Annotated in this window: 220 protein-coding genes, 4 tRNA genes and 1 other RNA gene; 109 read left to right on the plus strand and 116 right to left on the minus strand. The window is 55.7% G+C overall.

Features of this window, described 5'->3' with window-relative positions:
- The first annotated feature begins 59 nt into the window (after positions 1-59).
- Complete coding sequence (gene fbp / locus ACREYP_RS19695; RefSeq protein ID WP_008460446.1) at positions 60-1,058, plus strand: class 1 fructose-bisphosphatase; 999 nt, start codon at positions 60-62, stop codon at positions 1,056-1,058.
- Positions 1,059-1,106: 48 nt separating this feature from the next.
- Here the strand turns inward: fbp and ACREYP_RS19700 are convergent, their stop codons facing one another.
- Positions 1,107-2,660 (minus strand): methyl-accepting chemotaxis protein, encoded by a 1,554-nt coding sequence (locus ACREYP_RS19700; RefSeq protein WP_336818312.1) that lies wholly within the window; start codon positions 2,658-2,660, stop codon positions 1,107-1,109.
- Positions 2,661-2,943: 283 nt separating this feature from the next.
- On the opposite strand from ACREYP_RS19700, the gene ppa reads away from it, so the two are divergent.
- Positions 2,944-3,474 (plus strand): inorganic diphosphatase, encoded by a 531-nt coding sequence (ppa, locus tag ACREYP_RS19705; protein ID WP_008460444.1) that lies wholly within the window; start codon positions 2,944-2,946, stop codon positions 3,472-3,474.
- Between the two features lie 119 nt (positions 3,475-3,593).
- Here the strand turns inward: ppa and ACREYP_RS19710 are convergent, their stop codons facing one another.
- Genes ACREYP_RS19710 through tamA form a run of 3 tightly spaced genes read right to left on the minus strand, consistent with a single transcriptional unit; the run spans position 3,594 to position 9,450 of the window.
- Positions 3,594-3,938, minus strand: a complete 345-nt coding sequence (locus tag ACREYP_RS19710; protein WP_008460443.1) for a gamma-glutamylcyclotransferase family protein — start codon at positions 3,936-3,938, stop codon at positions 3,594-3,596.
- A gap of 2 nt (positions 3,939-3,940) precedes the next feature.
- On the minus strand, positions 3,941-7,717 hold the full coding sequence (gene tamB, locus ACREYP_RS19715; protein ID WP_336818311.1) for an autotransporter assembly complex protein TamB: 3,777 nt from the start codon (positions 7,715-7,717) through the stop codon (positions 3,941-3,943).
- Positions 7,714-9,450, minus strand: coding sequence for an autotransporter assembly complex protein TamA (gene tamA / locus ACREYP_RS19720; protein WP_008460440.1), 1,737 nt, complete (start codon positions 9,448-9,450; stop codon positions 7,714-7,716). The genes tamB and tamA overlap by 4 nt, the downstream gene beginning before the upstream one ends.
- Positions 9,451-9,664: 214 nt before the next feature.
- Here tamA and msrA point away from each other — a divergent pair, with 214 nt between their 5' ends.
- Entirely contained in the window at positions 9,665-10,300 is a 636-nt protein-coding gene (msrA, locus tag ACREYP_RS19725; RefSeq protein ID WP_008460438.1) for a peptide-methionine (S)-S-oxide reductase MsrA, read from the plus strand.
- Between the two features lie 47 nt (positions 10,301-10,347).
- On the opposite strand, the gene ACREYP_RS19730 is transcribed toward msrA, so the two are convergent.
- Positions 10,348-11,004, minus strand: a complete 657-nt coding sequence (locus tag ACREYP_RS19730) for a leucine-rich repeat domain-containing protein (RefSeq protein ID WP_008460437.1) — start codon at positions 11,002-11,004, stop codon at positions 10,348-10,350.
- Positions 11,005-11,253: 249 nt separating this feature from the next.
- Positions 11,254-12,588 (minus strand): hypothetical protein, encoded by a 1,335-nt coding sequence (locus tag ACREYP_RS19735; protein WP_008460434.1) that lies wholly within the window; start codon positions 12,586-12,588, stop codon positions 11,254-11,256.
- Between the two features lie 317 nt (positions 12,589-12,905).
- On the opposite strand from ACREYP_RS19735, the gene paeA reads away from it, so the two are divergent.
- The gene (gene paeA / locus ACREYP_RS19740; RefSeq protein WP_008460431.1) at positions 12,906-14,243 is read left to right on the plus strand and encodes a polyamine export protein PaeA; all 1,338 of its coding nucleotides are present in this window, start codon (positions 12,906-12,908) and stop codon (positions 14,241-14,243) included.
- Between the two features lie 221 nt (positions 14,244-14,464).
- Here the strand turns inward: paeA and ACREYP_RS19745 are convergent, their stop codons facing one another.
- Entirely contained in the window at positions 14,465-14,671 is a 207-nt protein-coding gene (locus ACREYP_RS19745; protein WP_008460430.1) for a DUF1107 domain-containing protein, read from the minus strand.
- 325 nt (positions 14,672-14,996) lie between these two features.
- On the opposite strand from ACREYP_RS19745, the gene ACREYP_RS19750 reads away from it, so the two are divergent.
- A complete protein-coding gene (locus tag ACREYP_RS19750) occupies positions 14,997-15,554 on the plus strand; it encodes a YtfJ family protein (protein ID WP_008460428.1) in 558 nt (185 codons plus the stop codon).
- On the opposite strand, the gene cysQ is transcribed toward ACREYP_RS19750, so the two are convergent.
- Complete coding sequence (cysQ, locus tag ACREYP_RS19755) at positions 15,544-16,290, minus strand: 3'(2'),5'-bisphosphate nucleotidase CysQ (protein WP_008460426.1); 747 nt, start codon at positions 16,288-16,290, stop codon at positions 15,544-15,546. The genes ACREYP_RS19750 and cysQ overlap by 11 nt on opposite strands.
- A 201-nt stretch (positions 16,291-16,491) precedes the next feature.
- Here cysQ and ACREYP_RS19760 point away from each other — a divergent pair, with 201 nt between their 5' ends.
- Complete coding sequence (locus ACREYP_RS19760) at positions 16,492-18,423, plus strand: bifunctional 2',3'-cyclic-nucleotide 2'-phosphodiesterase/3'-nucleotidase (protein WP_336818310.1); 1,932 nt, start codon at positions 16,492-16,494, stop codon at positions 18,421-18,423.
- Between the two features lie 5 nt (positions 18,424-18,428).
- Here the strand turns inward: ACREYP_RS19760 and ACREYP_RS19765 are convergent, their stop codons facing one another.
- Complete coding sequence (locus ACREYP_RS19765) at positions 18,429-18,824, minus strand: winged helix-turn-helix transcriptional regulator (protein ID WP_008460422.1); 396 nt, start codon at positions 18,822-18,824, stop codon at positions 18,429-18,431.
- 92 nt (positions 18,825-18,916) lie between these two features.
- Here ACREYP_RS19765 and ACREYP_RS19770 point away from each other — a divergent pair, with 92 nt between their 5' ends.
- The 3 genes from ACREYP_RS19770 (at position 18,917) to ACREYP_RS19780 (ending at position 21,711) form a co-directional block, all read left to right on the plus strand.
- Entirely contained in the window at positions 18,917-19,765 is an 849-nt protein-coding gene (locus tag ACREYP_RS19770; protein ID WP_336818309.1) for an SDR family oxidoreductase, read from the plus strand.
- Positions 19,766-19,843: 78 nt separating this feature from the next.
- On the plus strand, positions 19,844-20,665 hold the full coding sequence (locus ACREYP_RS19775; RefSeq protein ID WP_008460420.1) for an AraC family transcriptional regulator: 822 nt from the start codon (positions 19,844-19,846) through the stop codon (positions 20,663-20,665).
- Positions 20,666-20,745: 80 nt separating this feature from the next.
- The gene (locus ACREYP_RS19780) at positions 20,746-21,711 is read left to right on the plus strand and encodes a DMT family transporter (protein ID WP_008460419.1); all 966 of its coding nucleotides are present in this window, start codon (positions 20,746-20,748) and stop codon (positions 21,709-21,711) included.
- Positions 21,712-21,773: 62 nt separating this feature from the next.
- Here the strand turns inward: ACREYP_RS19780 and ACREYP_RS19785 are convergent, their stop codons facing one another.
- Positions 21,774-23,429 carry a methyl-accepting chemotaxis protein gene (locus tag ACREYP_RS19785; protein ID WP_008460418.1) on the minus strand — a complete coding sequence of 552 codons (1,656 nt, stop codon included), beginning with the start codon at positions 23,427-23,429 and terminating at the stop codon, positions 21,774-21,776.
- Positions 23,430-23,674: 245 nt separating this feature from the next.
- Between ACREYP_RS19785 and ytfE the strand changes: the two genes are divergently transcribed.
- Complete coding sequence (ytfE, locus tag ACREYP_RS19790; RefSeq protein WP_336818308.1) at positions 23,675-24,340, plus strand: iron-sulfur cluster repair protein YtfE; 666 nt, start codon at positions 23,675-23,677, stop codon at positions 24,338-24,340.
- A gap of 65 nt (positions 24,341-24,405) precedes the next feature.
- Here ytfE and cycA read toward each other — a convergent pair whose 3' ends face one another.
- Together cycA and bamJ are read right to left on the minus strand one after the other, a co-directional pair.
- A complete protein-coding gene (gene cycA / locus ACREYP_RS19795; protein WP_039289735.1) occupies positions 24,406-25,818 on the minus strand; it encodes a D-serine/D-alanine/glycine transporter in 1,413 nt (470 codons plus the stop codon).
- Positions 25,819-26,096: 278 nt separating this feature from the next.
- On the minus strand, positions 26,097-26,717 hold the full coding sequence (bamJ, locus tag ACREYP_RS19800) for a BamJ family beta-barrel-assembly machinery protein (RefSeq protein ID WP_008460415.1): 621 nt from the start codon (positions 26,715-26,717) through the stop codon (positions 26,097-26,099).
- A 271-nt stretch (positions 26,718-26,988) separates the two neighbouring features.
- Here bamJ and ACREYP_RS19805 point away from each other — a divergent pair, with 271 nt between their 5' ends.
- The gene (locus ACREYP_RS19805) at positions 26,989-27,582 is read left to right on the plus strand and encodes an OapA family protein (protein WP_034809886.1); all 594 of its coding nucleotides are present in this window, start codon (positions 26,989-26,991) and stop codon (positions 27,580-27,582) included.
- Positions 27,583-27,651: 69 nt separating this feature from the next.
- On the opposite strand, the gene rplI is transcribed toward ACREYP_RS19805, so the two are convergent.
- Genes rplI through rpsF form a run of 4 tightly spaced genes read right to left on the minus strand, consistent with a single transcriptional unit; the run spans position 27,652 to position 29,093 of the window.
- Complete coding sequence (gene rplI / locus ACREYP_RS19810; protein WP_008460412.1) at positions 27,652-28,101, minus strand: 50S ribosomal protein L9; 450 nt, start codon at positions 28,099-28,101, stop codon at positions 27,652-27,654.
- Positions 28,102-28,142: 41 nt separating this feature from the next.
- Entirely contained in the window at positions 28,143-28,370 is a 228-nt protein-coding gene (rpsR, locus tag ACREYP_RS19815; protein WP_000135199.1) for a 30S ribosomal protein S18, read from the minus strand.
- Positions 28,371-28,374: 4 nt separating this feature from the next.
- Positions 28,375-28,689: a primosomal replication protein N gene (gene priB / locus ACREYP_RS19820; RefSeq protein WP_008460409.1), complete on the minus strand. Its 315-nt coding sequence runs from the start codon at positions 28,687-28,689 to the stop codon at positions 28,375-28,377.
- Positions 28,690-28,697: 8 nt separating this feature from the next.
- Complete coding sequence (rpsF, locus tag ACREYP_RS19825) at positions 28,698-29,093, minus strand: 30S ribosomal protein S6 (protein ID WP_008460407.1); 396 nt, start codon at positions 29,091-29,093, stop codon at positions 28,698-28,700.
- Positions 29,094-29,440: 347 nt separating this feature from the next.
- Here rpsF and yjfY point away from each other — a divergent pair, with 347 nt between their 5' ends.
- A complete protein-coding gene (gene yjfY / locus ACREYP_RS19830) occupies positions 29,441-29,716 on the plus strand; it encodes a DUF1471 family protein YjfY (RefSeq protein ID WP_008460405.1) in 276 nt (91 codons plus the stop codon).
- Positions 29,717-29,855: 139 nt separating this feature from the next.
- Here the strand turns inward: yjfY and ACREYP_RS19835 are convergent, their stop codons facing one another.
- From ACREYP_RS19835 to ulaA, 6 genes are read right to left on the minus strand one after another with little or no spacing between them, the layout of a single operon-like run.
- A complete protein-coding gene (locus ACREYP_RS19835) occupies positions 29,856-30,542 on the minus strand; it encodes an L-ribulose-5-phosphate 4-epimerase (RefSeq protein WP_008460404.1) in 687 nt (228 codons plus the stop codon).
- Positions 30,542-31,396 (minus strand): L-ribulose-5-phosphate 3-epimerase, encoded by an 855-nt coding sequence (locus ACREYP_RS19840; protein ID WP_008460403.1) that lies wholly within the window; start codon positions 31,394-31,396, stop codon positions 30,542-30,544. The genes ACREYP_RS19835 and ACREYP_RS19840 overlap by 1 nt, the downstream gene beginning before the upstream one ends.
- A 9-nt stretch (positions 31,397-31,405) precedes the next feature.
- On the minus strand, positions 31,406-32,056 hold the full coding sequence (locus tag ACREYP_RS19845) for a 3-keto-L-gulonate-6-phosphate decarboxylase UlaD (protein ID WP_008460402.1): 651 nt from the start codon (positions 32,054-32,056) through the stop codon (positions 31,406-31,408).
- A 12-nt stretch (positions 32,057-32,068) separates the two neighbouring features.
- Positions 32,069-32,536 carry a PTS ascorbate transporter subunit IIA gene (ulaC, locus tag ACREYP_RS19850; protein ID WP_008460401.1) on the minus strand — a complete coding sequence of 156 codons (468 nt, stop codon included), beginning with the start codon at positions 32,534-32,536 and terminating at the stop codon, positions 32,069-32,071.
- A complete protein-coding gene (ulaB, locus tag ACREYP_RS19855; RefSeq protein ID WP_498881030.1) occupies positions 32,536-32,850 on the minus strand; it encodes a PTS ascorbate transporter subunit IIB in 315 nt (104 codons plus the stop codon). The genes ulaC and ulaB overlap by 1 nt, the downstream gene beginning before the upstream one ends.
- 12 nt (positions 32,851-32,862) lie before the next feature.
- Positions 32,863-34,263, minus strand: coding sequence for a PTS ascorbate transporter subunit IIC (ulaA, locus tag ACREYP_RS19860; RefSeq protein ID WP_008460399.1), 1,401 nt, complete (start codon positions 34,261-34,263; stop codon positions 32,863-32,865).
- Positions 34,264-34,621: 358 nt separating this feature from the next.
- Between ulaA and ulaG the strand changes: the two genes are divergently transcribed.
- Both ulaG and ulaR read left to right on the plus strand, forming a co-directional pair.
- On the plus strand, positions 34,622-35,686 hold the full coding sequence (ulaG, locus tag ACREYP_RS19865) for an L-ascorbate 6-phosphate lactonase (protein WP_336818307.1): 1,065 nt from the start codon (positions 34,622-34,624) through the stop codon (positions 35,684-35,686).
- Positions 35,687-35,804: 118 nt separating this feature from the next.
- Entirely contained in the window at positions 35,805-36,560 is a 756-nt protein-coding gene (ulaR, locus tag ACREYP_RS19870; RefSeq protein ID WP_008460394.1) for an HTH-type transcriptional regulator UlaR, read from the plus strand.
- 3 nt (positions 36,561-36,563) lie between these two features.
- On the opposite strand, the gene yjfP is transcribed toward ulaR, so the two are convergent.
- A complete protein-coding gene (gene yjfP / locus ACREYP_RS19875) occupies positions 36,564-37,292 on the minus strand; it encodes an esterase (RefSeq protein WP_008460391.1) in 729 nt (242 codons plus the stop codon).
- A gap of 166 nt (positions 37,293-37,458) precedes the next feature.
- Between yjfP and bsmA the strand changes: the two genes are divergently transcribed.
- Together bsmA and yjfN are read left to right on the plus strand one after the other, a co-directional pair.
- On the plus strand, positions 37,459-37,788 hold the full coding sequence (gene bsmA, locus ACREYP_RS19880) for a biofilm peroxide resistance protein BsmA (RefSeq protein WP_008460390.1): 330 nt from the start codon (positions 37,459-37,461) through the stop codon (positions 37,786-37,788).
- Positions 37,789-37,945: 157 nt separating this feature from the next.
- Entirely contained in the window at positions 37,946-38,221 is a 276-nt protein-coding gene (yjfN, locus tag ACREYP_RS19885) for a DUF1471 family protease activator YjfN (RefSeq protein ID WP_008460389.1), read from the plus strand.
- A gap of 15 nt (positions 38,222-38,236) precedes the next feature.
- Here yjfN and ACREYP_RS19890 read toward each other — a convergent pair whose 3' ends face one another.
- The 15 genes from ACREYP_RS19890 to nnr all read right to left on the minus strand — a co-directional run bounded on the left by ACREYP_RS19890 (position 38,237) and on the right by nnr (position 55,978).
- Positions 38,237-39,871 (minus strand): isovaleryl-CoA dehydrogenase, encoded by a 1,635-nt coding sequence (locus ACREYP_RS19890; RefSeq protein WP_336818306.1) that lies wholly within the window; start codon positions 39,869-39,871, stop codon positions 38,237-38,239.
- A gap of 108 nt (positions 39,872-39,979) precedes the next feature.
- On the minus strand, positions 39,980-40,711 hold the full coding sequence (rlmB, locus tag ACREYP_RS19895) for a 23S rRNA (guanosine(2251)-2'-O)-methyltransferase RlmB (protein ID WP_008460387.1): 732 nt from the start codon (positions 40,709-40,711) through the stop codon (positions 39,980-39,982).
- Positions 40,712-40,829: 118 nt separating this feature from the next.
- On the minus strand, positions 40,830-43,277 hold the full coding sequence (gene rnr / locus ACREYP_RS19900) for a ribonuclease R (protein WP_336818305.1): 2,448 nt from the start codon (positions 43,275-43,277) through the stop codon (positions 40,830-40,832).
- A gap of 38 nt (positions 43,278-43,315) precedes the next feature.
- Positions 43,316-43,741, minus strand: a complete 426-nt coding sequence (nsrR, locus tag ACREYP_RS19905) for a nitric oxide-sensing transcriptional repressor NsrR (RefSeq protein WP_008460383.1) — start codon at positions 43,739-43,741, stop codon at positions 43,316-43,318.
- A gap of 177 nt (positions 43,742-43,918) precedes the next feature.
- On the minus strand, positions 43,919-45,217 hold the full coding sequence (locus tag ACREYP_RS19910; RefSeq protein WP_008453598.1) for an adenylosuccinate synthase: 1,299 nt from the start codon (positions 45,215-45,217) through the stop codon (positions 43,919-43,921).
- A 102-nt stretch (positions 45,218-45,319) separates the two neighbouring features.
- The gene (locus ACREYP_RS19915; RefSeq protein ID WP_008453600.1) at positions 45,320-45,517 is read right to left on the minus strand and encodes a DUF2065 domain-containing protein; all 198 of its coding nucleotides are present in this window, start codon (positions 45,515-45,517) and stop codon (positions 45,320-45,322) included.
- Positions 45,518-45,579: 62 nt separating this feature from the next.
- Complete coding sequence (gene hflC / locus ACREYP_RS19920; protein ID WP_008453602.1) at positions 45,580-46,584, minus strand: protease modulator HflC; 1,005 nt, start codon at positions 46,582-46,584, stop codon at positions 45,580-45,582.
- Between the two features lie 2 nt (positions 46,585-46,586).
- Positions 46,587-47,846 (minus strand): FtsH protease activity modulator HflK, encoded by a 1,260-nt coding sequence (hflK, locus tag ACREYP_RS19925; protein WP_008453604.1) that lies wholly within the window; start codon positions 47,844-47,846, stop codon positions 46,587-46,589.
- 210 nt (positions 47,847-48,056) lie between these two features.
- Complete coding sequence (gene hflX, locus ACREYP_RS19930; RefSeq protein WP_008453606.1) at positions 48,057-49,337, minus strand: ribosome rescue GTPase HflX; 1,281 nt, start codon at positions 49,335-49,337, stop codon at positions 48,057-48,059.
- Positions 49,338-49,412: 75 nt separating this feature from the next.
- Positions 49,413-49,724 carry an RNA chaperone Hfq gene (hfq, locus tag ACREYP_RS19935; protein ID WP_008453608.1) on the minus strand — a complete coding sequence of 104 codons (312 nt, stop codon included), beginning with the start codon at positions 49,722-49,724 and terminating at the stop codon, positions 49,413-49,415.
- A 101-nt stretch (positions 49,725-49,825) separates the two neighbouring features.
- A complete protein-coding gene (miaA, locus tag ACREYP_RS19940; RefSeq protein ID WP_336818304.1) occupies positions 49,826-50,770 on the minus strand; it encodes a tRNA (adenosine(37)-N6)-dimethylallyltransferase MiaA in 945 nt (314 codons plus the stop codon).
- Positions 50,763-52,640 (minus strand): DNA mismatch repair endonuclease MutL, encoded by a 1,878-nt coding sequence (gene mutL, locus ACREYP_RS19945; RefSeq protein ID WP_336818303.1) that lies wholly within the window; start codon positions 52,638-52,640, stop codon positions 50,763-50,765. The genes miaA and mutL overlap by 8 nt, the downstream gene beginning before the upstream one ends.
- A gap of 9 nt (positions 52,641-52,649) precedes the next feature.
- The gene (gene amiB, locus ACREYP_RS19950; protein WP_166993302.1) at positions 52,650-53,987 is read right to left on the minus strand and encodes an N-acetylmuramoyl-L-alanine amidase AmiB; all 1,338 of its coding nucleotides are present in this window, start codon (positions 53,985-53,987) and stop codon (positions 52,650-52,652) included.
- Between the two features lie 13 nt (positions 53,988-54,000).
- Positions 54,001-54,462: a tRNA (adenosine(37)-N6)-threonylcarbamoyltransferase complex ATPase subunit type 1 TsaE gene (tsaE, locus tag ACREYP_RS19955; protein ID WP_008453617.1), complete on the minus strand. Its 462-nt coding sequence runs from the start codon at positions 54,460-54,462 to the stop codon at positions 54,001-54,003.
- 4 nt (positions 54,463-54,466) lie between these two features.
- Positions 54,467-55,978: a bifunctional ADP-dependent NAD(P)H-hydrate dehydratase/NAD(P)H-hydrate epimerase gene (gene nnr / locus ACREYP_RS19960; protein ID WP_336818301.1), complete on the minus strand. Its 1,512-nt coding sequence runs from the start codon at positions 55,976-55,978 to the stop codon at positions 54,467-54,469.
- Here nnr and queG point away from each other — a divergent pair.
- A complete protein-coding gene (gene queG / locus ACREYP_RS19965; protein WP_166993296.1) occupies positions 55,977-57,116 on the plus strand; it encodes a tRNA epoxyqueuosine(34) reductase QueG in 1,140 nt (379 codons plus the stop codon). The two genes, nnr and queG, sit on opposite strands and share 2 nt — an antisense overlap.
- 272 nt (positions 57,117-57,388) lie before the next feature.
- Here queG and ACREYP_RS19970 read toward each other — a convergent pair.
- The 4 genes from ACREYP_RS19970 to orn all read right to left on the minus strand — a co-directional run bounded on the left by ACREYP_RS19970 (position 57,389) and on the right by orn (position 58,421).
- Positions 57,389-57,464: transfer RNA gene (locus ACREYP_RS19970), tRNA-Gly, on the minus strand.
- A gap of 36 nt (positions 57,465-57,500) precedes the next feature.
- Positions 57,501-57,576, minus strand: a tRNA-Gly gene (locus tag ACREYP_RS19975).
- A gap of 37 nt (positions 57,577-57,613) precedes the next feature.
- Positions 57,614-57,689, minus strand: a tRNA-Gly gene (locus ACREYP_RS19980).
- A 186-nt stretch (positions 57,690-57,875) separates the two neighbouring features.
- Positions 57,876-58,421: an oligoribonuclease gene (gene orn / locus ACREYP_RS19985; RefSeq protein WP_008453623.1), complete on the minus strand. Its 546-nt coding sequence runs from the start codon at positions 58,419-58,421 to the stop codon at positions 57,876-57,878.
- A 113-nt stretch (positions 58,422-58,534) separates the two neighbouring features.
- Between orn and rsgA the strand changes: the two genes are divergently transcribed.
- The 3 genes from rsgA to mscM all read left to right on the plus strand — a co-directional run bounded on the left by rsgA (position 58,535) and on the right by mscM (position 64,111).
- Positions 58,535-59,590, plus strand: a complete 1,056-nt coding sequence (rsgA, locus tag ACREYP_RS19990) for a ribosome small subunit-dependent GTPase A (protein WP_498881031.1) — start codon at positions 58,535-58,537, stop codon at positions 59,588-59,590.
- A 77-nt stretch (positions 59,591-59,667) separates the two neighbouring features.
- Positions 59,668-60,627, plus strand: coding sequence for an archaetidylserine decarboxylase (gene asd, locus ACREYP_RS19995; RefSeq protein ID WP_336818300.1), 960 nt, complete (start codon positions 59,668-59,670; stop codon positions 60,625-60,627).
- Between the two features lie 145 nt (positions 60,628-60,772).
- Positions 60,773-64,111 carry a miniconductance mechanosensitive channel MscM gene (gene mscM, locus ACREYP_RS20000; protein WP_008453628.1) on the plus strand — a complete coding sequence of 1,113 codons (3,339 nt, stop codon included), beginning with the start codon at positions 60,773-60,775 and terminating at the stop codon, positions 64,109-64,111.
- A 45-nt stretch (positions 64,112-64,156) separates the two neighbouring features.
- Here the strand turns inward: mscM and ACREYP_RS20005 are convergent, their stop codons facing one another.
- Entirely contained in the window at positions 64,157-65,047 is an 891-nt protein-coding gene (locus tag ACREYP_RS20005; protein ID WP_008453630.1) for a LysR family transcriptional regulator, read from the minus strand.
- A gap of 105 nt (positions 65,048-65,152) precedes the next feature.
- Here ACREYP_RS20005 and ACREYP_RS20010 point away from each other — a divergent pair, with 105 nt between their 5' ends.
- From ACREYP_RS20010 to ACREYP_RS20035, 6 genes are all read left to right on the plus strand, one after another.
- A complete protein-coding gene (locus tag ACREYP_RS20010; RefSeq protein WP_336818299.1) occupies positions 65,153-65,854 on the plus strand; it encodes a pirin family protein in 702 nt (233 codons plus the stop codon).
- Positions 65,855-67,027: 1,173 nt separating this feature from the next.
- Complete coding sequence (locus tag ACREYP_RS20015; protein ID WP_336818298.1) at positions 67,028-69,667, plus strand: glycosyltransferase; 2,640 nt, start codon at positions 67,028-67,030, stop codon at positions 69,665-69,667.
- Positions 69,667-71,115 carry a radical SAM protein gene (locus ACREYP_RS20020; RefSeq protein WP_008453637.1) on the plus strand — a complete coding sequence of 483 codons (1,449 nt, stop codon included), beginning with the start codon at positions 69,667-69,669 and terminating at the stop codon, positions 71,113-71,115. The genes ACREYP_RS20015 and ACREYP_RS20020 overlap by 1 nt, the downstream gene beginning before the upstream one ends.
- 3 nt (positions 71,116-71,118) lie before the next feature.
- Positions 71,119-71,910: a hypothetical protein gene (locus ACREYP_RS20025; RefSeq protein WP_336818296.1), complete on the plus strand. Its 792-nt coding sequence runs from the start codon at positions 71,119-71,121 to the stop codon at positions 71,908-71,910.
- Positions 71,911-71,991: 81 nt separating this feature from the next.
- On the plus strand, positions 71,992-73,155 hold the full coding sequence (locus ACREYP_RS20030) for an MFS transporter (protein ID WP_336818295.1): 1,164 nt from the start codon (positions 71,992-71,994) through the stop codon (positions 73,153-73,155).
- 16 nt (positions 73,156-73,171) lie between these two features.
- Entirely contained in the window at positions 73,172-73,966 is a 795-nt protein-coding gene (locus ACREYP_RS20035; RefSeq protein ID WP_336818294.1) for a hypothetical protein, read from the plus strand.
- 41 nt (positions 73,967-74,007) lie between these two features.
- On the opposite strand, the gene ACREYP_RS20040 is transcribed toward ACREYP_RS20035, so the two are convergent.
- A complete protein-coding gene (locus ACREYP_RS20040; protein WP_336818293.1) occupies positions 74,008-75,105 on the minus strand; it encodes an AAA family ATPase in 1,098 nt (365 codons plus the stop codon).
- Positions 75,106-75,385: 280 nt separating this feature from the next.
- On the opposite strand from ACREYP_RS20040, the gene ACREYP_RS20045 reads away from it, so the two are divergent.
- Complete coding sequence (locus tag ACREYP_RS20045) at positions 75,386-76,312, plus strand: bifunctional helix-turn-helix transcriptional regulator/GNAT family N-acetyltransferase (RefSeq protein WP_336818292.1); 927 nt, start codon at positions 75,386-75,388, stop codon at positions 76,310-76,312.
- A 303-nt stretch (positions 76,313-76,615) separates the two neighbouring features.
- Positions 76,616-76,867, plus strand: a complete 252-nt coding sequence (locus ACREYP_RS20050) for a hypothetical protein (RefSeq protein ID WP_336984970.1) — start codon at positions 76,616-76,618, stop codon at positions 76,865-76,867.
- A gap of 2 nt (positions 76,868-76,869) precedes the next feature.
- Here ACREYP_RS20050 and rnpB read toward each other — a convergent pair.
- Positions 76,870-77,246, minus strand: an RNA gene (gene rnpB / locus ACREYP_RS20055) — RNase P RNA component class A.
- Positions 77,247-77,305: 59 nt separating this feature from the next.
- Positions 77,306-78,115 (minus strand): DeoR family transcriptional regulator, encoded by an 810-nt coding sequence (locus ACREYP_RS20060; RefSeq protein WP_008453648.1) that lies wholly within the window; start codon positions 78,113-78,115, stop codon positions 77,306-77,308.
- A gap of 251 nt (positions 78,116-78,366) precedes the next feature.
- Here ACREYP_RS20060 and kbaZ point away from each other — a divergent pair, with 251 nt between their 5' ends.
- From kbaZ to ACREYP_RS20100, 8 genes are all read left to right on the plus strand, one after another.
- Entirely contained in the window at positions 78,367-79,659 is a 1,293-nt protein-coding gene (gene kbaZ, locus ACREYP_RS20065) for a tagatose-bisphosphate aldolase subunit KbaZ (RefSeq protein ID WP_008453650.1), read from the plus strand.
- 24 nt (positions 79,660-79,683) lie between these two features.
- Positions 79,684-80,157, plus strand: coding sequence for a PTS N-acetylgalactosamine transporter subunit IIB (gene agaV, locus ACREYP_RS20070; protein WP_039289641.1), 474 nt, complete (start codon positions 79,684-79,686; stop codon positions 80,155-80,157).
- Positions 80,158-80,167: 10 nt separating this feature from the next.
- Positions 80,168-80,950: a PTS N-acetylgalactosamine transporter subunit IIC gene (agaW, locus tag ACREYP_RS20075; RefSeq protein ID WP_008453654.1), complete on the plus strand. Its 783-nt coding sequence runs from the start codon at positions 80,168-80,170 to the stop codon at positions 80,948-80,950.
- On the plus strand, positions 80,940-81,809 hold the full coding sequence (agaE, locus tag ACREYP_RS20080; protein WP_166877316.1) for a PTS N-acetylgalactosamine transporter subunit IID: 870 nt from the start codon (positions 80,940-80,942) through the stop codon (positions 81,807-81,809). Before agaW ends, agaE begins: the two co-directional genes overlap by 11 nt.
- A gap of 12 nt (positions 81,810-81,821) precedes the next feature.
- Positions 81,822-82,256: a PTS galactosamine/N-acetylgalactosamine transporter subunit IIA gene (gene agaF / locus ACREYP_RS20085; RefSeq protein ID WP_008453658.1), complete on the plus strand. Its 435-nt coding sequence runs from the start codon at positions 81,822-81,824 to the stop codon at positions 82,254-82,256.
- A 348-nt stretch (positions 82,257-82,604) separates the two neighbouring features.
- Complete coding sequence (locus ACREYP_RS20090; RefSeq protein WP_336818290.1) at positions 82,605-83,762, plus strand: SIS domain-containing protein; 1,158 nt, start codon at positions 82,605-82,607, stop codon at positions 83,760-83,762.
- A 10-nt stretch (positions 83,763-83,772) separates the two neighbouring features.
- Entirely contained in the window at positions 83,773-84,651 is an 879-nt protein-coding gene (gene kbaY, locus ACREYP_RS20095; RefSeq protein ID WP_008453662.1) for a tagatose-bisphosphate aldolase subunit KbaY, read from the plus strand.
- Between the two features lie 22 nt (positions 84,652-84,673).
- A complete protein-coding gene (locus tag ACREYP_RS20100; RefSeq protein WP_336818289.1) occupies positions 84,674-86,563 on the plus strand; it encodes an alpha-galactosidase in 1,890 nt (629 codons plus the stop codon).
- Between the two features lie 51 nt (positions 86,564-86,614).
- On the opposite strand, the gene ACREYP_RS20105 is transcribed toward ACREYP_RS20100, so the two are convergent.
- A complete protein-coding gene (locus ACREYP_RS20105; RefSeq protein ID WP_498881032.1) occupies positions 86,615-87,232 on the minus strand; it encodes a hypothetical protein in 618 nt (205 codons plus the stop codon).
- A gap of 142 nt (positions 87,233-87,374) precedes the next feature.
- Positions 87,375-88,241, minus strand: a complete 867-nt coding sequence (gene rsmI / locus ACREYP_RS20110) for a 16S rRNA (cytidine(1402)-2'-O)-methyltransferase (protein WP_008453669.1) — start codon at positions 88,239-88,241, stop codon at positions 87,375-87,377.
- A 61-nt stretch (positions 88,242-88,302) separates the two neighbouring features.
- Here rsmI and ACREYP_RS20115 point away from each other — a divergent pair, with 61 nt between their 5' ends.
- Genes ACREYP_RS20115 through dolP form a run of 4 tightly spaced genes read left to right on the plus strand, consistent with a single transcriptional unit; the run spans position 88,303 to position 91,978 of the window.
- Positions 88,303-90,405, plus strand: a complete 2,103-nt coding sequence (locus ACREYP_RS20115) for a penicillin-binding protein activator (protein ID WP_336818288.1) — start codon at positions 88,303-88,305, stop codon at positions 90,403-90,405.
- Positions 90,363-90,758, plus strand: a complete 396-nt coding sequence (locus ACREYP_RS20120) for a YraN family protein (protein ID WP_008453674.1) — start codon at positions 90,363-90,365, stop codon at positions 90,756-90,758. The genes ACREYP_RS20115 and ACREYP_RS20120 overlap by 43 nt, the downstream gene beginning before the upstream one ends.
- Before the next feature lie 21 nt (positions 90,759-90,779).
- Positions 90,780-91,370, plus strand: a complete 591-nt coding sequence (diaA, locus tag ACREYP_RS20125) for a DnaA initiator-associating protein DiaA (protein ID WP_008453676.1) — start codon at positions 90,780-90,782, stop codon at positions 91,368-91,370.
- Positions 91,371-91,402: 32 nt separating this feature from the next.
- The gene (gene dolP, locus ACREYP_RS20130) at positions 91,403-91,978 is read left to right on the plus strand and encodes a division/outer membrane stress-associated lipid-binding lipoprotein (RefSeq protein WP_008453679.1); all 576 of its coding nucleotides are present in this window, start codon (positions 91,403-91,405) and stop codon (positions 91,976-91,978) included.
- 138 nt (positions 91,979-92,116) lie between these two features.
- Here dolP and ACREYP_RS20135 read toward each other — a convergent pair whose 3' ends face one another.
- The 10 genes from ACREYP_RS20135 to ACREYP_RS20180 all read right to left on the minus strand — a co-directional run bounded on the left by ACREYP_RS20135 (position 92,117) and on the right by ACREYP_RS20180 (position 100,872).
- Positions 92,117-94,027, minus strand: a complete 1,911-nt coding sequence (locus ACREYP_RS20135; protein ID WP_166993241.1) for a PRD domain-containing protein — start codon at positions 94,025-94,027, stop codon at positions 92,117-92,119.
- Between the two features lie 46 nt (positions 94,028-94,073).
- The gene (locus ACREYP_RS20140; RefSeq protein WP_336818287.1) at positions 94,074-95,225 is read right to left on the minus strand and encodes a lactonase family protein; all 1,152 of its coding nucleotides are present in this window, start codon (positions 95,223-95,225) and stop codon (positions 94,074-94,076) included.
- 183 nt (positions 95,226-95,408) lie between these two features.
- Positions 95,409-96,149: a 2-dehydro-3-deoxy-phosphogluconate aldolase gene (gene dagF, locus ACREYP_RS20145; protein ID WP_336818286.1), complete on the minus strand. Its 741-nt coding sequence runs from the start codon at positions 96,147-96,149 to the stop codon at positions 95,409-95,411.
- A gap of 2 nt (positions 96,150-96,151) precedes the next feature.
- Entirely contained in the window at positions 96,152-97,264 is a 1,113-nt protein-coding gene (locus ACREYP_RS20150; RefSeq protein ID WP_336818285.1) for a DgaE family pyridoxal phosphate-dependent ammonia lyase, read from the minus strand.
- Positions 97,248-98,381, minus strand: a complete 1,134-nt coding sequence (locus ACREYP_RS20155) for an amidohydrolase/deacetylase family metallohydrolase (RefSeq protein WP_039299706.1) — start codon at positions 98,379-98,381, stop codon at positions 97,248-97,250. The genes ACREYP_RS20150 and ACREYP_RS20155 overlap by 17 nt, the downstream gene beginning before the upstream one ends.
- A 55-nt stretch (positions 98,382-98,436) precedes the next feature.
- Positions 98,437-99,078 carry a DUF4310 family protein gene (locus ACREYP_RS20160; protein WP_008453690.1) on the minus strand — a complete coding sequence of 214 codons (642 nt, stop codon included), beginning with the start codon at positions 99,076-99,078 and terminating at the stop codon, positions 98,437-98,439.
- Between the two features lie 11 nt (positions 99,079-99,089).
- Positions 99,090-99,866, minus strand: coding sequence for a DUF4311 domain-containing protein (locus tag ACREYP_RS20165; RefSeq protein WP_008453692.1), 777 nt, complete (start codon positions 99,864-99,866; stop codon positions 99,090-99,092).
- A 24-nt stretch (positions 99,867-99,890) separates the two neighbouring features.
- Complete coding sequence (locus ACREYP_RS20170; RefSeq protein ID WP_008453694.1) at positions 99,891-100,187, minus strand: DUF4312 family protein; 297 nt, start codon at positions 100,185-100,187, stop codon at positions 99,891-99,893.
- A gap of 2 nt (positions 100,188-100,189) precedes the next feature.
- Positions 100,190-100,552 (minus strand): SFCGS family glycine-rich protein, encoded by a 363-nt coding sequence (locus ACREYP_RS20175; RefSeq protein ID WP_008453696.1) that lies wholly within the window; start codon positions 100,550-100,552, stop codon positions 100,190-100,192.
- Positions 100,553-100,569: 17 nt separating this feature from the next.
- Complete coding sequence (locus tag ACREYP_RS20180; RefSeq protein WP_166877355.1) at positions 100,570-100,872, minus strand: glycine dehydrogenase; 303 nt, start codon at positions 100,870-100,872, stop codon at positions 100,570-100,572.
- Between the two features lie 402 nt (positions 100,873-101,274).
- Here ACREYP_RS20180 and ACREYP_RS20185 point away from each other — a divergent pair, with 402 nt between their 5' ends.
- Positions 101,275-102,213: a LysR family transcriptional regulator gene (locus ACREYP_RS20185; protein WP_336818284.1), complete on the plus strand. Its 939-nt coding sequence runs from the start codon at positions 101,275-101,277 to the stop codon at positions 102,211-102,213.
- On the opposite strand, the gene mdcH is transcribed toward ACREYP_RS20185, so the two are convergent.
- The 8 genes from mdcH to mdcA all read right to left on the minus strand — a co-directional run bounded on the left by mdcH (position 102,197) and on the right by mdcA (position 109,268).
- Positions 102,197-103,105: a malonate decarboxylase subunit epsilon gene (gene mdcH / locus ACREYP_RS20190; protein ID WP_008453702.1), complete on the minus strand. Its 909-nt coding sequence runs from the start codon at positions 103,103-103,105 to the stop codon at positions 102,197-102,199. The genes ACREYP_RS20185 and mdcH overlap by 17 nt on opposite strands.
- Positions 103,102-103,722, minus strand: coding sequence for a malonate decarboxylase holo-ACP synthase (locus tag ACREYP_RS20195; RefSeq protein WP_008453705.1), 621 nt, complete (start codon positions 103,720-103,722; stop codon positions 103,102-103,104). Before ACREYP_RS20195 ends, mdcH begins: the two co-directional genes overlap by 4 nt.
- Positions 103,723-103,725: 3 nt before the next feature.
- The gene (locus ACREYP_RS20200; protein WP_166877368.1) at positions 103,726-104,685 is read right to left on the minus strand and encodes an AEC family transporter; all 960 of its coding nucleotides are present in this window, start codon (positions 104,683-104,685) and stop codon (positions 103,726-103,728) included.
- Positions 104,686-104,810: 125 nt separating this feature from the next.
- Entirely contained in the window at positions 104,811-105,611 is an 801-nt protein-coding gene (gene mdcE, locus ACREYP_RS20205) for a biotin-independent malonate decarboxylase subunit gamma (RefSeq protein ID WP_008453709.1), read from the minus strand.
- Positions 105,611-106,441, minus strand: a complete 831-nt coding sequence (locus tag ACREYP_RS20210) for a biotin-independent malonate decarboxylase subunit beta (RefSeq protein WP_336708777.1) — start codon at positions 106,439-106,441, stop codon at positions 105,611-105,613. Before ACREYP_RS20210 ends, mdcE begins: the two co-directional genes overlap by 1 nt.
- Positions 106,434-106,733 (minus strand): malonate decarboxylase acyl carrier protein, encoded by a 300-nt coding sequence (mdcC, locus tag ACREYP_RS20215; RefSeq protein ID WP_008453713.1) that lies wholly within the window; start codon positions 106,731-106,733, stop codon positions 106,434-106,436. Before mdcC ends, ACREYP_RS20210 begins: the two co-directional genes overlap by 8 nt.
- 10 nt (positions 106,734-106,743) lie before the next feature.
- Complete coding sequence (locus ACREYP_RS20220; protein WP_336818283.1) at positions 106,744-107,613, minus strand: triphosphoribosyl-dephospho-CoA synthase; 870 nt, start codon at positions 107,611-107,613, stop codon at positions 106,744-106,746.
- A complete protein-coding gene (gene mdcA, locus ACREYP_RS20225; RefSeq protein ID WP_336818282.1) occupies positions 107,613-109,268 on the minus strand; it encodes a malonate decarboxylase subunit alpha in 1,656 nt (551 codons plus the stop codon). Before mdcA ends, ACREYP_RS20220 begins: the two co-directional genes overlap by 1 nt.
- A gap of 385 nt (positions 109,269-109,653) precedes the next feature.
- Between mdcA and ACREYP_RS20230 the strand changes: the two genes are divergently transcribed.
- Positions 109,654-110,286: a CatB-related O-acetyltransferase gene (locus tag ACREYP_RS20230; RefSeq protein ID WP_336818281.1), complete on the plus strand. Its 633-nt coding sequence runs from the start codon at positions 109,654-109,656 to the stop codon at positions 110,284-110,286.
- Positions 110,287-110,323: 37 nt separating this feature from the next.
- Here ACREYP_RS20230 and cybC read toward each other — a convergent pair whose 3' ends face one another.
- Together cybC and pmbA are read right to left on the minus strand one after the other, a co-directional pair.
- Positions 110,324-110,710 carry a cytochrome b562 gene (cybC, locus tag ACREYP_RS20235; protein ID WP_008453720.1) on the minus strand — a complete coding sequence of 129 codons (387 nt, stop codon included), beginning with the start codon at positions 110,708-110,710 and terminating at the stop codon, positions 110,324-110,326.
- 58 nt (positions 110,711-110,768) lie between these two features.
- Positions 110,769-112,121 (minus strand): metalloprotease PmbA, encoded by a 1,353-nt coding sequence (pmbA, locus tag ACREYP_RS20240; RefSeq protein ID WP_039296438.1) that lies wholly within the window; start codon positions 112,119-112,121, stop codon positions 110,769-110,771.
- 99 nt (positions 112,122-112,220) lie between these two features.
- On the opposite strand from pmbA, the gene yjgA reads away from it, so the two are divergent.
- A complete protein-coding gene (gene yjgA, locus ACREYP_RS20245; RefSeq protein WP_008453724.1) occupies positions 112,221-112,775 on the plus strand; it encodes a ribosome biogenesis factor YjgA in 555 nt (184 codons plus the stop codon).
- Positions 112,776-112,832: 57 nt separating this feature from the next.
- Here the strand turns inward: yjgA and ACREYP_RS20250 are convergent, their stop codons facing one another.
- Positions 112,833-113,462 (minus strand): LysE family translocator, encoded by a 630-nt coding sequence (locus tag ACREYP_RS20250; protein ID WP_336818280.1) that lies wholly within the window; start codon positions 113,460-113,462, stop codon positions 112,833-112,835.
- Positions 113,463-113,535: 73 nt separating this feature from the next.
- A complete protein-coding gene (locus ACREYP_RS20255; RefSeq protein WP_008453728.1) occupies positions 113,536-114,066 on the minus strand; it encodes a GNAT family N-acetyltransferase in 531 nt (176 codons plus the stop codon).
- 193 nt (positions 114,067-114,259) lie between these two features.
- Between ACREYP_RS20255 and ACREYP_RS20260 the strand changes: the two genes are divergently transcribed.
- Positions 114,260-115,288 carry a threonine aldolase family protein gene (locus ACREYP_RS20260; RefSeq protein WP_336818279.1) on the plus strand — a complete coding sequence of 343 codons (1,029 nt, stop codon included), beginning with the start codon at positions 114,260-114,262 and terminating at the stop codon, positions 115,286-115,288.
- A gap of 57 nt (positions 115,289-115,345) precedes the next feature.
- Here the strand turns inward: ACREYP_RS20260 and epmA are convergent, their stop codons facing one another.
- The 3 genes from epmA to ACREYP_RS20275 all read right to left on the minus strand — a co-directional run bounded on the left by epmA (position 115,346) and on the right by ACREYP_RS20275 (position 118,234).
- Positions 115,346-116,323 carry an elongation factor P--(R)-beta-lysine ligase gene (gene epmA / locus ACREYP_RS20265; RefSeq protein WP_008453732.1) on the minus strand — a complete coding sequence of 326 codons (978 nt, stop codon included), beginning with the start codon at positions 116,321-116,323 and terminating at the stop codon, positions 115,346-115,348.
- A gap of 104 nt (positions 116,324-116,427) precedes the next feature.
- On the minus strand, positions 116,428-117,474 hold the full coding sequence (locus ACREYP_RS20270; RefSeq protein WP_336818278.1) for a bifunctional transcriptional activator/DNA repair enzyme AdaA: 1,047 nt from the start codon (positions 117,472-117,474) through the stop codon (positions 116,428-116,430).
- On the minus strand, positions 117,461-118,234 hold the full coding sequence (locus tag ACREYP_RS20275; protein WP_336818277.1) for an isocitrate lyase/PEP mutase family protein: 774 nt from the start codon (positions 118,232-118,234) through the stop codon (positions 117,461-117,463). The genes ACREYP_RS20270 and ACREYP_RS20275 overlap by 14 nt, the downstream gene beginning before the upstream one ends.
- A gap of 332 nt (positions 118,235-118,566) precedes the next feature.
- On the opposite strand from ACREYP_RS20275, the gene frdA reads away from it, so the two are divergent.
- From frdA to frdD, 4 genes are read left to right on the plus strand one after another with little or no spacing between them, the layout of a single operon-like run.
- The gene (gene frdA / locus ACREYP_RS20280; protein ID WP_273970217.1) at positions 118,567-120,360 is read left to right on the plus strand and encodes a fumarate reductase (quinol) flavoprotein subunit; all 1,794 of its coding nucleotides are present in this window, start codon (positions 118,567-118,569) and stop codon (positions 120,358-120,360) included.
- Positions 120,353-121,087 (plus strand): succinate dehydrogenase/fumarate reductase iron-sulfur subunit, encoded by a 735-nt coding sequence (locus ACREYP_RS20285; RefSeq protein WP_008453741.1) that lies wholly within the window; start codon positions 120,353-120,355, stop codon positions 121,085-121,087. The genes frdA and ACREYP_RS20285 overlap by 8 nt, the downstream gene beginning before the upstream one ends.
- Positions 121,088-121,097: 10 nt before the next feature.
- Positions 121,098-121,493: a fumarate reductase subunit FrdC gene (frdC, locus tag ACREYP_RS20290; protein WP_008453742.1), complete on the plus strand. Its 396-nt coding sequence runs from the start codon at positions 121,098-121,100 to the stop codon at positions 121,491-121,493.
- Between the two features lie 10 nt (positions 121,494-121,503).
- Entirely contained in the window at positions 121,504-121,863 is a 360-nt protein-coding gene (gene frdD / locus ACREYP_RS20295) for a fumarate reductase subunit FrdD (protein ID WP_008453743.1), read from the plus strand.
- 42 nt (positions 121,864-121,905) lie between these two features.
- Here frdD and rclR read toward each other — a convergent pair whose 3' ends face one another.
- The gene (rclR, locus tag ACREYP_RS20300) at positions 121,906-122,763 is read right to left on the minus strand and encodes a reactive chlorine-specific transcriptional regulator RclR (RefSeq protein ID WP_336818276.1); all 858 of its coding nucleotides are present in this window, start codon (positions 122,761-122,763) and stop codon (positions 121,906-121,908) included.
- A gap of 124 nt (positions 122,764-122,887) precedes the next feature.
- Between rclR and rclA the strand changes: the two genes are divergently transcribed.
- Positions 122,888-124,213 carry a reactive chlorine resistance oxidoreductase RclA gene (gene rclA, locus ACREYP_RS20305; RefSeq protein WP_008453747.1) on the plus strand — a complete coding sequence of 442 codons (1,326 nt, stop codon included), beginning with the start codon at positions 122,888-122,890 and terminating at the stop codon, positions 124,211-124,213.
- A 26-nt stretch (positions 124,214-124,239) separates the two neighbouring features.
- Here rclA and ampR read toward each other — a convergent pair whose 3' ends face one another.
- Positions 124,240-125,118, minus strand: a complete 879-nt coding sequence (gene ampR / locus ACREYP_RS20310; RefSeq protein WP_166993196.1) for a LysR family transcriptional regulator AmpR — start codon at positions 125,116-125,118, stop codon at positions 124,240-124,242.
- Between the two features lie 128 nt (positions 125,119-125,246).
- On the opposite strand from ampR, the gene ampC reads away from it, so the two are divergent.
- Both ampC and blc read left to right on the plus strand, forming a co-directional pair.
- Positions 125,247-126,398, plus strand: a complete 1,152-nt coding sequence (ampC, locus tag ACREYP_RS20315) for a CMY2/MIR/ACT/EC family class C beta-lactamase (RefSeq protein WP_083845834.1) — start codon at positions 125,247-125,249, stop codon at positions 126,396-126,398.
- Between the two features lie 108 nt (positions 126,399-126,506).
- On the plus strand, positions 126,507-127,040 hold the full coding sequence (gene blc / locus ACREYP_RS20320) for an outer membrane lipoprotein Blc (protein WP_336818275.1): 534 nt from the start codon (positions 126,507-126,509) through the stop codon (positions 127,038-127,040).
- On the opposite strand, the gene sugE is transcribed toward blc, so the two are convergent.
- Positions 127,037-127,354, minus strand: coding sequence for a quaternary ammonium compound efflux SMR transporter SugE (sugE, locus tag ACREYP_RS20325; protein ID WP_008453755.1), 318 nt, complete (start codon positions 127,352-127,354; stop codon positions 127,037-127,039). The two genes, blc and sugE, sit on opposite strands and share 4 nt — an antisense overlap.
- A 288-nt stretch (positions 127,355-127,642) precedes the next feature.
- Here sugE and ACREYP_RS20330 point away from each other — a divergent pair, with 288 nt between their 5' ends.
- Positions 127,643-128,251, plus strand: a complete 609-nt coding sequence (locus tag ACREYP_RS20330; protein WP_008453758.1) for a LuxR C-terminal-related transcriptional regulator — start codon at positions 127,643-127,645, stop codon at positions 128,249-128,251.
- Between the two features lie 31 nt (positions 128,252-128,282).
- On the opposite strand, the gene ecnB is transcribed toward ACREYP_RS20330, so the two are convergent.
- From ecnB to efp, 3 genes are all read right to left on the minus strand, one after another.
- The gene (gene ecnB, locus ACREYP_RS20335; RefSeq protein ID WP_008453759.1) at positions 128,283-128,429 is read right to left on the minus strand and encodes a lipoprotein toxin entericidin B; all 147 of its coding nucleotides are present in this window, start codon (positions 128,427-128,429) and stop codon (positions 128,283-128,285) included.
- Positions 128,430-128,533: 104 nt separating this feature from the next.
- Entirely contained in the window at positions 128,534-128,668 is a 135-nt protein-coding gene (locus ACREYP_RS20340) for an entericidin A/B family lipoprotein (RefSeq protein WP_008453762.1), read from the minus strand.
- A gap of 64 nt (positions 128,669-128,732) precedes the next feature.
- A complete protein-coding gene (efp, locus tag ACREYP_RS20345; protein ID WP_008453764.1) occupies positions 128,733-129,299 on the minus strand; it encodes an elongation factor P in 567 nt (188 codons plus the stop codon).
- Positions 129,300-129,340: 41 nt separating this feature from the next.
- On the opposite strand from efp, the gene epmB reads away from it, so the two are divergent.
- Positions 129,341-130,369 carry an EF-P beta-lysylation protein EpmB gene (gene epmB / locus ACREYP_RS20350; RefSeq protein ID WP_336818274.1) on the plus strand — a complete coding sequence of 343 codons (1,029 nt, stop codon included), beginning with the start codon at positions 129,341-129,343 and terminating at the stop codon, positions 130,367-130,369.
- A 204-nt stretch (positions 130,370-130,573) separates the two neighbouring features.
- On the opposite strand, the gene ACREYP_RS20355 is transcribed toward epmB, so the two are convergent.
- The 4 genes from ACREYP_RS20355 to ACREYP_RS20370 form a co-directional block, all read right to left on the minus strand.
- Complete coding sequence (locus tag ACREYP_RS20355) at positions 130,574-130,927, minus strand: DUF4156 domain-containing protein (RefSeq protein WP_166877417.1); 354 nt, start codon at positions 130,925-130,927, stop codon at positions 130,574-130,576.
- A gap of 129 nt (positions 130,928-131,056) precedes the next feature.
- A complete protein-coding gene (groL, locus tag ACREYP_RS20360; protein WP_008453770.1) occupies positions 131,057-132,703 on the minus strand; it encodes a chaperonin GroEL in 1,647 nt (548 codons plus the stop codon).
- Between the two features lie 40 nt (positions 132,704-132,743).
- Positions 132,744-133,037, minus strand: coding sequence for a co-chaperone GroES (locus tag ACREYP_RS20365; protein ID WP_008453772.1), 294 nt, complete (start codon positions 133,035-133,037; stop codon positions 132,744-132,746).
- A 134-nt stretch (positions 133,038-133,171) separates the two neighbouring features.
- The gene (locus ACREYP_RS20370) at positions 133,172-133,648 is read right to left on the minus strand and encodes an FxsA family protein (protein WP_008453773.1); all 477 of its coding nucleotides are present in this window, start codon (positions 133,646-133,648) and stop codon (positions 133,172-133,174) included.
- Positions 133,649-133,992: 344 nt separating this feature from the next.
- On the opposite strand from ACREYP_RS20370, the gene aspA reads away from it, so the two are divergent.
- The 6 genes from aspA to ACREYP_RS20400 all read left to right on the plus strand — a co-directional run bounded on the left by aspA (position 133,993) and on the right by ACREYP_RS20400 (position 139,806).
- Positions 133,993-135,429, plus strand: a complete 1,437-nt coding sequence (aspA, locus tag ACREYP_RS20375; RefSeq protein WP_008453774.1) for an aspartate ammonia-lyase — start codon at positions 133,993-133,995, stop codon at positions 135,427-135,429.
- Positions 135,430-135,544: 115 nt separating this feature from the next.
- On the plus strand, positions 135,545-136,846 hold the full coding sequence (locus ACREYP_RS20380) for an anaerobic C4-dicarboxylate transporter (protein WP_008453775.1): 1,302 nt from the start codon (positions 135,545-135,547) through the stop codon (positions 136,844-136,846).
- Positions 136,847-136,933: 87 nt separating this feature from the next.
- Positions 136,934-137,257, plus strand: coding sequence for a divalent cation tolerance protein CutA (gene cutA, locus ACREYP_RS20385; protein WP_008453776.1), 324 nt, complete (start codon positions 136,934-136,936; stop codon positions 137,255-137,257).
- Positions 137,233-139,002: a protein-disulfide reductase DsbD gene (locus ACREYP_RS20390; protein WP_498881033.1), complete on the plus strand. Its 1,770-nt coding sequence runs from the start codon at positions 137,233-137,235 to the stop codon at positions 139,000-139,002. The genes cutA and ACREYP_RS20390 overlap by 25 nt, the downstream gene beginning before the upstream one ends.
- A 38-nt stretch (positions 139,003-139,040) precedes the next feature.
- A complete protein-coding gene (locus ACREYP_RS20395; protein WP_336818271.1) occupies positions 139,041-139,616 on the plus strand; it encodes a transcriptional regulator in 576 nt (191 codons plus the stop codon).
- 114 nt (positions 139,617-139,730) lie between these two features.
- Positions 139,731-139,806 (plus strand) — tRNA-Phe (locus ACREYP_RS20400).
- A 473-nt stretch (positions 139,807-140,279) separates the two neighbouring features.
- On the opposite strand, the gene ydgU is transcribed toward ACREYP_RS20400, so the two are convergent.
- Entirely contained in the window at positions 140,280-140,363 is an 84-nt protein-coding gene (gene ydgU, locus ACREYP_RS20405; protein WP_456297838.1) for a small membrane protein YdgU, read from the minus strand.
- A gap of 81 nt (positions 140,364-140,444) precedes the next feature.
- A complete protein-coding gene (gene asr / locus ACREYP_RS20410) occupies positions 140,445-140,924 on the minus strand; it encodes an acid resistance repetitive basic protein Asr (RefSeq protein ID WP_166867317.1) in 480 nt (159 codons plus the stop codon).
- Positions 140,925-141,158: 234 nt separating this feature from the next.
- Between asr and ACREYP_RS20415 the strand changes: the two genes are divergently transcribed.
- Positions 141,159-141,452, plus strand: coding sequence for a DUF1330 domain-containing protein (locus ACREYP_RS20415; RefSeq protein ID WP_008453781.1), 294 nt, complete (start codon positions 141,159-141,161; stop codon positions 141,450-141,452).
- A gap of 24 nt (positions 141,453-141,476) precedes the next feature.
- Here the strand turns inward: ACREYP_RS20415 and ACREYP_RS20420 are convergent, their stop codons facing one another.
- Positions 141,477-143,156: an ArnT family glycosyltransferase gene (locus tag ACREYP_RS20420; protein WP_336818270.1), complete on the minus strand. Its 1,680-nt coding sequence runs from the start codon at positions 143,154-143,156 to the stop codon at positions 141,477-141,479.
- A 389-nt stretch (positions 143,157-143,545) separates the two neighbouring features.
- Here ACREYP_RS20420 and ACREYP_RS20425 point away from each other — a divergent pair, with 389 nt between their 5' ends.
- The 11 genes from ACREYP_RS20425 to ACREYP_RS20475 all read left to right on the plus strand — a co-directional run bounded on the left by ACREYP_RS20425 (position 143,546) and on the right by ACREYP_RS20475 (position 155,158).
- Complete coding sequence (locus tag ACREYP_RS20425; protein WP_498881034.1) at positions 143,546-145,690, plus strand: TonB-dependent receptor plug domain-containing protein; 2,145 nt, start codon at positions 143,546-143,548, stop codon at positions 145,688-145,690.
- Positions 145,690-146,532, plus strand: a complete 843-nt coding sequence (locus tag ACREYP_RS20430) for a heme/hemin ABC transporter substrate-binding protein (RefSeq protein ID WP_336818268.1) — start codon at positions 145,690-145,692, stop codon at positions 146,530-146,532. Before ACREYP_RS20425 ends, ACREYP_RS20430 begins: the two co-directional genes overlap by 1 nt.
- Positions 146,533-146,561: 29 nt before the next feature.
- Positions 146,562-147,908 carry a heme anaerobic degradation radical SAM methyltransferase ChuW/HutW gene (hutW, locus tag ACREYP_RS20435; protein WP_336818267.1) on the plus strand — a complete coding sequence of 449 codons (1,347 nt, stop codon included), beginning with the start codon at positions 146,562-146,564 and terminating at the stop codon, positions 147,906-147,908.
- Positions 147,905-148,402 carry a heme utilization cystosolic carrier protein HutX gene (gene hutX / locus ACREYP_RS20440; RefSeq protein WP_336818266.1) on the plus strand — a complete coding sequence of 166 codons (498 nt, stop codon included), beginning with the start codon at positions 147,905-147,907 and terminating at the stop codon, positions 148,400-148,402. Before hutW ends, hutX begins: the two co-directional genes overlap by 4 nt.
- Entirely contained in the window at positions 148,399-149,022 is a 624-nt protein-coding gene (locus ACREYP_RS20445) for an SDR family oxidoreductase (RefSeq protein WP_008453791.1), read from the plus strand. The genes hutX and ACREYP_RS20445 overlap by 4 nt, the downstream gene beginning before the upstream one ends.
- A gap of 114 nt (positions 149,023-149,136) precedes the next feature.
- A complete protein-coding gene (yghU, locus tag ACREYP_RS20450; RefSeq protein WP_336818265.1) occupies positions 149,137-149,982 on the plus strand; it encodes a glutathione-dependent disulfide-bond oxidoreductase in 846 nt (281 codons plus the stop codon).
- An 801-nt stretch (positions 149,983-150,783) separates the two neighbouring features.
- Entirely contained in the window at positions 150,784-151,698 is a 915-nt protein-coding gene (locus ACREYP_RS20455; protein WP_336818264.1) for a metal ABC transporter substrate-binding protein, read from the plus strand.
- Complete coding sequence (locus ACREYP_RS20460) at positions 151,695-152,513, plus strand: manganese/iron ABC transporter ATP-binding protein (RefSeq protein WP_336818263.1); 819 nt, start codon at positions 151,695-151,697, stop codon at positions 152,511-152,513. Before ACREYP_RS20455 ends, ACREYP_RS20460 begins: the two co-directional genes overlap by 4 nt.
- Positions 152,513-153,370, plus strand: coding sequence for an iron/manganese ABC transporter permease subunit SitC (gene sitC / locus ACREYP_RS20465; RefSeq protein WP_336818262.1), 858 nt, complete (start codon positions 152,513-152,515; stop codon positions 153,368-153,370). The genes ACREYP_RS20460 and sitC overlap by 1 nt, the downstream gene beginning before the upstream one ends.
- The gene (locus ACREYP_RS20470; RefSeq protein WP_008453332.1) at positions 153,367-154,215 is read left to right on the plus strand and encodes a metal ABC transporter permease; all 849 of its coding nucleotides are present in this window, start codon (positions 153,367-153,369) and stop codon (positions 154,213-154,215) included. The genes sitC and ACREYP_RS20470 overlap by 4 nt, the downstream gene beginning before the upstream one ends.
- Before the next feature lie 79 nt (positions 154,216-154,294).
- A complete protein-coding gene (locus ACREYP_RS20475) occupies positions 154,295-155,158 on the plus strand; it encodes a MurR/RpiR family transcriptional regulator (protein WP_008453334.1) in 864 nt (287 codons plus the stop codon).
- Here ACREYP_RS20475 and ACREYP_RS20480 read toward each other — a convergent pair.
- Positions 155,155-155,547 (minus strand): RidA family protein, encoded by a 393-nt coding sequence (locus ACREYP_RS20480; RefSeq protein ID WP_166867347.1) that lies wholly within the window; start codon positions 155,545-155,547, stop codon positions 155,155-155,157. The two genes, ACREYP_RS20475 and ACREYP_RS20480, sit on opposite strands and share 4 nt — an antisense overlap.
- Before the next feature lie 191 nt (positions 155,548-155,738).
- Positions 155,739-157,175: an N-acyl-D-amino-acid deacylase family protein gene (locus ACREYP_RS20485; protein WP_008453337.1), complete on the minus strand. Its 1,437-nt coding sequence runs from the start codon at positions 157,173-157,175 to the stop codon at positions 155,739-155,741.
- A 202-nt stretch (positions 157,176-157,377) separates the two neighbouring features.
- Here ACREYP_RS20485 and ACREYP_RS20490 point away from each other — a divergent pair, with 202 nt between their 5' ends.
- The gene (locus tag ACREYP_RS20490) at positions 157,378-158,598 is read left to right on the plus strand and encodes an amino acid deaminase (RefSeq protein WP_336818261.1); all 1,221 of its coding nucleotides are present in this window, start codon (positions 157,378-157,380) and stop codon (positions 158,596-158,598) included.
- 123 nt (positions 158,599-158,721) lie between these two features.
- Here the strand turns inward: ACREYP_RS20490 and ACREYP_RS20495 are convergent, their stop codons facing one another.
- The 4 genes from ACREYP_RS20495 to ACREYP_RS20510 all read right to left on the minus strand — a co-directional run bounded on the left by ACREYP_RS20495 (position 158,722) and on the right by ACREYP_RS20510 (position 162,938).
- Entirely contained in the window at positions 158,722-160,050 is a 1,329-nt protein-coding gene (locus ACREYP_RS20495; protein ID WP_008455697.1) for a PTS sugar transporter subunit IIC, read from the minus strand.
- Positions 160,034-161,440: a glycoside hydrolase family 1 protein gene (locus tag ACREYP_RS20500; RefSeq protein WP_336709032.1), complete on the minus strand. Its 1,407-nt coding sequence runs from the start codon at positions 161,438-161,440 to the stop codon at positions 160,034-160,036. The genes ACREYP_RS20495 and ACREYP_RS20500 overlap by 17 nt, the downstream gene beginning before the upstream one ends.
- 8 nt (positions 161,441-161,448) lie before the next feature.
- Positions 161,449-161,763, minus strand: a complete 315-nt coding sequence (locus ACREYP_RS20505) for a PTS sugar transporter subunit IIB (protein ID WP_008455701.1) — start codon at positions 161,761-161,763, stop codon at positions 161,449-161,451.
- A 431-nt stretch (positions 161,764-162,194) separates the two neighbouring features.
- Positions 162,195-162,938 carry an SDR family oxidoreductase gene (locus ACREYP_RS20510; protein ID WP_336818260.1) on the minus strand — a complete coding sequence of 248 codons (744 nt, stop codon included), beginning with the start codon at positions 162,936-162,938 and terminating at the stop codon, positions 162,195-162,197.
- Positions 162,939-163,060: 122 nt separating this feature from the next.
- On the opposite strand from ACREYP_RS20510, the gene ACREYP_RS20515 reads away from it, so the two are divergent.
- A complete protein-coding gene (locus tag ACREYP_RS20515; protein WP_008455703.1) occupies positions 163,061-163,420 on the plus strand; it encodes a winged helix-turn-helix transcriptional regulator in 360 nt (119 codons plus the stop codon).
- 14 nt (positions 163,421-163,434) lie between these two features.
- On the opposite strand, the gene ACREYP_RS20520 is transcribed toward ACREYP_RS20515, so the two are convergent.
- The 3 genes from ACREYP_RS20520 to ACREYP_RS20530 form a co-directional block, all read right to left on the minus strand.
- Positions 163,435-164,310: a diguanylate cyclase regulator RdcB family protein gene (locus ACREYP_RS20520; protein ID WP_286180214.1), complete on the minus strand. Its 876-nt coding sequence runs from the start codon at positions 164,308-164,310 to the stop codon at positions 163,435-163,437.
- On the minus strand, positions 164,310-166,673 hold the full coding sequence (gene crfC / locus ACREYP_RS20525; RefSeq protein WP_336818258.1) for a clamp-binding protein CrfC: 2,364 nt from the start codon (positions 166,671-166,673) through the stop codon (positions 164,310-164,312). Before crfC ends, ACREYP_RS20520 begins: the two co-directional genes overlap by 1 nt.
- Positions 166,674-166,777: 104 nt before the next feature.
- Positions 166,778-167,446 (minus strand): WYL domain-containing protein, encoded by a 669-nt coding sequence (locus ACREYP_RS20530; RefSeq protein ID WP_008455708.1) that lies wholly within the window; start codon positions 167,444-167,446, stop codon positions 166,778-166,780.
- Positions 167,447-167,855: 409 nt separating this feature from the next.
- Between ACREYP_RS20530 and ACREYP_RS20535 the strand changes: the two genes are divergently transcribed.
- The 13 genes from ACREYP_RS20535 (at position 167,856) to phnP (ending at position 177,367) form a co-directional block, all read left to right on the plus strand.
- The gene (locus ACREYP_RS20535; RefSeq protein WP_008455710.1) at positions 167,856-168,191 is read left to right on the plus strand and encodes a zinc ribbon domain-containing protein YjdM; all 336 of its coding nucleotides are present in this window, start codon (positions 167,856-167,858) and stop codon (positions 168,189-168,191) included.
- Positions 168,192-168,288: 97 nt separating this feature from the next.
- Positions 168,289-168,717, plus strand: coding sequence for a VOC family metalloprotein YjdN (yjdN, locus tag ACREYP_RS20540; protein ID WP_008455712.1), 429 nt, complete (start codon positions 168,289-168,291; stop codon positions 168,715-168,717).
- Between the two features lie 607 nt (positions 168,718-169,324).
- On the plus strand, positions 169,325-170,050 hold the full coding sequence (gene phnF / locus ACREYP_RS20545) for a phosphonate metabolism transcriptional regulator PhnF (protein WP_336818257.1): 726 nt from the start codon (positions 169,325-169,327) through the stop codon (positions 170,048-170,050).
- Entirely contained in the window at positions 170,051-170,512 is a 462-nt protein-coding gene (phnG, locus tag ACREYP_RS20550; protein WP_008455717.1) for a phosphonate C-P lyase system protein PhnG, read from the plus strand.
- Positions 170,509-171,093, plus strand: coding sequence for a phosphonate C-P lyase system protein PhnH (gene phnH, locus ACREYP_RS20555; RefSeq protein WP_008455719.1), 585 nt, complete (start codon positions 170,509-170,511; stop codon positions 171,091-171,093). The genes phnG and phnH overlap by 4 nt, the downstream gene beginning before the upstream one ends.
- Positions 171,093-172,157 (plus strand): carbon-phosphorus lyase complex subunit, encoded by a 1,065-nt coding sequence (locus ACREYP_RS20560; protein ID WP_336818256.1) that lies wholly within the window; start codon positions 171,093-171,095, stop codon positions 172,155-172,157. Before phnH ends, ACREYP_RS20560 begins: the two co-directional genes overlap by 1 nt.
- Positions 172,150-172,995 carry an alpha-D-ribose 1-methylphosphonate 5-phosphate C-P-lyase PhnJ gene (locus tag ACREYP_RS20565; protein ID WP_008455722.1) on the plus strand — a complete coding sequence of 282 codons (846 nt, stop codon included), beginning with the start codon at positions 172,150-172,152 and terminating at the stop codon, positions 172,993-172,995. Before ACREYP_RS20560 ends, ACREYP_RS20565 begins: the two co-directional genes overlap by 8 nt.
- Positions 172,992-173,750 (plus strand): phosphonate C-P lyase system protein PhnK, encoded by a 759-nt coding sequence (gene phnK, locus ACREYP_RS20570; protein WP_008455724.1) that lies wholly within the window; start codon positions 172,992-172,994, stop codon positions 173,748-173,750. Before ACREYP_RS20565 ends, phnK begins: the two co-directional genes overlap by 4 nt.
- A gap of 9 nt (positions 173,751-173,759) precedes the next feature.
- Positions 173,760-174,464, plus strand: coding sequence for a phosphonate C-P lyase system protein PhnL (phnL, locus tag ACREYP_RS20575; protein ID WP_336818254.1), 705 nt, complete (start codon positions 173,760-173,762; stop codon positions 174,462-174,464).
- Positions 174,451-175,587, plus strand: coding sequence for an alpha-D-ribose 1-methylphosphonate 5-triphosphate diphosphatase (gene phnM, locus ACREYP_RS20580; protein ID WP_336818253.1), 1,137 nt, complete (start codon positions 174,451-174,453; stop codon positions 175,585-175,587). The genes phnL and phnM overlap by 14 nt, the downstream gene beginning before the upstream one ends.
- Positions 175,584-176,171: a ribose 1,5-bisphosphokinase gene (phnN, locus tag ACREYP_RS20585; protein ID WP_237717570.1), complete on the plus strand. Its 588-nt coding sequence runs from the start codon at positions 175,584-175,586 to the stop codon at positions 176,169-176,171. The genes phnM and phnN overlap by 4 nt, the downstream gene beginning before the upstream one ends.
- Positions 176,164-176,631: an aminoalkylphosphonate N-acetyltransferase gene (gene phnO / locus ACREYP_RS20590; protein WP_008455732.1), complete on the plus strand. Its 468-nt coding sequence runs from the start codon at positions 176,164-176,166 to the stop codon at positions 176,629-176,631. The genes phnN and phnO overlap by 8 nt, the downstream gene beginning before the upstream one ends.
- The gene (gene phnP / locus ACREYP_RS20595; RefSeq protein ID WP_008455733.1) at positions 176,609-177,367 is read left to right on the plus strand and encodes a phosphonate metabolism protein PhnP; all 759 of its coding nucleotides are present in this window, start codon (positions 176,609-176,611) and stop codon (positions 177,365-177,367) included. Before phnO ends, phnP begins: the two co-directional genes overlap by 23 nt.
- Here the strand turns inward: phnP and yjdP are convergent.
- Together yjdP and rpiB are read right to left on the minus strand one after the other, a co-directional pair.
- Positions 177,364-177,684: a DDRRRQL repeat protein YjdP gene (gene yjdP / locus ACREYP_RS20600; protein WP_008455735.1), complete on the minus strand. Its 321-nt coding sequence runs from the start codon at positions 177,682-177,684 to the stop codon at positions 177,364-177,366. The genes phnP and yjdP overlap by 4 nt on opposite strands.
- A gap of 68 nt (positions 177,685-177,752) precedes the next feature.
- Positions 177,753-178,202 carry a bifunctional allose-6-phosphate isomerase/ribose-5-phosphate isomerase RpiB gene (gene rpiB, locus ACREYP_RS20605; RefSeq protein WP_166877505.1) on the minus strand — a complete coding sequence of 150 codons (450 nt, stop codon included), beginning with the start codon at positions 178,200-178,202 and terminating at the stop codon, positions 177,753-177,755.
- 354 nt (positions 178,203-178,556) lie between these two features.
- On the opposite strand from rpiB, the gene ACREYP_RS20610 reads away from it, so the two are divergent.
- The 6 genes from ACREYP_RS20610 to alsK all read left to right on the plus strand — a co-directional run bounded on the left by ACREYP_RS20610 (position 178,557) and on the right by alsK (position 184,888).
- Positions 178,557-179,447, plus strand: coding sequence for a MurR/RpiR family transcriptional regulator (locus ACREYP_RS20610; RefSeq protein ID WP_008455739.1), 891 nt, complete (start codon positions 178,557-178,559; stop codon positions 179,445-179,447).
- A 55-nt stretch (positions 179,448-179,502) separates the two neighbouring features.
- Positions 179,503-180,438 carry a D-allose transporter substrate-binding protein gene (gene alsB, locus ACREYP_RS20615; RefSeq protein ID WP_008455741.1) on the plus strand — a complete coding sequence of 312 codons (936 nt, stop codon included), beginning with the start codon at positions 179,503-179,505 and terminating at the stop codon, positions 180,436-180,438.
- A 273-nt stretch (positions 180,439-180,711) separates the two neighbouring features.
- Entirely contained in the window at positions 180,712-182,244 is a 1,533-nt protein-coding gene (alsA, locus tag ACREYP_RS20620) for a D-allose ABC transporter ATP-binding protein AlsA (RefSeq protein WP_008455742.1), read from the plus strand.
- Positions 182,223-183,203 (plus strand): D-allose ABC transporter permease, encoded by a 981-nt coding sequence (gene alsC, locus ACREYP_RS20625; RefSeq protein WP_038476559.1) that lies wholly within the window; start codon positions 182,223-182,225, stop codon positions 183,201-183,203. Before alsA ends, alsC begins: the two co-directional genes overlap by 22 nt.
- A 61-nt stretch (positions 183,204-183,264) precedes the next feature.
- Positions 183,265-183,960, plus strand: coding sequence for a D-allulose 6-phosphate 3-epimerase (gene alsE, locus ACREYP_RS20630; protein WP_008455746.1), 696 nt, complete (start codon positions 183,265-183,267; stop codon positions 183,958-183,960).
- Positions 183,944-184,888: an allose kinase gene (alsK, locus tag ACREYP_RS20635; RefSeq protein ID WP_498881035.1), complete on the plus strand. Its 945-nt coding sequence runs from the start codon at positions 183,944-183,946 to the stop codon at positions 184,886-184,888. The genes alsE and alsK overlap by 17 nt, the downstream gene beginning before the upstream one ends.
- Here the strand turns inward: alsK and ACREYP_RS20640 are convergent.
- Positions 184,821-187,403 carry an ATP-binding protein gene (locus ACREYP_RS20640; protein ID WP_336818251.1) on the minus strand — a complete coding sequence of 861 codons (2,583 nt, stop codon included), beginning with the start codon at positions 187,401-187,403 and terminating at the stop codon, positions 184,821-184,823. The genes alsK and ACREYP_RS20640 overlap by 68 nt on opposite strands.
- A gap of 517 nt (positions 187,404-187,920) precedes the next feature.
- On the opposite strand from ACREYP_RS20640, the gene ACREYP_RS20645 reads away from it, so the two are divergent.
- The 4 genes from ACREYP_RS20645 (at position 187,921) to ACREYP_RS20660 (ending at position 192,262) form a co-directional block, all read left to right on the plus strand.
- Positions 187,921-189,444 carry a sugar ABC transporter ATP-binding protein gene (locus ACREYP_RS20645; protein ID WP_336818250.1) on the plus strand — a complete coding sequence of 508 codons (1,524 nt, stop codon included), beginning with the start codon at positions 187,921-187,923 and terminating at the stop codon, positions 189,442-189,444.
- Complete coding sequence (locus tag ACREYP_RS20650; RefSeq protein ID WP_008455753.1) at positions 189,437-190,429, plus strand: ABC transporter permease subunit; 993 nt, start codon at positions 189,437-189,439, stop codon at positions 190,427-190,429. Before ACREYP_RS20645 ends, ACREYP_RS20650 begins: the two co-directional genes overlap by 8 nt.
- Before the next feature lie 35 nt (positions 190,430-190,464).
- Complete coding sequence (locus ACREYP_RS20655; protein ID WP_008455755.1) at positions 190,465-191,409, plus strand: ABC transporter substrate-binding protein; 945 nt, start codon at positions 190,465-190,467, stop codon at positions 191,407-191,409.
- Positions 191,410-191,578: 169 nt separating this feature from the next.
- Positions 191,579-192,262, plus strand: coding sequence for a D-lyxose/D-mannose isomerase (locus ACREYP_RS20660; protein ID WP_008455757.1), 684 nt, complete (start codon positions 191,579-191,581; stop codon positions 192,260-192,262).
- Here ACREYP_RS20660 and ACREYP_RS20665 read toward each other — a convergent pair.
- Positions 192,259-193,368, minus strand: coding sequence for an FAD-dependent oxidoreductase (locus ACREYP_RS20665; protein WP_336818249.1), 1,110 nt, complete (start codon positions 193,366-193,368; stop codon positions 192,259-192,261). The two genes, ACREYP_RS20660 and ACREYP_RS20665, sit on opposite strands and share 4 nt — an antisense overlap.
- Positions 193,369-193,467: 99 nt before the next feature.
- Here ACREYP_RS20665 and ACREYP_RS20670 point away from each other — a divergent pair, with 99 nt between their 5' ends.
- The gene (locus tag ACREYP_RS20670; protein WP_008455760.1) at positions 193,468-194,280 is read left to right on the plus strand and encodes an AraC family transcriptional regulator; all 813 of its coding nucleotides are present in this window, start codon (positions 193,468-193,470) and stop codon (positions 194,278-194,280) included.
- A 3-nt stretch (positions 194,281-194,283) separates the two neighbouring features.
- Here ACREYP_RS20670 and ACREYP_RS20675 read toward each other — a convergent pair whose 3' ends face one another.
- The gene (locus ACREYP_RS20675; protein WP_336818248.1) at positions 194,284-195,018 is read right to left on the minus strand and encodes a response regulator; all 735 of its coding nucleotides are present in this window, start codon (positions 195,016-195,018) and stop codon (positions 194,284-194,286) included.
- Positions 195,019-195,312: 294 nt separating this feature from the next.
- Here ACREYP_RS20675 and fdhF point away from each other — a divergent pair, with 294 nt between their 5' ends.
- A complete protein-coding gene (gene fdhF / locus ACREYP_RS20680) occupies positions 195,313-197,460 on the plus strand; it encodes a formate dehydrogenase subunit alpha (RefSeq protein ID WP_336818448.1) in 2,148 nt (715 codons plus the stop codon).
- A gap of 60 nt (positions 197,461-197,520) precedes the next feature.
- On the opposite strand, the gene gltP is transcribed toward fdhF, so the two are convergent.
- Positions 197,521-198,834, minus strand: coding sequence for a glutamate/aspartate:proton symporter GltP (gene gltP, locus ACREYP_RS20685; RefSeq protein ID WP_008455769.1), 1,314 nt, complete (start codon positions 198,832-198,834; stop codon positions 197,521-197,523).
- Between the two features lie 426 nt (positions 198,835-199,260).
- On the opposite strand from gltP, the gene acs reads away from it, so the two are divergent.
- The 3 genes from acs to actP all read left to right on the plus strand — a co-directional run bounded on the left by acs (position 199,261) and on the right by actP (position 203,316).
- Positions 199,261-201,219: an acetate--CoA ligase gene (gene acs / locus ACREYP_RS20690; RefSeq protein WP_008455771.1), complete on the plus strand. Its 1,959-nt coding sequence runs from the start codon at positions 199,261-199,263 to the stop codon at positions 201,217-201,219.
- Between the two features lie 136 nt (positions 201,220-201,355).
- Positions 201,356-201,670, plus strand: coding sequence for a DUF485 domain-containing protein (locus ACREYP_RS20695; RefSeq protein ID WP_008455772.1), 315 nt, complete (start codon positions 201,356-201,358; stop codon positions 201,668-201,670).
- Complete coding sequence (gene actP, locus ACREYP_RS20700) at positions 201,667-203,316, plus strand: cation/acetate symporter ActP (RefSeq protein WP_336709044.1); 1,650 nt, start codon at positions 201,667-201,669, stop codon at positions 203,314-203,316. The genes ACREYP_RS20695 and actP overlap by 4 nt, the downstream gene beginning before the upstream one ends.
- Positions 203,317-203,355: 39 nt before the next feature.
- Here actP and ACREYP_RS20705 read toward each other — a convergent pair whose 3' ends face one another.
- Together ACREYP_RS20705 and ACREYP_RS20710 are read right to left on the minus strand one after the other, a co-directional pair.
- Positions 203,356-204,045 carry an LrgB family protein gene (locus ACREYP_RS20705; protein ID WP_008455777.1) on the minus strand — a complete coding sequence of 230 codons (690 nt, stop codon included), beginning with the start codon at positions 204,043-204,045 and terminating at the stop codon, positions 203,356-203,358.
- Positions 204,038-204,463 carry a CidA/LrgA family protein gene (locus tag ACREYP_RS20710; protein ID WP_166877540.1) on the minus strand — a complete coding sequence of 142 codons (426 nt, stop codon included), beginning with the start codon at positions 204,461-204,463 and terminating at the stop codon, positions 204,038-204,040. The genes ACREYP_RS20705 and ACREYP_RS20710 overlap by 8 nt, the downstream gene beginning before the upstream one ends.
- A 101-nt stretch (positions 204,464-204,564) precedes the next feature.
- Here ACREYP_RS20710 and ACREYP_RS20715 point away from each other — a divergent pair, with 101 nt between their 5' ends.
- Positions 204,565-205,464, plus strand: a complete 900-nt coding sequence (locus tag ACREYP_RS20715) for a LysR family transcriptional regulator (protein ID WP_336818247.1) — start codon at positions 204,565-204,567, stop codon at positions 205,462-205,464.
- Positions 205,465-205,469: 5 nt separating this feature from the next.
- On the opposite strand, the gene ACREYP_RS20720 is transcribed toward ACREYP_RS20715, so the two are convergent.
- The 4 genes from ACREYP_RS20720 to soxR all read right to left on the minus strand — a co-directional run bounded on the left by ACREYP_RS20720 (position 205,470) and on the right by soxR (position 210,564).
- Positions 205,470-207,116 carry a Na+/H+ antiporter gene (locus ACREYP_RS20720; RefSeq protein WP_008455781.1) on the minus strand — a complete coding sequence of 549 codons (1,647 nt, stop codon included), beginning with the start codon at positions 207,114-207,116 and terminating at the stop codon, positions 205,470-205,472.
- Between the two features lie 149 nt (positions 207,117-207,265).
- Positions 207,266-208,615 (minus strand): guanine/hypoxanthine transporter GhxP, encoded by a 1,350-nt coding sequence (gene ghxP, locus ACREYP_RS20725; RefSeq protein WP_008455782.1) that lies wholly within the window; start codon positions 208,613-208,615, stop codon positions 207,266-207,268.
- A 346-nt stretch (positions 208,616-208,961) separates the two neighbouring features.
- Positions 208,962-209,630 (minus strand): glutathione S-transferase family protein, encoded by a 669-nt coding sequence (locus tag ACREYP_RS20730; RefSeq protein ID WP_008455784.1) that lies wholly within the window; start codon positions 209,628-209,630, stop codon positions 208,962-208,964.
- A 478-nt stretch (positions 209,631-210,108) separates the two neighbouring features.
- The gene (gene soxR / locus ACREYP_RS20735) at positions 210,109-210,564 is read right to left on the minus strand and encodes a redox-sensitive transcriptional activator SoxR (RefSeq protein WP_008455786.1); all 456 of its coding nucleotides are present in this window, start codon (positions 210,562-210,564) and stop codon (positions 210,109-210,111) included.
- An 80-nt stretch (positions 210,565-210,644) separates the two neighbouring features.
- On the opposite strand from soxR, the gene soxS reads away from it, so the two are divergent.
- Positions 210,645-210,968 carry a superoxide response transcriptional regulator SoxS gene (gene soxS, locus ACREYP_RS20740; RefSeq protein WP_008455787.1) on the plus strand — a complete coding sequence of 108 codons (324 nt, stop codon included), beginning with the start codon at positions 210,645-210,647 and terminating at the stop codon, positions 210,966-210,968.
- A 20-nt stretch (positions 210,969-210,988) separates the two neighbouring features.
- Positions 210,989-211,654, plus strand: a complete 666-nt coding sequence (locus tag ACREYP_RS20745; RefSeq protein WP_008455789.1) for an alpha/beta hydrolase family protein — start codon at positions 210,989-210,991, stop codon at positions 211,652-211,654.
- On the opposite strand, the gene pdeC is transcribed toward ACREYP_RS20745, so the two are convergent.
- Entirely contained in the window at positions 211,628-213,235 is a 1,608-nt protein-coding gene (gene pdeC, locus ACREYP_RS20750; RefSeq protein WP_034808085.1) for a cyclic di-3',5'-guanosine monophosphate phosphodiesterase PdeC, read from the minus strand. The genes ACREYP_RS20745 and pdeC overlap by 27 nt on opposite strands.
- A 442-nt stretch (positions 213,236-213,677) precedes the next feature.
- Here pdeC and ACREYP_RS20755 point away from each other — a divergent pair, with 442 nt between their 5' ends.
- Entirely contained in the window at positions 213,678-213,959 is a 282-nt protein-coding gene (locus ACREYP_RS20755) for a YjcB family protein (protein ID WP_008455794.1), read from the plus strand.
- A 50-nt stretch (positions 213,960-214,009) separates the two neighbouring features.
- On the opposite strand, the gene modA is transcribed toward ACREYP_RS20755, so the two are convergent.
- From modA to ACREYP_RS20775, 4 genes are all read right to left on the minus strand, one after another.
- Entirely contained in the window at positions 214,010-214,714 is a 705-nt protein-coding gene (gene modA, locus ACREYP_RS20760; protein WP_166993101.1) for a molybdate ABC transporter substrate-binding protein, read from the minus strand.
- Complete coding sequence (locus ACREYP_RS20765; RefSeq protein WP_336709048.1) at positions 214,714-215,766, minus strand: ABC transporter substrate-binding protein; 1,053 nt, start codon at positions 215,764-215,766, stop codon at positions 214,714-214,716. Before ACREYP_RS20765 ends, modA begins: the two co-directional genes overlap by 1 nt.
- Positions 215,767-215,846: 80 nt before the next feature.
- Entirely contained in the window at positions 215,847-216,233 is a 387-nt protein-coding gene (locus ACREYP_RS20770) for a tautomerase family protein (RefSeq protein ID WP_008455800.1), read from the minus strand.
- Complete coding sequence (locus ACREYP_RS20775) at positions 216,234-216,566, minus strand: carboxymuconolactone decarboxylase family protein (RefSeq protein WP_008455802.1); 333 nt, start codon at positions 216,564-216,566, stop codon at positions 216,234-216,236.
- Positions 216,567-216,669: 103 nt separating this feature from the next.
- On the opposite strand from ACREYP_RS20775, the gene ACREYP_RS20780 reads away from it, so the two are divergent.
- The 3 genes from ACREYP_RS20780 to ACREYP_RS20790 all read left to right on the plus strand — a co-directional run bounded on the left by ACREYP_RS20780 (position 216,670) and on the right by ACREYP_RS20790 (position 220,817).
- Positions 216,670-217,530: a LysR substrate-binding domain-containing protein gene (locus ACREYP_RS20780; protein ID WP_008455803.1), complete on the plus strand. Its 861-nt coding sequence runs from the start codon at positions 216,670-216,672 to the stop codon at positions 217,528-217,530.
- 414 nt (positions 217,531-217,944) lie between these two features.
- Positions 217,945-219,330, plus strand: coding sequence for a diaminobutyrate--2-oxoglutarate transaminase (locus ACREYP_RS20785; RefSeq protein ID WP_008455804.1), 1,386 nt, complete (start codon positions 217,945-217,947; stop codon positions 219,328-219,330).
- Positions 219,331-219,344: 14 nt separating this feature from the next.
- Positions 219,345-220,817 carry a pyridoxal phosphate-dependent decarboxylase family protein gene (locus ACREYP_RS20790; RefSeq protein WP_336818245.1) on the plus strand — a complete coding sequence of 491 codons (1,473 nt, stop codon included), beginning with the start codon at positions 219,345-219,347 and terminating at the stop codon, positions 220,815-220,817.
- A 50-nt stretch (positions 220,818-220,867) separates the two neighbouring features.
- On the opposite strand, the gene ACREYP_RS20795 is transcribed toward ACREYP_RS20790, so the two are convergent.
- The 3 genes from ACREYP_RS20795 to ssb1 all read right to left on the minus strand — a co-directional run bounded on the left by ACREYP_RS20795 (position 220,868) and on the right by ssb1 (position 223,138).
- On the minus strand, positions 220,868-221,872 hold the full coding sequence (locus ACREYP_RS20795) for an alpha/beta hydrolase (RefSeq protein WP_336818244.1): 1,005 nt from the start codon (positions 221,870-221,872) through the stop codon (positions 220,868-220,870).
- Positions 221,856-222,488: a hypothetical protein gene (locus ACREYP_RS20800; RefSeq protein ID WP_008455811.1), complete on the minus strand. Its 633-nt coding sequence runs from the start codon at positions 222,486-222,488 to the stop codon at positions 221,856-221,858. Before ACREYP_RS20800 ends, ACREYP_RS20795 begins: the two co-directional genes overlap by 17 nt.
- Before the next feature lie 119 nt (positions 222,489-222,607).
- Complete coding sequence (gene ssb1 / locus ACREYP_RS20805; RefSeq protein WP_008455813.1) at positions 222,608-223,138, minus strand: single-stranded DNA-binding protein SSB1; 531 nt, start codon at positions 223,136-223,138, stop codon at positions 222,608-222,610.
- 233 nt (positions 223,139-223,371) lie between these two features.
- Here ssb1 and uvrA point away from each other — a divergent pair, with 233 nt between their 5' ends.
- Positions 223,372-226,197 carry an excinuclease ABC subunit UvrA gene (uvrA, locus tag ACREYP_RS20810; RefSeq protein ID WP_008455814.1) on the plus strand — a complete coding sequence of 942 codons (2,826 nt, stop codon included), beginning with the start codon at positions 223,372-223,374 and terminating at the stop codon, positions 226,195-226,197.
- On the opposite strand, the gene ACREYP_RS20815 is transcribed toward uvrA, so the two are convergent.
- On the minus strand, positions 226,198-226,551 hold the full coding sequence (locus tag ACREYP_RS20815) for an MmcQ/YjbR family DNA-binding protein (protein WP_008455815.1): 354 nt from the start codon (positions 226,549-226,551) through the stop codon (positions 226,198-226,200).
- Positions 226,552-226,668 lie beyond the last annotated feature (117 nt).

The following is a 226,668-nucleotide window of genomic DNA, read 5'->3' on the forward strand; positions in this document are numbered from 1 at the left end:
AAAATTTGTTAAGATTGTTGCGATCGCTTTATCCAACATAATGATGCAGGGAAAGTGTTATGAAAACGTTAGGTGAATTTATTGTCGAAAAGCAGCATGAGTTTTCCCATGCTACCGGTGAGCTCACGGCTTTACTGTCGGCAATAAAGCTGGGCGCTAAAATCATCCACCGCGATATCAATAAGGCCGGTCTGGTCGATATCCTGGGGGCGAGCGGTGCCGAAAACGTGCAGGGCGAAGAGCAGCAAAAACTCGACCTGTTCGCGAATGAAAAACTGAAGGCAGCGTTAAAAGCGCGCGGTATTGTGGCCGGTATCGCCTCCGAAGAAGAAGACGAGATCGTGGTCTTTGAAGGTGCCGAGCAGGCAAAATATGTCGTGCTGATGGACCCGCTTGACGGATCTTCTAACATCGATGTCAACGTGTCCGTTGGCACCATTTTCTCTATTTACCGCCGCATTACGCCAGTCGGCACGCCGGTCACCGAGGAGGATTTCCTCCAGCCGGGTAACCAACAGGTTGCCGCCGGCTACGTGGTTTACGGCTCATCAACGATGCTGGTTTACACCACCGGCTGCGGCGTACACGCCTTCACCTACGATCCTTCTCTCGGCGTGTTCTGCCTGAGTCAGGAACGTATGCGCTTCCCGGAAAGAGGCAACACCTACTCCATTAACGAAGGCAACTACATTAAATTCCCGACCGGCGTGAAGAAGTACATCAAGTTCTGCCAGGAAGAAGATGCCGCCAGCAAGCGCCCGTACACCTCGCGCTACATCGGTTCACTGGTGGCGGACTTCCACCGCAACCTGCTGAAAGGCGGGATTTATCTTTACCCAAGCACCGCCAGCCACCCGGAAGGCAAGCTGCGTTTGCTGTATGAGGGCAACCCAATGGCATTCCTCGCGGAACAGGCCGGCGGGAAAGCCAGCGACGGGAAAGAGAGAATTCTGGATATCATCCCAACCACGCTGCACCAACGCCGCCCGTTCTTCGTCGGCACAAAACACATGGTCGATGACGTAGAGCGTTTTATTCGCGAATACCCGGACGCCTGATTTCCCCTGCACAATGCGCCTCTCCTTCCAGGGAGAGGCGTGACTCAATCAATAACGGAACGAAGCCATCGCGGCGACCAGCTGCTGCGACTGCTCTTCAAGCGAATGCGTTGCCGCAGTGGACTGCTCAACTAAAGCCGCGTTCTGCTGTGCCGCTTCATCCATCTGGCTGACCGCAATATTCACCTGCTCAATACCGTGGCTTTGCTCGTTAGACGCGTTGGCAATTTCGCGAACCAGTTTGGTCATGCGCATAATTTCTTCGGCGATTTCGTCCATGGTTTCCCCGGCCTGCTGCGCCAGCTCGCTGCCCTCACCCACGTGCGTTTGCGAATCGGAAATCAATGCGCGGATCTCTTTTGCTGCCTCGGCGCTGCGGCTTGCCAGGGTACGAACTTCACCGGCGACCACGGCAAAACCACGGCCTTGCTCACCCGCGCGGGCAGCTTCCACCGAAGCGTTAAGGGCCAGAATATTGGTCTGGAAAGCGATGCCGTCGATAACGCTCAGGATGTCGGCGATACGCCCCGCGCTACCGGAAATATCGCGCATTTTCTCAATGACGTAGCACACCATTTCGCTGCCGCGGTCGGCGGTATCGGAGACGACTTTCGCCAGCTTGTGCGCCTGCTCGGCGTTATCGGCGTTTTGCTTCACCGTCGCGGTAATTTGCTCCATGCTGGCCGCCGTTTCTTCCAACGAGGTCGCCGTGGACTCCGTACGCTGGGAAAGATTGAGGTTGCCGGCCGCCAGTTCACGGCTGCCGGTATCAATCTGGGAAGAGGCATCCCGCACGCGGCTGACCGACTCCACCAGCGAGGTTCTCATCGCCACAATCGCGCTGGCAAGACGGCCAAATTCATTGTTGCCCGTTTGCGGAAGCGGTTGGGTCAGGTCGCCATCGGCCACAAACTCCAGTTGGTGAATCGCCTCATCCAGCGGCTTCAACAGCAGGTGACGCAGCGCCAGCCAGACCAGCACAATAATCGCGGCGGTCAGCAGTGCGGCAAAAATAATAAAGCCCAGAACAAGGGTCTTGTGCAGCTGAACGGCAGCCACTTCACTGTTTCCGCGCGTTTCGCCCCAGCTCTGGAAAGCCTGCACGTCATTATCAAACTTCTGTCCCAGCGGGATCAGGCTTTTTTCCAGCAGGTCGTAATAGTCGTCCGGGCTTTGCTTTTGCAGCGCGGCCAGCATCGGCGTAATACCTTGTGCCTGATAGGCGCCAAAGCTTTGCGCCAGGCCGGTAAGCAGGGCGTTACCCTGGTCGTCATTCACGCCGCTGTCGATGACGGACTTCAGGTTTTTCTGCGCCAGCCCAACTTCACCCACGATCTTCTGCGTGGCTTTTGTCGCGTCGTCCAGCATGCCAATTTCCATCTGGCGTACCGCCTGGCTTGCCCCGTTTCTGGCGCGAAGCAGCAGAATATAGCCATCGCTAATGCGCACCATTTGCTCACCCTGCAGGCGGTTGATGCGCTCAAGAGAAGTGGAACTTTGCTGCAGGGCATAAATGCCGATGCCGCTTACAACCAACAGCAAGAACGTCATAACCGCTAACAGCGTCAGCAGCCCCGTGCGAATCGACAAATTTCTCAACATGCTTAATTCCCGGTTTAACGATGGCTCATGAATAAAGTAGTGAGCGTGTTATCGGCAATTTTCGGAAATTGTTTAATCAATTTGCGTGATTTACGTTCGTTAAGTGCTTGTTGCCATGATGTTTAGCTCAATTATGACAATGAAATGACTCAAGATTTGAGTAGCCTGAAGCGGGGCATTTGCCCCCTCGGGGGGTTCGCGGTCAAAAAACAGCAAAAGACATTTAACCGCAGTTGGCTATAATATCGGGCACTTGAAATACACCAGGTTAAAGGAAACAGACATGAGCTTACTCAACGTCCCTGCGGGTAAAGATCTGCCGGAAGACATCTACGTTGTTATCGAAATCCCTGCTAACGCCGATCCAATCAAATACGAAGTAGACAAAGAGAGCGGCGCGCTGTTTGTTGACCGTTTCATGTCTACCGCGATGTTCTATCCGTGCAACTACGGTTACATCAACCACACCCTGTCTCTGGACGGTGACCCGGTTGACGTGCTGGTCCCAACTCCATACCCGCTGGAGCCAGGTAGCGTGATCCGTTGCCGTCCAGTTGGCGTTCTGAAAATGACCGACGAGTCTGGCGAAGATGCAAAACTGGTTGCGGTTCCGCACACCAAACTGAGCAAAGAGTACGATCACATTAAAGATGTGAACGACCTGCCAGAACTGCTGAAAGCGCAGATCACTCACTTCTTCGAGCACTACAAAGATCTCGAGAAAGGCAAATGGGTGAAAGTTGACGGCTGGGATAACGCCGAAGCTGCTAAAGCTGAAATCATCGCTTCTTTCGAACGCGCAGCTAAGAAGTAAGTTAGCCCGCCAGAAAGAAAAAACACCGCCCAAGGGCGGTGTTTTTGTTTCTGCCTCCCACCTCATCAGGCAGACAGGCAAAAAAACGGCCACGTGTTGGCGTGGCCGCTTAGGTGTGATTAATACTTTTCTCGATCCAGCCAGTTCCCGCTGTCGATACGGGTTAACCCCTCGACAGGACGCTGATAGACATACATCCATGCGCCGCCGTAAGGGGTCTGAATCAGCTGACGGCTGTACTCTCCCCCTTTGGTGCGCAGCGCGTCCAGCTCAGAAAGCGTAGAGGCGTCTATCCGGTAAACTTCGCCGGAGACCACGCCATCACCCGGCACGGCGCCTGGATAATGCCCAAGGCTATACAACACGTAGTTTTCCTGCGTGTGGTCGCCCAGCCACTGGGCGTTGGTCATCCAGTGGCTGTTGCCTTGTTTGCGTCGTAAACTGCCGTAAACAAATATTCGCATTGCTAAAACTCAAACTGATAGAGCAGATCTAGTGCCTGATCTACGCCAGACACCGCTTCCAGATACAGCTTAGGCATCAGACGATAACGTAACGTTAACGTCGCCAGAGAGTCAAAAATACCTACGCCATATTTAACCTGTAGACCCGGCAGTACATAGCCGCTAACCACCACCTGAGAGGAATCACCCACCCCCGCGGTGTCGAGCGCCAGATTGCTTACGCCAAACGTCTCGCCGATTTTACCCACAACCTGACCACTTTGTGCAACCCCCAGACCCACAAGCATCGATGTCATCGCGTCGCCGTCGTTGCCGGAAGTGTCTAAGCCCTGGCCGCGAAGCAGGTAGGACAAGGCTTCCTGCTGGGACATCGCTGGATCCGAGAATATTTCAGCTTTTGGTTCATCTGCCGGGCCGGTCACACGCACGCCAGCCGTCACGCTGTTTTCGGTCGAGTCCGGGTTACGGATGGCTTCAATATTCAGGTACGGGTTGTCCGGCGGGCCGGAGAACAGCAGCTCGCCTTTGCGGACGATAAGATCCTGCCCGTAAGCATGGAATCGGCCCTGAGGAATGTTGATCTGGCCGTTGAGGCCGAGTCCCTGCTTGTCCTGCACCATTTTCAGGTCGCCGGTCAGACGTGCTTTCAGGCCGAAAGCGTCCAGCCGCACGTTGTTGCCGACGTGAATCGTCAGATTGCTGTTGATCGGGATCCCGGCAGATTTAGGGTTAATTGGCTTCAGATCTTTATCCAGCATCACTTCATCGCTGGAGACGCCCACGGCGCTGTCCGGTACATCATGCACCACGATTCGCGCCCACGGCACATCAACGTTACCGTTGAGGGTAAACAGGCTTGGCGTGGCCACAAATTCAATATCCGGGGAAACGTCCAGGCGCACCATCGGCGGCACGGTAATGCGCACTTTGCTGCCCTTCGCGGCTATGCGCGCCCGCCAGTTGTCGATTTGCGTCCAGTCGGCGTCACCGCTTAACACAATCTGCCCCTGCTTCGTGCGCACCACGCCCTGCAGCGTGGAGTTCATCCCGTTAAAGTTCATGGCAATCTGGCTAGGCTGCATCTCGAACGGCATAAAGTTGCCTTCGACATCGACGCCATTAAGCTGCATTTGTCCGAACATCTGCGGCCGCTCAAGGTTGCCGCCGAGGCGTAAGTTCGCGTTCAGCGTACCGTCCGCCTTTTCGCCTTTCGAGAAGATGGCGTTGGCAATCGCCAGGGAGAAGTTGCGAATATTGACGTTGCCGCCAAGGTTACGCCGCCCCTGTGGGTCGGTGATTTGAACCTGGCCGTCGAACTGCCCGTTATTCGCCACCTTCACCAGCCAGCCAAGCTGGGCGCGGTTATTCTTCAGTTCGGCGCTGAGGTTTAGCGTGTCGAAGGCAACAGGCAAGGTATTGCCGTTCACGACCTGCGCCACTTTCACGCCGCGCCCGCTGAGCGTCACCTGGCCCTGCGGCAGGCCACCAGCTTCGCTGTCCCAGCTCACGTCGGCCTTACCGGTAAACACGCCGCTGGCCTGAGTATCCGCCGGCATCACTGGTTTAAGCATGGCAAGATCGAAGCGGTTGAGGTTTACCAGCGCCCGCCCCTTCGCCCCGGCGTCGATAGTTTGCGGCACACACAGTTCGGCATTCGGGTTAACCCAACAGTGCGGGCCAATGGCGATTTTCTGTTCTTTATTGCGGAAGTCCAGCGTCAGCTCGCGGTTGAGCGCCCACGGCCCTACCGGCGTATCAAAACGGGTATCCGTTAACTTGCCGCGCCAGCGCTCTTCGTTACGGTCGAAGCTGCCGCTCAGGTTGAGGCGCCCGGAAACAGGCTCTCCCTGAACGCGCAGTTGAAGCTGGTGCTGCTTCTCATCACCTTTCGCGTCCAGCGTGACCAGATCAACCTTCACGCCCGGCTGAGCAACACGTTCTACGCGCAGGTTGAGGTTCCCGGCAATTTGGTCGCTCGATTTTACATCGCCTTTCAGCAGAACACGGGCAATCGTCAACTCCTGCCAGCGCAGGCCGTTAGCGGTCAGGTCAGCCAGCAATTGTGGCGCTTTCACGTCGCCGCGAACCTTCACGATCCCTTTCGCCGTTCCGCCTAAACCAGGCAAGGCGTTATCCAGATTTGGGGCATTGATATTCGCGTCCAGGTTGAGATCTTTTTCGCCCAGTTCGCCTTTCACGTCCACCGTATTGCGGCCCAGCGCCACATGCAGGCCCGGCACCTTCCACTGCATGTAGCTGTTACCCTGCAGAGTGCCTTCCACATTGACCTTATTCTGCTTCACATTGCCGGCAAGCTTCAGCTCGGGAATATCCAGCTGCCAGCTGCCGCCATACAGGCTGCCCCGGGTTTTGATCTTACCGTCCAGCTTCGCGGGCCAGTCCGGGAACTGCTTCGCCGTGTTGATGCCGGCCAGCGTTAACTCCCCCTGCCAGCTGATGGCTTTGCTCCAGTCCACCAGCGCTTTCAGATCCGTATTCCCCTGTAGCGCAGCCACGCGCAGCTTATCGAGGCTAAACTGCTGTTCGTTGCCTTTGCCGTCCAGCGTGATGGTGGCAGGTGGAACCTGATCGCCCTTCACGGCGGTACTAAAGGCCAGCTTGTAGTCGGTCATTTTACCGGTCAGACGCAGTTTAAGATCGTCGGCCTGGTACTGCTTCTCGCCGGTCAGCGGCCAGGCAAGCTGCTTGCTGTCCAGTTCAACGTTGAGCGGCAGCCCGGCTTCGGCAAGTCGGGTTTTGGCATTCAACTGCATCCCCACCGGCCCTGAAAGGTTGACGCCCACTTTGAGCTCGTCGCGCAGGGCGCCGCCCACGGTCATCTTCACCTTTTCGCCTTTCAGCGGGTCGATGTTCAGCGTGCTGTTGAGCGTTAAGTCAACCGGCCAGTTGTCGCGTAGCTGCGCGCTGCCGGTGGCGTTCACCAGCCCCTGAGAGGAGTCCACATCCAACGCATCCAGCTTGAGATTGCCGTCGATGCTGCTCACTTTCAGCAGCAGCGAGTTGACCAGCAAATCCGTATCGCCGGTCAGTCGCAGGCGTGCGCCGCGAAACTCCTGAATATTCAGATTTACCGGCAAATTCACATCCGTCATTTCCGGCAGCAGCGGCTTCTCAAACAGTTGCTTCAGCGTTTCCCCGAGCGGCGCTTCCTCCGGCTGAGGGTGTTGAATTTTCGGCTCAACAATCTCTTCTTTTGCCACCTGCGCGGCCTTCGGCAACGCAATCAGCAAGCCTTCAAGCGATGTCGGGGTCAGCGTCAGGTTGCGCTGCTCCCAGGTCAGGCCGCTGGTGAAGTTCATCACCGAGACGGTGGTGTCGTCGATTTTCACGTTAACGTTATTCAACGCCACGCGGCTCAGGGTAATCGGGTACGGCGTGGAGAGGTTCAGCGGGCCGCTGTCCTCTTCCTGCACCGGGGCAGACGGCGGCATTTTTTTCGTGTCGACCGCAACATCCACATCTTTCAGCGAGAAATCATTTACGCACAGGCTGCTGTGCCACAGGCAGTTTAGCTTCACCGCAAGGTGAACCTCGCCCGCACGCACCGCGACCCCGGGCTGTTCATAACGCAGGTTCTTTAACGTCAGATTACGCCAGCCGCCGTCAACCTGAGCGATATTCAGCCCCGGTACCCAGCGATTAGCGCCTTTAAACAGCAAATGCAGGCCTGGCGTAGTCCCCACCAGGAAACCGACTGCTGCGATCAGCAGCACAATCACAGCCAGCACCGCGAGGCTTATTTTCTTCCAGCGACTCATAGTTCAGGCCCCAAACCGATGTAAAACTGTAAACCGTGCTCTTCCTTGTCACCCACCGGTACGGCGAAGTCGAGCTTGATAGGCCCAACCGGGGACTGCCAGCGCACGCCAACGCCCGCGCCGGTTTTGAAGTTGCTGCGTTTGATGTCATTCACCGCTTCACCGGAGTCAACGAACGCCGCGCCCCACCATTTGCCGGTCACGTTGTACTGGTACTCCAGCGAGCCGGTTGCCAGCTTGGAGGCCCCCGTTAACTTGCCGTTGCTATCTTCTGGCGATATCGATTTGTATTTATAGCCACGAATACTGCGGTCGCCCCCGGCGAAGAAACGCAGATCAGGCGGCACTTTTTTGAAGTCGTTGGTTTCGATCCACCCCACGTTGCCGCGCACGACAAAGCGATGTTTTTCATACAGCGAACGTATCCAAACGTTTTGTGCCTGGAACACGCCGAAATCGACGCCGGAACCCCAGGCCGTATTAGAGACATCGATCGAGTAACGCTGTGAGTCACCCCACGTAGGCATCAGGCCCCCACGTGAGCGGGTACGGTTCAGGCTGACGCCGGGGTAAAGCAGCATGGTCGTGTTGGTGACATCTGCCTGCGTAAAGTGGTCGAGGCTCCAGCGCAGGTTAACGGCGCGTTGCCAGCCGCTGGACATATCCCAGTAACGGGACAGCGCTACGGTGGTGGAGTCCGATTTTGTGTCGTTGAGATCGGTTCGCTTAAAACCGCCCTGGACCAGGTAGTACTGCTCCAGCGGGCTTTTTAACAGCGGAACTTTGTAGCTGAAATCGAGCGTTTGCTCCGGCCCGGAAAGGCTGGTGCTGGTTGTCAGGCTGTGGCCGTAGGAGTTCATCCACGGTTTTTTCCAGCTGGCTTTCACGCGCGGCCCTACGTCCGTGGAGTAACCCACCCCGGTTTCAATTGTGTTTTCAGTGCGCGGCGTCACCACGCCCTGCAATGGCAGCACTTTAGTCTGGCGTGATTTGTCAAATTCGGGCGCCACCACTACGGAGTTAAACCAGCCGGTGGCGGACAGGCGGCGGTTAAGCTCGGCCAGATCGCTCGACTGGTAATAGTCCCCTTGCTTGAAAGGCACAAGATTTTGCAAATACTCTTCGCGAATCTGGGAGCCCTGAAAGGTCACCGCCCCAAAGCGATAGCGCTCGCCGCTGTCGTAGTCGATATCCCAGAATGCCTGATGCCTTTCGAGAGATACACCTAGCTGGCTCTTACGGAAATCGCTGTCGAAGTAGCCCTTACGCAGCGCGATACTGGAGAGGCTTTTTTTGAAGTTATCGTAGTCAGCGTGATCGAGCACGGTACCTATTTTTGGCCGCTTGGGCAGCAATGCCAGATAGTCTTTATCCGTCCGCGCACCGCCGCGCAAAATCACATCAGTGCCGCCGATTAACACGGGCTGCCCGGCGTCAACTTGTGCCAGCAAAACCTGACGCCCCCCGTTCTGCGGCGGTGGTTTAAGCGTGAAATTGATGGTGGGCTCGTAGTAGCCCAACGCCTTTAGCCCTGCGCGAATGGCGTCGTCGACGCGTGCCTGGAAGCGACGATCCGGCGTCACTTCATCGCTTTGGATGGTTGAAAGCTGAGCGCGGACGTTTTTTTGCAGTTCGCCGCTGAGTCCCTCAACCTGCAAACGCACGCTCGCGGCGTTTGCCCATGCGCTCGCCACACACAGGCTTGTAATACATAAAGTACGGATTACTGGCACGTTTTCTCCTGAATATCCTTGTTCCCACCCCTGGAAGGAAACGTCATTCCCGCTCCGCGGATTAACAAAACCCTAACATCGAGGGTTGAAAATAACTCACTAGCCTAAATCTTTCTTATATGTAATGTAGTCTGTAACTCGGATGTATTGTCTGCAATTGCAGGTCTGATGACAACCGCTCGCTTTTTTGCCGATTTTCGGGAGATCCAACACCATGTCATTCTTCGACAAAACTCACAATGTGACGCAGGCCGATGCCCTGCCGGGCCGCAACACGCCGATGCCGGTCGCCACGCTTCACGCGGTTAACGAACACTCGATGACAAATGTACCAGACGGGATGGAAATCGCGCTGTTTGCGATGGGATGTTTTTGGGGCGTAGAGCGCCTGTATTGGGAGATTCCTGGCGTCTACAGTACGGCGGCCGGCTACAGCGGCGGCTACACGCCCAACCCAACCTATCGCGAAGTTTGCAGCGGCCAGACCGGCCATGCTGAAGCGGTGCGCGTGGTTTATGATCCGAAAGTCGTGAGCTACGAGCAGCTTTTACAGGTGTTCTGGGAAAACCACGACCCGGCTCAGGGGATGCGCCAGGGCGGGGACGTCGGCACCCAGTACCGTTCGGCCATATACCCGCTCACGCCGGAACAGGACAAAGCCGCCCACGCCAGCCTTGAACGTTTCCAGGCCGCGATGAATGCCGCCGGCGATAAACGCCAGGTCACCACTGAAATCGCCAACGCAGGTCCGTTCTACTACGCGGAAGACGACCACCAGCAATATCTGTACAAGAATCCGCACGGCTACTGCGGCATTGGCGGCATCGGCGTTTGTCTGCCGCCTCAGTAAGCTTCGCGATACAGCCAGTCAACCGACTGGCTTTTTCTTTAACGTCGTTAGCCAAAGCCAACCCAGGCCTTTTGATTATTCACATCCAGCGTAGCGGAAGTATGCCCATTCCCGAGGCTGGCCATGCTGATGTTATTTGCCACGCCATGCTTATTCAGCGCCGCCAGCATCGCCCGCACGTTACCCGCCGATCCCTGATCGTTAGCCCCGACCAGGAACACCTCGGTTTTGCGCGCCGACGGATGCAAATGCCGGGACAGCATATCCTCCAGAGGGATCCCACCTGAGCCACTGCGCTGCGGATTATCCATATGCAGCGCCAGGCTTTTCCCATCCTGAACAATCATCGCCGCCAGACAAGGTGCCAGGTCGGTGGTGAATAAGGCCGTTTTCTGCCGGGGAGGCTGATGAATTACCTGCGCGCGGTTATTGCCCTGGGCAAAAAACTGCAGTTTGTAACCTTCATCCGCAAAACGTTCATGCGAGCGACGAAACGGTACGCCCTGGTTGTGCTGATTCATCGCCAGTTGCAGCGTTTGCAGGGAGCCCAACTGTAAAAGCGCTTTGGCCGGAAAGGTCTGCAGCGGGTTGCCGGACAAATTCAAATGTTTAAGGTGCGTCAGCGCGCCCAGGGAGTCAGGTAGCGCCGTCAGACCTCGCTCGCTCAGATCTAATGTTTCCCCACGGCACTGAAAGTTATTCATTATTTCGCTACACGCCGCCGCTCTGGCTTTGCCTTCTTCCGCTGTAGGAGCCGCAGCGGTCCAATTCTTGAGATCGCCGTGTAAATCACTCGCGTGCAGGCCAGAGGAAGCGGCCTTCACCGCTGCCGTTGAGGATGTGGTGGAGAATGGTGGCAGACCTGAAGGTCGCGCTGCCGTAGAATTAATATGCATAATCAGGCTCCGAAAATAGACTGCCTGTGTGTGGACGTAACTCCCCCATCGGTTCCTTTACACCTGCTGCTCTGCGGCATTAAGGGAAGTTGCTGGCTGGCGATTTAAGGCCGCCTGCAGCTGATGCCCGATCCAGCCTGCCGCCGAGTTCACGGCAGCCGGGACCTTTTCCTGCAGAGTTTGTGTCATTTTGTCCGCCACGGCGTCAGCGAGGATCTCAGCCGCAGGTACGGCGAAGAACACCGGGGCAGAGGCCACGACGTTGGTCGAATGGCTGATGGCGCTCAGCGAAGCGGCATTCACTCTGGGGAAGGCGTGGGCGACAGCTGCGCCAATCGCGCTACGCAGGCTAATCACACCGGCAAAGCCCCCGGCCAGCATCGCCGTTTTCCCAAGGCTCGGTGCAGAAAGAACGCTTGCCGTCGCTTTCAGGCTATCCGTGGCAATGTCCAGGGGCAGCTTCGCCACGCGCTGAGCGGCGTTTTTAAGCGTATCGCTCACCACATGCGTATTTTTCAAGTCAGTGAACCGCTGCTGCCAGTCGTTGCGCCCCAGCAAATACTCGGGCCCGGTTCGGCCTTTGTTTTCGTCCACCGCATGCAGAATGGCGCTCATCGCACCACCCGCCACCACGCCGCCCGCTGCGGACAGCCACGTATCGGCTTCACCGGCCACTTTCGCCCCGGCAAAATGCGTCAAGGTGGCCGCCGTCGCCAGGCGCGCCAGGTTACGTGCCGAATAGGTCTGAATGGCTAACCCGGTTTCTGTCACCGTCGTCAGCAAGCTCGCTTTTGCCTCTTTTACCGCTTCACGCATGACCGGATGCAGGTCGCTGTCTTTGGCAGACAGCCACGGATTTGTTGCCGTGGCGCGGTTAAGCAGCGTGGTGCCAATGGTGTCGGCGATGCTGGACTGAAGGCCAGCATGGAGGCCAATTTCCGCCGCAGTGTGGGCAAAAGCGCTCAGCAGCGGAACTTTATCGTAGGCAACAGACGCGGCGGCAAACGGGATAGCTCGCACAGCACCTCGCGCAACTTGCCCTAGCCTGTCCAGTTGGTGCCCTTTAGTCAGCACGGCTTCAACAGAGGCAGGCGTTTCCCCCATTTTGTGTAATTCACGGGTTCTCGACTCAATTAGAGCATGCATTTCAGCATGGTTATCGCCGTTAATATGTTTGCCAAACAGCGTGCCAAGCTGGTGATGGATCGCGGCTTCATTGGCCGAGCCATAAACGCTGTTACCCACGAAATACAGGCTTTCATGCGCGCTTACGGCAGCAGAAGTGGCCACAGATGAACCCGAAGCGATCGACGCCGGTCGCTGGCCGCTGTGTTCCGGTAAGGGAGGAAGCTCCGCCGCCTGTCTGTGCACGGAAGTAACGGAATTGACCATGTGAACGCTCTCCTGATAGTGGGCTAACCGGTCAGGTGAGTGGCAAAAATAGAAGAAAAGTTCCGGGGATAAAAAGAAGAACAGCAGCTTATACAATGCGCCAAACGTTAATCCCATTAATCAAAAAACAGTTCAATAAAAACGCGGCTTTCCGCCGGTTAAATTACAGCCTCTGGTAGCACATCCCATCCTTACGCTATACTACCCCTTGAATTTGCTGGCTCGTTCACAAAAGCGGCCAGCATTTCTTGTGTTTGACCCCTGAGATTTATCCACTTTTCCCTTCCGAGGACCTGGCCACAACAGCCAGATAAATTATGTTAAACAGTATTTTGATAATACTTATCCTTATTGCTATTAGTGCCTTTTTCTCAATCTCTGAGATCTCGCTTGCCGCCTCTCGTAAAATCAAACTTAAGCTGCTGGCCGATGAAGGCAACGTCAATGCCCAGCGCGTGCTAAAGATGCAAGAAACGCCGGGCATGTTCTTTACCGTCGTACAAATTGGCCTTAACGCCGTGGCAATTCTCGGCGGTATTGTCGGCGATGCGGCTTTCTCACCGGCGTTTAAAATTCTGTTGGAGCGTTTTCTGGCTCCAGAACTCGCCGACCAGCTCAGCTTTATTATCTCATTCACTCTCGTCACCAGCCTGTTCATTCTGTTCGCAGACCTCACCCCGAAACGCATCGGTATGATTTCTCCCGAAACGGTTGCTTTACGTATTATCAACCCGATGCGCTTCTGTCTGTTTGTTTTCAGACCTTTAGTGTGGTTCTTCAACGGCCTGGCTAACGTTATTTTCCGCATCTTCAAGCTGCCAATGGTGCGTAAAGACGACATTACTTCTGACGACGTTTACGCGGTTTTTGAAGCCGGTGCGCTGGCAGGCGTCCTGCGAAAGCAGGAACACGAACTGATTGAAAACGTCTTTGAGCTGGAATCGCGTACCGTGCCGTCTTCCATGACCTCGCGCGAAAACGTGATTTGGTTCGACCTGCACGCCGACGAGCAAAGCCTGAAGTCCACCATCGCTGAACATCCGCATTCCAAGTTCCTGGTGTGTAACGGCGATATCGACCACGTCGTTGGCTATGTTGATTCCAAAGAGCTGCTGAACCGCGTGCTGGGCAACCAAAGCATGGCGCTGAACAGCGGCGTGCATCTGCGTAACGCCCTGATTGTGCCGGACACCCTGACGCTCTCCGAAGCGCTGGAAAGCTTTAAAACCGCCGGGGAAGACTTCGCGGTTATCATGAACGAATACGCGCTGGTGGTGGGTATCATTACCCTGAACGATGTGATGACGACGCTGATGGGCGACCTGGTCGGCCAGGGGATGGAGGAGCAAATCGTTGCCCGCGATGAAAACTCATGGCTGGTGGAAGGCGGCACGCCAATTGACGACGTGATGCGCGTGCTGGATATCGATGAGTTCCCGCAGTCCGGTAACTACGAAACCATCGGCGGGTTCATGATGTTCATGCTGCGTAAGATCCCGAAACGCACCGACTCGGTGAAGTTCTCCGGCTACAAGTTTGAGGTGGTGGATATTGATAACTACCGCATAGACCAGCTGCTGGTAACGCGTATCGACAATAAGCCTGTCGCGCTGTCGCCAAAGCTGCCTGATGGCGAAGAGCCTCAGGAGCAGTAAGCAAGCTCTACAAACACTAACGGCCCCTTCGGGGCCGCTTCAGGCAACGAGCAGCAGAACCAGAAAGAAGTATTGTCAGCCGCAGTTTCTACATAAACCAAGAAAACCATTGCATTGGTTTTCGGCTGATAGCCACAAAGAGGGAAAAACCACGCTTTTTCCCTCTTTGTCTATAAACACTAACGGCCCCTTCGGGGCCGTTTTTTTTACAACTTTTGGGCCTAGCCCATATCCGCCTGTAAGCGCATCACCTGGCGGTTGACCTCTGACATGACCGAGTAGTGCTGCTTATCCTTAACTTTCGGGACAAGGATTTTGCCCTTATCAAATTCGAAAGCGCCAACGTCCTTGATATACAACCGTCCACGGAACAGGATCTTCACGTACTTCGCCACCTGAAGGGGGTTGTAACGTTGGAAAATTTTCATTGTTCTTTACTCCTGCATGTTAACGCCTCTGCGAGCTACATTTGGCCCGACAAAATGAGGCGAAAAAGTTTGGTGCTCGAAAACTATAGTCCAGATATCGAAGGTCACCTAGTGTGTAGAAGTTTTTTTACTAAAAGATTACAAAGTTGCAGAACAATATTTTTAAATGTAAAAAACGGCAGCGTAAGCCTTCAAATTTCAGGGTTATGTGCGTCAGCCCGCAAACTGGCACTTTGCTTGCGGGACAGATGCTTATTCAGCACATATGCTTAAAACATCGGCCCAAGTGGTCGGATCACCTGCTAACAACAATAAGGAGTCACCGATGACCCTGCGCAAAACGCTGGCGCTGTCTCTTCTGCTGCTGCCGCTCATGGCCTCAGCCCACAACTTTGAAAATAATCAGCGAGTTTCCCCTATTGGCATTACCGATAAGGGCGAACTGGTGCTGGATAACAATAAGTTTAGTTATAAAAACTGGAATAGCGCGCAGCTGCCTGGGAAAGTGAGAGTCCTGCAGCATATTGCCGGCCGTTCGAGCGCCAAAGAAGAAAATGCGGCCATGGTCGAAGCCATCAAAGCGGCAAAATTCCCGCATGATAAGTACCAGACCACCACCATTGTGAACACCGACGACGCAATTGTTGGCACCAGCATGTTTGTGCGCAGCAGCATCGAAAGTAATAAGAAAGAGTTTCCGTGGTCGCAGTTTATCGTCGATAGCAACGGCGTAGCGGCGAAAGCGTGGCAGCTGCAACAGGGCGGCTCAGCTATCGTGGTACTGGATAAAGAAGGCAGAATTCAGTTCGCCAAAGATGGCCCGTTAACCCAGCAGGAAGTGCAGCAGGTGATTAGCCTGCTGCAAGGGTTACTCAGTAAATAGAAACACGGAAACCGGGGTTCAGGAACGACTCGCGCGGGGTATAGTCCAGCGGCTTACCCTGCCAGTCATGAACGTGCGCCCCGGCAGCGACCGCCACGGCGTGCCCTGCTGCGGTGTCCCAGATATTGGTTGGCCCAAAGCGAGGATAGAGCTGGGCCTGACCGTCTGCCACCAGGCAGAACTTCAGCGACGAGCCAATGGCCGTGGTTTGGTGCTCACCCATCTGCTGGAGATACTCTTTTAGCTCGCTATCGTTGGCGGCATGAGACCGGCTGACCACCACGCGCGGTGGGCGGGCATCCCGCACATGAATCTGATTGCGTACGCCGCACTCTTCTTTCCAGGCCTTCCCCTCTGCGGCGCTGTACATAATCTTCAGCACCGGCGCGTAGACAACGCCCATCACCGCTTTTCCACCTTCAATAAGCGCGATATTCACGGTGAACTCGCCGTTACGCTTAAGAAACTCTTTTGTACCGTCCAGCGGATCGACCAGCCAGTAGCGCTGCCAGCTTTGGCGGGTATCCCACGACTGGGGATCTTCTTCTGACAGCACAGGGATGTCCGGCGTCAACGCTTTCAGCCCTTTCAGAATAATGTCGTGGGCAGCAAGATCCGCCGCCGTTACCGGAGAGTCATCAAGCTTATGCGTCGCCTGAAGCGGTTTCTCTCCCTCATAAACCTGCATGATAGCGGCCCCGGCCTCGCGGGCCAGCTGGCAAATTTGTTCTAACATTCTCCACCTCGCGTTGTGTCTCTGCGCTACATCGAGCGAATAACTTATTGTTTTACTTATATCTCATTGCACCACGATGCGCTATCTGTGAAGCATTTCTGGTTTACCGGGCTTAAATTCTGGCAGACTTCACAAAATTGTAAGCAACAGTCTGTATATACATTGCCCTTTGTGGCGTACCTCTAAAAAGGACATTTAAACATGATTAAGTTTAGCGCAACGCTTCTGGCGACGCTGATAGCCGCCAGCGTCAATGCGGCCACCGTTGACCTGCGGATCATGGAAACGACCGATCTGCACAGCAACATGATGGACTTCGATTACTACAAAGATACGCCGACAGAGAAGTTCGGTCTGGTACGCACAGCAAGTTTGATCAATGCCGCGCGCGGTGAAGTCATTAACAGCGTGCTGGTGGATAACGGCGATATTATTCAGGGCAGCCCGCTCGGTGATTACGCGGCCGCAAAAGGGCTTAAAGCCGGGGAAATTCATCCGGTTTATAAAGCGCTGAATACGCTCGACTATACGGTCGGCAACCTGGGCAACCACGAATTCAACTATGGCCTCGACTTCCTGCACAAAGCCCTCGCTGGCGCGAAATTCCCGTACGTGAACGCCAATATCATCGACGTGAAAACCCAGAAGCCAATGTTCACGCCGTACCTGATTAAAGAAACCGAAGTCAAAGACAAAGACGGTAAAACCCAGACGCTGCGCATCGGCTACATCGGCTTCGTGCCGCCGCAAATCATGACCTGGGATAAAGCCAACCTGAGCGGCAAAGTGACGGTGAACGACATTACCGAAACCGCCAAAAAATACGTGCCGGAAATGCGCCAACAGGGCGCTGATGTAGTCGTCGTGATTGCCCACTCGGGGCTGTCCAGCGAGCCTTATCAGGCGATGGCAGAAAACTCCGTTTATTACCTCAGCCAAGTACCAGGCGTGGACGCCATTATGTTCGGCCATGCCCATGCCGTATTCCCTGGAAAAGACTTTGCCAATATTAAAGGGGCCGATATTGAAAAAGGCACCCTGAACGGCGTGCCTGCCGTGATGCCGGGCATGTGGGGCGACCACCTCGGCGTGGTGGATCTGGTGCTGAACAACGATTCTGGCAGTTGGAAGGTCACCAGCAGCAAGGCGGAAGCGCGGCCAATTTATGACAGCGTAGCCAAAAAATCGCTGGCGGCAGAAGATCAGAACCTGAAGAAAGTGCTTGAGCACGATCATACTGCAACCCGCGAGTTTGTCAGCAAGCCGGTGGGTAAATCGGCTGACAACATGTACAGCTATCTGGCGCTGGTGCAGGACGATCCCACCGTTCAGGTGGTGAATAACGCGCAGAAGGCCTACGTCGAGAAATACATTCAGGGCGACCCGGATCTTGCGAATCTGCCGGTGCTTTCCGCCGCCGCGCCGTTCAAAGTGGGCGGGCGTAAAAACGATCCGGCCAGCTTTGTTGAAGTTGAAAAAGGCCAGCTGACCTTCCGCAACGCCGCCGATCTCTACCTTTACCCGAACACGCTGGTGGTGGTGAAAGCGACCGGGAAAGAAGTTAAAGAGTGGCTGGAGTGTTCCGCCGGGCAGTTCAACCAGATCGACGTGAACAGCACTAAGCCTCAGGAACTGATCAACTGGGACGGCTTCCGTACCTACAACTTCGACGTCATCGACGGCGTGAACTACCAGATAGACGTCAGCCAGCCGGCTCGCTACGACGGTGAATGCCAGATGGTGAACCCGAAGGCCGAGCGCATCAAAGACCTCACCTTCAAGGGTAAACCTATCGACCCGAATGCCGTCTTCCTGGTGGCGACCAATAACTACCGCGCTTACGGCGGCAAGTTTGCCGGCACCGGCGACAGCCACATCGCGTTTGCTTCCCCGGATGAGAACCGCTCGGTGCTGGCTAACTGGATCGGTGCTCAGGGCGAAATTCATCCTGCGGCGGACAACAACTGGCGTCTGGCGCCTATAGCCAGCAAGCAGCCGCTGGACATCCGCTTTGAAACCTCGCCGACCGACAAAGCCGCCGCCTTTATCAAAGAAAAAGGCCAATACCCAATGAAAAAAGTCGCTAACGACGACATTGGTTTTGCTGTCTATCAGCTTGATTTAAGCAAGTAAGTGCCTCAGGCGTCCCGTTTCTCCCGGGACGCCATTACCTGCGGCAAATTCCCCTCGATCCAGTCGGCCAGCGCGGCCACTTTCTCGGCAATTTCGTGGCCCATCGGCGTCAGCGTATACTCTACGTGCGGCGGTACAACCGGGTAAGATTTGCGATCCACAAAACCGTCCGCCTCCAGCCACTGCAGCGTCTGCGCCAGCATTTTCTCGCTCACGCCGCCCATCTTGCGCCTTAAATCGCTAAAACGATGAGTGCCGTCCTGTAATGCCACTAAAATTAAGACACCCCAGCGGCTGGTCACGTGTTTCAGCACATCCCGCGAGGGGCATTTGTCGCTAAACAGATTGCCGTTGCGCAGCTGCTCGCTCAGCGTCATGGGCGCTTCGATGATTTCACTCATTTAACACTTACCTTTTTGTACGTACTTACTAAAAGTTAGTTAGGGTGCTAGTGTGGCACAACTTGTTCGAAACATCACTCAGGAGATTGATCATGATTGCGATTACCGGCGCATCCGGCCAGTTGGGCCGCCTTGTTATTGAAGATTTGTTGAAAACCGTGAAAGCCGAAGAGATCGTGGCCGTTGTGCGTAACCCGGCCAAAGTTGACGATTTTGCCAGCCGTGGCGTACAGGTTCGCGAGGCAGATTACGGGGATGTGTCAGCCCTGGTAAAAGCATTCTCGGGCGTGGAAAAAGTGCTGCTGATCTCCTCCAGCGAGGTTGGCCAGCGCGCCGCTCAGCACAACAATATTATTGCCGCAGCTAAACAGGCAGGCGTGAAACTCATCGCCTATACCAGCCTGCTGCATGCCGACAAATCGCCACTGGCCCTCGCCGAAGAACACATTGTCACGGAGCAGCAGCTCAAAGCCTCCGGCGTTCCATTCGTGCTGCTGCGTAACGGCTGGTATACCGAAAACTACCTGGCCAGCGTACCGCCTGCGATTCAGCACGGCGTGTTTATCGGCAGCGCCGGAGAAGGCAAAATCGCCTCTGCAACGCGGGCTGATTACGCGGCAGCGGCTGCTAAAGTGATGACGCTGGATAACCAGGCAGGCAAAGTTTATGAGCTGGCGGGAGATCGCGGCTGGACGCTGACCGAACTGGCGGCGGAAGTCAGCCAGCAAAGCGGCAAGCCCGTGGTTTATCAGAACCTGAACGAGGCCGATTTTAAAGCTGCGCTGCAGGGCGCTGGCCTGCCGGAAGGCTTTGCCGCGCTGCTGGCAAATTCAGATGCTGGAGCAGAAAAAGGTGGTCTTTTTGACGACAGCCACCAGCTCAGCAAACTGATCGGTCGCCCAACCACATCGCTACGCGACAGCGTGAAAAGCGCCCTTTAATTGTTAAAAAGTGGTTAATAACTAGCCCTGCACGCGGACATCTCTATAATAACGGGAGAATCCGCGTGGAGAGAAAGCGTGCAGGGAGTTCCCGAGCAGTTTAGCGATGAGATAGACAGCGCCCAGTTTCGGCATCTGCCGCAGTTGCCGGGCGTTGAGCTTTATCACGCCCATATTGCGAAGTACGCCTTTGAGCCACACACCCACGAAGCCTTCGGCATCGGGGCCATCACCTGGGGTGCAGAGCGCTTCCGCTACCGGGGCGAGCAACTGGTTGCCCCCACGGACTCGCTGGTGCTAATGAACCCGGATGAGCTGCATACTGGCGAAGCCGCCAGCGAAGACGGCTGGCAGTACCGCATGATTTACCTGGATCCTAACCTGCTGGAGTCGCTGACCGGGGAGAGAAGCTGGTGGTTTAACGCCGCCGTGAATCACGATCCCGCCCGCGCCCGCCAGGTTTCGCAATTTATTGCGGGCCTTTGGCAGGCCGAGGATACGCTCACTCAGCAGGGGCTGTTGCTGAATCTTGTTGAGGCATTTCGCCCCTATGCCCGCCATCTTCCAGGGCTTCACGAGGCGGCGAACCGCTTCGCCCTCGTCCGCGAATACCTTTACGACAACTATATGCACACTATCACCCTTGAAGATTTAGCGGGGCTGGTGTCCCTTAGTCCTTACCATTTCCAAAGGCAGTTCAAAGCCTGTTATCACGTCACCCCGCATCAGATGCTGATGGCGATTCGCCTGTGGCACGCCAAACAATTCCTCACTAACGGCATGCCCGCGGCCCAGGTTGCCGCCGCCAGCGGCCTGACGGACCAGGCGCACCTGACCCGCGCCTTTGCCCAGCGCTATGGCATTACTCCCGGGCGTTACCAAAAGCAGGTCACCCGCTAACAAGACAGCAACCTGGTACAATACGCCACAGTACGATCCCCCTACACTGCCGCTAAATTGTGTTGTTGCAGGAAATAAAGATGTTAAGTGGTGTGCTGTACGCCCTGCTGGCGGGGCTGATGTGGGGATTAATTTTTGTAGGGCCAATTATCGTCCCGGACTATCCGGCTGCCCTGCAGTCGACCGGGCGCTATCTGGCCCTTGGGCTGATTGCGATTCCCATTGCCTGGCTTGGGCGTAAGCGCCTGCGCGAGCTGAGCCGCCAGGACTGGTTTACCGCCCTGAAGCTCTCGAGCGTCGGGAACCTGATTTATTACGTCTGCCTGGCAAGCGCCATTCAGCGTACCGGGGCGCCTATCGCGACGATGATCATCGGCACGCTGCCGGTGGTGATCCCCATTTTTGCTAACCTGCTATACAGCAAAAGAGACGGCAAGCTGCCGTGGCGACGCCTTGCCCCGGCGCTGGTGGTGATTGCCGCCGGGTTAATTATGGTAAATACCGCCGAGCTTCGCGGAGAGCAGGCCGATTTCAGCTGGTGGCGCTACGCCAGCGGTATTCTGCTGGCCTTTGTTTCGGTGGCCTGTTGGGCCTGGTATGCCCTGCGCAATGCCCGCTGGCTTCGGGAAAATCCGGATAAAAACCCAATGATGTGGGCCACGGTTCAGGGGCTTTCCACGCTGCCCTTCTCGCTTATCGGTTATGTCGCCGTGTGCATTTGGATGGGCAGTCATGATTCAGGCTTTACCCTGCCCTTCGGCCCGCGCCCGGAAGTCTTTATCACCCTGATGCTGGCGATTGCCGTTCTCTGTTCGTGGCTGGGTAATCTGTGCTGGAACATCGCCTGCCAGCGCCTGCCGACGGTCATTGTCGGCCCGCTGATCGTCTTTGAGACCTTAGCCGGCCTGGCTTACACCTTTATGATTCGCCAGAGCTGGCCGCCGCTGCTGACGCTCGGCGGGGTGCTGTGCCTGACGATTGGCGTGGTGCTCGCGGTGCGCTCCAAACCGGAGAAAGCAACGGTGGTTCAGGTTTCCGAGGCATAAAAAAGCCGGGGTTTAGCCCGGCCTGCGAGAAGAAGATCCCGGCTTAAAATCGCCGGGATTTTTTAGAAGGTTTCCCAGTTCGCATCCGAAACCGGCATCACCTGTTTGGCTTTTAATTGCGGCGTTTTTACTTGAGCTGCTTTTACGAGACTCGGCGCACGACGGCTGATTTTAAACACCGCTACCGCTTCATTAAGGCGCGAAGCCTGCTCTTCAAGCGCAGCCGCTGCGGCCGCGGACTCTTCGACCAGCGAGGCATTCTGCTGGGTCACGCGGTCCATCTCCGCCACGGCCTGCCCAACCTGGTCGATACCCCGGCTTTGCTCGTCCGACGCGGACGCAATTTCACCCATAATATCGGTAACCCGGGTTACGGCACTGACGATTTCCGCCATCGTTTTACCGGCTTCATTCACCAGATCTGAGCCTGCGTTAACGCGCTCGCCGGAATCATCGATCAGCGCTTTAATCTCTTTTGCCGCCTGGGCACTGCGCTGGGCAAGCGTCCGCACTTCACCCGCGACCACGGCGAACCCACGCCCCTGCTCACCCGCTCTGGCCGCTTCTACCGCAGCGTTAAGCGCCAGGATGTTAGTCTGGAAAGCAATACCGTCAATCACGCTGGTGATTTGGGCGATTTTGCTTGAGCTGGTGGCAATTTCATCCATCGTCCGCACCACGCCTTCGACCACATTGCCGCCTTTTTTCGCGGTCGTGGAAGCGTCCAGCGCAAGACGAGAAGCCTGCCGTGCGTTGTCGGCGTTTTGCTTCACCGTCGCCGTCAGCTGTTCCATGCTGGCCGCCGTTTCTTCCAGCGAAGCCGCCTGCTGTTCGGTACGGGAAGAGAGATCGTTGCTGCCGGCAGAGATTTCACCGGCGCCGGTATAAATGGTGTCGGCCCCGTCGCGCACTACGCTGACGGTATTTGCCAGGGCGGTTTGCATCTCTTTCACGCTATTAGCCAGCAGGGCCATTTCGTTTTTGCCTTCGGCCTCAATAGGCCTGGTCAGGTCACCTGCGGCAATGGCACGAATATGATCCATCACTTCACGCAGCGGCATCAGCAGGACGCGACGCATCGCGACCCAGCTCACCACAATCACGCCGATGACGCCAAGCATGACGACGCCGAGGATCCACAGAATCCGCTGGTAGTCGGCCTGATTATCGCGCACGCCCTGGCTGGACAGCTCGGCCTGCTCATCGCGCCATTCGCGGTAGACCTTCTGCATCGCCACCTGCTTTTGTTCCGCATTCTGCTTGAACATTTGCTCGAGGTTGCCCTCGGCCAGGAAGGTGTTCATTTTGGCTAGCGTTGAAGCGTAGTTATGGTATTGCGCTTCCAGCTCATCGCTCAGGTGTGGACGTAAACCTGGGGTATCGGGTAACGCCTGATACTTTTCGAAATGGCTTTGCGCTTCCGCCAGCAGTGAATTAGCCGTGGCGACTAACTCCTGGAGCTGCCCGCCGTTGATCTGATTCGCCATGCTGCCCTGAATACGCAGCATGCCGCGGTTCAGCGTGACACGGGCCTGGTTGAGGCCGATCCAGGCATCGGTAAATTCAGCCACGTTCTGGCTGGAGAGTTGGGAGACGGTGAAGTTGTTCTTATCGTTATTGAGGGCATTGATGAAAACCGTGGCTGAGAGCAGCTGCATGAGCCCCAGCACAATTAACACGGTAACCAGTAAGGTGATAACTTTCATTCTTTTAAACATGTATAGCCTTTTATTATGCAGATATTGTCCGACGTCTAACTATCGGCAGTACCTCCTGGTTATTTATGCTTCGTCCATCAATAAACCACCATTTTTGGGGATTTTTTGTAATCATTCAGTATGTTAAGCAGAAAACATTTTTTGTGATCCACATCTCGCTATGATCGCTGCCCCGAAAGGGTTATAGTGCCCACATAAAGATGCATTTAAAATGCATCTTATATTTCATGATGAGGAATCAAGCTATGGCCTACCGCGATCAACCTTTAGGTGAACTGGCGCTGACTATTCCACGCGCTTCCGCGCTGTTTCGTAAACTGGATTTGGATTTTTGCTGCGGCGGGAAACAGACGCTGCTGCGCGCGGCAACGCGTAAGGAATTGGATCTGGACGCTATCGAAGCTCAGCTGACCGCATTATCCGAAGAGCCGGTAGAAAAAGACTGGCGCGCTGCGCCGCTGGCAGAAATCATCGACCACATTATTGTGCGCTTCCACGACCGCCACCGTGAGCAGTTGCCGGAGCTGATTCTGCAGGCAACCAAAGTCGAGCGCGTCCATGCCGATAAGCCCAACGTGCCGAAAGGGCTGGCGAAATACCTCACCATGCTGCATCAGGAACTGAGCAGCCACATGATGAAAGAGGAACAAATCCTGTTCCCGATGATTAAACAAGGCATGGGCGCTCAGGCCGGCGGCCCGATTAGCGTGATGGAAAGCGAGCATGATGATGCGGGCGAACTGCTGGAGGTGATTAAGCACACCACCAATAACGTCACGCCTCCGCCGGAAGCCTGCACGACGTGGAAAGCGATGTATAACGGGATTAATGAACTGATTGAAGACCTGATGAACCACATCAGTCTGGAGAATAACGTTCTGTTTCCACGCGCGTTGAGCGGGGAAAAATAAGTAGTTCGCCTTACAAAAAAACCTCTCCAGAAAAGGAGAGGTTTTTTAACATTTATACTGCGCGCTTACTTACCGATATTTGCCAGACGTTTCTTACCGATGAACAGCCAACCAGCCCCCAGCACAATGAACCACAGCGGCGTCACGATCAGCGCCTGACGGGTATCATCTTCCAGCGTCAGCAGGACAATCACAAAGACGAAGAACGCCATGCACACCCAGCACATCAGCTTGCCCAGCGGCATCTTATAGATGGACTTCTCGTGCAGATGAGGACGCTGTTTGCGGTACACCAGATACGAGCAAAGAATGATGGTCCAGACGAACATGAACAGAATCGCGGAAACCGTGGTAATCATAGTAAAAGCCGCAATCACGTTCGGGTTCACGTAAAGCATTACCACGCCGCCCAGCAGACAGATGCAGGAGAAAGTTAACCCTTTCGCCGGTACCGCACGTTTGGAAAGCTTAGCGAACGCTTTAGGCGCCACGCCGTCCTGCGCCAGGCCGAACAGCATACGGCTGGTGGAGAACACGCCGCTGTTCGCGGAGGAAGCCGCAGAAGTCAGCACCACAAAGTTGATGATACTTGCCGCAGCCGGCAGGCCGACCAGCATGAAGAGCTCAACGAACGGGCTCTTGTTCGGCACCACGGAACTCCACGGCGTCACCGACATGATGATGATCAGCGAGAAGACGTAGAACATAATGATGCGCACCGGGATCGAGTTAATCGCCCGCGGCAGTGATTTTTCAGGATCTTTGGTTTCCGCGGCCGTGGTGCCCACCAGCTCAATGCCCACGAAGGCAAAGACCGCTATCTGGAACCCGGCAAAGAAGCCGCTGATGCCTTTCGGGAACCAGCCGCCGTCGTTCCAGAGGTTGTTGAAGGAAGCCTCAACGCCAGACGGGGAATGGAAGCTAGTCAACACCATCACCAGGCCGATGACGATCAGCGCCACAATAGCGACGATTTTGATCATCGCGAACCAGAACTCCATCTCACCGAACATTTTCACGGTGGCCAGGTTCAGGCTCAGCAGCACCAGCACAACGGCCAGCGAGGCGACCCAGTCGGAAAGCCCGGGGAACCAGAACTGGGCGTAGGCGGTTATCGCCACGACGTCCGCCATACCGGTCACCACCCAGCAGAACCAATACGTCCAACCGGTGAAATATCCCGCCCACGGCCCCAGCAAATCTGCGGCAAAATCGCTGAACGATTTATATTCCAGATTCGATAGCAGCAGCTCGCCCATCGCACGCATCACGAAGAACAGCATAAAGCCGATGATCATGTAGACGAAGATGATGGACGGCCCCGCAAGGCTGATGGTTTTCCCTGACCCCATGAACAAGCCGGTGCCGATGGCACCCCCAATGGCAATAAGCTGAATATGGCGGTTTGTTAAATTACGCCGCAGCGACTGCTCGGTCGGCGCCTGAGCGTCGTCCGCGACTTTGACCTGATCTACCATGTTTGTATTTTCCTGTACCTGTCTGTTTTTTCAGGCTCTACTGGCCCGTGAACTGTTTTTACGTGATGTTGTTTTGTGTGATACGAGGTAAGAATCGGTGGGATAAATAATAAGCACAAGGGTAATGTTAATTTTTTGTTTAATTTGAGTGTGAAATCGCATTCACTGCGCGATATGGCTCACAAAAATACCCGTAAAACAGGTTAATGCAAGATAAAATCACGCTAGTTTATTATTAGGCAATGCAAAACCCCGCACCTGGCGGGGTTCTGAGCGCTTTACAGAATTTCCAGCAGCTCGACTTCAAACACCAGGGTGCTGAATGGTGGGATAGAAGCACCGGCACCGCGCTCACCGTAAGCGAGGTTGTGCGGAATGGTCAGTTCCCATTTGGAGCCAACCGGCATCAGGGTCAGCGCTTCGATCCAGCCAGCAATAACGCCGCTTACCGGGAACTCTGCCGGTTCGCCACGCTGGACGGAGCTATCGAAAACGGTGCCGTCGATCAGCTTACCGGTGTAATGCACGCGCACGTGATCTTTCCGGGCAGGAATTGGGCCAGTACCCTGAGTGATAACGCGGAACTGCAGGCCAGATTCGGTGCTGCTCACGCCTTCTTTCTCTGCGTTCTCAGCCAGGTATTTCTGGCCTTCTACCGCCAGCTCTTTTTGACGCTCACGACGTACTTCGTCCGCACGTTCATGAACCTCACGCAGAGCGCGGTGTACAACGTCAACAGGAACTGCCGGGGCATTCCCTTCCAGCGCGTCACGAAGACCTGCGACCAGCGCTTCTGGCAGTAAACCTTGCAGGCCTGATTCACTCAGCTGCTGGCCTACCTGTAAACCAATACCGTAACTTGCTTGCGCTTCGACGCTGTCAAAAGAAGGGGTTGTCATGGATTTTCCTTTCATGATGTTTAAAAGCAAGCCCGAAGCATAACAGCGTCAATCCGCAGGGTAAATGACATTGGAGGAAAGGTGACAAATGCAAACGAAACGGGAACAATAGCTTAAGCGGGCGCAAAACTGCGGTTCACCGTCACGGAAACCGGGATTGCCACAGGCATCAAACAGTTAGCGTTTACACTCTAAATAATTCGAGTTGCAGCCAATACCGGCAGCTTGAAGCAGGACGAGTCTATACTGGAAAGTATTCTTTTGAGGAGGGTTGCCCATGCAATTCGCTGTTAAACCATGGCTTACGCGGATTTGGCATGCACCTGAGCATATCCGCTTGTTGGATCCGTTACCTCCCCTGCACCGCCGAGGCATTATCCTTGGCTTCGCGTGCGTCATTCTCGGCTTTCTCCTGCCAGGGGCAGATAACGATAGTCGCCCGGTCTCACGCGATGCACAGCTCTCCGTACAATCTCAGTCACCGATGCAGGCTGAACTGACGCCTTCAACCAATAGCAATGTTCCAGCGACACCGGTTGAACCTCCACGCGTGGAGGAGCAACCCCAGGCTTCCGTTCCCCATGACAACAATGATATTGAGCAGCAGTGGCGCTCCTATCGCGTAGCGGCCGGCCAGACGATGGCCCAGCTGTTCCGCGATCATAATTTACCGCCAGCGGACGTTTACGCGATGGCGCAGGTAGAAGGTGACAGCAAGCCGCTGAGCAACCTACAGACCGGGCAAATGGTGCAGATCAGGCAGAATGCCAACGGGGTGGTGACGGGCTTAACCATCGATATCGGCAACGATCAGCAGGTGCTGTTTACCCGCCAGCCGAACGGCAGCTTTATTCGCGCGCAGTAAACGCGTCCGGCCTCAGAAAAGCAAAACGCCAGCACGAGGCTGGCGTTTTTACGAGCAGTGAATAAAAACTTATTCAGCTACAACGTTTACAGTCAGTTTAGCGAATACTTCGCTGTGAACCTGGAAGTCCACTTCGTGCTCACCGGTGGTGCGCAGAACGCCGTTCGGCAGGCGAACTTCGCTCTTAGCAACAGCAACGCCAGCTGCAGTTACAGCGTCAGCGATGTCGCGAGTACCGATGGAACCGAACAGTTTACCTTCGTCGCCAGCTTTGGACGCGATGGTTACGGTTTCCAGTGCGTTGATTTTCTCAGCGCGAGCTGCAGCAGCAGCCAGAACGTCAGCCAGTTTAGCTTCCAGTTCTGCACGGCGTGCTTCGAAGAACTCAACGTTTTTCTTGGTAGCAGGAACAGCTTTACCCTGTGGTACCAGGAAGTTACGAGCATAGCCCGCTTTAACGTTAACCTGATCACCCAGGCTACCCAGGTTTGCTACTTTATCAAGCAGAATAACTTGCATTACCTTATCCTCTCAAAGTCGTATTAATGGACCGTGACCGATTACTGATGACGATCAGTGTACGGCAGCAGAGACAGGTAGCGAGCGCGTTTGATAGCGCGAGCCAGCTGACGCTGGTATTTTGCACGGGTACCGGTGATACGGCTTGGGACAATCTTACCGCTTTCGGTGATGTAGTTTTTCAGCGTAGCGATATCTTTATAGTCGATCTCTTGAACGCCTTCCGCGGTGAAACGGCAGAACTTGCGACGACGGAAATAACGTGCCATATGGCTAGTCTCCAGAATCTATCAATTCAATCTGCTCGGCATGCAAGACCACTTTGTTCAGGCCATTTTTCATCTGATGACAAGTAATGAACCCATGAACCGTGATTTGCGTACCGACCGTTATACTGTGAGTAATGGCCTGGTTCGCGTGCCCGCTAACAATCACTGGCATTCGGCACCATGCCTGCCGGTTAAGACCGGCTTCCTCTTGCACAGAACGGTGCTCAAGCACGAACTGGCAGTGAGGAATTCCTGAGGGGCTGACCTTGCGAAGGGGCGTCTTGCACACTGTGCCAGACAACGCCAGGCGGTTGGCCATCATCAGAATTACTCTTCAGAATCCCCAGCATCTGCATCATCAGCGGTTTCGTTAGCGAAATCATCGCGACGCTCACGGCGCTCGTCTTTCGCTTTAACCATTGGAGATGCTTCGGTAACCGCGTGCTTAACGCGCATAACCATGCTGCGGATAACGGCGTCGTTGAAGCGGAAGTTAGTTTCCAGCTCATCGATCGCTTCCTGCGGAGCTTCAACGTTCAACAGAACGTAGTGAGCTTTGTGCAGTTTGTTGATCGGGTAAGCCAGCTGACGGCGGCCCCAGTCTTCCAGACGGTGGATCGTACCTGCTGCTGCAGTGATTGCACCAGTGTAACGTTCGATCATGCCCGGAACCTGTTCGCTCTGGTCAGGATGGACCATAAAAACGATTTCGTAATGACGCATCGAATTGCTCCTTACGGATTATTCAGCCTCCTGTCAGGGTCAGCCGCGGCCCATGGAAGCAAGGAACGTGTTTGAATTGCGGCTGAAAAATTGACGCGTAATCATACTTACCCAGGCCGCCAAACTCAAGGCCGCAGGCAAATAAATTCTCTTTATGACAGGGGGAATGGCTAAGCCTGTGAATTTCAAAACAAAGCAGCAGATCGTCAAAATATTTTGAAAGAGACCATCAGAAATGGTCACTTTTTATTCAGCCATCAGGAATTACACTTATTGGTAACAGGCCGCCACAGCCATTAACAGGAGCGACGACCACGGATTTCAGGTTTGTTGTAGTGGAGCGCATCATGAAAAATATCGTTATTGCCCTTGCCGCTGTTCTGCTCTTTAGCGCAAATGCGGCCGCAGCTATAAAAATCGACGCCCGCCAGGCCAGAAATATGGACGACGTTCAGAGCCTGGGCGTTATTTACATCAACCACAACTTCGCTACCGTTTCTGAAGCGGAATCGGCCATTCAACAGGATGCTGACCAGCACAACGCGAAGTTTTATCACACGATAATCATGAGAGAACCGGGCAGCAACGGCAATATGCACGTCAGCGCTGACATCTACCGGTAGTTTGAGAGTACGCGTAAACACCAGAGAAGACACCACGACCTAAAAATCCATGTTTGACTTGCCCCCGCTTGCGGGGGCTTTTTTTGGATAACGCCCCAATACCGCTGGTGACAGCGGCTTTAACATCCAACACCCGCGTTCACTTTTGCCCGTAATAGGCATTCGGACCATGCTTACGCATGAAATGCTTGTTTATCAGGTAATCATCCATGCGGCCAAGGAGGGGATTAATACCGCGAGCAATCCACGCCATTCTGGCGACTTCTTCCATAACGACCGCGTTATGCACCGCATCATGAGCATCTTTGCCCCAGGCAAAAGGCCCGTGTTGAAACACCACAATTCCCGGCGTATGCAGTGGCTCCATTACGTCCAGCGTTTCAATGATCACCCGCCCGGTGTTCAGCTCGTAATCCTCTTCAACTTCACTGGCGCTTAACGCTCTGGTGCACGGGATGTCGCCAAAGAAGTAGTCCGCATGAGTCGTGCCCAGCGCAGGAATGGCAAGACCGGCCTGCGCCCAGGCCGTAGCATGCGTCGAGTGGGTATGCACCACGCCGCCAAGACGCGGATAGTGGCGATACAACGCCAGATGCGTAGCCGTATCGGAAGAAGGACGGAGCTTACCTTCCACCACATTGCCCTCCAGATCCACCACCACCATATCGTCCACACTCATGATCTCGTAGGCTATGCCGCTGGGTTTAATGACCACCAGCCCACGCTCCCGGTCAATGGCACTCACGTTGCCCCAGGTGAAGGTCACCAGGCCATAGCGCGGTAAATCCATATTAGCGTCAAAAACCTGCTGTTTGAGCTTTTGCATTATGATGCCTCATCCAGTCCAGCCCGCACCATCCGCGCTCTCACCCAATCGCGTGCGCGCGCCACTTCTGCTGCCGGGTCATCGGCCGTTTCACTCCACATTTCAATCAGGTAGGGGCCACAATAGCCACTCTGTTGGAGGGTCTTAAAACAACCTTCGAAATCAACCACGCCTTCACCAAACGGCACGCTTTTAAACACACCTGGCCTTGCATCCTTCACATGCACTGCGACGATATGCCCTATCCCGGCCTGTAGCTCCATCTGCACATCGTTATCCCACGCGGACAAGTTGCCAATATCAGGATAGAGCTGGAACCACGGATTATTCAGGTAATGGACATAGCCCAATGCCTTACTGACTGAATTCATCAGCGGGTAATCCATGATTTCCATCGCCAGCATCACCTGCGCGCGGCTTGCCATTTCGACGCACTCTTTAAGGCTCTCGCGAAAACGGCGGCGCGTCTCGTCATTGGCCTCCTGATAATAAACGTCGTAACCCGCCAGTTGGATAACTCGAATGCCCACATCCTGTGCCAGTTGAATCGCCTTGCGCATGATCTCCAGACCGTGGTTCCGTACCGCATCGTCTTCGCTACCGAGAGGGAAACGTCGATGAGCACTGAGGCACATAGAAGGAACACGCACACCGGTTTCGGCAATCGCATTGACCAAAGCGAGGCGCTGTTCTTTGCGCCAGTCCAGGCGAGCCAATCGGGCATCGGTTTCATCAACCGACATCTCGACGAAGTCAAAAAGGAGTGTTTTCGCCAGCCGCAGGCGTTCCAGCCAGCACTCCCCGGAGGGAAGTGCTTTTTCATAGATGCCGAGCGGAATATGTTTCGACAGCATAACCGCTCCTTAGCCCCACAACTGGGCAATAGAACGTTTAAACTGCCGTGCCGCTTCCGCAGGTGCAGCCGCATCGCGAATGCTGCGACCGGCAATAAAGACGTGAATCGGAATCCCCTGGAAAAGCGGCAAATCTTCCAGTGTCAGGCCGCCGGTTACGGTGACCTTAAAGCCCATATCAGACAGACATTTAATGGCATTGATATCTGCTTCGCCCCACGCCATACCGGCCGCCTGTGCATCACGGCTACGGTGATAAACCACCTGCGCGATGCCCGCATCACGCCACGCCTTCGCCTGCGACCACGTCCAGTAGCCTGTCAGTTCAATCTGTATATCACCGTCAAACTCTTTCGCCACATCCAGTGCGCCCTTGACGGTGTTAAGATCCGCACAGCAAATAACGGTTACCCAGTCGGCGCTCGCTTCAAAACACATGCGGGAAAGAATTTTACCGGCATCGGCAATTTTGGCATCAGCCAGCACAATTTTTTGCGGATAGAGCGACTTCAGATCGCGAACGGAGCGTACACCTTCAGCCACACAAAGAATGGTACCAACTTCAATGATGTCCACTTCATCGGCAATCAGGCGGGTTGTTTCATATGCGGAAGACATTGATTGATTATCCAGCGCAACCTGCAACATTGGTAATGACATTTGATGCTCCTTTTAAACAGCCGCCGCAGTGGCATTATCAATTAAATCGAGTACTTCCTGCGTGGTGCGGCAGGCACGTAAACGGTCAAAATTAGCCTCATCTTCAAACAGATTGACGATCTGCATGATGCCTACTTCCTGATGGGTGCTGGCGTCAATGGCCGCCATGGTGATAAGAATATCGACCGGATCATTATCTTCATGGTTGAACACCAGAGGCGTTTTTAGCGTCACCAGCGCGAAGCCGGTTTTCTTGACCCCCTCTTCCGGGCGGCCATGCGGCATCGCCAGCCCTGGCGCAATCACAAAGTAAGGACCATGCTGCGCAACACCATCAAGAATGGCCTGGTAATAACGCGGCTCAACAATGTCAGCCTTAACCAACAGATCAACACTCAGCTTTACCGCTTCCTGCCAGGTACGGGCCTCAGCCTGTAAAAGGATGGTGTTATTGTCTGCCAGCGAATTACGTAGTTTCATTAGCTGCCCTCCTTCACATCCTGTGGAAAGTGAGCATTGATCACCTCCAGCAGTTTTGGCCCAAAATCAGCAGGCGAGAGCATATTTCGCACCCCAACAACATATTTATTGCCTGTTACGGTGATTTCTCCCGCGATATGCATGGATGCGATGATGATGTCCGCGCCGTTGAGTTCACTTTTGTATTCCCCCACCGCGCAACTGTTTACCGTATGGTCAATATTTGACTGAGTTAAAAACTGGTCCACTTTCATCTTCATGATCATGGAACTCCCTTGCCCATTGCCACACACGGCCAGGATACGTACGGTCATAATCGAGACTCCTTAGCGAGCAGAAACTTCTGCTGTTTGTTTTTCCGCATCTTCCTCCGCTCGCAAACAACGGCCAGCGAAGAACATATAGGCCAGAGCAATCAGAATGATGACGGCCATAAAGACCAGTCCGACAGAGGCGAAGCCCTGCATCATCGGTGGTGCCAGAATTGACCAGTCGGCCATCCCCATCCAGGCGCTCATGCCGGTAAGTTTTACCGCCCAGACACAGCCAAAGATTTCAATCATCCCCATCACCAGACAAATCTTCAGCGCAGCACGCCAACCGCCAAAGTGATTAGCAAAGACGCCGATGGTGGCGTTCGAGAAGAACATTGGGATAAAGCCCGGAATAATCAGAATGGAAGAACCGAGGCCCACCAGAATACCGACGGCGATCAATTGGCCGATGGTCCCCCACAAAAAGCCCCAAACTACGGCGTTTGGCGCAAAGCTATAGATAGCGGCACAATCAATCGCCAGCACCGCGCCAGGAATCAAACGCTGGGAAATACCGTTGAACGCTTCGGACAGCTCGGCGACGAACATACGCACGCCCTGAGTGATGATGAAAATAGCCACGGCGAACGAGAAACCGGTTTGCAGGATATAGACCGTCCAGTGGGTGCTGCCCGCCATCGCCTGGACAACGTCGATACCAAAGGAGAGCAAAATGGCACCGAAGAAGAGGGTCATCACAATCGCCGTAGAGACGATGTTGTCATGGAAAATATTAAGCCAGCCCGGTAGCTTGAGGTCTTCAACGCTCTCCTCTTTTTTACCAAGATACGGCGCGACTTTATAAGCCACCCAGGAGGCAAACTGCTGTTGATGGCCAATAGAGAAACCGCAGCCGTCAGTCACTTCCTGCGTCGGCTTAAACATCATATTGGCGGTAATGCCCCAGTAGAGCGACACCAGCACTGCAGTACAGATAATCGTCGTCAACATTGGGTAGCCAAAGATATAGAAAGCAACGGCAATCAACCCCGCCTGCTGGAACATGATGTGGCCGGTCAACATGATGGTGCGAATGCCTGTGATCCTGCGAAGCAGAACGTAAATGATGTTCAGCGCCAGCGCGAGTAGTACGGCATATCCCACCCAACTGTAGGCATCACCCATACGCTCAATAGTTGCCATCATTGACGCATAGGTGTCAGAGATCGCGCCATTGATACCATACACTTCCGACATTTTTGCCACCACGGGCTTAAAAGTGCTCGTCAGAATGCCGGAACCCGCCTGCAGCAACATGAAACCAATAATGGTTTTGATGGTGCCTTTAATGATGACGCTGACGCTTTTGCGTAGAAGGATGTAGCCCAGACACGTCACGATACCCAGCAACAGCGGGGCGTTAGTCATGACCTGATTAAAGAACACGGTAAAGACGTTGTAGAGGATCTCCATAACTCTCTCCAGAAATAAGAACGCGAGGGGCAATCCCTTCGTGGTGGGTGCCATCACTCTAGCAATCACAAATGATCACCAAAAGATCAAATTTGATTAATTGTGATGCATCACGCAAATTATTTCCATAGGATGAGAATGGATTATCACCGTCGTTCAAAGTAAAGAAAATAAACCATTAAATTCAATTAAATAACCAAAACCCACCGATATCAAACCAACATAAAGATAGATTTACGCTGCCGTTTTCAAGTCGAAATACCGATATCAGGCTATTGCAAACTGAATCAAATAGTGCCATTTTAAATCAAATTAAATCACACCGTGAATTATTTTGAATTAAAAAGGAGTGAAAACGATGAATAAAGTGAACACGATCACCCGTGAATCATGGGTTCTGAGTACCTTTCCGGAATGGGGTAGCTGGCTGAATGAAGAAATTGAACAAGAGCAGGTTGCGCCGGGCACCTTTGCCATGTGGTGGCTGGGCTGTACAGGCATCTGGCTGAAATCAGAAGGCGGGGCCAATATTTGCACCGATTTCTGGTGCGGAACAGGTAAGCAAAGTCACGGCAACCCGCTGATGAAAACAGGCCATCAGATGCAACGCATGGCGGGCGTGAAGAAACTCCAACCCAACCTACGTACTACACCGTTTGTTCTGGATCCATTCGCCATTCGCCAGATCGATGCCGTACTGTCCACGCACGATCATAATGATCACATTGATGTGAATGTTGCCGCCGCAGTCATGCAGAACTGTGCTGATGACGTACCGTTTATCGGCCCGCAAACCTGCGTTAATCTGTGGATTGGCTGGGGTGTACCGAAAGAACGCTGCATCATGGTAAAACCTGGCGACGTTATAAAAATAAAAGATATTGAAATCCATGCGCTCGATGCGTTTGACCGTACCGCGCTGATCACGTTACCGGTCGATCAAAAAGCTGCGGGGGTGCTGCCGAACGGGATGGACCAGCGCGCAGTGAACTACTTATTCAAAACGCCGGGTGGCACGCTGTACCACAGCGGTGATTCTCACTACTCCAACTACTACGCAAAACACGGTAACGAGCACCAAATCGATGTGGCTCTGGGCTCCTATGGCGAGAACCCACGCGGTATTACCGACAAAATGACCAGCGCGGATATCCTGCGTATGGCCGAATCACTGAACGCCAAAGTGGTCATCCCGTTCCATCACGATATCTGGTCAAATTTCCAGGCCGACCCACAGGAAATCCGCATGCTGTGGGAAATGAAGAAAGATCGGCTGAAATATCACTTTAAGCCCTTCATCTGGCAGGTTGGGGGGAAATTCACCTGGCCGTTGGACAAAGACAACTACGAATACCACTATCCACGTGGGTTCGATGACTGCTTCACCCTGGAACCCGATCTGCCCTTTAAGTCCTTCCTGTAAGATGTCTCCGGCGAGCGGTCAATACAAGCCGCTCGTCGGAATTTCTTTCCGTCCACATTAGTATTTTCATCTGATTTTAAATATTATCTTTGCTTATCACTTTTAATCGGATTTGCTCATGACGGAAGCGCAAAGACATCAAATTTTACTGGATTTGCTTGCACAAACGGGGTTTGTCACCGTGGAGCAAGTGATATCCCGGCTGAAAATCTCTCCCGCAACGGCTCGGCGTGATATCAATAAACTCGACGAGAGCGGCAAACTGAAAAAAGTCCGCAACGGTGCGGAAGCCGTTAGTGAGCAGCGTCCGCGCTGGTCGCCGATGAACATTCATCAGGCTCAAAACCATGATGAAAAAGTACGGATTGCCCGCGCGGCTTCTCAGCTGGTCAGCCCAGGTGAAAGCATTGTTATCAACTGCGGCTCCACAGCCTTTCTGCTCGGCCAACAGATTTGTAGTAAACCGGTACAAATCATTACCAACTACTTACCGCTGGCAAATTATCTTATCGAACAGGAGCATGACAGCGTGGTTATCATGGGGGGGCAGTACAATAAAAGCCACTCTATCACCCTCGGGCCACAGGAGAATGAAACGTCGCTGTATGCCGGACACTGGATGTTTACCAGTGGCAAGGGACTGACCGCCGAAGGTTTGTATAAAACCGATATGCTAACCGCAATGGCAGAGCAGAAGATGCTGGGAGTGGTGGGCAAACTGGTGGTGTTGGTTGACAGCAGCAAAGTCGGGCAACGGGCTGGAATGCTGTTCAGCCGCACAGATCAAATAGATCTGGTCATTACCGGCAAGCAGGCCGATCCTGAAGTCGTGCTAAAACTTCAGGAACGTGGCATCAAAGTCATCCTGGTTTAGTGCTTACAGGTACCGGACAAAAAACTGGCTTGTGGCGTCTAACGCTTCGGGCGTAATGCGATGTTTGACGCCCGCTTCCCATACGCAAGTCAGGTTTTTATCCAGCTTGTTCGCCCCCAGGGCCTGCTGCAACCTGAACGTTTCGACGGCGGGCACAACATCATCTTCTTCACCGTGCCAGAGCAGTAACGGCCTGTTGCTTAGCGCTTCAAGCTGCTCGCCAACATCGTAATCCTTCAGACTGACGATAATCTTGTCACGTACCTCCACCGAAGGTGGAAACAGCGTCTGGGCGAGCGTCGTAAAATAGCCAGACCCCATCAGGCAGGCAACGCAGCGGACTTCAGGCTGCCGCGCCATAATCCCCAGCGCCGTCATGCCCCCCATAGAAGCCCCTCCCACGGCAAGTCTGCCCTCAGCAACACCGCCGGAGTTGATTAATGCCTGATAGAGAGCCGGGAATTCATCAATACTGTTTTTTAAAATCGGCCAGAACTTCTGCAGGCGAGCGTGAGCGTCACCGCTGTATCGAGCGCCATGATCGAGCGCATCAGGCATGACAACACGAAATCCCCGCTGCGCCAGCGCCACAGCGAAATAGCTATAGACCAGTTTTGAAGAGGTGAACCCGTGATAGAAAATAACCGTCGGCAGCGGGGACTGCTTCATTCTGGCAGGGACTGCGTGCAGCACTTCAACATCGGCAAACCGCTCATTATAAATTTCGATCATCTTCTCTTCTCCTCCGGCGAAATATCAGGGAAAGTAACGCAGATTAGGGATTATTGTAACGATGAGATCAAGCTAGCGATTTTCATTCGAAAGTCAGCCAAAAGCGCGCCTGAGATAACAAATCGGGAACATTCCCCCTTTGCACGGCCAAACCCGGAACTACACTATGATCGTCAAGAAACGAGAAACCATCATGCCACGGCTATCCGTACTATTTTTGGCAGCCTTACTCAGCGCCTGCAGCGTGCTTCAGGGTACACCGCAACCAGCACCGTCGCCGACGAATTATCCGCAGGAAGTACAGCGCACTCAGACTGCGGAATTAACAAAAATAGGCACCGTGACCGCCGTGGTACGTGGCTCTCCGATGGACTCAGAAGCCATTATTAAGAAGAAAGCCGCAGCAGCAAAAGCCGATTATTATCTCATCATTATGAATGATGAGACGGTTATCCCAGGCCAGTGGTATTCACAGGCTATTTTGTATCGAAAATAGCCGAGGCCGATAGCCGTTATTTATTGATATTTACACAGCTTTTCGCCGCTTGATCGTTTCTTATGCACAATGGACCTCGCCCTCAGGAAGCGGGGTCAGCTTTGAGTAAGCGAAGGATTGCCCTGTAACTTCGGGGTAAAATGATAAGGAACTGACAATGAAACGATCCCTTGCCTTAACGACACTGCTGTTATCTGTTGGCCTCATTCCGACTCTGGCGCAGTCCGCCGAGTTTGCCAGCGCGGACTGCGTAACGGGCCTCAATGAAATCGGATTAATTTCGGTCAATAACATTGCCGGCAGCCCTCAGGACGTCGAACGTATGATCGCGCTGAAAGCTGACGAGCAAGGCGCTTCCTGGTACCGCATTATTCAGATGCAGGAAAACTCTCTGGCCGATAGCTGGCGAGCGCAGGCCATTCTCTACGCGTAAAGGCCCGCGATTTTATTAAGCCACGCCTCCCGTTGCCCGCAGCAGCACGTCATTGATGACCTGCTCGGGCAAAAGCGATTCTCCCCGTTCATCCAGCATCATACGGCACCAGGCTTCCGCTGCCGGGGGTGAAAGTGATTTAAGTAATTGTGCCCCACAGGCGAGATTAGCCAGCTGCTGAGTAATTTCTCTGCCTCTCTCCTCCTGAGGCTTCCGCAAACGCTGCTGCAACTGCCGCCAGCTGCGATCGAAATGCCGGTTTTGCCCTTTAACCTCATCAAATTCGCTGCACAGCATCTCCATTGCCGCAGGCTGTTTGGCGAACACGCGCAGCACATCAAGGCTCATAATATTGCCAGATCCTTCCCAGATGCTGTTTACAGGCATTTCACGATATAACCGAGGCAACTCGCTCTCTTCGCAGTAGCCCACGCCACCCAGCACCTCCATCGTTTCTGCCACAAAAGGGATCCCTGCTTTACAGATGCTGAATTTCGCGGCCGGGGTAAACAAACGGCTGTAGGCCAGCTGTAGAGCATTGTCTGGCGACTCCCACGCTCGCGCCAGACGGAAAAGAAAAGCCGTCTGGCCTTCAAGCCGCAGCGCCATTTTTCCCAGTAGCTGACGCATCATCGGCTGTTCGATAAGCGTTTTGCCAAAGGCCTGCCGCTGAAGGGCGTGGCACAAGGCCACGGAGAGTGCTCGCCGCATCAGACCGTGACTCCCCAGCGCACAGTCGAAGCGGGTAAATCCGCCCATCTTCAAAATATGACGAATGCCTTCGCCTTCCTCACCAATAAGCCAGGCCGTGGCATCACAGAACTCGACTTCACTGCTGGCGTTTGAACGGTTGCCCAGCTTGTCCTTGAGCCGTTCAAGACGAACGGCATTGCGCTGGCCGTCCGGCAGAATACGCGGTAAGAAGAAGCACGACAGTCCGTCCTTAGCCTGAGCAAGCACCAGATGCGCATCGCTTTGCGGCACGGAGAAAAACCATTTATGCCCCACCAGCCGGTAAGCCTCACCGGCCCCTCGGCCAGCCAGCGGTTCCGCGCGAGTCGTGTTACTCAGCACGTCAGATCCACCCTGCTTTTCAGTCATTCCCATACCGATCAGCAAACCACGTTTTTGTTCACCCGACAGCAAATGTGCATCATAGCGATCGCTCAGCAAGGGCTTGCGCCAGCCTTCAAATACTTTGGGTAAGTGCTGTAGCAGCAGTGGCGTTGCTCCAAACGTCATCGTAATCGGGCAAAGCGTGCCCGCTTCAACCTGAGCATGCTGGATAAACCGAGCCGCACGGGCAACAAAAGCGCCCTGACGAGCATCTTCTTGCCAGGTCAGGTTGTGAACCCGATTAGCAAACAGGCCTTGCATCAGCAAATGCCAGGCGGGGTGAAAACGAACATCGTCCAAGCGCTCTCCGCTGGCGTCAAACCGCAGCAGCTCCGGCGGATTGATGTTTGCCAGGCGGCCGAGCTCCAGAGATTCTGCAGATCCCAGCTGTTGGCCGATGCTGGCCAGCAGTTCAACATCCCAGCCAGCCCCTTCACGGACGACAGCTTCTCGCAACGGGATGTCTGAAAGAAAAAGATTGCTGTTGCTGAGGGGTTTGGGTTGATTAAAAACGGTGTGAGTTTGCCAGCGCATGCTGTTCCCTCCATCTGTGGCAATGCCAGTAAGTATGGACGGAGATGCGGGTTCTGCGCGGAGAGGGATCACAAACGGGGTGTTTCCACCCCATTCAGATGATGTGGCTTAACCGCGCTGACGCACGATTTCGAACAGGCAAACGCCGGTGGCAACGGACACGTTCAGAGAAGAAACGGTCCCGGCCATTGGAATGCTGACCAACTCATCGCAGTGCTCGCGGGTCAGACGACGCATGCCTTCACCTTCTGCGCCCATAACCAGCGCCATCGGGCCAGTGAATTTGCTCTGGAACAGAGTATGGTCCGCTTCACCGGCGGTGCCGACGATCCAGACGTTCTCTTCCTGCAGCAGACGCATGGTGCGGGCCAGGTTGGTGACGCGGATCAGCGGCACATTCTCCGCTGCGCCACAGGCAACTTTTTTTGCCGTCGCATTCAGCTGCGCGGAACGATCCTTCGGGACAATAACGGCATGCACACCGGCCGCGTCTGCGCTACGCAGGCAGGCACCAAGGTTATGCGGATCTGTTACACCGTCCAGGATCAGCAGGAACGGACGTTCGTGTTCGGCGATCAGGTCAGGCAAATCGTTTTCCTGATACTGGCGGCCCGGCTTCACTCGGGCGATGATACCCTGGTGTACCGCGCCTTCGGCTTTCTCGTCGAGCCACTGGCGATTTGCCACCTGCACCGGGATCCCTTGTGCTTCAATAGCGTGGATCAGCGGCAGCAGGCGCTTGTCTTCGCGACCTTTCAGGATAAAGACTTCCTGAAAACGCTGCGGAGCACGTTCAAGCAGGGCCTGGACGGCGTGAATGCCGTAAATAATTTCACTCATCGATATCACTCATTGCGGACGAGGGTTCGCCCGTGTTGGTTTGTTCATAATCTGTATTTTGCCCCTCACCCCGGCCCTCTCCCTTTCCGGGAGGGAATACGTCAGAGTGAGGGTAATATCAGCTCGCCTGCTTCTTCGCGGCGCGCTTCGCCTTCGTTGCTGCGGCTATTTTACGGGTTTTGTCAGACGGCGCTTTGGCTTTCTTCGGTTTCTTTCCAGCCTTCTCTTTCTTTGCTTTCGCTCCGTCTTTCTCTTTACGGAAAGCATTGTCCGGCTCGAAGTTTACGCGCTTGCCTGCCTGACGGCGCTTAGATGGCGCACCACCCTTTCCGCCTCGCTTCGCTTTGTCTTTTGCCGTTTTGCCTTCGCCACGTGGCGCACGCGAGCTTGAGATCAACGCGAAGTCGATCTTGCGCTCGTCCATGTGCACGGCTTCCACCCGAACCTCAACGCGGTCGCCCAGACGATAAGTCTGCCCGCCGGATTCGCCAATCAGGCGCTGACCAATCTGGTCAAAGCGGTAGTAGTCGTTGTCCAGCGTCGAGACGTGAACCAGGCCGTCGATAAACAAATCGTCCAGACGCACAAAGAAACCGAAACCTGTTACGCTGGCAATAATGCCGTTGAATACCTGGCCGACATGATCCTGCATAAAGTCGCACTTCAACCAGTCCGCTACGTCGCGAGTCGCTTCGTCAGCGCGGCGTTCGGTCATCGAGCAGTGCTGACCCAACTGCAGCATCTCTTCCATGCTGTAGTGCCAGCCGCCGGATTCGGTGCTGTTCCCGGTATGCCCCTGCTCTTTTGCCAGTAAGTATTTAATGGCGCGGTGCAGGGACAAGTCCGGGTAGCGACGAATTGGCGAAGTAAAGTGCGCGTAGGACTGCAGCGCCAGACCAAAGTGCCCCCGGTTTTCCGGATCGTAAATCGCCTGTTTCATCGAGCGCAGCAGCATGGTTTGCAGCATTTCGTGGTCAGGGCGATCGGCGATAGATTCCAGCAGATCGGCGTAATCACGCGGTTCTGGTTTTTGCCCGCCTGGCAACTCAAGGCCCAGCTCAGCCAACACCGAACGGAACGCGGTGATCGCATCGTTGCTTGGGCGATCGTGATCGCGGAACAGCGCTGGCTCGTTATTCTTCTCAACAAAACGCGCCGCCGAGATGTTAGCGAGGATCATACACTCTTCGATCAGTTTGTGTGCATCGTTACGCACGGTCTGCTCGACGCGCTCAATGCGGCGCTCGGCGTTGAAGATAAACTTCGCTTCTTCGCTTTCAAACGAGATCCCGCCGCGTTGAGCACGAGAAACCTCCAGCACTTTGTAGAGGTTATGCAGCTCTTCGATGTGTTTAACCAGCGGCGCATATTGCTCGCGCAGTTCCTGATCGCCCTGCAGCATATGCCAGACCTTGGTGTAGGTCAGGCGCGCATGGGAGCTCATCACCGCTTCATAGAATTTATAGCCCGTCAGGCGCCCTGCCGCGGAGATGGTCATCTCGCAGACCATACACAGGCGGTCAACCTGCGGGTTGAGGGAACACAGGCCGTTTGAAAGCACTTCCGGCAGCATCGGTACTACCTGAGACGGGAAGTAAACTGACGTCCCGCGATTGCGGGCTTCGTTATCCAGCGCCGTAGGGGGACGAACGTAGTAACTTACGTCGGCAATCGCAACCCACAGGCGCCAGCCACCGCCGCGTTTTTTCTCGCAGAATACGGCATCGTCAAAGTCACGCGCGTCTTCGCCGTCGATGGTCACCAGCGGTAGATCGCGCAGATCAACACGGCCGATTTTAGCTTCTTCCGGCACTTCTTCTTTCAGTTTTGCAACCTGGGCTTCAACTTCTTTCGGCCAGACGTGCGGAATTTCATGGGTACGCAGCGCCATATCAACGGCCATGCCGGTATCCATGTTATCGCCAAGCACTTCAACAATCTTACCGATCGCTTTGGTACGACGGGTCGGACGCTGGGTCAGCTCGACCACCACCACAAAGCCCATACGGGCGCCCATCAGCGCTTCCGGCGGGATCAGAATATCGAAGCTCAGGCGGCTGTCGTCCGGCACCACAAAACCTACGCCTGCGTCGGTAAAGTAGCGGCCAACAATCAGCCCGGTTCTTGGCTCCAGCACGCGCACAATACGCGCTTCGCGGCGGCCTTTACGGTCCGCGCCGAGCGGCTGCGCCAGTACCAGATCGCCATGCATACACATTTTCATCTGCTCGGATGAAAGATAGAGATCGTCTTTACTTCCTTCAACGCGCAGGAAACCGAATCCGTCGCGGTGGCCGATCACTTTACCTTTCAGCAGATCCAGGCGTTCCGGCAGCGCGTAACACTGGCGGCGGGTGAAGACCAGTTGGCCATCACGCTCCATCGCACGGAGGCGGCGGCGCAAAGCTTCAAGCTGTTCTTCACCGGAGATTTTTAGTTCTTCCGCCAGCTCTTCGCGGCTGGCCGGTTTTTCACGTTTTGAGAGATGGTCGAGAATAAACTCCCGGCTTGGGATCGGGTTTTCGTATTTTTCGGCTTCTCGTTCCTGGAAAGGATCTTTTGACATTTCGGGTCCTCCGTTGTCATCCGCAGATGGAATCGTGATTATTCCACCAGCAGTAATTTGTAGAGCGGTTGGTTTTGGTCCACCAGGTCGGCCAGCGTGTGCTTGTCCAGTTCCTGAAGGAAACTCTGCACCGCCTCAGCCAAAGCCTGTTTGAGTCGGCAGGCGGGGGTGATATGACAAAACTCACTGCTACAGTTCACCAATGAGAGCGGCTCCAGCTCGCGCACCACGTCGCCAATGCGGATCGTTTCCGCTGGCTTACCAAGGCGAATGCCGCCATTTTTTCCTCGCACGGCCATAACATAGCCCGCGCGGCTGAGTTGATTGATGATTTTCACCATGTGATTACGGGACACGCCGTACACCTCTGTGACTTCAGAGATATTGGTCATTCTCCCTTCGGGAAGAGAAGCCATATAAATCAAAGCACGTAAACCGTAATCAGTAAAACTCGTTAACTGCACATCAACCTCATGGGTGGGAGGGGAAACGCTTTGCGTAAGGCAAGTTGTACCTTAAAGCAGGTACATATTGATGATAAACCAGCCATATGGTTGCCAGCTAATTTATTTGATTGGAATGATGAATAAAGCGGCGGGAAGAAAGCGATACGGGGTGTGAAACCACACCCCGTGACATCATTATGCGTCGAACGGATCGCGCAGAATCATGGTTTCAGTCCGGTCCGGGCCGGTTGAAATAATATCAATCGGTACGCCGGTGACTTCTTCAATGCGTTTGATGTAGTTCAGCGCTGCCTGCGGCAGACCGCTGCGCTCTTTCACGCCGAAAGTGGTTTCAGACCAGCCTGGCATCACTTCATAAATCGGTTCGATACCTTCCCAGTCATCCGCAGCCATTGGCGTGGTGGTCACTTCACGACCATCAGGCATACGATAGCCTACGCAGATTTTCACTTCTTTCAGGCCGTCCAGGACGTCAAGCTTGGTCAGGCAGAAGCCGGACAAGGAGTTGATCTGCACGGCGCGACGCACGGCAACCGCATCCAGCCAGCCGGTACGACGGCGACGGCCGGTAGTAGCCCCGAATTCGTTACCCTGTTTGCACAGGAATTCGCCGATGTCATCGAACAGCTCGGTTGGGAACGGACCAGCACCCACGCGAGTGGAGTAAGCTTTGATAATACCCAGAACGTAATCCACATAGCGCGGACCGATGCCGGAGCCGGTCGCAACGCCACCTGCGGTGGTGTTAGAGGAGGTTACGTACGGATAAGTACCGTGGTCGATGTCCAGCAGCGTACCCTGAGCACCTTCGAACATGATGAAGTCGCCGCGTTGACGCGCCTGATCCAGCAGGTCAGAGACATCCACAACCATGCTGGTCAGAATGTCGGCAACCGCCATCGCATCATCCAGCACTTTCTGGTAGTCAACGGCTTCAACTTTGTAGAAGTTCACCAGCTGGAAGTTATGGTATTCCATCACTTCTTTCAGCTTGTCTGCAAAGGTGGCTTTGTCGAACAGGTCGCCAACGCGCAGGCCACGACGGGCCACTTTGTCTTCGTAAGCCGGCCCGATGCCGCGACCGGTAGTGCCGATAGCTTTCGCGCCGCGAGCTTTTTCACGCGCAACGTCCAGCGCAACGTGGTAGTCAAGGATCAGCGGGCAAGCTTCTGACAGCAGCAGACGCTCACGTACTGGAATACCGCGGTCTTCCAGACCTTTCATCTCTTTCATCAGCGCAGCTGGAGACAGCACAACGCCGTTACCGATGATGCTGGTGACGTTTTCGCGAAGAATGCCTGATGGAATAAGATGAAGAACGGTTTTTTCACCGTTGATTACGAGAGTGTGACCTGCGTTGTGACCGCCCTGGTAGCGCACAACATATTTAGCCCGTTCAGTCAGAAGATCGACGATCTTTCCTTTACCTTCGTCACCCCATTGGGTGCCCAGTACGACGACGTTGTTACCCATTTTTCAAAATCACCGTTTGCTTAAAAATGGATTCTACCATCGGTTTCTCAGATGAACAGCCCTTTTAGTATACAAAATCAGTTTCTGCCGGATAAATTTCACTCAGCTACTGGCGCGACTCAACATGTAGTAGATAACGATGCCAGCAACCACAAGACCACCGCCAAAACGGCGCAATAGCGTGTCCGGTAATTGCGCCATAGCCAGAATCATTCGCCGCCAAATGCGCGGATAAAGCATCGGTCCCAGGCCTTCGAGTACCAAAACCAGCGCAAGCGCCAGCCAGATTGTTGAATTCATAATCATCCTTTGCGGGCATAAAAAAAGAGCCGGTAAACCGGCTCTTTCTCATTACTCAGCGATTAGCGTGAGCTATTAGCTGGCGTTTTCATGTAGCGGAAGAAGTCGCTGTCCGGGCTCAGTACCATGATGTCCTGATTAGACTGGAAGCTGGCTTCATAAGCACGCAGGCTACGGATAAATGCGTAGAAGTCTGGATCCTGGCTAAACGCATCAGCAAACAGCTTCGCGGCTTCAGCATCACCTTCACCACGAGAGATACGCCCTTCGCGCTCGGCTTCTGCCAGCGTACGGGTAACTTCGTAGTCTGCGGTTGCACGCAGCTTCTCAGCTTCTTCCTGACCCTGTGAACGGTGACGACGGGCGACCGCTTCACGCTCTGCACGCATACGGTTGTAAATCGCCTCGGACACTTCAGCAGGCAGGTTAATCTGCTTAATACGGACGTCCACAACTTCAATACCCAACGCCGCCATACTGTTCGGGTTAACCACCGGCACTTTACCGTTGGTCTCTTCAGTAATACGCGCCGCTGCGGAAGCAATGGCATCGTCAGCTGCAGGCGTTGCGACTTCATCATCCGTGCCCGCAGAACCGGAGTTCAGAGCATCACGGACGTCCAACGTCAGGCGACCACGGGAATCGGTCACGATGTCTTTCACATCCAGACGACCAATCTCAGACCGCAGACGGTCACTGAACTTACGCTTCAGCAGGACTTCTGCCTGAGAAACATCACCGCCACCGGTGGCAAGGTAGTAACGGCTGAAGTCGCTAATGCGCCACTTGATGTAGGAGTCAACGATCAGGTCTTTTTTCTCTTTGGTTACAAAGCGATCGGCCTGGTTGTCCATCGTCTGGATACGCGCATCCAGAGTTTTCACGGTTTCAATGAACGGGATCTTGAAGTGCAGACCTGGCTCATACACGACCGGTTTATTTTCATCATCACGCAGGACTTTGCCGAAGCGTAATGTAATGCCGCGCTCGCCCTCATGCACCACAAACAGCGAGGTGTAGATCACGACCAGCACGATGATAATTACTGCCACAAAAGACTTACGCATCGTTATTCACTCCCTACGCGCTGGGTATCGTTGCGCAGTGCGTTGGCACGGCGCTGATCCATGATATCGCCACTCGAGGAGGACGAAGAGGTACTGGCACTGCTGCTTGAGCTGGACGCCGGCGGCAGACGCAGCAAATTGTTCGCTGCGCTGTTATCGCTCTTCGCGGCCGGCTGCTGAGCGCCGCCCTTCAACATCTGATCCAACGGCAGCACCATCAGGTTGCCACCTTTATCGTTAACCAGCACTTTACGGGTGTGGCTAAGGACTTTTTCCATGGTTTCGATATACAGACGCTCACGAGTAATCTGCGGTGCGGCTTTATATTCTGGCAGCATCTTAGCGAAGCGAGCCACTTCACCCTGCGCTTCCAGAACGGTTTGTGCTTTATATGCACGCGCTTCTTCCAGAATACGCTGAGCCTGGCCGTTTGCACGCGGCTGTACTTCGTTGCTGTAAGCTTCTGCCTCACGAATGTACTGCTGTTCGTTCTCACGAGCGGCAATCGCATCATCAAAGGCGGCCTTAACTTCTTCTGGCGGACGTGCCGTCTGGAAGTTTACGTCCAGCAGCGTGATACCCATGTTGTAAGGCTTGATGGTTTCTTCAAGCTCACGCTGGGTATCGCTACGAATTACGGTACGCCCCTCGGTGAGGATCTTATCCATGGTGTATTTACCGATAACGCCCCGCAGTGCGCTGTCAGTGGCCTGACGCAGGCTGTCATCTGCACTGGTCACGCTGAACAAATAGCGCTGTGGATCGGTCACGCGGTACTGCACGTTCATCTCAACGCGCACGACGTTTTCGTCAGAAGTCAGCATCACACCGGACGCCGCAAGTTCACGTACCGACTCAACGTTCACTGCCTGAACGCTGTCGATAAACGTCGGTTTCCAGTTCAGACCCGGCTCAACGAGATGGCTGAATTTACCAAAGCGGGTCACAACACCGCGTTCGGCTTCTTTAATGGTATAGAACCCGGTTGCGGCCCAGATAATGACCGCGGCTGCAGCCACAATACCGACCACTCGACCGCCAATAGGATTGCCCGGCCCCTGCGATGCATTACCACCGCCGCTGCCACCGCTTTTCCCGCCGCCAAGGCCGCCGAGTTTTTTACTCAGCTTGCGGAAGATATCATCCAGATCAGGTGGCCCCTGATCGCGCCCTCCTTTGTTACCCCCAGAGTCGCCGCCAGGCTTGCTGCTTCCCCACGGGTCGCGGTCCTGTCCGTTATTACCGGGCTGATTCCACGCCATGTTTATGCTCCATATTTGTTGTGCGGTGATATCCCCCGAGGGGGAAATAGTCTTCAGGACATTTATACCCGTCATACTTCAAGCCGCAGGTGCGTTGGCTGCGCCCGCTCACCCCAGTCACATAGTTAGGCTATGCTCCTGGGAACTCTCGGCCTTGTCGCCTGCCTGCAACTCGAATTATTTAGGGTATATGAACCAGTCTGATGACATCTAAACGATGTAATCCGCGAGTGCCGGTTCTTGTTTACAGAGGCGACGCCAGTCCACGATAGGCATACGAACTTCTAACCCCACGCATCCGTCTTCCTCTGTCCACTCTTTTTCTATTGCCTGAAGCTGATAAAAACGGCTCCGCAAACGCCCTGCCTGAGGGGGTAAACGCAGCGTATGCTGCGCAATTTCACCAGACAAACGCTCCGTCAGAGCCTGGAAAAGCAGTGGGACACCGGCACCGGTCTGTGCGGAAAGCCAGACGCGGATCGGCACATTCTCGTCGTTCCTGTCGATACGCGGCTCAAACTCATCCAGCGCATCGATTTTATTCATGACCAACAGCGTAGGGATTTCATTCGCCTCAATCTCTTCCAGTACGGTATCGACTGCTGCAATGTTTTCCTGCATCCGGAAGTCGGCCGCGTCAATCACGTGTAACAACAGCGTGGCCTGACGTGTCTCCTGCAAAGTGGCCTTAAACGCCGCTACCAGATCGTGAGGCAGGTGGCGAATAAAACCGACAGTATCTGCCAGCACGGTTTCGCCCACATCGGCGACGTCAATACGGCGCAGTGTAGGATCGAGTGTGGCAAATAGCTGATCCGCGGCATAAACATCGGCCGCGGTAATTCTATTAAATAGCGTGGATTTACCGGCGTTGGTGTAACCCACCAATGAAATCGTCGGCACATCGGCTTTATTACGTGAACGCCGTCCCTGCTCGCGCTGTTTTTCTACGCGCTCTAACCGCGAAAGGATCAGCATAATACGATTGCGCAGCAGACGACGGTCCGTCTCGAGCTGGGTTTCCCCTGGACCACGTAAACCGATCCCGCCTTTCTGGCGCTCAAGGTGAGTCCAGCCGCGTACCAGGCGCGTAGCCAAATGGCGAAGCTGGGCCAGCTCAACCTGCAATTTACCCTCATGGGTACGTGCACGTTGGGCAAAAATATCTAAAATTAACCCGGTGCGGTCGATAACACGACACTGGCACAGGGCTTCCAGATTACGTTCCTGGGCGGGCGATAACGCATGATCAAACAGCACAACCGACGCCCCAGTGGCCTTAACGGCCTCGGCAATCTCAACGGCTTTGCCTTCACCAACAAAATACTTTGGGTGCGGGGACTTGCGGCTACCGGTTACCACCTGCAGCGCTTCGACACCGGCTGAAGAGACCAGGGATTCAAACTCCGCCAGGTCTTCCATGTCTTTGTCTTGCGAAAAATAGATGTGAACCAGTACCGCCTGCTCACCGGCATCATAACGGTCAAACAAGCGTATAACCTCTCAAAAAGACCAGCGGGGAACGCAGTTGAACTGGTCCCCCGACCGGGAAAACAGCAAGCAACCTTATTCGGTTTCTTCGCTGTCTTGTTGCGGCGCAGAACCAGCCTGCGCGCTGCCGCCGTGATGGTAGCCGCCAGAACCGCCGGTGCCGGTGTTATTGCTATGATGAGAAACCGGACGAGACGGAACAACGGTAGAAATCGCGTGCTTATAGACCATCTGGCTGACCGTGTTTTTCAACAGGATCACGAACTGATCGAAAGACTCAATTTGACCTTGCAGCTTAATACCATTCACCAAATAAATAGAAACTGGAACACGTTCACGACGCAGTGCGTTCAAGAACGGATCTTGTAAAGATTGCCCCTTAGCCATTCTATCTTTTCCTTATATGTTTGTTGTTTGTCACTCAAGAGCGATTAGCTCTGAAAAACTGCGTAAAAATTTGCGCACGCTGACGATTCAATTGTACACATTCACCCATGCTTCGCACTAACAACCTGTAGCACTTCGCTGTATGCCTGCTCAGGTTTTTCACTGTCTAACCAGTGAACACCTTCCCAACCACGCAGCCAGGTCATCTGGCGCTTAGCCAATTGACGCGTCGCGCAAATACCTCGATAAACCATTTCATCGTATGACGTTTCACCGGCCAAATAAGACCACATCTGGCGGTAGCCCACACAACGGATGGAAGGCATCTCCGTATGCAAATCTCCGCGAGCAAAAAGCGCCCGCACTTCTGCTTCAAAACCTGAAGCTAACATCTGATGAAAACGCTGCTCAATTCGCTGATGGAGCAGTTCACGGCTCGCCGGGGCGATGGCGAACTGATGCACCTGATACGGCAGAGCTTCTCCTGACGTTTGCGTCAGTTCCGTTAAAGTTTTACCCGAAATGAAAAAAACTTCCAGTGCCCGGGAAAGCCTTTGCGGATCATTTGGATGAATCCGGGCAGCGGCAACCGGATCGATTTCCTCCAGTTGACGATGCAGCGCATTCCATCCTTGCTCTGCCGCCTGTTGCTCTATTCTTGCCCTGACTTCCGGGTCCGCCGACGGCAGTGGCGAAAGCCCTTCCAGCAGCGCTTTAAAATAGAGCATAGTCCCACCGACCAGCAGCGGAATACGCCCGGCGGCGGTAATTTCAGCCATCTCGGCCAGCGCATCGCGGCGAAAATCTGCCGCAGAGTACGCCTGAGCCGGGTCAAGTACGTCCAGTAACCGGTGAGGCGCCTGGGCTTGCTCTTGTTCCGTTGGCTTAGCGGTACCGACATCCATTCCACGATAGATGAGGGCCGAATCTACGCTTATCAACTCTACCGGCAAAGTTTTACGCAAATTAATAGCAAGTGCCGTCTTACCTGAGGCCGTTGGCCCCATTAAAAAAATCGCCTGTGGCCTTTTTTTATCTTCAGTCATCTTTCAGGGCGTTCATCGCCGATTGTAAATCAACAGGTTGCAATAAACCGCTGGGGGGTGATTTCACCAACTGCGGGCAAAGACGTTCAACGTCTGCCAGCAGGGTGATCGCCTGAGCCTGACTCCACTGTTCGTGATCGCTTGCCAAATGACGAGCAATCCACAAAGCCAGCTGGCCCGCCGAAACGTCCGCCTGTTGCGCCAGGTATCCTGGCAGTTCGTGAATCAAGATTTGTAAATTTTGTTTCCGTAAAGGTAAAGGTACCGTGCGAATTGTTATCTGCCGGGCATCGGTATCAAACTCAATGCCCATTTCTTTCAAAAGCGCCTGATATTTAACCAATACGTCATGTTCTTCGCGACTGACTTTCAGCCGGAGTGGAATCAGCAGCGGCTGAGCACGCAGACCTTCACTCCCCGGCGCCAGTTGCGCCTGTTTTAGCCACCGTTCGGCCACCACCAGCGAAAGCAGCGAAAGTTTGCCCTGTCGCTCCAGCAAAGCTTTATCCGGCGGTAAAACCGTTAACACCCGGCCAAAACTTTGCGAGTGGCCCTCTAACGCAGCCGGCTCTTCAGCACGAGTGACAGGTTTTGGCTCGACCTCAGGCGTCTCAAGCAACTGATGATAAAGGGCACCCTGCTGCTTTTGATAGCCAGCCGCTGCATGTGGCCAAAGGGGCGTACCTCCGACCCCGGCTGGACGACCACCGCTGCCAGATGTAGACGAAATCTGCCTTGGCGCAGTCTCACGGGGCTCACGCGCGACGGCTGGCGTGGCAAACTGATTGCGCCCGGCGGCAACACGGTTCTCCGGCTGCCAGCGCTCAACGGGCGTTTCCGCCGTTTCTTCCAGCGCCAGGGCGTTCTCACCCTGCTGCTGAAGTACGCTTATCACGCCCTGATAAATAAAGTCATGCACCAGCCGTGACTGATGGAAACGCACCTCATGCTTCGCAGGGTGAACGTTAACGTCCACCTGATGCGGATCGATCTCCAGATACAGCACAAAGGCTGGCTGCTGATCCACGCCCAGTTTGTCTTCACAGGCCTGGCGAATCGCATGGTTAATTAAGCGGTCGCGCATCATGCGCCCGTTAACATAACAATATTGGATCTCCGCCAGGGCCGAAGTGGTTGCAGAAGGCTCAGCAACCCAGCCACGTAGCGTCAAATCACCGTGCTGCCACTCAATGGCCAGCGCCTGTTCAAGAAACGGCGTACCGCAAATGGCCCCCAGGCGACGCTCGCGTGGCGCACCTTCCTGTACGGCACGGTACTGGCGGATCATTTTGCCGTTGTGATTAAGCGTGATAGAAACATCGAACCGCGCCAGCGCAATGCGGCGTACCACTTCATCAATATGATTAAATTCGGTTTTTTCGGTGCGCATGAACTTACGGCGCGCAGGCGTGTTGTAAAACAGATCGAGCACTTCGAGCGTTGTTCCAACGGGGTGCGCGGCTGGTTTGACCGTCACAGCCTGGTCACGCCCTTCGGCGTAGGCCTGCCAGGCTTCATTTTGTTCTGCGGTACGCGATGTCAGGGTCAGGCGGGAAACGGAGCTGATACTTGCCAGCGCTTCGCCGCGAAACCCGAGGCTGATAATGGCCTCCAGATCGTCAAGTGAAGCGATTTTACTGGTGGCGTGGCGAGCCAGCGCCAGCGCCAGCTCTTCCTGCCTGATACCGCAGCCGTTGTCCCGAATACGAATGAGCTTCGCGCCACCACGTTCAATGTCGATATCTATGCGCGTGGCCCCGGCATCAAGGCTGTTCTCAACCAGCTCCTTCACTACCGACGCAGGGCGCTCTACAACCTCGCCAGCGGCGATCTGGTTCGCAAGCTGCGGCGGCAGAACCTGAATCGGCATGTTATCTCCTTAGTTGGTCACCGCGACCTGCTGCGGCGAACCCAGTTGGCTACGGGCAGTTTGCTCATTCGATGGAGCAGACTGCAGCGGGTGCTCGCGGAAATAGTTACGCAGCCCCTCATAAATGGCCTGAGCTATTTGCTGCTGGTAAGAGTCGCTGCCAAGCAAGCGCTCTTCGGAACTGTTGCTGATGAAGCCCGTTTCAACCAACAGAGAAGGAATATCCGGTGAACGCAGCACGCCCAGGCTCGCGTGTTCCGGGCGGCGCTTATGCAAAGAGCCTACGCGCTGCAGCTGAGCCAGCACTTTGGTCGCGACATCATACCCGACGCGCTGAGAATGACCGAACTGCAAATCCAGCACAGCCTGGCTCAGGTAGGGATCGGCCTGGCTATTTGCCAGCACATCTCCCGCACCACCCAGCAACTCAGATTGTTTCTCGTGCTGCTCCAGCCAGCCCGCCATTTCACTGTTTGCACGGCGGTTAGAAAGCACCCAGACGGATGCGCCCGTGGCATCGCGATTCGGCGCTGCATCCGCATGAATAGACACTAGCAGGTTTGCATTCTGCTTACGCGCTACGTCTGAACGCCCCATGACCGAGATAAAGTAATCTCCATCGCGAGTCAGTACGCCGCGGAACATCGGGTCATCATTCAGCAGGGCTTTCAGCTTCCGCGCGATAGAAATAGTGACGTTCTTTTCCTGCGTGCCGCCGGGGCCAATCGCACCGGGGTCCTGACCGCCGTGACCGGCATCAATGGCGACCACAACGGTATCCGACGGGCCACTGTTTTTTGCACGAGCCGCCGGGCGAGTCACGGTATTAGAACCTATCACGCCGGTGACCTGCTGAGGCTTAAAGGGATTACGGGCAGGATCTGGAGCCTGAACGGGGGCAACGGGTTCAACGCGCTTAGCCACAACCGGCGGCGGTGGTGGAGGTGGAGGTGGAGGTGCATCAGCGTTGATTGTAAAGATAACGGTATAGTTGGCACCGTTTTGCTGTTTCACCGCGCGGGTTTTACCAGGCTGGGTTAAATCGACGACCAGGCGCAAAGATTGATCGTCTTTTGGCTGTCCGGCGCTAATGCTTTTCACCAGATTACTGCCGCTAAACTGCAAAGGCAGTCCGCGAATCACGCCGGTTTGTTTGATATCCAGCGCAACGCTTCGCTTATTATCCTGTGAAAAAGTGTATTCCGGGTCGCCCATAAAACTAAAAGTGATACGTGCCTGATTTTCACCGTTGGAAACCTGAATATCAGACAGCGCCGCCGCCCCCGCTTGTGCACAGCACAGCAGCAGGAATCCAGCCATCAACCAACCTTTCACGCGATAGATCATCCCGTCATCCTTGCTATTTGGCTAACCGCGCCAGTAACGCTTCACCAGATGAGGAAACGGCGGCAATGCGCGCTTCGCGACCTTGCGCCTCGTAGCTCAGGTGAATTTCGACATCCGGGTCCGGGAGCACACCTGTCCCCTGCTGCGGCCACTCCACCAGGCAAATTGCGTCGTTGGTGAAATAGTCACGGATCCCCATAAACTCAAGCTCTTCGGGGTCTGCCAGACGATACAAGTCAAAGTGATAAACCATCAGGTTATCAAGCTGATATGGCTCAACTAATGTATAGGTTGGGCTTTTAACGTTGCCCTTGTGCCCCAGGGCCTGTAAAAAACCACGGCTAAAGGTGGTTTTGCCCGCGCCGAGGTCACCATAAAGGTAAATCACCGTCGCGCCCTCACAGGCCTGTGCCAGGCGTTCACCCAACGCTAACGTTGCCGCTTCTTCAGGTAATGCAATAACTCGATTCATCATGGCTTCAGGTATTCAAATCCGGGTTAACAAACAGATAAAGCGTTGAAAGCAGGTCGCTTGCCAGCATGCCGCGCATGCCTCGCTGGCGAGCTAAAACATCAGCCGCCGCGCCGTGGGCCACGCAGCCTGCACAGGCAGCATCATAAGGGGTAAGCTTCTGTGCCAGCAATGCGGCAATGATCCCCGACAGCACATCCCCCATTCCACCGCTTCCCATCCCGGCATTGCCAACGTCGATAACGCCCAGCCGATCGTGGCTGGCAACCAGCGTGCCGGCACCTTTTAAGACCACGGTTCCGCCATAACGTTTGACCAAACGCCTTACTGCAAGTAAGCGGTCACTCTCAATTTGTGACACAGCGCAATTTAGCAGCCGTGCTGCTTCGCCGGGATGAGGCGTAATCACGCGATTCTGACGTTTATCCGGGTTGATTGCCAGAAGGTTAAGCGCGTCCGCATCCCAAAGCATCGGTTTACGGCTGTTTTCGACTTTCTGCAGCGCTTTCTTGCCCCATTCCTGCTGCCCAAGCCCTGGCCCAATGGCCACCACATCCGCCCATTCCAGAGCCTCATCAAGCGATTGTGGCGTCAGCTCATGAACCATTAACTCAGGGCAAGCGGTAAGCAGTGGCGCAACGTTTTCAGCACGAGTAAGTACCCGAACAAGACCCGCGCCTGCACGAAGCGAAGCTTCGCCGGCCATACGAATGGCTCCGGCAGTGCCGCTGTCGCCACCAATCAGTACCAGCCGCCCGTTATCCCCTTTATGCGAAGTCGGCCGCCTCGGTTTAATCCACCCGGCAAGCTGCTGAACATCAAACCGGGAAATGGGCGCGATCTGCCTTTCGAGCCAGGGTTCAAGCCCCAGAGCGGCATAGTGCAATCTACCAACCACATCTCGCGCCTTCCCTGTGAGTAAACCTGGTTTGAGTGCGATAAACGTCACCGTATCCGCCGCCTGAACCACCGTGCCGGGCACAGCGCCCGTTTCTGCCAGCAGACCAGAAGGAATATCCAACGCAACAACCGGTGCAGGGTGATCGTTTATATGCTCAATCAGTTGAGCAATACCTTCACGCGGCGCGCTACTTAAGCCAATGCCCAGCAAGGCATCAACAATCAAATCAACGCCTGCGGGCCAGATTTTATCGGGATCGTGCGGAACGCCGCCCGCATTAAGCCACGCTTCACGCGCCTGAGCGGCTTCTTCGGGCAAGGGCTTATCGCTTTCTACCGCCAGCAACGTTGTCTGAAAACCAGCCGCCTGCGCCAGCCGGGCAACGACATACCCGTCCCCGCCGTTATTTCCGTGCCCACAGACAATCAGCCAGTGGCGAGCGTCAGGATAACGCGTGCGGGCAATCTGAAATGCCGCTTCACCGGCACGCTGCATCAGTTCATAAAGCGTAATGCCCAGGCTATCGGCGGCGTCTTTTTCAGCATTACGCAGCCAGTCTGCCGGCCAGACCGAATGTGGTATACTTTTGACGTACTTTTTCAGGTTATGGTCCGTCATGTCACAGCCCCTCGATTACAATCAGTTAGCGCAAAGCATTAAACAATGGGGCAAAGATCTTGGCTTCCAGCAGGTCGGTATTACCGATACCGATCTCACCGCCAGCGAGCCGCAGCTGCAGGAATGGCTCGACAAGCAATATCACGGTGAAATGGACTGGATGGCCCGGCACGGCATGATGCGCGCACGCCCACACGAACTGGTGCCCGGTACGCTTAGGGTCATTAGCGTTCGCATGAATTACCTTCCAACCAACGCCGCCTTCGCCTCAACGCTGAAAAACCCGCAGCTAGGTTACGTCAGCCGCTACGCGCTGGGCCGTGATTACCATAAAGTCTTGCGTAACCGCTTAAAAAAGCTGGGGGAAATGATTCAGTCCCACTGCTCCACGCTGAATTTTAGACCTTTTGTTGACTCCGCGCCGCTTCTTGAGCGCCCCCTGGCCGAAAAAGCCGGGCTGGGCTGGACAGGTAAGCACTCACTAATCCTTAATCGCGAGTCGGGTTCGTTCTTCTTCCTCGGCGAATTGCTGGTCGACATTCCGCTGCCGATTGATTCCCCCGTTGAGGAGGGCTGCGGCCGCTGTGTAGCCTGCATGACCCTTTGCCCGACCAACGCCATCGTCGAGCCCTACACGGTGGACGCAAGGCGGTGTATTTCCTATCTGACCATAGAACTTGAAGGTGCAATCCCGGAAGAATTCCGGCCGCTTATCGGCAACCGCATCTACGGCTGCGATGACTGCCAGCTAATCTGCCCGTGGAACCGCTACTCGCAGCTTAGCGAAGAAGATGACTTCAGCCCTCGTAAGGCACTCCATTCTCCGCCGTTGATCGAGCTGTTTGCCTGGAGTGAGCAGCACTTCCTGCGCGTGACCGAAGGCTCAGCGATCCGTCGCATTGGCCACCTTCGCTGGCTGCGTAATATCGCCGTTGCGCTGGGCAACGCGCCCTGGGATGAGGCGAATCTGGCCGCGCTTGAACAGAGACAAGGTGAGCACCCACTTCTGGATGAGCACATTGAATGGGCGATTGCGCAACAATTAGCCAGACGAAGCGAGCAGGCCGTTGAGGTTCAGTTACCGAAGAAACAGCGTCTGGTGAGGGTGATTGAGAAAGGGCTTCCGCGCGACGCGTGATATGTCCACAGCGTGTGCATAACATTCAAAAACACGTTGTCATTCAAGTGTCAAAATTTCTGCAAGCATTACATTAATATTTCGACACTAAATTAATACTTTAATTATCAATGCATTAAAATATTGGTGTAATAAATATTACATTTGTAGAAGACGCGAGGAACGACAGAAGGCTGTGGATAAGTCTGTTCATAGTTGTATTGCAAGACAGCAAAATACCATCCGCGACGCTTGCTGGACGCTGTGGATAATTTATGCTTGAAAGGAAAATTTGGAGCGGGAAACGAGACTCGAACTCGCGACCCCGACCTTGGCAAGGTCGTGCTCTACCAACTGAGCTATTCCCGCTTGGGTGGTGCGTGGCTGTAAAAGCCAATCAAATTTTGGAGCGGGAAACGAGACTCGAACTCGCGACCCCGACCTTGGCAAGGTCGTGCTCTACCAACTGAGCTATTCCCGCTTGGGTGGTGCATGGCTGTAAAAGCCAAATCAAATTTTGGAGCGGGAAACGAGACTCGAACTCGCGACCCCGACCTTGGCAAGGTCGTGCTCTACCAACTGAGCTATTCCCGCTCTGTGTAACGCTGCAAATTCTGCATCGGTACGGGAGGCGCATTATACGAGAATTCGTTTTTGTCGCAAGCCCTCAAACGTTTTTTTTCGCGATTTTCGTCTGACTGCTGGTTAAATCGCCATGATGATTATTTTATCGTCGGCTTTGGCTGTTTTCCCCTCACCTTTTCGGCAAGGGGACTGTTTTTAAAGCTTAATAAAATTCTCGCGATAGTAAGCCAGTTCCGCTACGGACTCGCGAATATCGTCCATCGCCTGGTGGGTCCCCTGTTTTTTAAAGCCGGGCAGAATTTCTGGCTTCCAGCGGCGCGCCAGCTCTTTCAACGTGCTCACGTCGAGGTATCGATAATGGAAGTAGGCTTCCAGCTCAGGCATATACTTAAACAAGAAGCGACGATCCTGCCCGATGCTGTTCCCGCAAATTGGAGATGTATTCGCCGGCACCCACTGCTTCAGAAACTCCAGCGTCGCCAACTCCGCAGCACGGTCGTCAAGCGAGCTGGCTTTCACGCGCTCAACCAGCCCGCTTGCGGTATGGGTGCGAACGTTCCAGTCATCCATTAACGCCAGTTGTGCATCAGACTGATGTACCGCGATGGTTGGCCCTTCTGCCAGAATGTTCAGGTTGGCATCAGTCACCAGGGTAGCAATCTCAATAATGCGATCCCGCTCGGGATCCAGACCGGTCATTTCTAAATCAATCCAAATCAGATTGTTTTCGTTTCCACTCATGTTATTTTCCACCCTTCTTGTGCGTCGCCCACCCTTGACGATGGGTTAATTCGTATAAAATAGTGTGTATCATAGAGGTTTTGCCCCCCAGGGGCGACCAGGAGCCAGTACGCTTGAGCAAAAATAAACTCTCCAAAGGACAGCAGCGCCGCGTCAACGCGAACCACCAGCGTCGTCTGACAAAAACCGTGGAGAAAGCCGACTATGACGATGCCCAGTTTGTTGAACCGCGCGAAGGCACGGTCATCAGCCGCTTTGGCCAGCATGCGGACGTCGAGTCGCACGAAGGCACGGTACATCGCTGCAACATTCGTCGCACCATTCGTTCGCTGGTTACCGGCGACAAGGTAGTCTGGCGCCTGGCGAAAGAGGCCGCCGAAGGCGTCTCGAAAAAAGGGATTGTGGAGGCCGTGCATGAGCGTACCTCCGTTCTGACCCGCCCAGACTTTTACGACGGCGTAAAACCGATTGCGGCCAACATAGACCAAATCATCATCGTTTCGGCCATTCTGCCGGAGCTGTCGTTGAATATCATCGACCGCTATCTCGTTGCCTGCGAAACCCTCGACGTTGAGCCACTGCTGGTGCTGAACAAAACCGATCTGCTGGACGATGAAGGCCGGGCCTTCGTTAACGAGCAGATGGATATCTACCGCAAAATTGGCTATCGCGTGCTGATGGTTTCCAGCTATAAAGCAGAAGGGCTTAAAGAGCTTGAAGCCGAGCTCGTGGGCCGCATCAGCATCTTTGCGGGCCAGTCCGGTGTGGGTAAATCAAGCCTGCTGAATCACCTGTTAGGCTTCACCGATAAACAAATTCTGGTGAATGACGTTTCCGACGTCTCTGGTCTTGGCCAGCACACCACCACGGCTTCCCGCCTTTATCACTTCCCGGGCGGCGGCGATGTCATTGACTCCCCCGGCGTGCGTGAATTTGGCCTCTGGCACCTCGAGCCTGAACAAATCACCCACGGGTTTGTCGAATTCCATGATTACTTAGGCCGTTGTAAATACCGCGACTGCCGCCACGACAATGACCCAGGCTGTGCCCTACGAGAAGCCGTGGAACAAGGCCAGATCGCTGAAACACGTTTCGAAAACTACCACCGAATTCTGGAAAGCATGGCGCAGGTAAAAACGCGTAAAAGCTTTTCTGATACTGACAACTGACAATTAAGCTGGGCGCCGCTAGAATCGCCCCTTTTCTGTATCGGCCCACATGCAGGGCATTTAGCCAGGAGGCTATTTTGTTAGACAACATTAAACTTTCGCTGCAGTACATTCTGCCAAAACTGTGGCTGACTCGCCTGGCGGGCTGGGGCGCGAGCAAACGTGCTGGCTGGCTGACCAAACTGGTCATCGATCTGTTCGTCAAATACTACAAAGTCGACATGAATGAGGCGCAAAAGCCGGACACCGCCGCTTACCGCACCTTCAATGACTTTTTTGTGCGTCCACTGCGCGATGACGTACGCCCGGTAAATACCGACCCTAACGTGCTGGTGATGCCTGCCGACGGTGTGATAAGCCAGTTGGGCCGCATCGAAGAAGATAAAATCCTGCAGGCAAAAGGCCATAACTACAGCCTGGAAGCGCTGCTGGCAGGTAACTACCTGATGGCTGACCTGTTCCGCAACGGCAGCTTCGCCACAACTTACCTTTCACCTCGTGACTACCACCGCGTGCACATGCCGTGTAACGGCATTCTGCGTGAAATGATCTATGTTCCGGGTGACCTTTTCTCCGTCAATCACCTGACGGCGCAAAACGTCCCGAACCTGTTTGCCCGTAATGAACGCGTGATCTGCCTGTTCGACACCGAGTTTGGCCCAATGGCGCAAATTCTGGTTGGTGCTACCATTGTTGGCAGCATTGAAACCGTCTGGGCTGGCACCATTACGCCACCGCGTGAAGGCGTGATTAAACGCTGGACATGGCCTGCAGGCGAAAGTGAAGGTGCCATTGCACTGCTTAAGGGCCAGGAAATGGGTCGCTTCAAGCTGGGCTCGACGGTGATTAACCTCTTTGCGCCGGGCAAAGTAAACCTGGCTGAGCAGCTGAAAAATCTGTCCGTCACCAAAATCGGTGAAGTGCTGGCTGTCTCAAGCGAACCCGTCATTGAGCCCGAAGTTCCGGTGAGCGAAATCCCTGCCGAGATGCTGGACACCAAAGCAGACGAACCCGAAGCGCCAAAAACCGCAGAATAACGTCTAAAATCAGGCGACCGGTCACCCCGGAGCCTGCAAGCTCACAGCACTTAACCACGAAAATCAACCCATTGATTTTCTGCTAAAACATCCAAGAGGGAGACATGGTTTTCCCTCTTTTCCAGCAACGTTATAGGTAACTGACGTGCGCCTGATTATCACGTTCCTGATGGCCTGGTGCCTCAGCCTGGGGGCATACGCAGCGACAGCCCCCGATGCAAAACAAATCTCGCAAGAACTGGAGCAGGCTAAGGCCGCCAAAAACACGCCTAACCAAGCAGAAATTGTTGAAGCACTCCAGTCGGCACTGAATGCGCTGGACGAGCGTAAAGCCTCGCTCGAACGCGCCGAACAATACCAACAAGTCATTGATAATTTCCCTAAACTGTCGCAAACCCTGCGTAAGCAACTGACCAACCTGCGCGATGAACCCGAGGAAGTTTCCCCGGGCATGAGCAGCGACGCGCTGAACCAGGAGATCCTGCAGGTCAGCAGCCAGCTTCTGGACAAAAGCCGCCTTGCTCAGCAGGAACAGGAAAGAACCCGGGACATCAGCGATTCGTTAAGCCAGCTGCCTCAGCAGCAAACGGATGCGCGTCGCCAGCTTAACGACATCGAGCGCCGCGCCGGTACCCAACAAAGCGGCGGTACCCCGCTCGCCCAGGCCCAGCACTTCCTGCTGCAGGCCGAATCCGCACGCCTGAAAGCGCAGGTTGATGAACTCGAACTGGCGCAGCTTTCCGCTAACAACCGCCAGGAGCTTTCGCGCATGCGCGCCGAACTGGCGCAGAAGCAAAGCACCCAGCTGGATGCCTATCTCCAGGCGTTGAGAAATCAGCTCAATAGCCAGCGCCAACGTGAGGCGGAACAGGCGCTGGAAAGCACCGAACTGCTGGCGGAAACCAGCGCCAACCTGCCGCCGGAAATCGTCGAGCAGTTCAAAAATAACCGCGAGCTTTCCCAGGCACTCAACCAGCAAGCTCAGCGTATGGATCTGGTCGCCTCTCAGCAGCGGCAGGCCAATAACCAGACGCTGGAGGTCCGCCAGGCGCTGAATACGCTCCGCGAGCAGTCCCAGTGGCTCGGCGTTTCCAACGTGCTGGGTGAAGCGCTTCGTGCCCAGGTCGCCCGGCTGCCGGACATGCCCAAACCGCAGCAGCTGGATACCGAACTGGCTCAGCTGCGCGTAGAGCGCCTGCACTATGAAGATTTGCTCAATAAGCATGCTCAACTGCGACAGGTTCGCCAGGCAGACGGCAGCCCGTTAACGCCGGAACAAAATAAGATCCTGCAGGCCCAGCTTCGCACCCAGCGAGAGCTGCTGAATTCGCTGTTGCAGGGCGGCGATACCCTGATCCTTGAACTCACCAAGCTGAAAGTGGCCAACAGCCAGCTGGAAGATGCCCTGAAAGAGGTGAACGAGGCGACCCACCGCTACCTGTTCTGGACATCGGACGTCAGCCCAATCGGCATCAGTTGGCCGCTGGAAATCGTTCAGGATCTGCGGCGTCTGGTCTCGCTGGATACCTTCAGTCAGTTGGGGAAAGCCGCGATCATGATGGTGACCAGCAAAGAGACGCTGCTGCCGCTCTTTGGCGCGCTGATTCTGGTCGGGTTTAGCATTAGCTCGCGCCGACACTTCACCGCCTTCCTGGAGCGCTCCAGCGCCAAAGTCGGCAAAGTGACCCAGGATCACTTCCGCCTGACGCTGCGCACCGTGTTCTGGTCGATTCTGGTCGCCTCTCCGCTTCCCGTACTGTGGGCGACGCTCGGCTATGGTTTGCAGGAGGCATGGCCTTACCCTATCGCAGTGGCGATTGGCGACGGTGTAACCGCCACGGTTCCCCTGCTTTGGGGGGTGATGATCTGTGCAACCTTCGCCCGCCCTACCGGGCTGTTTGTGGTGCATTTCGGCTGGCCGCGCGAGCGCGTAGGCCGGGCCATGCGCTACTACATCATGAGCATCGGCCTGATTGTGCCGCTGATCATGGCGCTGATTATGTTCGATAACCTCAATGACAGAGAGTTTTCTGCCTCTCTGGGCAGGCTTTGCTTCATTATGATTTGCGGCGCGCTGGCTATCGTCACGCTTAGCCTTAAGCGCGCCGGGCTGCCGCTCTACCTCGACAAACAGGGCGATGGCGACAACATCGTCAATACCATTCTTTGGAACCTGCTGCTTTGCGCACCGCTGATGGCCATTCTGGCGGCTGTCGTCGGCTATCTGGCGACGGCTCAGGCGCTACTGGCGCGTCTGGAAACCTCGGTGGCTATCTGGTTCCTGCTGCTGGTGATTTATCACATTATTCGCCGTTGGATGCTGATTCAGCGCCGCCGTCTGGCCTTTGATCGTGCCAAACACCGCCGGGCTGAAATCCTTGCCCAGCGAGCGCGTGGCGAAGAAGAGACGGCGCATGCCAACAGCACTGAAGGATCGGCCGAAACCGTGGACGAACCGGAAGTCGATCTGGATACCATCAGCGCCCAGTCCCTGCGCCTGGTTCGCTCGATTCTGACGCTGATCGCCCTGCTGTCGGTGATCGTTCTGTGGTCGGAAATCCACTCGGCGTTTGGCTTCCTCGGCAACATCACTCTGTGGGATGTCACTTCCACGGTTCAGGGTGTGGAAAGCATCGAGCCGATTACGCTTGGTGCGGTACTGATTGCCATTCTGGTGCTGATTATTACCACCCAACTGGTGCGTAACCTGCCCGCGCTGCTGGAGCTGGCGATTCTCCAGCACCTGAACTTAACCCCCGGCACCGGCTATGCGATCACAACCATCACGAAGTACCTGCTGCTGCTGATTGGCGGGCTGGTTGGCTTCTCGATGGTGGGGATTGAGTGGTCCAAACTGCAGTGGCTGGTGGCGGCGCTCAGCGTGGGCTTAGGCTTCGGTTTACAGCAAATCTTTGCCAACTTCGTCTCCGGCCTGATTATTCTGTTCGAGAAGCCGATACGCATCGGCGACACGGTCACCATCCGCGATCTGACGGGCACCATCACGCGAATCAACACCCGCGCGACAACCATCAGCGACTGGGACCGCAAAGAAATCATCGTGCCGAATCAGGCCTTTATTACCGAACAGTTCATCAACTGGTCGCTTTCGGACTCGGTCACACGCGTGGTGCTCACTATTCCTGCTCCGTCAGAAGCAAATACGGAAGAGGTCACCCAGGTCCTGCTGGAAGCCGCACACCGCTGCACGCTGGTGCTCGATACGCCAGCGCCGGAAGCCTTCCTGGTTGATCTCCAGCAAGGTATCCAGGTCTTCGAACTGCGTATTCACGCGGCGGAAATGGGCCACCGAATGCCGCTGCGCCACGAAATCCACCAGCTGATTCTGCAGGGCTTCCGCGAGCACAACATCGAGATGCCGTTCCCACCGTTCCAGATGCGTCTGGAGAGCCTCGGCGGGCAACGTAGCAGTAAGACGATTAAATCCGCGGGCAGAGCCGCCAGAACGCCTGGCAGCCTGTAATTTCAAGGAAGGGCAAAACGCGTTGGCAAAAAACCAACGCGTTTTTTATTTCAGCAGTTTAGGCAGTTCACGCAGGCACCATGCTTTGGCCTCGCCCATGCTGTCGCGCCGCCACGCCATGATGATATCAATCTCGTTGGTATATTCCGGGCTAACCACCCGCAGGCGACCTTCGGCAATATCCTGCTCAACCAGCGGATACGGCATCGTCGCCACGCCAAGCCCGGCCAGCAGCGCCAGCCGCTTCTCTTCGATAGAGCTCACCGTCAGGCGCGGCTGTTTGTCCAACAGACGTACCGTTAACACCGGCCTTTCACGGGCGGTATCGGCCACCGCCACGCCACGATACTTCACGCGGGTCACCTCAGAAAGAGGCTCCGGCTCCTGATGAATCGGGTGATCCGGCGCGGCAACATAAACGCTCATCACTTTGTAAAGCTTGCGGGAGTTAATCTCCGAGGAACTGCGGAAGTGCATATCCGGCGCGATAACAATATCCGCCCTGCCCTGCTCCAGGCGCTCCCAGGCCCCGGCCAGTACTTCGGTGAAAATAGATAATTGGGTGTCAGCTTTATCGGCCAGCTTATCCACCAGCGGGAACAGTTTTTCCGTCGGCACCAGCGCTTCGGTGACGATGGTCAGGTTTGCCTCCCAGCCCCGCGCCAACGCTTCCGCGTCAGTGGTCAACTTATCCGCCGCTTCGAGCAGCACGCGCCCTCGTTCCAGCAGCATACGCCCCACGTTGGTAAATTTGGTGCGGTGGCCGGATCGGTCAAACAGCACCACATCTAACTCTTCTTCCAGTTTTTGCATGGTGTAGCTGAGCGCGGACGGTACACGTCCCAGCTCGTCGGCCGCAGCGGCAAAGCTCCCGCGCCTGTCGATCGCATCCATGACCCTTAACGCTTCCAGCGTCAACGCCCTTTCTTTCGCCATTTCGTTCTCATTCAGGAAATTTGAACATACCGAGCAGATTAACTGGCTAACAATGCAGCGTCCAGACCCTTAACATGGGTTTAGTGTAAAGAGAGGTCAAGAATTATGATTACGACAAGAACAGCCAAACAGTGTGGTAAAGCTGACTACGGATGGCTGCAGGCTCGCTACACCTTTTCTTTTGGACACTACTTCGACCCGAAACTGCTGGGCTACGCCTCTCTGCGCGTGCTCAACCAGGAAGTTCTGGCCCCTGGAGCCTCGTTTCAACCGCGCGGCTACCCGAAAGTAGACATCCTCAACCTGATTCTGGAAGGGGAAGCGGAATACCGCGACAGCGAAGGCAACCATATCCAGGCCAGCGCCGGTGAGGTCCTGCTGCTTTCCACCCAGCCGGGGATCAGCTATAGCGAGCACAACCTCAGCAAAGACAAATCGCTGACGCGTATGCAGCTGTGGCTGGATGCCTGCCCGGATCGTGAAAATCTGCTGGTACAAAAGATCCCGTTAGCGGGAACATCTCATCAGCTGATTGCCTCGCCGGATGGCAGCAATCACAGCCTGCAGCTCCGCCAGCAGGTGTGGATCCACCATATTGAGATGCAAAAGGGCGAGCAGCTAAGCTTCCAGCTTCATGGCCCACGGGCCTATCTGCAGTCAATTCACGGCACGGTGCATGCGGTGACGCCATCAGAAGATAAAGAAGCGCTCACATGCGGCGATGGCGCGTTTATTCGTGATGAGGCGAATATCACCCTGGTCGCCGATACGCCGCTGCGCGGCCTGCTGATCGACTTACCGGTCTAACCTACCGCCTGCCTCTTTCGTCCTGAAAGGGGCAGCATCCTTCTATCCCTGGGTATTTCTCCGCAAAATTCATTCTGTAGAAAACCGCCTCCTCCAGGACACAAGCCGCATACGGCCAAATATTGCCATGCCTACGAATAACATCCCCGATATATTCTCGTTGGTTTTGGTGCTTTATTACTTTGGTTAATGCTCACTTGCATGGTCGGCGCAACCGCTAACTCGTTCAAATATTTCGATAAATCATCATTCAATCTTGCAATCAGCGCGCGCGTAGACTACCAGTTCTGCTTCTGTAAAAGCCCCATATAGTAAGTAAATATTTAAGGGCTGCGTTTCCTCTAGCCCTTACTATTTATCATGACTTAAATAATAACCTAATATTTATAATGAGTTACGAATACCTGGTGTGAGTTTTACTCTTCCCATATCAAAGTTAAGGGTTCGGTATACCTGAGAGCGCTCTTTTATTAGGGTAAAGAGGAAAATCGCGTTACATATTTCTTAATATGTAAACTCTGTGACGCTCAAAATAAAAGACTCGGAATGAGTAAATTCGCGGCGCTTTGGGAACATTCCCAATCATGACTAAAGTTTCAAAACAAACATCTCAACGCTAACACAACTCCTTATTTAAAAGGTCTAAAATGAATATTAACTTTAGACTGGTTATTAAAAATTCCGGTTTAAAAACAAAATAAGAATGTGTGATAACGCTCACCAACTGGAACGTTCCCGCTTTACGGCAAAAAAAGGAGACGTTTAAGATTGACCTCTCTTTTGAACCACTCTGGAAAGCCAACAAACATCAATAAAAAAATCAAATACTGATAATTAAAAATCAGAAAATCGCCAGAGTATAAATCCGGGAAACGAATAAAACCGGCGAACGCGCTCGGCCTAAAAATAAATATAAATATTACATTGATAAACGCCACTGCGTTTAGCTATCCCGCAAGCTAATTCTTGCAGGCGCTTTGATACATACAGCACTTGAAAGTCAGCGCCGGTAAGGCTGCTGGCGATGTTTTCTGATTTTGCCGGTTCTGAATGGCTTCGTGCGTCATTGAAAGCGAAGCCATTCAGAATGTATCAATTGCTTACAACAAATAAGCGTAGCAGTTTCGCTTCAAAGGGGTAGTTGCCATGGACGTTTATGGTCAAAGATATGCCATGTTTATCTCTTTTGATGCTGTTGCCGTCTCAGGTATTACGGTGGAAGCATTAAAAGTCTCTCAAAGCCTTAAGCAAAAAGGTATCAACTCTTATCTCGATCTTGGGTACGATATTAAGGTTGACAAAGGCAATTTTAATAAACCTTACGATCATGAGCCCGAAATTTATCGCGATGCTTTTACCTTAACGCGCATCAGTGGGATTACTTCTGTACCTCATTACTCCCCAGAGTTTATTGAAAAAGCACACGCCGTACTTATCAGTGAAAGGCTTTCTGTTTCATTTGAAGAAAAAGCAGAAATAATCCGCGCCGTTGAATATTCCGCCCAAAGTCTGGCCGAAAGAATTTTACTTCAATGGAAACAGCTTCGAATTTGCACCGTGATTGTCGAAAACGGCACGCTGCCAGAGAATATAATTTATACCCGCGCACTTTATCTCGCTATAGAACAATACGGCCACCGTCACCAGTTAGGAAATTTTGTTATCTGGCGCGATCACGACCTCATGTGGAACAGCGAGAAAAATATCATGAAGTATGGTTTACCGCCGTACAACCATGCCATTAAACCGATCAAATCCCCTTTTATTAGCTACGTAACGCTGAATAACGATCTCAAAGAAAAGCTGGAACACTGGTGCCAGCGGGAAGTCGATATTCACGTAGTAAAAAATACCTACAGCTTTACCGGCCAACAGGCGCTGAAAAACATCCGGTCATCCCTGGATATTTCCGCCGATGACATAGTCATTGCCCGAACGACGCGCATCATTCCGCAGAAGCGTCTGGACCGTGACGTACTGCTGGTACAACGCCTTAACCACCTGTTCAGAAAGCACAATATTGATAAAACCGTCTGGCTTTTGCTCGCCGGTGATACCCGTGAGCACACCACGCATGCAGGCGAGCTGGAGCAACTGGCACAGGAGCTGGACATTAAGCCCTATGTGAAGTTTCTTGGCCCGCTGCACCATAACTTCATGCCCAAAAGCCAGGGAAAAATCACCATCGAGGATCTCTACCATTCCTGTGACCTGGTGTCGTTCCTGACCTCATGGGACTACGACAGCTACGGTAATCCCATTGGGGAGGCGATCAGCAGCCAGCGCTGCTACATCACCACCCGCTACGAATATTATCCGGAAGTCTACGGCCAGCACGGCTTTGAAGCCCCAGTGATGCCTATTTCAGACGGACAAGACGGCCTGCCTGACGAAGCCTTCATCAACGAAGTTTTTTTACTGCTTACCAATAAACCTGAAATGGATCGTATAGCCGCGAAGAACTTCGCCATCGGCAAAAACATCCTTTCTAACAACGTGATGGACATTCTGAATATCACCGCCCCAGGAGTAGATATGCGCGATAACATTTTCGTCTCGGTAGTGCTGCCTGTTTACAATGAAAGCGACCGAATTGATGAAGTTTTAGCCTCATTATTTGGCCAACAAACGCATGGCCGATTGGTAACCCATGACGCTTATGAAGTGATCATCGTGGATAACAATTCCCGCGACGATTCCGTGGCAAAGATAAACCTCTTCAAAGAAAAACATCCGGCGATGGATGTGCACATTATTCAAGAGAAGATTCAGGGTGTCTCATCGGCCCGTAAATGCGGTATGGATTACGCCGCCCTGCGCTCAAGGGCGCGTGATGCCAGGCTGGGCAAAAGCAATAAACACTATATTGTCTCCGCCGATGCCGACTGCACCGTGGACCCTTACTGGCTGCATACCCTGATAGAAAAAATGATTGCCGACGACGGCGATCTCGGGACCTGCAATTACTATTACGACCGCGAAGCATTCCAGCAGCGCCCCAACCTCTTCCGTGAAATCCAAAAAACCCTGCGCTGCCGCGACGTGTCGTTCTCGCTGTTTGGCGGCTTCCCGGATGGCAAAGGCTTCGCTGTTGAGCGAGGCCTGTACGAAAAAATTGGTGGTATCGAGATCTTCTACCAGCTGGAAAAAGGCCGCTTCGTAGAACACCTTTCCGACGACTGGGATTTCGGCATCAAGATCATCGCCTGCGGCGGCAAGCCGGTTTACGCCAAAGAATCCTTTGTGGAAATCAACAGCCGCCGCGTGGACACCATTATTGACGATGTGATCAGCGGCATCGCCTACGGCAGCGACGGCATCATCATCATGAAAGATGTGCGCCCGGACGTCTCAATCCAAAAAAACACGCTGATTGATCTCACCGAAGAGCAGGCCCGGCAGGGTTGGGAATACTCCATCAAAGACTACATCCCGAAAAACATCGTTCTTCCAGCCTTGCTGAATCCGCACATCTTGCTGGAGAACGAGCGGGTACGTGCCTTTTTCTCACCGCAGGTTGCAGAGCGGCTTTACCAGCGCATTCACGCCATTAAGCATGAAATGAGCATCATCGACTTTAAGCCGATCCATAGCTACAAAACGCCAGCCTACCGGCTCTATTTCGAGTTCCGCCACGAGATATTCACCGCGCTGCGCAACGCCGTCGGGGAGGACATTGGCTTTGCACCACCGCTTCCGGCCTGCTTTGACAGCGTCGCGGAAAAAGATTTCGAACGCTTTGTCTGGTACTTCTGTGAAGATCGCGAGTCCGGTGAAGCCCACAACTACTTTGCCAACGGAGGTGTTTTCTGATGAATACCGAAGCTCTCGCATCCTTAAAAGATCTCGACCCGGCCTATCCGGTTCCGGCAGTTTACGGTTTCCTCTCCCAGCCGGAGAACGAGGCTTTTCTGGACTACGTCCATAAAGATCCTTTTGGCTGCCATGTTTTTCCCGGTGACATTGAGCACTACCCGCTGGCGTCGTTCTTTGCCGATATGGAGCACGACATTCGGGCTGCGAAACAGATCCATCTGTGGGCCTATATCCCCACCTGCCGCTACCGCTGCCACTTCTGCCAGTATCCAACGGTGATTCTCAACCCGAAATCGCCTTCGGCGGAAGGCGTCTTCCGGGATCTGGTGGACTACAACATCAAAGAAGCGAAGATGTGGCTGGAAAAAGTACCGAGCCTGTCAAAAGCGGAAATTGGAGAATTCAATATCTTTGGCGGCACGCCTTCCCTGCTCCCGGAGCCGGAACTGCGTCGGTTGATGGACTTCTATTACACCCACTTTAATTTCTCGGCGGCAACGCTTCGCTTTGAAGGCGAACCTGGGACATTAAACCGCGAATACATCGGCATTCTGAAAGAGCTGGGCTTCAGCAAAATCAGCTTCGGCACCCAATCTTTTAACGACGCTATTATTGCCGCCTGTGGCCGCCAGCACACCGCCGACGAGTGTGAAGAAACCATACGCAGCGCGCGGGAACAGGGCATTGACTGGGTCAGCGTCGATCTTATCTACGGCATGCTGGGTCAAACCGTGGATGACGTGAAGTACGACATGGAGCGCACCCTGGCGCTGGATCTCTCCCACGTCGTCTGCACCAAGCTGCACATGGAAGAGTTCATGAAAACGCGCACCGGCGTATCCGGCGAACGTGAAAGCCTGTGGCAGAAAAAAGGGCTGATCAACATGAACAACATGACGTTCCCTGGGCTGGGCAAGCAATATCAAATGCGCGAGCTGGTCGAGAAATACCTCACCGAGGGCTATCGCGAACACCCCACGATGTATTTCCACCAGAACCACCTGGAAGCGGAAAAGTGGAAAGGGCTGATTACCGATCTGGACAAACAATATCCCGAGGTCGCCATCGGCCTGGGCGGCAGTTCGAAATGCACCCGCGCCGAAGCCATTAACATCACCGGCTATAAGCAATACAAGCAGTTCCTCGATGAAGGCCGCCTGCCTATCGAAGAAAGCCACGGTATTTCACCGGAACAGCGCGAAGTTAACGCCTTCAAAATGGCCCTCTCCACGCTCATTCCGGTTGACGATACCGTGTTCGCGACACGCTTCAACGGCAACAGCTTTTTTGAAAACCGCATCATCAAACCAACGCTGGAAAAGCTGCAGGCAAAAGAACTCGTGGTGATTGATCAAGGCGTGGTCACGCTGACGCCCATCGGCGTCACGCTGGTTGAAGCCATCATTAACACCCAATTCATCTCAGCCGACGCAGAACAGGAGTAACTGATGAGCCACTCTTCAACCACGCCGGTTTTCAGCCTGTTTTACATCGCCATCGACACCGAAGCGGGCATCACCCAGCAGGCGTTTGAAACCTTTGTGCAAAATAAAGGCGTACATATTCCCTGCTATCCGGGCTGGCGCTGGACGCTGCTTCGCGGGCTACGCGGCGAACGTGCCGGGCAATATTTGATGCTGTTTGAAATCGAAAATGCGGCAATGCGGGATCGCTATATGGCCGCAGACGGCAACCAGACCGAAGAGGCCCGCGAGTTCTGGGGGCAGCATCCTGAAGCGGAAGCGCTGCTGGCCGAATGGCGCAGCTACGGCACTTTCAGCGAACTGCCAACGCTGTTCACCGATTATCGCCTGCTGGCCGAAAATCAGAAAAGCACCGTCCAGCCGGGTCCCCGCTACCAGAAGCAACCGCCGGTTGCTCGGGTGATTGGTATTCACAACCTCGCGCTGCGCCCCAACGTCAGCGCCGAACAGTTTGAACGTTTTATCGAGGGCAACCATCACCGGATTGAAGATTACCCGGACTGGAAATTCCGGCTGTTGAAAGGGGAGCGAGGTAACCGGCTCGATCAGTATGTGGTGCTGATGGAAATCGCCAGCCTGGAGGCGCTGGATGTCTTTTACCCCGAACCGGATATCGCTACCGACGAAGCGGCCAAATTCGCCCAGGCGCACCGCGATACCAAACAAATGTACGAGGAATGGAAAAAACTCGCCTCGTTTTCCGGGTCGCCACAAATCTATACCGATTACCTCTCGGTAGCAGAAAGCCTCAATTAACGCTTACCGCCGCGCGTGCCCGAAGGACCGGGCACGACGCATTCACGCGAGTGAATTCACACATTGAGTCACAAAATTACTATGACGATTAACTCAACACCACCCCTGGCGGACGTACAGTCGCGGGAACAGCATGCCACACGCGCCATATTTTTTATGGCCGGTTTAGCCATGTCGTCCTGGGCCCCGCTAATTCCTTTCGCTAAAGCGCGGCTGGCTATTAACGACGGCGCTTTAGGGCTGCTGCTCTTTTGCATCGCCGCAGGCTCGATGCTCGTCATGCCGTTTACCGGCCGGCTGATCGCTCGCTTTGGTTACCGTCGCCTGATGATCCTCAGCGTGCTGGGGCTTGCCGCGGATTTACCGCTGCTAATGCTGTTTGACCAGCGTGAAGCCATGGCGCTGGCTTTGCTGCTGTTCGGCACCTTCAACGGCATGCTCGACGTCGCCATGAATGCTCACGCCGTGGTCGTCGAACAGGAGAGCGAGCAGGCAAAAATGTCCGGCTTTCACGGCTTTTACAGTATCGGCAGCATTGCCGGCGCAGGCTTCGTCAGCTTCTTTCTGTGGCTGGGGGCTACACCGTTGCTTGCCGTGTGCACCATCACTGTTTTTCTGACTTTACTGCTCGCCGCCTCTGCCCGGAACATTTTGCCCAAACAAAATAAAGCCACGAGCAGCAAAGGCGAGACGTTACGCGTGCTGAGCCATCCGCCCGTGCTGGCCATCGCGATACTTTGCTTTTTCGTCTTCATGCTTGAAGGCGCCATGCTGGACTGGTCGGCGGTATTTATGACCTCGGAACGCGGCATGAGCGCTTCGCTCGCGGGCTTCGGCTACACCTTATATTCCATCACCGTCACCCTTGGGCGGCTCAGCGGCGATCGTCTGGTCAGCGCCCTGGGCGGCAAACTCGTGCTGCTCCTCGGCTGCGCTATTGCTGGCATCGGGATTATCCTGCTCGTCTTCACCCATTGGGGCACCTTGCCGGGGTTTATCCTGGCCGGAGCCGGGCTCGCCAACATTATTCCCATTCTCTTCACCTCCGCCGGTAACCAGCCGGGGGTTTCAGCGGATTTCGCGATCCCTGCCGTCACGCTTTTTGGCTACAGCGGCCTGCTCGCGGGACCTGCGCTGATTGGCTTTATCGCCCATCACATTGGGCTCAGTTTGACCTTCAGCGGTGCCCTGTTGCTGCTTTTGTTTGTGGCTTCAGGTTCGCCGTTTATTTCTCGCCAGCGTTAATGAAACAGGAGTTTGTATGAGTCACTCATCACCGGCAGTATTCAGCCTTCACTATGTAGGTCTTAACCTGAAAAAGGGCGTCACCGAAGAGACGTTCGAAGCCTTTGTGCAGGCCAAAGGCGTGCACATCCCGGCTTATCCGGGCTGGCGCTGGACCTTGCTGAAAGGCCTGCGCGGCGAGCGTCTGAACCAATATCTGATGCTGTACGAAGCAGAAAATGCCGACAGCTACGCGCGCTATATTGATAGTCAGGGGGAACAAACGGAACAGGCGCGTGCTTTTTGGCGCGATCATCCTGCAGGCATTGAGCTTATCAACACCTGGAAAACCTTCGCGACGTTTGGCGAGCTGCCAACGATTTTCTCCACCTATCAGCAGCTCGCTGAAAACGAACATAGCTCTTTGGCAGAAGGGCCAAACTACCAGCTACGCGACGGACAAGAACCGATTAAACGCGTGGTCGGGCTGCATAATCTGGCATTGCGTTCAGGTGTTTCCCCGAAGACTTTCGATACGTTTATCCGCGACAACGTTCACCGTATCGACGACTACCCGGGCTGGAAATTCCATATGTTGAAAGGCACCGGCGGCAATCGAGTTGAGCAATATCTGGTGATGCTCGAGATAGAAAGCCTGGCCTCGCTAAACTCTTTCCACCCGGAGCTGGATGTCTCCACGGAGAAATCGCTGCAGTTCGTGAAGGATCATCAGGAAAGCGAAAGGATGTACGACGAATGGCGCGAACTGGCTTCGTTCTCCGGCGCCCCACAGCTTTATACCGACTACATCACCATTGCCGGTAGCCTGTAACCTTACGTTTCCCTTCTCCTTGCGGGGAAGGGAAAACGGCGTCAGGCCAGCTGGGTCATCGTGGTTTCCCCTTTCTCAATACCTAACTCGTACAGCGTAAACGCCGTATATTTTTCGATAAGGGTAGCCAGTTCAGGCGAGTGACTGGTGAGCCAAATCTGCGTGTAGCGGCTTGCCTCAGCAATCAGGCGGGCAAGCGCCGGGAGCATTTGCGGATGCAGGCTATTTTCAGGCTCATTGAGGGCGATAAACTGCGGCGGTCTCGGGCTGAGCAGCGCCACCGTCAGGCAGAGAAAACGCAGCGTGCCATCTGAAAACTCCGCGGACTCCAGCGGGCGATTAATCCCCAGTCGGTTCATCATCATCTGGAAGCGCCCGCCGCTGTTATCGCAGAAAAACTTGCATTCCGGGAAAGCCTGCTCCAGCACGGTAAACATCAGCTCGCTGTCGCCAATTTCGACGATGGTCTGAAACGCGGCGGCCAGGTTCAGGCCATCGCCGGACAGCACCGGGGACCGGTAGCCCACCTGCGGTAACCTCAGGCCAGCGCCTTTGGAAATATCGAACTCGTGGTAGAAACGCCAGTTACGAAGCGTCTCCCTGGCGCTGGAGACTTCCGGGTACAAATGCGGCTCGCCAAGCTGGCCAAAGAGGGATTCATTTTCGTACAGCGTGGCGGCGTGAGTCACCTTTTCGCCGTTGACGTTATTAAGGAAAACCGTCTGATTACGCCGCTGCATGACCGACGACGAAGGGCGCCGCCGGTAGCCGCTGAGCCAGATTTGCTCCTCTTTAACAATGGGATCGAGGCCAAACATCGTCGGGTACGGCAGCGGCTCGGGAAAGCCCACCTGCAGCTCATATTCAAACGTATCCGTTTCTACCGCCAGCGTCAGCCTGCGCGGCGCGCTGGCGTAGCCGCGGGCGCGATCGCCCGCCCACATCGCTTTCTGGATCCCGCCTTCATCAGAAAGCCAATGGGACAGTTGCCCACTCCCCGCACCGTGGATCAGATGGATCGCCTTATAAATATTAGACTTACCGCACCCGTTGGGCCCAAACACCACGTTCAGCCTGCCCAAATCAATGGAAAGCTTGCGCACGGAACGGTAGTTGTCGATGTAGAGGGATTTGATCATGATTTTTCGCCACAGTGAAACTTGTGGGCCATTATGGCAAATACTCGCCAAAGCGCACTTATTTGCCGCCAGAGGCTCAAAGCGATCCCACTGCAATCACAATGTAAAAGCACAGCACGGCAACGATCGTGCCGATCACAATCCTTCTGTCCGTTGTATCCGGTTCTCCGTTTTGCATCCTGCCCTCCTGGTCACTTGCCTGCCTGTTGAATTTCGGTATGATACACAAACTAGTTAACAGTGTTAACTAAATACATTTCCCTCATTGATGTGAGTTGCTATGCAGACCAACGAAATTGAAGCATTCCGCGCCGCGCTGCGCGAGATGGTGCGCGAGCTGGGCATGCTGAACAGGAAAAGCAGCGGGACCGATCTGTCGCCGTTACAAAGCCATATTTTGATCGAACTCGATCGCGAGCCCGCCGGGGTAACGGAGCTTGCCCGCCGCCTGTGCGTGGAAAAATCCAGCATCAGCAGAACGCTTCGCGGCCTTGAAAGTGCCAATCTGCTGGCAAAAACGCAGGATGAAAGCGACGGGAGAGCCACTGTGTTCAACCTGAGCCACGAGGGCGTTGTCGCGCTTAAAGATCTCACCGAACACGCCAACGACTTCACGGCCCAGGCCCTTTCTCTGGCATCAGACAGCGAAAAGCAGCAGATCTATCAGTCGGTCAAATCGCTGACCCGGGCGCTGGTAAATGCCCGCAGCCAGCGGGATCTCCAGGTTCAGATCCGGCCTATTCGCCCAGAGGACAATCTCGCTATTGCCGACGTGATCCGCCAAAGCTTCCGCGATAATAAAATCGATCATCTCGAAGGCGTGAGCCTGCACGATCCGGCGCTGAATGACCTGACCAGCGCCTACCAAAAACCCGGGTCTGGCTACTGGGTAGTTGAACACGAAGGCAAGATTTTAGGCGGCGTTGGCATCGCCCCGCTGCAGGGCGCAGGTGAAGAATATTGTGAATTACAGAAACTCTATCTGGACAGCAGCGTGACGGGCATAGGCCTGGGAAGACGCCTGATGGCGCTGGCGATACAACAGGCCGAAGCATTCGGCTATCGTTACTGCTACCTGGAAACGCTCGACGAACTTAGCTCGGCGGTCTCACTCTACGAAGCATTCGGTTTCAAACACCTGGATGGCAGCCTGGGCAACACCGGCCACAACAGCTGTGAGATCTGCATGCTTAAAACGCTGAAATAGTATGTGTTGAATACAAAACGCCCCACGGGCTTGCACCTGCGGGGCGTTTCGATATGAATGAGTTGAAGCTGGCCGATAAGCCGCTTTCTTTTCATGAAGAGTGTCGTGGACAGTCATTCATCTTGCTGTCTCTGAATACAAAACGCCCCGCCAGCTTGCACCTGCGGGGCGTTTCAATATGAATGAGTTGAAGCTGACCGATAAGCCGCTTTCTTTTCATGAAGAGTGTCGTGGACAGTCATTCATCTTGCTGTCTCTGAATGCAAAACGCCCCGCAAACTTGCACCTGCGGGGCGTTTCAATATGAATGAGTTGAAGCTGACCGATAAGCCGCTTTCTTTTCATGAAGAGTGTCGTGGACAGTCATTCATCTTGCTGTCTCTGAATGCAAAACGCCCCGCCAGCTTTCACTGTGCGGGGAGTTTCGATATGAATGAGTTGAAGCTGACCGATAAGTCGCTTTCTTTTCATGAAGAGCGTCGTGGACAGTCATTCATCTTGCTGTCTCTGAATGCAAAACGCCCCACAGGCTTCCACCTGCGGGGCGTTTATTAAGAAGTTGAAGCTGACCGATAAGCCGGGTTCTGTCGTGGACAGTCATTCATCTAGGCCAGCAATCGCTCACTGGCTCAAGCAGCCTACCCGGGTTCAGTACGGGCCGTACCATGTGAACCCCTATTTGGCCTTGCTCCGGGTGGAGTTTACCGTGCCACGGACTGTTACCAGCCGCGCGGTGCGCTCTTACCGCACCCTTTCACCCTTACCTGATCCCGCTTGCGCGGGCCATCGGCGGTTTGCTCTCTGTTGCACTGGTCGTGGGTTTCCCCCCCAGGCGTTACCTGGCACCCTGCCCTATGGAGCCCGGACTTTCCTCCCCCTCGCCCGTCTCCCCCGAAGAGGACGACGACGAAGCGGCGACTGTCTGGTCAGCTTCGGCGCGCAGTATAGAGGGTTTCATCCCCCCTGTCACGCGGGCCCGCCAGAAACGAAAAGCTAGTCGCCCACCAGCACAACCTCAATCCCGCTCTTACGCAGCGCGCTCAGGCTATCTGCCGGAATACCTTTATCGGTGATTACTCGGTGAATGCGCTGGATATCGATGATTTTATGCAGGCTGGAGCGGTTAAATTTACTGGAATCTGTCACCACGATAATGCGCTCGGCGACTTCGCACATTTTGCGGTTGAGGCGAGCTTCATCCTCGTTATGGGTGCTCACGCCGCGTTCCGGATCGATAGCATCCACCCCGAGGAACAGCATGTCGAAATGATAATTTTGCAGCGACTGTTCCGCGCTGTCGCCGTAAAACGATAGCGACTGACGGCGCAAATGCCCGCCGGTCATCAGCACCTCAACCCCTTCTGCTTCTAACAACGCATTAGCCACGTTGATGCCGTTGGTCATGGCGATCACTTCTTTATGCTGGCGCATTAGCCGGGCGATTTCATACGTTGTGGTGCCGGAGTCCAGAATCACCTTGTCCCCGGGCTGGATCAAGTCCGCAGCCACACGCGCGATGCTGCGCTTCAGTGAAGTATTCAGCGAGCTTTTATCCTCCACCGAAGGCTCTGCTACCACGCTGCCGGGCTCACAAATCAGCGCTCCGCCGTAGGCACGAACCGCAATGCCCTGCTTTTCAAGAAACGCGAGATCGTTGCGGATGGTGACGGTAGAAACACCGAAAAAAGAAGATAAATCATTAACCTGTACGCTTCCCTGCTGGCGAAGGCGCTGAATAATCTGCTCGCGCCTTTCGCTGGTACCCGGAATACGTTTGTCCGTTGCGGTATCGCTGTTGCTCATAGAGTAACCTTTCAATATATCTTTCGTTTCATTTCTATTTGCCTATTAACACCTTTCTTTTAACAGAAAGCAAGCCCCAGAAATCTTCGTTCAAAAGGCGCGGTAAGCACACCAACGCCTTTCATTATGTTTCTTTTGCGAAACAGATCGCAATTCCAGTATCTTTCTTTTTATTCTCAAACGCCATTCAGGCACGATTAAATGAAATGAATCGAAAGAAAATGTTTTAACCCATCGCCGTGGAGAGGAAAGTGAAACAGTTGATCGAATTTGTCGCTAACCACAAACGGAACAACCAGCACGGGATCTTTGCCGTGTGCTCCGCGCATCCGCTGGTGCTTGAGGCCGCCATGCGCCACGCTCGCGAAGCTGGCACCAGCTTGCTTATTGAAGCGACCTCTAACCAGGTGGACCAGTACGGCGGCTATACCGGAATGACGCCTGCGGATTTCTGCGGTTTCGTTTATCAACTCGCGGAACAACACCGCTTTCCTTATGCCAACCTGATACTCGGCGGCGATCATCTTGGGCCAAACCGCTGGCAAACCCGACCAGCCGAAGAGGCGATGTCCCATGCCGAAGAGCTGATCCGTAGCTATGTCGCCGCAGGCTTCAAGAAAATACACCTCGACTGCAGTATGTCTTGTGTGGACGATCCCGTGCCGCTCACGGATCACGTCGTTGCCGGGCGAGCAGCCAGGCTGGCGCTGATTGCTGAGCAAACCTGTATCGACCACTTTGGCCATGCCGATCTGGTGTACATCATCGGCACCGAAGTACCGGTCCCTGGCGGTGCCCATGAAACTCTCGCCGAACTCGCCGTCACTACGCCGCAGGCCGCAAACACTACGCTGGAAGCTCACCGCCAGGCCTTTGCAGAACAGGGGCTAAGTGAAATCTGGCCGCGCATTATTGGCCTTGTTGTTCAACCCGGCGTCGAGTTCGACCACACCCAGGTGATTGACTACCAGCCAGAAAAAGCCCGGGCGCTAAGCAAACTCATTTCAGATTCGCCGACGATGGTTTTTGAAGCACATTCAACGGATTACCAGACAACGCAGGCGCTGCATCAGTTAGTGGAAGATCACTTTGCGATACTAAAAGTCGGCCCGGCCCTGACTTTTGCCCTGCGTGAGGCCCTTTTTTCCCTCTCAGCCATTGAGCGAGAACTGCTCCCGGCACACAAATGCTCCGGCCTGAGGGACGTCCTGGAAAGCGTGATGCTTGACCACCCAGAGCACTGGCAGCAGCACTATCACGGCAACGGCGATGCGCTACGTCTGGCACGCGGCTATAGCTACTCTGACCGGGTGCGCTACTACTGGCCGGATCGCGATATCGATGAGGCTTACGATGTGCTGGTCAGGAACCTTGCCCACGAACCTATTCCGCTGCCGTTAATCAGCCAGTACCTGCCGCTTCAGTACGCCAAAGTGCGGGAAGCACAGCTAGCAGCCAAACCTCATGAGCTGATTATCGACCATATTCAGGATGTGCTGCGCCAGTATCACGCGGCCTGTCACGGTGAGTCATCTCCTCATTAACACAATGATAATAAGGGAAATACCATGCCAAATATTGTCTTAAGCCGCATTGATGAGCGCCTGATCCACGGTCAGGTTGGCGTGCAGTGGGTCGGGTTTTCCGGCGCAAACCTGGTTCTGGTCGCCAATGATGAGGTGGCGGAAGATCCCATCCAACAGAACCTGATGGAGATGGTGCTGGCAGAAGGAATTGCGGTGCGCTTCTGGCCGCTGCAAAAAGTCATCGACAACATTCACCGCGCGGCGGATCGCCAGAAGATCCTGCTGGTCTGTAAAAACCCGCGGGATTTCCTCACCCTGGTGAACGGCAACGTGCCGGTAACGCGCATCAACGTGGGCAACATGCACTACGTCGAAGGCAAAAAGCAGGTGGCTAAAACCGTGTCGGTTGATGAACAAGACATTGCCGCCTTCTCCGGCCTGAAACAGGCCGGCGTCGAATGTTTTGTGCAAGGCGTACCGACGGAATCAGCTCAGGATCTCTATAAACTTCTCTGAGGTATTTGCTATGGAAATCAGCTTACTGCAAGCGATAGCCCTGGGCCTGCTGGCCTTTATCGCCGGTCTGGATATGTTCAACGGCCTGACCCATATGCACCGCCCCGTCGTCCTTGGCCCGCTGGTTGGCCTTATTCTTGGCGATTTACACACCGGTATTCTCACCGGCGGCACGCTGGAACTGGTTTGGATGGGCCTGGCTCCGCTCGCCGGCGCGCAGCCGCCTAACGTCATTATCGGCACCATCGTGGGCACGACTTTTGCCATTACCACCGGCGTGAAGCCCGAAGTCGCCGTCGGCGTCGCAGTGCCTTTTGCGGTTGCGGTACAGATGGGCATCACCTTCTTGTTCTCCGTGATGTCCGGCGTCATGGCACGTGCCGACCGCATGGCGGCGAACGCCGACACCAATGGCATTGAGCGCATTAACTATTTGGCGATGCTCGCACTCGGCATCTTCTATTTTCTCTGCGCCTTCTTACCCATTTATTTTGGGGCCGAACATGCCAAAACAGCCATCGATATGTTACCCGCGCGGCTGATTGACGGGCTGGGCGTCGCCGGAGGCATCATGCCAGCTATCGGTTTTGCCGTACTGCTGAAAATCATGATGAAAAACGTTTATATCCCCTACTTCATCATCGGCTTTGTTGGCGCAGCCTGGTTGAAATTACCGGTGCTGGCAATTGCCGCCGCCGCGCTAGCGCTGGCCCTGATGGATTTGATGCGTAAAGACCCTACTCCACCGCAGCCCGCTCGCGTCCAGAAAGAGGAATTCGAAGATGGCATCTGATACCCAAACGCTTTCACAGGCCATTGAGTCTGAGAACATCATTGCCAATGATACGATTTATGAAGATCAGACCATTGGCGCAGAGCTAACCCGAAAAGATATCAACCGCGTAGCATGGCGTTCGATGTTGCTGCAGGCCTCATTTAACTACGAGCGTATGCAGGCCTGCGGCTGGCTGTATGGCCTGCTACCCGCCCTGAAAAAGATCCACACCAACAAACGCGATTTGGCGCGGGCGATGCAGGGGCACATGGGGTTCTTCAATACCCATCCTTTCCTGGTCACCTTTGTGATCGGCATTATTCTGGCGATGGAACGTTCGAAGCAGGATGTAAACAGTATCCAGAGCACAAAAATTGCCGTTGGTGCCCCACTCGGTGGCATCGGGGATGCGATGTTCTGGCTGACGCTGCTGCCAATCTGCGGCGGTATCGGCGCCAGCCTGGCGCTTCAGGGGTCGATACTCGGTGCCATCGTGTTTATCGTGCTATTTAACGTGGTGCATCTGGGCCTGCGTTTCGGCCTGGCGCACTACGCTTACCGCATGGGCGTGGCAGCTATTCCGTTAATTAAGGCTAATACACGTAAAGTAGGGCATGCCGCTTCCATCGTCGGGATGACCGTTATCGGCGCTCTCGTTGCCACCTATGTTCGCCTGTCCACTACGCTTGAAATTACGGCCGGGGATGCGGTGGTTAAGCTTCAGGCTGACGTCATCGACAAATTGATGCCTGCGTTTTTGCCGCTGGTCTATACCCTGGCAATGTTCGCCCTGGTCCGCCGTGGCTGGAGCCCCTTGCGCCTGATTTGCATCACCGTCGTTTTAGCCGTTGTTGGGAAGTTCCTTCACTTCCTCTAAGGAGAAAAGCAGATGTTGAGCATCATTTTGAGCGGCCACGGAGGTTTTGCCAGCGGGATGGAGCAGGCAATGAAACAGATCCTCGGCGAGCAGCCGCAGATTATTGCCATCGACTTCCCAGAAACCTCCTCCACGGCACGGCTGACGGAACAATTTCAAGCCGCTATCGGCCAGTTGGATGAATGCGAAGGTTTAGTGTTTCTGACGGATTTGCTGGGCGGTACGCCTTTCCGTGTCGCCTCCACGCTGGCGCTTGAGAAGCCGGGACGCGAAGTCGTTACTGGCGTCAATCTGCAGCTACTGCTGGAGATGGTACTCGAGCGCGAAGGGCTAAACGGCAGCGAGTTTCGCCAGATGGCGCTGGAATGCGGGCATCGCGGCCTTACCAGCCTGGTCGACGAAATGGCGCGCCACCGGGCAACGGAAGCCAGCGAAGAAGGCATCTGAAGTAAAAGACCGGATTGCTTATCTCCAGTTTCGAACCCCGTTTAATACAGGCGGCGGCTCCTGCTGCTTTCATTATGCATCACTTTGGCCTGTGGCGAGATCCGCCATGGGCCTTTCTTTTTCTTTTCTTAATTGTTTTATTTTCAATGAAAACAAAATAAAACAAAGCGTTATGCATAAACAAAGATCCACATCATGATTTTCGTTTTATTTCACTTTTCATATTGATATTGTCGATTCCTTTCTATAAATTTTCATAAAGCACTAAAAACCATTAAATGAAACAAAACGAAAGATTATGGGCGATAAAAAGCCGACATCTGACGCTGTAATGCTAAGGACTGAGTCATGAGTGAAACTTCCACGGCCACAGATCGCAGCCACACGACCTGGACTGAAAAAGAGATCCGTCAGCAGCCCGTGAGCTGGATCCGTTCCCTGCAACAGATAGACCGCGCGCGCGATGAGATCTCCGCCTTCCTGAATCCACTACTTGCGAACGACAAGTTAAAAATTATCCTTACTGGCGCTGGAACCTCGGCGTTTATCGGCGATATCATTGCACCGTGGCTGTCTCGCCACACCGGCAAACAGTTTGTTGCCGTGCCCACCACGGATCTGGTGACCAATCCGCTGGACTATCTCTCCCCTGAACAGCCCACACTGCTGGTTTCCTTCGCTCGCTCCGGTAACAGCCCCGAGAGCGTCGCTGCGGTGGAACTTGCCAACCAGCTCGTGAAATCCTGCTATCACATCACCATCACCTGTAACGAGGGCGGTAGCCTCTACCGCAGCGCGCTGGAGGACAACCGCTCACTGCCGCTGCTGATGCCTGCGGAAACGCACGATCGCGGTTTTGCCATGACGAGCAGCATCACGACCATGATGGCAAGCTGCCTTGCGGTTTTCGCCCCGGACGTCATCAATACGCAGTCATTTCAGGATGTCGCTCACCGCTGTGCCCAAATCATTCATTCACAGGGCGATTTCAGAGAGATTCCGTTTGGCGATCTTCCCTACGAACGCGTGGTCTACCTGGGCAGCGGTGGCTTGCAGGGCGTGGCACGAGAAGCCTCTCTGAAGGTGCTTGAACTCACGGCTGGCAAGCTGGCGGCGTTTTATGACACACCAACCGGCTTCAGGCATGGCCCAAAATCCCTGGTCAATAGTAAGACGCTGGCGATCGTGCTGGTCTCCAGCGATCCTTACACTCGCCAGTACGATCTGGATCTGCTGGCGGAGCTGCGCCGGGACAGTCTGGCTATGCAAACGATCGCCATTTCAGCCTCCTCCAGCCCCGAGATCGCATCAGGCCCGCATATCCTCCTGCCTGCGGCAGATCGGACGTTCCTCGACGTTGAGCAGGCGTTTTGCTTCCTGATGTATGCCCAGGTTTTCGCCCTCACCTCCTCCGTTAAAGCAGGCATTACGCCGGACACGCCCTCCGCCAGCGGCACGGTTAATCGCGTAGTTAAAGGCGTCGTTATTCATCCCTGGAAAGGCTGAGAGGTTCATCATGAGCATTATCTCCACGAAGTATCTGCTTCAGGACGCGCAGGCCAGAGGCTATGCGGTACCGGCTTTTAATATCCACAATGCCGAAACCATCCAGGCGATTCTTGAAGTGTGCAAAGAGATGCATTCCCCGGTGATCCTTGCCGGCACGCCGGGCACCTTTAAACATATCGCTTTCGAAGAGATTTACGCACTGTGTCACGCCTATTCCGAAAGCTACGGCATACCGCTAGCGCTGCACCTCGATCATCACGAAAGCCTGGCGGACATCAGCCGCAAAGTTAACGCAGGCGTGCGCAGCGCCATGATTGACGGCAGCCATTTCCCCTTTGCTGACAACGTGAAGCTGGTGAGATCCGTGGTCGAGTTTTGCCACCGCAACGACTGCAGCGTCGAGGCCGAACTAGGCCGGCTCGGCGGCGTGGAAGACGACATGGATGTGGATGAAGAAAGCGCTTTTCTGACCGATCCGCAGGAAGCCCGCCGCTTTGTTGAGCTCACCGGCGTCGATAGCCTGGCGGTTGCCATTGGCACCGCACACGGCCTGTATACCAAACGCCCGAAAATAGACTTCAAACGGCTGGGTGAGATCCGCGACGTCGTCAGCGTCCCGCTGGTGCTGCACGGCGCGAGTGACGTGCCTGACGAGTTTGTACGCCGCGCCATCGAGCTTGGGGTCTGCAAAGTGAATGTCGCGACGGAATTAAAAATCGCCTTCGCCGCCGCGGTGAAAGAATGGTTTGGCGCTAACCCGGAAGGCAACGACCCACGCTTTTACATGCGCGTCGGCATGGACGCGATGAAAGAAGTGGTGCGTAGCAAAGTCGCTGTATGCGGCTCGGCGAATAAGTTGCTGCCGGAATCAGAAGCGGCGCTTTAACTCTCTGGTGTAAGGAGATCTGATGAAGACAATAATAAAAAGCTCCCTGCTTATTATGTTCATGAGCAACGCAGCGCTGGCGGCTCAGTACCAGTTGGAAAATACCAACCTTGCCGTCTCTTTCGACGATTCAGGCTCGGCGGTGGTAGTGCAAGACCGGCTATCCGACCACAAACTGGCGCCCATCGAGCTGTTTTTCCTGACGCTGCCGGACGAAAAAGTTATCCATACCGCCGACTTTAAACTCAAAAACGTCAGCAAAACCGCAGACGCCATTCAGATTGATTACGAGCGAGACGACTTCTCGGTCAATGTTACCCTGAAGCTGCTGAAGGGCAAGTATGCGGCTGTGGACTATACGCTGCAGGCAAAAGGCCAGCCTCGTGATGTCACAAAGATCACCTTCTTCCCGACCAAAGGCCAGGCTCAGGCACCTTATGTCAACGGCGCCATCAACAGTTCCCCCATCGTGGCGGACTGTTTCTATATGCTGCCGCAAAAACCGATCGTGAATACCTACGCCTACGAAACCACCACCAACCTGAACGTTGAGCTCAAAACACCGATTAAAACCGACGCCCCGGTGACCTACACGGTCTACTTCGGCACGTTTGAAGCAACAGACCAGCTTCGCCGTAGCTTTAATGAATTTATCAACGCCATGCGCCCGCGCCCTTACCAGCCTTACCTGCACTACAACAGCTGGATGGACATCGGTTTCTTTACGCCCTACACCGAGAAGGACGTGCTGACCCGCATGGATGAATACGCCAGCGAACTGATAAGCAAGCGGGGCGTGAAGCTCGACGGCTTCCTGCTGGATGACGGCTGGGACGATTTGACCGGGAAATGGCTGTTTAGTCCGGCGTTTAAGCATGGCTTTGGTGTTATCAAAGAAAAAGCGGACAGTTTGCATACTTCCGTGGGGCTGTGGCTCTCACCGTGGGGTGGCTACAACAAACCACGCGACGTGCGCGTTTCACACGCCAAAGAGAACGGCTTTGAAACCGTGGATGGCAAATTTGCCCTCTCAGGCCCCAACTACTTCCACAATTTTAATCAGCAAATTATCGGGCTTATCAAAAACGAACATATCACCTCGTTTAAGCTCGACGGTATGGGCAACGCCAACTCGTACATCAAAGGCAGCCCCTACGCCTCTGACTTTGATGCCTCCATTGAGTTAATCAAAAACATGCGGGCCGCCAACAAAGATCTGTTTATCAACCTGACGACCGGTACCAACGCCAGCCCGTCCTGGCTGTTCTACGCCGACTCCATCTGGCGCCAGGGCGATGACATCAACGTTTATGGCAAAGGTTCGCCGGTGCAGCAGTGGATAACCTATCGCGACGCGGAAACCTATCGCTCCATCGTGCGTAAAGGCCCACTTTTCCCGATTAACTCACTGATGTACCACGGCATTGTCAGCGCGGAACATGCCTACTTTGGGCTGGAGAAAGTCCAAACGGACCAGGATTTTGCCGATCAGGCCTGGAGCTACTTCGCCACCGGCACGCAATTGCAGGAGCTGTACATTACGCCGTCAATGCTGAACAACGCCAAATGGGACACGCTTGCCGACGCGGCGAAATGGTCACGGGCGAACAGCAACGTGCTGGTCGATAGCCACTGGGTTGGCGGCGACCCGACGCTGCTTGAGGTTTACGGCTGGGCATCGTGGAGTAAAGAGAAAGCAATATTGGGCCTGCGTAACCCGTCGGATAAATCACAAAGCTACTATCTCGACCTGAGCAAAAGCTTTGAAGTGCCGAACGGCGAGGCCACGCGCTTTACGCTGAAGCAAATTTACGGCAAGAACGAGACCGTAACCAACGACTACAGTAAGCCGCTGGTTGTGACGCTGAAACCGCTGGAAACGCTGGTGATTGAGGCCACGCCGGTCAACTAAACGAGGATGGAGCGTAGAAGGCTCGTTCTTTCTACGCTTCTTAACAGCGTTTCACCTACCTGATGTTAGCGCAGCAACCCGCCTTTTATCTTCGGCAATCAGGATAATGCCAAAATGCTCTTTATCAGGGTGCGTGCTCCAGATTTTTTCTGCCGGAATGCTGACACCATCGTATGCGGCCTTCGTACCGTCAAAGGGATAGAATCGTCCATCATCTGAATCCAGAATAAAAACCGCAAGTTGAGTGGAGTTTCTGGCTATTTTCTGCCAAAGCGCCTTGCCCCCGGCATAGTGAATATTATCGCTCATTAAAATCACGCCACACTTGAGCACCAGCGCCTCATATAGCTGTGTGGCTAAGCCAGCTTCCTGGAGCGGCTTCTCGACGCAAACGCCTTCAACCTGCAGAACGCTTTGATCCTCCCAAAAACGATCTACTGAAATAACGTTGTCACCAATCGTTTTTTGATTTTTGAGCTCAAGCATGGCGACGACAGCGTGCCGGCGATCTTTTTCATTTCCTTCAGGCTCGGCCTTAATGATTGCAGCCCTCGGGGTCGACCTGTCAAAAATGATAAGGAAATGCTGACCTGCAAACGTCAGTTCTTCAATCACCTCGAACGAGCGTTTTATCGACGCCGTGCTATAGGAAAAAGGCATCACAACCATATTCGAATCTCCTGGTATCAATACCGGCATAAACTTTAACTCCCTTAAAGTCATTCGGTCATGCATAAATTAACACCAGGGAGTTCGTTTTTTAAACGCTAACCGCGTTGCGATATGAAAACCAGGAGCCGGCTCGAGAAAACTATTTCTCGCTGTTTTCTAACGCATATTTGTACAAGGCATTCTTTTTCACCCCGTGAATTTCAGCGGCAAGCGCTGCAGCCTTTTTCAGCGGTAACTCCGTCTGCAGCAACGCCAGCGTACGCAGCGCTTCGGCGGGGAGTTCATCATCGCTTTGGACTTTAAAGCCCTCAACAATCAGCACCATTTCGCCTTTGCGGCGGTTTTCATCTTCCTTCACCCATGCCAGCAGCTCGCCTACGGGCGCGCCGTGAATCGACTCCCAGGTTTTGGTCAACTCGCGCGCCAGCACTACGTAGCGGGATTCGCCCAGCACCGTGCAGATATCATCGAGACTGTCGAGCAGGCGGTGGGTAGATTCATAGAAAATCAGCGTTCTCGGTTCCTGTTCAATCGCCTTCAGCGCGTCGCGACGGCCTTTGGATTTTGCAGGCAGAAAACCTTCATAGCAAAAGCGGTCAGACGGCAAGCCAGCTGCGCTGAGTGCAGCAATAGCGGCGCAAGGGCCAGGCAACGGCACGACGCGAATCCCCGCTTCGCGGCAGGTGCGCACGAGGTGGTAGCCAGGGTCGTTAATCAGCGGCGTACCGGCATCGGACACCAGCGCAATGCTTTGGCCTTCCTGCAGCTTCGCCAGTAGCGTTTCAGATTTTTGTTGCTCATTGTGATCGTGAAGTGCGAAGAGTCGCGCATTAATCGCAAAATGCTGCAGCAAAAGTCCGGTATGACGGGTATCTTCTGCGGCAATCAGATCAACGCTTTGCAACACTGAGAGGGCCCGCTGGGTGATATCCCCGAGGTTGCCGATAGGCGTCGGGACGATGTAAAGCGTACTGGCTGAAATCGCCGCCGTTTCGTGTTGTTTCATTGTTTCATCCGTATTGCCGATTTAATATTGTACATTGGGAAATAAAACCACTGGATACAGAATGCTACCCTCAACCTTGAATCGTTCAAAAGCCGGGCGCTGCCTGCCTGTGTTGCTCGCGGCGCTGATTTTTGCCGGCTGTTCAACCCAGGCACCAGATCAGTCCGCCACGCTGCTGCAGGGCGACACCACCGCCGGGTCCGCTTATTATCTGCAGCAAATGCAGCAAAGTGCAGATGATAGCAAGACCAACTGGCAATTACTCGCCATTCGTTCCCTGCTAAAGGAAGGCAAACCTCAGCAGGCTGTGGCGTTGTATAACCAACTGCCGCAGCAGCTCAACGATGCTCAAGTGCGTGAACAACAACTGCTGGTGCCGGAAGTGAAGATTGCGCAGAAAGATTTCAGCGCCGCCTCTGCCCTGCTGGAAAAGATTGACCCGAGCGCACTCGACAAGGGCCAACAGAGCCGTTATTACCAGGCTGTGATTGACGCTTCTCAGGGACGCCCGTCTTTAGCGCTGCTGCGCGCGTACATTGCTCAGGAACCGCTGCTGAAAGGCGATGCACATCAAAAGAACATTGATGGCACCTGGCAGGTTCTGTCGCAGTTCTCCCCAGAGCAAATGAACAGCCTGGTGATTAACGCCGACGAAAATACCCTGCAGGGTTGGCTGGACCTGCAGCACGTCTGGAGCGATAACCGTAACGATCCTAACATGCTAAAAGCCGGGATTCAGGACTGGCAAACGCGCTACCCGAATAATCCGGGTTCAAAAACGCTGCCGACTCAGTTGGCGAATGTTCAAAACTTCAAACCGGCCTCAACCGGTAAAATCGCTCTCCTGCTGCCGCTCAACGGCCAGGCTGCGGTGTTTGGCCGCGCGATTGAGCAAGGGTTTGAAGCGGCGAAAAACAACGGCGTCGCGCCGGTTGCAGCCGTTCAGCCTGCCGCCCAGCCCGGAGATCCTAATGCGCAACCACAGGCTGCGCCGCCTCAAGAAGTGCCTCAGCCGCAAGCGTCCCAGGCCCCTGCAGATCCTAATGCTGCAGTGAGCCCGGCAAGTGCGTCCGTCAGCGATTTAACAGACCAGAAGGCACAAGCCGCAACGCCGCAAACCGCAGCCCCAGCAACGCCGTCTGCCCAGCCAGACGCACAAACCGCGCCATCTGTTGCCGCGAACCCTTCGGCAGACATTAAGATTTACGACACCAGCAGCCAGCCGCTCTCTCAGGTTCTGGCTCAGGCGCAGCAGGACGGCGCCACGCTGGTCGTTGGTCCGCTGCTAAAAAACAATGTTGACCAGTTGGCCAGCACCAACAGCCCGTTAAATATTCTGGCGCTTAACCAGCCTGAAAACGTGCAGAATCGCCCTAACATCTGCTATTTCGCACTTTCTCCAGAAGACGAAGCCCGTGACGCCGCGGATCACATCTGGCAGCAAAGCCACCGCAATCCGCTGATGCTGATCCCTTCTAACGCTCTGGGCGACCGTGTGGCGAAAGCCTTTGCCACCGAATGGCAGAAACTCGGCGGCGGTCTGGTTCTGCAGCAGAAATTTGGTTCAGTGAGCGACCTGAAACGCGGGATTAACAGCGGCTCCGGCATCGCCCTGACCGGCACCCCGGTAAGTACGCCGTCCAATACGCCGCCAGGCGTTACCATTGGCGGACTGACTATTCCGGCAGCACCTACGGATGCGCAAATTACCGCAGGCAGCAGCGGCAACGTAGACGCGGTCTACATCATTGCGACCTCCGAAGAAGTGGCGCTGATCAAACCGATGATTGCGATGCGCACCGGCAGCCGCGGCAGCGCTCAGCTGTATGCCAGCTCGCGCAGCTCGCAGGGCGTGAACGGCCCGGACTACCGACTGGAAATGGAAGGCCTGCAGTTTAGCGAAATCCCGATGCTTTCCGGCGGTAATCCACAGCTGATGCAGCAGGCCTTAAGCAGCGTCAATAATGACTACTCGCTGGCGCGTCTGTATGCCATGGGCGTTGATGCCTGGACGCTGGCAAGCCACTTCTCGCAGATACGCCAGGTGCCGGGTTATCAGGTAAACGGCAACACCGGGCAGCTGACCGCCAGCCAGGACTGCGTTATTAACAGGAAGTTAAATTGGCTGCAATTCAGTCAGGGCCAGATCGTTCCGGTATCCTGAACCGCAAGCAACGCGGCGCGCGCTATGAACAGCAAGCGCGTCGTTATCTTGAGCGCGAGGGAATGCGCTTCGTAGCCGCGAACGTGCATGTTCGCGGCGGCGAAATCGACCTTATTATGCAACAGCAGCAGGTTATCGTTTTTGTGGAAGTGCGTTTTCGGCGTAACGATAAGTTCGGCGGAGCCGCCGCCAGCGTGACGCGCAGCAAGCAGCTGCGCCTGCTGCATGCCGCTCAGGTTTGGCTTAGCGGCAAAGGTCAAAGTTTTGATACTGTAGATTGCCGTTTCGATGTGTTAGCTTTCACCGGCAATGAAATAGCGTGGCTGACCAACGCGTTTGCCGCCGATATCTAAAAAACTCCAGGTAGAATCAACGTGCTCGAAAGAATCAAAGTCTGCTTCACGGAAAGTATTCAAACTCAGATTGCCGCAGCGGAAGCCCTGCCGGACGCCATCTCCCGTGCAGCGATGACGCTGGTTCAGTCTTTACTGAACGGCAACAAAATCCTCTGTTGTGGCAATGGCACCTCCGCCGCCAACGCACAGCATTTTGCTGCCAGCATGATCAACCGTTTTGAAACAGAGCGCCCTAGTTTACCGGCCATTGCACTTAATGCAGATAATGTGGTCTTAACCGCGATCGCTAACGACCGTCTGCATGAAGAAGTTTATGCCAAACAGGTTCGTGCGCTGGGCCACGCCGGGGACGTTTTGCTGGCGATTTCCACCCGAGGCAATAGCCGTGATATTGTCAAAGCGGTTGAGGCCGCTGTCACCCGCGACATGACCATCGTCGCGCTGACGGGCTATGACGGCGGCGAACTGGCAGGACTGTTGGGGCCACAGGATGTTGAAATCCGAATCCCTTCTCATCGCAGCGCCCGCATCCAGGAGATGCATATGCTGACGGTGAACTGTTTATGCGATCTGATCGACAATACGCTATTTCCCCACCAGGATGGCTAATAGCTAATTTTGAGAAAGGAGAAGGAATGAACATGAAGGCCATTACGCCAGTCGCAGTTCTTATTTCCGCGCTGTTGCTGCAGGGCTGCGTCGGTGCCGTTGTTGTGGGAAGCGCCGCCGTAGCGACAAAAACTGCGACAGACCCACGCACAGTCGGGACGCAGGTTGATGACGGCACGCTTGAATTACGCGTGAACAGCGCGCTCAACAAGGATGAGCAGATCAAGAAAGAAGCGCGTATTAACGTGACGGCTTACCAGGGCAAAGTGCTGCTGGCTGGTCAGTCTCCTAACCCAGACCTCGCCTCTCGTGCGAAGCAAATTGCGTTGGGCGTAGACGGCGCAACCGAAGTCTATAACGAGATTCGAATTATGGCTCCGGTCGGCCTGGGTGTCGCATCGAGCGATACGTGGATCACCACAAAAGTTCGATCTCAGTTGCTCACCAGCGACCAGGTAAAATCGTCTAACGTGAAAGTCACCACCGAGAATGGCGAGGTATTTCTGCTCGGCCTGGTAACCGAACGTGAAGGTAAAGCCGCGGCGGATATTGCCAGCCGGGTTAGCGGCGTGAAACACGTCACCACCGCGTTCACGATCCTGAAATAATGCCCCTAACCCTCTCCCCACAGGGGAGAGGGGATAACACCAGCCAGTCGATTGAATTTCCGCCAGTTTTCATTCTGGCGAAGTAAACGTTGCCCACAGAATTCTCCCTCTCCCTTCCTGGATGAGGGTCAACTGTGATTACAGCTTACTCAGGCACTCCATCGCCACGGCTTTAAAACTGTCAAAATCCTTACTCTCGCGCAGCCGAACCATCGCTCGCTCACGCAGGAAGGTCACAAACAGGTCGTAAATCGCCATCGCCTCTTCGTATTCGCTTTTGCTAATCGCCAGCAGGAAGATCACGTACGCCGTCTCATCCCCCCAGCTAATACCGTGCGGCGCCAGCACGGTGTAAACCACCGTTTTTTTCGCCAGCAGGCCCAGCGAGTGCGGCAGCGCAATGCCTTCGCCCAGCATGGTGCTGACAATGGCCTCACGCTCCACCACCGACGGGTGAAAGTCTGCATCAACCACGCCTTCCCGCTCCAGCTGCTCGCAGAGCGTCAGGAACAACTGCTGCTGAGTCATAGGTTGATCGATAATGCGGAAATGGCTGGCATCGAAGAATTTCTCCAGCATGTAAGGCCTTGTTCTGTCCACCAGCACCAGCTTACCAAGCTGCTCGAGCTGATAATCCGTCGGGAACGGTGCCATCACCACCACCGGCTTTTCTTTCTCATTTATGCGCGCCGTGCTGATTACAAAGTCCTCATCCACGGTTTCAAGCTGCTCATAATCGCGCAGAGAGATAATGTTGGTCACTTCCACCTGCGGATATTTACGCAGCAGCATGGCCTGCAGCATACGCACCGTCGAATTCCCTGTATCGCAAACCAGCAGCACGCGAGGATGGCGCTGGTAGCCAATGTTGTAATGGCGCTCCAGACCCACACCGATGTGCAACACCAGAAAACCAATTTCGTTTTCGCTGATAGCGTAAGGGGTATATTTTCCCCAGCTTGAGACCGCTGCCAGCGTCATGTCGTAAGCCAACGGGTAATGCTGTTTGATGTTAGCCAGCAGAGGATTCGGGATGTTTATCTGGTAGCGCACCCGGGTGATCATTGTCTTGATATGGGTCAGCAGGTCGGCGTGCAGCTGCTCGTCGCTGAGAAGATTGTAGTTATAGTGGGTGTTGATGTAGCGCAGAATGTAGTTAACCAGCGCCTCATCATCGTCGGCGCTGATCGCGCTCGGCGCCACTTCCTGCACCTGCCGCGAGGCGATGTGCACCTGCAGCCACTGCTCTTCAGCTTCGGAAAGCGGCTTCCCCGCCAGTTGCTGAAGAAGAGCGGCAATCTGTCTGGCTGCCTCTTTCACCTGGACATCAACGCTATCCGCCGTAAATTCCGGTAGCGGATAGCCTTCGCTGATGCGACGAACCGCTACCGAACAATAGAGGCGAATAAACTGCTCGCCTTCATCGGTCAGGCGGATGTGGCAACGGGTAAAACAATCGTGCAGCGAACCGGCGAGCAACTCCGGGACACCCGCGTTCAGCGCTTCTTCCGTCAATAACGGATTTTCGCTGTCCTCTAAGGTTAACTGCCACAGCAGGTCAGTCAGGCAGGCGCGTATAGCCGTTTCGCTGCCGAACAGCTTCATGCCGTGGCGCGGGCGTGTCTCAATGGTCAGATGATAGCGGTTAAACCACTCCCGTACTTCGGCCATATCGCTTTGCAGCGTGGCCCGGCTGACAAACCACTCTTCGGCCAGATCTTCCAGCTTCAGTGAAAACGCCGCCGTCAAAAAACGCACCACAAGGTAATGCACGCGTTCTGGCGAAGTACGAGGAATACGAAGCTGACGCGGACGATGCTGCACCAGCTCGCCGTAACGCTCAGTATCCTCGATATTCAGTTGATAGCCCGCACCGCGGGTAAGCGTAAACTGAGCCCCGAAGCCTGACATCAGCGCATTAAGCGCCGTGATATCGGCCCGAACCGTACGAGTAGAAACGGACAAACGCCGCGCCAGTTCATCCTGGGGCAGCGTTTCGTTTTGCAGCATCTCAAAAAGCTGAGCCAGCCGTTGATTGGGGAATCTCACTACCGCTTCCTTTGGTTATCGGGGCGTTTAAGCGCCCCGTCCTGCTTTACTTAAACGGGGTGAAGACCATCTGTGACGGGCTTCCCACCGCCGTATAATCCTCGATAAAAGTTAATTTACCGCTGCCCGGGGCCACGCTAAAACGAGTAATGTTGTCGCTGCGCTGGTTCAGGGCATAAAGATGTTTGCCGGTATTATCCAGCGTCAGGCCTCGTGGATAGTCGCCTCTGGTCCAGATGTCGTCCTGATGCGTAAGCTCGCCGTTAGCGCCCACGCTAAAATGCGCGATGCTGTTATGCAGGCGGTTGGCCACATACAGTTGCTTGCCGTCGTGGCTGAGTACCAGGCCCGCGGCAAAGCTTGTGCCCTTATAGCCTTTTGGCAGGGAAGAAATCGTCTTTCCTTCTGTCAGCGTGCCTTTCTCACGGTCGAGCTTGTAATGGGTAAGCGTAGAAGCTTCTTCGTTAATCAACCACAGGCTCGCGCCGTCTGCGGCAAAGACAAAATGGCGTGGCCCCGCGCCTTTTGAAGAGGCGGCGATAAACGGCGGATCGTTTGGCTCCAGCACGCCTTTGCTTTGATCGAAGCGATACTGGTAGATCCGATCCAGGCCAAGATCGGTGGAGAAGACAAACTTGCCGCTCGGATCGGCGGCAATCATATGGGCATGCGGGCCGTTATGGTCGCTGGCGGCAAAGCTACCTTCTACCGCAGCTTCTGGTTTTGCCGCGCCCGGCTCACCACTGTCCTGATGCTTGTCGCTGGCTCCCTGCAGGCTACCGTCTGCATTAATCGGCAATACGGCGATTGAACCGCTCACATAGTTAGCCACCAGCAGGTGCTTACCCTGCGGCGTCAGGGACAGATAGACCGGGCCAGCGCCCCCGGAAGAGACCTGATTCAGTTCGGTCACACTTCCGTTATCACCCACACGCAATGCCGATACCACGCCTTTCTCGGCTTCGCTGGCTACGTATAGCGTTTTTCCATCCGGCGACGCGGTGAGCTGTGCGGCATTCGGCAGCGAGCTGACCAGCGTTTTCTCGCTAAGCGCGCCGGTTTTGGCGTCAACCTGGAAGCGGTAAAGCCCTTCGCCGTTGGGGTTGTAGGTGCCAACCCAGGCATAGTGGCTTTGCGCCGCGCTGTTGCCGGCGGCGAGTAAGGCAAATGAAGCAACAAGCAGAGTGCGTGCAGACATGCGTTTGTCCTCGAAGTGTGGTTGATGAGGATTATACCCTCACCCTAACCCTCTCCCTAAAAGGGAGAGGGGATCTTTCTTTTTCACATCAGTCCTTCTCTCTCCCTCGAAGGAGAACCGGCCTTTCTTTTCCCCCTCTCCCCTTTGGGGAGAGGGCCGGGGTGAGGGGAAACAGCGAGCACTTTACCCCACCAGCTTCTTCGTCATCGCCAACAGAGTGGCAACATCCGCCGGGCGCGTATTGCCACTGGCCTTGTCGATAATTGAGCTGTAAATATGCGGAATCACTTTGCTGACGCCGGCATCCAGCGCAATCTTCAGGATCTCCTCGTAGTTCTCAAGATCGATACCGCCTGTCGGCTCCAGCCAGAAGTCATGCTTCGCACAGGCTTCCGCTACCGCCTGGTACTCTTCACGGCAGTCCAGCCCGCCCATCGGGAAATATTTGATTGAGCTGCCGCCCATATCCTTCAGCAGCGCAATGGCCGTTTCGACAGGTACGATGCCGTCCGGCGCGCCAGAGCTTAACGGGCCAGTGGAGATTTTTACCCTCCCGACGGTGCCGGTCGGCGAAACCAGGCCGTTAACTACGCTGTCAGTCTGGCCCAGCAGCGCGCGGCTGGTGCCCACGCCGGTAAACACCTGATTGACGTGCTGGGGCTGAATCTGGCCGGAGATTTCGCTCACCATGGCAGATTGATTGGGATCGCCTGCACCAAGGCCAACGGACAGCGCGTTGTCGATCAGCGCCGCGTAATCACGCATGTCGGCGACCGCGCTTGCTACATCCGGGTAGTTTTTGGATAACACGCCAACCAGCACGTGACCTTCCGCCGCCTGGTAAATCTCTTTGGCGTTTTCTTTGGAGCCAGCCAGGACGTTCAGGCACACGCGATCGCGGTAAAAATTCGGGGTCAGTTTCATGCTTATTTCTCCTTGCTTACCAGCGCTTTGATGCAGCGGTAAATAATCTCCAGCTGTGCCGCGCTTACGCTGCGCACATCCGCTTCAATAATGCCTTCGTTGGCCTTATAGCCACGGAAGTAGATGGCGTATTCGCCCTGCTTCAGCTTACCGACAAGCTCGCCGGTGCTGATGCCAACGGTCGCCTCATCGAACTTGATTTCGCTGCGGGCGATATCGCGGCCAGCGGCGTCCCACACCACGCGCGCGGTAACGCCATTCAGCGTGTTCAGGCTGTCGATAAACGGCGTCATTTTGGCGACCATTTCGGCCCCACTCTCTTTGGCTGCGCTCAGGTAATGTTCAATCGCGCAGGTCAGACCGAGAATGCCTTCTTTGCCAACTTTCATCGCACGTCCGATACCGCCAGTTTGCAGCTTAACCCACTCGACGTACTGCTCTTTGCCGATCACCAGCCCGCTGGTTGGGCCTTCAATAGCTTTAGCCCCGCTGTAAATCACCAGGTCTGCCCCGGCGCGGTAGTAGCACTGCAAATCTTCTTCCGCCGCAGCGTCAACAATCAGCGGCAGGTTGTGCTTACGCGCCACAACAACGGCCTGCTCAACGCTGAGCATGCTTTTCTGCACCGAATGGTGGGATTTGATGTACAGAATGGCCGCCGTGCGCGGAGAAATAGCTGCGGCCAGCTGGTCCGCCGAACATTCGTTGGCGTAGCCCGCTTCAACGATTTTGCCGCCGCCCAGGTTCACCATCGTGCCGACCGGCGCGCCGAAGTTAACGTTGTGGCCCTTCGGCAGCACGATCTCGTTGTTCTCCAATGGGGCCGCATGTAGGTTCTCGATCAGCCATTGATTGTCTTTAACCAGCACCGCAGCTACGGACTGGGCAATACCGGCAGAAGCGCAGGACACCACGGTCGCCGCTTCAACATCGAGCAGTCCGGCAATGTAGGCGCCGGTCTTGTTGACCAGATCCTTCATTTCGAAGTAGTGATTCATGCCGGTGGTGACCGCATCCACCACTTCCTGGCGAGGCGTAGACACACCAAGAGCGGTCATGCGGCCAGATGCGTTAATCACCTGTTTTAAATTGTATTTTTCATAGATCGAAGACATGTTCAGCTTTCCCTTGTTCTGTAGTAAACCATTTCCCGGCGCGCACTGCGGCCAGCGCCACCAGCGCCTGGTCACCCGTCAGCGTTTGCTGCTCTGCGTCGGTAAATACCGTTGGCTGGCGGCGCAGTTCAAAGACGGTCAGATCGCCATCCAGCCCCACGGCCAGGCGGCCTTTATTTTTCAGACGTAATCCATCCGCAGCGTGCGCGGTCACACAGTCGATCACCTGAGGCAATGACAGGCCAATGGAGAGGAATTTCGACATCACTGCGCCGAGTGAATGCACCGGGCCGCTGATGCGGTTGCGGCAATAGATGTCCGAGCTGATGCTGTGCGGCAGAATGCCCTGCTGGATAGCGACACGCGCCACGTCAAAACTAAAGCTGGCGGTGCCGTGCCCGACATCCAGGCGCACCCCACGTTGGATAGCCTGCGCCACGGAGGCTCGCAGTTGCCCGGCCGGATTGAGAATGCGGTTCGGCTTGCCGTTGTAGCAGTGGGTGATGATATCGCCGCTGGTCAGCAGCTCAGCCACTTCATCGAGATCCGGCGGGTTATTGCCGATATGCACCATCAGCGGCAAATCACCGTTTTCTTTCTGGATAGCCTTGGCGCGCACCAGCGGCGTAATGCCGTTGTCACCTACCACGCTGCTGCTCATGCGCGCTTTTAAGCCCACGATAAAGTCCGGGTGGCGCTTCACCGCGCCGCGCACGGCGTCAGCGTCAATATTCGCCATATTGGACAGTTCGTTTTGGGCAATCAGGCCCACGCGGGAGATGTTCAGCAGCGCATAAACTTCGGTCGCTGCGCTGCGGGTGATTTGATAGAAATCGTCGACGTCATCGGCCCCGGTGCTTCCGGCATCAACGACGGTTGTCACGCCGGTATGAATCCCTACGCTGTCAGGTTCGTCATGGTAAATAGGGGACTTGGGGTAACAGTGAACGTGGGAGTCAATCCAGCCGGCGCTGACGTAGTATTCGCCGTTCAGCTGGCGCTCTTCAGTTGCCTCGCCGGTTATTTTGCCTAAGGCGGCAATTTTGCCGTCCTTCAGGGCGATATCGATTACGGTATCGTCCACCAGCCGCGCCTGGCGCAGGATCAGGTCAAACATATCTTTCTCCTTAACTGGCGGGCGAGCCACAGCCCGTCCGCCCTGGAAATACTGCTTACAACGCTACCGGGAAAATGGAACCTAAAATCATTGCGCCCAGGATCGCCCCGCCGGTAATCGGTTTGCCCCAGAGGTAAAACAGCAGAGAGCCGATCAACGAGCCGATGCCGATGGGAATCGAAGCCGTCATGGCGCTGAGGATAATCAACGGCCCAAGGAAGCGGCCGGAGGCGTTACCCGCGCCCATCATGACGTCCGCCCCGTAGGTCGAGTCGCTCTGATTGATGGTGAACTTACGTGCCAGGATGATGATGTAGCCAATGGCGAGACCAATCACCAGGCCAGTCACCAGCGATGCGGCAAAGTTTGCCACCGGGAAGACAAAGCCCGCGCCCAGCAGCAGCGCCGGAACGCCGAGGCCTACGCCGGTTTGAATCGCCCCACCGATATCCAGGATCCCGACCAGAGAGCCTTCGATGATGCGGGCAAACAGGAAGCTGGCGCCAAACGCCGCCACCGCGCCGTAAACGCCGGTATCAATCCCGGACTTCAGCATCGCCACGAAGGCGACTTCGTTAAACGCGCCGATGCCGTACAGGTAGTACATGTGTGTCCCGGCAAACACGCCGGAGGAGAGCAGGCCGACAAAGATCGGGAATGACCAGTCCGCGTACCAAAAGCCTTTATTCTGTTCCATGCGTTATCCCCTTATTTGCCGCTCAGCGAGTTATGCAGCAGATCCAGCCAGTTCGGCACGGTCATGTGGAAAGACTCAATCATCTTCATGTCGAACCCGCGGAAGAAGGCGCTCAGCACAAACAGGGCCACGATAGCCGTCATCATCACTTTGGTGACACGGTGCCAGCCGCTTTCTTCAACGCCTTTACCGATCAGGATACCCAGCACCAGTCCCGGCACGGCGTTGCCCATGATCAGCTGCGCTGCGCCGCCGAAAATGGTTGCCCAGAAGCCGGATTTTTTGCCCGCGTCGATAGCCGCCAGCCAGAAAATGACCGGCATCACGGTGTTCACCAGCAGGTTAGCCGCAGGGACCAGCACTTTGACTGCCGTGACCTGAAGTGCCGCCGGCACCGCAGAGGCCGTAGAGTTCAGGAACGCCACCACGATCATGCCGATGATGCCGCAGGCGATAGCCATTTTTTTCGGGTCGTGGAGGGTTTCCGCCACGTTACGGTTCTTCACCATCAGAGCAGCCGCGCCCCAGTTAGGGATGATGCGGTGGTCAACGTCCTGGGTGAATGCCCCCGCCGCGACGGAAGACGCCCAGGCGTTAAAGAAGAAGCCAAGCCCAAAGGAGAAGTGAGAAGCCGGATCCCCTTCACAGGAGTTCAGCTCGCCGAGTGTACGAAATGCGCCCATGCCCTGGGAGGTCGGCGCATGGAACATACGCGCGGCCCCGGCACCAACGCCCACACCGACGAGGCCGCCGATAATGAGTGATTTGAATAATATGATTAAGAACATGAGTCTGCCCTTGTTAGTGTTATTTTATTGTGCGACGAAATCCACCTCATCGAGGTTAAGAGCCGTCACGTTGACGGAAACATCCAGCTCCACGCTGTAGCTCCGCCTTTCCCGGCGCAGGAAGAAGAACAGAAAAGCTTCTTTGCGCACCCTGACCTGCGCCTGAACAACCTGCACGTCCTGTGGCTCAATGCGCAGAAGAATGTGGTTGGTGGATTTAAGCACCGTGCCCTGAACGTGATTCAGGGCGTCGGAAAAGGCTTTGGCTTTGGTATCGCCGCGCCCGCTAACTCGCACCGTGGTAGCGAATTTTTCTTTCATACTTAACTGCCGTACTTCTTGTTCCACGCCTGTACCAGGCGCTCACCCAGCTCTTCTTTGTCCATAAAGCCAAAGCCAAGCACGTTGTTGCCTTCGTTAATCGCCGTCACGCCTTCATCAACGGAGCGCATGCCGTACTTAGCTTTGTAGCCGTGTTTGGTTTGTGCGGTGATAGCACCTGCGCCGCCGCTGCCGCAGAAGGAGATACCAAAGGTGGCATTCTCCGCTTTCATCACGTCGCCCAGCTTCATGTCGGCGGCGACGCCTGGAATAACCACGGCGCGACCGCCCGCTTTTTCGATCCCTGCTGCAACTTTCTGGCCTTTGCCCAGACGGTCACCAATGACTACGGTAATTTGTTCCATTGTTTTCTCCTGATTATTCAAAGATTGTCTTTCGCCACTTCGAAATGCACTGACAGCAACCACGCTTCTTCTACCGGCAGATTTCCGAACTGATCGACCACCGCCTGCGCCATTTCCATCGACTCCGCGGAGATCTCCTCGAACAAGCTCTCTTCCACTTCTGGTAAAGGCTCTCCGGTCAGAGAGCGATGAATCATCGCCTTCACGTGAGAGGCCAGCATTTGTTCCTGTACCCCGTTAGGCGTGATGTGCTTACTTTTGAACAGCGCGTCAATAAAACCCTGAATACGCGCCGTTAACTCCTCGGCTTCATTAACCATTACCGCTCCGTTATTCACCTTGGGTACCTCGTTAACTAATCTGTTTTTTAAGCTACCTGGCGGGGGGAAAGGTTTGTAGCGAGTTGTTTTCCACTTCGAAGTGGAAATCGCGGCGGCAATAGTGATCTGTTCCACATAAAGAGCCGGAATAGCGCTTTTCCGCTGGCTTACCGTGAATTGGCTCACATAACCGAGTGATAAAAGGCCGTTTTTCCAGCGGCGCTTTTTGTTTGAAAGTGTGATGAAAGGACCGTTTTAGCGCCATCATTGGCGTTGCTTATGATGGATACGTTCGTGGCGCAACGGTAAATCCTGCTGCTTATTGCGGCTCATCAGTGCCGTCTGGTCTCGTTTGCTATACCTTAATGGCATAATTTTTCCGACTGGGGTTATCGCCGGGTAATGAAAATCGACGCTGAAATCACTTTCCGCAAGCTTGAGATATTCATGGAGTTTATGGAGAAAGGGAACATTGCGCGCACCGCCGAAGCGCTGGGTATTAGCGGGGTTAGCGTGCACCGCGCGTTGCATACCCTGGAGGAAGGTGTGCGCTGCCCGCTGTTTATTCATAAAGGGCGCAACCTGGTACCGCTCGAATCGGCATTTACCCTGCTGGAGCACAGCAAAGAAGTGGTTGCGCTGATGGCGCGCGGCATCGATGAAACCCGCCAGACGGCAGGCGTAGGCCAGGGGCGACTGCGTATCGGCACCCTCTATTCCCTGACGCTCGAAACCGTTCCGAAACTTATCATGGGCATGAAGCTCAGGCGGCCGGAGCTGGAAATGGATCTCACCATGGGCTCAAACCAGGTGCTGCTAAATATGCTGGAAGACGGCGTACTGGACGCTATTTTGATTTCCATTTCTGAAGGTGAAGTGGATCGCTCGAGGCTGGAAGTCCTGCCCATGTTTAGAGACGATATTTTCCTGGCAGCACCGGCCAGCTTCCCGCTGGACACCTCACACCCGGCAGATCTGCGTGAGTTCCACGCGGAGAAATTCGTTTCTCTGGCGGAAGGCTTTGCCACCTATGCGGGATTTCAGGAAGCCTTTAACGTCGCCGGTTTCGAGCCGGAAATCGTTACTCGGGTAAACGACATTTTCTCAATGGTCAGCCTGGTACAGGCGGGTGTAGGGCTAACCTTGATGCCCGGAAGAATGAAGAAGGTGTATGAAAATTCAGTGCAGCTGCTGAGGCTGGCCGAGCAATATCAGATGAAACAAACCATCGCTATCGTCTTTGCCCGCAACCGTGAACATGACCCGAACCTACTGGCGCTGGCCGCCGAGGGGCGAATGTACGCCCGCACGTTCATCGATACGCCTAACGCGCCGCCCTAGTTTTTTCCACAAGGTGGACAATGGCCGCCACGCTGTTTTGTTCGCGACAAACGGTGATCCCCTCACGAAACGCCTGCCGCGTCAGACCTGAAAGCACGCTACCCGGCGGCATTTCAATCGCCAGCCGCACGTCTCGCTCGTTGGCAGCAATCATCGCCTCTCGCCACCGCACCGTGCGGGCCATATTCAGCGCCAGATCTTCCGCAATTAGCTCTGGTAGCCAAAGTACCCGGCCCGTGCTGCCGCTGAGATAAGCGCAGTTGGGACGACTTAGCGCCACATCAGCAAATGCTTGTTTTAACTTCTGCGCAGGCGCATTCAGCAAGGCACAGTGAGAGGGCACGCTAACCGCCAGCTGCCGGGCTTTTTGAGCCCCCTGCTCAAGCGCCCTACCCGCAACCTTCGCCATAGCCTCCTCGCTACCGGCGATGACGATTTGCTGTTCAGCATTAATATTCGCGATGTAAGTGCCGCTGCCCGCCACCAGGAGTTCCACCTGTTCCAGACGCAGCCCGACGATAGCCGTTAAGCCGTAGCCTTCAGGATAAGCCTGCTCCATCAGATCGCCGCGAAGCGCCACCAGCCGCAGCGCATCTGAAAAGGGAATAACGCCGGCGACTACGGCTGCCGGAAACGCGCCGATAGACAGTCCGCTGACCATGTCTGGTTTTACGCCGCTACGCTCAAGCTCCTGCGCCCAGGCGACACCTGCGATTAGCAGGCAAAGCTGTACGGCACGAGTATGCCTCAGCGCAGCAGCACTATCTAACTGGCCTGCTTCGTCCCCTAAGACCGCCCTGACCTGCGTCAGGATGGCGTCGCGCTCGGGTAGATCCTGTAGCATGCCCACACGCTGGGTTCCCTGCCCGGGAAAAGTAAAAAGTATTTTCATCCGTTTTTCTCCGGCAACCAGGGGTCGATCACAAGCAGCGGCCCCTGATTCGTTTTCAGCAACACGCGTTTTTCTCTTAGCCATTCCGCCAGCGCAAAAGCGCCGTAAGGCGTTTCGATTTGCGTATCAACCCTGCACAGCAGTCGCCCGGTCAGGCTCTGCCACTCTGTCAGCGCCTCTTTTGATATCGGCTGTGGGCTGCGAATCAGCACATCCAGATCGCTCTCGGCATGCATCACCGGCATTTCTGTTGCCAGCGCGTAACCTACGCTCCCGGTAATACCCCAGCACCATGCCCACGGGCGGCTGGCCAGCTGAATAGCGCCCTGCACCGGCGGCATGGAAACAAACGGGGAATTGAGCAGCAGCTCACGGCTGGATAACGCTTCAGGGCTAACAACGCGTTTAACGCTCGCCGTACTTACCCAGCCCGCTGCTCGCTGATCGCGTCGCATCCCCCGCACGCCTACCGGCACACGTCCGTCACGTTCGACATCACGCCGTACCACTACCGGCAGCGCAGGACGCCACTGGCTGGCTATCCACTCCTCGCGAACCCCCTCCAGTGCTTCGCGGTCGGTGAGCCAAAGGAGATCGTGGGGGCGCAATGTCGGCATAGGTTAAATTCCTGAAGTCAGCGTAATAAACAGCGGTAGCGACAGGATAGAGAGTACCGAGCTCAGCAACAACACAGCTTCCGCATCCGGCGATTGCACACCAAACCGGTTGCCAAAAACTACGCCAAAGAAGCCGGCGGCCAGGGCAATCATCAGAATGGAGGTAATGGCCACCGGGCCAGTCAGGCCGAGCGCCAGCACGATGCCCCAGGCGATAAACGGCTGGATAAGCAGTTTGGTAACGGTCGCGGTGATAACCATAGTGTTGATCTGCAGCTTACGCGCAGACAGGATCACGCCGGTCAGGAACAATGCGGCTGCGGTAGCGGCCAGGCCCAGCGGTTTAATAGAAGCCAGCAGCAAGTCAGGCATCCGGACACCGACAGCCGACAGTACAACCCCCAGCAACGGTCCCCACACGATAGGTTTTTTCACCGAACGCCACATCAGTACAGGCAACATTGTCAGCGTTGAGCCAGTGTTTTCCCCTGCCGCACGTGCTTTTTCACGTTCAAGAATCAGCAGGCAGAACGGCGTCATCAGGACGGAGCCGCAGGCAATCGACACCGCGACGGAAAGCGAAGTCGAGGAGCCTTCCCCGAGCACGCTGCCTAAAATCGGCAGGCCAAGCGCGGCATAGTTAGGCAGCGCCACGGTAAGCGTCAACACGGCGGCATCCTGCGGCGACTTTTTAAATACGCTGGTCGCCAGGAAGTAAATCGCCGCATAGGTAATCCACATCGAAAGCACCAGCACCACGATTAGCGGTGACTGCTGAACAATGCCAAGCCACGGCGTTTGTACTGTCGCGCTAAACAGCGCGGCGGGTAGAGCAAAGTCCATGACAAAAATATTAAGCAGCGAGACATTTTTGTTATCGACCATTTTCGCTTTGCCGGCGAAAAATCCCAGCAGCATGATGACAAAAATAGGGGCCAGAGCATGAACGATCACGTAAGTCATAACTTCACCTTGAGTCAATAAAGAGAGTTAGCACGGTCGCGATATTTATTATTTTTCGGACGTCTTTTTATTCAGACACGGCGCGCCGTGTCTGGTTATAGCATCCGGCAGGTCTGTCTTTTTTCTTACCAGCTGGCGCGCATGCGTTCACGAACCAGCGCCGAACTGTGGCGATTTTTCGCCAACAGACGACATTTCAGCGAAGTATCGCTCCGAGCCTCTTTCACTGCCGTACTCAGGGCAGCCTGTACTTTTGTCACATCGTCACTCTTCGGCTCATCCGGATTATGGATATCCAGCAGCATCGAGAGCAGACCCAGGGTTTCGTAATTGCTGATGTCATAGGCCATTGGAGGAATGGTCGCGGCCAGTTTTTCCAGCGCCTCGACGGTGCGTAAGGTGATCCGCGCGGCGGACTCTTTCCCCATCGCGTGAATCATTACGCCCTGGTCGTTAAAAGCGATCAGTCGGTTAGCCTGGTAGCCGTGAGCGAGAAATGCCCCGGACATCGCCTTGCCGACAATCAGGCCCACAACAGGGTGCCCGGCCAGACGAGCGTTGGCGTAAGCGCCTGCGGCACCTGCCAGCGCCTGGTGAATACCGAATGCCTCTTCGCGGCGACCATAGGCCTGACTAGGGACATCAATAACGGCGATGATGGCTCGCTTTTCAGCTTTGTCGGCATCTTCAGCGATGGTTTCGCTGACCACTTTTGCCAGCGTCCAGCCTTCTAACAGCCCGACTTCGCCGCCAGCAGCCCGGGGGTAATGGTTATTGGCATCGGGCACCACAGCGATAAAGCGTGCAGGTTTTCCGTCAACGTTACCGTCGGCGACCTGTACGGAGGCGCACAGTCCCGCCATACGTGGTGCATCCGGGACCAGAGTGTCCAGCCAAACAGCGGCACGATTCAGTTTCTGGCTCATTAGCGTTTCTCCCCAAAAAGCTGTTTGATTTGTTCGGCATCAGCCTGTTGACTGGTGTCGAAATGGGTCAGGCGATCCAGATACCACGCGTAGTTATCGGTGCGATGCAGTGCCGGAACGCCTTTGGCGATGGCTTTGTTGACCGCCTGCTTGACTGCGTGAACGCCGTCCCCAACCAGCGCGTCCACCAGCCCGCTCTGGTAGCGAACTTCGCCACCGGTCATGCTCCAGATAAACGGCCGATCCCGGGAATCGTATTCCTCAATGCCCGCTTCTTGCTCGATAACCTGAGGACCATTGAGGCCCAGGCGCGCTTCGCGAGTTACAATCAGATAGCTGCAAAGTGCAGCGGCAATCGACATCCCCCCAAAGCAACCCACGGTTCCAGCGACAACGCCAATCACCGGGGTATAGCGACGCAGATCGACAATCGCCGCGTGAATATCGGCAATCGCCGCCAGGCCGAGGTTAGCCTCCTGCAGGCGCACGCCGCCGGTTTCCAGGCAAAGCACCGCCTGCGTCGGAATACCGTTGCGGTTGTCTTCCGCCGCCAGCTCAAGCGCGGCGGCCATTTTCGCCCCGGAGACTTCACCCATACTGCCGCCCTGGAATGCGCCTTCGATGGCAATCACCACCGCCGGACCACCGTTGATCGTACCTTTGGCCACGACCATACCGTCGTCGGACTGAGGCACAATGCCCTGAGGCCCCAGCCATGGCGAAATAATGCCCTCAAAAGGATCGAGCAGTTCGCGGTAGCTGCCTTCATCAAGCAGCAGACGGGCACGCTCGCGTGCTCTTAATTCAATAAAACTGCTGTCGTCACGCATGAGCCACCTCCTCAAAAACCTGTTCAATGCGGATACGCGCCACGCCCGGCGTCGCGCCAAAATCATGAATGTGCATTTGCCCGGCAGGCAGTTGACTCAGCGCGGCCAGGCGCTCGAAAAGCGCTTTCCAGCGTTTTTCGCTGTTATCGACGGAGGTGGTAATGTCGATGGTCAGAATCTGCCCCTGTGCGGCAGTAAACAGGACTTCCATATCGCCGGAGCCCACCACGCCAGCCAGAGCTTTGCCTGTGGCCGTGCGGGTTGCCGGAAATGACAACGTAATGTGTTCCATAACGCCCTCGTTAATTAAGTGAGTGAAGCGGAGTGGCATCGTTATCGATGCGGTCCAGCAGGAACGTGGCGGCGAGCAAATCAGCCGCGCCGCCCGGAGAGGCATTCAGCGCCAGCATATTGCGGTCGAGCAAATCCAGTGCATCACGGCCTTCTTTGCGCGAAATCCCCCCGTTCATCAGCACGCTGCGGGCACCGTTCTGCATTGTTTCCAGGCCAGGTAAACCGGCACGAGAAAGTACACAGGTATCTGAAAGTGAAGTCATAATCGCCATCAAAGCGTCAATCCTGGCCTCGCTTTCCGTTGCCCCGGACTGGCGGCTACGGCGAAGCTGGGGCAGCGCAAGGCGCATCACGTGAGGGAAACCCTGCTGGGCCTCTTCTCGTGCACCCGGCACGCGATAGCGTCTTGTGGCTCTTAACCCTTTGCTGAAGCTTTTTGGCGCGGCTTCATCAGGAAGTGCTGCAAGTCGCGCTGCCGTAGCGGCGATCTCCACGCTGCTGCCATTCATACCGTGCATAGCGGTGGCGGAAATCAGCAGGCCGAGCGCCCAGATGGCTCCCCGGTGGGTATTCACTCCCCCGGTCGCCGCCATCATCTGTTGCTCACCTTCGCGACCCAGGCGCCCTATCAGTTGGCGCAGCGCGATGTCTGCCGGACGTTCCCAGCTTTGTAATGCCAGAGCATGAAATGTCGGGGTCAGGCTGAGGGCCGATCGCTCCATCAGCGCCAGGCTGAGGTCGTGATGGGCGCCATTCCCCCGGCTGTCCACCAGACCGGGTTTCGGGCTCAGGCGGGCTTCTTCGATCAGGCTTTGGGTCGCAGCCCTTGCCAGCCAGCCCGCTTCGGCCTCGACGCCTTTCTGTGGATGTAATTTCATTACCAGCTCCGGAATTTCGCTGGCGGGTTGTAAAGACCGCCGGACCATTCGACGAGATCGGCCACGCTGCTTGCCGCCAGGAGAGAACGGGTCGCCTCGCTGCGGCGGATCCCCATATCTTCCGGGTAAGCCACTTTGCCGCTCTGGCGAAGTGCGGCGACACGTTTAGCGTCCACGCCCAGGCCGATGTCGGTGATACCGGCGACCGCCGCTACCATCGCGCGGCGTTCTTCCAGACTCTCCGCACGGTAGAGATACGCAATGCCTTCCTCAGTGAGCACGTGGGTGACGTCGTCGCCGTAAATCATTACCGGGGCCAGCGGCATCCCGGAGGTTTTGGCCACCTCTACGGCATCCAGAGTTTCCACAAAGGTGGGCTTCACGCCCGCCTGGAAGGTTTCGACCATCTGCACCACCAGCTTTTTACCGCGCTGCATCGGATCGGGCTCGGTGATCATATTCAGCCAAGCCGGCGTGGCGTGGCGACGACCGTGCGGATCGTGTCCCATATTTGGCGCGCCGCCGAAGCCCGATAAGCGGCCACGCGTCACGGTTGAAGAGTTAGCCAGGCCATCAACCTGCAGGGTGGAACCAATAAACATATCCACAGCGTATTGCCCGGCCAGTTGGCACATGGCTCGGTTGGAGCGCATAGAGCCGTCGGCACCGGTAAAGAAGATATCCGGGCGGGCGCGAATGTACTCTTCCATGCCCAGCTCGCCGCCGAAGCAGTGCACGCTCTCGACCCAGCCGCTTTCAATCGCCGGGATCAGCGTCGGGTGCGGGTTCAGGGTCCAGTGTTTGCAGATTTTACCTTTCAGACCAAGCTGTTCGCCGTAAGTCGGCAGCAGCAGCTCAATGGCGGCGGTGTTAAAGCCGATCCCATGGTTCAGCGACTGAACCTGGTGTTCGGCGTAAATGCCTTTGATGGCCATCATCGCCATCAGGATGTGTTCCTGCTTGATCAGGCGCGGGTCACGGGTAAACAGCGGTTCGATAAAGAAGGGTTTGTCGGCAACCACCACGTAGTCAATCCAGGATCCGGGAATGTCCACGCGCGGCAAATCGCAGTCATCGTCCACCAGTTCATTAACCTGGGCGATAACAATCCCGTCATGGAAGGCGGCAGCTTCAACCAATGCAGGCGTATCTTCAGTGCTCGGCCCGGTGTACAGGTTTCCTTTGCGGTCGGCTTTATAACCGGCGATGAGCGCGACGTTAGGCGCAAGATCGACGAACAAGCGCGCATAAAGCTCGATGTAGGTGTGAATCGAGCCAATTTCTAACAGCCCGTCTTCAAGCAGTTGAGAAATACGCAGGCTTTGGGTGCCGGAGAAAGAGAAGTCAAGCTTGCGGGCGATACCTTTTTCAAAAATATCAAGGTGTTCACTCCGGCCGACGCTCGGCATGATCATATGCAGATCGTGTACTTTTTGCGGGCTGACTTCTGCCAGCATGCGGGAGAGAAAATCGGCCTGTTTTTGGTTATTTCCTTCCAGCACTACCCGGTCGCCCGGTGCAATCAGCTTTTCCATCACTTCGACGAGGTCCCCGGTCGGGATCACCTTGCCCTGTACGTTACTGGACGCCATACGTCGCTGCTTCTCGGTGCGACGCGTGTTCCAGACGCGGGCAGGCGTTTGGCTAGCACTCATTATTAACCTCCTGATTCAGCGCATCATTTTGATTGGCTTTAGTCTGGTTAAAAGTGTGCGCCACGCGGGGTTGGCTATCAATTAAGCTCAGGCGTTAATCATTAGCCTTAGAGTAATAATGGGTTTATCGTTTTGTGATCGAGGTAGAAGGCGAAGATGGCCAGGGTGCGCTACGCGGATGAAGGAGGAAAAAGGTGTACTTCGCTGCCCCCGATGTTAAGGTTGGCGAGTCTTAAATACAGGTTTTAACGTCATGCTGCTCGTCGCCGTACTCAACAATCCTCTGCTAAAACAGCCGCGCATCGCTTAGCGCGCTCACACATTCCCGTCTGCAATTTGAAACGGAACCTTGTTCCGTGGGCACACTTTTGTTGTGAGAAAAAACATGTCAAAGACTGAAAAGCACTGGTCTCAGGTCGAGCACCTGCACGAAACGGTGACCAACCCCAATATTCATATTAAAGGCCAGCACAGTTATTACAGCGACTGCTGGGATAGCGGTTTTGAGCGAAGCGTGGTGCGCTACCTGCAGGGTGACGCGGTGAGCCGGGAGTGGGAGCCCATTGGCGAGCTTGACCAGCTGTGGATAGGGGATTACGTCTGTATCGCCGCCGAGGCGGTGATCCTGATGGGCGGCAACCACACGCACAGAGGCGACTGGTTCTCTCTTTACCCCTTTATCGAAACCATCAAAGACGCCTACCGCGCCAAAGGCGACACGACGCTCGGAGACGGATGCTGGATAGGCATGAGGGCAATCATCATGCCCGGCGTAACCATCGGTGAAGGCGCAATTATTGCCGCTGGCAGCGTGGTGACGAAAGACGTCGCGCCTTACAGCGTCGTCGGCGGTAACCCGGCCAAACCAATCGCCCTGCGTTTCGAACCCGAGGTGATTGAGCGGCTGCTGAAGCTGCACATTTACCAGCTAAGCGACGAGCACTTTCAGGCTATTCGGCCCCTGTTGAGCAATAACGATATTGCTGCGCTGGAGCAGGCGGTGGGAGAACTGCGGTAAAGAAAGCGGGCGGGAATATCCCGCCCGTTGTTAAATCTTAGCGAAACTTCTTGTGGTAGGTATCGCGAGTGGTTTTGAAGTCTGCGGCAGCAGCCTGAGCTTCTGTCACTTTGCCTTCGTTGGCCAGCTTCAGGGCACCGTCAATCTGGCCCACGAGAATATCAAACCCGTGGCGGTACTCTTTCATGTTGGCGCTGTCGGCAGCCTCATTTTCCAGCTTAGGCGGGGTGCCTTTCTGCGCATCCAGAGCCGCTTCACGCATGTTGCCCAGTGAGGTTTTCAGCTCGGCGGCATCTTTGGTGCTCAGCACGGTCTTGTAGTTTTTCGCGATAATGTCCATGTCGTCACCGACATCTTTGGCAAACGCAGCGCCGGACAGTAACACGGATGATACGGCTAACATTGCAATCAGTTGCTTACGCATTTACTCACCTTATCTTTTTTATATGAGAAACGGGCGCGGCAGGACGCGCCACATTGCTTTACTGACCGGCTATCTTCATCTCCGGAAGTAAGACTGAACCACACTGAATGTTGCTACGTGTTTCTATATCGTTGCCAATAGTAACTATCTCGCGCCACATGTCTTTCAGGTTGCCGGCGATGGTGATTTCGCTCACCGGATACTGGATCTCGCCATTTTCAACCCAGAAGCCCGCCGCACCGCGAGAATAGTCGCCGGTAATGCCGCTCACGCCCTGCCCCATCAGCTCGGTCACCACCAGCCCGGTGCCCATCTGTTTCAGCATTTCCTCAAAGCCCAGGCCCTGGCCAGCAATGCGCCAGTTGTGGATCCCGCCCGCGTGGCCGGTGCTTTTCAGCCCCAGCTTACGTGCGGAATAGTTGGTCAGCAGCCACTGCTGCAGCACACCGTCCTTGATGATATCGCGGCGTTCGGTACGCACGCCTTCGCTGTCAAACGGCGTGGAAGCCAGGCCTTTCAGCAGGTGCGGATGCTCTTCAATGGTCAGCCAGTCCGGCAGAATTTGCTTGCCGAGGGAATCCAGCAGGAAAGTTGATTTGCGGTACACCGCACCGCCCGCAATCGCGCCGACCAGGTGACCAAACAGCCCGGTCGCCACTTCATTAGCGAAAATCACCGGGGCTTTCATGGTGGACAGTTTACGCGGAGACAGGCGAGACAGCGTGCGGCGCGCGCAGTCGGCCCCGACCCATTCAGGTGATTTCAGGTCTTCCATCGCGCGACCGATGGTGTATGCGTAATCCCGCTCCATATCACCGTTTTCTTCGGCAATGACGCAGCTCGAAAGAGAATGGCGGGTGGAGCAGTAGCTCTGCAGCATACCGTGGCTGTTGCCGAAAACTTTGATGCCGTAATGGCTGTTAAAGCTGCCGCCTTCGGTATTGGTAATACGTTTGTCCACGTTCAGGGACGCGTTTTCCGCTCGCGCGGCAAGCTCAATGGCGCGCTCCGGGTCAATTTCCGTTGGGTGGAAGAGATCCAGATCGGGGGCATCAAAGGCCAGCAATTCTTTATCCGCCACGCCAGCATAAGGGTCCGGCGAGGTATAGCGAGCGATGTCCAGCGCGGCCTGTACGGTACGGGCAATGGCGTCCGGGCTCAGATCCGTGGACGAAGCGCTGCCTTTGCGGTTTTGGTGATAAACGGTGATGCCCAACGCACCATCGCTGTTGAATTCGACGTTCTCCACCTCACCGTAGCGGGTGCTGACGCTGATACCGGTGGTTTTACTGACCGCCACTTCCGCGCCGTCTGACTTGCCCTTTGCCAGCTCCAGCGCCTGTGAAACCGCCTGCTCCAGAACCTGACGTTGTTGTGCTACTTGCGTGTTTACTTTCATCGCTACTGCCATAATGTAAGGTGAGTCGTTCAAGTCTAACAGGATCAGAACAATTTCGCAGTGCAGGCCCATTGCTGGTAATATCCGCGTCAACTTTTTAAGGAGCCTAATATGACCAAGCAGCCCGAAGACTGGCTCGACGACGTGCCCGATGATGAAAATGAAGACGAAGATGATGAAATTATCTGGGTCAGTAAAAGTGAGATTAAGCGCGACGCCGAAGAGCTAAAACGCCTGGGCGTTGAGCTGATGGAACTGGGCAAAAATGCCCTGGAAAAAATCCCGCTCGACGATGATTTACGTGCCGCCATTGAGCTGGCGCAGCGCATCAAGAAAGAAGGCCGCCGCCGCCAGGTGCAGCTGATCGGCAAGATGATGCGTTCCCGCGACATGGATCCAATCCGTCAGGCGCTCGACAAGCTGAAGAACCGCCACAACCAGCAGGTTTCGCTGTTCCACAAGCTGGAAGCCCTGCGCGACCGCCTGGTTGAAGAAGGCGATGACGCGATGAGCGAAGTCCTGAGACTTTATCCGCAGGCGGACCGCCAGCAGCTGCGCGTGTTGATCCGTAACGCGCAAAAAGAAAAAGCGGCCAATAAGCCGCCTAAGTCCTACCGTCAGATCTTCTCTTACCTTCGCGAACTCGCCGAAGAGCAGGAAAGCTAAGACGTTAGCGCTGGCCTGTTTTTTCCCCGGCCAGCGCTCAATTTCCTCTGACCTTTCTCAGGTCAAATTACTGCGTCGATACAGCGCCACGCCCACCGCCAGCACGGCGAGCATACCCGCACAGCTGCGGTTCACCCAGCGCATCACGTTGGCGGAGAATTTACGCATCGCGTGGCGGCCACCCCAGGCGTAAATCGTCATCATGATGCAGTCAATAATCGCGCTGACCAGCGCCAGAATCATGTACTGCATCGCCACCGGCTCCTGCGGGCGGATGAACTGCGGTAAAAATGCCGAGAAGAACAGCAGCCCTTTGGGGTTGGATAAGCCGACCATCAGCGATCGCAGAAACGCCGTTTTGCCCGTGGCCACTGCCGCCGAAGCGCTCACGCTTAGTGCCTTAGCAGGTGCGCGCCACAGCACGTAAGCCAGATAGACCAGGTAAAGCACACCGCCCCATTTCACCACTGCAAACAGCTGTTCAGAAGCCTGCAACAACGCGCCCAGGCCGCAGCCCACCGCGCCAATCAGCAGCAGGTCCGCCAGCACCGCACCGAGGAAGCCGTAGCCCGCAATGCGCATTCCGTAGGTGGCTCCGTTATTGAGCGCTAAAAGCATCGACGGGCCTGGCGTCACCATAACCGCGCTAACGGCGATGACGTAAAGAAACAGCGTGGTGATATCCATCTATTAAGTCCTGGTAAAAAATAGATTAGCGCCCGGCGGCGACTGCCTGCCGGGTACTTTAAAAACGTTTAGATTAAAGCGGGCGTTCCATCACGATGTGGCAGAGATCGTCAAAAAAGCGGCCATACTGAGCGTCACCGATGGGCTGCGGATAACTCAGCACAATCAGCTGATGATCGTGGATATCCGCATGGTAAGTCGGATGGTGATGCACATAGTCGTTTTCGCAGAAGCCTAGGCTTTGGTAAAAACGCAGCCGCTTATGAGCGATCTCAGTGGTGAGCGGATCGATTTCGAGGATAGTTTGCGGGTAAAGCCGCAAAAACTGGCTCAGCATTCGCTTGCCGTAGCCCTGCGCACGCAGCTGGCCGTTCACGGCGAGGTGCTCAATATAGGCATAATCGCCAAAATCCCACGCGCCGATCATGCCGACAAACTGCTCGCCGTCGAACCAGGCCTGCAGGCTGTAATTCGGGTGAGAAAGCGCGCTAATTTTTGCGGCGGGCTGGCGTTTCTCATGGCGCGGAAAGGCGCTTTCATACAGCTCGTCCACGCATTCAAAATACGGGGAGCTGCGGTCGGTAATTCGTTTTATCGTTAGCATGAGCGCAGTTTACCAAATGTATACACTTTACGATCGCCATTTCGGGTAGCTTATTCACATTGCGCTAATGCCCTACGTTCCCCTTTGACTTAATCCGTCCAGATAGAGGTTCTCTGCTTTGATGCCAGATATCGATGCCCAACGACGCGCTCTTAAGCTTGCCTGTAAAACCGAGCTGAGAGGATTTAAAGAAATGACACCTGCGGAGCAATTCCGGGAGATGGCCGACTGGGCCAGGGAAAATGAATTCGCCCATGACAGCTACGGCGTTGGGGATTTTATCGCGGGTTTTGAGACCAAAATCGCTCAGCTACTAGGTAAACCAGCGGCAATATTTATTCCTACCGGAGTGATGGCGCAGCTGATAGCGGTCATTATCTGGAGCGAACGTAACCGCCTGCCTCGCTTTGGCACGCACGCGACATCGCACCTGCTGATTCATGAACAGCAAACTTTTCAGGCCCTGGTGAAGATGCATGGCGTCGTCGTAGGTCATAAACTACGGCCTATCCTTGCCAGTGATTTTACCGCCATAGCGGAGCCTTTAAGCTGCCTTGTGGTTGAACTTCCCGCGCGTGAGATTGGCGGACAACTCCCGGAGTGGGACGAGCTGGAAGCCCTGAAAGCCGCAGCCGCAGAAGCTGGCACGCCGCTGCATATGGACGGGGCTCGCCTCTGGGAGAGCCGGGCGTATTACCAGCGCACCTGGGCTGAAATTGCTGAGGGTTTTTCTTCAGTCTATGTTTCCGTCTACAAGGGCCTCGGGGGTATTTCAGGTTCGTTACTCGCTGGCGATGAAGACTTTATCCGCCAGGCTCGCGTCTGGCTCAGACGATTAGGCGGTAACGTGGTGACGCAAAGTCCCGCGGTGGTTTCCACGGCAATGCGCTTAGAAAAACGGCTGACCATCCTTGAGAGCTGCTATCAGCGCACCCTCAGTCTCGCCGCCAGCCTGGAGGCCGTGCCGGGCATTCGTATCCTGCCCCGCAGACCTCAGGTCAACATGCTGCATGTTTATTTCGATGCGGATAAAGAAACATTACTCAGCGCCAGGGATGAAATAGCCAGGCAGGAGGGATACTGGCTGTTCAATGCGCTGGAAGAGGCCGAAGTACCGGGCTGGTGTAAAACGGAATGGTATGTAGGCGACAACATGCTGCCGATAGGCAACGAGACCGTTTTAAACTTGTTCCACCAACTGATGGCTAAAGCGAGCCGCTAACCGTTCGCCAGCAGATAAAAAAAATGGCCCCGCATAGGGGCCAGTTTTCTTCGGGCGTTAAGCGCGGTCCACCGTAAAGGCTAAGACATCGGCAAGGCTTTCCGCCCCCAGCGCCAGCATAATTAGGCGGTCAACGCCCAGCGCTACGCCGGAGCTGTCCGGCATGCCCGCTTCCAGCGCCGCCAGCAGGTTCATGTCCACCGGCTGCTGCGGCAGGCCAAGCGCCGCGCGTTTGCGGTTATCCTGCTCGAAACGCTGCTGCTGTTCGCGGGCATCTGTCAGCTCATGGAAGCCATTCGCCAGCTCGATACCTTTGAAGTAAACCTCAAAGCGCTCCGCCACGCGGTGATCTTCGGTGCTGATCTGCGCCAGAGAGGCCTGGCTTGCCGGGAAGTGATACACGAAGGTCGGCTTGTCTTTACCAATCTGTGGCTCGACGCCCATCGCGAACAACAGCTGCAACAGCGTGTCCCGGTCTTCTTCTTTGTCGGCAATGTTGCTCAGGTCGAGCTTCGCCGCCGCTTCACGCAGCTGCGCTTTGTCTGCAGACAGTGGGTCGATATCCAGATGGCGCTGGAAGGCCTGCTGGTAAGACAAACTTTCTGCGGCGCCGCATTCCAACACCTGCTGCAGGAGATCGTCCACCTCATTCATCAGGCGGTACATGTCGTAATGCGGGCGATACCACTCCAGCATGGTGAATTCCGGGTTGTGGTGGCGCCCCATCTCTTCATTACGGAAACTGCGACACAGCTGGAACACCGGGCCACAGCCCGCCGCCAGCAGGCGTTTCATGTGGTATTCCGGGCTGGTCATCAGGTACAAATTCATGCCCTGAGAGTGACCTGGGCCGACGAAACGGGTTTCAAACGGCACCAGATGAATATCGGTTACCGTCGCCTGGCTCATGCAGGGTGTTTCCACCTCCAGAACGCCTCGGTCGGCGAAGAAGCGCCGAATCTCCGCCATAATGGCGGCGCGTTTTAACAAATTGGGGATGGATGCGCTCGGCTGCCAGGTGGCCGTTTCGCTCATGAGAAAGTCTCCGTATTTATGCAAGGCCGAGAAGTCTACCCGCATCACAGAAAGGAGACAAATTTTGTGCAGAGAATTTTGTTCTGAGCGTTTTATGGCCCGCGTTACGCAAACTTTTTCTCGTGCTCAAGCAGCCATTTTTTTCGTGCAATGCCGCCACCGTATCCCGTCATAGTCCCGTTTTTACCGATGATTCTGTGGCACGGAATGACGATGGCAACCCGGTTCGCGCCGTTGGCTCCGGCCACCGCACGCACGGCATCTGGATTCTCCATTTTTATCGCCAGCGCCTGATAGTGGGACGTTTCGCCATAAGGCACGGTCCCAAGCTGCTGCCAGACTTTTTGCTGAAACGCGCTGCCCGGCGTCTGCAGTGCAAGGGTGAACTGCTGCCTTTTTCCAGCAAAGTATTCCCCGATCTCTTTTTCCGCCTGCCGCGTATGATCATTTTCCCCGGCGATGATACGGGCATTGAGCCGCGACTGCAGATCGTCAAATTCCCGCTCCAGCGCGCGTCGGTCAACAAATTCCAGCAGGCAGACGCCCATCTCGGTGGCGCACACAAACATCGGCCCGATGGGCGTGGTAAAACGGTGAATAATGATGATATCTGCCGCCCGACTGGGGGCATCGCCAGTGAGCTTTTTGCAGGTATAGCCAAACCCACTCAGCGAGTCGTAGCCGCTGCTAAACGCCGCATCCGTCGCACTTTTCCCACGCCTGAGCTCCTGCAACGCCACATTCACACGCAGCATTCTCTGCCAGGCCTGAAAAGTCATCCCGTGGTGTTGCACAAACCAGCGCCGGAGACGTTCAGGGCTGATGTTGTGCTCACGCAGCTCACCATCGCTGACCCGGTTCTCACTGCTCGCCCTGAAAAGGGCAATGGCCTGCTCGACTATGGGCGGCGCAGAGAAGGCATTTTCAGTGGGGCGGCAGATCTTACAGGGACGAAAGCCCGCGTGAAGCGCGGATTTGAAGTCGTCATAAAACTCAACGTTACCCCGCTTAGGCTTACGGGCGCGGCAGTTGGAAATGCAGAACACGCCGGTGGTTTTCACGCCCACGAAAAAAACGCCGACATGCTCGGAAGAGCGCGCCACCAGCGCCTCGTACCAGGTATTGCACTGCTCGATATCAAGGATTTTCATCGGCAAAGATCTCGTCAAATGCGCCCTGCTGGCGGAGGCTAAACAACAGATGCTGTAACTTACGGTTCAGCGCGGCGTGCACGAAATTCCCCATTGAAATACGTTTCACCCCCAGCGCCGCCAGTTGATCAAAATCGGGCAGACCCGGCATGCACATCACATTCAGCGGCAGATCAACTGCGCCGGCAATCGCCTGAATATCTTCAGGTGAGGTCACGCAGGGCACAAAGAAGCCGTCAGCCCCCGCCTGTTGATATAGCCTGCCGCGGGCGATCGTTTGATTCAGCGCATCTAATTCACCAAGCAAGAAGCCATCGGTTCTGGCATTGATAAAGAGCGGCGTTTTCGCGGCATCCAGCCCTGCTTTGATCGCGTTCAGGCGGACAGCGAAGTGTGTTGCATCCAGTAAACGACGCGTTCCCTGTTCAACTTTGCTGTCTTCAAGGTTAATGCCGACAACGCCCAACTGTGCCAGCTGAATGGCCTGGCTCACAACCATTTCGGTCTCAGCCCCATATCCGGCTTCCATATCGACGGAAAGCGGCAAGCTGACGCGCTCACGTATGCGGGCCACCAGGGCAAGAAGTACAGAAAATGGCAGCGCTTCGCCATCCTTGTAGCCCAACATATCGGCAATTGCCGCGCTTGAGGTGCCCAGCGCCTGATAACCCGCGTCCTGTGCCGCCTGAGCGCTGCTGACATCCCAAACGTTAGCCAGCAGCAATGGCGTGCTCTGATAATGCATCTGACTGAAGCTCATTTTTATCCCCTGCTTTTATAGAATGGAAAAGATTCTGAGCTCCAGCCGGGGCGGCAACAACCGAAAAACAGACGACTATTTTTCGCCGCTTTTTGTTCGCATTACACCATTTAAACATTCATTTTTGTGACGCAATTCATTAAGAGCGGTAATTAATCGCCCTGTAGAACAGCAAAAAAATCGAACAAATCAAATTTCCCTAAAATCCCTCCGGTTATACTTTCCCTACCTAAAAAGGAGCAGGGATACACCTTTCGCAGCCACCGCCTTTCAGGCAGTGAATACCCTTTGGTCGTATAGCTTTGCGAATTACTAAAATCTGGAGGAATGTCGTGCAAACCTTTCAAGCCGATCTCGCCATTATAGGCGCCGGCGGAGCAGGCCTACGAGCAGCCATTGCGGCGGCCCAGGCTAATCCACAGGCAAAAATCGCTCTGATTTCCAAAGTCTACCCGATGCGCAGCCACACGGTTGCTGCCGAAGGGGGTTCCGCAGCCGTCGCGCAGGATCACGACAGCTTCGACTACCATTTTCACGACACCGTTGCCGGAGGCGACTGGCTGTGTGAGCAGGATGTGGTTGACTACTTCGTTCACCATTGCCCTACCGAAATGACCCAGCTTGAGCAGTGGGGCTGCCCGTGGAGCCGCCGCCCGGACGGCAGCGTCAACGTCAGGCGCTTCGGCGGGATGAAGATCGAACGGACCTGGTTCGCCGCCGACAAAACCGGCTTCCATATGCTCCACACACTCTTCCAGACCTCCCTTCAGTTCCCGCAAATTCAACGCTTCGACGAGCATTTCGTGCTCGATATTCTGGTCGATGACGGCCAGGCGCGCGGCGTCGTCGCTATGAATATGATGGAAGGCGAGCTGGTGCAGATCCGTGCCAATGCGGTGGTGATGGCCACCGGCGGTGCAGGGCGAGTCTATCGCTACAATACCAACGGCGGCATCGTCACCGGGGACGGCATGGGCATGGCGCTGAGCCACGGCGTGCCGCTGCGCGACATGGAGTTTGTGCAATACCATCCAACCGGGCTGCCGGGTTCCGGCATCCTGATGACCGAAGGCTGCCGCGGTGAAGGCGGCATTCTGGTGAACAAAAACGGCTATCGCTACCTGCAGGATTACGGCATGGGGCCGGAAACCCCGCTCGGCGAGCCGAAGAACAAATACATGGAACTCGGCCCGCGCGACAAAGTCTCTCAGGCCTTCTGGCACGAATGGCGCAAAGGCAACACGATCTCCACCCCACGCGGCGACGTGGTGTACCTCGACCTGCGCCACCTCGGCGAGAAAAAACTGCTCGAGCGCCTGCCGTTCATCTGCGAACTGGCCAAAGCCTACGTGGGCGTTGACCCGGTCAAAGAGCCGATCCCGGTTCGCCCAACGGCGCACTACACCATGGGCGGCATCGAGACCGATACCCAATGCGAAACCCGCATCAAAGGGCTGTTCGCAGTGGGCGAATGCTCCTCCGTTGGCCTGCACGGTGCCAACCGGCTGGGCTCTAACTCGCTGGCAGAACTGGTGGTCTTTGGCCGCCTGGCGGGCGAGCAGGCAATGGAGCGCGCCGCACAAGCGCAACCGGCTAACGATGCCGCGCTGAACGCCCAGGCCGCCGATGTTGAAGGCCGCCTGAAGCAGCTAGTCAACCAGGAAGGCAACGAAAACTGGTCAAAAATCCGCGACGAAATGGGGCTTTCTATGGAGGAAGGCTGCGGGATTTACCGTACCCCGGAATTGATGCAGAAAACCGTCGACAAGCTGGCAGAGCTGCAGGAGCGCTTCAAGCGCGTGCGCATCACCGATACCTCCAGCGTCTTCAATACCGACCTGCTGTACACCATTGAACTGGGCCACGGCCTGAACGTTGCCGAATGTATGGCGCACTCCGCCCTTGCACGTAAAGAATCCCGCGGCGCCCACCAGCGTCTGGATGAAGGCTGCACCGAACGCGATGACGTCAACTTCCTGAAGCACACTCTGGCCTTCCGCGACGCCGACGGCACAACTCGCCTCGACTACAGCGATGTGAAGATCACCACGCTGCCGCCAGCAAAACGCGTATACGGCGCTGAAGCGGAAGATGCTGAGAAGAAAAAGGAGAAGGCAAATGGCTGAGATGCAAACCCTGAAGATTGAGATTGTGCGCTACAACCCGGAAACGGACAGCCAGCCGCATAGCGCAATCTACGAGGTGCCGTTTGACGAGCAAACCTCGCTGCTGGACGGGCTGGGTTATATCAAAGATAACCTCGCACCGGACCTCAGCTACCGCTGGTCATGCCGCATGGCGATTTGTGGCTCCTGCGGCATGATGGTCAACAAAGTGCCGAAGCTGGCCTGTAAAACGTTCCTGCGCGAATACACCAACGGCATCAAGGTCGAAGCGCTGGCAAACTTCCCGATTGAGCGCGATTTGGTGGTCGACATGACCCACTTTATCGAAAGCCTGGAGTCGATTAAGCCTTATATCATCGGCAACCCGCGCACGCCGGATCAGGGGCCAAACACGCAGACGCCCGCGCAGATGGCGAAATACCATCAGTTCTCCGGCTGCATCAACTGTGGGCTGTGCTATGCCGCCTGCCCGCAGTTTGGCCTGAACCCTGAGTTTATCGGCCCGGCGGCGATTACCCTCGCCCATCGTTACAACCTGGACAGCCGTGACCACGGCAAGAAACAGCGTATGCCGCAGCTCAACGGGCAAAACGGCGTGTGGAGCTGCACCTTTGTTGGCTACTGCTCCGAAGTTTGTCCAAAACACGTCGATCCGGCCGCGGCCATCCAGCAGGGCAAAGTCGAAAGTTCGAAAGACTTTTTGATTGCCACCCTGAAACCACGCTAAGGAGTGCACCATGACCACGAAACGTAAGCCTTATGTCCGTCCCATGGCGCCAACCTGGTGGCGGCAGCTGGGCTTCTACCGTTTTTATATGCTGCGTGAAGGCACCTCGGTTCCGACAGTCTGGTTCAGCATCGTGCTGATTTATGGTCTTTTCTCGCTGAAACACGGCGTAGAAGGCTGGGCGGGCTTTGTCGGTTTTCTGCAAAACCCGGTGGTTGTCATCCTCAATCTCATTACGCTTGCCGCCGCCGTGCTGCACACCAAAACCTGGTTTGAGCTGGCACCAAAGGCCGCTAACGTCATCGTTAAGGGCGAGAAAATGGGGCCGGAGCCGGTCATCAAGGGATTGTGGGTTGTCACTGCACTGGTGACTGTCGTTGTGCTGCTTGTAGCACTGTTCTGGTAAGGAGGCTGAGGTGATTAACCAAAATCCAAAACGTTCCGACGAGCCGGTATTCTGGGGCCTGTTTGGCGCAGGTGGCATGTGGGGGGCGATTTTCGCGCCGGTTATCGTGCTGCTGGTTGGTATTATGCTGCCGCTCGGCCTGTTCCCCGGCGATGCGCTGAGCTTTGACCGCGTTTATGCCTTCGCCCACAGCTGGATTGGCCGCCTGTTCCTGCTGCTGATGATTGTGCTGCCGCTGTGGTGTGGCCTGCACCGTATCCACCATGCGATGCATGACCTGAAGATCCACGTGCCGGCCGGAAAATGGGTGTTCTACGGCCTGGCCGCTATTCTGACGGTGGTGACCATTATTGGCCTGCTGACGCTCTAAGTACTCAGCACACACCAAGGCTCGCCATCGCGCGGGCCTTTTTTATTCCATGGCCAACGCCTTCACCCGCTTTCTGTATTCCCCAGGCGAACAGCCAAACTCCCGCATAAAAGCCTTATGGAATGACGATTCGCTGGCGTAGCCCACGGCATCGGCGATAGTGATAATCGAACTTGCTTCACGCGAGAGTTGCTGTGCGGCAATTTGCAGCCTGATTCGGGTCAGCACTGCCAGCGGGGTGGTGCCGCTCACCTCGCGGAACAGCAACGCAAAACTGGCGCGAGACATATGCACTTGTTCAGCCAGCGAGGCGACGGTCCACGGCGTATGTGGTGCATTCAGCATGCTTTGGATTGCCACACCCAGTCGTGGATGCAGCAGCAGGTTCAACTGACTTTTATCCTGAATATTCACCCGTAGCCACTGCCGCAAGCCCAGGGCAATCATCGTGGCACATTGCTGGCTACATACCGCCGCCATACCAGGCTGTGGCACTTCCGCTTCCTGTTGCAGCAGCGCAACGGCCGCCAACAGCCATGTATGTTCGGGGCTGTCTTGTTCGGGCGCCATCAGCAGGGCCTCCGGCAGCGCCGTCAAAAAATGACGGGAAGCCGAAGATAAATGCAGGCTCCCACAAACGATCCAGGTCTCTTCCTGCCCCTTCTGCCGCACTCGGTGCGCAGAGTTTTGCGTCAGCACAACCACCTGCCCAGGCAGTAGCGTCAGCTTTTCGCCGGCAGGCAGCTCCAGCCATGCGGCACCTTGCGTAACGGTGTGCCAGCGAATGGTCGCCAGCGATCCCGCCGCATGGGGCAGGCTCCAGCCCGAGCTGAGCAGGCAATTTTTATCAATCGAACCCTGCGGGGCGCTGAACGCCATCAACTGGCTGAGGGGATCCATCGCTCACTCCAAAAAATCAGACGATAAGACAGGACTTAAAGATACCTGAAGAAATCACATTGACGCCATGCATACACAATGATTGCCATTAACTTAACGGCTGGCTCACTGACGGAGAACCTCCATGCAGACCTATCAGGCAATCATTATTGGCTTTGGTAAAGCAGGTAAAACCCTGGCGGCAACCCTGGCAAAACAAAACTGGAAAGTCGCCATCATCGAGCAATCCGCCGAAATGTACGGCGGTACCTGCATTAACATTGGCTGCATTCCCACCAAAGCGCTGGTCCACGATGCAGAACAGCATCAGGACTTTACGACAGCCATCGCACGTAAGTCTTCAATTGTCAGTTTCCTGCGGGACAAGAATTACCACTTGCTGGCCGACCTGAATAATGTGGACGTTATCAACGGCCACGCAGAGTTTATCGACCGGCATACTGTTCGCGTGATGCAGAACGGTGAAACTATTGAACTGCAGGGAGAGAAAATCTTTATCAACACCGGTGCGCAGTCCGTTCTGCCGCCGATTGACGGGCTGACGGCTACGCCTGGGGTATATGACAGCACCGGGCTGCTTAATCTGACCACGCTCCCAACGCACCTCGGTATTTTGGGCGGCGGCTACATCGGGGTTGAGTTTGCCTCAATGTTTGTCGGTTTCGGCAGCAAGGTCACCATTTTCGAAGCCGCCGAAGATTTTTTGCCGCGTGAGGACCGTGACGTAGCCGCAGCGGTCGCCAACATACTTCAGCAGCAAGGCGTGGAGCTCATCCTAAACGCTAAAGTTCAGCACGTTGAATCCCATGACAACAGGGTGCATTTGCAGACGAACGATAGTGTCTACACGGTTGACGCGCTGCTTGTTGCCTCAGGGCGAAAACCCGCTACGGATACCCTGAACCTGAAAAATGCCGGGATTGATGTCGATGCTCGTGGGGCCATCGTGGTGAATAAATACCTGCGTACCTCTGCAGACAACATCTGGGCAATGGGGGATGTAACCGGCGGGCTACAGTTTACCTATATCTCGCTCGATGACTTCCGTATCGTGCGTGACAGCCTGTTGGGCGAAGGTAAACGCCATACCGGGGACAGAAAAAATGTGCCTTATTCCGTGTTTATGACCCCTCCGCTGTCTCGCATTGGCATGACTGAAGAACAGGCCCAGGCCAGCGGTAAACCCATTCAGATCGTTACGCTTCCCGTGGCGGCAATTCCAAGGGCCAGAGTCATGGGCGACACTCGCGGCTTGCTCAAAGCTATCGTGGATACCTCAACGCAGGAGATCCTCGGCGCATCGCTGCTATGCCCTGACTCCCATGAGATCATTAACCTGATTAAAACCGTCATGGATGCCGGGCTGCCCTACACCACGCTGCGCGACCAAATTTTCACGCACCCTACCATGAGCGAAGCGCTTAATGACCTGTTTGGGCTGGTAAAATAACCCGCCCTGGTTCTGGCAATCAGGCCCTACGCTTTCTCACACTCTCCGGCTAACCAGCCGGAGAAGTCTCGCATGGCGGGCGTTTCCGCCCTGGACTGGAGCTTTGTCAGCCAGTAACTGCCGAGACTGATTTCAGCCTCAAACGGGCGAACAATCCGCTCGCTGTTCAGCAAGTGGGTAAACATATTCACCGGGGCAAGGGCAACACCCGCGCCAGCCTGTGCGGCTTCAAGCATAGTTACCGAAGAATCAAAAACCATCACCAGATGCGTTGGCGACGGTGGCGCCTCGCCCGCCGCCTGCAACCATGCCGCCCATTCGTCACGCCGGTAGGAACGCAGGAGCGTATGATTCAGCACGTCCTGCGGGCGCTGGAGTTCAGAAGCCAGCGCAGGAGAACAAAGCGGTGACAGCGGGGCATCACACAGATAAATCGCGTCTGTTCCGTGCCAGGCTCCGCTACCAAATCGCACCGTATAGTCCAACCCCTCCGCCGCCGGATCCACCCGGTTGTTGTGCGTCGAAAGCTGAAGATCGATATGCGGATAGCGACGCCGAAACGCCTCAAGGCGCGGCAGCAGAAAGCCTGTTGCAAAAGTGCCCACCACACCTAGCTTAAGTTTTTCTCTCGCTTGCGCGCCCGAAAACCGATCCAGTACCCCGGCAATGCGGTCAAAGGAATCGTTTAGCACAGGTAACAGGTTTTCACCTTCCGTGGTCAACATCAACCCACGAGAAACGCGCACAAACAGCTGGCAACGCAGATGTTCTTCCAGGGCTTTCACCTGCTGGCTGATGGCAGAATGAGTGACATTCAGCTCGATGGCAGCATGGGTAAAGCTAAGATGCCTGGCTGCGGCTTCAAAAGCGCGCAGAGAGTTTAGCGGGATATAGCTGCGGGTCATGACATTACCTGTTAGAAAATCTTAAGCCTAATGCCAAATTTAATCGTTTGTCATCGGGTGTCAAATCCAACAAACTTGCCTCGTCTGACGGGCCCGGACTGCTATCATCTCTCTAAGGAAGGTTATCCATCATGAAAAAAACCCTTTGCCTGACGCTGCTGCTTGCCGCCTCATGCTCCAGCTTTGCTGCACAAAAAGAACTGACTGCACCGCAGATTGAAAAGCTGGTGAACCGCACCGTTGCCCCGCTAATGAAAGAGCAGGCGATCCCCGGCATGGCGGTGGCCGTTATCTACAAAGGCTACCCGCTGTATTTCACCTGGGGAAAAGCCGATGTGCAGCGCAACGTGCCGGTAACGCAACAAACGTTGTTTGAACTGGGCTCGGTCAGTAAAACCTTTACCGGCGTACTGGGCGGTGATGCTTTGGCTCGCGGCGAAGTTAGCCTTAGCGACCCGGCGCAGAAATACTGGCCTGAGCTGAACGGCAAGCAGTGGAAAGGGATCACCCTGCTGCAGCTTGCCACCTATACCGCCGGTGGCCTGCCGCTGCAGGTGCCGGACGAGGTAACCAACAGCGATGCCCTGCTGAAGTTTTACCAGAACTGGCAGCCGAAGTGGGCACCTGGCACACAGCGCCTCTACGCCAATGCAAGTATTGGACTATTCGGAGCCTTGATGGTGAAACCGTCAGGCATGAGCTTTGAACAGGCGATGTTAAAACGCGTCTTTGAGCCACTGAATCTTCAACACACCTGGATTAACGTGCCGGCGACGGAAGACAGCCACTACGCCTGGGGCTACCGGGACGGCAAAGCCGTGCGCGTCTCGCCGGGCATGCTGGATGCAGAAGCCTACGGCGTGAAATCCAGCATCGAAGATATGGCCCATTGGGTGCAGGCGAATATGGCCCCCGATCGTCTGGGAGACAAAACGTTAGCTCAGGGTATCCAGCTCGCGCAGTCACGTTACTGGCGCGTGGGTAGCATGTATCAGGGGCTTGGCTGGGAAATGCTGAACTGGCCGGTGAAGGGGAAAACGATTATTGATGGCAGTGACAACAAGATCGCCCTTGCGCCGCACCCGGCAACGCTGATTGAGCCTCCAGCACCTGCGGTGAAAGCCTCATGGGTACATAAAACCGGGTCGACAGGCGGCTTTGGTAGCTACGTGGCCTTTATCCCAGAAAAACAGCTGGGTATCGTAATGCTGGCCAACAAAAGCTACCCGAACACCGAGCGAGTAAAAGCCGCTTACGCCATTCTTGAAGCACTGCAATAAAAATGACCACGGCCTGTTGAACACAGGCCGTATTATTTCCGGCTTCGCTCACACTTTATTTCCTGTCGCCATCTACACTTAGCTAAAAAACCTCGGAAGGAATCTGCTATGCGCATTTGGCCCGCTTTCACCGCGCTTGCGGTCGCATTATTCGTTGTCTCCTGTAGCTCACCAACTCCTCCCCCCAGCGTCACGGTCGTGCAAAACTTCGAGGCAAAACGCTTTATCGGCACCTGGTATGAAATTGCGCGAATGGACCACAGCTTTGAAAGCGGCCTGAATCAGGTCACGGCCACCTACAGTTTTATGGATGACGGCGGCCTGCGCGTGATAAACCGGGGATTCAACCCGGACAGGCAGATGTGGCAGCAGGCAGAAGGGAAGGCTTATTTCACCGGAGACCCGAGCGTCGCTGCGCTGAAAGTCTCCTTTTTTGGCCCGTTTTACGGCGGCTATAACGTGATTGCGCTGGATAAAGACTATCGCCATGCGCTGGTATGCGGGCCGGATCTCAGCTATCTGTGGATCCTGTCCCGCACACCAACCATCAACCACGATCTCAAGCAACAGCTATTGGCTATCGCCGCTCGCCAGGGCTTTGCGGTGGATAAATTGATTTGGGTGAAACAACCAGGCAGTTAATGCGTGGAAAGTTTCAAGCCAATGATCCCGACCACAATCAGAGCCAGGCTAGCCAGACGCATCGGGTTAGCCGACTCTCCCAGCAGCAGAATGCCGGTAATCGCCGCGCCGACGGCACCGATCCCGGTCCACACCGCGTAGGCCGTGCCGGTGGGCAGGGTTTTCATCGCCCAGGCGAGCAAAGCCATGCTGACAACCATCGCGACGATGGTGATAACGCTAGGCCACAGGCGGCTAAAGCCGTGGGTATATTTCAGTCCTACCGCCCAAACAACTTCCAGTAATCCGGCAATTAACAGTACGATCCAGGCCATAACAGCTCCAGTAGAAATGGGGCCGTCCCCGGTGTGAGATGCGCTTGCGGGTCGTCCCGTAAGGCTTAGGTGAGAAGTTGATTTTAGCACCCAAACGGCTGCCTGAAAATCCGTATCCAAATGCTACGCAATGAAATAATCGTTTCACTCGCCGGGCCTTGCTAAGCCTGGAATTGACAGCGAATTCGCGCGTATTTCCGTGATTCATTTTGGCAATTTTATTCATATGATAAAACGTGGTTTGCCAGCCTGCAAACGCCGCAGTAATGATTAACGTGAAGCGTGAAAATGTATAAAATATTATTGGTTGATAGGTGTTACTTCAGCCGTCAGGGACTGACGCACTTGCTCAATCAGAAAAATAATCTGGCTACGGCAGTGAGTATTTCAGAGACAGACAGTTTACTTCTCGCCCGTGAAAAAATTATAAAATGGCAGCCGAATATGGTGATCGCCGACTTCAACAGTTTCTCAACCGCATTGCATAATATCCAACAGCTTTCGACTATTTATTCTGCCTGTGGCGATACGACGCGCCTGCTGCTGCTGCAAAGCGGGCAACACCCCACCATTGCTGAGTACTGCGCGGCGCAAGGCACTAACGATATTTGGGATAAGTCAGTATCATTGTCGGCATTAACGGCATTGATTCAGCAGACTATTGCGACCCGCCCGCCATTCCGTGAAGTGAAACGACATATTACGCCATTACTGACCTTACGCGAAGAGAGAATATTAAAACTCTGGAAGGAAGAGGCGAATAACGAATATATTGCCAGAGTGATGGAAATAAGCGTAAAAACGGTTTACACCTATAAGCGAAACATTCGATTAAAGCTGGGAGCCGACAATAGATTATCGCTTTTTTTAAATATTCCGGAGGCTGTTTTAGAATAACGGTACGGCACTAGCACCGTACCGAACAGTATTATTCCTGCGCTTTTGTTGCCGCACCAGAAATAGCCTTACCGCCGCTTTGTATATCCTCGCCCACGCCGCGGGTGGTGTTACAGGCGGTCAACAAGGATGAAAGAACGACGAGAGAGAAAAACGCAGCAATGGTTTTCTTAATCATGAGCTTTTCCTTATAACTATGTTGTTTGTGTATAGCTTGTTAAGCATAGCTAAAAAAATGAACAACGAAGGAAAAGCGAGGCGATTTCGGATAACTGGCAGGGACTATTTATTGGCTACGCGCTCAATGGCGCCGCCGAGATGTTGCAAGTCTTCGCCAAACCCACGCGTGGTATTACAACCCGACAGCGCAGCGGCCAGCAGCGAGATAAAAAGAATCTGTTTCAACAAACGTTTCATCTTCCCTGCCCTGACAAAGCGGCGGCGCGAGCCTCAGGCACCGCGCCGCGAACCTTCACGAGAATTACTTCACGCGAGAAACGTATTCACCAGAACGGGTGTCAACTTTGATGACTTCGCCGATCTGGACGAACAGCGGAACTTTAACCACAGCGCCGGTGCTCAGGGTTGCTGGCTTGCCGCCGGTCCCTGCAGTGTCACCTTTCAGACCTGGATCGGTTTCAACGATTTCCAGCTCAACAAAGTTCGGTGGGGTAACGGAGATTGGCTGACCGTTCCACAAGGTCACGATGCACTCAGCCTGGTCCAGCAGCCATTTAGCGTTTTCGCCAACGGCTTTTTCGTCTGCAGCCAGCTGCTCGAAGGTTTGGTTGTTCATGAAGTGATAGAACTCACCGTCGTTGTACAGGTAAGTCAGGTTCATATCGACAACGTCAGCGCCTTCTGCAGAGTCAGTAGATTTGAAGGTTTTCTCAACGCGGGTACCGGTCAGCAGACGACGCAGCTTAACGCGCGCGAATGCCTGGCCCTTGCCCGGTTTTACGAATTCGCTGGCTTCAACCGCGTACGGTTCGCCATCCATCATGATTTTAAGACCGGCACGGAAATCGTTGCTAGAATAAGTCGCCATAAGGCCCTCTGAATTTGTTAACTGGTAGCTTAGCCAAAAAAATGGCACACATTGTAACCCTAAATCCCCCTCACAGAGAAGATTGGTTAACGCAACTTGCCGATGTTATAACCGATCCTGATGAACTGCTGCACATTTTAAATGTAGCTGACGATGAAGAACTGCTTGCCGGGCGTGAAGCAAGGCGTCTTTTTGCCCTGCGCGTCCCTCGCGCTTTCGTCGCGCGCATGGAAAAAGGTAACCCCAACGACCCGTTACTGCGTCAGGTTTTGACAGCAAAACAGGAGTTCGTTGCCGCGCCCGGTTTCACCACCGATCCGCTGGAAGAGCAACACAGCGTTGTCCCAGGGCTGCTGCATAAGTACCGCAACCGCGCCTTGCTGCTGGTGAAAGGTGGCTGCGCCGTAAACTGCCGCTACTGTTTCCGCCGCCACTTCCCGTATGCCGACAACCAGGGCAACAAACGCAACTGGCAAACGGCGCTGGCGTATATCAGCGAACATCCTGAGCTGGACGAAATTATTTTCTCCGGCGGCGATCCGCTGATGGCCAAAGATCATGAACTGGACTGGCTGATGAGCGAGCTGGAGGCCATTCCTCATATCAAACGCCTGCGCATTCACAGCCGCCTGCCGATTGTCATCCCGGCGCGTATTACCGATGGGCTGGCAGCAAGAATCGCCCGCTCATCGCTTCAGGTGCTGCTGGTTAATCATATTAACCACGCCCAGGAAATTGGCGACGATTTCCGCTCGGCGATGGCAAAGCTACGCCTGGCGCGCGTCACGCTGCTGAATCAAAGCGTGTTGCTGCGCGACGTGAACGACAACCCACAAACCCTGGCCGACCTTAGTAATGCGTTGTTTAATGCGGGCGTGATGCCGTATTACCTGCACGTGCTCGACAGAGTGCAAGGTGCGGCGCACTTTATGGTAGAAGACGAAGAGGCCCGGGCGATTATGCGTGAGCTGCTGACGCTGGTTTCTGGCTATATGGTGCCGAAGCTGGCGAGAGAAATAGGCGGGGAGCCAAGTAAGACGCCGCTGGATTTGCAGCTACGGCAAAAGTGAGAGCTTAACGCCCTCACCCTAACCCTCTCCCCCAGGAGAGGGAACCGCTTAGTGCTGCCTTCAACTGTAGAAAAAGCCCCACGACTTTATCCCTTACCAGTGACAGGGAACCGCAAGTCCTTCCTCGATCTATCAGTAAAAGCACGTCCGTTTTTCTCCCTCTCCCTGAAGGAGAGGGCCGGGGTGAGGGTAATACTTACCGAATCAGTTCGGGCACTTATAAACCTGACCCGTCATTTGGCTGGCCGTTGGCGCAAAGCTCGAGAGCAGCGTCTGGGTTGGGCTGCTCACGCCGTACAGCACGTTGCCGCCCATTTCGGCCGCATTGTTACGCAGTGCGTTTGCCGCGCCGCGCATAGACCCGCCTTCATCGCCGTGCTGGCCAGACAGCCAGTTGCTCTGTTCCCCGGTCGCGGTGCCTAATAGACGGCATTCGCTTCCTGGTTTGTCTTCAACAAAACGAACGCTCTGGCCGCTGGAGCTGAGCTGATTGCCCGTGCTACATCCTGCCAGCAGCAGCGCTGCCACAACCACTCCTGATGAGACTTTCATGCGCATGTTATTCCCCGTAATCAAGGTATTGAGCCGTTATTGCCCGGTAAGCACTTATACCAGAGTGTGAACAAAAGAAAAAACCCCCAGACATTTCTGACTGAGGGTTTCTTTAACACAAGGTGCTAAGGCGAATTACATCATGCCGCCCATGCCACCCATGCCGCCCATACCACCAGCAGCGCCTAAGTCAGGAGCATCGCCTTTAGGCAGGTCGGTGACCATGCACTCGGTAGTGATCATCAGGCCCGCCACGGAAGCAGCGTACTGCAGAGCAGAACGGGTAACTTTGGTTGGGTCCAGGATACCGAAATCGATCATGTTGCCGTATTCTTCGGTCGCGGCGTTGTAACCGTAGTTACCTTCGCCCGCTTTCACCGCGTTGGTGACAACGGATGGCTCTTCACCGGCGTTAGAAACGATCTGACGCAGAGGAGCTTCCATCGCGCGCAGCGCAACTTTGATACCCACGTTCTGGTCTTCGTTCTGAGCGGTCAGGCCAGCCAGTTTAGCGGCAACGCGAACCAGCGCTACACCACCACCAGCAACCACGCCTTCTTCAACCGCAGCACGGGTAGCGTGCAGGGCATCGTCGACGCGAGCTTTTTTCTCTTTCATTTCAACTTCGGTAGCCGCACCAACTTTGATTACCGCTACGCCGCCTGCCAGTTTCGCTACGCGCTCCTGCAGTTTTTCGCGGTCATAGTCAGAAGTTGCTTCTTCGATCTGCTTACGGATCTGACCAACGCGGCCCTGAATAGCGGCTTCTTCACCCACGCCATCGATGATGGTGGTGGTGTCTTTGTTGATCACAACGCGTTTAGCCTGGCCGAGGTCTTCCAGGGTCGCTTTTTCCAGCTCCATACCGATCTCTTCAGAGATAACGGTACCGCCGGTCAGGGTAGCGATGTCCTGCAGCATAGCTTTACGGCGGTCGCCGAAGCCTGGTGCTTTAACCGCAGCCACTTTCACGATGCCACGCATGGTGTTAACCACCAGGGTAGCCAGCGCTTCGCCTTCAACATCTTCAGCGATGATAACCAGCGGTTTGCCTGCTTTCGCAACGGCTTCCAGCACTGGCAGCATTTCACGGATGTTGGAGATTTTTTTGTCAGCCAGCAGGATGAACGGGCTTTCCAGCTCAACAGCACCAGTTTCTGGCTTGTTGATGAAGTATGGGGACAGGTAGCCGCGGTCGAACTGCATACCTTCAACCACGTCCAGTTCGTCTTCCAGACCGGTACCGTCTTCAACGGTGATCACGCCTTCTTTACCGACTTTATCCATCGCTTCAGCGATCAGTTTACCTACGGTTTCGTCGGAGTTAGCGGAGATAGTACCAACCTGAGCAATCGCTTTAGAGTCAGAGCACGGCACGGACAGCGCTTTCAGCTCTTCAACAGCGGCAACAACGGCTTTATCGATACCGCGTTTCAGGTCCATTGGGTTCATGCCCGCAGCAACGGCTTTCAGACCTTCGGTGATGATAGCCTGAGCCAGTACGGTTGCGGTGGTGGTACCGTCGCCTGCAGCGTCGTTCGCTTTAGAGGCAACTTCTTTCACCATCTGTGCGCCCATGTTTTCGAACTTGTCTTCCAGCTCGATTTCACGCGCTACGGAAACGCCATCTTTGGTGATGGTCGGTGCACCGAAAGATTTATCCAGAACCACGTTACGGCCTTTAGGACCGAGGGTAACTTTCACTGCATCTGCAAGTACGTTAACGCCGCGCAGCATTTTTACACGAGCGTCGTTACCGAATTTTACGTCTTTAGCTGCCATTTCTTCTATTCCTCAAATTCGTTCAGGTTCGTGCGTCAAATTACGCTTCAACAATTGCCAGGATGTCGCTTTCGGACATGATCAGCACTTCTTCGTTGTCGATTTTCTCGGACTTCACGCCGTAGCCATCGTTGAAGATAACGATGTCACCCACTTTCACGTCCAGCGGCTGCACGCTACCGTTTTCCAGGATGCGGCCTTTACCGACAGCGATGATCTCGCCACGAGTTGATTTGCCCGCTGCGGAGCCAGTCAGAACGATGCCGCCCGCAGATTTGGACTCAACTTCTTTACGCTTGACGATGACACGATCATGTAATGGACGAATGCTCATTGATAGCTCTCCTTTGAGAAAGTCAGTATCAGATAGTTAGGTAACGCCGTCCCACAGGGGTAATCGGCTGGTGACCTGATTAATGGGGATGCGCTTTCCCCCCTTCAAGGGGGGAAAACAAAAAAAACTAAAATTTAACGATCATCCCGGTGCTGGTCGTCGAGGCGCTTTGGCGCGTCGTCTTTACGCTGGAACTCACCGTCGAATGTATTGCCCCCTTCACTACCGGCGCTAAAACCGCCGCCAGGCATGCGGGAGAAGCGCAAATGCGGCATCAGCTTGAGCGTGAGGTGCTTTTGCACCGGCGGCAACAGCAGCAGCAGACCGAGGAAGTCGGTAAAAAAGCCCGGCAACAGCAGCAAAATACCGGCCATGATCAGCGAAACGCTTTTGATCATCTCCGCCGCAGGGCTTTCGCCTGCCGCCATCTTCTGCTGCATCAGCATCAGGTTTTTAAAGCCCTGGTTACGCACCAGAGAAAGGCCAATCACCGAAGTGAAAATGACCAGAATCAGGGTCATAAAGACCCCCAAAACGTGTGCCACCTGTATGAACAGCGAAATTTCGATGTAAACATAAAGGAAAACGGCAATAAGAGGGATCCAGCGCACTATACGCTCCTGTCATCGGGCGAGCCCGTAAATGGTCTCGCGAAAAATAGATTAGCAATTACGCATAGGAGGGAGATGGCGACGCTGTAGACAAAGATCAATGTTTATTGCGTGAATTTTTTCTGGAAATTTTCAACTGTTGACCTATATCACATATTAATAATTGTTATGCGTGGCGGCTTTTAATAAGTGATCCAGGTTACTGCTTTTCGCTATCATCAGCATATCATCACGTCAACGCGGTCGAATATGGACATAATCGTCGGCCTATTAAGCTCACAACCACATTTCGTGTGTGTGAATAAAACAGTGCATTTATCTGCAGCTTTACTAAGAAGGTTCACATGTTAAATAACATTCGTATCGAAGAAGATTTGTTGGGTACCAGGGAAGTGCCAGCGGATGCCTACTACGGCGTTCATACTCTGAGAGCGATTGAAAACTTCTACATTAGCAACAGTAAAATCAGTGACATACCGGAATTTGTACGCGGTATGGTGATGGTAAAAAAAGCGGCGGCAATGGCGAACAAGGAACTGCAAACCATTCCTAAGAGCATCGCGAACACCATCATTCAGGCCTGTGATGAAGTCCTGAACAACGGCAAATGCATGGATCAATTCCCGGTAGACGTCTACCAGGGCGGCGCCGGTACTTCCGTCAACATGAACACCAACGAAGTCCTCGCTAACATCGGTCTGGAACTGATGGGCCACCAGAAAGGTGAATACCAGTTCCTGAACCCGAACGACCACGTCAACAAATGCCAGTCCACTAACGACGCCTACCCAACCGGCTTCCGCATCGCAGTTTATGCTTCCATCGTGAAACTGATCGATGCCATTAATCAGCTGGGCGAAGGCTTCCAGCGTAAAGCGGTTGAGTTTTCTGAGATCCTGAAAATGGGCCGCACCCAGCTTCAGGACGCTGTTCCGATGACCCTCGGTCAGGAGTTCCACGCGTTCAACGTGCTGCTGACTGAAGAGACTAAAAACCTGCTGCGCACCGCTGAACTGCTGCTGGAAGTGAACCTTGGCGCAACCGCCATCGGTACCCGCCTCAACACGCCAGATGGCTACCAGCAGCTGGCCGTACAGAAACTGGCAGAAGTCAGCGGCCTGGCCTGCGTACCAGCAGAAGACCTGATTGAAGCCACTTCCGACTGCGGCGCATACGTAATGGTGCACAGCTCCCTGAAGCGCCTGGCCGTGAAAATGTCCAAAATCTGTAACGACCTGCGCCTGCTCTCTTCCGGCCCGCGCGCTGGCCTGAACGAAATCAACCTGCCAGAACTGCAGGCGGGTTCTTCTATCATGCCGGCCAAAGTGAACCCGGTTGTCCCGGAAGTGGTGAATCAGGTTTGCTTCAAAGTCATCGGCAACGACACCACGGTGACCATGGCATCCGAAGCAGGTCAGCTGCAGCTGAACGTGATGGAGCCGGTGATTGGCCAGGCAATGTTCGAATCCATTCATATCCTGACCAACGCCTGCTACAACCTGCTGGAAAAATGCATTAACGGCATCACCGCGAATAAAGAAGTGTGTGAGAGCTACGTGTACAACTCCATCGGTATCGTGACCTACCTGAACCCGTTCATTGGCCACCACAACGGCGACATCGTCGGCAAGATCTGCGCAGAAACCGGCAAGAGCGTGCGCGAGGTCGTGCTAGAGCGCGGCCTGCTGACCGAAGCCGAGCTGGACGATATCTTCTCCGTCCACAACCTGATGCACCCGGTCTACAAAGCTAAGCGCTATACCGATGAAAGCGAACAATAACTCATCCACATAAACGCCAAAAGGCACGTCCAGTCGGACGTGCCTTTTTCATTTTAACGGTATACGAAAACATAACATTTCATTTTCATCTCATTTAAATCTCAAGGATGCAATTATGTTTGGTGCTGAACTCGTGGTCGTCCTGCTGGCGATCTATCTCGGGGCAAGGCTGGGAGGGATCGGTATTGGTTTTGCCGGTGGTCTCGGCGTGCTGGTGCTTACCCTTATCTTCCAGATCAAACCGGGGGCAATCCCCTTCGACGTGATTGAAATTATCATGGCGGTGATCGCCGCGATTGCGGCCATGCAGGTCGCGGGCGGCATGGACTACCTGGTCAGCCTTGCGGAACGCATGCTGCGCCGCCATCCGAAATACATCACCTTCCTTGCGCCACTGGTCACCTGGTTTATGACCATTCTGGCCGGGACCGGCCACACGGCCTTTTCCACGCTGCCGGTGATTACCGAAGTGGCAAAAGAGCAGGGCATTCGCCCTTCTCGCCCGCTTTCTATCGCCGTTGTCGCCTCACAAATTGCCATTACGGCATCGCCGATTTCCGCTGCAGTGGTGTTTTTTGCCGGCATTCTGGAGCCGATGGGCGTGAGCTACCTGACGCTGCTAGGTATCTGTATCCCGGTCACGCTGATTGCCGTGATGCTAACCGCGGTGGTGTGTAACTTCCTCGGCTGCGAGCTGAAAGACGATCCGGTTTACCAGGAACGTCTTGCCAAAGGCGAAGTGAAGCTGCGCGGTAGCCAGGTCTTCGAGCTGAAGCCGCACGCCAAGCGTTCGGTGCTGCTATTCCTGATCGGTATTGTCGCCGTGATGTTCTATGCCACCGCGATCAGCGACACCGTCGGCCTGATTCAGAACCCGGTTCTGCCGCGTAACGAAGCGATTGTTGTGTTTATGCTCACCATCGCCACGCTGATTAGCATCACCTGTAAAATCGACACTGGCGAAGTGCTGAACGCCAGCACCTTTAAGTCCGGCATGAGCGCCTGTATTTGCGTACTCGGCGTTGCATGGCTGGGCGATACCTTCGTTAAGTCCCATATCAGCGACATTCAGGCGGTTGCCGGTGACCTGCTGAACGGTTACCCGTGGCTGCTGGCTGTGGTGCTGTTCTTCGCGGCCACCTTGCTCTATTCCCAGGCAGCCACAACGAAAGCGCTGATGCCTGCGGCCCTGCTGCTCGGCGTCACGCCATTAACCGCCGTCGCCTCTTTTGCAGCGGTATCTGCGCTGTTCGTCCTGCCAACCTACCCGACGCTGCTGGCAGCGGTCGAAATGGACGACACCGGCTCAACCCGTATCGGCAAATATGTGTTCAACCACGCCTTCCTGATCCCCGGCGTCATTGCCATTACTTTGTGCGTTATCCTCGGCTTTATCATCGGCGGGATCGTACTGTAAATCTCCGCCAGACGCGGGCTGCAATGCAGCCCGTTTTCTTCTGCTCATGTTATAGTCATCGCACTTTCTTCTCAGATGAGGTTTGCGATGTCGATGACCCAGGCTGTCGTTGTACTCTGTACCGCCCCGGATGAAGCCACCGCGCAGGATCTGGCCGCGAAAGTGCTGGCGGAGAAACTTGCCGCCTGCGTGACGCTGCTGCCGGGCGCAACTTCGCTCTATTACTGGGAAGGAAAGCTGGAGCAGGAGTACGAAGTCCAAATGCTGCTCAAGAGCGACGTGGAACACCAGGAGGCACTGCTTGCCTGCCTGAAAACCCATCACCCTTATCAAACGCCAGAACTACTGGTTCTGCCAGTTGCACACGGAAACAGTGAATATCTCTCATGGCTCTACGCATCATTACGCTAGTCCTGCTGTTATGCAGTTCGCAGGCCTTCGCCGGGCTGTTTGACGCCCAGAATAAAACGCAGTTTGTCCCGGTCGACCAGGCTTTTGCCTTTGACTTTCAGCAGGCCGAGCACAAGCTGACGCTCAGCTGGCAGATAAAACCCGGCTATTATCTCTATCGCCAGCAGATCAAAGTGGTGCCCACCAGCGCGGACATTACGCCCCTGGTTATGCCTAAAGGCACCTGGCACGAAGATGAGTTCTACGGCAAAACGGAGATCTTCACCCAGCAGCTAACTCTGCCCATTACGGTAAATGCCGCCAATAAAGGTTCGTCCGTCAGCGTCACTTACCAGGGCTGCGCCGAAGCCGGATTCTGCTATCCGCCGGAAACGCGCGTTGTGCCGTTGAGTGCTATTGCTGCGTCGGCTAATGATGCCAATGTGTCTTCCTCCCTCTCCCCATCAAGAGACGAGGCCAATATTTCTTCCTCCCTCTCCCCTTCTGGGGAGAGGGCCGGGGTGAGGGGAACAGACAGCTCCGCCCCCGCATCGCTCCCCTTCTCCGCGCTGTGGGCCTTCCTGATCGGCATCGGCATCGCCTTCACGCCCTGCGTGCTGCCGATGTACCCGCTCATTTCCGGCATCGTACTAGGTGGTAAACAACGCCTGTCCACTGCCCGGGCGCTGCTGCTGGCTTTTGTATACGTCCAGGGCATGGCGCTGACCTACACCGCACTCGGTCTTGTCGTTGCCGCCGCAGGACTCCAGTTCCAGGCGGCACTCCAGCACCCATACGTGCTGATTGGCCTGTCGGCGCTCTTTATCCTGCTCGCCGCCTCGATGTTCGGTCTGTTCACGCTGCAGCTGCCCTCGTTGCTGCAAACGCGCCTGGCGCTGATGAGCAACCGCCAGCAGGGCGGCTCGGCGGGCGGCGTCTTTGCTATGGGCGCGCTGGCCGGGCTTATCTGCTCGCCGTGCACCACCGCGCCGCTTAGCGCTATCCTGCTGTACATCGCGCAAAGCGGAAATATGTGGCTCGGCGGCGGCACGCTTTATCTTTACGCGCTGGGCATGGGCCTGCCGCTAATCCTGATTACCGTCTTCGGTAATCGCCTGCTGCCGAAAAGCGGGCCGTGGATGGAAAGCGTCAAAACCGCCTTTGGTTTTGCGATTCTGGCGCTGCCGGTCTTCCTGCTGGAACGCGTGCTGGGCGACATCTGGGGGCTGAGGCTGTGGGGCCTGCTGGGCGTCGCCTTCTTCGGCTGGGCATTTATCACCAGCCTTGGAGCGAAGAAGCCCTGGCTACGCGTGTTGCAAATTATTCTTCTGGGTGCCGCGCTGGTGTCCGCTCGTCCGCTGCAGGACTGGGCTTTTGGCTCTCCGGCATCCGTTCAATCCGTCCCTCACCTCAGCTTTAACAAAATAGCCAACGTTGAGCAGCTCGACGCCGCGCTAGCCGGGGCGAAAGGCAAACCGGTGATGTTAGATTTGTACGCCGACTGGTGCGTGGCGTGTAAAGAGTTTGAGAAATACACCTTTAGCGATCCGCAGGTGCAAAAAGCGCTGTCTGGCACCGTTTTACTGCAGGCCGATGTCACGGCAAATAACGCCGACGACAAAGCCCTGCTGAAGCATTTACAGGTGCTTGGCCTGCCAACCATTTTATTCTTTGATGCTAACGGCGTTGAACAACCGGCAGACCGCGTAACAGGCTTTATGGACGCCTCCGCGTTCAGCGAGCATTTGCGCAATCGCAGCCAGTAAACAACACTTGATCCGTTGGGAAACGTAAGGAGAAAACCGTGCAACGCGAAGAAGTTTTAGAGCACGCCCTGCATGTCCTTGAACGTAAAGGCATTGCCAGCACGACGCTGGAGATGGTGGCGAAAGAAGCCGATTATCCGCTCGCTGAGATTCGCCAGTTCTGGCCCGACAGCGAAGCCCTGCTGTACGACGCCCTGCGCTACTTAAGTTCGCAGGTGGATGTCTGGCGGCGTCAGCTGATGCTGGACGAAGAGTTAACGCCGGAGCAAAAGCTGCTTAAGCGCTACCACGCCCTGACCGAATGCGTGAGCAATCAGCGTTATCCCGGCTGCCTGTTTATTGCCGCCTGCACCTTCTACCCTGATGCCGCGCACCCGATTCATCAACTGGCTGACCAGCAGAAAAAAGCGGCCTGGGAATACACGCACGAGCTGCTCACACAAATGGAAGTGGACGACCCAACCATGGTCGCGCACCAAATGGAATTGGTGCTGGAAGGCTGCCTGAGCAAGCTATTGGTGAAGCGTAGCCAGGCTGATATCGACACGGCCAGAACCCTTGCGGAAGATATTCTGCGCTTTGCGCTGTGCCGCACCGGCGGGGCATTAACCTGAAGCACGTCTTTTTGCTGTCTTTGACTGAAAAGCAGGCAATCAGCATAGTTTTAGGTAATTTTTATGACAAAGCCGTTGACGCCTGGCGGCCTTTACGGTTTAATGCGGCCCGTTGCCCGGATAGCTCAGTCGGTAGAGCAGGGGATTGAAAATCCCCGTGTCCTTGGTTCGATTCCGAGTCCGGGCACCACTATTTAGAAGAACCCGCCTATGGCGGGTTTTTTGCTTTTGGCGATACGGACTCTGCATCGAACTGAAAGTCGATTATTCGTCTCATCCCTGAGACTCACCCCATAAGGGGCCAGCGCAAGCGCTGTTCAAAAACGTTCCTGACGTTTTAGTATTCGTCTCATCCCTGAGACTCACCCCATAAGGGGCCAGCGCAAGCGCTGTTCAAAAACGTTCCTGACGTTTTTGTCCGAGTCCGGGCACCACTATTTAGAAGAACCCGCCTATGGCGGTTTTTTTGCTTTTGGCGATACGGACTCTACATCGAACTGAACGATTACTCGACTGCATCGACATCGCCCTCTTCCAACCACTTTTCCAGAGCCAAATAAAAACTACAGCGCTAATCTGCACTAGTATCTCAACCAGGCGCTGGCCTGTATTTCTGAGTAAAGCAGGGGCTGGTGGTTTTTTAGAACTCAGGAAGAACAGAATCTACTGAAGCCAAAAATTCAGCGTGATTAGGCCGCAGGTCAGCAGCGCGGTGAGGATTAATTCGAAACTGTAGCGTCGCAACATTATCTGAACTCCAGAAAGAAACACCCGGCAAGCCGGGTGTTTGTGTTAACGCTTCAAGCTAACGGGGTTGCCCCGTCAAACTTATGCAGCTGGCTTAACAGCCGGTTTTGCAGCAACTTTGTGATGTTTTTTCACGTGTTTCTTAGCAGCCTGCGCTTTCTGAGCAACAGGTTTTACTGCTTTTTTGTGATGCTTTTTAGCAGCCTGAGCCTTCTGTGCCGCTGGTTTTACTGCTTTTTTGTGGTGCTTTTTAGCAGCCTGAGCCTTCTGCGCAGCTGGTTTTACTGCTTTTTTGTGGTGCTTTTTAGCAGCCTGAGCTTTCTGCTCGGTGGCTGGCTTAGCGGCTTTTTTGTGTTTCTTTTTAGCGGCCTGTGCTTTCTGAACGGCAGCTTTTTTGTGTTTCTTGTGGTGCGTTACTTTTGCCGCTGGCGCTTTAGCAGCAGGCGCAGCGGCGGTGGTTGCCGGCGCAGCAGCTGGTGCGGTAGCGGTAGTGTCAGCAGCGAAAGCGGCGGAAGACAGACCCATAGCAGCGGCAACAACCAGAGCTAATACTTTTTTCATTTCGACATCCTCGAATTTGTTTTCGTGTTTACCCCACTGCGGGGCCGTTGAAATGAACTATAGGCGCGTGGAACAAACTCTTCAGTGAGTGATTGGTATCGGCGTGTAATGAAATGTACAACGTCAAATTGAGCGATGAGCCACCACAGCATGCCGCCTCTTTCCGGCAACACGGCCGTTCACCGCTGTGCTAGATTGGCTGACAAACAGCCTTCCCCCCTACAGGAGCAAAGCATGGCCGCATACTGGATTGCCCACGTCACCGTTCACAACCCTAAGCAGTATCAAAACTATATCGATTTATCCCCGGCGGCCTTTACGCGCTACAACGCCCGCTTTTTGGCGAGAGGCGGCAAAGCGGAAGTTGTAGAGGGTGATGCGGCTTTCGCCCGGCATGTCGTCATTGAGTTCGCCGATATGGAGACGGCGCTGGCCTGCTACCACTCACCGGAATACCAGCGCGCTCGCCAGGAAAGGGCCAGCGTCGCAGAAGCGATGATCACTATTGTAGAAGGCCTGCCTGGCTGAGCCTTGTAAACCCGGCCCAGGTTTTTAGTCGTTATTTTCTGAAACGTCCCGGTACACCATCAGGTTGTTACGCTTCTCACCGGGGCGATTATCTTCCCAGAAAAAAACCATTCCCTTCGGCGCGGGCTGCAGCTTGTCGCCCAGCACAATCAGCCAGCGGCAGCGCTCAGGCTGGCGGAAGGTTGTTTGTGGCTGATGCAGGATCCCGGCAAAGTAATAAAGCATCGGCGCCTCTGACTCCCCCAGCCGGTAAGAAGCCATGCAGTCATCCGCCAGGTACTGCCCCGCCAGATGGCTTTTGAGATCCTTAAATACCCCAGCATAACCTTTGCTGTAGTCGAACCAGCCCACCATTAACGTGAACGCCACGCTCCAGACAACGGTCACGCCTAACCCCCAACTGAATGCTGCGCGCAACACCGGGTTGAGTGCCGCAGATAAACGCCCCCGACAGATCCACAGCGCGGTAACGACCAGGGCAAACACAAACGGCGGCCAGGATAAATGCAGCTCGTAGCTCGCCGGCAGCCAGCGCTCAAGCGGAGCCAGCCAGCCTTTTTGATCGCCACCCACCTTAAGCAGATAAATGCCCCAAACCCCCGCAAGCGAAGCTGACCATAACGCGACGGCAAAACAGGAGAAATAACGCAGTGCTTTCTCTTTTATTGCAGGTAAAAGCTGGGATCCCAATATAGCCATCGGGGCCACAAAGGGCATTAAATATAAAGCGCGACTGGTGGCCGACATCTGCAGAATAATAATGCCGAGCAACGGAAAAAGCGTAATCACAAACTCATCCGGGCTTCTCAACCGCTGAAGTGGATGACGAAGAAAATAAACTGTCGCCAACATCCCGGCTGGCAGAGCAAAAAGCGCAACGGCCTCAGGCACACGCATCAGGTTTGCTTTCGCGCCCAGCTTAGCAACGGAAAAGCCAAGAAAACGGCCAATGTTATTTTCCCAAAACCACGCCATAAAAAGGTCGGGATGTTTACTGTAAAGCAACACTGGCCAGGGAAGAATAAAAATAAGCGCTAGTAGTCCTGAGAGAATAACCGGATACCAAAATGCTTTAGTCCGGCATTGTGTAAAAAAGAAAGCGCTTAAAAATAAAGTTATCCATAATACGCCGGGAATAAATACGCCTTTGGATAACATCGTTGCTATTGTGCCCAGGCCTAACCATACCGCCGAGGCGGCCACTTTCTCCTGGCGAATCAACCCGACAATGCCATACAGCGCCATGGTTGCGCCTGCGGTGAGCGCGGTATCGCTGAACATATCATGGCTGTGGCGCAGGATGCCCGGGGCGCTGATATAAACGGCGAAGGCCAGCCAGATACGGTAATCTACCAGGCTTTCACTGCGGAATACTCTTCTCGCCAGCAGAATAAAGAAGGAAAAATTAATAATTGAAAACAAAAGCGTCGCACTTCGGGCAGCATCGTGGAGCGGCATCATACCGGAAAATAAATGCGCCATTAGCGTTGCCGTCCAGTAATAAAGCGGCGGCTTTTCCATAAACGGCTCACCGGCGTTCACAGGCACTAACCAATTGCCCGTTTCATACATGGTTTGAATGACGCCGAAGGTATAGTTTTCATCCTGCTTCCACGGCGTATGGCCGTATATTCCCGGTAGCAGATAAATAATAAGGAAACTAATAAATAAAAGGAGTATTTTCCCGTCCCTGTGCTGCAACATATAAACATCACCCCTTTACATAAATTGGCTAATTGTTTCTGGCTGTATCTCATCGGAAACACATTCGGGATAATAATATTTTCCCACCACAGGACATTACAAAGCGCCAATGCAATGGAAAATAAACGGCATTCCTCTTTCCAGACTCACTGCTTTTTTTTGTAGGTTCGTTGAGGAAATAAACAGGTTAGCAACATAAAAGTGATACGTTCTGCGCCCGGGCGCAGAAAGTTACCCCTCTTTGGCAGGCTCACCGCGCACGGGCCCATCTCCTTTGACCAAAATCAAAGTTGCATCTGGTTAGCAGGTTAAACGGTGGATATGTACGCTACTCCTGGCTATAAAGGCGAACGATAATAAATATCATTAACGTTCACAAGGATGGGTTTATGCCAGGGAAATGTGAAACCTACGCAACCTTTTCAGTCGTACCTCTGTTGATTGCCGGCGCACTTACCGCACCGGATAGCGCTTTCGCCGAGACAAACACCGCGCCTGATGACACGATTATCGTCAGTGCCAGCCGCACGGAAACCAACCTCTGGAACAGCCCGGTTACCGTCCAGGTGGTTGACAGCAAAACGCTGGAAAACTCCACCAGCGTCTCCATTGCAGACGACCTCAAAGATATTCCCGGGGTAGAAGTCACCGATAACGCGCTCGCGGGCCGCAAGCAAATCCGCATCCGGGGCGAAGCCTCATCGCGCGTGTTGATTCTGATTGATGGTCAGCAAGTCACCTACCAACGCGCCGGGCAGGACTACGGCGCGGGGCTGCTGGTGGATGAATCGGCTCTGGAGCGTATTGAAGTCATTAAAGGCCCCTATTCCGTGCTCTACGGCTCACAGGCCATCGGCGGCGTGGTGAATTTCATCACCAAAAAAGGCGGTGATAAGCCGTTGGCCGGGCTGGTCAAAGCAACCTGGAACTCCGCCACCGCAGGCTGGGAGGAATCCGCCGCCGCCTGGGGCAGCATCGGCCAGTTAGACTACCGCATCAACGGCAGCTACTCGGACCAGGGCAACAGAAAAACCCCGGATGGGCGGCTGGATAACACGCACTTCCGCAATAACGGCCAGGGACTGTGGCTGGGTTACCGTTTCGATCGTCAGAAAATTGGCCTGTCTCTCGACCGCTACAGCCTCGCCACGCAAACCTGGTACAACGATCCAGACCAACAGTTCGACGCCTTTAGCGTCAGGATCCCGAAAATGACGCGGGAAAAAATCGGGCTGTTTTACGACCTTGATGTCGACGGAAATTACCTGAAAAAAATCCATCTGGATGCCTACAGCCAAACCGTCGAACGCCGGTTTAACAATGAAGTCGCGACTACACAGGTGATTCCTTCGCCGGCCATTCAGGCGCTAAGCGTAAAAAATCAGACCCAGACCAACGACAAGCAGTACACCCAGGGCGTCACGCTGCAAACAAACTTCTCCCTGCCCGCCGGGAACGATTTGGTGCTTGGGGCGCAGTATCAGCACGACAAGGTAGACCAGAGCGGCAGCGGCTACACGCGGCAGACGGCCAAAACCGGGATCTTTGATATTGAAACCCACAGCCAGTCGCAGGACAAATCGGAACAAAGCAATACCTCACTGTTTGCGCAGAACGCCTGGCACCTGGCCGATGACTGGACATGGACGGCGGGCGCCCGCCAGTACTGGCTCTCCTCCAAACTCATTGATAGCAGCACACAAAAAACCGAAGGCGGCGTTACAACCCACACCGCAACCGGCAACAAATCCGCCAGCGATAGCCAGTTCGTGGCGGCGACCAGCCTGAACTACTCCGGGTTTAAAGATATCGAGCTGCGTGCAGCCTTTGCCCAGGGCTACGTCTTCCCGACGCTGGTGCAGCAGTTTATGCAGACTTCCGCCGGCGGCGGCGTGACTTACGGCAACCCTGATCTGCGCCCGGAACACTCCAACAACTACGAAATTGGCGCCCGCTACAAAGGCAACCTGTGGCTGATTGACAGCACGGTCTACTATTCCGAAGCCAAAGATTACGTCGCATCACGAGCCTGCGAAGGGCAAGCCCTCTGTCTGGGGAACAGCGGCAGTTCCCGGGCCAACTACCGCTTTTATGACAACATCAACCGGGCCAAAACCTACGGCATTGAGCTGAGCGCGGAGTACAACGGCTGGGCCGTCTCCCCTTACCTGAGCGGCAATCTCCTGCGTCGTCAGTATGAAAGCGACTCGCTAAAAACCTGGGATACCGGCGAACCTGTCGTCAATGGCCGCTTCGGGGTCAGACATACGCTGATGCTTAACGCCATGAATATCACCTCCGACGCCTTTATTCGCGCGGCCTCCCGTGCCAAAGAAAACACCGGTGACAGTGAAAGGCGCTACTCCGGCTGGGCCACGTTAAACCTGGCCGTCAACGCCGAGTTTGGTGACAACGACCAGTACCTGGTCAACCTGGCGCTGAACAACCTGACCAACAAACGCTACCAGACCGCCCACGAATCTATCCCGGAAGCGGGCTTCAACACGGCCATCGGCTTTGGGTGGAAATTCTGATGAAGAGACATTTTTTTGCCGCACTGCTAGCGCTGACGACTTCTTTTTCCAGCCAGGCTAGCGAGCGGCTGGTCGTCGCTGGCGGCTCCCTGAGCGAGCTTGTTTATGCCCTCGACGCGGGTAGCCAGATGGTTGGCGTAGATGAAACCACCACCTGGCCGCCGGAAACGGCAAAGCTGCCGCACATCGGTTCCTGGATGCAGCTCAGCAGTGAATCCATCTTGTCGCTGCGCCCCGGGCGCTTCATTACCTGGCAGGACGCCGGGCCGCACATCGTCATCGGGCAGTTGGAAAAGGCAAAGGTGAATGTCCTGCAGCTCCCGCGAGTGCCCGCCACCGTCGAGCAGATGTACACCAACATTCAAACTCTGGCGATGACCTTACAGCGCCAGCCGCAGGGAGAGGCGCTGATTGCCAGCCTTAAACAGCGGCTGGAGGTGATTAGCAAACGTAACGCGCTGAAGCCACACCCCGTCAAAGCGATGTTTATTCTCTCCGCAGGCGGCAGCGTGCCGCAGGTTGCCGGCGCGGGCAGCGTGGCCGACTCCATCCTTAGCATGGCCGGAGCAAAAAATATCGCCCGGCATCGTCAGTACCAGAGCTACAGCACCGAGGCGATGATCGCCGCCAACCCTGAGGTCATCGTCGCGACGACTCAAATGACCCAGGGCAACCCCGAAGCGCTGAAGGCCATTCCCGGGATCACCCATACCTCCGCCTGGAAAAACAAGCGGATAGTCATTATCGATCAGGCTTTGATTCTGGGCATGGGCCCGCGCGTCGCAGAGGCCGTGGAACTGCTGCATCACCAGTTTTGGCCCGAGTCCGGCCAGAAAGATTAAGGATTACTTTGAAATGAGCGATGTTGAACATGAAACCTGAACTGGATCTCCAGGCGCACTTTGCGCTCCCCGGCGGGCAACCCTTTAAGGATCGTCACGCTACCATGCCGTGGCGCGGCGCAATGCCCATCGCCAAAGAACAGCTGGAGCACACCTGGCAACAGGTGATTACCAGCCCAACGCCTCCCGGCAAAAGGCTGGTTTACCTCCATATTCCCTTCTGCGCAACGCACTGTACCTTCTGCGGTTTTTACCAGAATCGTTATGAAGCAGACCACTGCGAACGCTACACCGACGCGCTGCTCAGGGAAATCGAGCTGGAGGCCAGCAGCCCGCTGCACCAGTCGGCCCCCATTCACGCCATCTACTTTGGCGGTGGCACGCCTTCGGCGCTGTCAGCTAAAGATTTAGCGCGGATCATTACCGCCTTGCGCCGCAGCCTGCCGCTGGCCCCGGACTGCGAAATCACCATTGAAGGCCGGGTGCTGAATTTTAATGATGAGCGCATCGACGCCTGCCTCGACGCCGGAGCCAACCGCTTCTCCATCGGCATCCAGTCGTTTAACAGCAAAATCCGCAAAAAAATGGCGCGCACCTCCGACGGCCCCACCGCCCGACGCTTTATGGAAAACCTCTGCAAACGCGATCGTGCCGCCGTGGTCTGCGATTTGCTGTTTGGCCTTCCGGGGCAGGATCAAAAGCTGTGGGCCGAAGACCTGGCTATCGCGCGGGACATCGGCCTCGACGGGGTCGATCTTTATGCCCTGAATTTGCTACCGCAAACGCCGCTGGGTAAAGCTGTAGAAAACGGACGCGTCACGCTGCCTTCCCCAGCCGAACGCAGGGATTTGTACCTGCAGGGCTGCGACTTCATGGACAGCGCAGGCTGGCGCTGCATCAGCAACAGCCACTGGGCGCGCACCACGCGGGAACGCAACCTTTACAACCTGCTGATTAAACAGGGGGCAGACTGCCTGGCCTTTGGCTCCGGCGCGGGCGGCTCGGTTAACGGCTACTCCTGGATGGTTGAACGCAACCTGGAGACCTGGCACGCCGCCGTCGCCGCCGGAAAAAAACCGCTGATGATGATGGCCCGCACCACTGACCCAGGCTACCGCTGGCGGCATCGCCTCCAGGCAGGCATTGAAACCGCCCGCGTGCCTCTCGACGAGTTAACCGCCGATGCGCATCTGCTCCAGCCGCTGCTTACCCAATGGCACGACTCCGGCCTGACCCGGGATGACTCAACCTGCCTGCGTCTGACCGACGAAGGCCGCTTCTGGGCCAGCAATATCTTCCAGTCGCTGCAGACGCTGGTTGCCGCCCTCAATACCCCCATAACAACGGACAAAAAACCACAAGGAGCAACGCTATGACTTCCGTTTCCCTCGCCGATTACTTAAAAACCCAGCCGGACGGCACGCTGGAATCTATTGCCGCACAATATAATGTCACCCTGCTGGATGTTGTCTCCCAGCTCCCCGCCCAGGCGCTGGTTAGCGGCGAGCAGTTCGACACCGTTTGGGACACCGTTGTCGAATGGGGCAGCGTCACCACGCTGGTACACACCGCCGATGTGATTATTGAATTTTCCGGGGAACTGCCCTCCGGCTTCCACCGCCACGGCTATTTCAACCTGCGCGGCAAAAAAGGCATGACGGGGCATATCAAAGCGGCCAACTGCACCCACATCGCGTTGGTGGAGCGCAAGTTTATGGGGATGGACACCGCCTCGATTCTGTTCTTCAATCAGGCGGGCAGCGCGATGCTGAAAATCTTCATCGGGCGCGACGATCACCGCCAATTACTGGCAGACCAGCTGGCAGCTTTTCGTGCGCTGGCAGAGACACTTAAGGGAAATATTGCATGACGCCATGGTTAATTTTTGGGGCCGGGGGCAAGGGCGTAGGCGCGCTAACCGCGAAGCTGGCTTTGGCAGAAAATCGCCCCGTTGTTGCACTGGTGCGTAACGAAGAGGCCGCCGCAAAACTGCGTGAGGCAGGTGCCCAGGTTATTATCGGCGACGCCTGCGACGCAGACGCTGTCGCAGAAGTCTGCCGCCTGGCGGGCAAGGACGCCACCGTCATTTCGACGATGGGCGGTTCACAGGATTACCAGGCGCACCGGACAGTTATCGACTGCGCCGAAAAAGCCGGGATCTCACGCATGGTGCTGGTCACCTCTTTAGGCTGCGGAGAAAGCTGGGCTTATTTATCCGACCGGGCAAAAGCGGCCTTTGGTCAGGCGGTACGGGAAAAATCCCTCGCCGAAAGCTGGCTGCAAACCAGCACGCTGAACTTTGCTATTGTTCGCCCCGGTGGCCTGCTTCACGGTGAACCCACCGGCAAAGCTGTGCTGAGCCAGACCCCCGAAATTCACGGTATGGTCATGCGGGCCGATGTCGCCGCGCACGTCGCAGAACTGGCAAAATCCTCCCACCTGAATCACCAGGTTTACGGCCTCGTTGAACCGGGGCTGAAACCAGCCTGATGCCACGCCGGGCTTTCGCTTTTCTGGCGGTATAGCCCGGCAGGCTCTTCCCTCTTGCTACACTTCAAGATAGTTTCATCAGATAACTAACCTGAAAAGAAGGCAGATCACGCGATGTCCGAACACAACTACCAGCCCCCAAAAGTCTGGACCTGGAACAAGACCGAAGCCGGTCAGTTCTCCAGCATCAACCGCCCAATTTCCGGCCCGACTCATGAAAAAACGCTGCCTGTCGGCAAACACCCGCTGCAGCTCTACTCGCTCGGTACGCCGAACGGGCAGAAAGTCACGATTCTGCTGGAAGAGCTGCTGGCGCTGGGCATCAGCGGGGCAGAATACGATGCGCACCTGATTCGCATCGGCGAAGGCGACCAGTTCTCCAGCGGATTTGTGGAAGTGAACCCAAACTCTAAAATTCCGGCGCTGTTTGACCACTCCGTCACGCCGCCGCTGCGCGTGTTTGAGTCCGGTAACATCCTGCTTTATCTCGCGGAAAAATTCGGCCACTTCCTGCCGAAGGACATCGCCGGGCGCACCGAAGCGCTGAACTGGCTGTTCTGGCTGCAGGGTTCCGCCCCTTATCTGGGCGGCGGCTTCGGCCACTTCTACCACTATGCCCCGGTCAAAATCGAGTACGCCATCAACCGCTTCGCGATGGAAACCAAGCGTCAGCTGGACGTGCTCGATAAACAGCTGGAGAAAAACCGCTTTATCGCCGGAGATGATTACACTATCGCCGACATTGCTATCTTTACCTGGTACGGCGCGCTGGCGAAAGGCGGCCTGTATGAATCCGCCGAGTTCCTCGACATAGCCTCCTACAAACACTTTGGCCGCTGGGCCGATGAAGTGGCTAACCGCCCGGCGGTGAAGCGTGGCCGCATCGTGAACCGCACCTGGGGCAATGTGCAGTTGGCCGAGCGCCACAATGCTTCAGATTTTGATGCATTAGGGTTGTAGGCCTTTCACACCAATCCTCTCTCGGGAAGGGGGAGGATCTATTTCATATCGTAGTTTTTCCGTTCACCAATAGATCGCTTTCCCCTGAACGTTCCCGGCACGGTGAACGTGTCCGGGGGATAACGCCATCCCCCGAACAGCCCCGGCGCCCGGCGAGCTCATCGCCGCTGAAGCGGTAAACCCACCGGCTATCACCCAAACATTCGGGGTCGTTCGCGATTCGTTCCCGACGATCGCTCTCTTTCGCTGTTCCCGACAGCTCAACCCCGCCTGAGTTGGGTCATCACCGGGGGCGATGAGAGCCGGGGACAAGGGCGTGGCTTTGAGATCTGAAGCGAATATAACGTTTAAACGTTGCTGTAGGTTAAAAGCGAGGCACGGTTCCGGCTTAAATCGCCTCTGTTTTCTCTCCGACTGGCCAGGGTCCGGGCGTCGGGAACGGCCGGAGGCTGAGAGCGTCGGGAACGCATCTCAGCCGACCCAGGACTGGGAGATAAAACGGAGGTCTGCCGCTTCAGCGGTCGATTTATTTCGCCGGGAGTCCGGGGTCTCGGGGGAGTGACGGTGGCTCCCCCGAGCCGTTCACGGATACGGTGGCTGTATATAAAACAGGGGGAGAAGTGAACGGACCTTAGCCTGTCCGGCATAGACCGAGAGCTTTGTTATGAAGAAACAACCAGAACAAGCCCCCCTCTTTTAAATCACACAAATGATAATAGTTTGCATTTAGTTATAGCAGCAGCTATGTTTTATAGCACTTGCTATAAACGCCGAATCTATAATCACTCGTGAGGGAAGACGATGCCCGGGAAACTGAAGTTAACGCAAAGTATTGTCGCTGCCGCCGCCGCGCTGGCGATGTTGCTGGGTGCCGCTCAGGCGCAGGCAAAATTTAAGGCGATCACCACCTTTACTATCATCGCCGATATGGCGCAGAACGTAGCCGGTGACGCGGCAGACGTGGAGTCTATCACCAAGCCCGGAGCGGAAATTCACGAATACCAGCCGACGCCGGGAGACATTCGTCGGGCGCAGGGCGCTCAGCTGATCCTGACCAACGGGCTGAACCTCGAACTCTGGTTCGCGAAGTTTTATCAACATCTGAAAGGCGTGCCCGAAGTCGTCGTCACCACCGGCATTCAGCCCACGGGCATCACCGAAGGCCCTTATAACGGTAAACCTAACCCTCACGCATGGATGTCCCCGCAAAATGCGCTGATCTACGTCGATAACATCCGGGATGCGTTCGTCAAATACGATCCAGGCAACGCGGCGACCTATACCCGCAACGCCGAAGCCTACAAACAGAAAATTCAGCAGACCATCAAGCCGCTGCGCAACGAACTGGCAAAAATTCCGGCGGATAAGCGCTGGCTGGTCACCAGCGAAGGCGCTTTTTCCTACCTCGCCAACGACTTTGGCCTGAAAGAACTCTATCTGTGGCCGATCAATGCCGATCAGCAGGGCACCCCGCAGCAGGTGCGCAAAGTGATCGACAGCATTCGCCAATACCAGATCCCAACGATCTTCAGCGAAAGCACCATCTCCGACAAACCTGCTCGCCAGGCGGCGCGGGAGTCTGGCGCACACTATGGCGGCGTGCTTTATGTCGATTCTTTGAGTGCCGCAGACGGCCCGGTACCCACCTATCTTGATCTGCTGCGCGTCACCACCAGCACCATCGTGAACGGCATCAATGCAGGGCTGAAAAAATGAGTCGTCGTCCCGGCATAGTCGTTCAGGACGCCAGCGTCACCTATCGCAATGGCCACACCGCGCTGCGGGCGGCCAGCTTTGAAATCCCGACCGGCACCATTGCGGCGCTGGTCGGCGTCAACGGTTCAGGGAAATCCACGCTGTTTAAAGCGATCATGGGCTTTGTGCGCCTGGCCAGCGGTAGCATCTCGATTCTGGATATGCCCACGAAAAAAGCACTGCGCCACAACCTGGTGGCCTATGTGCCGCAGTCCGAGGACGTGGACTGGACGTTCCCGGTGCTGGTGGAAGACGTGGTGATGATGGGCCGATTTGGCCACATGGGAATGCTGCGCATTCCCGGCAAGGCCGACAAACAGGCGGTAGACAACGCCCTCGCCCGCGTCGGCATGAGCAACTTCCGCAAACGCCAAATCGGCGAGCTGTCCGGCGGCCAGAAAAAGCGCGTGTTCCTCGCCCGGGCAATTGCCCAGGACGGCCAGGTGATTCTGCTGGACGAACCGTTCACCGGCGTGGACGTGAAAACGGAAGAGCAGATCATCGCCCTGCTGCGCGAGCTGCGGGACGAAGGCCGCACGATGCTGGTTTCAACCCACAACCTGGGCGCCGTCACAGACTATTGCGACTATACCGTGCTGGTGAAAGGCACCGTGCTGGCCTGCGGCCCGACCAATGTCACTTTTACGCAAGAAAACCTGGAACTGGCGTTCAGCGGCGTACTGCGCCACGTCACCTTAACCGGGAAAGAAACCAGCGTCCTCACCGACGACGAGAGGCCGTTTATCCACGGCGCGCCGTTAAAAGGGGAGCCGTAATGTCCGTCCTGCTCGAACCGTTTAGCTATGGCTACATGTTTAACGCCATCTGGGTATCAGCGCTGGTCGGCGGCGTGTGCGCCTTTCTTTCCTGCTACCTGATGCTGAAAGGCTGGTCGCTGATCGGCGACGCCCTTTCCCACTCCATCGTGCCTGGCGTAGCCGGAGCCTATATGCTCGGCCTGCCGTTTTCCATCGGCGCGTTTTTCTCCGGTGGCCTCGCCGCAGGCACCATGCTGTTTTTAAACCAGCGCACACGCCTGCGCGAAGACACCATTATTGGCCTTATTTTTTCGTCATTCTTTGGCCTCGGGCTGTTTATGGTGTCGCTCAATCCGACGTCGGTAAACATCCAGACCATCGTGCTCGGCAATATTCTCGCCATCGCCCCGTCGGATATCGTGCAGTTGGCGATCATCGGCTTTGTCTCACTGGCGATTCTGCTGCTGAAGTGGAAAGACCTGATGGTGACCTTCTTCGACGAAAACCACGCGCGGTCCATTGGCCTTAACCCTTTGTGGCTCAAAGGATTATTCTTCACCCTGTTGTCGGCCACCACCGTGGCGGCGCTGCAAACCGTTGGCGCGTTTCTGGTGATTTGCATGGTGGTCACGCCGGGCGCAACGGCTTATCTATTGACCGACCGTTTCCCGAAACTGCTGATCATTTCCGTCACGTTAGGCACCTTTACCGGCGCCTTCGGCACCTGGATAAGCTACTTCCTCGATGGCGCCACCGGCGGTATTATCGTGGTGCTGCAAACGCTTATTTTCCTGCTGACCTTCGTGTTTGCCCCCAAACACGGCCTGCTGGCTAACCGTCGGCGCGCGCGCCTGAGCCTGGAGCAAACGCCATGAGCCTGTTAGACACGCTGCTTTCGCCCTTCCAGTTTGGCTTTATGATCAACGCTCTGACCATGACCACGCTGGTCGCCATTCCGTGTGCGCTGCTCTCCTGCTTCCTGGTGCTAAAAGGCTGGGCGCTGATGGGCGATGCCATGAGCCATGCGGTCTTCCCCGGCGTGGTGATCGCCTGGATGGTCGGCCTGCCGCTGGGCCTCGGCGCGTTCGTAGCCGGGCTGTTTTGCGCCTTCGCCACCGGCTACCTGCAGGACAACAGCCGCATCAAGCGCGACACGGTGATGGGCATCGTCTTCTCCGGCATGTTTGGCGCCGGGCTGGTGCTCTACGTCTACCTGAAGCCAGATATCCATCTAGACCATATTCTCTTCGGCGACATGCTGGGCGTCAGCGGCAGCGATATTCTGCAAACGGGCGCTATCGTGCTGCTAACGGTAATTGTTGTGGGGCTAAAATGGCGGGACTTGCTGCTGCATGCGTTCGACCCGATTCAGGCCCAGGTCTCCGGCCTGAACGTGAAGCTGCTGAACTATGGCCTGCTCTGCCTGGTTTCGCTGACCATCGTCGCGGCGCTGAAGGCGGTGGGGATTATCCTCGCGATTTCCCTGCTTATCGCGCCAGGCGCTATCGCTTCACTGCTGACCCGTACCTTTAAAGGCATGATGCTGGTCGCGCTTGGGCAGGCTATCGTCACGTCGTTTCTTGGCGTCTACCTTTCCTTCTTTATCGACAGCGCCCCCGCGCCGACCATCGTTGTGCTTTCTGCCCTGGTCTTCATCGCCGCGTTTATTCGGGCCACGATCAAGCAACGACGTATGGAAGCGATTAGTGAGCCATTCTGAATCCACGTGAAGCGACCCTGACAACGGTTTTATGGTACAAAGTACCTTCTCTTTTTTGCACAAGTACCAGGGTCGCGCCATGAGCTACACCATCGATATTATCTCCTGCATCACCGACCGTTTCGTTGAGCTGACCGCCACTGAAAAGCGCATTGCGCAGTTTATTCTGGACGACGTGCAAACCGCCGCGGCGCTGCCCATTTCGGAAATGGCGCGCCAGACGCAAACCAGCCAGGCGTCGATAACCCGCTTTGCCCGCGCCATCGGCTGCAAGGACGTGCGCGAACTGAAGGTCAAACTCGCCCAGTCGCTGGCGGTGGGGCAGCGCTTTATTCTCGACGTGCCGGACCTCGAAGGCGTGCAGGGGATCTACGAAACCATCATCAACGTGCTGGATATCAACCGCCGCGCGCTAAACCCGGAGTCACTCAACAAGGCCGTGACCTGGCTGAGCAACGCGCGGCAAATCCTGGCGCTGGGCATGGGCGGCGGATCAACCATTTGCGCGCAGGAGTTACAGTTTCGTCTCTTTCGTCTGGGCCTGCCGGTAGTGAGCCAAAGCGATGGCCTGCTGGCGAGAATGATGGCGGCGTCGGTGGCCTCCAACGATGTGGTGGTGGCGCTATCACTGGGAGGCTACACGCCGGAAGTGGTGGAGAGCGCGGCGATTGCCCGCCAGTACGGCGCAAAGATCATCGCCATTACCCCGCAGGGAACACCGCTGGCTGAACAGGCCGATATCGTATTACCGCTGATTATTCGTGAGAACGACTACATTTTTAAGCCGAGCACTTCGCGTTACGCCATGCTGGCGATGATTGATGTGTTGGCCACCGAACTGGCGATGGCCAACAAAAGCCAGGCGAAGGACCGGCTGCGCCGCATCAAGCTGGCGCTGGACAGCCATCGAGGCGGGGCAGACAGGCAGCCGCTAGGCGATTAACCCCGGTCGGCGCGGTAGCAGGTCACATCCACTTCAACTTTACAGTCCACCACCAGGTCCGCCACGCAGCACACGCGGGCCGGCGGGTGGTCACCGAAGAACTCCCGGAACACTTTATTGAAGGACTGGAAGTAGCGGGCGTCAGTCAGGTAGACCTTCACGTGGACCACGTCAGCGAGGGTGTAGCCCGCTTCGGTCATGATATCCACGCAGTTTTGAATCGCCAGCCGCGACTGGTCGACAATCCCGCCTTCAACCACTTCGCCGTCTTTCATCGGCGTCTGGCCGGACACATACAGCCACCCGGCCGCTTCTACGGCTTTGGCAAAAGGTAGCGGCTGCCCGCCGGTGCCGGTACTGCCGCCCACGCCATAACGTTTAATGCTCATCATTGCTCCTTGTTGATCGGTTTACCCTCACCCTAACCCTCTCCCTGGAAGGGAGAGGGGACAAACGTCCAGCTCGGGAACGGCTTCACCTTTCCCCATTGGGCAGAGGGCCAGAGTGAGGAAAAAGAAAAGATCTAATCCCAAATTCACGCTTGTTTTCCCCCTCTCCCCTCTGGGGAGAGGGTCTAAATTCACTTCTGCCGACGCAGAAATCGCCCAGCGCGACCTGTCACCTTCTGCTCGAACCCATAGCTCATCACGCCGTTCACCATCACCGCTTCAATACCCGCCGCAGGCTGCTTCGGGTTATTGAAGCTCGCGACGTCGCGCACGGTCAGCGGGTCGAACAACACCAGGTCAGCATAATAACCGCGCTTCACCAGGCCCCGTTCGGGCAACTGGAACCGCGCCGCCGACATTCCCGTCATCTTATGCACCGCCTGCGTCAGCGGGAAAAGCTTCTCGTCGCGGCTGTAGTGCCCCAGCACGCGGGGAAATGCGCCCCACAGGCGGGGATGCGGCATCGGATCGTTCGGCAGCCCGTCTGACCCGACCATTGTCGCCGGGTAGCGCAGCACACGCCGCACGTCCTGCTCGTCCATGTTGTAGTAAATCGCCCCTGCGGGCATCAGTAATTTTCCCGCTTCGTGAAGTGACATCGACCAGTCATCAGCAATTTGCTTCAGCGACCGCCCGGCGACCTCCGGGTGCGGTTCAGACCAGGTAATCACGATCTCGAACTCGTCGGTGATCTGTTTCATGTCCAGCGTTGAAGAGCTGGCGGAATACGGATAGCAGTCGCAAGAGACATCCTGCTGCTCGCGTACTTTGTCGAACAACTTCAGCGTTTCAACCGTGCGGCCCCAGTTTTTCGCCCCGGCGCATTTGTGGTGCGACACCACAACCGGCACTTTCCCGTGGCGGCCAATGCGGAAAGCCTCATCCAGCGCCTCAAGAATCGGCTCAAACTCGGAGCGCAAATGGGTGGTGTAAATCCCCTTCTCCGCCGCTAATTCCTCCACCAGCGCCATCACCTCTTCGGTGGTGGACTGGAACGCGCTGGCATAGGCCAGGCCGGTGCTCAGCCCAAGCGCCCCCTGCTGCAGCGCCTGTTTTAGCTGGCCGCGCATGGCGAGAATCTCCGCTTCCGTCGCCGGGCGGAACAAATCATCCATCTGGTTGTTACGCAGCGCGGTATGGCCTATCAGCGTACCCACGTTAATCGCCGGGCGAGCCTGCTCCACGGCATGGGCGTACGCTTCGACGGTGGGATAAACAAACTGGTGCGCCTCACCCAGCAAATTCATCGGGTCGGGCACCAGCGCATTGATGGTCGCCCCCGCCGCACTGATGCCGCAGTTACCGACGATCACCGTAGTAATGCCCTGGCTAATTTTCGGCAGATACTCAGGAAAACGGATCACGTTAATGTCGTCATGGGTGTGAACATCAATAAACCCCGGCGCTAATACCCGCCCGCTGCCGTCGATCTCATGCACGGCCTCGCTGGAAATCCCCGGCGCAATATCGGCTATTCGGTCACCCTGCACCGCCACATCGGCCAGGTATTCCGCACCGCCGGAGCCGTCAATCACGGTGACATTCCTGAAGAGATAATCGAACTTCATCTGCGCCTCACGCCAGTCATAATCTGCGTGCAAGTTAACCATTTACAAGCCATAAAAACAGTGAAAAACTAAACAAAATCCTTGCAAATCAATGATACTTTTATTCATAAAATTCAAGATAATTGGATAATTAATATAAATAACATCAAGTTAAAATTGATACTCAATCTGAAAGAAAGAATAATCCCGGAGGAAATACGTTATGAAATACCAGGAAATTAACCTTGTACCCCATAAGTCCGCCCTCATGCATTCCCCTGCCAATGTCCTCAACGAAGACGTCTGTTTACCCGCCGCGCTGATCAAAAAATCTGCGTTGAAGAACAACATCCGGTGGATGCAGGCCTACGCCGATGCACGCGGCGTTTCGCTGGCGCCACACGGGAAAACCACCATGACGCCGTGGATCTTCCAGAAGCAGCAAAAAGCGGGCGCGTGGGCCATCGGCGTAGGCAGCGCATGGCAGGCGAGCATCGCGATGTCCGCGGGCATCGAGCGAGTGCTGATGGTTAACCAACTGGTGGGCAAAGCGAACATCACGCTGGTGTCGCAGCTAAAGCATAAACATACCGCCGTCGACTACATTTGCTGCGTGGACAGCGAAGCAAACGCCCGTACCCTGTCAGACTTTTTTAGCCAACAGGGGCAAACCCTCGACGTGCTGATTGAGCTTGGTGTGCCGGGTGGACGCTGCGGCTGTCGTAACCCGGAACAAGCGCTGGCGCTGACAAAGCGGGTAGCAGAATTACCCGGCCTGAATTTACGCGGCCTGGAGCTGTACGAAGGCGTGCTGCACGGCGACAATCCGCAGCCAAAAATAGAAGCGCTGCTGCAAGAGGCGGCCGCGTTAGCCTGCCAGATGGAACGCTATGTTGACGGCGAGTTCCTGCTCACCGGCGCGGGTTCAGTCTGGTACGACGTAGTGTGCAATATCTGGCTCGCCGCAGCAAAACCGGCCAACTGCCGCATTGCGATCCGCCCGGGCTGTTACATTACCCACGATGGCGGAATTTATCAGGAAGCCCAGGATCAGCTGATGGCGAGAGATCGGATCGCCTGCGATCTCGGTGGCGATCTGGTTTCCGCGCTGGAGCTGGTGGCAATGGTGCAGTCGGTACCGGAAAGCGATCGGGCGATTGTGAATTTTGGCAAGCGCGACAGCGCGTTTGATGCCGGCCTGCCGCAGCCGATAGCCCACTATCGCCAGGGCAAGGCGCTGGCTTCGCCGTCGGAAACCATCGAAGCCACCGGGATTATGGATCAGCATGCCATGTTAAAACTCAAGCCGGGTGCGGACGTGCAGGTTGGGGATATTCTGGTGTTCAGCACTTCTCACCCGTGCCTGACGTTTGATAAGTGGAAGGCGCTGCTGCTGGTGGATGACGAATATAACGTGCTGGATGAGTTAGAGACGGCGTTCTAGATCTTACCCTCAACCTAACCCTCTCCCTGGAAGGGAGAGGGGATAAAAACCACTCACTTACCTAAATTCCCCCTCTCCCCTGGGGAGAGAGTCAGGGTGAGGGGCTGAAGGGCCACAGAAAATTTACTTAGCCTCGGCCAGCGCCTTAGCCCTCTCCTCTTCTTCCTTCTGCTGAAGCTCGGTTTCCAGCATCTTCTTCTCATACACCTTAAAGAACGGGTAATAGATCGCGAGCGAAATAAAGAAGCAGATAAACACCAGCCCACAGGCAATAAGGTTCCAGTTGGTGGTGATCAGCGCCCCTAGCGGCGCCGGAACGGTAAACGGTGGCTTCACCATCATCCGTGGGATCAGCCCGCTAATGGTGAACAGATACACCACCACGGTATTCACCATCGGCGCCAGAATAAACGGGATCGCGAGGATCGGATTCATTACGATCGGCGCGCCGAAAATCATCGGCTCATTGATGTTAAACAGCCCCGGGATAAACGACAGTTTACCCAACTGCTTCAGGTAGATAACCCGCGAGCGGATAAACAGCACCACCAGCGCAAGCGTTGAGCCGGTGCCACCCATCTGCGCATACCACTGGAAGAACTGCTCGGTGAAAATGTTCGGCAGCTCATAGGCGCTCACGCCGGACTGGAACAGCTCCATATTCTGCACAATGGCCTGATCCCACAGCGGGCGGATCAGCGGCCCCATCACCGCATGGCCGTGGATCCCCAGCACCCAGAACACATCGATAAAGAACTGGGTCACAATCCCGCCAAACAGGTTGGTGCCGGTCATAAAGCCCTTCAGCGGCATAATGATGTAGCTGATGATGGCGTTGATATCGATGTTCAGAAAATGACGAGGGATCCAGAACACCAGCACCACGGCAAGCGTCGGGAACAGCGCCGAAAACGAGCTGGCGACCACCGGCGGCACGCCCGCGGGCATTTTAATTTCAATATTGCGAACTTTGATAAACCGGTAGATCTCAATGGCAATCAGCGAAGAGATAATCGCGCCAAACAGCCCCTGAGAACTCAGCGAAGTGATGGGGATGTAGCGCCCCGCCACCGCCTCACCCGACACGGTTACGCCCTGCTTAATGTTCACCGGCACAATCATCAGCAGCGTCGCCAGCATCGCCAGCAGGCCGCTGGTAATGTCATTCAGCTTGTAGCTTTTGCCGAGGAACGAACCGATGGTAAACGCGGCATACAGCGACATCAGCCCGACGGTAAAGCGGAACGGCACGTCCAGCATATCGCGCCACGGCGCAATAAAATCCATGTAGCCCTTAATCGGGATATTCAGCAAAATCACGAAGAAAGAGCCGACGATGGTCAACGGCAGAATCGAAATAAGCCCGTTGCGAATCGCCTGCATATGCCGCTGGTTGCCAATAGCGTTCGCCACCGGCATCAGCTTTTCAGCTAACTTATCGAAGCCCGACATGATCTGCCCCCTCAAACCCGTTGTGCTCAATCACGGCCCGGAACCAGCGCCCGGACTTTTTCAGCGAACGCTGTTGGGTGGCTAAATCCAGCCGGTAGAAGCCGTAGCGGTTTTTATAGGCGTTCTGCCACGACCAGCAATCGATGAAGGTCCACATCTGGTAGCCCAGGCACTGGCTGCCCTCCGCCATCGCTTTGTGCAGCCACGTCAAATGTTCCTGAAGAAACTCAATGCGGTAATCGTCCTGCACTTCGCCGTCCACCATGAACTGTTCTTCGTCCATGATGCCGATGCCGTTCTCGGAGACAAACCACGGCAGGTTGCCGTAACGCTCTTTCACCAGCATAGCGATGTCGTACAGCGCAGGCGGGTAAATCTCGATCCCGCGCGAGGTATTCATCCGCCGCCCCGGCATCACGTACTCTTCAAAAAAGCGCTCCGGCACAAAACCGTGGGGTTCTTCAAGCAGTGTCTCACGCGCTTTAACCCGGCGCGGGCGATAATAGTTGATGCCCAGCAAATCGATGCGGGTCGCGGCAATCAGCTCGCAATCCCCTGGCGCCGTCTTCGGCAGCACATCGTATTCTTTCAGCAACGCCACCAGCTCGGCAGGGTAGCGCCCAAGCAGCATCGGCTCGTTAATGCTGCGCGTATAGAACAGGTCAGCCATCTCCGCCGCCCGCAGATCTTCCGGGCTGTCGCTGCGTGGGTACACGGGAATGACATCCATGATGATGCCAATCTGCCCTTCAAGATCCAGCTCGCGCCAGGCGGCGACCGCTTTGCAGTGGGCGATAACAATGTGGTGCAGCACCTGAGCCGCACGGCGGAAATCCGTCACGTAAGGATAATGGCGAGGATGCAGATAGCCCGCTTCGGCGGGAATAAGCGGCTCGTTGAAGGTAAACCAGTAGCGCACCCGGTCACCGAACAGGCGGTAGCAAATCCCCGCGTAGCGAGCGAAAGCGTCCACCACTTCCCGGTTCTCAAACCCGCCCTTGGCCTGCAGCGCCAGCGGCATATCAAAATGGTAGAGATTGATAAAAGGCTCAATGCCCTGGCGAATCAGCTCATCAATCACATCGTTGTAAAACTGCACGGCAAAAGGATTAACTTCCCCGTCGCCGTCGGGGATCAGGCGAGACCAGGAAATCGACGTACGGAAAGCATTCAGGCCAATGTTTTTCGCCAGCTGAATATCTTCCCGCCAGCGCTGATAAAACGTGGAAGTCTCGTCGGAGGTGACGCCGTCATAAAAACGGGCGTTAAACTCATGCGAGGCGAAATCCCAGATATTATCCCCCTTACCATCGCCCTCAACTCGCCCCTCTGACTGCGTGGCGCTGGTCGCCGTACCCCACCAAAATTTTTCAGGAAAGCGGTATTTCATACGGCCCCCTAGTCAGCAGTTTTCAGCAGCGACAGTGCGTGATCCAACACCTTGTCACCCTGCATCGAGCCGTAATGCATCATGTCGATGGCCGCTACCGGAACGCCGTGGGGCGCTGCCGCCGCGCTCAGGTTTTGCAGTTGGAATTTCACCTGCGGCCCGAGGAGGATGACATCAGCCTCCTCGATAATTTGGTCAAAATCGGACACCGGCACGGCGGTGATTTCCACCGCCACATCACGGCTTTGCGCGGACTGCTTCATTCTTTCCACTAACATGCTGGTGGACATCCCCGCAGCACAGCATAAGAAGATTTTTTTCATCACTTTTCCCTCAGAGAATCAATGCAGTGTCCGCGGTATGCGGCCAAATATATTCTGGGTAGCGGTGAAAAAAGCCACAAGTGAGGGTGGGCACAGATTTGCTTTTAGCGGCTGGTACTTTTGGCGAATGAACGCCAGAACTTACATTAAAAGTAATAATAAACAGACGGATAAGAATGTTACTTTTCTGGTGGCGTTCGTCTTTTAGCGCGGTTTTATTCACGAGAATGGTGGGGCGGTCACAGGCAGACGTTCATCTTAGTATTGCACCATGCCCTCACCCCGGCCCTCTCCCAGAGGGAGAGGGGAAAACAAGTGCCAGATAACAAGGTTTATTCCCTCACTCCATCATCAAATGGGAACAGCAGCTTCAGCCTGTTTTATTTATCCCCTCTCCCTTCCAGGGAGAGGGTTAGGGTGAGGGTAAAGAGCTACAAACTCCCCACGCCACCGTCGACCAACAGATCGGTGCCGACCACGAAGGCTGATTCGTCAGACGCCAGGAACACAGCGGCTTTTGCCAGCTCCAGCACGGTGCCGAGACGCCCAATCGGCACAAGATCGCGGATAGCTTCCCGCAGCGTGTCGGCGGCTACGCCATTGCCCAGTTTGCCCAGCGCCGGGGTTTCCGTCGGGCCAGGGCTCAGGCCGTTCACCCGAATGCCACGCGGATGCAGCTCCCCGGAAAGCGTACGAGCCAGAGAAAGGATCCCTGCTTTGCTCGCCGCATAGGCGTTAGTCTGCGGCAGGCCGATACGAGCGCTGACCGAACCGCACAGAATCACCGAAGACGGGTTAGCCAGCAGCGGCAACAGCGCCTGGATCAGGAAGAACGGGCCTTTGAGATTGATGTTCATCAGTCGGTCATACGCCTGTTCGTCCCAGTCTTCCAGCGAATGGTGAGTCACATCCCCCGCATTAATGTAGAGCACATCCAGCCGCGGCCAGAGCTGCTTCAACTCTGCCGCCACCGTACGCTGCCCGGCGATATCGCCCGCATCGCTTTTCATCAGGTGCACATTGCCCAAAACCTCTTTGGCTGCCTGTAGCCCCTGTTCGCTCCGCCCGGTGATCGCCACCGTTGCGCCCTCGGCAATAAACTGCCGCGCCGTTTCAAGTCCAATTCCGCTGGTACCGCCGGTAATTAAGGCGTACTTGCCATTAAGTCTGCCCATTGTCGTGTCCTTATAAAGGGTTGGTGAGGGCATTATTTCCGCTATAGTATCCTTTAGATAGTAGGCACCAAATGGATACTAAGGAACCACAAGGGACGCATTAGCGTGTGCCGGGAGCCAGCATGACAAAAAATTTTTCAGCCCTGCCACCGGCGGGCAGCGACTGCCCGATGGTGAATTTTGTGAACCTCATTTCAGGTAAATGGGCCATTCCGATTCTGTACCGCCTGATCCTGCTCAACGATCCGGTGCGGTTTAGCGACCTGCAGCGGGCGGTCAGCCCCATTACGCAGAAGGAGCTCACCCGCCAGCTTCGTCAATTTGAAGCTCGCGGCCTGGTGGTGAGGCAAGTTTTTGCGGAAGTCCCGCCGCGAGTGGAATATCAGATCACCGCGCTCGGTAAATCTCTGCGCCCAACGCTGGATTCACTCGCCGAATGGATGAGGGAGAATGCCGGTGAGATGGAACTGTCTCTTCCCTGAGAACGCTAAATCAGTTAGCCAAAAACTTCATCGACCAGCGCGCTGCCGAGGCGCATGGCCGAACAAATACGCGGCATCCCCAGCGCCACGCCCTGCCAGCTCTGGGTCACCGAGTAACAGATCGGCTGGCGTTCAATGTCGCAGCCGGCGCCGAGCCAGGTTAAAGCATCTTTATGCTCCAGCAACCCCGGAGACGTTGGCGTCGCCAGCCAGTCATGGAAATAGTGGCGGGTGCGGGGGGAAGCATTCACTTCTTCCGCCAGACGGCTGATGGCGAGGCTGCGCACATGCTCAATCAACGCCTCCGCCTGCTCGGGCGTCCCCAGACGAACAGCATCACCAAAGGTGCCCCAGCGCAGCTCTTCCAGCGCGACGTAGCAACGCGCCGCCGGAGAAAATGAAAAGTAGTGCCCGCTGCGCCAGCGGGAAAAAATCTGCTCGCTGTGGACCATGCCCTGACGAACAAGATCGCTGTGCTGAAACTCTTCTTCCAGCCGGGTAAGCCGCTGAGAAAAGTGCTCGCGCAGGGCCTGAAGCCGCTCGCGAGCCGCTGCCGAATGGTGTGCCGTGCGGGCGGAAACCGGCTCCAGCTGAGCAATTCTCTCGCTTATCTGGCTGTTGGCTAAGTAGCTTTTTGCCAGATCTGCCGACAGCTGGCCAAGGCTTATCAGCGACGCGTCAAGCTCGTCCTGCGGCGGTGTTCCAGCCATCCCGGCCTGTCGCCGGGCCACGACGACGAACAGCGCCAGAAGCTGCTCATAAAACGCCTGGCTTTGTGGGCTGCTCCACGGCTGGCGGGCAACATCAATCCCCATGGCAAAATCGACGACAAATTTTTCGCTAAGACAGCTGAGGGTTCTTATTGGCCCTTCCATTAATACACTGCTCATCATTGCTCCGCTGAGAAAAGCGTCTGGATATCATCGCGCAACAGGCGAGTATCCTCGTGAATGTAACGTGCCGTTCTGACACTCTGTTCCAGCTTGCTCTGGAGAGAAAACAGCACGCTGTCGTTCTGCTGCTTCGCGGAAAGACTCTGGCGTAAATTGCTGTGAATAGCGTCCAGTGCGCCGGCAAAATCGGCGAAAAACGTCGCCATCCCGGCCGTGACGGAAATATCCACCTGCGCGGTAATGGCCTGGTTTATCTGGCCCAGGAAAGTCGACACATGGTCATGCAGCTTTTGCTGTAACTTATCCAGATCAATCACGTAGCGGCTATGGGTGGCCGCGTAATCTTCCCAGCCCCAGTCCACGCCGTTCAGCCAGCGCGCCAGCACGCCCCGCATCCCGTTTTGCGGCTGCATTTCCGACATCGCCACTTCCTGGTTTTCGATAACGTTGGTGAACGCCGAGTGGGTATTAAAATTAAGCTGGCTGGCCTGGAACGCAGGCAGGCTGATTTGGGCGCGGAAGCCGGCTACTTTCAGGCCGTCGCTTACCCGCTGTTCAATCGGTTTCAACGCCGACTGCAGCGTATAGCCCAGGCTCGCCTCAAGGTTGCTGAGCAGCGCCCCAAGCTCCCCGCTTAGCGTCTGCTGGGCGGCAAATAAAATGCTTTCACTGGACGCGCGAACCTTGTGCAGCAGGGTGCGGGCCGTCGCTTCATCTTCGCCCATCAGCTTGTCGCTGCCCGGCGAAAAATCCACGTTTCGCGTTAAGGTATGCGGGTATAACGGATGCAGCTTCTCAGCGCCCAGCCGCCCTTCCCGGAAATAAGTTTTCAGGTCGCTATGAATCTGCGTTTCAAAGCGCTGCACAAAATCGCCTATGCCGGCGAGGGCATCGCTGACCTGCCGCTGAATCACCGCACTCACCGACTGCTGAGTCTGCAGCAGCAGTTGAATATCCTGCTCCAGTTGCCGAATATTCTCCTGCAGGCTGTCGTTAGCCACCTGCAACCCCTGGCAGCGGAAACTCAGGTAACGTTCAGCGCCCTCGGCATAGTCCAGCAGCTTGTGGCACGCCGCGCGCAGCGTGTAGAGAGAAGCGTTGGCGTGCGCGGTATGCAGGATAGTCCCAATGGGTGACTCAAACATCGAGTCTTCCCACAGCAAGTCCGCCGCATGGCGCAGATGCTCAATATCCGCCAAATCCGCGCTGCGCCAGCGCCGGCCTAATGCCGCTTCCGCAAAGTCCTGCACCCAGCGCTGCTCTTCGGGGTCGGGCAAACGGCCATGCGTGGCCAGCTCATAGCGGGCGCGGTTGGCAAGGTAGCCCCACATGCTCGATACCGGGAACACGTTTTCCGGCGCAATGCTGTCCTTCATCAGCGTCCCGGCGATCATCGCCTTCACCTGAGCGGCATCGTCGCCGTTGCGGTCCTTCTGATCGAACTTGTTCACCAGCGCATACAGCGGCACCGATTTGCTGACGCCGAGCACCGCCTCACGGACTTCTTCGTCGGAGATGGACTTAAGCTGCGTATAGTCCATCACCGCCAGCACGGCAGAAGCCTGCGCCAGCTGCTCTTTAAGCATTTTTTGCAGGTGCGGCTGCCCCGCTTCGTTCGGCCCAGGCGTGTCCAGCAGCGTCAGCTGGCCGTGGCCGTTTTTGAGGCCGGCCAGATGCACAAACTCCACCTCAATCACCGGCACATGCTCAATAGCGGCGTAGGCTTTGAAGGGGAAAGCCACATCCAGCACCCGGCACAGGCGCACCAGATCGTTCAGGCTCTTCAGGCAATGGAAAATAGGCTGTGCGCCGAGATAATGGCGTTCAAAACCTTTTCCGTTGGCGATCCGGGCGATAAGCGCCTCCATATCCCGGTCCACTTCCAGCTTGCGCGCCAGCGCTTCCCGGCTGGTGATCAGCAGTTTCTCCTGCAACTCCCCCATCAGGCTCTCTATCGGCTGCACATAGGGAAAATGCAGCACCGGCTCGCGCTGACCCGGCGTGTGGCGGATCAGCGTCGGCAGCGCCGTCATGGGCCGGTTGCGGTTAGGCAGAACCTCCGTGCCCACGATGGCATTAATGGTGGTCGACTTCCCCGCCTTCATGGTGCCGACAATCGCCAGAACCATTTCATGTTGGGTTATTTTACGCCTTTCGTTTTGCAGCATATCTTTCTGCAGTTCGATTCCGCGTGGGCTAAATTTCAATGGATGTACCGTCGCCACAGGGTTCGTTAAAGCGCTATTTTGTTCATTTTGCAAAGCCAGCGGAGCGACTTTTAAAGCGCTAAGGTTTTGCAACGCTAATTGCAAAAGCCGCTCGGCTTCCTGACTCAATTCAAAAATAGTTTGTGTGTGCATAAAAAATCTTTCCTTAACTCAAATTACCCGGCTTTATCACCGCCATCGTTTAGTTGTAATCATGGCAATACCGGTTTTTATAATTACGTGAGGGAAATAATTTATTAATTAACATTACACCATGCCGCGATCCTGGCTTTTAAGTCGCTCTGCCAGACCTGCGGAGAAATAATGGTGAGATGCGGTATCCAATACTGCACCAGCGGAAACAATTGTTCTGGCGAAGCAATATGACTCGCCAGAAGTAACTCTCCGTTATCAAGCTCTCTGACGGTTTTTTGAAAAGGTAATAGCTTGCGCTGTTTAAAATGTTCAGCCGCCTGCGCCGAAACCTGTAACAGCACTTCCGTTTTTACCCTTTCCCCACCAGGATCATCCCGATCGTCAAATAATGGATAAAAAATAGCTTTACGCTGTGGGCTATTTTCATATTCATACCCTACAACCAATAAATCTGGAATAGCGCGCAGCGTAATATATTGATTATGGCTCTTTATGTCGTACCATGGATAAAACGCAGCAAGCCCTACGCGTTTAGTAATGCGTAACAGGTCGTTTACGTTAAACTGTCCTTTTAAATGCGAAGAGAGACGCTTTTTCCCCTCGCCGACGTCCTCCAGAATAGCACCAAGCCGGTTCAAATCACGATACGCAGTTCGCATATCTACATCAAAACGCTGGCGGATAATATCAGCGGAAAGGGTTTCCCCCTGATAAAGACTTAAGACGATTTCGGCCAGTCGATCTGCAACTTTTACTTTCGCGCCTTTCATTCTCATCGGTTCCTGCCTCTGTATCGGTACATCCATAGGCCCAACCATACCCCTGTCAAGTGACAGGAGGTGTCAGCGCAATACGCTTTTTTTTATTTTTTCAAACAGGTATAGCGCAGCAGCCCCTGCTGGCAGACTTGCTCGAAGCAAAGTGAAACTAAGTTAAATTAGCCTTATTTAACGGCAATTAAAGCCTGAACTTTAAGTTAAATTTGGTGCTTATTTCTTTGAATGAAAGGTTTTTTGCACTTTATGGCGGCCAGAAAGCCCGCCGGGCATAGGTTTACGGCAATAATCCCTGCAAATGTAGGGATTTGATGTATAATCTCAGCACTTTTTCGCGATTCAGCATATTTTTACGGCCAAATCGCTATTTTTCATTACTTTATCTCACCTTGAGGATCAGATAATGCAACTCCCTCATTGCCCGAAGTGCAATTCCGAATACACCTACGAAGACAACGGCATGCTGATTTGCCCGGAGTGCGCTCATGAATGGAACCCGGCCGCGGCGAGCGAAGAAGACGCCGCGCTGGTTGTAAAAGATGCCAACGGCAACCTGCTGGCCGACGGCGACAGCGTTACCGTCGTGAAAGATCTGAAGGTCAAAGGCAGCTCTTCGATGTTAAAGATCGGCACCAAAGTGAAGAATATTCGCCTGGTAGAGGGCGACCACAATATCGACTGTAAAATCGACGGTTTTGGCCCGATGAAGCTGAAGTCCGAGTTTGTGAAAAAGAACTAATCTCCCCCGGCAGGTGGTCTTGCCGCCTGCCCCGCCTGGCTTACCTGCCCCGCACAACCTACACTTCTTCTGCACTCTCCTTACAGAGGATTCGGTTATGCCTTTAGGACCCTACATCTCATTAAACGGTCGCTGCGCGGAGGCCATCGCCTTTTACCAACAGGCTTTGGGCGCCGAACTGACGTTCAAAATTACCTTCGGTGAAATGCCCAAAGAAGCAACCAATGCCGAGGGCTGTAGCGGCGCGGGCGTCTATTCTGACGACAGCGTTATGCACGCAAATTTGCGGGTAGCCGGTAACGATTTGATGATGACCGACGCCAGCATGAGCGGGGAAAAACCACAGCACAGCGGCTTTTCACTCTGCCTTGCCAGCCAGGATCCGGCAGAGGGTAAACGCTGGTTTGACGCACTCTCCGCTGGCGGCACCGTCACCATGCCCTGGAGCGAAACTTTTTGGGCAAAAGGCTATGGCTCACTGACGGATAAGTTCGGCATTCCGTGGATGGTCAACGTCGAAAGATAAAGAGGCATATTCTTTTATTCTTTTTGGGTCCGCTAATCCGGGCCCTTTATTTTTACCAATGGTTAAAAATTCAAGAAAATCAAAGCAGCTTATATATTCATTTTTTTGATGCCATTTCATTATTCCTTTTTAAAGAATTTATTCCTGACAAAAAGAGCCAACATGCCAGCACGCAATCGGTATAACCGGTAAATTAATCATTCCGAGTCTAAGCATATTATTTCAGGAATAAGACAATATATTTAAAGAGAACCATCACCAGGATATAGAATATATTAGATGATCAATTGCAAGCGCGCGTAAACATTGTTTGCTGACGATCGCTTTGACTTAACCTTTCCCCGCCATCTACCGGTTTTTTCGCTTTAACAAGGCAACTCCCTGATTCCACGAAAAACAGGGCAGCCAGCCAACCGCAAACTTCAACTCTTCATCGTACAGAAACCAATCATTAACAAAACCGTCACTTTCCCCCGGCACCATGAGGCAACTTTTGAAGGAGGCCCGTGATGCAAACGACTCTTCACCTCATCAAGCAAAACCTATGCACAGCCCAGCCGCCGTGCGTGCGCATTCGCTTTATCTGATTTGAGAGGCTTTGACTGTTATGCACTTGTCCAGACATCCGACCAGTTACCCCACGCGCTATCAGGAGATAGCCGCCCGGCTCGAGCAGGAGCTGCGCAACAACTACCGCTGTGGCGACTATCTGCCTGCCGAAACTCAGCTGGCCGCCTACTACGAAGTCAACCGCCACACGCTGCGCCGCGCCATTGACGAGCTGGTTAATAAAGGCTGGGTTCAGCGCCGCCAGGGCGTCGGCGTCCTGGTGCTGATGCGCCCGTTTGACTACCCGCTGAACGCCCAGGCGCGCTTTAGCCAGAACCTGCTGGATCAGGGCAGCCATCCCACCAGTGAACGCCTGCTGGCGGTAATTCGCCCGGCCTCCCAGGACGTGGCGGATGCGCTGGGGCTGGCCGAAGGGGACAACGTTATTCACCTGCGCACCCTGCGCCGGGTGAACGGTATCGCGGTGTGCATCATCGACCACTACTTCGCCGAGCAGTCCTGGTGGCCCGCGCTGCAAACCTTCAGCCACGGATCGCTGCACGATTTCCTTCAGGCCGAGTTAGGTATTGCCCTGACCCGCGCCCAAACCCGCATCAGCGCCCGTCGTTCCCAGGCCAAAGAGAGCCGCCTGCTGGAAATTCCCAACATGGCGCCGTTGCTCTGTGTTCGCACCCTTAACCACCGTGAAGGCGAGGCCAAAGCGACGGAATACTCCGTCAGCCTGACCCGCGCCGACATGATTGAATTCACCATGGAGCACTAAATGGACACCAGCCATTTCAACAATGAGCAGCGCCGCGAGTGGATGGCGGTGCTGTCACACAGCCAGCCGCAGGAGCTTCTTGAGCGCTGGCGCAGCCTGAATATTCAGGCGGACTACACGCTTATTCGCGCACCGGAAATCGGCCTGGTTCAGGTGCAGGCACGCATGGGCGGCACCGGCCAACGCTTTTTCACCGGCGACGCCACGCTGACCCGCTCGGTGGTCAAGCTGGCGAGCGGCACCTACGGCTACAGCTACCTGCTTGGCCGCGACAAACAGCACGCCGAATGTTGCGCGGTGATCGACGCCCTGATGCAGGAAGCGACGCATTTTCACACGCTACAAGAAACCCTAATTGCACCGCTGGCGGCCAACCGTGAACAACGCCTTGCCGCTCGCCGTGCGGAAGTTAACAGCAGCCGCGTGGACTTCTTCACGCTGGTACGCGGAGACAACGCATGACTTTAATGACCGCTTTTACCCTTCCGGTGCAGGATGCCCAGCAGAGTTTTCGTCGCCTGCTCAAAGCGATGAGCGAGCCGGGCGTGATTGTCGCGCTGACTTCGCTGCAGCAGGGCTGGCTACCGCTGAATGTGGCGACCACCAGCGTGCTGCTGACGCTGGCCGATAACGACACGCCGGTGTGGATAGACGCCACATTGGGCAATGATATTGCCGCGCAGAACATTCGTTTTCATACCAATGCGCCGCTGTGCGAACAGCCTGACCACGCGCAGTTCGCCGTGGCCAGCGACGCAATCTCTTCCGAACAGTTAAACCTGCTGGCTCAGGGCTGCGACATCGCCCCCGATACCAGCGCGACGCTGATTCTGCAGGTGTCCAGCCTGAGCGGCGGGCGCATGCTTCGCCTGACCGGCGCGGGCATCAACGAAGAGCGCATGATTGCCCCACAGTTGCCGGAATGCGTTCTGCACGAACTGACCGAACGCCCGCACCCGTTCCCGCTGGGTATTGACCTGATTTTGACCTGTGGCGATCGCCTGCTGGCTATCCCACGGACCACCCACGTGGAGGTGTGCTGATGTACGTTGCCGTCAAAGGGGGCGAGAAGGCAATCTCCGCCGCCCACGCCCTGCAGGAGCGCAACCGACGCGGCGATGAAACGCTAAAAGAGCTTAGCGTCGCGCAGATTGAGCAGCAGCTTGGCCTGGCCGTGGACCGCGTGATGACGGAAGGCGGCATCGCCGACCGGGAACTCGCCGCGCTGGCCATCAAGCAAGCCAGCGGCGACATGATCGAGGCGATTTTCCTGCTGCGTGCTTACCGCACCACGCTGCCTCGTCTTGCCGTCAGTGAGCCGCTGAACACCGCCGAAATGCGCCTCGAGCGCCGTATCTCCGCCATCTATAAAGACGTCCCTGGCGGCCAGCTGCTGGGCCCAACCTACGACTACACGCACCGCCTGCTGGACTTCACGCTGCTGGCTAACGGTGAAGTCCCTGACGCCGGACAGGCCGACGAGCAAAGCGCCCCTGCCCCGCATGTATTCAGCATGCTGGCGAAACAGGGTCTGGCCAAAGTCGAAGAAGACGATGGCGCACAGCCGGACGACATCACCCGCAACCCGCCGGTCTACCCGTGCTCACGCTCTTCGCGTCTGCAACAACTGGTGCGCGGCGACGAAGGCTACCTGCTGGCGCTCGCCTATTCCACCCAGCGCGGCTACGGGCGCAACCACCCGTTTGCCGCCGAGATCCGCAGCGGCTACGTAGACATCGAAATTGTGCCGGAAGAGCTAGGTTTTGCGGTGAACATCGGCGAACTGCTGATGACCGAATGCGAAATGGTGAACGGCTTTGTTGCCCCGGCAGACGAACCGCCGCACTTCACCCGCGGCTATGGCCTGGCGTTTGGCATGAGCGAGCGCAAAACCATGGCGATGGCGCTGGTTGACCGTGCGCTACAGGCCCCGGACTACGACGAAAACGTCGCCGGCCCCGCGCAGGACGAAGAGTTCGTGTTATCCCACGCGGATAACGTGGAAGCGGCAGGCTTTGTGTCCCACCTCAAACTGCCTCATTACGTGGATTTCCAGGCCGAACTGGAGCTGCTTAACCGCCTGATAAAGGAGCGAGCCAATGGCTAACCTGAGCGGCTATAACTTTGCCTATCTGGACGAGCAAACCAAACGCATGATCCGCCGCGCAATGCTAAAAGCGGTGGCGATTCCAGGTTACCAGGTGCCGTTTGGCGGCCGCGAAATGCCAATGCCTTACGGCTGGGGCACCGGCGGCATTCAGTTGACCGCCAGCCTGATTGGCGAGTCTGACGTGCTGAAAGTGATTGACCAGGGCGCGGACGACACCACCAACGCCGTCTCAATCCGCAACTTCTTCAAGCGGGTGACCGGCGTGAACACCACCGAACGTACCGAAGACGCGACGCTGGTGCAGACCCGCCACCGCATCCCGGAAACGCCGCTGGTAGAAGATCAGATCCTGATTTATCAGGTGCCGATCCCTGAACCGCTGCGCTTTATCGAACCACGTGAAACGGAAACCCGCACCATGCACGCGTTGGAAGAGTACGGCGTGATGCAGGTGAAACTGTACGAAGATATCGCCCGCTTCGGCCATATCTCTACCACCTACGCCTACCCGGTGAAGGTGAACGATCGCTACGTGATGGACCCGTCGCCGATCCCGAAATTCGATAACCCAAAAATGCACATGTCCCCTGCGCTGCAGCTGTTCGGTGCCGGACGCGAAAAACGCATTTACGCCGTGCCGCCGTTTACCCGCGTAGAGAGCCTCGACTTCGACGACCATCCCTTCCAGGTGCAGGAATGGGAAGAGCCGTGCGCGATTTGTGGGTCACGCCACAGCTACCTTGATGAAGTGGTGCTCGACGACGCGGGCAACCGCATGTTCGTCTGCTCCGATACCGACTACTGCCGCCAGAACAGTGAGGCCTCTCAGTCATGACCAGCCCGTTACTTTCGGTGAATAACCTCACCCACCTCTATGCGCCCGGTAAAGGCTTTATGGACGTGTCGTTTGACCTCTGGCCCGGAGAAGTGCTGGGCATTGTGGGCGAGTCCGGCTCCGGCAAAACGACGCTGCTGAAAGCCATTTCCGCCCGCCTTGCGCCGCAGGAAGGGGAAGTGATTTACCTCGACCGTTCGCTGTATGACATGTCGGAAGGCGAACGCCGCCGCCTGCTGCGCACTGAATGGGGCGTGGTTCACCAGCATCCGATGGACGGCCTGCGCCGCCACGTTTCCGCCGGGGGCAACATCGGCGAACGGCTGATGGCCACCGGGGCGCGCCACTACGGTGACATTCGCGCCACCGCCCAGCGTTGGCTGGAAGAAGTTGAGATTCCGTCGGCCCGTATCGACGACCTGCCGACCACGTTTTCCGGCGGGATGCAGCAGCGCCTGCAGATCGCCCGCAACCTGGTCACCCATCCGAAGCTGGTGTTTATGGATGAACCGACCGGCGGGCTGGATGTGTCCGTGCAGGCGCGCCTGCTCGACCTGCTGCGTGGTTTGGTAGTGGAGCTGAACCTGGCCGTGGTGATAGTCACCCACGATCTGGGCGTGGCTCGCCTGCTGGCCGACCGCCTGCTGGTGATGAAACAGGGCAAAGTGGTGGAAAGTGGGCTGACCGACCGCGTGCTGGACGACCCGCATCACCCGTATACCCAGCTTTTGGTGTCCTCCGTCCTTCAGAATTAGGTACTCGCTATGACCAGAATACGGGTTGAAAACCTGAGCAAAACCTTTGTCCTGCACCATCAGCACGGCATTCGCCTGCCGGTGCTGGCCAACGCCTCGCTGGAAGTCAAAGGCGGTGAATGCGTGGTGCTGCACGGCCACTCCGGCAGCGGGAAATCCACCCTGCTGCGCTCGCTCTACGCCAACTATTTGCCGGATGAAGGACACATCTGGGTTAAGCACAACGACGAATGGATCGACATCGTGCAGGCCCCGGCGCGCGAAGTGCTTGCGGTACGTCGCCAGACCATCGGCTGGGTGAGCCAGTTTCTGCGCGTTATCCCGCGTATTTCGGCGCTCGAAGTCGTCATGCAGCCGCTGCTGGATTTGGGCGTGTCGCGCGAAGAGTGCGAGGAAAAAGCCGCCAGCCTGCTGACCCGGCTCAATGTACCTGAGCGCCTGTGGCACCTTGCCCCGTCGACCTTCTCCGGCGGCGAGCAGCAGCGCGTGAACATTGCCCGCGGCTTTATTGTTGATTACCCCATTTTACTGCTTGATGAGCCTACCGCCTCGCTGGACGTCAAAAACAGCGCCGCCGTGGTGGCTTTGATTCAGGAAGCAAAAGCGCGTGGAGCGGCCATTGTCGGCATCTTCCACGATGAAGCTGTACGTGAACAGGTGGCCGACCGCCTGCATACGATGTCCGCGATGGAGCCCCAACATGATTATCAATAATGTTCGCCTGGTGCTGGAAGAAGAAGTGGTCAGTGGCTCACTGGAAGTGGCCGACGGTGTGATTCGCAACTTTGCCGAGACCCAAAGCCAGCTGCCGGGCGCGCACGACGGCGGCGGCGGCTGGCTGCTGCCGGGGCTGATTGAACTGCACACCGACAACCTGGATAAATTCTTTACCCCACGGCCAAAGGTTGACTGGCCGGCGCACTCCGCCATGAGCAGCCACGACGCGCTGATGGTGGCGAGCGGCATCACCACCGTGCTGGACGCCGTTGCCATCGGCGACGTGCGCGACGGTGGCGACCGCCTGGAAAACCTCGAAAAAATGGTCAACGCCGTGGAGGATACGCAAAAGCGCGGCCTCAACCGCGCCGAACATCGCCTGCATCTGCGCTGCGAACTGCCGCACCACACCACGCTGCCGCTGTTCGACAAGCTGGTTGACCGCGAACTGGTTTCCCTCGTTTCGCTGATGGACCACTCGCCGGGCCAGCGCCAGTACGCAGAGCTGTCCAAATACCGCGACTACTATCAGGGTAAATACCATCTCACCAACGAGCAGATGGATCGCTTTGAAGAAGAACAGCTGACGCTGGCGGCCCGCTGGTCGCAGCCAAACCGCCAGGCCATCGCCGCCCGCTGCCGCGACCGCAATATCGCCCTCGCCAGCCATGACGATGCGACGACCGCCCACGTGGTGGAGTCCCACGAAATCGGCAGCGTGATCGCCGAATTCCCGACCACGGAAGAAGCCGCCGAAGCCTCTCGTCGCCACGGCATGAGCGTGCTGATGGGCGCGCCAAACATCGTGCGCGGCGGCTCTCACTCCGGCAACGTGGCGGCCAGCCATCTTGCTCAGGCCGGGCTGCTGGATATCCTTTCCTCGGATTACTACCCCGCAAGCCTGCTGGATGCGGCCTTCCGCGTGGCGCACGACGACAGTAACAGCTTCACGCTGGCGCAGGCGATTCACCTGGTGACTCGCAACCCGGCACGGGCGCTGAACCTGGCCGACCGGGGCACGCTGGCAGAAGGGAAACGAGCGGATCTGGTGCTGGCGCACATGCACGGCGACCATATCCATGTCGATCACGTCTGGCGCCAGGGAATTCGGGTGTTCTGATGAGTAAACTAATCTGGCTGATGGGCCCGTCCGGCTCCGGCAAAGACAGCCTGCTGAGCGCCCTGCGCCAGCAGGAGCACGCCCGGCTGCTGGTGGCGCACCGGTACATTACCCGCGCCGCCGACGCAGGCTGCGAGAACCACATTGCGCTAAGCGCAAACGAGTTTGAGCAGCGACAGCAGCTGGGGCTGTTTGCCCTGAGCTGGCAGGCGCATGAGCACTCCTACGGGGTCGGCGTGGAAATGGATATATGGCTCGAAGCCGGATTTGACGTGGTGGTGAACGGCTCGCGCCAGCACCTGAAACAGGCGCGGGAACGCTATGGCGATGGGCTGGTGCCCATCTGCCTGCAGGTTTCGTCGGACGTGCTGCGCCAGCGGCTGGAACAGAGAGGGCGGGAAAACGCAGAGCAAATCGAGCAGCGGCTGCAGCGGGCCGCGCTTTATTCGCCAGAGGGAGGCGATTGCCTGATACTCAACAACGACGGGAGTCTGCTACAGTCTGCCGCATTGTTTATGCGACTGTTAGCCCAGCACCGCTCGAACGTTATCCCTCTTCACCGCAAGGAGCCCCGCCATGTCTGATGTTGTTAAATTGAAAGCCGCCGCTATCGAAGACAGCGACACCGTTTACCGCATGATTTGCGAGCTGAAACAGGCTCAGGCCGACCGCCCCGGCTTTAACGCCTGCTTCACGGAGAACCTGCGCGATCCGAATATCTTTTATCAGCTGGCGTGGCTGGGGAATAAAGCCGTGGGGATGATCAGCCTGCACCTGCAATACCATCTGCATCACGCCCGCCGCATCGGCGAAATCCAGGAGCTGGTGGTGCTGGAAGAAGCCCGCGGCCACGGCGTAGGCAAACAGCTGCTTGCCTGGGCAGAAGCAAAAGCACGCAAAGCCGATGCGGAGCTGACGGAGCTTTCGACCAGCACCAGCCGCAAAGACGCCCATCGTTTTTACGAGCGTGAAGGCTACCGCGCCACCCATATCCGCTTTACCAAACCGGTGGAGACACCTGATGACGCTCACGCTAACGCTTAGCGGCACCGGCGGGGCGCAGCTTGTCCCGGCCTGGGGCTGCCGCTGCGCCGCCTGTTCACGAGCCAGAACCAATCCAGCCCACCGCCGCCGCCCGTGCAGCGCGGTACTCAAATATAACGATGCGATTACGCTGATAGACGCGGGGCTGCCCGACCTGATGGACAGCTGGCAGCCGGAGGATTTTCAGCAGTTTTTGCTCACCCATTACCATATGGATCATGTCCAGGGGCTGTTTCCGCTGCGCTGGGGCGTGGGCGGGAAAATCCCGGTTTACGGCCCGCCGGATGAGCAAGGCTGCGACGATCTGTTCAAGCACCCCGGCCTGCTGGACTTTAGCCATACCGTCGAGCCGTTTGTCGCCTTCACTCTGCAGGCGCTGCGCGTCACTCCGCTGCCGCTGCTGCACTCAAAGCTGACGTTTGGCTATCTGTTTGAAACGGCCTACAGCCGTCTTGCCTGGCTGAGCGATACGGCGGGGCTGCCGGACAAAACCCTGAAGTTTCTGGCCGCCAACCGCCCGGAAGTAGTGGTGATAGATTGCAGCCGCGAACCCCGGCCTGACACGCCCAAAAATCATTGCGACCTAACCACGGTGATCGCCCTGAACGAGCAGATTGGCAGCCCGCGAGTCGTGCTGACCCACATCAGCCACCAGTTTGATGCATGGCTGATGCACAACGTATTGCCTGAAGGGTTTGAAGCCGGTTTTGACGGCATGGAGATCGTGCTGGACTAGCGATCGTCGTCGTCCTGCAGGCGGCCCTCTTCGTCATCCAACTGCTGGCGCTCGCGGTCGAGCTGATTCTGCCGTTCATCAAGGCTGCGGCGTCTGTCCTCCAGCTGGCGATAGCGGGCTTCGTCCTGGCGGCTGAGCCGACGCTGATCTGCCGAATCATCACTGTCATCATGATAAACGCGGTCGCTGCCCGGCTTGTAGGCATCGCTAAACGCCTGCTGGATATTGCCAATCGCGTCATCAATCACGTCGGCCTGCGCGAACGGCGAGGCCAGGTACAGCGTGCCGAGCAGCAGCGCGGCGGCATAAGATTTCATCGGTCAGTCTCCAGGATGGACTGGCCTCAGCGTAATCAGGCGGCCTCATATGCAGTAGCGGAGGAATCTCAAATTCTCGGCGATTCCAGCGCGCCAATGGCCTCGACTCGCGCCTGATGCCGCCCGCCTTCAAACTCCCCGCTTAGCCATGCATCGACGATCATTTTAGCTAAATCCAGCCCCACCACGCGGGAGCCGAAAGCCAGCACGTTGGTATTGTTGTGTTGGCGGGAAAGCAGCGCGGAATAAGGTTCGCTGCAGACCACCGCCCGGATACCGGGAAATTTATTGGCGGTGATCGAGATCCCCACGCCGGTGCCGCAAATTAAAATGCCGCCCTCGACTTCGCCATTCACCACGGCTTCTGCCACCGCGCTGGCGTAGAGCGGATAATCGGTGCGCTCACCGGACCAGGTCCCCTTATCCAGCACCTCAATCCCTTTCTCCTGAAGATGCGCCACAATCTCCGCCTTCAGCAGGAAGCCTACGTGGTCACAGCCAAATGCAATTTTTTTCATTTTATCCTCACCGTTGCCGTTACTTTACGAACCCGACAGCTTTCGTGATTTAAGACCGGTTCACTGCCCAATTAATCGGCAAAACTGCCGGGTTCGTGGCCATTTCTACACCGATTCTCTTCACAACACAATGCATCAACTTGTCACCCTGGCGTCATAAAACGACTTCCACTAACGAGAAAAATTAAATTAATTCATTATTTTTCATGCAAATAAATAAACTTACGCATTCACCTTACTTCACAAAAAGTAAAACTTTATGAATTAATTATTTTTGTGAAGTATGCAGCATATTTTCTGCACATGCTGTGGTGTTATAGTGGCGTCTTCACTCTACGGACACGAGAGAACAGGATGAGTCAGTCAGATATTGATTCACAGCCGCCGTTCGGCATCGGCCTTGCCCCCTGGCTGCGCATGAAGCAGGAGGGGATGACGGACAACGAAAGCCGCATCGTCGACTGGTTGTTGAAGCCCGGTAATCTGAGCGATGCCCCGGCCATTAAAGACGTTGCCGAAGCCCTTGCGGTGTCGGAAGCGATGATCGTTAAAGTCTCGAAGCTGCTGGGGTTCAGCGGCTTCCGTAACTTGCGCAGCGCGCTGGTCACCTACTTTTCCGAGTCAGAGCAGGTATTGCCCACCGAGCTTGCCTTCGACGAAGCGCCGCAGGATGTGGTCAACAAGGTGTTTAACATCACCCTGCGCACCATTATGGAAGGGCAGTCGATCGTCAACGTGGACGAAATCCACCGCGCGGCGCGCTACTTCGCGAAGGCAAAACAGCGGGATTTGTACGGCGTGGGGGGTTCAAACGCCATTTGTAACGACATTCAGCATAAGTTTTTGCGCATCGGCGTGCGCTGCCAGGCTTACCAGGATGCCCACATCATGATGATGTCGGCCTCTCTGCTAAAAGAAGGTGATGTGGTGCTGGTGGTATCCCATTCGGGGCGAACCGGTGATTTAAAAGCGGCGGTGGAGCTGGCGAAAAAGAACGGCGCCAAAATAATTTGTATTACTCATAGCTATCATTCGCCGATTGCCCGGCTGGCTGACTTTATTATTTGTTCGCCCGCGCCGGAGACACCTTTATTGGGCCGTAACGCCTCGGCGCGTATATTACAATTAACGTTACTCGATGCATTTTTTGTTTCAGTCGCACAGCAAAATATTGAACAGGCAACATTAAATATGCAAAAAACCGGCGCAATTGTGGATTTCTTTTCCCCAGGGGCGCTGAAGTAAAAAAGAGATCCCGCCTCAGCGGGATCTGACTGTACCCTACACTGAGAATATTATTATGAATAAATATCTGAAAATATTCAGCGGCGCTGCTATGGGCCTGATGTTATCCACCAGCGCTTTTGCGGCTGCCGATTATGCGGTGGTATTAAAAACATTATCCAACCCTTATTGGGTGGATATGAAAAAAGGTATTGAAGATGAAGCCAAAACGCTGGGCGTTAGCGTAGATATTTTTGCTTCACCTTCGGAGGGGGATTTCCAGTCGCAATTACAGCTTTTTGAAGATTTAACCAATAAGAAATACAAAGGCATCGCTTTTGCGCCGCTCTCCTCGGTCAACCTCGTGGTGCCGGTCGCGAATGCATGGAAAAAAGGCATTTACCTGGTCAACCTCGATGAAAAAATCGATATGGATAACCTGAAAAAAGCCGGCGGCAACGTCGAAGCCTTTGTCACCACCGATAACGTGGCGGTCGGCGCGAAGGGCGCAGGCTTCATCATCGATAAGCTCGGTGCCGCAGGCGGCGACGTCGCCATCATCGAAGGCAAAGCAGGTAACGCCTCCGGCGAAGCCCGCCGCGTAGGCGCCAGCGATGCCTTTAAGAAAGCCAGCCAGATTAAGCTGGTTGCCAGCCAGCCCGCCGACTGGGACCGCATCAAAGCGCTCGATGTAGCCACCAACGTGCTGCAGCGTAACCCGAATCTGAAAGCCTTCTACTGCGCGAACGACACCATGGCAATGGGTGCCGCTCAGGCGGTGGCTAACGCCGGGAAGACCGGGAAAATTCTGGTGGTCGGCACCGACGGTATCCCGGAAGCCCGCAAGATGGTGGCTGACGGGCAGATGACCGCCACCGTGGCGCAGAACCCGGCGGATATCGGCGCGACAGGCCTGAAGCTACTGGTAGATGCGGCGAAAACCGGCAAGGTGATTGCGCTGGATAAGGCCCCGCAGTTTAGCCTGGTGGATTCGGTGCTGGTGACGAAATAGTTAAGGTTTGAGTGGCTTTATCCCCTCACCCATAGGGAGAAAGTGAAGAAAGGGGTAGCTCTCCCCCGCAGGGAGAACGTGAAAAAAGGGTAGCTCTCTCCCGCAGGCAAAGGGGCGAAAAGAGTACTAAAAGAAAAGCAGTGGCAGCAGTTATTCCCTCTCCCTTTCGGGATGAGAGAGAAAACCAACATCAGTTCGGTACCGTCCCCTCTCCCCTGTGGGGAGAGGGTTAGGGTGAGGGGAAACCTTCGCTAAAAATGATTGAGGCTCGTCATGGTCACGCCATACATTGCAATGGCGGGGATCGGCAAATCCTTTGGTCCGGTTCACGCATTAAAATCGGTTGATTTAACAATATTTCCCGGCGAAATTCACGCGCTGCTCGGGGAAAACGGTGCAGGTAAATCAACCCTGATGAAAGTCCTGTCGGGTATTCACGAACCGACCAAAGGCACCATTACGATTAATGACGTTAATTATGAAAAACTTGATCATAAATTAGCGGCACAGCTCGGCATTGGGATTATTTATCAAGAACTCAGCGTTATTGATGAATTAACAGTTTTAGAAAATCTTTATATTGGCCGCCATACCACTAAAAAAGTCTTCGGGATTAATATTGTTGACTGGAAAGAGATGCGCATTCGCGCCGCGATGATGCTTTTACGTGTCGGCTTAAAAGTGGATCTCGATGAAAAGGTGGGTAATTTATCCATCAGTCACAAGCAAATGTTAGAAATTGCCAAAACATTAATGCTGGACGCCAAAGTCATTATTATGGATGAGCCGACCTCTTCTTTAACCAATAAAGAAGTCGATTATCTGTTTCTCATCATGAACCAGCTGCGGAAAGAAGGCACGGCGATGGTGTACATCTCCCATAAACTCGCCGAAATCCGCCGCATCTGCGACCGCTACACGGTAATGAAAGACGGCAGCAGCGTCTGCAGCGGCCTGGTCAGCGACGTCTCCAACGATGACATTGTGCGCCTGATGGTTGGCCGCGAGCTGCAAAACCGCTTTAGCGCGATGAAAGAGAGCGCCGGGAACGTAGAGCCTGACGTGGTGTTTGAAGTGAAGAACGTCAGCAGCCGCGACCGAAAAAAAGTGAAAGATATTTCGTTCAGCGTCAACCGGGGCGAAATCCTGGGCTTCTCCGGCCTCGTCGGCTCCGGGCGTACCGAGCTGATGGACTGTTTGTTTGGCGTGGACAAACGTTCGTCCGGGGAAATTCTGCTTAACGGCAAAAATATCTCGCCGAGCTCACCGATGGACGCGCTGAAAAAAGGCATGGGCTACATCACCGAAAGCCGCCGCGATAATGGCTTTTTCGCCAACTTCTCCATCGCGCAGAACATGGCCGTCAGCCAGAGCCTCAAGCGCGGCGGTTACAAAGGCGCGATGGGCCTGTTTAACGAAGCCGAGGAGCGCCAGACCGCCGAAGCCCAGCGCCAGCTGCTGGCGCTGAAGTGCCACAGCGTCGACCAGAACATTACCGAGCTTTCCGGCGGCAACCAGCAGAAGGTGCTGATTTCTAAGTGGCTGTGCTGCAACCCGGAAGTGATCATTTTCGATGAGCCTACGCGCGGCATCGACGTCGGCGCGAAGGCCGAAATCTACAAAGTGATGCGCCAGCTGGCGGATGACGGAAAAGTCATCCTGATGGTGTCGTCTGAGCTTCCCGAAATTATCGCCGTCTGCGACCGCATTGCCGTGTTCTGCGAAGGGCGACTGACGCAAATCCTGACCAATCGCGACGATATCAGCGAAGAGGAGATTATGGCATGGGCATTACCACAAGAATGAAACGCGAAGAAAGCGAGAAAAAACCGTTCAATTTCGCCCAGTTTTGGGACAAATACGGCACCTTCTTTATCCTCGCGATTATCGTCGCCATCTTCGGCACGCTCTCCGCTGAGTACTTCCTGACGGCCAGCAACATCAGCGCCATCTTTGTGCAAAGCTCGGTGACGGTGCTTATCGGGATGGGGGAGTTCTTCGCCATTCTGGTGGCGGGGATCGATCTGTCGGTGGGCGCGATTCTGGCACTTTCCGGCATGGTCACCGCCAAACTGATGCTGGCGGGCGTCGATCCGTTCCTTGCGGCGCTGATTGGCGGCGTGATTGTCGGCGGGCTGCTGGGGGCGATTAACGGCTGCCTGGTGAACTGGACGGGGCTGCATCCGTTCATCATCACCCTCGGCACCAACGCCATTTTCCGCGGCATCACGCTGGTTATCTCTGATGCCAACTCGGTGTACGGCTTCTCGTTCGATTTCGTGAACTTCTTCGCCGCCACGCCGCTCGGCATTCCGGTGCCGGTGATCTTCTCGCTGATTGTCGCCGGGATACTGTGGTTCCTGACCACCCGCACGCGCCTGGGCCGCAATATTTACGCCCTCGGCGGCAATAAGAACTCGGCGTTCTACTCCGGCATCGACGTGAAGTTCCACATGCTGGTGGTGTTCATCATCTCCGGCATCTGCGCCGGGCTGGCGGGCGTGGTCTCAACCGCGCGTCTTGGTGCGGCAGAGCCGCTGGCAGGCATGGGGTTTGAAACCTACGCCATCGCCAGCGCCATCATCGGCGGCACTAGCTTCTTCGGCGGCAAGGGCCGGATTTTCTCGGTGGTGATTGGCGGCCTGATCATCGGCACCATCAACAACGGGCTCAATATTCTCCAGGTACAAACCTATTACCAACTGGTGGTGATGGGGGGGCTTATCATCGCTGCGGTGGCCCTGGATCGGTTAATCAGTAAATAAGAACGGCAGATGCGTTGGCCGCACCCGCTGTCAGAAATCCATAGATTTACAGGAGCTTGTAATGAAAATTTCCCCCTCGTTGATGTGCATGGATCTGGCAAAATTCCAGGAACAGATTGCGTTTATCGACCTGCACGCGGACTACTTCCATATCGACATTATGGACGGTCACTTTGTGCCGAACCTGACGCTGTCCCCGTTCTTCGTCGGCCAGGTCAGGAAGCTTGCCAGTAAGCCGCTGGACTGCCACTTAATGGTCACCCGTCCGCAGGATTACATCGTCCCACTGGCGGAGGCCGGGGCGGACATTATCACCCTGCACCCGGAAACCATTAACGGCCAGGCCTTCCGCCTCATCGAAGAGATTCGCCGCCACGGCATGAAAGTTGGCCTGATTTTGAACCCGGAAACGCCGGTTGAGGCGATGAAGTACTACATTCATAAGGCGGACAAGGTGACGGTGATGACCGTTGACCCAGGGTTTGCCGGCCAGCCGTTTATCCCGGAAATGCTGGACAAAGTGGCCGAGCTGAAAGCCTGGCGCGAGCGCGAAGGGCTGAGCTACGAGATTGAAATTGACGGTTCCTGCAACGCGGCAACCTATGAACGACTCATGGCCGCCGGGGCAGATGTGTTTATCGTCGGCACTTCCGGGCTGTTTAACCACGCCCGGGACATCGACGAGGCCTGGCAGGTGATGAGCGAGCAGATCCTGGCGGCCAAAGACGAGGTTATGCCCCATGCCAAAACCGCTTAACGTGGTGGCCGGAGTGGATATGGGCGCCACCCATATCCGCCTGTGTTTGCAGGACGAGTCCGGCACGGTGCTGCATTGTGAAAAACAGCGCACGGCAGACATTATCGCAGGGGGCGTGGTCTGGGGGATCGCCCATCTGCTGAACGAGCGGCTTGGCAGTCTTCACGCCCGCTGCCGCGGCATGGTGATGGGGTTCCCGGCGCTGGTGGGCAAAGACAAGCGGACGATCATCTCCACCCCAAATTTGCCGCTTTCCGCGCTGGAACTGAACGAGCTGGCAGGTAAGCTGGAGGATGCTCTCGGCTGCCCGGTCGAGTTTTCTCGGGATGTAAACCTGCAGCTCTCTTTCGATGTCGCGCAAAACGGCCTGCAGCATCAGCAGGTGCTGGGGGCTTATCTCGGCACCGGCATGGGCTTTGCCGTCTGGCTGAACGGCGCCCCCTGGACCGGCGCCCACGGCGTTGCCGGGGAACTGGGCCATATTCCGCAGGGCGATATGCACCTGACCTGCGGCTGCGGCAATGCTGGCTGTCTGGAGACGGTGTGCTCGGGGATAGCCCTGAAACGCTGGTACGACGCCAGCCCGAAAACGTATGAAATTGGCGAGCTGTTTACCTTTGCCGCCCAGGCGCCGTTTGTCGCTGCCCTGCTCGACCACGCGGCACGCGCCATCGCCACCAGCATCAACCTGTTCGACCCGGATGCGGTGATCCTCGGCGGCGGAGTGATGGATATGGTCGATTTTCCGCGCGAGGCGCTGGTGGCACAGACGAAACGCTATCTGCGCCGTCCTTTGCCGCATGATGCCGTGCGCTTTATCGACGCGTCTTCCTCGGCCTTCAATGGCGCTCAGGGTGCGGCTACGCTTGCCCGCGCCTGTTTCCTGCCCGCGCTTTACGTAGCGCCTCAGCAAGCTGCGCTCGGGTAAACGGCTTACGCAGCAGCTCCACGTCGGGCAGGTGCTGTTCGCTGCGGCGAAGGTCCTGCCCGCTGATCAGCAGCAAATCCAGGTGAGGATGGTGGCGGCGAGCCTGCTGCAGCACATCCGCGCCGCTTAGCTCGCCGGGCAGCATCAGGTCGCTGATCACGAGGCCGATGTCCGGTACCTCAGCCATTAACTCCAGCGCCTGCTGGCTGTCGCTGGCTTCCAGCGTCAGGTAACCCAGCTCGTGCAGCTGTTCGCACAGGGTCTGGCGCACGTCCGGCTCGTCTTCAAGCACCAGCACAAGCTGGTCGGCGATATCAGCCTGTTCACCGGCCAGCGGCAAGGCTTCCGGCTGCACCTCCGCAGACGCACGAGGCAGTTGCAGTATGACCCGAGTCCCTTTGCCGGGCTCGCTTTCAATCTGCACTCGTCCGCCGGACTGGCGCACAAAGCCATAAACCATCGACAGCCCCAGCCCACTGCCGCTCCCGGTCTGTTTGGTGGTAAAGAACGGCTCAAACACCTGCGCTTTCACTTCGTCCGTCATGCCGTGGCCAGTGTCGGCCACTTCAATCACCACCATATCCTGTTTGCGCCCTTCGCCACGCACCACGCGCTGGTTCCAGGTGCGGATCTTAATTTCCCCGCTGCGGCCTTCCATCGCATCCCTTGCGTTCATCACCAGGTTGATGATCGCGTTCTCCAACTGGTTGACGTCGATCCACGCGGGCCAGGCGGGCTGCTGGGCTTCAACAGCAAGCGTGAGGTGGGCGGGCAAAGAGTGGCGCATCAGCGGGTCGAGGTTTTCCAGCAGGCTTTTCATCGCCACCGCACGCGGGTGCAGCGATTGCTTACGGGAAAAGGCAAGCAGCCGCTGGGTAAGCTGCGCGCCACGTTCGGCGGCCTTCAGCGCGCGCTGAATGCGCACGGCGTCCGGTGAGTCTGTCGCGGTCAGCTCCAGGCTGCCGATGATCACCGCCAGCAGGTTGTTGAAGTCGTGCGCCAGGCCGCCGGTGAGCTGCCCCACCGCCTTCATTTTTTGACTGTGCACCAGCGCCTCCTCCAGCGCCTTGCGCTCGCTGCGCTCCAGCACCACGTTCACCATGCCCCGCCCCGGCACCGGGCTAAAGCGCAGCTCGATGGTGCGCCCGTCCGCCAGCCTGAGTTCCTGCGGCTTTGGCAGAGGTCGGGAGAGATTGCCGAGCATGTGTTCCTGAAGCGGCGTGACCTGTTTGAGCAGCCCAAGATAGTGCTGGCCGCGCTGCAGGCGCTGCGGATCCAGCCCCAGCAGCAGCGGGTACTGCTGGTTCCACACCACCAGAAAACCGTCGCTGTCGAACAGCGCAAAGCCATCGCGCATGGCGTGGAAGGTGGTTTCCAGCAGGGTACTTTTCTCTTTCAGCAGGCGTGAAGTGTGCTCCAGCGACGCCGTATTGCGGGCAAAGACGTTAAACGCCCTGGCCAGTTCACCCAGCTCATCGCGCCGCTGCTGCGCGGGCACGCTGACCTCTTTTTCACCCTTCGCCAGCCGCGTCATCGCCTGGGAAATGGCCGTTAAGTTAGAGCCGAGGTTGCGGTAGATATACAGCCCGGCGAAGCCGGTGATCACCAGCGCCAGCAGAGCGAACAGGCCGATAAAGGCGATAATGGACTGCAAATCCCGGTGACTTTGCTGGCTGCGCTGCCGGGATTCTTCCCCGACTTTTTGCACGTACAGGTTGATGTCCTGATTCAGAAAAGCCACCAGCGCTTTGATGTGATACATGTGCCAGGCGATGCCCAGGTCACTCTCCTCAAGCTGGGCGGAGAGCGGTGGCAGCTGCTGCAGGCCGCTTCTGAACTGCTGCAAAATACTGTCCGCCAGCGGCGACGGCGCTCGTTCGGGCAGAAGCCGCATCACTTCGCTCAGCTGGCGTACCGCCGGCCTCGGCGAGGAAGACTGAATCGCCACCAGCATCAGGCGATCCATCTCTTTCAGCAGCGCAGCATCCGGCACGTTCAGCCCTTCGCGCGCGTTAACCTCCTGCAAGTGCTCAAGATAGCTCTGATTCTGGTACAGGGCGCTTAGCAGCAGGTTGCGCTGCAAGTGGCGGCGGTGCCCCATCACCAGCATGTTGGTGACGCTGCTTTCCAGCTCGTTGCTGCGGGCGATGATCCGGCCGACCAGCTGCGGTTCACGCCGGGCCAGCGGCGCGGTAGCCAGATGAGAAAGCGAGTTTTGCAGCGAAAGCTGGGTCTGTTTCAGGCTTTCCGCTTCGCTCTGGTATTCCAGCGCGCCGACGACCTGAGAAAGCCTGACCGCCGCCGTCGCCACGTTGGAGGTGTCGCGCGCCAGCTCCATGCTGCCGGACATGTCGAGCAGCGTTTGCCCCTGCACCTGTTCCTGGAGGCGGCTGGCGTGTTGAAAGCCGAGCACCGCCACGCCGCAGACCATCAGCGTGACCGCCACTACCAGCAGGTTGAAAAACAGCAGACGGCCACGGGCGCTGGCGAAGAAGGACGGACGAGGCTGGGTCATAGGGGCTCCGTGGTTGTTTTTTCCCCTCACCCTGACCCTCTCCCCAGAGGGGAGAGGGAAAAAAGGGGGTAACCTCTCCCTAAGTGGCACAGGGAATAAGGGGGCAGCCTCTCCCCAAATACGGGCTGAGGCCAAAGCATTGCGTCTCGCCTTTCCCCCTCTCCCTTTCAGGGAGAGAGCCGGGGTGAGGGTCACATATTCACTCCAGTTAAGCATTGCACACCGTCTTTCCCCCTCTCCCTTGCAGGGAGAGGGCCGGGGTGAGGGTCACACATTCACTCCAGTTAAGCATTGCACACCGTCTTTCCCCCTCTCCCTTTCAGGGAGAGGGCCGGGGTGAGGGTCACACATTCACTCCAGTTAAGCATTGCACGAATTTTGATAAATATTTCCACACCGGGAATGTGATCCAGGTTAACTATTCAACTCTATGACAAATATGAACGGCCGCTGACATTTTGCATTTACCGGCGCGTGGTTGACTGGCCTTATAAATAACCACCACAGGCGCCGCACCATGAGCAGAGTCCCCATTCTGGAAATGCGCAATATTGCCAAGTCGTTTGGCAAATTTTATGCGCTTAAAGGCGTCGATTTAACGGTCTTTCCCGGTGAAATCCATGCACTAATGGGCGAGAACGGCGCGGGCAAAAGTACCCTGATGAAGATCCTCGCCGGGGCTTACATCGCCACCAGCGGCGAAGTGCTTATTGACGGTGAGCCCTACGCCATCAAAGGCCCCAAAGATGCCCTTAACGCGGGCATCACGCTGATCTACCAGGAGATGCAGCTCGCGCCAAATCTTACCGTGGCGGAAAACATTTTCCTCGGCAGCGAACTGGCGCGCGGCGGCCTCGTGCAGCGCAAAGAGATGGTACAGCAGGCGCAGGCGGTGATTGACCGCCTCGGCGCGCAGTTCAAAGCCACCGACCTCGTGATGAAGCTCACCATTGCCGAGCAGCAGCAGGTTGAGATTGCCCGCGCGCTCCAGCGCAACAGCCGTATTCTGGTGATGGATGAACCCACCGCCGCCCTCTCCTCTCGCGAAACGCATCGCCTGTTTGAGCTGATTTTCCGCCTGCGCGATGAAGGCATGGCGATTATCTACATCAGCCACCGCATGGCGGAGATTTATGAGCTGTCTGACCGGGTCAGCGTGCTGCGCGACGGCCAGTATGTCGGCAGCCTGACGCGCGAAAACCTGAACGCTAGCGAGCTGGTGAAAATGATGGTGGGTCGGCCCCTTAGCGACCTGTTTAACAAAGAGCGTGATATCCCGCTGGGCAGCCCGCGCCTGAATGTTCATCACCTGACGGACAACGGCAAAGTGCAGCCCGTCAGCCTGCACGTTCGCTCCGGGGAAATAGTCGGCCTGGCCGGGCTGGTTGGCGCGGGACGTTCAGAGCTGGCGCAGTTGATCTTCGGCGTGCGCAAACCCGCGGGCGGATCGATTGAGATCGACGGCCAGCCTGTGACGCTGCATTCCCCCCGCGAGGCGATTCAGCACGGCATTGGCTTCCTGACCGAAAACCGCAAAGAGCAGGGGCTGTTCCTTGAGCTGGCCGCGCAGGACAACATCACCATGGCCACGCTTGAGCGTGACGCCCACTTCGGCATGCTCGACCGCAAAAAAGCCCAGACCATTTCAGACGACGCCATCAGCCTGCTGAATATTCGCGTCCCTCACGCGCAGGTTCGTGCCGGGGGTCTTTCCGGAGGCAACCAGCAAAAACTGCTGATTTCCCGCTGGGTTGCCATTGGCCCACGCATCCTGATCCTCGACGAGCCAACGCGCGGCGTGGATGTGGGGGCTAAAAGCGAAATTTACCGCATCATGAACCAGCTGGCCCGCCAGGGCGTGGCCATTTTAATGATTTCCAGCGAGCTGCCCGAAGTGGTGGGCATGAGCGACCGGGTGTACGTCATGCGCGAAGGCAGCATTGCCGGCGAGCTGCTGCGCCACGACATTACACAAGAAAATATTATGACCCTGGCTACCGGCGTGACCGAGGCCCATAAGAAAGAGGTGCACTATGACTAACTCAGGCACGCAACCGGTGGCAAAATCCGCCTCGCTCAAAAAAGCCCTGTTCGGCGATTTGATGCAAACCGTCGGTATTTTGCCGATTCTGGTGCTCATCATTGCCGTCTTTGGCTTTGTCGCCCCTAACTTCTTCACCGAATCTAACCTGCTCAATATCGCTCGCCAGTCGTCCATTAACATCGTGCTGGCGGCAGGGATGACCTTCATCATTCTGACCGGCGGCATCGACCTGTCCGTCGGATCTATCCTCGGCACCACCGCCGTCACGGCGATGGTGGTGTCGCTGATGCCTGGCTGGGAAGGCCTGTCGATTCCGGCGGCGCTGTTGATGGGCACCGGGCTGGGGCTGTTTAACGGCATGTTGGTCGCCTGGGCCGGGCTACCGCCGTTTATCGTCACGCTCGGCACCTATACCGCGCTGCGCGGCGCGGCGTATCTGCTGGCCGACGGCACGACGGTGATTAACTCCAACATCAATTTCGAGTGGATTGGCAACGCCTATCTTGGCCCGGTGCCGTGGCTGGTGGTTATCGCCCTGCTGGTGATTGCGGTGTGCTGGTTCATTCTGCGCCGCACCACGCTGGGCGTTCATATCTACGCGGTGGGTGGCAACATGCAGGCGGCACGCCTGACCGGCATCAAAGTGTGGATGGTGCTGCTGTTCGTGTACGGCATGAGCGGGCTGCTTTCCGGCCTGGGCGGCATCATGAGTGCGTCACGGCTATACAGCGCCAACGGTAACCTCGGCGTGGGCTACGAGCTGGACGCCATCGCCGCCGTTATCCTCGGCGGAACCAGCTTCGTGGGCGGGATTGGCACCATCACCGGCACGCTGGTGGGGGCGCTGATTATCGCCACGCTCAACAACGGCATGACGCTGATGGGCGTCTCCTATTTCTGGCAATTGGTGATCAAAGGGGCGGTGATCATCATAGCGGTGCTGATCGACAAATACCGTACCCGTCACAATCAAAGTGCATAACAACAAAACCCTACCCTACGAGTGAGGAAAACAGCATGCGTTTGAAACCTATAGTTACTGCGTTACTGGCTGGTGCAATGATCGCAGGCGCACCGTTTGCCCAGGCGAAAGAGTTAAAGTCGATCGGCGTGACGGTGGGCGACCTCGCCAACCCGTTCTTCGTGCAGATCACCAAAGGTGCCGAGCTGGAAGCCCGCAAGCTCGCCGGTGATAACGTGAAAGTGACGCTGGTCTCCAGCGGCTACGATCTCGGCCAGCAGGTGGCGCAGATCGATAACTTCATTGCCGCGAAGGTGGACATGATCATTCTTAACGCCGCGGATTCCAAAGGGATCGGCCCGGCGGTAAAACGCGCGAAAGACGCCGGGATCGTCGTTGTGGCGGTGGACGTTGCGGCAGACGGCGCCGATGCCACGATCACTTCCGATAACACCCAGGCCGGGCAAATGGCCTGTAAATACATTTCGGATCGCCTGAAAGACAAAGGCAATGTGGTGATCATTAACGGGCCGCCGGTTTCCGCCGTGCAGAACCGCGTTGAGGGCTGCGAAACCGAATTCAAAAAACACCCGGACATTAAGATCCTTTCGTCTAACCAGAATGCTAAGGGCAGCCGCGAAGGTGGCCTGGAAGTGATGACCTCGCTGCTGGCGGCAAATCCGAAGATCGACGGCGTGTTTGCGATCAACGATCCGACGGCGATCGGGGCCGATCTGGCGGCAAAACAAGCTCAACGTAACGAGTTCTTCATTGTCGGCGTGGACGGCAGCCCGGACGGTGAAGAAGCCCTGAAGCGCGGCGGCAGCTCGCTGTTTGTGGCGACCCCGGCTCAGGATCCGCAGGTGATGGCGGCGAAAGCGGTCGAGATCGGCTATGACATTTTGCAGGGCAAACCCGCGCCGAAAGGCCCGGTGCTGATCCCGGTGACGATGATCGATAAGAGCAATATCGGCAGCTACAAAGGGTGGACGGTGAAGTAATTTGCCCCTCACCCCGGCCCTCTCCCCAAAGGGGGGAGGGAGAAAATCGTTAGTCCTCTCTCCCTTCCAGGGTTAGGGTGAGAATTTATCCTCTCCGGTCGAGTCAGAACGCCGCCAGTCCCCTCTCCCTCCAGGAAGAGGGTTAGGGTCCACATCAAAGGAAGGCCAGATGAAACGCTCCGAGGTCAATCAGTACCTGAATGAAACCCGGCAGTTTTTTGCCCGCCACGGGGTGCAACTGCCCCCGTTCGCCAGCTTCTCGCCGCAAAAATGGCTGCAGGTTAACCCCCGCAGCTGGCAGGAGGTATTCGATCTGAAACTCGGGTGGGACATCACCGACTTCGGCGGCGGCGACTTCCTGACCATGGGCCTGACGCTGTTTACCCTGCGCAATGGCTCGCCGGAAGGCGCGCCCTACGCCAAATCCTACGCAGAGAAAGTCATGCACGTGCGTGATAACCAGATGACGCCGATGCATTTTCACTGGAGCAAACAGGAGGACATCATCAACCGCGGCGGCGGGAACTTGATTGTCGAACTGTGGCAGTCAGATCCCTTCGAACAGCCTGACGAAACAGACATCACGGTGGTGATTGACGGCTGCCGCCAGACGCACGCGGCGGGCAGCCAGCTGCGCTTATCGCCCGGAGAAAGCATCAGCTTGGTGCCGGAGATGTACCACAGCTTTTGGGGTGAGCCGGGCTACGGCGACGTGCTGGTCGGCGAAGTGTCGATGGTCAACGATGACGACCACGACAATCGCTTTTTAAAACCGCTTGAGCGCTTCAGCACCCTTACCGAAGATACCTCCCCGGACCTGCTTTTGTGCCATGAGTACCGGCAGTTTATCTAGCCGGAAAGCTTTGCGGCCGCCACGGCGGAATCTGCCACGGCCGCTTTGCCTCTGGCAAGCATCAGGCGTTCATATTCAGCTAAACCGGACAGGCCCTTGCCGTGAAGCGCGGTGGCAAGATCGGCGGCATCTCTCAACGCAGTATTAGCCCCTATGCCGCCGGCCGGACTCATGGCGTGGACGGCATCGCCCAGCAGGGTGACGTTTCCGGGCTGCCAGACAATATTCGAATTGCCGTAGCGGACCGGCAGCGTCGCAATATGTTCTGGCAAAGTCCGTTGTATAAGCTTTTGCAGCATCGGGGGAAGAGACAAGCTGTCGAAGGGAACAGCTAACCGTGAACCGGGGCCGATCAGCGCCCAGTAAAGATAATCTTCGGTCTGCGTGAGACTGCCGTTAAAACCCGCCTTTGCCGCGAGCGCTGTAAAATCCTGCCGAAAGCGCATTTCATCAATAATGGCGCTGAATCCGTCGCAAAACAGCACGTTAGTGCCTTCGTACAACGCCTTCTCCGCCGTTAAAGCGCTTTTGCCATACAGGCAGAGATATCCCGAATCCGCCGGCGCGGCATCAGGGGCAAGCTGTGCCCTGACCCGTGAATTGACGCCGTCCGCGCCGACCAGAAGCTGGCAGCTTGCGTCAGCCGTATGAGCAAAACTTAGCCCTACCCGGCCTTCACTTTCCTGATGGTAACCCTCTAAGGCGTGGCCGTAGCGCAGAGCCCCCTCGAGGCCACACATCAGGATTTCCCGCAGGGTCTGGCGATGAATGCTTAAATCTGGGGCAAGATCGGCGTTTTGTTCAGCCCGATGCCAGCCTTCAGGCTGACGGCCATTAGCCTGTTGTCCGGTTCTATCCAAAAAACGCCCTTCCGTACTGGCTACAGAGGCCGTTTGTCGAAAGAGTTGATAAAGCGCAGGAGGCAACACCCTGGCAAGTGCCTGCTGCCCTTGGGCGTCGATTCTAATCCGGTAGCCCTGGATACGGCTGTCGGGCGCCGGATCTGCCTCGTAAACGGTGGCGCTGATTCCATGGCTTTTCAGGCCCTGAGCCAGCGCCAGCCCGCCCAGTCCCGCACCAATAATTGCAACGCCTGAAGTACTCATGAGGTTTCCTCTGTGGTTTGTTCTGGTTCCACAAAAGAGTTGCACGGCTCGACCGCGCAAGGATAACGTTATACGGACGATAAATAGTGAAAACCGGCCATGATAAAACATCCTCCTCAGCCACCAGCCCCCGATTACAGCGAATGGCTTAGCGGCCCGGCGCTGATTGCCCTTGAAGGCAGCGTCGCCCCTGAAAGTGAATATCTGCTCGGCACGCGGGAAGTGGCCTGGCACCAGCACCTGCGCGGCCAGGTTTTTTGCGTGGAGTCTGGTTTACTGCACGTTCACACCGCTGACGGAGCCTGGTTTTTGCCTCCCCATCGCGCCAGCTGGCTGCCGCCGGGCGTAATCCACAAGGTCAGCATCAGCGGAGCCGTAAAAGGCTGGACGCTGCTGATTACGCCTGAAAGCTGCTCGGGGTTGCCGGAAAAGCCCTGCGTGATTGCCGTTTCGGAGGTGCTTCACGCGCTCGCCCGTCGCGCCTGCGAATGGGATAAGCAGGCAAAACCCGAGCCGGAACATCAGCGTATGGCCGCCGTTATTTACGATGAGATTTGCCGCGCACCGCACGAGGCGCTGCATTTGCCAATGCCGACAGATCATCGGCTGAAAAAAGTGGCTTCTGCACTGCTCGCTAACCCCGGCGATGAGCGAACTTTTGAAGCCTGGGCGGCATTCGGCGCGCTTTCGCCCCGCACTCTGCGTCGCCTTTTTGTGGCAGAAACCGGCCTAAATTTTGCCCAATGGCGGAGGCAGGTCCGGCTGACCCACGGGCTGGATAAGCTGGCACAAGGCATGTCGGTATCGGAGGTTTCAGAATTACTGGGCTACGCCTCTCCGGGCAATTTTATCCATATGTTCAAAAATGCCTTTGGCACTTCACCGGCCCGCTACTTTTCGACCGGGAACTAGACGCTAAACCGCATTATTCTCGCCGTGAGTGACATCGGCGGCAAAAACGTAGCCCACGCCGCGGATGGTGCGAATCAGCGTGGGCTGGTGCGGGTTGACCTCGATTTTGCGCCGCAGCCGCATGATTAATACGTCGATAGTGCGGTCGAACACTTCCAGGCTTTCGCTGTGGGTGAGCTCGAGCAACTTTTCCCGCGACAGCACTTTCCTGGCGTTCTGCACCAGGGAAAGCAGCAGGCCATATTCGCCCTGAGTGAGATCAACCTGCTGTTGCTGAGCATTCATCAACTGGCAGCGGTCGGTGTCCAGCCGCCAGCCGTTAAACTGCAGCCCGCTGGTTTTGGTCGGGCTGCTTTCTACGGCCAGCGCCCCGCTGCGCCTCAGCACCGCTTTGACTCGGGCCACTACCACGCGCCCATTGAACGGTTTGGCGATGTAGTCATCGGCGCCCATTTCCAGACCCACGACGACGTCGGACTCGCTGCCCATGCCGGTCAGCATCACCACCGGCAAAGCGGGACGCAGTTTCTGCACCTGCTGAAGTACCAGCAGGCCGTTGGTATCCGGCAGCATCATATCCAGCAAAATCAGCGCAACAGAAGGCTCTGCCGCCACAATCTGCAGCGCTTCATTACCGCTATGGCACACAAGCACGTCAAAGACATGTTCACTGAGCACGTCGCGCAGCACGTCGCAAATGGCCTTGTCGTCATCCACCACCAGGATTGCAGGTTTCATTATTTTCTCCGGAGGGGAGGAGGTTCTTTTTAGTGTGAGCGATTGTTGATTGCGCGCCGCAGAAAGAACACAGATCCATGTAGAATTTTCTATCACTGTCACAAATGGCCGTCAGTTCGACACGTCATTTATGACGAAATCCTGCTTCTCTCGTCAGTGCTCTCGTCGGATCCCCCAGAACCCCGCGCCATTACCCATGCATTCTATGTGGCATAGATAATGCATTGAGTGGCTCAGCAAGGCGGTTTGCTTTTATCGCCGCACTTAAATGACAGCATTGACTGGAGCAACATGATGAAAAAAGTCGTCACGGTTTGCCCCTATTGCGCCTCGGGTTGCAAGATAAACCTGGTGGTGGATAACGGCAAAATCGTCAAGGCGGAAGGCGCACAGGGTAAAACCAACCAGGGCGACCTGTGCCTGAAGGGGTATTACGGTTGGGATTTTATCACCGACACCAAAATCCTTACCCCGCGCTTGAAAACCCCGATGATTCGCCGCGAGCGAGGCGGCAAGCTGGAAGCCGTATCCTGGGGCGAAGCGCTGGATTACGTCAGCTCACGCCTGAGCGAGATCAAAGCCAAGTATGGCCCGAACGCCATTCAAACCACCGGCTCTTCACGCGGAACAGGCAACGAAACCAACTATGTAATGCAAAAATTTGCGCGCGCCGTTATTGGAACCAATAACGTCGATTGCTGCGCACGTGTCTGACACGGCCCATCGGTTGCAGGTCTGCACCAGTCGGTCGGTAATGGCGCGATGAGTAACTCTATCGTCGAGATTGAGGATACTGATTTAGTCTTTGTGTTCGGGTACAACCCGGCGGATTCACACCCTATCGTGGCTAATCGCGTGATTAAGGCGAAGCAGAAAGGGGCTCAGATTATCGTTGTCGATCCGCGCAAAATTGAAACCGCGCGCATTGCCGATATGCATTTAAGGTTACGCAACGGCTCAAACATCGCGCTGTTGAATGCGATTGGCCACGTCATTATTGAAGAGAATCTTTACGACCACGCTTTCGTCGCTTCTCGTACCGAGGGCTTCGAGGAATATCGCAAAATTGTTGAAGGCTACACGCCGGAATCCGTAGAGGAAATCACGGGCGTCAGCGCCGGGGAAATCCGTGCGGCGGCGCGCATGTACGCCAAAGCCAAAACGGCCACCATCCTGTGGGGCATGGGCGTGACCCAGTTCTATCAGGGCGTGGAAACCGTGCGCTCACTCACCAGCCTGGCGCTGATGACCGGCAACCTCGGCAAGCCTAACGTGGGCGTGAACCCGGTTCGCGGCCAGAACAACGTGCAGGGTGCCTGCGATATGGGCGCGCTGCCGGACATGTTCCCCGGCAACCAGTATGTTCGTGACGCGGAAACCCGCAGCAAATTTGCTGCAGCCTGGGGCGTTGACGCGCTGCCGGAAGCTAACGGCTACCGCATCAGCGAACTGCCTCACCGGGTCGAGCACGGGGAAGTCCGCGCGGCCTATATTATGGGGGAAGATCCGCTCCAGACCGACGCCGAGCTTTCCGCCGTGCGCAAAGCGTTTGCCGGGCTTGAGCTGGTGATTGTGCAGGACATCTTCATGACTAAAACCGCCGCCGAGGCCGACGTTATTTTACCGTCCACCTCATGGGGCGAGCATGAAGGCGTCTTCACCGCCGCCGACCGCGGTTTCCAGCGCTTCTTTAAAGCGGTTGAGCCGAAGTGGGATCTCAAAACGGACTGGCAGATTATCAGTGAAATCGCCACCCGCATGGGCTACCCGATGCACTACCGCAATACCCAGGAAATCTGGGACGAGCTGCGCCACCTGTGTCCGGACTTCTACGGGGCAACCTACGAGAAGATGGGCGAGCTGGGCTATATCCAGTGGCCTTGCCGGGACACATCTGACGCGGATCAGGGGACTTCTTACCTTTATGAAAGCAAGTTTGAGCGCCCTAACGGCCGGGGGCAGTTCTTCACCTGCGACTGGGCACCGCCTATCGATCGCGTCACCGACGAGTACCCGATGGTGCTTTCTACGGTGCGTGAAGTGGGCCACTACTCCTGCCGTTCAATGACCGGGAACTGTGCGGCACTGGCCGCGCTGGCCGATGAACCGGGTTATGCACAAATCCACGTCGAAGATGCCGCCCGGCTGGGCATTGAAGATGAGGCGCTGATTTGGGTGAATTCACGCAAAGGCCGGGTTATTACCCGAGCAGCGGTCAGCGAGCGTCCGAATAAAGGCGCGGTGTACATGACCTATCAGTGGTGGATTGGTGCCTGTAATGAGCTGGTGACCGAGAACCTGAGCCCGATAACCAAAACGCCGGAGTACAAGTACTGCGCCGTGCGCGTCGAGCCGATCGTCGACCAGCAGGCCGCCGAGCAGTATGTGATTGATGAGTACAATAAGCTGAAGGCCCGGCTGCGCGAAAGCGCGATGGGGTAAAACATCCCCTCACCCTAACCCTCTCCCCTTTGGGGAGAGGGCCGGGGTGAGGGGCTTTACTTAACTGCTCGCCTTACTGTCAAACTTCCCAAAAAGCTCACGCTCATAGGCCTGGGCTTTTTTATGGTCGAATTTATGTTCCCACTTGGCGATAACCAGCACCGCCAGCGCGTTGCCGACCACGTTCAGCGCGGTACGCGCCATATCCAGAATACGGTCAACCCCGGCAATAAACGCCAGCCCTTCCAGCGGAATACCGACGCTGCCAAGCGTGGCCAGCAGCACCACGAAAGAGACGCCCGGCACGCCGGCAATCCCCTTTGAGGTCACCATCAGCGTCAGCACCAGAATGATTTCCTGCCACAGCGACAGCTCAATGCCGTACAGCTGAGCGATAAAGATCGCCGCAATGCTCTGATAAAGCGTGGAACCGTCCAGGTTAAACGAGTAACCGGTCGGCACCACGAAGCTGGTGATCGACGCCGGAGCACCATAGGCTTCCATCTTCTCGATGATGCGTGGCAGCACGCTCTCGGAGCTGGCGGTAGAGAACGCCAGAATCAGTTCGTCTTTCAGGATGCGCATCAGGATGGTGATTTTCAGCCCGCACAGGCGCGCCACCGCGCCCAGCACCACCAGCGCAAAGAAGGCAATCGCCACATACACCAGCACCACCAGCTTCAGCAGCGGCCAGAGCGAGGCAAAGCCAAAGTTCGCAACGGTCACGGAAATCAGCGCGAAAACACCCACCGGCGCATAGCGCATCACCATGTGCGTCACTTTGAACATGGTTTCAGAGATGGAGCGGAAGACGGTCACCAGCGGCTCGCGGTGAGTCGCGGGCAGCGACGACAGCCCCAGGCCAAACAGCACCGAGAAGAAGATGATCGGTAGCATCTCGCCCTTCGCCATTGATGCCACAATGTTGGTAGGCACGAGCGACAGAATAGTCCCCATCAGGCCATGAGCATGGCTTTGTACGTCCTGCGCCGTGTGCTGGTATTTCGAAATATCCACGGTAGCAAGCTGTGACATATCTATGCCGTGGCCCGGCTGGAAAACATTCGCGAGCGTAATGCCCAGAATGATGGCAACCGTCGTGATCACTTCGAAATAAATGATGGTTTTAGCGCCGATGCGACCAAGCTGCTTGGCGTCGCCGACGCCCGCAATCCCGACCACCAGGGTGGAGATCACAATCGGCACGACGATCATTTTGATCAGGTGGATAAAGATATCACCCGCCGGTGACAGCAGGTTAGCGACCAGCCATTCACGGCTATCACTTTGATAATGAAGAAAACTTCCCAGGATAATGCCCAGCACCAGCGCCAGCAAGATTTGCCAGGCCAGGCTCATTTTAAAGTTTTTCATAACGACGACAGTTCCTCAAAAAAACGCCATTCCCATGCTGTTGACTCAGGAGAAGGTCACAAACTGAAAGGGGGTATGACAAACATCAGGTGTTAAGCGGGGTTTTTTAAAGCAACGTATCAGTACCATCCCGATAGCCTGCTGCGCAACCCTTCATTTTTAGGGTTATGCACTTACATTGCATAGATAAACAGGATTTTGCGGAGAAATATGAATATAACTTATTGTTATGGAAAAAAATTCATTATTTGTTTTTGGAAATAAGTACCAAAGGTAATTATTTCTTATGATTCATCTGTTTGAACAATTTCTGCGCAATTATTTTAATGCGTGATCTGCCGCCCAAAAAGTAAACAAAGCTGCCAATACCCCTACTATCAACGTTTGTGTGACATATTATTAACATCCTAAAGGAGAAAAAAAGCCATGAGCCAAGTACACAAACACGCTATTCCCGCAAACATTGCGGACCGTTGCCTGATAAACCCGGAGCAGTACCAGGCCATGTATCAACAGTCGATACAGGACCCGGATGCGTTTTGGGGCGAACAAGGGAAAATTCTCGACTGGATCAAACCGTACCAAAAGGTGAAAAACACCTCTTTTGCGCCGGGAAACATCTCTATCAAGTGGTATGAGGACGGGACGCTTAATTTAGCCGCAAACTGCCTCGACCGGCACCTAAAAGAACGGGGCGATCAAACCGCCATTATCTGGGAAGGAGATGACGCGACCCAGAGCAAAAACATCACTTATCGCGAGCTGCATCGCGATGTCTGCCGTTTTGCCAACACTTTGGTTGAACTGGGCATTAAGAAAGGCGATGTTGTCGCGATTTATATGCCAATGGTGCCGGAAGCAGCCGTTGCCATGCTGGCCTGCGCGCGCATTGGCGCCGTGCATTCCGTGATCTTTGGCGGTTTCTCGCCGGAAGCCGTAGCCGGACGCATCATCGACTCCAGCTCTCGCCTGGTGATCACCGCCGATGAAGGCGTGCGCGCCGGGCGCTCAATTCCGCTGAAAAAGAACGTGGATGACGCGCTTAAAAACCCAAATGTGAAAACCGTTGAGCACGTTATTGTCCTGAAGCGCACCGGCGGCAAAATCGACTGGCACCAGAACCGCGACCTGTGGTGGCACGAGCTGACAGAGAAAGCCAGCGACCAGCACCAACCGGTGGAAATGAACGCTGAAGATCCGCTGTTCATCCTCTATACCTCCGGCTCCACAGGTAAGCCAAAAGGCGTGCTGCACACCACTGGCGGCTATCTGGTGTATGCCGCGACCACCTTTAAATATGTCTTCGACTACCATCCGGGCGATGTCTACTGGTGTACCGCCGACGTGGGCTGGGTGACCGGGCACAGCTACCTGCTTTACGGCCCGCTGGCCTGCGGCGCGATCACGCTGATGTTTGAGGGCGTGCCTAACTGGCCGAAGCCAAACCGCATGGCGCAGGTGGTCGACAAACATAAGGTGAATATTCTCTACACCGCGCCAACCGCCATTCGTGCTCTGATGGCCGAAGGGGATAAAGCCACCGAAGGCACCGACCGCACTTCGCTGCGTATTCTTGGTTCCGTGGGCGAGCCCATCAACCCGGAAGCCTGGGAGTGGTACTGGAAGCACATCGGCAATGAGAAATGCCCGGTGATGGACACCTGGTGGCAGACGGAAACCGGTGGCTTTATGATCACCCCGCTGCCCGGCGCGACCGAGCTGAAAGCGGGCTCCGCGACCCAGCCGTTCTTTGGCGTTCAGCCCGCGTTGGTCGATAACGAAGGCAATCCGCAGCTGGGTGCTACCGAAGGCAACCTGACCATTACCGATTCCTGGCCAGGCCAGGCACGCACGCTGTTCGGGGACCACGAGCGCTTCGAGCAGACCTACTTCTCCACTTTCAAAAACATGTACTTCAGCGGCGACGGCGCGCGCCGTGACGAAGACGGTTATTACTGGATCACCGGCCGCGTGGATGACGTGCTGAACGTGTCCGGCCATCGCCTGGGTACCGCCGAGATTGAATCAGCGCTGGTGTCGCATCCGAAGATTGCCGAAGCCGCGGTGGTGGGGATTCCGCACAACATTAAAGGCCAGGCGATTTACGCCTACGTGACGCTGAACCACGGCGAAGAGCCGACGCCGGAGCTGTACGCCGAGGTGCGCAATTGGGTGCGGAAAGAGATTGGCCCGCTTGCCACGCCGGACGTGCTGCACTGGACCGATTCGCTGCCGAAAACCCGCTCCGGCAAGATCATGCGCCGTATTTTGCGCAAGATTGCCTCCGGCGACACCAGCAACCTGGGCGATACCTCCACCCTCGCCGACCCGGGCGTAGTAGAAAAACTGCTGGAAGAAAAACAGGCTTTATCCATACCTTCGTAACCTTGTTCTACCCCTCTCCCGTTCAGGGAGAGGGTCGGGGTGAGGACATCTGACCGTACCTTTCCCCTCACCCTAGCCCGCTCCCCACAGGGGAGAGGGAATAAAAAAACCTACAAAAACCTCTGGAGATTCTGTGATGAATGACACCATTTATCAGCGGATAGAAAGCAGTGCGCATTTCAGGGAGTTGGTTTCCAAAAGGCAACGGTTTGCCGCCCTTCTGTCACTGATTATGTTAGTGATTTACGTTGGTTTTATTTTGCTGATTGCCTTCGCACCGGCGTGGCTTGGCACCCCGCTGCATGACGGCACCAGCGTCACGCGGGGCATCCCTATTGGCATCGGCGTGATCGTTATTTCCTTCCTGCTCACCGGGATTTATGTCTGGCGTGCTAACGGCGAATTTGACCGCCTGAATAACGAAGTGCTGCGTGAAGTGGGGGTTAAATGAAGCGTTTTCTTACGGTCTTTGCCGCTCTGCTGCCGGCCGGTGCCTTTGCCGCCGATGCCATAACCGGCGACGTGCAGCGCCAGCCAACCAACTGGCAGGCGATCATCATGTTCCTGATTTTCGTCGCGCTGACGCTGTATATCACTTACTGGGCGTCCAAGCGCGTTCGCTCCCGCAGCGACTATTACACCGCGGGCGGCAACATTACCGGTTTCCAGAATGGCCTTGCGATTGCCGGTGACTTCATGTCGGCGGCCTCGTTCCTCGGAATTTCCGCGCTGGTGTACACCTCCGGCTACGACGGCCTGATTTACTCCCTGGGGTTCCTGGTCGGCTGGCCGATTATCCTGTTCCTGATTGCCGAGCGCCTGCGTAACCTGGGCCGCTATACCTTTGCCGATGTGGCGTCGTATCGCCTCAAACAGGGGCCAATCCGCACGCTGTCGGCCTGCGGGTCGCTGGTGGTGGTCGCCCTTTATCTGATTGCCCAGATGGTTGGCGCCGGGAAGCTCATCGAGCTGCTGTTCGGCCTGAACTACCACGTCGCCGTGGTGCTGGTGGGCGTGCTGATGGTGATGTACGTGCTGTTTGGCGGCATGCTGGCGACGACCTGGGTGCAAATCATCAAGGCCGTGCTGCTGCTGTTCGGCGCAAGTTTCATGGCGTTTATGGTGATGAAGCACGTCGGCTTCAGCTTCAACAACCTGTTCAATGAAGCAATGGCGGTTCACCCTAAAGGCGCGGCGATCATGAGCCCTGGCGGGCTGGTGAAAGACCCTATTTCTGCGCTGTCTCTGGGCCTCGGCCTGATGTTTGGCACCGCTGGCCTGCCACATATTCTGATGCGCTTCTTCACCGTGAGCGACGCCCGCGAAGCGCGTAAAAGCGTGTTTTACGCCACCGGCTTCATGGGTTACTTCTACATTCTGACCTTTATCATCGGTTTTGGCGCCATTATGTTAGTAGGTGCTAACCCAGCGTTTAAAGACGCGGCGGGCGCGCTGATTGGCGGCAACAATATGGCGGCGGTTCATCTTGCCGACGCGGTGGGCGGGAACCTGTTCCTCGGCTTTATCTCTGCGGTTGCCTTCGCCACCATCCTCGCGGTTGTGGCCGGGTTAACGCTGGCGGGCGCTTCGGCGGTATCTCACGACCTTTACGCCAACGTCTTCCGCAAAGGCGCGTCCGAACGCGATGAGCTGAAAGTGTCGAAAATCACCGTTCTGGTGCTGGGCGTGGTGGCTATCCTGCTGGGTATTCTGTTTGAAAAACAGAACATTGCTTTCATGGTGGGGCTGGCATTCTCCATTGCCGCGAGCTGTAACTTCCCGATTATCCTGCTGTCGATGTACTGGTCGAAGCTGACCACGCGCGGCGCAATGATTGGCGGCTGGCTCGGCCTGCTGACGGCGGTGGTGCTGATGATTCTGGGCCCGACTATCTGGGTGCAGATCCTCGGCCATGAAAAAGCGGTCTTCCCGTATGAATACCCGGCGCTGTTCTCTATTCTGATTGCGTTTGTCGGCATCTGGCTGTTCTCGATTACCGATAATACGCCGGAAGGTAAGCTGGAGCGGGAGAAGTTCCGCGCGCAGTTTATTCGCTCTCAAACCGGTATCGGCATCGATCAGGGGCGGGCTCACTAGTTAGTAAGTACTTACCGGGGCTATCTCTGCCCCGGTAGGTTAAAACATCAGCCAACTGACCAGCGGTGCGACCAAAACCGTCACCACGCCGGACAGCATCATCACCAGGCTGGCAATCACCCCTTCCTGCGGCCCCAGCTCATAAGAGCGAGCGGTACCCGCGCCGTGAGAAGCCGCGCCGAACCCCGCGCCTTTGGCTATCCCTTCCCTGATCGACAGGCGCAGAAACAGCACGTCCCCCACCGCCATGCCGAACACGCCGGTGATCACCACAAACAGCGCCACCAGTTCAGGCTCGCCGCCGATGGGCTTCGCGGCCGCCAGGGCAAAAGGCGTGGTAATTGAGCGCACGGCCAGGCTGCGCTGAATGCCGTCCGGCAGGGTAAATAAGCGGGCCAGCCAAATCGAGCTGGTTACCGCCACCACCATCGCCGTCAGCACGCCCGCAGAAAGCGACATCCAGTGGCGTTTTATCACCCGAAGGTTGTCATACACCGGCACCGCAAAAGCAATGGTGGCGGGCCCAAGCAGCCACAGCAGCCAGTGCGCCTCTCCCATGTAGTTGCTGTAGGAGATATGGCCGAAGACGAGCATCCCCACCAGCAGCACCGGCGTAAAGACCAGCGGCATCAGCGGCAGTTTGCGAAAACGGCGATACAGGCGTTTATTGGCGAAGTAGAAAACCAGCGTGACCACAAGGCACAGCACGCTGAGCTGGAAGTTAGTCATTGCGGGACTGCCTGCGAGCTTCGCGAGCCAGTTCAAAGCGGTAGACTTTTTCCACCACAAAGGCCGTGCTGCCGAGCACCAGCACGGTGCTGACCGCTATCACGGCAAAAATACGCCAGCCCTCCACCATCAGCAGCTGAGAGTAGTTCACCACGGCCACAACCGCCGGGACGAAAAACAGCAGCATCTCGGCCAGCAGCCATTTCGACCCTTCCCTGACCCATTTCAGCGGCACAATGCGGCACACAATCAGCGCCAGCAGGAGCAACATCCCCACCAGGTTCGCGGGCAGCGGCAGATGCCCCCACGTCACCAACTGTTCGGCAAAAACAAAAAGTCCGGCGTACAGCGCAACCTGCACGGGGACACGCAGGCTATGCATTACAGCAGGCGTAAAACGGCCTAACGCCAATGCCATGATCGGTGCTCCAGAAAAAATACCAGCCCCGATTATAGAGAGCGGTTCATCGCTACTGAAATGAATTAAAATCATTGCAGGTATAGTTAACAGGAATAGTTATGGACATCAGAACGCTGCGTTATTTCGTTGAAGTCGTCCGCCAGCAGAGCTTCACCCGGGCGGCGGAGAAGATGTTCGTCACGCAGCCCACCATCAGCAAAATGCTGCGTAACCTCGAGGATGAGCTGAACTGCACGCTGCTGATCCGCGACGGCCGCCGCCTGCTGCTGACCGACACCGGCCAGGTAGTATTCCAGCGCGGACTGGCCATCCTCGCCGAGTTTCGCCAGCTTGAGGCAGAGCTGAGCGACATCAAGCAGCTCACCAACGGCGTGCTGCGCCTCGGTATTCCGCCGATGGTTGGTACGCTGATGACCGGCCCGATAGGCGTGTATCAACACCGCTACCCCGGCGTGGAGTTCAAGATTTCCGAATTCGGCGGCCTGACGGTGCAGCAGGCGGTGCTTAACGGCGATCTGGATTTGGCGGTAACGGCCATCCCCGTAGAAGATGAAGACGCACTGACGGTAATGCCGCTGTTCCGCCATCCGCTCTGCGTGCTGGTGCCCCGCTCCGGCCCGTGGATTGGCCGCACCAGCGTTGACCCGGCGGAGCTCGCCGAGCACCCGCTGCTTATCTACAACGAAGATTTCTCCCTTAGCCGCCAGCTGATGCAGCTGTTTGCCGACCACGGTTTTACCCCGCGCATTGCGGTACGCAGCGGGCAGTGGGATTTCCTGGCGGCGATGGTACAGGGCGGCGTGGGGATTGCCGTGTTGCCGGAGCCGATTTGCCGCAAGCTCGACCACACCACGCTGATGTGGCTGCCGCTGAACAGCAACCTGAGCTGGCAGTTAGGGATGATTTGGCGTGAAGGGGTGTATATTTCGCAGAGCGCGCAGGCGTGGATTGATTGCTGCAGAGAGTTCTGGCCGGCATTGGAAACCGGCCAGAACTAGCGGGATTACTCTTTTTCGATCAGCAGCGCTTCCAGCAGGTCGAGATCGTGCAGGAGTTTTTGCAGGGTCTCATTGCTGATTTGCTGGGTGGCGCGCAGATGGTAAAGCTCAGCGCGCTCTGAACGCAGCGCCGTCAGGCGGAAGCGGCGCTCAAGGTTCTCTTCAAGCTCGCTGCTTTCTACGTCATTACGTCCGTCTGCGCGGCGGCGTAAATTCCCGATAACCCGCGAACTCACCTCTTTCAGTAGCTGGTCGTCGATGTTCTCTTCGCTGTCCGCGGCCAGGCGCTCCTCCATTTTCTGGATAGCGACAATCGCCACTTCGGCCGTGGCGGACCGGGCCAGCCGCTCCTCTTTGCGCGACAGAGATTTATCCCCAACCTCAACGTTTCGCAGCAGAATCGGCAGCATGATGACCCCGGCAAACAGCGAGAACAGGATCACGCCTGCGGAGAGGAAAATCAGCTCATAGCGTGCCGGAAAAGGCGTGCCATCGTTCAGCAGCAGCGGAATAGAAAGCACACCGGCCAGGGTGATGGCCCCGCGCACGCCGGCAAAAGAGGCAATACCCAGCTCGCGGGTGGTGAAAGAGCCAAACTCCAGCGGGCGCTTTTTCAAAAAGCGCAGGCTGAGGCGCTTCATCGACCACAGCCACAGGAAACGCACCGCAATCAGGGCGAAATAGATCATCGCCACGTCGAGGAACAGCATCCACAGCTCAACATTCGGATCGGCATTAGCCGCCGCGACGGATGTTTCGAGAATGCCCGGCAGCTGCAGGCCCAGCAGCAGGAAGACCATGCCGTTGAACACAAATTCCAGCATCGCCCAGACGCTGTTCGCGCGCAGGCGCATGGTCAGCGGGGCGCTACGCAGCACGCCGGAACGGGTAATGGTCATCCCTGCGGCTACCGCCGCCAGAATGCCGGAAACGCCGATGTGTTCAGCAATCAGGTAAGAGGCGAACGGCAGCAGAAGCAGCAGCAGGATTTGGGTGGCGGGTTCGTCCCCGCTCCAGCGGCTCATCAGGCGCAGCGATTTGCCGTACAGCCAGCTGACTGCAATCCCCGCCAGCAGGCCGCCAATGGCAACCTTGAAGAACTCCAGTGAAGCCCCGCCGACGCTAAAGGCCATCGCCCCTACGGCGACCGCCACCGCAAGCTTCAGGGAAACCAGGCCAGAGGCGTCGTTCATCAATGCTTCGCCCTGCAATATCCCCATGATCTTCTTCGGAATCCGCCCTTCGCCGACAATCCCGGACAGCGCCACGGCGTCCGTCGGTGACAGCACGGCAGCCAGCGCAAAAGCAGGCACCAGCGGAATGCCCGGCACCAGGAAGTAAATCAGGAAGCCGATGCCAACCACGGTGACCAGCACCAGCACCAGCGCCAGGCCAATAATTTCGCGGCCATGATGGAGAAATTCATGAGTGGGCGTTTTCCAGCCGTCGGCAAACAGCAGCGGCGGAATGAACAGGACCAGGAATAGCTCAGGGTCGAATTCAACGTGTAAGCCAAAGTGCGGCCAGGCAAGCAGCGCCCCGATGGCGATTTGCATTAACGGCAGTGGGATCTGAAACGGCAACATACGTGTTACTACCCCAGAGAGGGAGACCACGAGGGTCATAATCAAGATTGTGAAGAAAATTTCCATGTTTTCCCTGAACGTGATGTGTGATTTGAAGCGTCACTCTTAGCGGTTGTTTTTATAATAAAACAACTTTTTGCATCACATTGGAACCGGAAATGCCCGAAGTGGGTGAAAGCGGCGGGTTACAGAGCGCAACCCGCACGAATTGAAAATCAGATAGCCCAGCCGCCAGCGTAGAACGCCACCAGCGCAACGGCAATAACGACGGTGCCGATGTTCAGCTTGCGCCATTCACCGGATACTACGCGGCCAATCACCAGAGAAGCAAAGCCGATCATGATCCCGGTCACGATGTTGCAGGTCAGCACGATGAATACCGCGGTAATCAGCCCGGCCATCGCATCCACGAAGTCCGCAAAGTCAATTTTGGCGACGTTGCTCAGCATCAGCAGGCCAACATACATCAGCGCAGGTGCCGTGGCATATGCCGGTACCAGGTAAGAGAGCGGCGACAGGAACAGGATCAGCAGGAACAGCACGCCAACGGTGATGGCTGTCAGGCCGGTTTTGCCGCCTGCCGCGGTACCCGCTGCAGATTCGATGTAAACCGCCGCCGGGGCTGCGCCCACCAGGCCGGAGAACACGCTGCTCAGGGAGTCGGTGGTCAGCGCTTTGCCGCCGTCAATGATCTGGCCGTCTTTGTCCAGCAGGTTTGCCTGACCGGCTACCGCGCGGATAGTGCCGGTGGCGTCAAACACGGCGGTCATCACCAGCGCCAGCACGCTCGGCAGAATGATCGGGTTCAGCGCGCCCATGATATCCAGGCTGCCAATCAGCGAGTTGCCTTTATCATCGCTCAGCGACGGCATGGCGAAAACGCCGGAGAAATGCACGTTCGGATCGAAGATCAGGCCGACAATGGACACGCCGATAATGGTCAGCAGAATGCCGCCCGGCACCTTCAGTTTTTCCAGACCAATGATCACCGCCAGGCCAATCAGCGACATGATCACCGGGAAGCTGGCGAAATGCCCCAGCGCAACCGGCAGCCCGTCCAGCGGGTTTTTAATCACCAGGCCGACGCCGTTCGCGGCAATCAGCAGCAGGAACAGGCCGATACCGATCCCGGTGCCGTGCGCCACGCCCATCGGCAAATTGCGCAAAATCCAGCTACGAATGCCGGTGGCAGAGATAAGGGTGAACAGAACGCCCATCAGGAATACCGCGCCAAGGGCGACCGGCACGCTGATGTGCTGGCCAAGCACCAGGCTAAAGGCGGTGAAGGCGGTCAGCGAGATAGCGCAGCCGATGGCCAGCGGCAGGTTCGCCCACAGGCCCATCACGATGGAGCCCACGCCCGCTACCAGGCAGGTAGCCACAAAGACCGCCGCCGGTGGGAACCCGGCTTTGCCGAGCATTCCCGGCACAACGATCACCGAGTAAACCATAGCAAGGAAGGTTGTCAGACCGGCGACAACTTCCTGACGCACGGTGCTGCCGCGTGCAGAGATTTTGAACCAGGCGTCGAGCGAACCGCCGGCGCGCGGAGAAGGTGTAGACATAGTGAAAAATCCCCTGAGATTTTTAGAATGACGTTTGCCCGGGTGGTGGACAACCCGCTGCCAGTTAAACGTTGTCTCCCTGCGCTACGATTGTGACAAAGGGGTGTCACAAAAAAGCAATCGTTTAACTCCACACGGACAAATCGGTGTTACAGAATTAAGGCAAACGATTATCCTGCCTTCCTGACGGGATTTTCAACTTAACTTTTGCGATTTTCGCGGAAAATATGCTCAGCTGATGAATTATTCGCCTTAGGGTGCGCAAACGTTATCGTCAATGCGCAATTTCGCAACAAAAACGCAAAAAAGTTAGGCTCGTTTTTTTCTCGCTTTACTTTTGCGGCGATCACGCCCCGGGGATTTCAAAAGGGCCGCCTTGATTTAATGCTCGCTGCCAGGCGGGGCGCGTTTGCACATTTTTCATCCACGCCTGGGTGTGCGGCATGTCGTTGACTTCACCTCTCGCCAGCAACGCGGCCACCGGGAAACTCATCTGAATATCTGCCGCGCTGAACTGTTGCCCGGCGAACCACGGGTGCTGGCTCAGGTGATCCTCAATAAAACGGGCATGGGTGGTGAGTTGCTTATTCAGCCAGGCTTTCTGCACGCCCTGCCCCAGCGCTTTGCCCACCGGGCGCAGCGGCCAGGGCACCGGGGCTTTGCCGAGGCTACCAAACACCAGCTTCATTAACAGCAGCGACATCAGCGACCCTTCGGCGTAATGCAGCCAAAAGCGGTACTGGATTTTGTCGTTAATGTCCTGCGGCTTCAGGTGGTTTTCGCTGTCGTAGGTTTCCTGCAGGTACTCAAGAATGGCACCTGATTCCGCCAGGATATGGCCGCTATCTTCCACCACCGGGGATTTGCCCAGCGGATGGATTTTTTTTAGCGCTTCCGGGGCAAGCATGGAGGGCTCCCGCTGGTAACGCACGATCTGGTAGGGCTGCGCCAGTTCTTCCAGCATCCAGAGTACGCGCTGGGAACGGGAGTTATTGAGGTGATGGACCGTGAGCATGAGATAACCCTTTGTTTAGCCAGATGGAATAACTATAGGAAAGCCCTGCACGAATCACATGTCAAAAAAATGAACAAAAAAAGAACAATTGACCTTGCAAAGTGAAGGGACAGACCTACACTTAAATTGTCGGTGCAGACCGGAACCTCCAAAGTCAGTGAAGTGTGTACGTAGCTATGTGTAGGCGTTATCGAGGGGTGCCGACGTCGGGGGAAACCCTCCTGTCAGAACGGGATAGAGCGAAAGACAAAGACCGGAAAACAACTAAAGCGCCCTTGTGGCGCTTTAGTTTTATGTGGCAACGGATGATCTCTGTTAAGCAATGCCGCTACTGAAGACGCCATTAATAAACCGGGACAATCAATTCATTGATTTTCGGTTGATAACAACAAAGAGGGAAAAACCACGCTTTTTCCCTCTTTGTTAGCCGTCTTGAGCGCCCTTGTGGCGCTTTAGTTTTATGTTTGAAAGATAATTTTCAATCTTCCAACAGCCTGGCGCCGGTGCCCTGCTCGCCCAGCTTATCGCCTGGGTTACGCAGCGGGCATTGCGCCCCCGATAAACAGCCGCAGCCAATGCAGCCATTCAGTTCGTCACGCAGCGCGGTCAGCGTGGCAATGCGGTGGTTCAGCTCCTCGCGCCATTGCGATGACAGCTTCTTCCAGTCGTTTTTGTTGATCGAATGGCCGTCGGGCAGCACGCCGAACGCATCCCCGACGGTGCTCAACGGAATGCCAATGCGCTGCGCAATTTTTATTATCGCCACCGTTCGCAACACATCACGCTGATAACGCCGCTGATTGCCTGCATTTCTCGTACTTTTAATCAAACCTTTGCTTTCGTAAAAGTGAAGCGCGGAGACGGCCACGCCGCTGCGCTTCGCCACTTCACCGGGCGTTAACAGCGTTTTTATTCGGGGCAATTTCTTTTCCATAATGCTCTTTACCTCAAGTTAACTTGAGGAATTATACTCCCTGGCAATGAAACTAGCTAACCCGGAAATGAGGACGACTCATGGCTCACCAGGACATCATTTATACGTTGACTGAATGGATTGATGAACATATTGACCAGCCGCTGAACATCGACGTGGTGGCGAAAAAATCAGGTTATTCAAAGTGGTACTTGCAGCGAATGTTCCGCACCGTCATGCACCAGACGCTGGGTGAGTACATCCGCCAGCGCCGCCTGTTGATGGCTGCCACCGCGCTACGCACTACCCAGCGCCCTATTTTTGATATCGCGATGGACTACGGGTATGTCTCGCAGCAAACCTTCTCCCGCGTGTTCCGCCGTGAGTTTGACCGCACCCCAACGGATTACCGCCATCAGGCCTAAGAAAACCAACAGGAGTTGGAGTGAAAAAGTTAAGTTTTGCCATTTTGGCCATCGGGCTTGCCTCAATGGCCGCTCAGGCGGCAACCATTTATACCGCGTTCCCTGACAGCGTTAATCCGAAACAGAAATACGTTTTTTATACACACGGGAAAGTGTTAGAGGGAAATATTGACCGGCCGAGTAATCCAAATAAACCGCAGTGGGGCGTTTACGATTTCCCGGCGGTGAAAGAGAAGCTCAGCGATGATGGCTACAACCTGATTGCTTATCACAGAGCCAAAGATACTCAGCCAGATCAGTATGCCGAGAAGCTAAAGCAGGATGTGAACACGCTGATTGCAAAAGGCGTTCCGGCTAAGAATATTACGCTTGTCGGCTTCTCACGCGGCGGCGAAATTACCATTCTGGCGGCAAGTAAACTGCAGAATAAGGCGCTCAACGTTGCCATTCTGGCGGGATGTACTCATTCCATTCAGGATGACGCCCGCAATCGCCTGTACGGGAACGTGCTCTCCATTTATGAAGCCTCGGATGAAGTGGGTTCCTGCCAGACGATTGTGAACCACAGTCCGGGGATCACTCATTATAAAGAGATAAAAATCTCTACCGGCCAGCAGCACGGGGCATTTTTCCGCCCTAACCCAGAATGGGTTGTTCCTTTAAAGCAGTGGCTCGCGAGCCACTGAGGCCTTGCGTACGGGGATCCCGCCTGGGGTATAGAGCCAGGCGATAAACTCTTGCGGAGGCAGTGCCTTCGCAAAATACCAGCCCTGGCAATACTCCACGCCGTGATCCACCAGCCACGCCACCTGCGCTTCGGTTTCAACCCCTTCGGCAATTGTCGTTAACTTCAGGCTGTGGGCAATTTCAATGATGTGTTCCACCAGCAAGTGGCTGGCCCGCTCGCTGGCGAGGGAATCAATAAAGCTTTTGTCGATTTTTAAAATATCGACGTTCAGGTACTGCAGATTGTGCAGATTCGAATACCCGGTGCCAAAGTCATCAATGGCGACTTTAAAGCCCGCGTTGCGAAACTCCTGGATAAACGGCCTGGTTTTTTCAACGTCAATAAACCCTCGCTCGGTCACTTCGATTTTTATCTGCTCTGGACGAATGTTGTAGGTTTTAATCCGTTCTGAAAGTACGGTGATTAAGCGTGAAGAGTGAAAATCAGATGCTGAAAGATTAATCGAAATATAGAGGCCAGGATGGTCGGCAAGAAATTCACCAAAATCTTTAAATACGGCATCAACCACATAGTCCGATATTTTGTGAATCAGACCTTCAGATTCTGCCAGCGGAATAAACGTCCCGGGGCTGATGGTTTGTCCATTAAAATTCACCCACCGCAGCAGCGCTTCCGCCCCCACGCAATAGCCATTTTGAATATCAATAATGGGCTGATAGTGAAGTTTGAGCTGTTTTCTGGCCAGCGCTCTTAAAAGCATCCGCCGCGGGGAATTTAATTGCTGACGGGTTCGGGACCACATAATTAATATCAGCAGGCTGCAAATAACGCCTAACGGAAGCGTCAGCGTCAGTTGGTGATACCACTGGCGGTTAAACAAGGTTTCTGACGTGGAAACAATCACCGCAATCGGTCTTTTAGCCGACTGGTCGACGGCGTAAAAACGGTTATCCTCGGTAAACGCTTTCTCTTTACGCAGAATAAAACTGTGCAGCAGGTCGCTGTCGGCCCCCGGACTTAAAGAGAAAAAACTGCGGGTGACGGTGTCGTAGACGCCATAAATCAGCGAGTCATCTTCGGACAAAACTTCTGACCAGGTGAGCGGGTTAATCACCGCCACATAATGCCCACGTTGCATGTAGGTCATTTTATGCCCGGCATAAAACGGCGTATCCAGATAATAATAAATCGCGACGTCCGGTTTACGGGTATAAGAAGGGCGCGGCGCTGGCAGCGCTTTTAACGGCTTATAGCTGGTCGAGCACAGCAGCTTATCGCCACTGACGTAAATTAAATCGGCGACAAAAAGTTTACCGCGCACAATATCCAGCATATTTGCCATATGCCGGGGACTGCATATTTCCCCGGAAAAACGTTCCGCCTCGCTGCGCGCCTCATTAACATGACTGATGACGATTTCCGTTTTTTCCATCACCAGTTTGCCAAAAGAGTGCAGGTGCTGCTGGATGTCACTGGTGGCGCGAACATGGGCAAAATAAATTGCCAGCATTATCGGCAGGCAAACGATCAGGACAAAACCTGAGGTACGCAACGCCTTAAGATAAATCCGTTTCACCATGATGCTCACACGTCTCTGCTTTTATGCGCCTGTTTTTATACTTTATTAGAACAACCTGATGACCGCCGATTACGTTGCATCATAAAGCCTGCTTTAGCAATAGCCTTCAGCCGTTAACTCTGCGGAAATTAATTTGCGCAACAAAGAGATAAGAGGAACCGGGATGCTGTTTAGCTTAAGATTTAACCCACCGTGTTAATATGAGTTTTTCTGGGGTTAAAGCAGCAGGGAATGATTATTTAAACGAAATTGTGGTAAACATCAGATAAACAAAATGTTCACGCCTTCCACGTCCTGGTTTTCCTAAAAACCCCCGCCGACCTGGCCTCAAAACCGCGCAAAAAACCATCACAACGCTGGTGATTAAACACACAAAAGTGATACACTTCACATTATCAGTGCAACATAAAAATAAATTGCAGCTTTTTGAGGAACAAGGTTCATGGCAACAATCACCACCGGCGTGATGCTCATACGCTGGCCGCTGCTTAGTGCGGTTTTGATGTTTTTGGCAAGCAGCCTGAATATTCAGTTTCGCCGCTCGGATTACCGGGCTTTAGCCATAATCAGCAGCGGGCTGGGGATTGCCGCATCCTGCTGGTTTGCCATGGGTTTATTGGGCCTGACGCTCGGTGACTTCCCGATTATCTGGGCGTCGTTTAAAACGGGGCTGGTCGAGATCATCGCCAGAATGCCGCCCGAATGGCCGACGATGATGCCTTAACAGGCTGAGAAGCATTAAAAAAAACCGCCTTCATCGGCGGTTTTTTACTTTCAGACGACAAAGCCGTAATCCCGCAGTATTTGCCGCGCAGCGTCCGAGACCAAGAACGCCCGCAGCGGCTCCGCCCGTTCGTCGCATACCGCCAGCCCATAATCGGCCTGAATATTGTAGGACGCCGGGATCTCGAACACCCGCAGTTCACGATGGGCCTGCAGCGCTGCGGCATAGCTTCGGTAACCAATCATCAGATCGGCCTGCCCGCTGGCAATAAGCCACTGCGCCGCAAGCCTGCCGTCGGGCACGGCCTGCGTGTCCGGTCCGCCAACCAGGGCTAAGGCTCGCGGCTGCAGGGCGATGCCAAATTCAGCTTCAAATCTGCCAAAGAACTGCCAGGTATAATCCCCGGAAGGATCGCTGCCCGGCGTGGACGTGCCAATGCGTAAGGCCGGATTGCTCAATAGCGTTAGCCAGGTACTCTGCTCATCAACGCAGTGCGCCGCCGCCGTCAGGCAAAGGGCGTTCCCGGCAAACCGGTGAACCGCCCGAGCTTTGCCCCGCTCCAGCAGCGTGTGCGGGTGCGCCATGTTTGCCGACGCAAACAGCGAACAGTTTTCGCCGGCTTCTATACGGGCTCTTAGCAGGCCCGCAGGCCCAAATTGCGTCTCTGTTGGCAAGCTAGTTTCCTGCTCAAACTGGGCCATAAGCGGCTGCCAGACCCGCCGCAGGCTTCCCGCCGCCAGAATTTGCAGCGTCATTACTCAACGCCTTCATAGTGGGTGCGGTAAAAACGCTGATACCAGCTGTCGGCCACTTTCTTCATGTCGATGTCTTTGAATCTGGCGGGATACAGTTTTTTCGCCATCCACAGCTCGCCGATCGCCATCGCTTCCGGCATCGGGTAGCCCCAGGCTTTGGCGTATTCCGGCATCAGCCAGACCTGATGGCTTTTCACCGCGTCGATCGGCTGCCACTCGGGCTTGCTGACGATCTCATCCACCACTTTGGGGTAACGATCCTGCACGAAGATCACCTGCGGATCCCAGGCGATCACCTGTTCCATCGACACCTGCTTGAAACCTTTCACGGTCGACGCCGCCACGTTCAACGCGCCCGCGTGGGCCATCATCAGGCCGGTATATTTCCCGGATCCGTAGGTGGTCAGGTCAGGATTGGCCATATAAGCCCGCACCCGCTGGTCTGCCGGGATGTCTTTCAGGCGGTCGCTGACCAGCTTGCGCTCGGCAAAAGTGGCGTCGATCAGCGCTTTGGCCTGCTTCTCTTTATTAACTACTTCACCAATCAGCTCGATGCCTTCTTTCAGGCCGAGATTATAGGCTTGCTCTTCGTCCTGCATCGACGGGTTCAGTTTGCCCTGCTCGCCCGGTGTATCGTGCCGCAGAGAAATCGCAATCACCGGGATGCCGAGTTTGCTAATGCTGTCGATCATCTCCTGCGGCGCATAGTTGGTGACGAACACCACCTGAGGGTGCAGCGCCACCAGCTTTTCGGTGTCCACGCTGGTTAAATCCCCTAACTGGGCCTTATGCTCAAGCTCCGGGGCCAGGCGCGCGTAGCCGCTGCCAAGCTGTTGCTTCCAGTTCGCCAGAATGCCAACCACTTTGTCGGTGGCGTTCATTTGCACCAGCAGGTTGAGCGTTTGGTGCTGAAGCACCACGACGCGGTTAACCTCGTCGGGGATCGTGACCTGGCGGCCAAGCTGGTCGGTGAGCGTGCGGTTCGCCAGCGCGGCGAGCGGGGAAAGTACTAATAGTGCGCCCAGCGTCAGGCGGCGGGTAAATCGGTTCACGGCGAGAGTCCTTATGATCGTTGTGTATGAAAATATACAGCGATGATTCCCCCGCGCCCAGCGCTTTTAAGGGGTAGATCTTACTCCGCGAGCAAACTCGCCTTGCCCCCACCAAACGACCAGTCCTCAGCCTTGTTATGGCGAATGACGACCATAACGTCGTTGGGCTGAATGCCCGGTGACTCGGCAAGTTGATCGGTAATGACCCGGTAAAAACGCTGCTTCATCTCAATACTTCGTGGCTTACCGGCCGTTATCTCTATCAGAAGCCAGTCATTGCTGCGCGGCCCCGCCATATAGTGACGATCAAACCGCAGCGCTGATTTATCTTGCTCATGAAAAACCTGAAACAGATCTGCCTCCGGCACATCAAATGCCTCCACCAGCGCCCGCTGTATGCTGGATGAAACCGCCGCCAGCCAGGCCTCCGTTTTTCCTTTTAATAAGGTGACATGAAGTACCGGCATTTATTGCTCCTCCCGACGACATCCGACGATCAGCTTATCCAGTACCTTTAGCGCACTGTGGGCGGCAGGCCAGCCCGCATAAAAAGCCAGATGGGTGATCAGCTCGCTTAACTCCTCATCGCTGACGCCATTTTTGCGCGCTAATTCGAGATGAATAGGCAGCTGTTCAAGCCGGTACAGCGCCAGCAGCGCCGCCACGGTGATCAGGCTGCGATCGCGTTTATTCAGTTCCGCTCTTTCCCAGATATCCATGAATAACAAGTCGTTGCTCATGCTGGCAAGTTTTGGCGCCCGGCTCAAAACCCGTTGAATGTCGTATGATGTTTCGCCCATGAAGCCTCCCGGCTGTTGTTGACAACCTGAGCATACTCATTGAGTATCATTCTAAAAATCAGATATTTTTTAACCAATAATCCTGATTTTCAGGACAATAACTATGACGAATTTAGATCTCGACGTTCTCCGCACCTTTGTGACCGGCATGGCGCTCGGCAGCTTTGCCCGGGCAGCGGACCGGCTGGGGCGATCGACCTCAGCGGTCAGCGCCCAGTTAAAGAAACTGGAAGATCAGGTCGGAACGCCGGTCGTCAAAAAATCAGGCCGGGGCCTGGCGCTGACACCAACCGGCGAAATTGTGTTGAGTTATGCGAAACGCCTGCTGGAGCTGAATGATGCCGCAATGGCTGCGGTGGGCGACACACAGCTGAGTGGGCTCTTACGGGTAGGGTTTCAGGAGGATTTCGGTGAGGGCTTGTTAACCGACGTTCTTGGGTCATTTAGTCGCGCCCACCCTGCCGTCATTCTTGAGGCACGTATCGCACGAAACGCAGAGCTGGAGTCCGCCCTCAACCATTCGCAGCTGGATTTGGCCTTACTCTGGCAAACGCCATCGGCCTCCGCAGAGAATGAGATCGGTAAAATTCCGCTGCACTGGATGGGCATCCCCGAGCAGGTAGAGGCATGCCTCGCCAATGGGCAGCCGCTACCTTTAGTGGTTTTTGACGCTCCCTGTATTTTACGCCGTCACGCCATTGAGGCACTGGATTGCGCAGGGATCCCCTGGCGGATAGCCTTTACCAGCAGCAGTCTGAACGGCCTATGGGCAGCGGCGCGCGCCGGATTAGGCGTGACGCCAAGAACGCAGGTAGGAAAACCAGCCGATCTCCCGATGATCCAGACGCTTCCCGCTCTCCCTTCATTAGGCATTTGTCTACCAAGAGCCTCATCTGAACCTAATCCGATTCGGGATTGCCTGGCAGACATTATTGAAAAACAGGTGGGCGTTTTTTGCCGTTGAAGCTGAACAAGCGCCAGATTTACGGGTAAAAAGTGCAACCCCAGTTGCCAATCAATGTCCTGGGGTAATTTTTTGTTGTTAATTATTTCTATCCAGCAAAACCTGGTCTGTCCAGACCGTTTTAATACGCAAAATTAGGCCTTTCAGGGGGCTTTTTTTCCTGCCATTGCCAATAGTTGAGAGATCGGATGTCTGGATACCCGTCAAAAGAGTCTTCAATTCATTGATTTTAAATTAAAAAAATCGAAAAAAATAAATGATTGAGCGGGGGGGTAAAAAGCCATATATTGGCGGCGTTTTATGCACCCTAACCGATACCTATACTCTGGATAATTCGAGTTTCAACTTGAAGCATGACGAGTATTGTTTACTTAATTCAGCCGCTGCGCTCATGCCGACGGTTGTAGGAGAGATATGATGACGGATAAAGTCCGTATTGATACTTTAGATGCAAAATCTGCAAACGCTACCAACGAAACCTATTTGGCACGACAGGCTGAATTCGAATCGAATGTCAGAAGTTACCCGCGCAAATTACCGTTCGCTATAGCCAAAGCCCAGGGCGCCTGGATCATCGACGTGGAAGGTAACCGCTACCTTGACTGTCTGGCCGGTGCGGGCACGTTGGCGCTTGGCCACAACCATCCTGACATCCTGCAAAGCATCCAAAACGTCATTACCAGCGGCTTGCCGTTACATACTTTGGATCTGACTACGCCGTTAAAAGACGAGTTCTCAGAATACCTGCTCTCTTTACTGCCGAGCCAGGGTAAAGAGTACTGCCTGCAGTTCTGCGGCCCATCCGGCGCGGACGCAGTAGAAGCCGCTATCAAGCTGGCGAAGAAACACACTGGCCGCAGCGGCGTAATCAGCTTCTCCGGCGGCTACCACGGGATGACCCACGGCGCGCTGTCAGTGACCGGCAACCTGTCTCCGAAAGCGGCCATCAACGGCCTGATGCCGGAAGTACAGTTCCTGCCATACCCGCACGAATACCGCTGCCCGCTGGGCATTGGCGGCGACGCGGGCGTGAAAGCGCTGACCTATTACTTCGACAACCTGATCAACGACGTTGAAAGCGGCGTGCGCAAACCTGCGGCCGTGATCCTCGAAGCGGTTCAGGGCGAAGGCGGCGTGAACCCGGCTCCTGCAGAGTGGCTGCAGCGCATCCGCAAAGTGACCAAAGAGCACGGCATCGTGCTGATCATCGATGAAGTTCAGGCTGGCTTTGCCCGTACCGGCAAGCTGTTCGCCTACGAACACGCTGGCATTGAGCCAGACATCATCGTGATGTCCAAAGCCGTTGGTGGCGGTCTGCCGCTGGCCGTATTGGGCCTGAGAAAAGAGATCGATGCCTGGGAACCTGGTCACCACACCGGCACCTTCCGCGGCAACCAGCTGGCAATGGCCACCGGCCTGACCACCCTGAAGTACCTGAAAGACAACAAAGTCGCAGACAAAGTTGCCGCTCAGGGCGAATGGCTGAAAGGCAAACTGTACGATCTGCAGAAACGCTACCCGGCTATCGGCCACGTTCGCGGCCTGGGCCTGATGCTCGGCATTGAGATCGTGAAGCCAGAAGAAGCACAGGATCACATGGGTTGCTACCCGGCTGACGGCGCGCTGTCTGCTCTGATTCAGAAAAAATGCTTCGAAGCGGGCCTGATTCTGGAGCGCGGTGGCCGTAACGGCTGCGTGCTGCGCCTGCTGCCGTCCCTGCTGATCAGCGACGACGAGCTGGAAATCTTCCTGAGTAAATTTGAAAAAGCCTTGTTAGCCGCTGGCGCAAAAGCTGTCTGACTGGAGTAATAAATATGTCCCGATCTAACCCGATTCTGGCCTCCTCTGCCCAGAGCATTGAGGAATACCAGCAGGCGATCGCCCAGACCAGCCAGGCCGTAGTGGAATGGCTGCAGCAGCCCCAGATGTACCAGGGCAAAACCGTCGCCGAGCTGAAAGAACGTATTCAGCTCGACTTCAATCCTCAGGGCCTGGGCAACCAGGTCGCGATTGAACGCGCGATTGAGTATTTCTTAAAAGACAGCCTGCTGGTGCATCACCCGCAGTGCGTGGCGCACCTGCACTGCCCAAGCCTGGTGGTTAGCCAGGCCGCAGAAGTGCTGATCAACGCCACCAACCAGAGCATGGACTCCTGGGACCAAAGCCCGTCGGCGACCATCATTGAGATGAAGCTGATCGAATGGCTGCGCGCGCAGGTCGGTTATCAGCCTGGCGACGCGGGCGTGTTCACCAGCGGCGGGACCCAGAGCAACCTGATGGGCCTGATGCTGGCGCGTGACGCCTACTTTGCGCGTCAGGGCCACTCTGTCCAGCAGGATGGTCTGACCGGTGATATCCGCAAAATCAGAGTGCTGTGCTCTGAGAATGCCCACTTCTCCGTGCAGAAAAACATGGCGCTGATGGGCATGGGCTACCAGTCAGTCACGCTGGTGAAAACCGATGAGTTTGCCCGCATGGACGTTACCGACCTGGCGGCTAAAATCGCCCAGGCGCAAGCGAACGGCGAGCAGATCATGGCTATCGTCGCCACTGCCGGTACGACCGATGCAGGCGCTATCGACCCGCTGAGCGACATCGCGAAGCTGGCCGCAGAGCACCAGATTTGGGTACACGTTGATGCAGCCTGGGGCGGCGCACTGCTGCTGTCCGAGAAGTATCGTGATTACCTGAACGGCCTGGAGCTGGTGGACTCCGTTACCCTGGACTTCCACAAGCAGTTCTTCCAGACCATCAGCTGCGGCGCGTTCCTGCTGAAAGATGCTCGCCACTACGAGCTGATGCGCTACCAAGCGGCCTACCTGAACTCCGAGTTCGACGAAGAGCAAGGCGTACCGAACCTGGTGTCCAAGTCGCTGCAGACCACCCGCCGCTTTGACGCTCTGAAGCTGTGGATGGGCCTCGAAGCGCTGGGCCAGAAAAAGTACGCTGAAATTATCGATCACGGTGTGACCATGGCGAAGAATGTGGCGGCCTATGTGGCTGACCACGCTTCTCTGGAGCTGGTGATGCAGCCTCAGCTGGCAAGCGTGCTGTTCCGCTTCCGTCCGGCAAGCCTGGCTGGCCGCAGCGATGCGGAAATCGCGCTGCTGAACCAGAAAATCGGTGATGCGCTGCTGGAGTCTGGCCGCGCGAACGTTGGCGTGACCGAGCATAACGGCGTGACCTGCCTGAAGCTGACCCTGCTGAACCCAACCGTCACCCTGGAGGATGTCAAAGTCCTGCTGGCGCTGGTGGAGAAAACCGCAGAGCCGCTGCTTAACGCGTAATGTTAGCGTAATGAATAAAAGCCGGGAGCGAACTATCGCCTCCGGCTTTTTTATTGCTTTGAGTTCTCCAGCCTGAGCTGGCGGCGAATAAATTTCGCCACTTCTTCCACCAGCTCTCTGTCTTCAGGCGTTCCCATAAATCCACCGTGCGGCATCGCCTCAAAGACGTGCAGCTCGGCTTCAACGTTCGCTTTTCTCAACACCCGGTGCAACCTCACCGCATTCGACAGGAATAAATCCCGCGTGCCGCTTTGAATCAATGTTGCCGGGAAACCACGGGTAAAATCGCCAAACAGCGGCGAAAGATAAGGATGCGTTAACTCAGCCCCCGCGGCATAAAGCAGGTTGTTTTCCCTCAACGATCCCGGCAGTACCACATCCACAAGCTGATTCACCTGGAAGCTGTCGCCGGACTCGGTCAGATCTGCCTCCGGGGACAGCAGCACTAAGGCACCTGGCAACGGCAAGCCTTCATCACGCGCCCGCAGCACCATCGCAGCGGCGAGATTCCCACCAGCCGAACGCCCGGCAATCACGATATTTTCCGGGGCATATTGCTCGAGCAGGTAACGGTATATGGCCAGGCAATCATCCAGCGCAGCCGGATAAGGATGCTCGGGCGGCATTCGGTAATCGACGCTGTAGCAACGAAGCCCATACTGCACAGCCTGGGTGCTGGCACTGGCCTTGCAGGCTTCACCCCCGCCAAAGGTAAACGCCCCGCCGTGGAGATCCACCAGAACGTGATGTTCTGAAGCCAGCGCGCCTGGCGTGGCAACATGCACCGTAGCCTGCTCAATCTGCAGTGTTTGTAGGTCCGGCTCATCGCTCGCTGGCCGGGATTTCATGGCTTCGGCATACCAGGCCGCCGAAGTGGCCTGAATCTGCTTCCAGGCTTCACCATCGGTGTGGGATGGCATCGAAAATTGCGCGTTGTGGGGCACACCGTTCTCGTCAACCTGGCGACGCAGAGCGGCCTGTGCCTCCTCACTGATGGAATCAGGGAACGGGATAATGTGCTCGGGGCGCAGAACGCCATCAATTTTGTCTGTCATTACCTGACCTGTGATTAGTGTCTGTCGCCAGCTTTCGCTGGATAGAGAGTAGCGTGCGCCGCCTGACCCAGCCGCTGGCCGGACGAATGAGCATCCAATAGAGAGCGAACAGGGCTTTCACGCGCGGCGTTGGGCAATAGACAAAGGTTTCGGTACGTAATACCGCCGAGCCGTTGTTCTCAGGCGTGACATCAAAGCGCAAGATCAGCTTAGCCGCGCGTGAGTCGGCAAAATGCTTGAAGGCTTCGGCATCTTTCAGAGACTCGACGTCAAGCAACGGTCGCCAGAAACGCCCGGCCAAACCAAAAGAGACTTCCTGGCTGCTTTGATGCAGCACAGTGAAAGAGCCAAACCCGAAGGTATCGGCTGGTTCCGCGCTCTCTGACTTAAACAACGCCCGGCGCAGGCGGCGAGGGAGCTGGCGCAAACGGAGTAGCCGACGGATAACCGGATCGTCTTCCATATTCAGCGCCAGAACGGCCTGAATAATGGCTTCAGGCGAACCTTCAATAGGCGGGGAGAGATGCTTTTCATAAAAGCTAAATGAAGGCAGCCATGGCGTGGCGTCCGCCTGACACCGACACGCTCTCTCACTGACAAAACCTAAAAATGCCACGGTATCTTCCTTATCCGAGGGCCGCCTGCCCGGCAGATTTCATGCCGCCATAATAGAAAAAAACCCTGCGAGGCAGGGTTTTATTTGTTCGTCACATACAGGGTTACACCCTGAGGGGATCAGAACGGGATATCGTCGTCGAAATCCATTGGCGGTTCGTTAGATGGCGCTGGTGCGCTCTGCTGCTGCGGACGAGACTGCGCGCCGCCGCTGAACTGGTTGCCGCCCTGTGGTTGCTGAGGCTGACCCCAACCGCCCTGCTGCTGGCCGCCGTTGCCGCCCGCCGGAGCGCCGCCGCCCTGACGGCCGCCGAGCATCTGCATGGTGCCGCCCACGTTAACCACAACTTCGGTAGTGTATTTTTCTACGCCAGCCTGGTCGGTCCATTTACGGGTTTGCAGTGCGCCTTCGATGTAAACCTGAGAGCCTTTACGCAGGTATTCACCAGCCACTTCGGCCAGTTTGCCGAACAGCACCACGCGGTGCCACTCAGTTTTTTCTTTGGTTTCGCCGGTTTGCTTATCACGCCAGGACTCTGACGTGGCCAGTGTAATGTTGGCGACAGCGCCCCCATTTGGCATGTAGCGTACTTCCGGGTCCTGACCCAGATTCCCAACGAGAATCACCTTGTTTACGCCTCTGCTGGCCATGTTCGTGTCTCCTGAAACGTTTTTAAATAGTCTAAACCGGGGATTCTACACTATGCCACCCACAATGTTTATAGCTGCGAGGGACATTCCAGAATGTCGGCTAAGTATAGCTCGTTTCATTAAAACACTGGATATTCATTCAGGTTTTATTGTGTCATAATTAGCCGTTTCTGGCCGTCGGTTGTACCTCTATACATACCAGGCGCATGCAGTCATTATTCCGGGAAAGGTGAATGGATAAGATCGAAGTTCGGGGCGCCCGCACCCACAATCTCAAAAATATCAACCTCGTCATCCCGCGCGACAAACTGATTGTTGTCACCGGGCTTTCGGGTTCAGGCAAATCCTCGCTGGCATTCGACACCCTGTACGCGGAAGGGCAGCGTCGCTACGTTGAGTCCCTTTCGGCTTACGCGCGTCAGTTCCTGTCGCTAATGGAGAAGCCGGACGTCGACCATATCGAAGGGTTGTCTCCTGCGATTTCTATTGAACAGAAATCCACGTCCCATAACCCGCGTTCCACCGTCGGCACCATCACGGAAATCCATGACTACCTGCGTCTGCTTTACGCCCGCGTAGGCGAACCGCGCTGCCCGGATCACGACATCCCGCTCGCGGCCCAAACCGTCAGCCAGATGGTGGATAACGTGCTTGCGCAGCCGGAAGGCAAGCGCCTGATGCTGCTCGCGCCGATCATTAAAGATCGCAAAGGCGAACACGCCAAAACGCTGGAAAACCTGGCCAGCCAGGGCTATATCCGGGCGCGCATCGACGGCGAAGTCTGCGACCTGTCCGATCCGCCAAAATTAGAGCTACAGAAAAAGCACACCATTGAAGTGGTCGTCGACCGCTTTAAGGTACGTGAAGACATCGCCCAGCGCCTGGCCGAGTCGTTTGAAACCGCGCTGGAGCTGTCCGGCGGGTCTGCCGTTGTCGCCGACATGGACGATGAAAAAGCGGAAGAGCTGCTGTTCTCCGCTAACTTTGCCTGCCCGGTCTGCGGCTACAGCATGCGCGAGCTGGAACCGCGCCTGTTCTCCTTTAACAACCCGGCCGGTGCCTGCCCGACCTGCGACGGCCTGGGCGTACAGCAATATTTCGATCCCGATCGCGTGGTGCAAAACGGCGAGCTGTCGCTGGCCGGTGGCGCTATCCGTGGCTGGGATCGCCGTAACTTCTATTACTTCACCATGCTGCGCTCGCTGGCCGATCACTATAAGTTCGACGTGGAAGCCCCGTGGAACGAGCTGAGCGACGCGGTGAAGAAAGTTGTGCTGCACGGCTCGGGCAAAGAAACAATCGAATTCAAGTACATGAACGACCGCGGGGACACCTCCGTGCGCCGCCATCCGTTCGAAGGCGTGCTGCACAACATGGAGCGTCGCTACAAAGAAACCGAATCTTCCGCCGTGCGCGAAGAGCTGGCGAAATTCATCAGCAACCGCCCCTGCACCAGCTGCGAAGGCACGCGCCTGCGTCGTGAAGCGCGCCATGTATTTGTAGAAAATACCGCGCTGCCAACGATTTCTGATATGAGCATCGGCCATGCGATGGAATTCTTCCAGAACATGAAGCTCAGCGGCCAGCGTGCGCAAATCGCGGAAAAAGTACTGAAAGAGATCGGCGATCGCCTGAAGTTCCTGGTGAACGTCGGCCTGAACTACCTTTCTCTCTCCCGTTCGGCAGAAACGCTGTCCGGTGGTGAAGCCCAACGTATTCGTCTGGCAAGCCAGATTGGCGCCGGGCTGGTTGGCGTGATGTACGTGCTGGATGAGCCGTCCATCGGCCTGCACCAGCGCGATAACGAGCGCCTGCTGGAAACGCTGATTCACCTGCGTAACCTCGGCAACACGGTGATTGTGGTTGAGCATGACGAAGACGCCATTCGCGCCGCCGACCATATTATCGATATTGGTCCAGGCGCGGGCGTGCACGGCGGCCAGGTGGTCGCGGAAGGCACCATGAAGGATATTATTGCGGTGCCGGAATCCCTGACCGGGCAGTTCCTCAGCGGCAAACGCGAGATTGCGGTGCCGAAACAGCGCGTTGCTGCCGATCCGTCAAAAGTGCTCAAGCTCTCCGGCGCGAAGGGGAACAACCTGAAGGACGTCACGCTGACGCTGCCGGTGGGGCTGTTTACCTGTATTACCGGGGTATCCGGCTCCGGCAAGTCGACGCTGATTAACGACACGCTGTTCCCGATTGCCCAACGTCAGCTAAACGGGGCGACAATCGCCGAACCGGCACCGTACCGTGAAGTTCAGGGCCTGGAACACTTCGATAAGGTCATCGACATTGACCAAAGCCCGATTGGCCGCACACCTCGTTCCAACCCGGCGACCTACACCGGCGTGTTCACCCCCGTGCGCGAGCTGTTTGCTGGCGTACCGGAAGCGCGCTCGCGCGGCTATACGCCGGGGCGCTTTAGCTTCAACGTTCGCGGCGGGCGCTGCGAAGCCTGCCAGGGCGACGGCGTAATCAAAGTCGAAATGCACTTTCTGCCGGATATCTACGTGCCGTGCGACCAGTGCAAAGGCAAACGCTATAACCGTGAAACGCTGGAGATTAAGTACAAAGGCAAAAGCATTCACGAAGTGCTGGATATGACCATTGAAGATGCCCGCGAATTCTTCGACGCCGTTCCGGCGCTGGCGCGTAAGCTGCAAACGCTGATCGACGTGGGCCTGTCCTACATTCGGCTTGGCCAGTCGGCGACCACGCTGTCAGGCGGTGAAGCACAGCGCGTTAAGCTGGCGCGTGAGCTGTCTAAGCGCGGCACCGGCCAGACGCTGTATATCCTCGATGAGCCGACCACCGGCCTGCACTTTGCGGATATCCAGCAACTGCTGGAAGTGCTGCATCAGCTCAGGGATCAGGGCAATACCATTGTGGTGATTGAACACAATCTCGACGTGATTAAAACCGCAGACTGGATTGTGGACTTAGGGCCGGAAGGCGGCAGCGGCGGCGGCGAGATTTTGGTCTCCGGCACGCCGGAAACCGTCGCCACCTGCGAAGCTTCTCATACCGCGCGTTTCCTCAAGCCACTGCTGAAGTAGTCAAACCGACAATTGCTGCCTGACCTGCTCAGGCAGCAATGCCACCGCCTGCTGATACGAAGCATCCACCAGATAATAAATTTGCGAACCGGGCAGCGAGCCGTCGAGGTAAAGCGTGCTCCAGTGCGCCTTATTCAAATGGGCGCTGGGGAAAACGTCCTGATGCTGCTGACGCAGAAGCTCTGCCAGATCGGGTGTGGCTTTGAGGGAGACTGCCGGGCGCTGGTTCTCCGCATGCACCATGGCAAACAGCACATCGCCGACTTTGATTTGCGTGGCCTTCCAGTCGCTGTGCACACTCTGCTCTGCGCCGGGTTTTTTCATGCAGTACTCTAAAAGATCCGAATGGGTCATCTTCATTTCCTCGTCCTGAACGTTTACCGGAAGCATTCGCGGCAGCATTAAGTGTGCGCCAAAAGCGGATAACAGACGAGGGAATTGATTAAAAAAACGGCAGGCAATTTATGTTAG

The organism is Enterobacter sp. TMH.L2, from assembly GCF_050847315.1.
Taxonomy (GTDB): Bacteria; Pseudomonadota; Gammaproteobacteria; order Enterobacterales; family Enterobacteriaceae; genus Cedecea.

Excerpts from the sequence above, each read along its gene's own strand:
- fbp (WP_008460446.1), top strand. The coding sequence starts at position 60 with ATGAAAACGTTAGGTGAATTTATTGTCGAAAAGCAGCATGAGTTTTCC.
- ACREYP_RS19700 (WP_336818312.1), bottom strand. The coding sequence starts at position 2,660 with ATGTTGAGAAATTTGTCGATTCGCACGGGGCTGCTGACGCTGTTAGCG.
- ppa (WP_008460444.1), top strand. The coding sequence starts at position 2,944 with ATGAGCTTACTCAACGTCCCTGCGGGTAAAGATCTGCCGGAAGACATC.
- ACREYP_RS19710 (WP_008460443.1), bottom strand. The coding sequence starts at position 3,938 with ATGCGAATATTTGTTTACGGCAGTTTACGACGCAAACAAGGCAACAGC.
- tamB (WP_336818311.1), bottom strand. The coding sequence starts at position 7,717 with ATGAGTCGCTGGAAGAAAATAAGCCTCGCGGTGCTGGCTGTGATTGTG.
- msrA (WP_008460438.1), top strand. The coding sequence starts at position 9,665 with ATGTCATTCTTCGACAAAACTCACAATGTGACGCAGGCCGATGCCCTG.
- ACREYP_RS19730 (WP_008460437.1), bottom strand. The coding sequence starts at position 11,004 with ATGAATAACTTTCAGTGCCGTGGGGAAACATTAGATCTGAGCGAGCGA.
- ACREYP_RS19735 (WP_008460434.1), bottom strand. The coding sequence starts at position 12,588 with ATGGTCAATTCCGTTACTTCCGTGCACAGACAGGCGGCGGAGCTTCCT.
- paeA (WP_008460431.1), top strand. The coding sequence starts at position 12,906 with ATGTTAAACAGTATTTTGATAATACTTATCCTTATTGCTATTAGTGCC.
- ACREYP_RS19745 (WP_008460430.1), bottom strand. The coding sequence starts at position 14,671 with ATGAAAATTTTCCAACGTTACAACCCCCTTCAGGTGGCGAAGTACGTG.
- ACREYP_RS19750 (WP_008460428.1), top strand. The coding sequence starts at position 14,997 with ATGACCCTGCGCAAAACGCTGGCGCTGTCTCTTCTGCTGCTGCCGCTC.
- cysQ (WP_008460426.1), bottom strand. The coding sequence starts at position 16,290 with ATGTTAGAACAAATTTGCCAGCTGGCCCGCGAGGCCGGGGCCGCTATC.
- ACREYP_RS19760 (WP_336818310.1), top strand. The coding sequence starts at position 16,492 with ATGATTAAGTTTAGCGCAACGCTTCTGGCGACGCTGATAGCCGCCAGC.
- ACREYP_RS19765 (WP_008460422.1), bottom strand. The coding sequence starts at position 18,824 with ATGAGTGAAATCATCGAAGCGCCCATGACGCTGAGCGAGCAGCTGCGC.
- ACREYP_RS19770 (WP_336818309.1), top strand. The coding sequence starts at position 18,917 with ATGATTGCGATTACCGGCGCATCCGGCCAGTTGGGCCGCCTTGTTATT.
- ACREYP_RS19780 (WP_008460419.1), top strand. The coding sequence starts at position 20,746 with ATGTTAAGTGGTGTGCTGTACGCCCTGCTGGCGGGGCTGATGTGGGGA.
- ACREYP_RS19785 (WP_008460418.1), bottom strand. The coding sequence starts at position 23,429 with ATGTTTAAAAGAATGAAAGTTATCACCTTACTGGTTACCGTGTTAATT.
- ytfE (WP_336818308.1), top strand. The coding sequence starts at position 23,675 with ATGGCCTACCGCGATCAACCTTTAGGTGAACTGGCGCTGACTATTCCA.
- cycA (WP_039289735.1), bottom strand. The coding sequence starts at position 25,818 with ATGGTAGATCAGGTCAAAGTCGCGGACGACGCTCAGGCGCCGACCGAG.
- bamJ (WP_008460415.1), bottom strand. The coding sequence starts at position 26,717 with ATGACAACCCCTTCTTTTGACAGCGTCGAAGCGCAAGCAAGTTACGGT.
- rplI (WP_008460412.1), bottom strand. The coding sequence starts at position 28,101 with ATGCAAGTTATTCTGCTTGATAAAGTAGCAAACCTGGGTAGCCTGGGT.
- rpsR (WP_000135199.1), bottom strand. The coding sequence starts at position 28,370 with ATGGCACGTTATTTCCGTCGTCGCAAGTTCTGCCGTTTCACCGCGGAA.
- priB (WP_008460409.1), bottom strand. The coding sequence starts at position 28,689 with ATGGCCAACCGCCTGGCGTTGTCTGGCACAGTGTGCAAGACGCCCCTT.
- rpsF (WP_008460407.1), bottom strand. The coding sequence starts at position 29,093 with ATGCGTCATTACGAAATCGTTTTTATGGTCCATCCTGACCAGAGCGAA.
- yjfY (WP_008460405.1), top strand. The coding sequence starts at position 29,441 with ATGAAAAATATCGTTATTGCCCTTGCCGCTGTTCTGCTCTTTAGCGCA.
- ACREYP_RS19835 (WP_008460404.1), bottom strand. The coding sequence starts at position 30,542 with ATGCAAAAGCTCAAACAGCAGGTTTTTGACGCTAATATGGATTTACCG.
- ACREYP_RS19840 (WP_008460403.1), bottom strand. The coding sequence starts at position 31,396 with ATGCTGTCGAAACATATTCCGCTCGGCATCTATGAAAAAGCACTTCCC.
- ACREYP_RS19845 (WP_008460402.1), bottom strand. The coding sequence starts at position 32,056 with ATGTCATTACCAATGTTGCAGGTTGCGCTGGATAATCAATCAATGTCT.
- ulaC (WP_008460401.1), bottom strand. The coding sequence starts at position 32,536 with ATGAAACTACGTAATTCGCTGGCAGACAATAACACCATCCTTTTACAG.
- ulaB (WP_498881030.1), bottom strand. The coding sequence starts at position 32,850 with ATGACCGTACGTATCCTGGCCGTGTGTGGCAATGGGCAAGGGAGTTCC.
- ulaA (WP_008460399.1), bottom strand. The coding sequence starts at position 34,263 with ATGGAGATCCTCTACAACGTCTTTACCGTGTTCTTTAATCAGGTCATG.
- ulaG (WP_336818307.1), top strand. The coding sequence starts at position 34,622 with ATGAATAAAGTGAACACGATCACCCGTGAATCATGGGTTCTGAGTACC.
- ulaR (WP_008460394.1), top strand. The coding sequence starts at position 35,805 with ATGACGGAAGCGCAAAGACATCAAATTTTACTGGATTTGCTTGCACAA.
- yjfP (WP_008460391.1), bottom strand. The coding sequence starts at position 37,292 with ATGATCGAAATTTATAATGAGCGGTTTGCCGATGTTGAAGTGCTGCAC.
- bsmA (WP_008460390.1), top strand. The coding sequence starts at position 37,459 with ATGATCGTCAAGAAACGAGAAACCATCATGCCACGGCTATCCGTACTA.
- yjfN (WP_008460389.1), top strand. The coding sequence starts at position 37,946 with ATGAAACGATCCCTTGCCTTAACGACACTGCTGTTATCTGTTGGCCTC.
- ACREYP_RS19890 (WP_336818306.1), bottom strand. The coding sequence starts at position 39,871 with ATGCGCTGGCAAACTCACACCGTTTTTAATCAACCCAAACCCCTCAGC.
- rlmB (WP_008460387.1), bottom strand. The coding sequence starts at position 40,711 with ATGAGTGAAATTATTTACGGCATTCACGCCGTCCAGGCCCTGCTTGAA.
- rnr (WP_336818305.1), bottom strand. The coding sequence starts at position 43,277 with ATGTCAAAAGATCCTTTCCAGGAACGAGAAGCCGAAAAATACGAAAAC.
- ACREYP_RS19910 (WP_008453598.1), bottom strand. The coding sequence starts at position 45,217 with ATGGGTAACAACGTCGTCGTACTGGGCACCCAATGGGGTGACGAAGGT.
- ACREYP_RS19915 (WP_008453600.1), bottom strand. The coding sequence starts at position 45,517 with ATGAATTCAACAATCTGGCTGGCGCTTGCGCTGGTTTTGGTACTCGAA.
- hflC (WP_008453602.1), bottom strand. The coding sequence starts at position 46,584 with ATGCGTAAGTCTTTTGTGGCAGTAATTATCATCGTGCTGGTCGTGATC.
- hflK (WP_008453604.1), bottom strand. The coding sequence starts at position 47,846 with ATGGCGTGGAATCAGCCCGGTAATAACGGACAGGACCGCGACCCGTGG.
- hfq (WP_008453608.1), bottom strand. The coding sequence starts at position 49,724 with ATGGCTAAGGGGCAATCTTTACAAGATCCGTTCTTGAACGCACTGCGT.
- miaA (WP_336818304.1), bottom strand. The coding sequence starts at position 50,770 with ATGACTGAAGATAAAAAAAGGCCACAGGCGATTTTTTTAATGGGGCCA.
- mutL (WP_336818303.1), bottom strand. The coding sequence starts at position 52,640 with ATGCCGATTCAGGTTCTGCCGCCGCAGCTTGCGAACCAGATCGCCGCT.
- amiB (WP_166993302.1), bottom strand. The coding sequence starts at position 53,987 with ATGATCTATCGCGTGAAAGGTTGGTTGATGGCTGGATTCCTGCTGCTG.
- tsaE (WP_008453617.1), bottom strand. The coding sequence starts at position 54,462 with ATGATGAATCGAGTTATTGCATTACCTGAAGAAGCGGCAACGTTAGCG.
- queG (WP_166993296.1), top strand. The coding sequence starts at position 55,977 with ATGTCACAGCCCCTCGATTACAATCAGTTAGCGCAAAGCATTAAACAA.
- nnr (WP_336818301.1), bottom strand. The coding sequence starts at position 55,978 with ATGACGGACCATAACCTGAAAAAGTACGTCAAAAGTATACCACATTCG.
- orn (WP_008453623.1), bottom strand. The coding sequence starts at position 58,421 with ATGAGTGGAAACGAAAACAATCTGATTTGGATTGATTTAGAAATGACC.
- ACREYP_RS20005 (WP_008453630.1), bottom strand. The coding sequence starts at position 65,047 with ATGGCGAAAGAAAGGGCGTTGACGCTGGAAGCGTTAAGGGTCATGGAT.
- ACREYP_RS20010 (WP_336818299.1), top strand. The coding sequence starts at position 65,153 with ATGATTACGACAAGAACAGCCAAACAGTGTGGTAAAGCTGACTACGGA.
- ACREYP_RS20015 (WP_336818298.1), top strand. The coding sequence starts at position 67,028 with ATGTTTATCTCTTTTGATGCTGTTGCCGTCTCAGGTATTACGGTGGAA.
- ACREYP_RS20020 (WP_008453637.1), top strand. The coding sequence starts at position 69,667 with ATGAATACCGAAGCTCTCGCATCCTTAAAAGATCTCGACCCGGCCTAT.
- ACREYP_RS20025 (WP_336818296.1), top strand. The coding sequence starts at position 71,119 with ATGAGCCACTCTTCAACCACGCCGGTTTTCAGCCTGTTTTACATCGCC.
- ACREYP_RS20030 (WP_336818295.1), top strand. The coding sequence starts at position 71,992 with ATGACGATTAACTCAACACCACCCCTGGCGGACGTACAGTCGCGGGAA.
- ACREYP_RS20035 (WP_336818294.1), top strand. The coding sequence starts at position 73,172 with ATGAGTCACTCATCACCGGCAGTATTCAGCCTTCACTATGTAGGTCTT.
- ACREYP_RS20040 (WP_336818293.1), bottom strand. The coding sequence starts at position 75,105 with ATGATCAAATCCCTCTACATCGACAACTACCGTTCCGTGCGCAAGCTT.
- ACREYP_RS20045 (WP_336818292.1), top strand. The coding sequence starts at position 75,386 with ATGCAGACCAACGAAATTGAAGCATTCCGCGCCGCGCTGCGCGAGATG.
- ACREYP_RS20050 (WP_336984970.1), top strand. The coding sequence starts at position 76,616 with ATGAATGAGTTGAAGCTGACCGATAAGCCGCTTTCTTTTCATGAAGAG.
- ACREYP_RS20060 (WP_008453648.1), bottom strand. The coding sequence starts at position 78,115 with ATGAGCAACAGCGATACCGCAACGGACAAACGTATTCCGGGTACCAGC.
- agaV (WP_039289641.1), top strand. The coding sequence starts at position 79,684 with ATGCCAAATATTGTCTTAAGCCGCATTGATGAGCGCCTGATCCACGGT.
- agaW (WP_008453654.1), top strand. The coding sequence starts at position 80,168 with ATGGAAATCAGCTTACTGCAAGCGATAGCCCTGGGCCTGCTGGCCTTT.
- agaE (WP_166877316.1), top strand. The coding sequence starts at position 80,940 with ATGGCATCTGATACCCAAACGCTTTCACAGGCCATTGAGTCTGAGAAC.
- agaF (WP_008453658.1), top strand. The coding sequence starts at position 81,822 with ATGTTGAGCATCATTTTGAGCGGCCACGGAGGTTTTGCCAGCGGGATG.
- ACREYP_RS20090 (WP_336818290.1), top strand. The coding sequence starts at position 82,605 with ATGAGTGAAACTTCCACGGCCACAGATCGCAGCCACACGACCTGGACT.
- kbaY (WP_008453662.1), top strand. The coding sequence starts at position 83,773 with ATGAGCATTATCTCCACGAAGTATCTGCTTCAGGACGCGCAGGCCAGA.
- ACREYP_RS20100 (WP_336818289.1), top strand. The coding sequence starts at position 84,674 with ATGAAGACAATAATAAAAAGCTCCCTGCTTATTATGTTCATGAGCAAC.
- ACREYP_RS20105 (WP_498881032.1), bottom strand. The coding sequence starts at position 87,232 with ATGGTTGTGATGCCTTTTTCCTATAGCACGGCGTCGATAAAACGCTCG.
- rsmI (WP_008453669.1), bottom strand. The coding sequence starts at position 88,241 with ATGAAACAACACGAAACGGCGGCGATTTCAGCCAGTACGCTTTACATC.
- ACREYP_RS20115 (WP_336818288.1), top strand. The coding sequence starts at position 88,303 with ATGCTACCCTCAACCTTGAATCGTTCAAAAGCCGGGCGCTGCCTGCCT.
- dolP (WP_008453679.1), top strand. The coding sequence starts at position 91,403 with ATGAAGGCCATTACGCCAGTCGCAGTTCTTATTTCCGCGCTGTTGCTG.
- ACREYP_RS20140 (WP_336818287.1), bottom strand. The coding sequence starts at position 95,225 with ATGTCTGCACGCACTCTGCTTGTTGCTTCATTTGCCTTACTCGCCGCC.
- dagF (WP_336818286.1), bottom strand. The coding sequence starts at position 96,149 with ATGAAACTGACCCCGAATTTTTACCGCGATCGCGTGTGCCTGAACGTC.
- ACREYP_RS20150 (WP_336818285.1), bottom strand. The coding sequence starts at position 97,264 with ATGTCTTCGATCTATGAAAAATACAATTTAAAACAGGTGATTAACGCA.
- ACREYP_RS20155 (WP_039299706.1), bottom strand. The coding sequence starts at position 98,381 with ATGTTTGACCTGATCCTGCGCCAGGCGCGGCTGGTGGACGATACCGTA.
- ACREYP_RS20160 (WP_008453690.1), bottom strand. The coding sequence starts at position 99,078 with ATGGAACAGAATAAAGGCTTTTGGTACGCGGACTGGTCATTCCCGATC.
- ACREYP_RS20165 (WP_008453692.1), bottom strand. The coding sequence starts at position 99,866 with ATGTTCTTAATCATATTATTCAAATCACTCATTATCGGCGGCCTCGTC.
- ACREYP_RS20170 (WP_008453694.1), bottom strand. The coding sequence starts at position 100,187 with ATGAAAGAAAAATTCGCTACCACGGTGCGAGTTAGCGGGCGCGGCGAT.
- ACREYP_RS20175 (WP_008453696.1), bottom strand. The coding sequence starts at position 100,552 with ATGGAACAAATTACCGTAGTCATTGGTGACCGTCTGGGCAAAGGCCAG.
- ACREYP_RS20180 (WP_166877355.1), bottom strand. The coding sequence starts at position 100,872 with ATGGTTAATGAAGCCGAGGAGTTAACGGCGCGTATTCAGGGTTTTATT.
- ACREYP_RS20185 (WP_336818284.1), top strand. The coding sequence starts at position 101,275 with ATGAAAATCGACGCTGAAATCACTTTCCGCAAGCTTGAGATATTCATG.
- mdcH (WP_008453702.1), bottom strand. The coding sequence starts at position 103,105 with ATGAAAATACTTTTTACTTTTCCCGGGCAGGGAACCCAGCGTGTGGGC.
- ACREYP_RS20195 (WP_008453705.1), bottom strand. The coding sequence starts at position 103,722 with ATGCCGACATTGCGCCCCCACGATCTCCTTTGGCTCACCGACCGCGAA.
- ACREYP_RS20200 (WP_166877368.1), bottom strand. The coding sequence starts at position 104,685 with ATGACTTACGTGATCGTTCATGCTCTGGCCCCTATTTTTGTCATCATG.
- mdcE (WP_008453709.1), bottom strand. The coding sequence starts at position 105,611 with ATGAGCCAGAAACTGAATCGTGCCGCTGTTTGGCTGGACACTCTGGTC.
- ACREYP_RS20210 (WP_336708777.1), bottom strand. The coding sequence starts at position 106,441 with ATGCGTGACGACAGCAGTTTTATTGAATTAAGAGCACGCGAGCGTGCC.
- mdcC (WP_008453713.1), bottom strand. The coding sequence starts at position 106,733 with ATGGAACACATTACGTTGTCATTTCCGGCAACCCGCACGGCCACAGGC.
- ACREYP_RS20220 (WP_336818283.1), bottom strand. The coding sequence starts at position 107,613 with ATGAAATTACATCCACAGAAAGGCGTCGAGGCCGAAGCGGGCTGGCTG.
- mdcA (WP_336818282.1), bottom strand. The coding sequence starts at position 109,268 with ATGAGTGCTAGCCAAACGCCTGCCCGCGTCTGGAACACGCGTCGCACC.
- ACREYP_RS20230 (WP_336818281.1), top strand. The coding sequence starts at position 109,654 with ATGTCAAAGACTGAAAAGCACTGGTCTCAGGTCGAGCACCTGCACGAA.
- cybC (WP_008453720.1), bottom strand. The coding sequence starts at position 110,710 with ATGCGTAAGCAACTGATTGCAATGTTAGCCGTATCATCCGTGTTACTG.
- pmbA (WP_039296438.1), bottom strand. The coding sequence starts at position 112,121 with ATGGCAGTAGCGATGAAAGTAAACACGCAAGTAGCACAACAACGTCAG.
- yjgA (WP_008453724.1), top strand. The coding sequence starts at position 112,221 with ATGACCAAGCAGCCCGAAGACTGGCTCGACGACGTGCCCGATGATGAA.
- ACREYP_RS20250 (WP_336818280.1), bottom strand. The coding sequence starts at position 113,462 with ATGGATATCACCACGCTGTTTCTTTACGTCATCGCCGTTAGCGCGGTT.
- ACREYP_RS20255 (WP_008453728.1), bottom strand. The coding sequence starts at position 114,066 with ATGCTAACGATAAAACGAATTACCGACCGCAGCTCCCCGTATTTTGAA.
- ACREYP_RS20260 (WP_336818279.1), top strand. The coding sequence starts at position 114,260 with ATGACACCTGCGGAGCAATTCCGGGAGATGGCCGACTGGGCCAGGGAA.
- epmA (WP_008453732.1), bottom strand. The coding sequence starts at position 116,323 with ATGAGCGAAACGGCCACCTGGCAGCCGAGCGCATCCATCCCCAATTTG.
- ACREYP_RS20270 (WP_336818278.1), bottom strand. The coding sequence starts at position 117,474 with ATGAAAATCCTTGATATCGAGCAGTGCAATACCTGGTACGAGGCGCTG.
- ACREYP_RS20275 (WP_336818277.1), bottom strand. The coding sequence starts at position 118,234 with ATGAGCTTCAGTCAGATGCATTATCAGAGCACGCCATTGCTGCTGGCT.
- ACREYP_RS20285 (WP_008453741.1), top strand. The coding sequence starts at position 120,353 with ATGGCTGAGATGCAAACCCTGAAGATTGAGATTGTGCGCTACAACCCG.
- frdC (WP_008453742.1), top strand. The coding sequence starts at position 121,098 with ATGACCACGAAACGTAAGCCTTATGTCCGTCCCATGGCGCCAACCTGG.
- rclR (WP_336818276.1), bottom strand. The coding sequence starts at position 122,763 with ATGGATCCCCTCAGCCAGTTGATGGCGTTCAGCGCCCCGCAGGGTTCG.
- rclA (WP_008453747.1), top strand. The coding sequence starts at position 122,888 with ATGCAGACCTATCAGGCAATCATTATTGGCTTTGGTAAAGCAGGTAAA.
- ampR (WP_166993196.1), bottom strand. The coding sequence starts at position 125,118 with ATGACCCGCAGCTATATCCCGCTAAACTCTCTGCGCGCTTTTGAAGCC.
- blc (WP_336818275.1), top strand. The coding sequence starts at position 126,507 with ATGCGCATTTGGCCCGCTTTCACCGCGCTTGCGGTCGCATTATTCGTT.
- sugE (WP_008453755.1), bottom strand. The coding sequence starts at position 127,354 with ATGGCCTGGATCGTACTGTTAATTGCCGGATTACTGGAAGTTGTTTGG.
- ACREYP_RS20330 (WP_008453758.1), top strand. The coding sequence starts at position 127,643 with ATGTATAAAATATTATTGGTTGATAGGTGTTACTTCAGCCGTCAGGGA.
- ecnB (WP_008453759.1), bottom strand. The coding sequence starts at position 128,429 with ATGATTAAGAAAACCATTGCTGCGTTTTTCTCTCTCGTCGTTCTTTCA.
- ACREYP_RS20340 (WP_008453762.1), bottom strand. The coding sequence starts at position 128,668 with ATGAAACGTTTGTTGAAACAGATTCTTTTTATCTCGCTGCTGGCCGCT.
- efp (WP_008453764.1), bottom strand. The coding sequence starts at position 129,299 with ATGGCGACTTATTCTAGCAACGATTTCCGTGCCGGTCTTAAAATCATG.
- epmB (WP_336818274.1), top strand. The coding sequence starts at position 129,341 with ATGGCACACATTGTAACCCTAAATCCCCCTCACAGAGAAGATTGGTTA.
- ACREYP_RS20355 (WP_166877417.1), bottom strand. The coding sequence starts at position 130,927 with ATGCGCATGAAAGTCTCATCAGGAGTGGTTGTGGCAGCGCTGCTGCTG.
- groL (WP_008453770.1), bottom strand. The coding sequence starts at position 132,703 with ATGGCAGCTAAAGACGTAAAATTCGGTAACGACGCTCGTGTAAAAATG.
- ACREYP_RS20365 (WP_008453772.1), bottom strand. The coding sequence starts at position 133,037 with ATGAGCATTCGTCCATTACATGATCGTGTCATCGTCAAGCGTAAAGAA.
- aspA (WP_008453774.1), top strand. The coding sequence starts at position 133,993 with ATGTTAAATAACATTCGTATCGAAGAAGATTTGTTGGGTACCAGGGAA.
- ACREYP_RS20380 (WP_008453775.1), top strand. The coding sequence starts at position 135,545 with ATGTTTGGTGCTGAACTCGTGGTCGTCCTGCTGGCGATCTATCTCGGG.
- cutA (WP_008453776.1), top strand. The coding sequence starts at position 136,934 with ATGTCGATGACCCAGGCTGTCGTTGTACTCTGTACCGCCCCGGATGAA.
- ACREYP_RS20390 (WP_498881033.1), top strand. The coding sequence starts at position 137,233 with ATGGCTCTACGCATCATTACGCTAGTCCTGCTGTTATGCAGTTCGCAG.
- ydgU (WP_456297838.1), bottom strand. The coding sequence starts at position 140,363 with ATGTTGCGACGCTACAGTTTCGAATTAATCCTCACCGCGCTGCTGACC.
- asr (WP_166867317.1), bottom strand. The coding sequence starts at position 140,924 with ATGAAAAAAGTATTAGCTCTGGTTGTTGCCGCTGCTATGGGTCTGTCT.
- ACREYP_RS20415 (WP_008453781.1), top strand. The coding sequence starts at position 141,159 with ATGGCCGCATACTGGATTGCCCACGTCACCGTTCACAACCCTAAGCAG.
- ACREYP_RS20420 (WP_336818270.1), bottom strand. The coding sequence starts at position 143,156 with ATGTTGCAGCACAGGGACGGGAAAATACTCCTTTTATTTATTAGTTTC.
- ACREYP_RS20425 (WP_498881034.1), top strand. The coding sequence starts at position 143,546 with ATGCCAGGGAAATGTGAAACCTACGCAACCTTTTCAGTCGTACCTCTG.
- ACREYP_RS20430 (WP_336818268.1), top strand. The coding sequence starts at position 145,690 with ATGAAGAGACATTTTTTTGCCGCACTGCTAGCGCTGACGACTTCTTTT.
- hutW (WP_336818267.1), top strand. The coding sequence starts at position 146,562 with ATGAAACCTGAACTGGATCTCCAGGCGCACTTTGCGCTCCCCGGCGGG.
- hutX (WP_336818266.1), top strand. The coding sequence starts at position 147,905 with ATGACTTCCGTTTCCCTCGCCGATTACTTAAAAACCCAGCCGGACGGC.
- ACREYP_RS20445 (WP_008453791.1), top strand. The coding sequence starts at position 148,399 with ATGACGCCATGGTTAATTTTTGGGGCCGGGGGCAAGGGCGTAGGCGCG.
- yghU (WP_336818265.1), top strand. The coding sequence starts at position 149,137 with ATGTCCGAACACAACTACCAGCCCCCAAAAGTCTGGACCTGGAACAAG.
- ACREYP_RS20455 (WP_336818264.1), top strand. The coding sequence starts at position 150,784 with ATGCCCGGGAAACTGAAGTTAACGCAAAGTATTGTCGCTGCCGCCGCC.
- ACREYP_RS20460 (WP_336818263.1), top strand. The coding sequence starts at position 151,695 with ATGAGTCGTCGTCCCGGCATAGTCGTTCAGGACGCCAGCGTCACCTAT.
- sitC (WP_336818262.1), top strand. The coding sequence starts at position 152,513 with ATGTCCGTCCTGCTCGAACCGTTTAGCTATGGCTACATGTTTAACGCC.
- ACREYP_RS20470 (WP_008453332.1), top strand. The coding sequence starts at position 153,367 with ATGAGCCTGTTAGACACGCTGCTTTCGCCCTTCCAGTTTGGCTTTATG.
- ACREYP_RS20475 (WP_008453334.1), top strand. The coding sequence starts at position 154,295 with ATGAGCTACACCATCGATATTATCTCCTGCATCACCGACCGTTTCGTT.
- ACREYP_RS20480 (WP_166867347.1), bottom strand. The coding sequence starts at position 155,547 with ATGAGCATTAAACGTTATGGCGTGGGCGGCAGTACCGGCACCGGCGGG.
- ACREYP_RS20485 (WP_008453337.1), bottom strand. The coding sequence starts at position 157,175 with ATGAAGTTCGATTATCTCTTCAGGAATGTCACCGTGATTGACGGCTCC.
- ACREYP_RS20490 (WP_336818261.1), top strand. The coding sequence starts at position 157,378 with ATGAAATACCAGGAAATTAACCTTGTACCCCATAAGTCCGCCCTCATG.
- ACREYP_RS20495 (WP_008455697.1), bottom strand. The coding sequence starts at position 160,050 with ATGTCGGGCTTCGATAAGTTAGCTGAAAAGCTGATGCCGGTGGCGAAC.
- ACREYP_RS20500 (WP_336709032.1), bottom strand. The coding sequence starts at position 161,440 with ATGAAATACCGCTTTCCTGAAAAATTTTGGTGGGGTACGGCGACCAGC.
- ACREYP_RS20505 (WP_008455701.1), bottom strand. The coding sequence starts at position 161,763 with ATGAAAAAAATCTTCTTATGCTGTGCTGCGGGGATGTCCACCAGCATG.
- ACREYP_RS20510 (WP_336818260.1), bottom strand. The coding sequence starts at position 162,938 with ATGGGCAGACTTAATGGCAAGTACGCCTTAATTACCGGCGGTACCAGC.
- ACREYP_RS20515 (WP_008455703.1), top strand. The coding sequence starts at position 163,061 with ATGACAAAAAATTTTTCAGCCCTGCCACCGGCGGGCAGCGACTGCCCG.
- ACREYP_RS20520 (WP_286180214.1), bottom strand. The coding sequence starts at position 164,310 with ATGAGCAGTGTATTAATGGAAGGGCCAATAAGAACCCTCAGCTGTCTT.
- crfC (WP_336818258.1), bottom strand. The coding sequence starts at position 166,673 with ATGCACACACAAACTATTTTTGAATTGAGTCAGGAAGCCGAGCGGCTT.
- ACREYP_RS20530 (WP_008455708.1), bottom strand. The coding sequence starts at position 167,446 with ATGAAAGGCGCGAAAGTAAAAGTTGCAGATCGACTGGCCGAAATCGTC.
- ACREYP_RS20535 (WP_008455710.1), top strand. The coding sequence starts at position 167,856 with ATGCAACTCCCTCATTGCCCGAAGTGCAATTCCGAATACACCTACGAA.
- yjdN (WP_008455712.1), top strand. The coding sequence starts at position 168,289 with ATGCCTTTAGGACCCTACATCTCATTAAACGGTCGCTGCGCGGAGGCC.
- phnF (WP_336818257.1), top strand. The coding sequence starts at position 169,325 with ATGCACTTGTCCAGACATCCGACCAGTTACCCCACGCGCTATCAGGAG.
- phnG (WP_008455717.1), top strand. The coding sequence starts at position 170,051 with ATGGACACCAGCCATTTCAACAATGAGCAGCGCCGCGAGTGGATGGCG.
- phnH (WP_008455719.1), top strand. The coding sequence starts at position 170,509 with ATGACTTTAATGACCGCTTTTACCCTTCCGGTGCAGGATGCCCAGCAG.
- ACREYP_RS20560 (WP_336818256.1), top strand. The coding sequence starts at position 171,093 with ATGTACGTTGCCGTCAAAGGGGGCGAGAAGGCAATCTCCGCCGCCCAC.
- ACREYP_RS20565 (WP_008455722.1), top strand. The coding sequence starts at position 172,150 with ATGGCTAACCTGAGCGGCTATAACTTTGCCTATCTGGACGAGCAAACC.
- phnK (WP_008455724.1), top strand. The coding sequence starts at position 172,992 with ATGACCAGCCCGTTACTTTCGGTGAATAACCTCACCCACCTCTATGCG.
- phnL (WP_336818254.1), top strand. The coding sequence starts at position 173,760 with ATGACCAGAATACGGGTTGAAAACCTGAGCAAAACCTTTGTCCTGCAC.
- phnM (WP_336818253.1), top strand. The coding sequence starts at position 174,451 with ATGATTATCAATAATGTTCGCCTGGTGCTGGAAGAAGAAGTGGTCAGT.
- phnO (WP_008455732.1), top strand. The coding sequence starts at position 176,164 with ATGTCTGATGTTGTTAAATTGAAAGCCGCCGCTATCGAAGACAGCGAC.
- phnP (WP_008455733.1), top strand. The coding sequence starts at position 176,609 with ATGACGCTCACGCTAACGCTTAGCGGCACCGGCGGGGCGCAGCTTGTC.
- yjdP (WP_008455735.1), bottom strand. The coding sequence starts at position 177,684 with ATGAAATCTTATGCCGCCGCGCTGCTGCTCGGCACGCTGTACCTGGCC.
- rpiB (WP_166877505.1), bottom strand. The coding sequence starts at position 178,202 with ATGAAAAAAATTGCATTTGGCTGTGACCACGTAGGCTTCCTGCTGAAG.
- ACREYP_RS20610 (WP_008455739.1), top strand. The coding sequence starts at position 178,557 with ATGAGTCAGTCAGATATTGATTCACAGCCGCCGTTCGGCATCGGCCTT.
- alsB (WP_008455741.1), top strand. The coding sequence starts at position 179,503 with ATGAATAAATATCTGAAAATATTCAGCGGCGCTGCTATGGGCCTGATG.
- alsA (WP_008455742.1), top strand. The coding sequence starts at position 180,712 with ATGGTCACGCCATACATTGCAATGGCGGGGATCGGCAAATCCTTTGGT.
- alsC (WP_038476559.1), top strand. The coding sequence starts at position 182,223 with ATGGGCATTACCACAAGAATGAAACGCGAAGAAAGCGAGAAAAAACCG.
- alsE (WP_008455746.1), top strand. The coding sequence starts at position 183,265 with ATGAAAATTTCCCCCTCGTTGATGTGCATGGATCTGGCAAAATTCCAG.
- alsK (WP_498881035.1), top strand. The coding sequence starts at position 183,944 with ATGCCAAAACCGCTTAACGTGGTGGCCGGAGTGGATATGGGCGCCACC.
- ACREYP_RS20640 (WP_336818251.1), bottom strand. The coding sequence starts at position 187,403 with ATGACCCAGCCTCGTCCGTCCTTCTTCGCCAGCGCCCGTGGCCGTCTG.
- ACREYP_RS20645 (WP_336818250.1), top strand. The coding sequence starts at position 187,921 with ATGAGCAGAGTCCCCATTCTGGAAATGCGCAATATTGCCAAGTCGTTT.
- ACREYP_RS20650 (WP_008455753.1), top strand. The coding sequence starts at position 189,437 with ATGACTAACTCAGGCACGCAACCGGTGGCAAAATCCGCCTCGCTCAAA.
- ACREYP_RS20655 (WP_008455755.1), top strand. The coding sequence starts at position 190,465 with ATGCGTTTGAAACCTATAGTTACTGCGTTACTGGCTGGTGCAATGATC.
- ACREYP_RS20660 (WP_008455757.1), top strand. The coding sequence starts at position 191,579 with ATGAAACGCTCCGAGGTCAATCAGTACCTGAATGAAACCCGGCAGTTT.
- ACREYP_RS20665 (WP_336818249.1), bottom strand. The coding sequence starts at position 193,368 with ATGAGTACTTCAGGCGTTGCAATTATTGGTGCGGGACTGGGCGGGCTG.
- ACREYP_RS20670 (WP_008455760.1), top strand. The coding sequence starts at position 193,468 with ATGATAAAACATCCTCCTCAGCCACCAGCCCCCGATTACAGCGAATGG.
- ACREYP_RS20675 (WP_336818248.1), bottom strand. The coding sequence starts at position 195,018 with ATGAAACCTGCAATCCTGGTGGTGGATGACGACAAGGCCATTTGCGAC.
- gltP (WP_008455769.1), bottom strand. The coding sequence starts at position 198,834 with ATGAAAAACTTTAAAATGAGCCTGGCCTGGCAAATCTTGCTGGCGCTG.
- acs (WP_008455771.1), top strand. The coding sequence starts at position 199,261 with ATGAGCCAAGTACACAAACACGCTATTCCCGCAAACATTGCGGACCGT.
- ACREYP_RS20695 (WP_008455772.1), top strand. The coding sequence starts at position 201,356 with ATGAATGACACCATTTATCAGCGGATAGAAAGCAGTGCGCATTTCAGG.
- actP (WP_336709044.1), top strand. The coding sequence starts at position 201,667 with ATGAAGCGTTTTCTTACGGTCTTTGCCGCTCTGCTGCCGGCCGGTGCC.
- ACREYP_RS20705 (WP_008455777.1), bottom strand. The coding sequence starts at position 204,045 with ATGACTAACTTCCAGCTCAGCGTGCTGTGCCTTGTGGTCACGCTGGTT.
- ACREYP_RS20710 (WP_166877540.1), bottom strand. The coding sequence starts at position 204,463 with ATGGCATTGGCGTTAGGCCGTTTTACGCCTGCTGTAATGCATAGCCTG.
- ACREYP_RS20715 (WP_336818247.1), top strand. The coding sequence starts at position 204,565 with ATGGACATCAGAACGCTGCGTTATTTCGTTGAAGTCGTCCGCCAGCAG.
- ACREYP_RS20720 (WP_008455781.1), bottom strand. The coding sequence starts at position 207,116 with ATGGAAATTTTCTTCACAATCTTGATTATGACCCTCGTGGTCTCCCTC.
- ghxP (WP_008455782.1), bottom strand. The coding sequence starts at position 208,615 with ATGTCTACACCTTCTCCGCGCGCCGGCGGTTCGCTCGACGCCTGGTTC.
- ACREYP_RS20730 (WP_008455784.1), bottom strand. The coding sequence starts at position 209,630 with ATGCTCACGGTCCATCACCTCAATAACTCCCGTTCCCAGCGCGTACTC.
- soxR (WP_008455786.1), bottom strand. The coding sequence starts at position 210,564 with ATGGAAAAGAAATTGCCCCGAATAAAAACGCTGTTAACGCCCGGTGAA.
- soxS (WP_008455787.1), top strand. The coding sequence starts at position 210,645 with ATGGCTCACCAGGACATCATTTATACGTTGACTGAATGGATTGATGAA.
- pdeC (WP_034808085.1), bottom strand. The coding sequence starts at position 213,235 with ATGGTGAAACGGATTTATCTTAAGGCGTTGCGTACCTCAGGTTTTGTC.
- ACREYP_RS20755 (WP_008455794.1), top strand. The coding sequence starts at position 213,678 with ATGGCAACAATCACCACCGGCGTGATGCTCATACGCTGGCCGCTGCTT.
- modA (WP_166993101.1), bottom strand. The coding sequence starts at position 214,714 with ATGACGCTGCAAATTCTGGCGGCGGGAAGCCTGCGGCGGGTCTGGCAG.
- ACREYP_RS20770 (WP_008455800.1), bottom strand. The coding sequence starts at position 216,233 with ATGCCGGTACTTCATGTCACCTTATTAAAAGGAAAAACGGAGGCCTGG.
- ACREYP_RS20775 (WP_008455802.1), bottom strand. The coding sequence starts at position 216,566 with ATGGGCGAAACATCATACGACATTCAACGGGTTTTGAGCCGGGCGCCA.
- ACREYP_RS20780 (WP_008455803.1), top strand. The coding sequence starts at position 216,670 with ATGACGAATTTAGATCTCGACGTTCTCCGCACCTTTGTGACCGGCATG.
- ACREYP_RS20785 (WP_008455804.1), top strand. The coding sequence starts at position 217,945 with ATGATGACGGATAAAGTCCGTATTGATACTTTAGATGCAAAATCTGCA.
- ACREYP_RS20790 (WP_336818245.1), top strand. The coding sequence starts at position 219,345 with ATGTCCCGATCTAACCCGATTCTGGCCTCCTCTGCCCAGAGCATTGAG.
- ACREYP_RS20795 (WP_336818244.1), bottom strand. The coding sequence starts at position 221,872 with ATGACAGACAAAATTGATGGCGTTCTGCGCCCCGAGCACATTATCCCG.
- ssb1 (WP_008455813.1), bottom strand. The coding sequence starts at position 223,138 with ATGGCCAGCAGAGGCGTAAACAAGGTGATTCTCGTTGGGAATCTGGGT.
- uvrA (WP_008455814.1), top strand. The coding sequence starts at position 223,372 with ATGGATAAGATCGAAGTTCGGGGCGCCCGCACCCACAATCTCAAAAAT.
- ACREYP_RS20815 (WP_008455815.1), bottom strand. The coding sequence starts at position 226,551 with ATGACCCATTCGGATCTTTTAGAGTACTGCATGAAAAAACCCGGCGCA.